Here is a 230,686-nt window from a genome sequence, read left to right on the forward strand (position 1 = left end):
CAGTCGCCGACCTCCAGGTCCGCCTCCCCGGTGGTGCGCACCCAGGCGTGCTGGTCGGACAGGCCGGTCACCTCGACGCCGGTGGCGGGGCGCTCCACGCCGTCGCGGCGCACCACCTGGGCGAAGGGCAGGTGCAGGTCGTAGGCCGCGTCCCGCTTGCCCGCGTTGGTGAACGCCTGCTCGGGAGAGGGGCGGGAGACGACCTGGCTCCACAGCCGGAAGGCGGGCTCCAGGGCGCCCTCCTCGGGGACCCGGTTGAAGGGGGTCAGCTCGCGGTAGTGGCCGTCGTCGTGGGAGACGTACGCGCCCGAGCGCAGCAGCTTCAGCACGGGCCGGGACAGGCCGGGCACCTCGGCGAACACATCGGCCACCGCGTCGAACCAGGCGCTGCCGCCCGCGCTCAGCACGATCTCCTCCACCGCATCGAACCGCCCCGCCTTGTCGAAGTCGACGGCGAGCGCGACCAGCCGCCGCAGCCAGGCGTGCACGCGCTCCGGATCGGCCTCCGGCACCTCGCCCTCGTACCCGGCGACCCCGGTCAGCCGCAGCGTCCGCGCCCCGGCCACCGCGTCGGCGACCGCCGCGCACCCGGTCTCGGTGCGTACACCGGTGCGGGCGCCCTCACCGGCGCCCAGCTCGACCACGACGTCCAGCGGGCGGACGGCACCCGCGTCCGTCAGGGCCGCGTCCATCAGCTCGACGCCCCGCACCGAGTCGACGTAGCAGACGAAGCGGAAGTCCGGGTCGGCGTCCAGCTCGGCGGATATCCAGCGCAGTGCGGCGGCGTCCACCAGCTCGTTGGCCAGGAAGACCCGCCCGATGCCGAAGGCCCGCGCCACCCGTACCTGGTGCGGCACGGCGAGGGTGATGCCCCAGGCGCCGTGCTCGATCTGGCGGTGGAAGAGCTGCGGGGCCATGGAGGTCTTGCCGTGCGGCGCGAAGGCGAGGCCGTGCCGGGCGGAGTACGTCTCCATCAGCTTCAGGTTGTGCTCCAGGCGCTCGGCGGAGAGCGCGAGCACGGGGGTGGTGAAGCCGTCGGTGAAGAGGTTGCGGCGCTGTCCGGCCAGCTCGGCGACGGTCAGGCCGTACGCGTCCGGCGGGAGGCCCTTGAAGCGGTGGTCGACGTGCTCCTCGGCCAGCCTGGCGAGAGCGTCGCGGCCGGTGACGGGGCCGGAGTCGAGGGCCATGGAGCCTCCCTGATCTGATGCGTTGCAATATCTGCAACGACCATTGCGTATATCGCTTACTGCTGTCTAACATCTCGGCGAACGCGCGGTCAACGGAGCCGCCGCCCACGAGACGCGACGAGGAGCCCCCACCATCGTGACCGCCACCGGACGGATCAGCACCGCCCCCGACGTCGTGGACGTCGTAGCACTCGGCGAGTCCATGGTCACCTTCCTGCCCTCCCGCCCCGGACGCCTCGCCGACGTCCCCTCCTTCGACCGCGCCATCGGCGGCGCCGAGTCCAACGTGGCCTGCGTGCTCGCCGCCGCCGGACACTCCGCCCGCTGGGTCGGCCGGGTCGGCGCCGACGGCTTCGGCGACCACCTCGTCGAGGCGATCGGCTCCTACGGCGTCGACGTCAGCGCCGTGCGCCGCGACCCCGACCGTCCGACCGGCATCTACTTCCGCACCGCCGGGGACCGTGCCACCGACGCCCACGAGGTGGCGTACTACCGGGCGGGCTCGGCCGCCTCGGCGATGTCCGTGGACACCATGGACCTCGACGCGATCCGCTCCGGCCGCGTCCTGCACCTGTCCGGCATCACCCCCGCGCTCTCCGCCGACTGCCTCGGCCTGATGCGCGAGCTGACCGCCCGCCGCCCCGGCCGGCCCCTCGTCTCCTTCGACGTCAACCACCGCCCCGGCCTGTGGCGCGACGCCGTTCACGGCCACGGCCCCGAGGTGCTCCTCGAACTGGCCCGCGGCGCCGACCTGGTCTTCGTCGGCGACGACGAGGCCTGGGACCTCGGCGGCCCCGAGGCCGTGCGCGCCGCGCTGCCCGAGCCGGAGCTGCTCGTCGTCAAGCAGGGCGCGCGCGGCGCCACCGCCTTCCACGGCACCGACGTCACCTCCGTGCCCGCCCTGCACGTCGACATCGTCGCCGCCGTCGGCGCGGGCGACGCCTTCGCGGCCGGCTTCCTCTCCGCCACCCTGCGCGGCCTGCCCGTGCGCGAGCGCCTGCGCCACGGCCACCTCATGGCCGCCGCCGCCCTCACCGTCCCCGGCGACCTCGCCACACCCCCCGCCCGCGATCACGCGGACCGCCTGGCCGCCCTCGACGACGCGGCGTGGGGGAGACTGCGACTCGGCCCCGGCTGGACACAGGACGTCCCGGGGGCCGAGGAGGAGGGACGTACGCCATGAGCCAGACCGTCGACCGCGCGCTCAGCATCCTGCCGCTGCTCGCCGAGGGCCCCGCCGACCTGGGCGGGGTCGCCGAGCGCCTGGGCGTGCACAAGTCCACGGCCCTGCGCCTGCTGCGCACCCTCCACGAACACGGCTTGGTCTACCGCCAGTCCGACCAGCGCTACCGCCTCGGCGCCCGGCTCATATCCCTGGCCCAGGAAGCGATGGAGAACCTCGACGTCCGCGAGATCGCCCACCCCCACCTCGTACGCCTCAACGAACAGGTCGGACACACCGTCCACCTCGCCGTCCACGAGGAGGACGAGGTCCTCTACATCGACAAGGTCGAGAGCCGCTACCCGGTGCGCATGTACTCGCGGATCGGCAAGCCCGTCGCCATCACCGTCGCGGCCGTCGCCAAGCTGCTCCTCGCCGACCTCCCCGAGAACGAGCGCCGGTCCGTGGCCGAGCAGCTCGACTACCCCATGTACACGGCCCGTTCGACGCCGAACGCCGACGGGTTCCTGAAGGAACTCGCCAAGGTGCGCGAACAGGGCTGGGCCACCGACCTCGGTGGCCACGAGGAGTCCATCAACTGCGTCGCCGCACCCATCCGGGGCGCCGACGGCCGGGTGGTCGCCGCCATGTCGGTCTCCGCGCCGAACGTGGTCGTCACCGCGGAGGAACTCCTCACCCTGCTCCCGCTGGTCCGCCGTACTGCCGACGCCATCAGCGGCGAGTACTCCGGCAGGACCCCAGTCAAGGAAGTCACCGCATGACCGACAAGATCGCCCTCGTCCCCGCGACCCACACCGTCCCCCCGGCGAAGTTCTCCCACGGGGTCAGGAAGGGCAACATCCTCCAGGTCGCCGGCCAGGTCGGCTTCCTCCCCCACGAGGAGGGCAAGGCACCCACCCCGGCCGGCCCGACCCTGCGCGAGCAGACCCTCCAGACCCTCGCCAACGTCAAGGCGATCCTGGAGGAGGGCGACGCCTCCTGGGACGACGTGATGATGATCCGCGTCTACCTCACGGACGTCGGCCACTTCGCCGAGATGAACGAGATCTACAACCAGTACTTCGAGGAACAGGGCCTCACCCAGCCGCCCGCCGCGCGCACGACCGTGTACGTCGGCCTGCCCGCCGGCCTCCTCATCGAGATCGACGCGCTCGCCGTCCTCGGCTGACCGTCGCGCCTCCCCGCCTGTCTGACCGTCTGTCTGCGAACGGCACGGCGTTCCCCACCCCCGGGGGCGCCGTGCCGCGCTCCACCCTGCCCGAAAGCTCCATGTACTTATCCAGAGGACCCCCGAATGTCCTATGCGTCCCTCCAGTTCGCCGCCGCCTCCGAGACCCCACCGCACACCGGCGGTCTGCTCACCCTGATCGACGGCACGGCCGGCCTGCTGACCGTCGCCGCCATCGGCATCGCGCTCCTGCTCTTCCTCATCATCAAGGTGCGGCTCCAGCCCTTCGTCGCGCTGCTCGCCGTCTCCATAGCCGTCGGCCTGCTCGCCGGACTGTCGGTCACCGAACTCTTCGGCACGGTCCAGAAGTCGGACGCCGTCTCGACCATCGAGTCCGGCATGGGAGGCATCCTCGGCCACGTCGCCATCATCATCGGCCTGGGCACCATGCTCGGCGCGATCCTCGAAGTCAGCGGCGGCGCCCAGGTGCTGGCCTCACGGCTCCTCGGCCTCTTCGGGGAGAAGCGCGCCCCGCTCGCCATGGGCCTCACCGGCCTGATCTTCGGCATCCCGGTCTTCTTCGACGTGGGCATCTTCGTCCTCGCGCCCATCGTCTACGCCGCCGCCAAGCGGTCCGGCAAGTCGATCCTGCTCTACTGCCTGCCGCTGCTGGCCGGCCTGTCCATGACCCACGCCTTCCTGCCGCCGCACCCCGGCCCGGTGGCCGCCGCCGGACTGCTGAACGTCAAGCTCGGCTGGATCATCCTCATGGGCATCGTCTGCGGCATCCCCGCCGTCCTCGCCGCCTGGGTGTTCTCCGCCTGGATCGGCCGCCGCATCTTCGTGCCCGTGCCGCAGGACATGGTCGAGGCGGCCGAGGAGGCCAAGCAGGCCGTCGTCGAGGAGCAGCGCAGGGCCGGCGTCGCGCCGACCGAGACCCCGGTCGCGCTCGGCACCGTCCTCGGCATCATCGGCACCCCGCTCGTCCTGATCCTCGCCGCGACCTTCTCCTCCATCGCCCTGGACCCCTCCACCCTCCGCTCGGTGATCGAGTTCTTCGGCAACCCGTTCGTCGCCCTGACCATCGCCCTGCTCCTCGCCTACTACCTGCTCGGCATCCGGCGCGGCTGGTCCCGCAAGTCCCTGGAGACCGTCTCGACGGCCTCGCTGAAGCCGGTCGGCAACATCCTGCTGGTGGTCGGCGCGGGCGGGGTCTTCGGCGCCGTCCTCAAGGCCAGCGGCGTCGCCCAGGCCCTCTCCGACACCTTCAACGACGTCGGCCTGCCGGTGATCGTCCTCGCCTACCTGATCTCCGTGGTGCTGCGGGTCGCCCAGGGCTCGGCGACGGTGGCCATCGTGACGACGGCGGGCATCGTGGCGCCGCTGCTCGCCGAGGGCGACCACTCGCAGGCGTTCGTGGCCCTGGTCATCATGGCCATCTCGGCCGGCTCCATCTTCGCCTCGCACGTCAACGACGGCGGTTTCTGGATGGTCGCCAAGTACTTCGGCATCAGCGAGCGGGACACGCTCAAGACCTGGACCGTGCTGGAGAGCGTGCTGTCGGTCGCCGGGTTCGTGGTGGCGGCGGTCGTCAGCCTGTTCGTGTAGGCGTCTGATAACGAAGTCGGGGCTGGCTGTGCCCGGCACAGGATCGTCCACCATACTGCCCGCGTGGAGCAGCGCAGAGGATCGACGAGCCAGCCCCTGGAAGGCGCCGGATTCGACCCGGCATTCATCCCCGGGCTCACCGCACCCGTGTCCGGCGAGCCGGAGGACGTGAGAGGCGACAAGGCGGAGGCGGGGAAGGACACCGACGCGGAGACCGAGGAGTCGTCGCAGTCCCCGGCCGCCGGCGAACCGTCCGCCGAGGACGCCTCGGACGCCTCGGACACGTCGGACGCCTCGGACGCCGAGGAACCGGACGACGAGGCCCCCGTGGACGGCCCGGTCTTCGAGGCCTCCGACCGCCGCGCCAAGATCGTCGCCGACCACAAGGGCGTCCGTCTCTCCCTCGACGACCAGAGCTGCGACTTCCGCTGGGACGAGGTCGGGGCCGTCGAGACGGAGACCGGCCGCTTCGGCAAGCGGTTCACCGTCACGGTGCACACGCCGGACCGCCGTTGGTACCCGATCGAGATCGAGGCCACGTCCCGGAGCCGCTTCGCCGAGTGGGAGGCGGCTCTGGACGAGGTCCTGGACGCGTACTTCGAGGACGGAGAGACGCAGCCCGCGGCCGAGACGGAGACGGAGGCCGAGACAAAAGCCGAAGCCGACGACGTTTCGAAGGACGCGAAGGACGCCGAGGACGCCACCGCCCGCGCGGAGTAAGCGCATCGGGTGAAGATCCGCGCACGCCCTCTTGCCGCCCCGGCGGCCATGGGATTTCTTGACCCCCATGGCGGACACCACGGGCAACACCACACCGGCAGGCGTATCGGGCGGTGCCGACTCGGCGCCCCGCAAGTCCAGTTGGCGCTCTATCGGTCCCGGGATCGTCGTGGCGGCCACCGGCGTCGGCGCCGGCGATCTCGTGGCCACCCTCATCGCGGGCAGCAACTTCGGCTACACCCTGCTGTGGGCGGCGGTCATCGGCTGCCTGGTGAAGATCTCCCTCGCCGAGGCGTGCGGCCGCTGGCACCTGGCCACCGGCCGCACCCTCTTCGACGGCTGGGCGAGCATCGGCTCCTGGACCACGTGGTTCTTCGCGGTCTACGCCGTGATCTGGGGCTTCGTCTACGGCGCCGCGGCGATGTCGTCCAGTGCCCTCCCCCTCCAGGCGCTCTTCCCGGACGTGATGGGCCTCGAATGGTGGGGCATCGCCTGCGGCCTGGTGGGCCTGGTCTTCGTCTGGTTCAACAAGTACAGCGTCTTCGAGAAGGTCATGACCGTCCTGGTGGGCGTCATGTTCGTGGTGACGGTGTACCTCGCGATCCGCGTCACGCCCCACCTGGGCGACGCCTTCGCCGGACTCCTCCCGGTCCTCCCGGACGAGAAGGACTCGGTCCTCAACACCCTGGGCCTGATCGGCGGCGTGGGCGGCACCATCACGCTGGCCGCGTACGGCTACTGGGTCAACGCCAAGGGCTGGACCGACACCGGCTGGATGAAGGTCATGCGCCTGGACAACCGGGTCGCCTACGCCACCACCGGCGTCTTCGTCGTCGCGATGCTCTTCGTCGGCGCCGAACTGCTCCACTCGGCGAACATCGCGATCGCGAGCGGCGACAAGGGCCTGATCCAGCTCGGCGACGTCCTGGAGCGGGAGTACGGCACCGCGACCGGGAAGCTCTTCCTGATCGGCTTCTTCGCCACCAGCTTCACCTCGCTGATCGGGGTCTGGCACGGCGTGAGCCTGATGTTCGCCGACTTCCTGGCCCGCCGGCGCGGTGAACGGGAGGCGCGGGGCGACGAGTTGGCCTCGGGCCGCCGCGAGCGCTCCTGGGCCTTCCGCGCCTACCTGCTGTGGCTCACCTTCCCGCCCATCGTCCTGCTCTTCCAGGACGAGCCCTTTCGCCTGATCATCATCTACGGCGTCCTGGGCGCCGCCTTCATGCCCTTCCTCGCCCTCACCCTGATGTGGCTCCTCAACTCCTCCCGCACGCCCCGCGAATGGCGCAACGGCAGCCTCAGCAACGGCATGCTCACCGTGGCCGGGCTGCTGTTCCTGGTCCTGTGCGTGAAGCAGATCTGGGACCAGCCGTGGTCGGAGTTCTTCTGAGCGCGCCTGCCCCTACGGGCACGCTGCCATGTCCCGAAGGCTGCTCTTCCCGTCCTTCCCGGGGGTCGGCGGGTCGTATAGGTCTGACGCTGGAGAACTCTGGCCACCCGGGCCAGGCACTGGCGTCCCTCGGAGGGAACAGCATGCGAGGACACGACCGGCAGTCCGACCAGGAGCTCACGGGCCGGCGCGGTGCTGGGGACCGGGGCCCGGTCGTGCGGACGGACCAGGCCGCGTCGACGACGGGCCAGTCGTGGTCGGCGGGCGACCTCTCGACCCTTGCGATGTCGGACCTCCAGAACTCGGCGGGGAACGCGGCCGTCGCGGCGTCCTTGGCGGGGCGGCGTCAGCAGCACGGGTCGCAGCCGCCGGTGCAGCGGATGTTCCAGAAGATGAAGAACGCGGTGGGCGGAAACCGCTCGGCTGCGCCCCAGCAGGTGAACGTGCGCGTGGGTGACGAAGACGTGCCCATGACGCGCCAGGGCGGGTTCTACGTCTTCCGCACGCCCCAGGGCGGCAGGGGGTACATCCACCACATCGCCGTCACCGACGGGGTGCTGAACGACGACCTCACGGGGCACGTCATGAGGTACCGCATGGGTGGGCTCGCCCTGTACCGGGGGATCCCCCGGTGGCACCCGACCTGGCACGGCGTCAACGGCGCCGGGATGATGAACCCGTTCGGCCAGGGCGAGCTCCCCGACTTCGACACCCGGGCCACGTCGTTCATCCCGTTCAGCCCGTCCGAGGGAGTCGCCCGCATGGCCGCCGTCGCCACGACGGGGATGGACGAGCGCGACCGTCTCGAGTACGTGCAGGGCTACACACGAAGCAACGGGAACTTCTTCATCGGCCTGGTCGCCACGGTCGTGGCCGGGCCCAACGTCGACGTCGGCTTCTTCAACGGAAGCGAGATCCAGCTCCGCGGCCCGGTGAACAACTTCGGTACGGACTACATCCGGATGAGCACCGACGTGCAGGAGGCCCTGGGCGGCTCCCGGGGGAACCCGCCCGAGCCGATCAGCGAGAACCGTCCCCCGACCCCGGACGACGATCAGAAGAAGGCGTTCGCGGACAAGTACGGCGGCCTGCTGCCCTGAGCGGTCCGACGGAGCCGCCCGGTCACGGCGCTACCGCAACGCGTCCCACTGCTCGGCGAGCGCGAGCTTGCGCAGCTGCTCCATGCCCAGCGCGGGGGCGTCGCGGGTGGCGTCCTCGTTCTGGTCGCCGGTGTTGAAGGCGCTGATCACCACGCGGAGGCCCGCCGGGCCGGGGCGCAGGGTGTCCACGGTCCACATCACCACGCCGGCACCGGCCTTCTCACCGGGCTCCTGCCGGGTGACGACGCGCGTGCCGTCGGGCAGGATCTCCCCGCCCGCGTACAACGGCCCGGCCCCGTCGCCCATGCCGTACTGGACGTTGATCTGGACGAGGCTGCGCCCCCGCCCGTCGTCCACGACGACGTAGGCGTACTCGGACTCCTGGCCGCCGCGCGCGACGACGTCCAGCTTCCCGGGGAGCAGCGTGGTGAGCGTGTCGCCGATCGCGTTCCCGGACACCGTGGGCCGCGCCGGGCGGGGCGCGGCCGACCGCGACGGCTTCGGCCTCTCGGGGATGGCGTCGACCACCTCGCGCCACACCCCGGCGGTGACGAGCGTCCGGAGCCGCTGCGTGGACAGCGGAGGCTCCTCACGACTGACCGGTGCGCCCTTCTGGGCGGGGGAGTTCCACTCGGAGACGCTCACGTGCTGCCCCTCGGTGGTGACGAGGTCCGCGGTCCAGAGCTTGGTGTCCACGCGCAGGTCCGGGTACTCGTAGCCCTGGTACAGCCTGAGCATCGAGCCGTCGGGAAGCCGGTCGACGGTGCAGTGGTCGTAGGGCCTGACGTCGTGGTCGGGACACGCCGTCATCTCCCGCACCCGGGCACTTCCCCACACCACCCGGCCGAAGCCGATGGCGATCGCGGCCGCCCCGGCCCCGTCGTCGTGCACGAGGCTCGCGGTCGGGCCCAGCCGGTCGTCCGAGCCCCGCGCCGACTCCTCGCGGTACGTCCCCGGGGGAAGCAGGGCCTTGAGTTCGCGCAGCAGGTCGTCGCCGGTGACGGCGGTCGCGGCGGCGGTCGCGGTGCCGGAGGAGGCGGCGGTGGACCGGGCGGGGCCGGCCGGGTCGTTTGACGGGAGGACCAGCATCCCGCCCACGCCGGCCAGGGCGACCCCGGCCACCGTGCCCACCAAGGCCGTCCGGCGCCGCAGCAGGGCCCGCCGTCCCCGGGACCTCCCGGCGGTGGCGAGGGCCGTCCGATCGGTCCGGAAGTCGTCACCGGCCTCGCGCAGGGCGGCGGACAGACGGTCCTCGAAGGGGTCGGGACGATCGGTTTCGAGCATGGCGAACCACCCTTTCCACAAAGTGAGTCGAGACGAGCTGTTGAGAGCTTCGGACCGGCGGCAGCGGGGCCCGGACAGTGAGGGCCTAGGGTCTGGCGTACTCCGAGAGGTCCTCGCCCAGCAGGTCCCGCAGCCGGCCGAGCGCCCGCGAGCACCGGGTGCGCACCGCCGCCGAACTGACGCCGAGCACCTCGGCGGTCTGCTCGATCGAACGGTCGTCCCAGTACCGCAGGACGACGACGGCCCGGTCCTTGGCGGGCAGCCGCGCGAGCGCGTCCAGCAGCGTCAGCCGCAGGGACGCGTCCCCGTCACCGGCGCCGGGCAGGTCGGGGAACACGTCGGTCGCCCGTTCCCCGCTGCTGCGCCGCCGCTGGTGGGCGAGGAAGGCACGGGTGAGCACGGTCTGCGCGTAGGCGGCCGGGTTCTCGGCCCGACAGACCCGTCCCCACCGCACGTAGAGCCGTCCGAAGGTCTCCTGCACGAGGTCCTCGGCCAGATGCGTGTCCCCGGCGGTGAGCAGGCACGCGGACCGGTACAGGTGCCCGGCCCGCGCCACCGCGAACTCGGCGTACTCGTCCGTCCGTCTCTGCCGCGCTGTCCCCATGTGCCGCCCCCCGATGTCCGCCGCCTCCACCTCATTGATGCGGTGGACCCCGGGAAATGTTTCATACGGACTTCGCCGCAGGTGACCGGCTCTTCCCGCGTTGACGTCGGGATCACGCGGGGTCCCTCGCCGTACGCGGTACGGGTGAATGGGCTCGCGGTTCAGTTCGGGGCGGGCGGCGGGTCTTCTACGTTCGGTGAGGACGACTCCTGGGCGTCGAGGAGGGCTCTCGGGAGCAGGACCGGCGAAAGGCGCACCTGATGTCCGGGTGGGGTGGCGCGGTGGCGCGGACGGTGACCTTCGGTCCGTCCGTCGGATGCTGCCTGCTGGCGGTGTCGCTGGCGCTGCGCGCGCGGTGGGCCGGCGGGCGGGTGCGCACCCGACTGCTGCTGCTGGCGGGTTCGGCGGTGGCAGGGGGCGCGTACCGGCTGCTGGCCGAGGCGCTGTCGGCGCACCCGGCGGACGCCGGGCAGGACCAGCGACCGCTGCTGGGACCGGTGGTGGCCGTCGGGGCGCCGCTCGCGGTCGGCCTGGCGGCGGCCGGACTGGTGGTCGCCGCAGACGCCGGAGCCGGCCGGCCCGTGCTGGTGCGCAGGGTGCTCGACGGGGTCGTCGCGGCGGGAGCCCTGTTCATGGCGGGGTGGGTCCTGCTCAGCGGGGCCGGAGGTGGCTGGCGGCTGGGGGAGGGGATGGTGGGGCTCCTGTGGGCCGCCGAGCTGGTCTTCCTCAGCTTCCTGCTGGCCTTGTGCCGCCTGGTGCGCACCGACCGGAGAGCCACCGTGTGGGCGGGGGTCGTCGGGCTGTTGCTGATGCTGCTCGGCGACACCGTGCAGCTGTGGACGGCCGGCCCGCACCGACTGGGCGCGGAGGCCGCGCAGTTGGCCGTCGGGTGCAAGACCGCGGGCCTGCTGGTGATCGCCGTCGGGCCGTGGCTGCCCGGCGGGGCCAGTGTCCTGGGCACGGGCCGGCCGACGCTGCGGTGGGGGATGGAGGGGGCCGCGGCGTTTGTGCCCCTGACGGTCTGCACGGTCATGGCGCTGGGGCACGTGCTGTCCCCCACCGCCCGTGACCCGGTGCCGCTGCTGCTGGGCGGGACGGTGCTGCTGAGTCTCTGGGTGCGCCACAAGTTCCTGCCGGGCGAGACCCGGGAGTCGGGCGGCTGAGCCCCGTGCGCCCGCCCCTCCCACCGCCGCCGCGGCGGGAGGGGCGGGCGGGCACGAGGCCCGGGGCCCGGCTACGGCAGCGCGTGCACGTGTGCCCCCACCGCGTTCGACCAGCCGTTGCCCGCCGTGGCGTCCCAGTTGGTGGACCAGGTCATCGCGCCCCGCAGGTCGGGGTACGTCCGCGAGGGCTTGAAGGAGCCGCAGTTGGTCGCCTTGGTGAGGCAGTCCAGGGCGGCGTTGACCACCGACGGGGAGACGTAGCCGCCGCCCGCCGCGCGGGTGGAGGCCGGCAGGCCGAGGCCCACCTGGGACGGGGCGAGGCCGCCCTCCAGCTGGATGCAGGCCAGGGCGGTGAGGAAGTCGACCGTGCCCTGGGCGTACACCTTGCCGTCGCAGCCCAGCATGGTGCCGCTGTTGTAGTACTGCATGTTGACGACCGTGAGGATGTCCTTCACGTTCAGCGCCGTCTGGAAGTAGCCGCCCTGCGTCGACTGCATGTCGATCGTCTGCGGGGCCATCGTGAGGATCATGTCCGGGCCCGCCTTCGCCGACAGGGCGCGCAGGGCCTGGCTCATGTAGGTCGGGTTGATCCCGTTCTCCAGGTCGATGTCGACGCCGTCGAAGCCGTACTCCTGCATGAGGGAGTGGACGGAGTTCGCGAAGTTCGTCGCGGAGGCGGAGCTGTTCACCGAGACGGTGCCCTTCTCGCCGCCCACCGAGATGATGACCTTCTTGCCCGCGGCCTGCTTGGCGCGCACGTCCGCCTTGAACCGGTCGACGGTGTAGCCGCCCAGCCCGGCCGAGTCGAGGTTGAAGGTCACGGCGCCCGGCGTCGTGGTCGCGTCGGCGAAGGCCACCGCGATGATGTCGTACGCGGACGGCACGTCGGAGATCTTCTGGACCGTCGCCCCGTTGTTGAAGTTCTGCCAGTAGCCGGTCACCGCGTGCTTGGGCAGGTCGCCGCCGCTGCCGCCGTCGTCCGGTGCCGCGGTGCGGGCCGTGACCGCCGCCGACTTGGCGGACTCACCGACCGCGTTCGTCGCCGTGACCTGGAAGGAGTACGAGGTCGAGGCCGCCAGGCCGGTCACCGTCGCCGACGTGCCGGTCACCGCGGTCACCTTGGTGCCGTCGCGGTAGACGTTGTACCCGGTGGCGCCCGACACCGTGCTCCAGGCGAGCGAGGCGGAGTCCGGCGTCGTACCGGAGACGCTCAGGCCGGCCGGGGCGGACGGGACCGTGGGGTCGGGGTTCCCGTCGTCGCCGCCACCGCCGTCGGGGCCGAAGACCGACAGGTCGTCGGCGTAGTACGCCGCCTGCCCGTACCAGCCGTGCGTGTACACCGTCACGGAGGTGGTCGAGGAGCCGGTGCTGAAGGTGGTTTTGAGCTGCTTCCAGGAGGCCGAGTCCGGGGTCCAGGTCGACACGTCCGTCGTACCCGTGCCCGTCACGCCCAGGTAGGCGTAGCCGCCCTGCACCCAGGCGCTGAGCGTGTACGTCGAGTTGGGCTTCACCGCGACGCTCTGCGAGCAGCGCGCGTTGTCCTGACCCGCCGGGGTGGCCTTCAGCGCGGCGGAGCCCGCGTGTGCCGGGGAGGCGACGGTGGTGCCGCTGTTCGCCGAGCAGGTCCAGTTGCTCAGCCCGGACTCGAAACCGGCGTTCTTGGCGTTGTTGACATCGGCGGCCGAGGCCGGTCCGACGGCCGTGAACGCGAGGGCCAGCGCGGCGGTGACGGCGCCCGTCAGGGAGCCGAGACGTCTTCCGCGCCGTCTGCGTACGGGGTCCACTGCTGCCTCCGGTGGGGTGGGGCGGGATGGGGGACGGTGGCCACCGCTGACGTACAAGGTGGTCCAGACCAATTGAAGGTGTCAAGAGGTAGGTACGGACCAGGTTCGCGGTCGGGCCGCGACGCTCGGCCCGCCCTCGAAAATGCTCAACCTGCCCCGTTTTGGCGCAGCTTGTGCAACGCGAGTTGTTCCACAGCTGCCAAAACGCTGTTCTCCGGTCACAGACGCGTGGATACAGTGCTCAGGTAGTCACGCAGTGAAGTCATCCGGGTGTGCCGGAGCAACACCGGCGGACCGACGGGCAGGGGAGACGGGGAGCCGCGCGTGCCAACTGCCATTGCCGTGACCAGTGCCGACATGGCACTGCCGCCGCAGGACGAACGGACGCTGCCCGCGGCCGTGCTCCAGGACGTCGACCGGCGCCCCCTGGAACAGGTGCTGGCCGAGCTCCAGACACTGGTCGACCAGCACGGACACCTGATCGTGGTGTGCTCCCGGGCCGTCCCGGCGAGCGTGGAACGGCGCCTGCACACCGTCCGCGCCCTCCTGGAGACCGACCGCATCGCCCTGTTCCGGCCGCCCCTGCCACCGCTCGGCATCGCCGTACTCGCCCGCCAGTTGCGCCAGCTGGCCTCCTGCGACCTCAGCCCCGGCGTCCTCGCCTCCGCCGGCCGGCTGCTCACCCACTACATCCACGCCGGCGCCCTGCTCGGCTCCGTCACCCGGCTCGACCACGTCCCCGTGGACCTGAAGGCGCACGCCAGGTCCTGGGTGCCCGGCAGCCAGTTCGGCGTCGTCGCCCACCCCGTGCCGCAACTGGTGAGGATCGGCCCCGAAGCCGCCCTCGCGGGGCCCGAGTTCGGCACCTGGCTGCTGGTCGCCAAGGGCCAGCTCGCCCCCGACTGGGTCACCGGCACCCTGGCCCCGTCCTGGCACGTGCAGGGGCTGCGCGAGACGGCGCTGCCCGCGGAGTCCCCGCACTGGTGGGGGACGGGACGGCTGACCGAGTTCTGCGCGTACCTCCCCGACCTCTCGGTCCTCTACCAACTCGTCACCTCCGTACGGCGAAGCGTCTGCCACTGGTGCGGCATCGACGTCATCGGCGACCGCTGCGTGTTCTGCTCCGCGACACCACCGGTCCACGACGACGACGGCGGCGGAACCGGCCACGGGCACGGCCCCGGCCGGGACCGGGCGCCGGGCCACGGCCGCGACCCCGCCCTCGGGCGCCCCCGTGAGAGACGGGCCCTGACTGGGTAGGCCCGTAGCGCCCCGTCCGTCCCGCCCGCCCCCAGTCCGTCCGCCCGCCCGGACGTCAGACCCCCCAATGAGGTTGCACGGCCCATGAACTCCCGTCAGCGCCGCGGCATCATCCTGCTCGTCCTCTCGGTCCTGTGCGCCCTCGGCGCCTTCGCCGGCGTGCTGTCCGTCGTCGACGACGTGAAGTCCAAGGTCGGCCCCGAGGTGACCGCGTACCGGCTGAAGAGCGACATCGAGCCCTACACGGAACTCGGCGCGGCGCAGTTCGAGAAGATCGAGATGCCCGAGCGCTGGCTGTCCGACAACGCCGTCACCGACCTGTCCCAGGTCCGCGGAAAGATAGCCGTGACCACCTTGAGGGCCGGGTCGCTGCTCCAGACCGACATGATCGTCGACACGCCCGCCCTGCGGCCGGGACAGCAGGAGGTCGCCATCATGATCGACGCGGCCACCGGCGTCGCCGGGAAGATCACCCCGGGCTCCACCGTCAACGTGTACGCCACCTTCGAGGGCGCGCGCGAGGGCGACCCCGACCAGTCGAAGATCATCGTGACCGGTGCCAAGGTCATCGACGTCGGCGAACTCACCTCGCTGGAGCCCGACGCGGACAGCCGCGACCGCGAACCCACCGACGCCGTCCCCATCACCTTCGCCCTGTCCACCATCGACGCCCAGCGCATCACCTACGCCGAGTCGTTCGCCCGGCGCGTCCGGCTCGCGCTGGTGGCCCCCGGCGGCGACACCACGGTCCCCGACAAGGACCGCACGTACGAACTCGCGAAGGACAAGTGAGGGCGCATGGCCACGAGGATCCTCCCGGCAGTCGGCGACCCGGACGCCGTACGGTCCCTCACCTCGCTGCTCAGCCAGCTCCCGGACGCCGAACCGGTCGCCCCGGTCGCCGACTCCACCCAGCTCGTCGACACCCTCGCCCGGCTCGCCGCCGAGTCGGTCGACGAACTGCCCGAGGTCGTGATCGTCCACGAGCGCGTCGGCCCGGTCCCGGCCCTGGAGCTGATCCGCGAGGTCGCCCTCCGCTTCCCGGCCGTCGGCGTCATCCTCGTCACCTCCGACCCGGGCCCCGGCCTCTTCCAGGCCGCCATGGACCACGGCGCCCGCGGCCTGGTCGCCCTCCCGCTCGGCTACGAGGAACTCGCCAGCCGCGTCCAGGCGGTGGCCCAGTGGTCGGTGGGGGTCCGCCGGCACCTCGGCGGCGCCGTCGACGTGTTCACCGGAGCCGGCGGCACCGTCGTCACCGTCAGCGGCGCCAAGGGCGGCGTGGGCGCCACCCTGACCGCCGTGCAACTCGCCCTGGCGGCACAGGCGTCCGGCCGGTCCACGGCACTGCTCGACATGGACCTGCAGACCGGCGACGTCGCCTCCTACCTGGACGTCCAGTTCCGCCGCTCCGTGGCCGACCTGGCCACCATCACCGACCTCTCCCCGCGCGTCCTGGCCGACGCCGTCTTCCGCCACGACAGCGGGCTGGCCCTGCTGCTCGCCCCCGGCGAGGGCGAACGCGGCGAGGAGGTCACCGACCGCGCCGCCCGCCAGATCGTCGCCGCCCTGCGCTCGCGGTACGAGGTCGTCGTCATCGACTGCGGCGCCCAGCTCGGCGGGGCCGGGGCGGCCGCCGTGGAGAGCGCCGACACGGCGCTCCTGGTCACCACCCCGGACGTGGTCGCCGTACGGGGCGCCAAGCGGGCGGTGCGGATGTGGGAGCGGCTGCAGATCCGCAAGGCCCAGGAGACCACCGTGGTCGTCAACCGGCACACGCGCGGTACGGAGATCCAGCCCCCGCTGATCCAGAGGATCACCGGCACGGCGATCGCCGCCACCACGATCCCGGCGAACTTCAAGGAACTCCAGGGCGCCGTGGACGCGGGCCGCGTGCACGAACTGGACGGCAGGAGCACCGTGAAGCAGGCCCTGTGGACCCTCGCGGGCGAACTGGGCCTGGCCGGTGTGCCCGAGGGCGGTCGCAGGGGCCACGGACACGGCCACGGACGCTTCCGGGGCGACCGGGGCGACCGGGGCGACCGGGGCTCGGCCGGTTTCCGGCGCCGGAAGGACGGTGCCGGATGAGCGGGTTACGCGGGCGGGGCCGTGCCCGGGACGGCGGCCAGGTCACCGTCGAGTTCCTCGGGATGACCCCGGTGATCATCGCGACGCTGGTGGTGCTGTGGCAGCTCGTGCTCGTGGGATACACGTACACGCTCGCGGGGAATGCTGCGGACGAGGCGGTACGGGCGGCGACGGCCGCCGAGCGCGGGGCGCGGCAGGGGGCCTGCCAGGAGGCGGGCCTGGACAAGCTGCCGGGCTCCTGGGAGGGAGGCGCCCGTGTGGACTGCGGCACCGCGGGCGGTTACGTCACCGCCGACGTCCGCATCGAGGTCCCCCTCCTCTTCCCCGGCACCCTCAGCGTCCCCTTCACCGTGCACGGACACGCGGGGGCCGTGGAAGAGGAGGACGACTGAGATGCCGTACTCCCGCGGGCAACGGGCGAGGGACCGGGGCCAGGTGGCCATCGAGTACCTCGGCTTCCTCCCGATCCTGGTCCTCGTCGGCATGGCCGTCGTCCAGCTCGGCCTGATCGCGTACACCGCCCAGCAGGCCGGCACCGCGGCCCGCGCGGGGGCGCGCAGCGCCTCGCTCCAGGAGAGCGCCGAGGCGGCGTGCGCGGCGGCCGTCAGCGGCCGGCTGGCCGACGGCACGACCTGCTCGCCCTCGTACGGCGGGGACGAGGTCACCGTCACCGCCACCGTCGAGATCCCGTCGATCGTGCCCGGGTGGGACTTCGACCCGGCCCGCAAGACCGCCACCATGCCGCTGGACCACTGACCGAGGAGCCGAGGACGCATGAGCCTGCGCGCACGCATCCACTCCCCCGAGGAGCACGGCAGCCGGGGCGAGGACGGACACCTGGTCGCCTCCTACCGGGCCAAGCTCCTGGAGGAGATCGACCTCGCCGAGATGAGCGCGCTCGCGATGACCGAGCGCCGGGCCCGCCTGGAGCGGGTCCTCGGGCACATCATCAGCCGCGAGGGCCCGGTCCTGTCGACGGTCGAACGCTCCCAGCTGATCCGCCGGGTCGTCGACGAGGCCCTGGGACTCGGCATCCTGGAACCACTCCTCGAGGACGCCTCGATCACGGAGATCATGGTCAACGGCCCCGACGCGATCTTCGTCGAACGGGCCGGACGCGTCGAGCAGTTGCCCCTCCGCTTCGCCTCCCACGACCAGCTGATGCAGACCATCGAGCGCATCGTCTCGACGGTCAACCGCCGCGTGGACGAGTCGAACCCGATGGTCGACGCCCGCCTGCCCTCCGGCGAGCGCGTGAACGTGATCATCCCCCCGCTCTCCCTCACCGGCGCGACCCTCACCATCCGCCGCTTCCCGCGCTCCTTCACCCTCCAGGAGCTGATCGGCCTCGGCTCGCTGGACGAGAACATGCTCTACCTGCTGGCCGGGCTGGTGCAGGCCCGCTTCAACATCATCGTCTCGGGCGCCACGGGCACCGGGAAGACCACCCTCCTCAACGCCCTCTCCGGCCTGATCCCCGAATCCGACCGCATCATCACCATCGAGGACTCGGCCGAACTCCAGCTCCAGCAGGCGCACGTCATCCGCCTGGAGTCCCGCCCCCCGAACGTCGAGGGCCAGGGCCGGGTCACGATCCGCGACCTGGTCCGCAACTCGCTGCGCATGCGCCCCGACCGCATCGTCGTCGGCGAGGTGCGCGGCGGCGAGTCCCTGGACATGCTCCAGGCCATGTCCACGGGCCACGACGGCTCGCTGGCCACCGTCCACGCCAACAGCGCCGAGGACGCCCTGATGCGCCTGCAGACCCTGGCCTCGATGTCGGACGTGGAGATCCCCTTCGTCGCGCTGCACGACCAGATCAACAGCTCCGTCGACGTCATCATCCAGCTCACCCGCTTCGCCGACGGCGCCCGCCGCATCACCGAGGTCGCCCTGCTGGCCAGCCACGGCGGCGAGCCGTACCGCCTGGCCACGGTCGCCCGCTTCAACGCCCGCCCGATGACCGCCGACGGCCGCGTCGCCGGGGCGTACGAGTACCACCCCCTGCCGCACCGCACCGCCGAGCGCCTCTACATGGCGGGCCAGCCCATCCCGCAGGCCTTCGGCGTGGCCCACACACCGGACCAGCTCACCACCCGAGAAGCCAGGTAGGACCGCCCGATGGAACTGGAACTCGACACGCTCGTCACGCTCACCACCGGCATCACGCTGCTGACGTGCGTCCTGGCGGTCGTCGGCCTGCACTCGTACACCGCCGGGAAGGCCCAGCGCGCGGCCCTGGTCGAACGCCTCACCGCGGCAGGCCAGGTCCCGGCGGCCGGACGCCGGCGCCGCTTCCCGGGACTGGACCGCCGCCTGCGCCGCACCCGACCGGGCCGGAACCTGGAGCGCCGCCTGGCGGCCACCGGCCTGGACGTGACCCCGGGCGAGTTCTTCGCGTACATGCTGGCGACGGTCGCCGGCCTGTGGCTGGTCGGACAGGCCGCCCTGGCCCCGTTCTTCGGCCCGCTGGCCGGACTGCTCGGCATCGGCGTCGCCGTCCAGTTCCTCAACTGGCAGCGCCAGAAACGCATCGAGAAGTTCATCAACCAGCTCCCCGAACTCGCCCGCATCCTCGCCAACGCCACCCAGGCCGGCCTCGCCCTGCGCACCGCCATCGGCATGGCCGCGGAGGAACTGGAGGCCCCGGCAGGCGAGGAACTGGGCAAGGTGGCCGACCAGCTCGCCATCGGCGCCTCGATGGAGGACGCCCTCGGCGAACTCGCCGGCCGTCTCCCCTCCCGCGAACTGGTGGTCCTCGTCACCACCCTGGTGCTGTCCAACCGCGCCGGCGGCCAGGTGGTCGGGGCGCTGCGCAACCTCACTCAGACCCTGGAGGAACGCAAGGAGACCCGGCGCGAGGTCCGCACCCAGCTCTCCCAGGTCACGATGACGTCGTACGCCGTCCCCGTGCTGGGCATCGGCTCGTTGCTCCTGATGAACGGGGTGAAGGACGGCGCCCTGGAACGCATGACGGGCTCCCCGGCCGGCCAGGCCGCCGTGATCACCGCCTTCGCGCTCTACGCCGTCGGCTTCGTCCTCATCCGCCGCCTGTCCCGCATCGACGTCTGAGAGGAGGAGGACACCGACATGGGCCTCGCACTCCCCGGAATACTCCTCGCCCTCCTCATGGCACTGGCCGTCTGGGGCGCCTTCGCCGGCATCCGCATGTACCGGGCCGACGCCAGACTCCCCGACGACCTCGCCCTCGCCCTGGAGGTCGGCGCCACCCGCACCGGCGCGGCACACTCCCTCATCGACCGCATGGGCATGCGCTACGCCCCCGCCGTACTGCGCCTGATGGGTCCGGCCCTGGTCGCCCGGTACCGCCGCCGGATCGACCTGGCAGGCAACCCCGGCGGCATCACCATCGACCGCTACGCCGCCCGCCGCGCGGTCTACGGCTTCCTGGGCGCGCTCGGATTCCTGGTCTTCCTCCTCCGCGGCCAGTACCTGGTGGCCCTCCTCCTGCTCGCCTTCGGCGCGTTCTGGACGGAGGTGGGCATCTGGTCGGCGATCCGCATCCGCAAGGACGTCATCGAGCGCACGCTCCCCGACTTCCTGGACGTCCTCGCCGTCGTGGTCAGCGCGGGCCTGGGCTTCCGCCAGGCCCTGGACCGGGTGTCCACGCGCTACGAAGGCCCCTGGGCGGACGAACTGCGCATCACACTGCGCCAGATGGACCTGGGCATGAGCCGCCGCGAGGCCTTCACGGAGCTGCGCCGGCGCAACGACTCCGAGCAGGTGGCGATGTTCGTGACGGCACTCCAGCAGGGCGAGGAACTGGGCGCCCCGATCGTCGACACCCTGGTCTCCCTGGCCAAGGACATGCGCCGCACGGACGCCCAGAACGCCCGCCGCAAGGCCGCCCGCGCGGTCCCCAAGGCCACGCTGATGATCACGACCTTCATGGTCCCGGCCACGATGATCCTCCTCGGCGCGGGCCTGATCCTGGGCTCGGGGACGGACTTCGGCACCATCACGGGGGAGTAGGGAAGTGCGACTGCACATAAACAGAAGACGACAACTACCGGCATCCATGGACTTATTGGCCTCACTTGGCTGCAATGCCTTTCGCATGTGCAACTCACTATGGGACAGTCGTTACCTGGTACTCCCGACAGGTCGAGGTCCCAGCCGAGCGCAAGGGAGGTGGAGATCGTGGACGCCCTGACGTCCGGCACGACCAGCCAGCCGATCACCGCCGCCCACCCGCACGAGGAACACGGCTTCGCCCACCCTGGAGGGGAACACCATGACCAACTGGCTTCACACCGCCGCCGCACACCTGCACTCCCGCACCGCCGGCCAACACGACAGGGGCCAGACGGCGGTGGAGTACCTGGGCATCATCGCGGTGGTGGTGGCGATCGTGCTGGCGATCACGGGGACGGACATCGGGCAGACCATTTACAACGCGATCACGGACAAGATCACCGAGGTCACCGGCATCTGATGCGCCTCCGTGCGAACGGGGATGCGGGGCAGGCTTTCCCCATCTACATCACGGTGGTGGGGGGCCTGCTCTTTCTCGCGCTCGCCTACTTCGCGGTCGGCCAGGCCGCGGCGACTCGCAGTGAGGCACAGACGGCGGCGGACGCCGCAGCGCTCGCGGCTGCCCTGGAGACGAGGGACCGCCTCACGGATCAGTGGATCACCCACGTCCTGGAGCCGGAATCGTGGCAGGGCATCTTCGCGGGCGAGATTCCGGTACCCAACGGATGCTGGCGCGCTCAGGAGTTGGCTGCGCGCAACGACGCCAGCGTGGATTGCGAGCCGGACGGCCCCCTGGGCTACACGGTCGTCACCGAGACCAACGACTCCGTCGGGGACACGATCGTGCCGGGCACAGAGAATCGAAAGGCAACACAGACCGCGACCGCCGTGATCGAGGCCCGTTGTTGGTTCGGGCCGCTCGCCGAGGACGCCGACGACGACACGTTGCCAGTCCTCTCCTGCAAGGGTGGAGCGGACTGGGAGTTGGACCCGGACGACCTCTCGGATCTGCCGATGCCCGAGGACCTGTTCGACGTCCATCTGGCCGACAGCTGACAAGCGAACGAAGAGGACCAAGGAAGCGGAGTCATGAGCATTCGGTTCACAACAAAGGCCCGCGGCGGACTGGCGGCGTGGGCCATCGCTGCCGCACTGACCCTCGGCCTGGCCGGCTGCGGTGGAGGTGGAGACGACAAGCCGGAAGCGCCTGCGAGCTCCTCAAAGGGCAGCGACTCCAAGCCGGATGCTCAGGAAGGAGACGCGGGGGCGACCTTGGCGGAACTGAGGGGGCCCAGCGGCCTGTTCCTCAAGGTCACCGACGCGCAGCGGGACGGGGGAGGCTTCGTCACCGTGAGCGGAGATCTCAAGAACGACGGGGACAAAGCGATCAACGTCCCCGCCCAGTTGAGCGGCAACGAAACAGAGATCATCCGGAACGGCAAATCGCTCGGCGGTGCCACTCTGGTGGATTCGAAGGGCAAGAAGCGCTACTACGTGCTGCGTGACACAGAGGGGCGCCCGCTCACGACGACGAAGTTTCCGCCCTTGAAGGCAGGCGAGTCCCTGCCCGTGTTCATGCAGTTCCCCGCGCCCCCCGCCGACACGACCGAGGTGACTCTTCAGCTGCCGATGTTCACGACCGGCACCATCGAGATCTCCGAGTGAGGCACACCATGACCTCACCCCCCCGCCTGCTGGCCGCAGCCACCCTCATGCTCGCCACCACCCTCTACGTCACCCCCACCGCCCACGCCGACGACGACCCCAACCACCCCCCGGGCACCGAGCCCTCCGCCACCGCCCCCGTGGAGGTGGACCCCAACGACCCCGACCTGAAGCTCCCGGAGGGAGCCACCCTCGCCCAGGCGAAGGTCCTGGACATCAAGTCCGTGGTGGAAGAGCAGAGCGGCGACGAACGCCGCGAGGACACCAACACGAGCGTGACACTCGCCCTCCAGGCCGAGGTGCTGTTCGACAAGGACAGCTCCAAGCTCGGCGCCGAGGCCAAGTCCCGCATCCGGGGCATCGCCGACGAGATCAGCACCCAGAACGCCACCAGGGTCCGCGTCTTCGGCTTCACCGACAACCTGGGCTCCTCCGCACACGGCGACGCACTCTCCAAACGGCGCGCCAACGCCGTGCACGACGTCCTGTCCCAGTCCCTCAACGACGCGGGCATCACCTACGAGGTCCGCGGCTACGGCGAGCAGTACCCCATCGCCGACAACGCGACGGAGGCCGGCCGCAAGAAGAACCGCAGGGTCGAGGTCTCCTTCCCCCGTTCGGAGCCCTGACGGCCATGAGCACCACCCACACCACCCCACGACAACGCGCCCCTCGCCGCAACCGCCCTCCTCTGAGGACGCTCCCCCTCGGGCAGCTCACCTCGCGTTGACGTCGATCCGCAGGCTCTCCCGTGCGGTAGCGAACAACCGGCTCTGCTCGGCGAGGCGCTGCGCACTCGCCTCGGTGTCGACGAGCAGCTGGTACACGTAACCCGCCCGCCCGGCGACGAAGACCTCCAGGCGCTTGCGGGGTTCGCTCTGCCGCGCCCAGTGATAGTCGATCTCCAGCCAGAGGGCGTCCCGGCCGTTCTGCCGCGTCTTGTGCGTGGTGACCTCGAGGTCCGCCATGGACGACTCGGCGGTGTCGCGGTACCAGGCCAGTTGCCCCGCCGAGGCGGCCTGCGGTGTCGACCCGTACGACCTGTCCCGCTTGACGCTCAGGTCGTACGAGCGGTCCGGCGAACGCCAGGTGCTCTGCACCTCACTGGCGGGCACATGCTCCCACCCGTCCGGCCGGCCGAAGCAGACGGCGAGAGCGGCTGCCTTGACCCGGCGCCAGTCCTTGGGCAGAGACGACGAACAGGACGAGGCGGGCGCGGAAGCAGAAGCGGGCGGCGGCGACGACGGCGACACCGATGGCAAGGCCGACGCCGACACGGACACCGATGCCGACGTCGACGGCGTGGGCGGGGGCGTGGTCGTGGTCGTGGGGGTCTGCGACGGCGAGGCGGCAGCGACCGCATCCGAGGTCGGCGCCCCCTCGGCCGCGACCCCCCGGCCGAGCGGCGAAGAAGCCCCTACCAGAGGTATCCCGAAGACCGCCAGGAGCAGCCCCGCGACGGCCGTGATCGCCGAGACCACGGCCGCCACCTCCCCCATCCTCCGCCCGGGCGAAGGACCCCCACTCGAACTGCTCAACTGCGCTACCACGCCTCTCTGTCACCGACCGGGCTCACTACTGTCGGACACGCCCGCGGCCATGTCCTCGACCGAGCGCGCAGACTTCCTTGACGATGGGCGCACCCGGGCCCGAACTGACCGGACGAAGGCTCCCGCGGCACAGGACGGCGGCGGAGAATGCCGGCAGTGGGGCGACTGCTGCGGGGGTGATGGGGCATGGAGCGGGGGACAGCGGTGGGGAAGACCGGGGCGCGGGCCTCGGTGGTCCTCTCCACGGACAGCGTCAGCGGACCCGACGGGTTCGACTGGTGGGGGGACATGGTCAGCAAGGCGGTGATGCCGGTATCGCTGGCCAGCGAACACGCCAACCACTTCCAGGGTGAGGTCACCGCGCTGGAACTGGTGGAGACCGAGTTCTCCGCCTTCTCCTTCTCACCGATGTCGGCACGGCGGACGCCGGACCACATCCGCTCGTCCGACCCGGAGAACTACTTCCTCTTCCTTGTCCACGGCAGCCCCATCGGCCTGGAACAGCGCCGCAACAACGCCCTGCTCCACGCGGGGGACGTGGCGCTCTTCGACACGTCACAGCCCCTGGCCTGCGAGTTCCAGGACCAGGGGCGGCACTCGCGGGTGAGCGTGCTGCGGTTGCCCCGGGCGGCTGTGCCGTTGCCCAGCCACAAAACGGACCGTCTGGTGGCCACGCCGCTGGCCGGCCGCACCGGCTCGGGCGCGCTGCTCACCTCCTACCTGGCGGGTCTGCGCGAGAACGCCGCGCACTGCGGACCGACGGAGCTGCGCCGCCTGGGCACCACGGCCCTCGATCTCGCGGTCACCTTCCTCGCCGCCCGCCTGGACACCTCTCCGGAGCTCCCGGTCGAAAGCCGCCAGCGGGTCCTCCTCGCCCGTATCAACGCCTTCATCGACCACAACCTGCATGAACAGGACCTGGGCCCGGCGACGATAGCCGCACACCATCACATATCGGTACGGCTCCTGCACGCCCTCTTCGAGGAGGAGCCCGAAACGGTCAGCGCGACGATCCGCCGCCGCAGACTCGAACGCAGCCGGACCGACCTCGCCGACCCGCGCCTACGCCACCGTACGATCGGTGAGATCGCGGGACGGTGGGGTTTCCGCCACCCCGCCGCCTTCAGCCGCACCTTCCGCGAGGCGTACGGCATCTCCCCGACCGAAGCGCGCACTGCACGCCAGGACAAACAGCCCTGCACTCCGCACTGAGGACCCGGACGCCGATCCCCGGCACAGTGGAGCGGCGCCACGGCACCGAGCGGAGGAGAAGCCCACGAGATGAGACCGGACGACGCGGGGGAGCCCGAGGGCAGACGCCCCTGGGAACGTTCGACGGCCCACGGCGGGCCACCACCAGGCAGCGCCGGCGACCCCCGCACGGGGAACGGCGACGGCGCGTGGCACACGACGCGGAGCGTGCCGTCCATCGTGGTCGTCGTCCTCATCGTCCTCTGGACGGTCTTCGCCGTGCAGTGGAAGGAGAAGGACTGCGCCTTCGTACCGACCTCCTACCTGCTCGTCCTCACGCACGGCACCCCGAGCATCTTCGAGGGCTGCGGCGACTACCCCGTCGACGTCACGGACTAGTCCTGCCGACCAGTTCCACCGCCCGCCCCTGCCGCGCCGTCCACGACCTCCACCCGCGCCCCCACCCGGACCCCCCACTCACCCATCGCCCCGGCCTCCGCCTCCAGCACATGCCGCGCCCGCAACCGCGGCAGCCCCAGCCTGCCCGGCCGCATCGTGCGCACGGCGATGACGTTGAGCCGCCGGTCGAGGTAGGCCACGTCGATGGCCATCCGCATCCGGAACGTGTGCACACCGCTGGCGGGGGTCAGGAGCATGGCCCCGTCCACCGAGTCGCGCCCCAACAGCCCCTTGGTCCGCGCACGGTACGAACTCGCCATCTCCAGTGGCACGCGAACTTCTTCCCCGCCCCGCCCCACCACGACCAGCACCCCCGCCCCGTCCCGCCAACGACGCCGTCCCATGCAGATGCCCTCCGTCCAGCCACGTGACCCCGCTGAAGGTATCCGGCCCCGCAGATGGCAGCAGGACCCGTTTGCTGCTTCCGGTGCGCCACGGAACCGTTATGGCCCAAGAAGCCACAGGTGCAGTGGTTTTGAACTCTCGGCCGGCCGTGGGGAGACAGGTGTCACCCTGGTGTCGCCCGTCCCCGGTGGATAGCGTTGCTTCGCTGAAGAGAAGCCCCTTCCCACCCAGGAGCCGACAGTGAAACGCCGCCGCCCCACCCTCATCGCAGCGCTCACGCTGACCGCCACAGCGGCGTTGACGCTGTCCGCGTGCGGCAGCGACGACGACAGTGCCGCCAAAGACAGCGACAAGATCGCGGGTGCGGACAGTACGTTGAGTGTCAACTCGGTTGATGAGGCGATCTTCGAGGGGAATACCGACACCAAAGCCCTCGGTTTCTACAATGCCGAGTCTGCTTTGAGTGATTCGATCACGTATGCGTCGGGGTACATCCAGAAAAATCATACTTGGGTTGGCGAGACTCGGTACTTCGACTACAAGGTCAGCCTCTCGGGGAATCTTGAGGCGTACGTCACTTACTGCTCGGACGAGAGTAAGTCGTTCATCAAGGACAAGAAGACGGGAAAGGTCAAGGACACGCCGACAACGGCGGACAGCTACGTCCTTTACCACGCAAAGCTTGCGAAGAACGCTGAGGGCGTCTGGCAGACGACCGACATCGCGTCAACTCGGGGGAGTAAAGAATGCCAGCCGTGACTAAATATTCGTGGTGTGTGACTGTATCCGCGATCGTCCTCGTCTCGGTGATGTCGGCCCCGACGGCCTTCGCGGGCGGGCGAGGCGAGGGCGGCAGCCGCGGCTCCACGGATCAACAGGCCAACGTCGACGGCAGTGGCACCGTTTCGGTCGCCGTGGGTGGTGTCGTCTTTGACCGTTCGAAAAACGGCAGTGGTGATTCGGTCGGACCGGTGACGTCTGCGACTTCGTGGAGTCCACCGGCGTGTTGGTATGCCCCGAAGTTCAACCCTCAGGAGTTGCAGGACTACCTGGAGCCGATTTGGGAGGCCGAGTCCACGGGGTACGAGTGGGATGCTAAGCAGCGGGAGAAGTACAACGCGAAGGATGAGAAGAAGGGCTTCAACAAGGACAAGACCGGCAAGGGGTATTGGTGGGGCTCGTATGTGAATGAGAGCGCTGGACGGTGCGGAGTTCAAGCCGGTCTCTGTCACCGCGTCCGTGGAGGAGATCGGTATCAGCGCGACGGCCACAGCGGAGCCGGTGTCGCTGCGGATCGAACCGGGCACCCCGGATGCCGAGACGTACCCGGCGTCGGGGGTCTGCGAGGTCAAGGACGGCCGTATCGGCGCTCCGTATGAGAAGGGAAGGGCGGACGACACGCCGTCGTGCGGGGTGAAGTACCTGCGTTCCTCGGGTGATGGCACGTTCCCGCTCCGGGCGACGGTCACGAGGAGACAACGGCACGCAGTCGCCCCGCCTGGGCAGGTCAGGCGCCGGTAACGCAGCTCGCAGGCGGGCAGGAGGACGGTCCGGCATGAGATGCGCCATAAGCCGTACGGGACGCTGCACTTCCCCGTCGCTCTCGACATGGGACAGCGGAGACACGTACGGCCCGGCATCGGGGAGTCAGGGGGCAAACGCTCGGTCACCGGGGATGGAAAAGGCTCAGTTATCTATCCGTCCTCACGCTGACCGCCACAGCGGCGTTGACGCTGTCCGCGTGCGGCAGCGACGACGACAGTGCCGCCAAAGACAGCGACAAGATCGCGGGTGCGGACACGAGTGGCGCGTCGCCGTCGGCGTCGCCGACTGAGCCCGAGCAGTCGAAGGCCAGCAGGCCGAAGATTGAACTGCCCGCTGATCTCTCGTACACATTCGAGTGGCCCAAGACCGGCGACAAGGACAAGGATGCGGTGCTTGCGGACAGCGAGCAGTCCATCAAGGCCGTTGACCTGGCCATCGTCAACCAGAACGCACTCGACAAGGCCTACCTCTACTACTACGAGGGCGAGGCCGCGGCCGGTACACAGAAGTTCATCCAGAATTACGTCGACCAGAAGGCGGGGATCACTGGAAGCTACCGCTTCTACAATCCTGACGTAGCGGTCGACGGTGACGGTACGGCTTCCTTCACTTACTGCGAAGATCAAGGCAAGGCGTACGTGAGGTACCTGAAGACCAACAAGATCAGGAAAACTGAGGTAAGCGCAAAGAGTTACGTCATTTACCACACGTCGTTGAAGAAAAACAGCGAAGGTGTGTGGGAAATTCAGAAGATCTCCTCGCAGAGTGGGAGTGGCAAGTGCCAGCCCTGACACTCGCAATCAAGACAGTGCCGATTGCGGTCACGGTGGGTGCCTGTCTCTCCCTTGTTGCTCTTCCCGGCGAGGCGCGTGCCGACGACATTCTCAACGGCAACACTCAGAATTCGGGAACGGATCAGCGCGCCGATGCCGGGGGCGACGGGACTGTGTCCGTCACCGTGGGGAAGTACAACGCGAAGGATGAGAAGAAGGGCTTCAACAAGGACAAGACCGGCAAGGGGTATTGGTGGGGCTCGTATGTGAATGAGAGCTTCCCGCCGGGGTGGGACAAGTGCGACACGGACTACTTCTGGGTGGACCAGGGCGATCCACCGCCTGCGGACAAGGAGAATGCGGTCACTCCGGAGGTCCTCGCCGAGCTCGCGTATGCGGAGATCCGCGTTCCCGGTACCAGGGTGACGCTGGCGCCTGCGGAGGCGACCAAGGTGAACCTTCCGATGTGGGCGTGGCTGGACGGTGCGGAGTTCAAGCCGGTTTCCGTCACTGCGTCCGTGAAGGAGATCGGTATCAGCGCGACGGCTACGGCGGAGCCCCCGTATGAGAAGGGAAGGGCGGACGACACGCCGTCGTGCGGGGTGAAGTACCTGCGTTCCTCGGGTGATGGCACGTTCCCGCTCCGGGCGACGGTCACGTGGGAGATCCACTGGACCGGCACCGGCGGTGCGGGTGGTGACCTCCCGGACGGTACGTTCGGCGCCGCTCAGGACGTCGTCGTCCAGGAGATCCAGGCCGTCAACCGCTGATCGTTCCTCTCATCGGTGCGGTGGACCGGTGAGAGGGGATGGGCGGGTGGCGGAGCGGCTTGCCGTGGACGGGGACGAGCTCGGGCGGTTCATGAAGTCGCTGAAGGAGTCGTCGACTTCGCTCAGGGGTGTGCGAAAGGCGCTGTCGGACGCGACGATCGTCGGGCTGGGCACGGACGAGCTCGACTCGGCGTGTGAGGCCTTCCAAGAGGACTGGAAGTACGGCTCCGAGGAGATCGGCAAACAGACGGAGGACCTTGCCGACATCATCGGCAAGAGCAGGGACAGTTACCTCGAGGTCGACAAGGCGCTCGAGGCGGCGGTGCGGGAGTCGCGCAAGTGACCGTCACGGCCGGCCACGACCAGAACGGTGCCGCTCTCGACCCGCAGTCGCGGGCGGACCTGGGCAAGCCCCAGGGGCTCAAGTCCGCTCCGCCCATCCCGAACCCTGCCTATCCGCACCTCGGCTTCAATCCGGTGCCCGGGGACACGGGAACCGTGCGGGGGCTGGAGAAGAAGCTCAGCGGATGCGCGAAGGTGCTCCAGGAGGCGTATGACCTCGTCACCAAGCTTCTCGACGGCGGCTGCTGGAAAGGCGATGCCGCCGTCGCCTTTCGTGAGCAGTTGGACGGCGGGCCCTTGCCGCTGAACCTGAAGAACGCGGCGCACTCGGTCCGCAAGGCGGCCAGGCAGTTGGACCGCTGGGAGGGGGAGCTCGACGAGTTCCAGCGGCGGGCGAGGAAGCTGGAGGAGGATGCGAGGGACGCCCAGGCCGCGGTGGACCGGGCACAGGGGCGGGCGGACTCGGCCGGCCACGACCCCGACCTGAAGAAGGAGGGGGTCGACGGCGACGCCGCGCAGAAGGCACTCACGCGGGCGAACGGTGAGCTCGGCGAAGCGCTGGCCGAGCTGAAGAAGGTCATCGGCAAGGCGAAGAGGCTGGCCGAGGAGCATGAGGAGAAGGCCGGGTACCGGGCGCGGAAGATCCGCGATGCCACGAAGAAGCTGGTACCGCACGAGCCGGGTTGGTTCGACGAGGTACTCGACTGGCTGGGCGACAACCTCCCGGACATCCTCAGCTTCGTGGCCGGGTTGATCGGGGTCGTTGCGCTCCTTCTTTCGGGGCCGCTGGGTTGGGGTGTCGCGACGGTTGCTGCCTTGATCCTCACGGCTTCCGGGCTGAGCGTGGTGGCGCTTGGTCTGCGGCTTGCAGACCCCGAAGTGCGGGAATCTTTGTGGGACGGGTTGGCCGAGGGAGAACTCGATGCCGACTTCTGGAGCAACGCTGTATCAGTGGGAGCAGACGCCGTAGGCGCGCTACCCGGTATCGCGGCAGCAGCCAAGGGGTCCTTCGAAGCCACGCGGGCCATTCGCAGGGGTGGGCAAGTGCTCGATTTCTGGCAGCGGGCCGGTACCTATGGTTCCAAGGTTCTTGACGAGGCCGGGGCGATCTCGAACCTGGAGAACTCAATGGTCGCACGAGCCGTGCGTGGCTTCAGCGATCCCGACGGAGCTGCCAAGGCCATTGCCGGTGCCTCGGGCGTGGTCGGCGTTGGTACCGGAGGGTTTGGTCTGTACAACAAGGCCGTGGACGCAGAGGACGACGGTATCAAGGACGGCGCTGTCGCCGGTATCGACGGCTCGCGTCTCCTCCTTGATGGCGGGGGTCTCGTAGACGTCGCACGATACGTCTTCTGTCATTGAGTAGGAGGGAAGGACTCGTGGACCCTGTAGTCTGCGCGATTGCATGGGATCACCGCCCCACCCGTCGCGCTTGGGTCAGGCACATGGTGATGAACGTCATCGGCTTGTTCGGTTGGGTAAGTGGCTGGGTCGTATTGCTCGGCGTATCGGTGTACTCGGCCGACTGGCTCGTCTGGGTCTTTCTTCCGTACTTTGTTTACGGGCCCTACCGGGCACTGACGCAACTGCGCTATTTCCCGGCAGCGCTGTCGATGCTGCGCATCTTGCGTACCTATAGATGGCAGCTCCTGCGGGGAGTTCCCTGCGGACTGACTGATCGTCCGGAGGTTCCCAGTAGGCACTACGGCTGGTTCGAGTTTCCCAACCCTGCTTGTCCAGAGCAGTGGCTGCCCATGGTTTTCACCCGGCATCTGCGCTTGGAATGGTGGTGCCGACGTATGGCTCCTCGCGCCAAGCCGCATTTGAAGGCCCAGATCGAGGAGATCTGGTTTGCGGGCGACGCCCGCTTCGAAGGAGTCATCGCCGCACCGGGACGGAAAGGGAGGGGCCCTCGGCGCATGCACGTCGTGGAACAGCGCAGCACCCCTCAAGACGGTGAATCGCTAAACGACCGGGGCGCCGGACCCGGCGACATTGCGTGGGGCCGCCGAGTGGATGGCCCTACAGCTCGCTCCTGAGCCAGACAGGAAGGCCCCATGACCACTCCTCAAATCTTGCTGGATGAATCCGTCGAAGACGTACGAGCGGAATGCTGGTTCGCAGAACCACATGGGTTCATGCCCATGCCGCTCAACTCCTTCCTTGCCGGACCCGGCTCCTCGGACGCCGAAGCGATGCGTGAGGCTGTTGCCCCGTTGCTTGATGGCGCGCCGAGTGAACTGGTGCGTCAGCGGTTCGTTGCGCAGCTTGCGTTGGGGCAGCGAATGCTCGGGGCGCTGTGCGGTTTCGGCACTGTCTACTGCTCGGTCGGCCTGCATCGCGACGACATCGATCCCGGGGGTGCGCACCTACTCTCCCTCTTCACCATCTCCTGGCGCGACACGAACGTCGCACCCCGTGGCGTAACGGCGGCCCGCGCTGCCACATCGGCCAAGGGACACACGCACATCACCTTTGAGGAGCTTCCCTGCGGCCCCGCAGTCCTCAGCGAGAACACTTTGCGTTACGCCGCTGAAAGCGAGCTTCCCCAGCTCCCCCTCCTCCAGATCCACGCCCACCTCCCCCACCCCGACTGCAAGCGGCTCGCCGTGTTGACGGTCAGTACTACCGCGGTCGCGCGTCGGGAGGAGTACCGGGCGTTGCTGCGGGGCATCGTCGACACCGTTCGTTTCGAGGACCCGTTGGGGGCGGCGCCATAATGGTGTTGAACGGCATCCCCGCCGACGGTAGGAAGGCGGCATGACTGGACTCGGTGCCGTATTCCGTCCTCAGATGGCCCCCGAGCGGCTGCGTGCCGTGGCTTGTGTCGCCGATGACGTGGGGCTCGACGAGTTGTGGCTGTGGGAGGACTGTTTCCGGGAGGGTGGGATCTCCACGGCCGCCGCCGCCCTCGCGTGGACCGAGCGGGTGCGGGTCGGGGTCGGGCTGCTGCCCGTGCCGCTGCGGAACGTGGCCGTCACCGCCATGGAGGCCGCCACGCTGCACCGGATGTTCCCGGGCCGTGCCGTCCTCGGCGTGGGGCACGGGGTGCAGGACTGGATGGGGCAGGTCGGCGCGCGGGCCGAGTCGCCGCTCGCGCTGCTGCGGGAGCATCTCGTCGCGCTGCGGGCGTTGTTGGGCGGGGAACGGGTGACGACGAAGGGGCGCTACGTCCGGCTCGACGACGTCGCGCTCGACTGGCCGCCGGAGCGGGCCGTCGAGGTGCTCGCCGGCGCCACCGGGCCCCGTTCGCTGCGGTTGGCCGGTGAGGCCGCCGACGGGACCGTGCTCACCGCGAACACCGCGCCGGACGGGGTGCGCCGCGCCCGGCGGCTCATTGACGAGGGGCGGGCGGCGGCCGGGCGGACGGACGCGCACAAGGTCGTCGTGTATCTCCTCGCCGCCACCGGTCCCGGCGCCGGTGAACGGCTCCGGAACGAGCTGGTCGCCGAAGGCGTCGGGGACGTCCCGGATCTCGGGGCCGCCGGGGACGCCGAGGCCGTGGCCGACGCCGTGCGGCGGCTGGCCGAGGCCGGGGCCGACACCGTGGTCCTCCAGCCGACCGGCGACGAGCCCGACCCGGAGGAGTTCGTGCGGTTCGCCGCCGAGCGGGTCCGGCCCCTGTTGGGGGACCAGCCGTGACCGTTGACCGACCGGATCGCCCCGATCACCCGGATCACTTCAATCATCCGGATCACTTCAATCACCCCGACCACCCCGACCACCCCGATCATCGCGATCACCCCGAGCGTCGCGGCCGTCGTGACTTCGACGACCTCGTGGCCGAGGGTGCCGCCGTTCCCACCCAAGGGTGGGACTTCTCCTGGTTCGAGGGGCGGGCCACCGAGGCCCGGCCGTCCTGGGGTTACGCGCGGTCCATGGCGCAGCGGCTGGCCGGGGCCACCGCCGTACTGGACGTGCAGACCGGGGGAGGGGAGGTGCTGGACTTCGCCCTCTCGGTCGCCGGCCCTCACCGCGCCCCGCTCGTCGTCGCCACCGAGGGCTGGCAGCCCAACGTCGCCGAGGCCACCCGGCTGCTGCGCCCGCGCGGTGTCCCGGTGGTCGCCTCGGCCGACGACGCGCCCCTGCCCTTTGCGGACGGCGCCTTCGACCTGGTCGTCAGCCGGCATCCGGTCGAGCCGCACTGGGACGAGCTCGCCCGGGTCCTCGCGCCCGGCGGCACCTACTTCGCCCAGCACGTCGGGCCCGCCAGTGTCTTCGAGCTCGTCGAGTACTTCCTCGGGCCGCTCCCGGAAGCGACCCACCGGCACCGGCACCCCGAGCGCGAGCGTGCCGACGCCGAGGCGGCGGGGCTGGAGGTGGTGGAGCTGCGGGCGGAGCGGCTGCGGATGGAGTTCCTCGACATCGGCGCCGTGGTCCACTTCCTACGCAAGGTGGTGTGGATGGTCCCCGGGTTCACCGTCGAGGCCTACCGGGACCGGCTGCGCGACCTGCACGACCGCATCGAGGACCAGGGCCCCTTCGTCGCCCACAGCTCCCGTCACCTCTTCGACGTGCGCAAGCCGCAGCCCGTGCCCTGATACGCCGTGACCCGGACCCGGACCCGGACCCGGACCCGGACCCGGACCCGGACCCGGACCCGGACCCGGACCCGGACCCGGACCCGGACCCGGACTTGGACGCGGCTCCTGGTACCCGCTGGGGCCCGCGTCCTCACGCGTGCGCCCCCACCGTCACCTCCCCGATCACCAGCTCCGCCTCCGCCTCCAGCACGGCCCCCACCCCTTCCACGCGTTCCGCCAGCTCGCGCTCCCGACGTGCCGTCAGGGGGACCAGCGGCTCGACCGTGACCGTCGTACGCCTGCCCCGGCGGCGCTGGTGCCAGACGCCCGCCACGACCCCGTCCACCAGCAGCACGGGGAAGTTGCCCGCCTGCCCGCCCGCCAGTGCCCGTCGGTACGCGGCCCCCGGGAAGAGCAGCTCCCGGGGCTGTGAGGCGATGACGTACGCGTCGAAGTACGGCAGCAATCGCACCCCGCGTACCAGTCCGTCCCGCTCCGGGGTGTCCGGGAAGGCGGTGTCGCCCGCCGTCACCCACGCCGGCGTGCCCTCGAAGCGGACCTCCTCGATCTCGCCCGCGGCGGCCAGTTCGGCGAAGCGGGCCGTCGCCCAGGCGGGCGGTGCGGCCAGCCAGCGGGCGAAGTGGCGCGGCGTCGCGGGGCCGTACGCGTACAGGTATCGGCGTACGAGGAGCCGCGACGCCTCCTCGGGCGGCAGCGGGGTGAAGTGGGGCGGGCGGGTGTATGTCACCCGGCGGCCGCGGTTCGGGCCGAAGGACAGGGCGCCGCACTGGCCGGCCCGGTGCATGACCTGGCGCCAGCGGGGCCACATGGTCTGGAAGGCCGGCATGACCAGGTCGCCCGCCCAGGGGCCGGTGCGTGCGACGACCTCCTCGCCGAGTTCGTCGATGGTCAGGAAGGCGCCGTCGAGCGCGTCGGCGATCGCCGCCACGACCTGCCGGGCCTGCTCCCCGGTGAGGCGTACGTCGGCGGAGGGGGCGGCCGTGCCGTGCGGGACCGCGGGCAGGGCGGCGCACCACATCGGCAGGTCGCGGGCGGGGAGCAGGTGCACCGTCCCGCGCGGCCCGTGCGTCTTCACCAGCGAGGGCGAGGGCGAGGGTGAGGGCGGGGAAGAAGGCGGTGGGGGAGGCGCGGTCGGGGTAGCGGCCGGCCACAGGGCACCGCGTACGTCCGCGCGGGTCACCCCGTCGGCCCGCAGGCCGACCGACAACTCGGCCGCCGACAGTACCTGGGCGTGGACGCCGAGCATCGCGGCGGCCACGTCGGCGACGGACGTGTCCGTTCGGGCGGGCATGGCCAGGAACTGCCGCTCCAAGCGCCGTGCGCTCGCCGCGGCCCAAGTGATCCCCGTCGTCTTCGTCATGAGGTGACGTTAGGGGCCGAGTAGGACGGAACCTGTCCTCCGCCTCCGGGAGCCAGCCGCATCGGTGGTCCGGGGGATCTTCCGGATGTAAGTGGCGCACCTTCGCAAATACCCGCGCTCCGGGGGCAGAGTGCGGTATCCCCGGTCGGTCACCCGTCGGTCCCCGTCGGTCACCCGTCGTTCCCCCGTCCATCCCTCGTCGTTCCCCCGTCCATCCCTCGTCGCTCACCCCGCACCCGGCTCTCGCCCGCGCGCCGATACTTCTCGCCCGCCCTCGATCCTCACAGGGTTTCCACATCGTTATTGACCGTTGTCCTTCTCGCGTCGACCCGGGCCCGCCCGGTCGCGTAAGTTCAACCCAGGTAATTCGCGTGAGCAAAGTCGCGCGCGTGGCACCGCGCAGTGGAGGGGGCTGCGCGGTGCCGGAGCGGAGGCCGGGCACGCGCCGTTCGGGCGCCCCGTCGGGTGCCGGGTCAAGCCCTTGTGTGCCCGTGGCCGCACCCGAATGGGGGAAGTGGGATTCCGCGTGGTGTCGCGGTCGCCGGTCGGGCCGGGTCACTCCCGTCGCACGCGAAACGGCCGCCCACCGGGAGATGCGCGGCGATTTGGCCACCGTTCGGGGCGGAATGGGGGCTTCCGTGGTCATCCGGGCGTCGCTGGACGACTTCGGAGAGTAGTTGTGGCACGCCGATGCGCGCGACATCACTTACGAAGGGTTATGGTGGAAACCCCCCCTCGGGCCGGTCCGTCTCCCCCCCCACGGACCGGCCCGTTTTTTTGTGCCCTCCGGGCGTGGCCGCCAGCGGTACGCCCGTAACGAGGAGTTCACCGGTGCGCCGTCCTGTGTCGTGGCATGGCGGCGCTTGTTCGAGGGCATAAGCCAAGCAGGTCGACGCCCGAACCACGGGTGTCGGTTCTCAGCGGACGGCGCGGAGCCGTCCGCCCGGGAGGCCCTTTGCACCAGCCCCACCGTGCGGTCACGGCACGGAAGACGCGGCGGAGGGCCGGTCCACGGCCCGCGCCAGTGCAGGGCGGCCCTCGACCGGTCGGCTCGTTCCCGCCCTCCCGGCGCGGCTCGTTCCCGCCCTCCCGGCCCTGCGTCCACTCCGTCGCTCCCCGACCTCTTCCGAGGGGGTACGTCCTTCCGTGGTGACCAGCACAAAGCGCCACAAGCCCGACAGGCGCACCTACGTTCTCGACACCAGCGTCCTGCTGGCCGACCCGAACGCCCTGAACCGCTTCGACGAGCACGAGGTCGTGCTCCCCATCGTCGTGGTGACGGAGTTGGAGGCCAAACGGCACCATCCGGAACTCGGGTACTTCGCCCGGCAGGCCCTGCGCCTGCTCGACGAGTTCCGCGTGCGGCACGGTCGCCTCGACGCTCCCATCCCGATCGGGGACCTCGGCGGCACCGTCCGGGTCGAGCTCAACCACTCGGACCCCAGCGTGCTGCCCACCGGCTACCGCCTGGGGGACAACGACTCGCGCATCCTCGCGGTCGCCCGCAACCTGCAGGCGGAGGGATTCGACGTCACCGTCGTCTCGAAGGACCTCCCCCTCAGGATCAAGGCGTCCTCCGTCGGGCTCCTCGCCGAGGAGTACCGCGCCGAGCTGGCCATCACGGACGCCTCCGGATGGACCGGGATGTCCGAGCTCACCCTGCCGGGCGAGCAGGTGGACGTGCTCTTCGAGGAGGGCCGGGTCTACGTCCCCGAGGCCGCCGACCTGCCCGTGCACACGGGTCTGACCATCCAGTCGGAGCGCGGCAAGGCCCTCGGCCGGGTCACGTCCGACGGCAACGTCCGGCTGGTGCGCGGCGACCGGGAGGCCTTCGGCATCAAGGGCCGCAGTGCCGAGCAGCGGATCGCGCTCGACCTCCTCCTCGACCCGGACGTCGGCATCGTGTCGATGGGCGGCCGGGCCGGGACCGGCAAGTCGGCGCTCGCGCTGTGCGCCGGACTGGAGGCCGTGCTCGAACGCCGGCAGCACCAGAAGGTGATGGTCTTCCGGCCGCTGTACGCGGTGGGCGGGCAGGAGCTCGGCTACCTGCCCGGCTCCGAGGCCGAGAAGATGAGTCCCTGGGCGCAGGCCGTCTTCGACACGCTGTCGGCCGTCACCAGCCGGGAGGTCATCGAGGAGGTGACCGCGCGCGGCATGCTGGAGGTGCTGCCGCTCACCCACATCAGGGGACGCTCGCTGCACGACGCCTTCGTGATCGTCGACGAGGCCCAGTCTTTGGAGCGGAACGTCCTGCTGACCGTGCTGTCCCGGATCGGCGCCAACTCACGGGTCGTACTCACCCATGACGTGGCACAGCGGGACAATCTGCGGGTGGGCCGGTACGACGGAGTCGTCGCCGTCGTCGAGAAGCTGAAGGGGCATCCGCTCTTCGCGCACGTCACCCTGACGCGCTCCGAGAGGTCCCAGATCGCGGCACTCGTGACCGAAATGCTGGAGGACGGGCACATCTGACCCGACTCCCGCCCTTTCGGGAACTCCGTCCCGGCAAGGGCCGGTTACCCGTCAGTCGGCGCCGTCCGGAAAAGGCCCAGAGCCTAGCCGGGCGGCGCCTCGCTGTGTGCGGATTTCGGTGAATCCCCTAGGCCAAACGAGATGTGAGCTTTCACACGCAACACAGAATTGCCTCACCCCGCCGGGTTACGGCAGAGTCTCATTCCTGTCAGGCCCCGCATACGACACAGCTGTACCCCCAGCGCTATCGCGCCCCAGAAGCACCACGTCCAACTCCATAGCAGAGTCGTATGCCGCCCGAGCACCACGCGGCGCTCCCGTAGCGGGAGTTGTCCACCGGGCCCGTGCCTCCCGTGACCCGTAGTTGGGGAGGCCAGCGCCAGGGGCACGATTGCGTCCGCGAGGGTCACCGAAGCGGGCGATGCTGGAAGGAAACCGTGTGAGCCGGATCTCGGTCCGGGGATTCGCAGTGGCCTCGGCCACGGCGGTCACCGCCGTCGGAAGCGTCGTCGGAGTTGCCTCGGGCAGCGTCGCGCAGAGCAACGACGACGCGGAGGCGACGGCAGCAGGCACGACCCTGCTTGCCGACATCCCCATGGGTGAGCAGGCGCAGGTGCAGACCGCGTCCCTGACGCGGCAGGCCGATGTGCAGGCCATCGCAGCGGACGCGAGCGCCAAGAAGGACGCCGAGGAGGCGGCCCGCAAGGCAGCCGCCGAGACCGCCGTGGCCAAGCAGGAGAAGGCCAAGAAGGCGGCCGAGGAGGCCAAGGAGCGCGAGGCGGAGAAGGAAGCGGCCAGCCGCGACGCCCAGCGGGAGTCCACCACCTTCGTCGTCCAGAGCTCCTACAGCACCAGCCAGATCCAGGCGATGGCCCGGCAGATGGTGCCCAGCGGCCAGTTTCAGTGCTTCAGCAACATCGTGAACCATGAGTCCAGCTGGAACTACCAGGCCGTCAACGCCTCCTCCGGCGCCTACGGCCTCTTCCAGGCCCTCCCGGCGGGCAAGTACGCCTCGGCGGGCGCCGACTGGCGGACCAACCCGGCCACCCAGATCAAGTGGGGCCTGAACTACATGGACGTCCGCTACGGCAGCCCGTGCGACGCCTGGGCCTTCTGGCAGGCCAACCACTGGTACTGAGCCCGCCGTCCGCCCGTAGTCCCCTTCGGCGCGGCCCACGCTCAACCTCGCGCAGCCCCTCCCCGTCCTAGGGTGAGGGGCTTTCGCACGCCCGCCATGTACGGTCGGACCGGACAACTCCAGGGGGGAGTGGTGGGGAAGGACGGGGGAAGAGGACGGATCATGTCACGAGTGCCAGGGTGGCTCGGCCGGCTCGGCGCCGGACTGACGCGGGCGAGTGAGCGGTTGGAGCAGCGCCGCGAAGAGGCGCGGCGGGACGACGTCGACGACGGACCGCTCCCGGTCTCCGACCCCGTGCGCCGGCCCCTGGCCGACATGGCCGAGGACCTGACCGGGGCCGCGCCCGGGGACACGGTCGCGGAGCACGCCGGCGCGCACCGTCCGGCAGCGGTCGGCAACCGCCCCGACCCGGCGCAGGCCGTGCCCTGGGGAGTACGGGTGGCCGCGGAGGCCGGCTGGCGGCTGCTGGTGCTCGCGGGCACCGTGTGGGTGCTGATGCGGGTCATCAGCGCCGTACAGCTGGTGGTGCTGGCGTTCGTGGCCGCGCTGCTGATCACCGCGCTGCTCCAGCCCGCCGTGGCCTGGCTGCGCCGGCACGGGGTGCCGCGGGGGCCGGCCACGGCACTGACCGCGATCCTCGGGTTCGTGATCATGGGCCTGATCGGATGGTTCGTCACCTGGCAGGTGATGGAGAACATCGACAACCTCTCCGACCAGGTCCAGGACGGCATCGACGAACTGCGCAACTGGCTGCTCAACAGCCCGTTCCACGTCACCGACAAGCAGATCAACGAGATCGCCAAGAACCTGCGGGACGCGGTCGGTGCCAACACCGACCAGATCACGTCCGCCGGACTCGAGGGCGTCACAGTCGTCGTCGAGGCGCTCACCGGCATCCTGCTCGCCGCCTTCTCGACGCTCTTCCTGCTCTACGACGGCAAGCGCATCTGGCAGTGGTCGCTGAAGCTGGTGCCCGCCGCCGCCCGGCCGGGGGTGGCCGGAGCCGGACCGCGCGCGTGGCGGACGCTGACCGCCTATGTCCGCGGCACGGTGATCGTCGCGCTGATCGACGCCATCTTCATCGGCCTCGGCATCTACTTCCTGGACGTGCCGATGGCCGTCCCGCTGGCCGTGTTCATCTTCCTGTTCGCCTTCATCCCGCTCGTCGGCGCGGTGGTGTCGGGCGCGCTCGCCGTCGTCGTGGCGCTGGTGACGCAGGGCGTGTTCGCGGCGGTCATGACGCTCGTCGTGGTGCTGGCGGTGCAGCAGATCGAGGGGCACATCCTTCAGCCGTTCATCCTCGGCCGGGCGGTGCGGGTCCATCCGCTGGCGGTGGTGCTGTCGGTGGCCGCCGGCGGCATGGTGGCCGGCATCGGCGGCGCCGTGGTCGCCGTACCGCTGGTGGCGGTGACCAACACCGTCGTGGGCTACCTGCGGGCCTACTCCCGTGAGGCCGCCCTGCGGCACACGCCCAGGCCGCACGGGGCCACCTCGACCGACGCCGCTCCGGCGGCCGACCGGGTGCCGGAGCCGCCGGAGCCCTCGAAGTCCCCGGCGGACGACCCGTCCTCGGGCCCGAGGACGGGCCCCTGACCGGTCAGGTGACGCGAACGGGCCCCGCCCACCGAGAGGTGGGCGGCGCCCGTGCCGTGTGTGCCGCTTCGGGACGGATCCCGCGCGGGGCTACTCGGCGGCGAGGACCGCCTCGGCGTCCAGGGTGACGCCGACGGCCTCGACCACGGCGGCGATCTTGAACGCCTCCTGGATCGTCTCGCGGTCCACACCGGCCTTGCGGAGCACCTGCTCGTGCGAGTCCAGGCACATGCCGCAGCCGTTGATGGCGGACACCGCGAAGGACCACAGCTCGAAGTCCACCTTGTCGACGCCCGGGTTGCCGATGACGTTCATCCGCAGCCCGGCGCGCAGGGTGCCGTACTCGTGGTCCGACAGCAGGTGCCGGGTGCGGTAGAAGACGTTGTTCATCGCCATGACCGCGGCGGCCGACTTGGCGGCCGAGTACGCCTCGGGGGAGAGGTTCGCCTTCGCCTCCGGCTCCAGCTCGCGCAGCACGAGGGGGGAGCGCGAGGCGATGGCGGTCGCCAGCACCGTGCCCCACAGCTGCTGCGCCGGGAGGTCGGAGTTGCCGATGACCGAACCCAGGTTGAGCCGCAGGTCCTTGGCGTAGTCCGGTACGGCGGACTTCAGGCAGTCGAGGGACATGTCAGCTCACTCCCCCGACAGCAGTGCGACCGGGTCCAGGGTCTCGTCGCCCTTGCTCCAGTTGCACGGGCAGAGCTCGTCGGTCTGGAGGGCGTCGAGGACCCGCAGGACCTCCTTGGGGTTCCGGCCCACGGAACCGGCGGTGACCATCGTGAACTGGATCTCGTTGTTCTGGTCCACGATGAAGACCGCGCGCTGCGCGAAGCCGTCCTCGCCCTCGATGCCGAGGTCACGCATCAGCTCGTGCTTCGAGTCGGCCATCATCGGGAAGGGCAGGTCGGTCAGGTCCGGGTGGTCCTTGCGCCAGGCGTGGTGCACGAACTCGGAGTCGCCGGAGAACCCGAGGATCTGGGCGTCACGGTCGGCGAACTCGTCGTTCAGCTTGCCGAAGGCGGCGATCTCGGTCGGGCACACGAAGGTGAAGTCCTTGGGCCACGCGAAGACGACCTTCCACTGACCCTCGTAGGTCTTGTGGTTGATCTGCTGGAACTCCTTGCCCTTCTCCAGCGAGACGCAGGCGGTCAGGTCGAACTCGGGGAACTTGTCACCGACAGTGAGCACGCGCTCTCCAATAAATGCAGCGAAGAAAACACCCCGTTTTGTGGGGGTTTTCCCATGGGTTGGACGCTCATGATGGTGGCACAGCGTGCATTGATTAGTGAAATAGCTACAATCGGTCGAGTTGATCGGAGGTGACTATCAGTGTCCAGTAGGAAGAGGCAGCCCAGCCTCGCTCAGCTGAGGGCTTTCGACGCGGTCGCCGAGCACCTGCATTTCCGCGACGCCGCCGCCGCGATCGGCATGAGCCAGTCGGCGCTCTCGGGCGCCGTCTCCGCCCTGGAGGAGGCACTGCGTGTCACCCTCCTGGAGCGTACGACGCGCAAGGTACTGCTCTCGCCGGCCGGGGAGCGGCTCGCGGTGCGGGCCAAGGCGGTCCTCGCGGAGGTCGGCGCGCTCCTGGAGGAGGCGGAGGCGGTCCGCGCGCCCTTCACCGGGGTGCTGCGGCTCGGCGTCATCCCGACCGTGGCGCCGTACCTGCTGCCGACGGTGCTGCGGCTGGTCCACGACCGCTACCCCGACCTCGACCTCCAGGTCCACGAGGAGCAGACCGCGAGCCTCCTGGACGGGCTCACCACCGGCCGCCTCGACCTGCTCCTGCTGGCGGTCCCGCTGGGCGTCCCCGGGGTCAGCGAACTCCCGCTCTTCGACGAGGACTTCGTCCTGGTGACCCCGCTCGACCACCGGCTCGGCGGCCGGGAGGGCCTTGAACGCTCGGTGCTGCGCGAGCTGAAGCTGCTGCTGCTGGACGAGGGGCACTGCCTGCGCGACCAGGCGCTCGACATCTGCCGCGAGGCGGGCCGCGCGGGCGTCCCGGCGACGACGACGGCCGCCGGACTGTCGACGCTGGTGCAGCTGGTGGCGGGCGGCCTCGGGGTGACGCTGCTGCCGCGCACCGCCGTCCGCGTGGAGACCTCCCGCTCCAGCCGGCTCCGTACGGCGTCCTTCGCCGACCCGGCCCCCACCCGCCGCGTCGCCCTCGCCATGCGCACGGGCGCGGCCCGCTCGGCGGAGTACGAGGAACTGGCGGCGGCCCTGCGGGAGGCGATGGCCGGTCTGCCGGTCCGCACCGTGCACGACTGAGGGACCGGACGACCACCACCCCGGGCGGTCGTGCGGTCCCTCGCTCGGGCGCCGGCGGAGCTACTCCGTGCGCAGCCCCTCCGGCCGCATCAGCCGCAGCAGCGGCGGCAGGCTGCACAGCGTCACCACCAGGACGACCGCGGCGCCGATGCCGGTCATGGACAGGACGCCGGTCCAGTCGACGTGCACCGGAGTGTTCGTCATCTTCAGCAGCACCGTGCCCAGGGTCAGGCCCACCACCGCGGCGAGCACCAGGCCGAGCGCGATGGGGATCGCCGTCTGCCACAGCACCGACAGGCTGAGCGTGCGGCGCCGGGTGCCGAAGGCGATCAGGGCCGACAGCAGCTTCTTCCGCTCCCGCAGCTGCTCCAGCTGCGAGACCAGCAGACTGGCGCCGATCAGCGCCAGCACACAGGACGCCCCCACGAACAGGCCGGTGCGGATCGCGTCGAACCGGTCGGTCCGCTCGGTCTCCGCCCAGGTCACGGTGTCCGCCAGCCGGTCGATGGCCGAGGCGGTGTTCCGGACCCGGTCCTGCACGTCCGGGACCGACTGGTCCAGCTTCAGGTAGGCGTGCCCGTCCAGCGTCGGCGCGAGCCCGGCCGGCAGCGCCCCCGGCGTGATCAGGAAGCCGCCCCGGTCGCTGCCCGCCACCAGCCCCGGACGCGCCTTCGCCGTCTTGATGCCCTGCGGAACCGTCCAGGCGACCGTCCGACGCGTCGGGCCGCCCTCGTAGGTCGGGTCCGAGTACAGCTTCCGGCCGGGCGCGGCCAGCTTCGTCATGTCCTCCCCGGTGTCCCACTCGGCACCGTGCACGGCGAACACGTCCCCGTCCGCGCACGAGGGGAGCCTGGAGACCTCCCGCAGCGACGCGCAGTCGCCCACCGTGATCATCGTGCCGTGCTCCGGGTCCTGGGCGCGGTCGCCCAGGTAGCCCTCGGAGTAGGCGTAGACCGCCGTCACCCCCTTGGTGTCGCGGAACTTCTCGGCCGCCGGGGCCATCGGGACCCCGCTCGGCAGTTGCGCCTCCATCTGCGCCCGCGACACGTCCTGCCCGGTGGACCTGGTGTAGTCGTCGTCCACCCCGGCGAACAGCATCTGCAGGGCGATCGCCCCGGCGACGGCCACCGCGATGCCGTTGACCATGCGGGCCGCCGTACCGCTGCTCAGCTGGAGCCTGCGCACGGCCAGCTGCCAGGCCACGCCGCCGGCGCCGAGCCGGGCGACGACACTCTCCACGATCCACGGCAGCAGCGCGGTCACGCCCACCAGGAGCAGGACGACACCACCGGTCACCAGGTACTGGTTGAAGTCGCCGTTGTCGCGGCCGTTGCCGATCATCGGGTAGAGCATCGCCAGTCCGGCCAGCGGCAGCACCAGCCGCCACCACAGCCGGCGCCGGGCCGGCCGGCCCGCGCGCACCACACCGAGCGGCTCGATGACCACCCCGCGCAGCGCGAACAGCGTCACCAGCACCGCCGCAGCGGGGACCGCCACCGCGACCAGCAGGGCCAGCAGCGGCGAGGGGTTGAGGTAGCTGGGGAACACGCTGATGCGGAACACCTCGGCGCTGCCCGCCAGTTGCCGCCCCACCAGGAAGAACCCGGCCCCGAAGACCAGCCCGAGGACCGCGCCGGCCATCGCCTCACCGGCGGCGATGCGCCGGGTCATGCGGCTGTCGGACCCCACCAGGCGCAGCGCCGCGAGTCGCCGGTCCCGCCGCTCGCCGCCGAACCGCACGGCGGCGGCGATGAACACCGCGACCGGCGTCAGCAGCACCACGAAGACGACGAGGACCAGCAGGAGCAGCACCGGGTCGGACCGCTCCGACCCGGGCTCCGGGTCGCCGAACCGGTCGATGCGCTCGATCCGGCCCGGGGTGATCCGCTCGGCGAGCCCTTCAGCGCCCCGGTAGTAGGCGAGTTCGGCCGAGCCGATCAGCCCCTCCTCCGCGATCGTGCCGACGATCCGGTCGGGCAGCCGCTCGCGCAGCAGCGCGCCGGAGTCCGAGTCGAGCAGCTCCTTCAGCGCGGGGGAGACCACCATCTCGCCCACCGCCGGGAACTTCCCCACTCCCGGCGGCAGGGGCGCCCGTGGTCCCTCGGGGTCCAGGGCTCGGCCCCGGACGTCGTCCTGGCGGAAGTGGTTGTCGACGTGGGCGACCACGAGCGTGTCGTCGGCCTTGGGCATCGGGTCCTGGGCGAAGGTGATGTCGGAGCGTGCCGCCTCCCGTTCGTGCCGGACGTTCAGCGCGTTCGGGATCGCCGTCGTCAGCAGCAGCAGCGCCACACCGAGACCGACGCCCACGGCCGTCAGCACGGCCCGGGTCCAGCCCTCACGGCCGCCGGTGAAGGCGAAGCGGACACCCAGCATCAGGTCGGCCGCCCACTGGCGCGCCCTCATACGACCCGCTCCATGTCCCTGGACTTGCCGTCCCGTACGACGATCTCGCGGTCGGAGTAGGCCGCCACCCGGGCCTCGTGCGTGACCAGCACGACCGCGGCGTTGGTGGAGCGGGCGGCGTCGGTGAGCAGCTCCATCACGCGCTCCCCGTTCAGGGAGTCCAGCGCGCCGGTCGGCTCGTCCGCGAAGAGCACCCGCGGGTTGGTGACCAGCGAGCGCGCCACCGCGACCCGCTGGCCCTGGCCGCCGGAGACCTCGCCGGGCCGCTTCTTGCGGAGGTCGTCCACCTCCAGGCGCTCCATCCAGGTCAGCGCGGCCCGCTCGGCCTCCTTGCGCGAGGTGCCGTTCAGCCGCAGCGGAAGGGCGACGTTCTCGACACAGGTCAGCTCCGGCACCAGCTGGCCGAACTGGAACACGAACCCGAAGTCCGAGCGGCGCAGCGCACTGCGCTGGGCGTCGGACATCGCCGACAGCTCGCGCTCGTTGTAGGTGATCGTCCCCGAGTCGGGCGTCACGATGCCGGCGAGGCAGTGCAGCAGCGTCGACTTGCCGGACCCGGAGGGGCCCATCACGGCGACGACCTCGCCGGGGTGGATGGAGAACTCGGCGCCGTCGAGGGCGAGGGTGGGACCGTAGGCCTTGCGGAGCGCCTCGGCGGAGAGCAGGGAACCTGCGGGAGGAGTCATCGGGTTACCGCCTCACGCAGCTTGTCGAGGCGCGCCGCGGTCAGTTCCAGCCAGCGCAGGTCGGCCTCCAGGTGGAAGAGGGCGTGGTCGCAGATGAGCTGGTCCGCGAGGTCGCCCTTGCGCTTGCGGTCGGTGAGGATGCGCATGCTGCGCAGGTGCTCCGAACGCTGGGTGTCGAGGATGTCGGCGGCGTCGCGGTGGGTGAGCAGCGCGAGGACGACCTTGGTGTACAGCGTCGACTGGAGATAGGGCTCGGGCTTCTCCGGCGTGGCGAGCCACCGCTGTACGTCGGTGATCCCCTCGTCGGTGATCGCGTACCGCTTGCGCTCGGGACCGCCGCCCGCCTCGATGCCGTCGACCACGACGAGGCCGTTCTTCAGCAGGCGGGACATCGTCGAGTAGACCTGGCCGTAGTGCAGCGGCCGGTCGTGACCGAACTTCTCGTCGAAGGCGCGCTTGAGGTCGTAACCGTGGCGCGGCCCGGACTCCAGGAGCCCCAGGAGGGTGTGACCGATGGACATGCGGAGCACTCTACACACGGTGTATACACGCCATGTATACGCACCGTGCAGAGGTGGTGGCGGCGGGTTCACGAGGGCGGTCGAGCCGCAGGTCGGAGGCGATTGTCACGGTTCCGCCACGACACAGGCCGTACCTCCGCGTCGCTGCGGCGGTACGGCCGGCGAAGGGCGGTCGGCGTGGTCAGGACGGCGGCGGGTTCCGCGGGCCGCCGCCCCCCGGCGGGCGGCCGCGGCGCGGCATCGGCCCGGTGTCGCCGGGCAGCCGGCCGGCCTCCGCCAGCGCCCGGCGGAGCAGGAACTCGATCTGGGCGTTGGCCGAGCGCAGCTCGTCGCCCGCCCAGCGGGCGAGCGCCTCGTACACCTGCGGGTCGAGCCGCAGCAGCACCTGCTTGCGCTGCCGCGGCCGACGCCTCGGTGCCGGGCCCCCGGGCGGCTCGGAACCCTCGGGCGGGGTGGTCACTGGTAGAGCGTCCCCGTGTTCAGCACCGGCTGGGCGGCGCGGTCCCCGCAGAGCACGACCATCAGGTTGGACACCATCGCCGCCTTTCGCTCGTCGTCCAGTTCCACGATGCCCTGCTCGCTGATCCGGACCAGGGCCGCCTCGACCATGCCGACCGCGCCGTCCACGATCTGCCGCCGCGCCGCGACCACCGCACCGGCCTGCTGCCGCTGGAGCATCGCCGAGGCGATCTCCGGCGCGTACGCGAGGTGCGTGAAGCGGGACTCGATGATCTGCACCCCGGCCGCCTCCACGCGCGCGTGCAGCTCGACGGCGAGCTTCTCGGTGATCTCCTCGGCGTTGCCGCGCAGCGAGAGGCCGTCCTCGTCGTGGGCGTCGTAGGGGTACTCGATGGCGATGTGCCGCACGGCCGCCTCGGTCTGGGTGGAGACGAACTCGACGTAGTCGTCCACCTCGAAAGTGGCCTGCGCGGTGTCCTCCACCCGCCACACCACGACCGCCGCCAGCTCGATGGGGTTGCCGTAGGCGTCGTTGACCTTCAGGACGGCCGTCTCGTGGTTGCGCACCCGCGTCGAGATCTTGGTCCGGGAGGTGAACGGGTTCACCCAGCGCAGTCCGTCCTGCCGGATCGTCCCCCGGTACCGCCCGAAGAGCTGCACCACGCGGGCCTCGCCCGGCGCCACCATGTTCAGCCCGCACATCGCGAGGAAGGCGGCCAGGGCGATCACGACGCCGGCGATGATCAGCGCCGCCTTCGTGCCGGTGGCGGCGACCGCGGTCGCGGTGGCGATCAGACCGGCGCCGACCAGCAGCCCGACCAGGCCCAGCAGCAGCGCGAGGCCGCCGCCGATGCTGTGCGCCTGGTTCTCGCGGACCCGGGGTGTCGGCATCTCGGGCACATCGGCGGTGACCTGTGGGGCATCGTGCGTGGACATGGGTGGTCCCCCTTTGGTTCGTTGTACTCGCTCCGCTTTCTAAGTGATATCACTTTACCCGCGAATCACAACCCTGAACCCCTCTCGTACGTCGGTTCCTATGGAGCGGGTGCTGATTCTCACGTCCGTACAAGGCCGGATCGGTTGCCGTTTGTCACATCTCCCGGTGTTAGCTTTCTGAGCTGACCTGAGCGACGAACCTGTGTGACACGTGAGCAAGACGTGCCAGCAGATGACCGAAGCGGAGCGGATCGGATCCATGGGACGAGCGGAAGAGAGAAAAGCGCGACAGCGCGGTGGACGCCGCGCGGCGCCGAAACGCCGCCGTCCGTCGGGCGCGGCCGGGGGCGCGAACGGCAGGAGCCGGATACGCCGGCTGTTCACCTGGAAGAAGATCCTCGGTACGTTCCTCGGCCTCTGCCTGCTCGCCATGGGCGCCTTCATCGTGCTGTACCTGGTGATCGACATCCCCGAGGGCAACCCCGATGCGGAGCTGCAGAGCAACGTCTACAAGTACAGCGACGGCAGCATCATGGCCCGCACCGGCGAGCGCAACCGTGAGATCGTCGACCTCGCCAAGATCCCCAAGGACGTCCAGCGCACCTTCGTCGCCGCCGAGAACAAGACCTTCTACAAGGACGCGGGCGTCGACCTCAAGGGCACCGCGCGCGGCGTCCTCAACACCCTCTCCGGCAAGGGCGCGCAGGGCGGTTCCACGATCACCCAGCAGTACGTCAAGAACTACTACCTGAGCCAGGAACAGACGGTCTCGCGCAAGCTGAAGGAACTGGTCATCTCCCTCAAGCTGGACCGGGAGAAGTCCAAGGACTACATCCTGGCCGGCTACATCAACACCAGCTACTACGGCCGCGGCGCCTACGGCATCCAGGCCGCCGCCCAGGCCTACTACCGCGTCGACGCCGAGGACCTGACGGTCGAACAGGGCGCATACCTCTCCGCGCTGCTCCAGGCGCCCAACCAGTACGACTGGGCGATCGCCAGCCCGACCGGCAAGAAGCTCGTCCAGGAGCGCTGGAACTACGTCCTGGACAACATGGTCGAGCAGAAGTGGCTGAGCTCGTCCGACCGGCAGGGGATGACGTTCCCGACGCCCAAGGAGCCCAAGGCCGCCGCCGGCATGGACGGCCAGACCGGATACCTGGTGGACGCGGCCAACTCCGCGCTCAGGAAGCAGCTCGTCGCCCAGGGCGCGGCCGAGGACATGGAGCAGGCCAAGGCCCTGGTGGACCTCGGCGGCTACACCGTCACACTCAACATCGACAAGAAGAAGCAGGCCGCCCTGGAGGACGCGGTCAAGGAGAAGCTCACCAGCAAGCTGGACCCGGACAAGCGCAAGGTCGACGCCGACGTGCAGGCCGGTGCCGTCTCCGTCGACCCGAAGACGGGCTCCGTCGTCGCGATGTACGGCGGCGTGAACTACCTGAAGCACTTCACCAACAACGCCACCCGCGACGACTACCAGCCCGCCTCCACCTTCAAGCCGGTGATCCTCGCCGCCGCCGTGGACCACGACGCCGAGACCCAGGACGGCGTGCCGATCACGGCCGACACCCTCTACGACGGCGACAGCGAGCGCCCCGTGATGGACGGCGACCAGGAGGTCGGCTTCGCCCCGCCCAACGAGGACGACCGGGACTACGGCGAGATCGACGTCCAGGAGGCGATGAACAAGTCCGTCAACTCCGTCTTCGCGCAGATGGGCATCGACGTCGGCATGCCCGAGGTCATGAAGGTCGCGGGCGAACTCGGCATGGACACCGAGGGCGAGCAGGCCGTGCCCGCGCAGACCCTGGGCAGTATGGGCGCCAGCCCGCTGGAGATGGCCGGCGTCTACGCCACCTTCGACAACCACGGCAAGAAGGTCACCCCGGCGATCGTGAAGTCGGTCGAGCACAAGGACCGCACGATCGAGATGCCCGACCCCGTCGGCGAGCAGATCATCAGCCGGGAGGCCGCGGACACGGTGACCTCCGTGCTCACCGGCGTGGTCGACGACGGTACGGCCAGGACGTCCGTGCGGGAGAACCCGCTGCGCGACGGTCAGCAGGTGGCCGGCAAGACCGGTACGTCCGACAACAACAAGTCCGCCTGGTTCACCGGCTTCACCCCGCAACTCGTCACCTCGGTCGGCCTGTTCGGCGAGGACGACAAGGCGCCGCACCCGCAGGTCCCGATGTACAAGGCGGCCGGGGTCGACTACCGCGTCAACGGCGGTGGCCCCCCGGCGGAGATCTGGGCCGCGTACACCTTCGGCGTCATGGACGAGGTCACCAAGTTCGACCTGGAGACCAAGCAGGGCGCCGCGGTGAAGCCCAGCAAGTCGCCCTCGACCTCCCCGTCGCCGAGCCAGTCGCCGACCGAGGAGGAGACGACCGAGGCCCCGCCCACCTCCGACGAACCGACGACCGAGGCGCCCCCGTCGAACGAGCCGACGACCGAGGAGCCGCCCGAGTCGCCGACGCAGTCGCCGTCGAACAGCCCGTCCACCGAACCCCCGCCGGACGGCGGCGGGTCCACCGAGTCGGGAGAGCCCGAGTTCCCCGGCGGGGACTGGGCGCCGTAGACGGTCAGGGGCCGCGAGAACGCGCGACGGGGCGCCCGGTGCTCACCGGGCGCCCCGTCGCGCGTTCGCCGCTCCCGGGCCTCAGCCGCGGTTCAGCTCGAACCACACCACCTTGCCGGTGCTCAGCCGCGTCGCGCCCCAGCGCCGGGCCAGCCGGTTCACCAGGTACAGCCCGCGCCCGCCCTCGTCGGTGGCGCGCGCCTGCCGCAGCCGCGGCAGCTGGGGCACGTCGTCGCCGACCTCGCAGCGCAGCACGTCCGTGCGCAGCAGCCGCAGGGTGACCGGCTTCGACGCGTACCGCACCGCGTTGGTCACGACCTCGCTGACGAGCAGCTCCACGGAGTCCGTGAGGTCCTCCATGCCCCAGCGGGCGAGCGCGCGCCGGGCCAGACGGCGGGCCTTGCCGGGGGCCGCGTCCTCGGGCTCCAGGAACCAGTACGCCACGTCGCTGGGCGCGATGCCGTCGAAGCGGGCGGCGAGCAGCGCGATGTCGTCGTCCCGGTCGCCCGGGCCGAGCATGTCGAGCACCTCGTCGCACAGGGCTTCCAGAGGCGGGGGATGGTCGGGACCGGTGAGCTGCGCGGTCGCCGCCAGCCGCTCCCGCAGCTGCTCTATGCCGGTCCACACGTCCCGCAGCCGGGACTCGACCAGCCCGTCGGTGTACAGGAGCAGCGTCGCGCCGGCCGGCGCGTCCAGCTCCACGGCCTCGAAGTCCACGCCGCCCACACCGATCGGGGCGCCGGCCGGGACGCGCAGCACCTCGGCGTGGCCGCCCAGGTGCAGCAGCACGGGCGGCGGGTGGCCGGCGTTGGCGACGGTGATGCGGTGCGAGACCGGGTCGTACACCGCGTACAGGCAGGTCGCCATGCGGTCGGTGCCGAGCCGCTGGGCCTGCTCGTCCAGGTGGTGGAGCACCTCCTGCGGCGGCAGGTCGAGCCCGGCCAGGGTCTGCGCCGTGGTCCGCAGCTGGCCCATGATGGCCGCCGACGTCATGGAATGGCCCATCACGTCCCCGACCACCAGCGCGACCCGGCTCCCCGGCAGCGGGATGGCGTCGTACCAGTCGCCGCCGACCCGCGCGGTCTCGGCGGCCGGCAGATAGCGGGAGGCCAGCCGCACACCCGTGCAGCGCGGCAGGTTCTCCGGGAGCATCGTGCGCTGCAACTCGTCGGCGATGTACGCCTCACGCCCGTACAGCACCGCCTTGTCGATGCCGAGGGCGCTGTGCGTGGCCAGCTGCGCCGCCACCAGCAGGTCGTCGGCCTCGAAGGCGACGCGCTCCGGACCGCGCAGGAACAGCGCGGCGCCGATCACCCGGCGCCGTCCGCGCAACGGGGCGAGGATCGCCCTGCGGCCGTCGGGCAGGGGGAAGTCGCGGTCCTCGCCCAGCAGTTCCGGCAGCGCGGGGCGGGCCGCGGGCGTGTCCGTGAACACCGGGCGCACCCCGCGCAGCACCTCGGCCAGCGCGCTGCCCGGCCGCACCTCGCACAACTCGGCGCCGACCGTCTCCAGCTCGGAGGGCTCCGGCTGGGGCGCGGGGGTGAAACCGCCCTCGGTGTCCCGCTCGGCCGGTATGCGGTCGGTGCGCCGCAGCCGCAGCACCAGCGGGCCGGTGGGCCGCTCGTCGCCGACCGGCAGTGGCTCGCGCAGATAGACCAGGATGGCGTCCGCGAACGTGGGCACGGTGGCCCGGCACAGCCCCATCACGATCTCGTCGAGGTCCATGCCCCGGGCGATCCGCCGGGTGGCGGCGCCCACGAACCGCAGCCGGTCCCCGTCCCGCCGCATGGGCGTGGGCCGGCCGGGCGCGGTGGGCTGCCCGGTACGCCGGTCCGGCTCCGGCGGCGCGCCGCGGCGGCCCGGGCCCCCGGCACCGGCCGGTGCCCCGGACCCCGGCTGCACCAGACCCGCCTGCCCGGCCGCGGACACCCCGCCCGAGGACGCACCGGCCGCGGTGACGCCCGCCGAGGGCGCGTCACCCGAAGGCGCACCGACCGGTTGCCCGCCGTCCGGCTGGGCCGGGACGCCCTCGGCCGCGGGCCGCGGCCGGTGCGCGCCGGGCTCGGCGGCCTGCCCGGCGCCCGGCTGGGAGTGCTCGAAGGCCCCCGCGGAGTCCTCGCCCGCGGCGGGCGGCGTCTGCCCGGCGCGCCCCTGGACCGGTAACGCCGACCCGGAGGCCCGCGGCGGCCCGGGGGTACGCAGGAGCGCCCCGCGGGGATCCGTGGGGTCGGCGCCCGTCGAGGGGCGGTCGAAGGAGGTCGGGTGCTCCGTCACGCGTGTCGAATCCATCCGTCCGGGACTGCCCGCGGCGCGTGCAGTTCGTCCCGCAGAAATCCCGATACCCGCAATCCGTGCCCAAGGAACGGGGTTCCCGCGTGGTCAGAGGCTGTTCCTGTGTCACCGGCGGACCGTCTGCGGCCCGCCCGCGTGTTGCCCTCGTACCCCTCGCTCACGTCCTGCCGCCCCTCGGTGACGATCGGTCAAGCACAGCGCACGCTACGCCGGTTGCCGCTGCCGCGCTCATTGCGGAGGACGATCCTACGTTTCTTGCCGGGGGGCACATCAAGGGTCTCACGAGGAGACGTGCGCGGGCGTGCGATCCCAGTCCCCGGGCAGGGACGGTACCGGCCACGCCGGATCGGGTCGCCAGTGCTCCCAGCCGTCGGCGTACGGCGTCCCCCAGGCGCGGATCTCCGCGACCGCGGCCCGGCCCGCCCGGCGCACCCGCTCGGCCAGCGCCGGGCCCACCAGCCGGTCCCGCTGGGCCTGCGCGAACTCGTCCTCGTCCCGCCAGTGCCAGGAGCGGTCCGGGTGGACGGAGATGTCCAGGAAGTGGTCCTCCGAGTCGACCCCGCCCTCCCAGCGCGTCAGCGGCTCCTCCAGGTTCACGTACCAGTTCTTGAACCGCCAGCCCGGGTCCCAGAACAGCCACACCGACCAGGCCCGGCCCGGCCTGGCCAGCTTCAGCACGCCGGTGCCGAACCACCGGTCGCGCTGCACGGTGCGCGGCTTGGTGTAGCGCGTAGCCAGCGGTTCCAGGTGCACGGGCGTACCGTCGGCGAGGACCGGCTTCACACACTCGGTGCCGGGCGCCAGCCACACCGCGAGCAGCTCGGCGTCGTCCCGTACGACGGTGACGGGGCGCGCGATGTGCGGGTGCGGTCCGCCGTTCTCCCGGTACCGCCACAGGATGTGGCTGCCGGGCGCCCAGTGCTCCACCGGTCCCGCCAAACCGCCCGCTCCCGGTTCCGTCGCCGCGCTCACCGCTTCTCCGTCTGCCATGCAGAGATATTAGGTGCCATGGCCAAGCGACACCCGAAGATCGCTACAGCGTGCGCCGGCGTACGCCCCCGGGCGGGCGGCGCCGGGACTCCTCACGGACGGGTCATCCGCAGCACGTCCAGTGCCTCGTCCAGCTGTGCGCGCGTCAGGTCGCCGCGCTCGACGTACCCGCCCTCCAGCACCACCTGACGGATCGTCTTCCGCTCGGCCAGCGCCTTCTTGGCGACCTTGGCGGCCTCCTCGTACCCGATGTACTTGTTGAGCGGCGTGACCACGGACGGCGACGACTCGGCGTACTCGCGGGCCCGTTCGGGGTGCGCCACGATTCCGTCCACGGTCCGGTCGGCGAGCAGCCGGGAGACGTTGGCGAGCAGCCGCACCGACTCCAGCACGTTCTTGGCGATGACCGGCAGCATGACGTTCAGCTCGAAGTTGCCGGCCGCCCCGGCGGCGGCGACCGTCGCGTCGTTGCCGGTGACCTGGGCGGCGACCATGAGGACCGCCTCCGGGATCACCGGGTTGACCTTGCCGGGCATGATGGACGAGCCGGGCTGGAGGTCGGGCAGGGAGATCTCCGCGAGCCCGGTGCGCGGCCCCGACGCCATCCAGCGCAGGTCGTTTGCGATCTTCGTCAGCCCGACCCCGATGGTCCGCAGCTGCCCGCTCGTCTCGACGATGCCGTCCCGGGCGCCCTGCGCCTCGAAGTGGTCGCGCGCCTCGGTCAGCGGCAGCCCGGTCGCGCGGGCCACCTCGGCGATGACGGCGGCGGAGAAGCCGGGCGGGGTGTTGATGCCGGTGCCGACCGCGGTGCCGCCCAGCGGCAGCTCCGCCAGGCGCGGAAGGGAGGCGTTGAGCCGCTCGATGCCATACCGCACCTGGGCCGCGTACCCGCCGAACTCCTGGCCGAGGGTGACGGGCGTGGCGTCCATGAGGTGCGTACGCCCGGACTTCACCACGTCGGCGAACTCCTCCGCCTTGCGCTCCAGGGCGCCGGCGAGGTGGTCGAGGGCCGGGATCAGGTCGCGGGTGACGGCGGCGGTGGCGGCGATGTGGAGGGAGGACGGGAAGACGTCGTTGGACGACTGGGAGGCGTTGACGTGGTCGTTGGGGTGCACGTCGCGGCCGAGGCGCTCACCGGCCAGGGTGGCGATGACCTCGTTCGTGTTCATGTTGGACGAGGTCCCCGACCCGGTCTGGAACACGTCGACGGGGAAGTGCTCGTCCCACTTCCCCTCGGCCACCTCACCGGCCGCCTCCCGGATCGCGGCGGCGACGTCCTGGTCGAGCACCCCCAGCTCGGCGTTGACCTTGGCCGCCGCGCCCTTGATCCGGGCCAGCGCCTCGATGTGCGCGCGCTCGATGCGCTGCCCGGAGACGGGGAAGTTCTCGACGGCGCGCTGGGTCTGGGCGCGCCACTTGGCGTGGGCGGGCACGCGGACCTCGCCCATGGAGTCGTGCTCGATGCGGTAGTCGCTCATACCGGGTACAGCGTGCGGGGCGGGGCGGATGTTCCGGGCACGGGCCGGATTCGCTCCCCGGCCCCGCTCCCCGCACGCCGACGGGAGGGCTACGCCAGCCCGGGCCCCCGCACCGGAATCGTCGTGAACGTCGGCGCGGGCGCCGGGTCTTGAAAGAAGTCGCTGCCCTTGTCGTCCACCACGACGAACGCCGGGAAGTCCTCGACCTCGATCTTCCAGACCGCCTCCATGCCGAGCTCCTCGTACTCGACGACCTCGACCTTCTTGATGCAGTCCTGCGCGAGCCGCGCCGCGGGACCGCCGATCGAGCCCAGGTAGAAGCCGCCGTGCGTCTCGCACGCGTCGGTGACCTGCTTGCTCCGGTTGCCCTTGGCCAGCATCACCTTGGAGCCGCCCGCCGCCTGGAACTGCTCCACGTAGGAGTCCATGCGCCCGGCGGTGGTCGGCCCGAAGGACCCGGAGGCGTAACCCTCGGGCGTCTTGGCCGGGCCCGCGTAGTACACCGGGTGGTCCTTCAGGTACTGCGGCATCTCCTCGCCCGCGTCCAGCCGCTCCTTGATCTTGGCGTGCGCGATGTCGCGGGCCACGACCAGCGGGCCGGTCAGCGAGAGCCGGGTCTTGACCGGGTGCTTCGTCAGCTCGGCCAGGATGTCGTCCATCGGCCGGTTGAGGTCGATCTTCACGACGTCCCCGGCCTCGTCGAGGTGCTCGTCCGTCGTCTCCGGCAGGAAGCGCGCCGGGTCGGTCTCCAGCTGCTCCAGGAAGACGCCCTCGGCGGTGATCTTCGCGACGGCCTGCCGGTCGGCCGAGCAGGACACGGCGATGGCGACCGGGCAGGAGGCGCCGTGCCGGGGCAGCCGCACCACGCGCACGTCGTGGCAGAAGTACTTGCCGCCGAACTGCGCGCCGATGCCGATCCTCTGGGTCAGCTCGAAGACCTTCTCCTCCAGTTCCTTGTCCCGGAAGCCGTGCCCGAGCTCCGAACCCTCGGCCGGGATCTCGTCCAGGTAGTGAGCGGAGGCGTACTTCGCGGTCTTCAGCGCGTACTCGGCCGAGGTGCCGCCGACGACGATCGCCAGGTGGTACGGCGGGCAGGCGGCCGTGCCGAGCGAGCGGATCTTCTCCTCCAGGAACTTCATCATGGAGGACTCGTTCAGGACGGCCTTCGTCTCCTGGTAGAGGAAGGACTTGTTGGCGGAGCCGCCGCCCTTCGCCATGAAGAGGAACTTGTAGGCGCCGCCGTCGGTCGCGTACAGCTCGATCTGCGCCGGGAGGTTGGAGCCGGTGTTCTTCTCCTCCCACATGGTGAGCGGGGCCATCTGCGAGTAGCGCAGGTTCAGGTTCTTGTAGGCGTCGTAGATGCCCCGGCTCAGGGCCTCCTCGTCGCCGCCCGCCGTGAGCACGTTCTGCCCGCGCTTGCCCATGACGATCGCGGTGCCGGTGTCCTGGCACATCGGGAGGACGCCCGCCGCCGCGATGTTCGCGTTCTTCAGCAGGTCCAGGGCCACGAACTTGTCGTTGCCCGACGCCTCGGGGTCGTCGACGATGCGGCGCAGCTGCGCGAGGTGGGCCGGGCGCAGGTAGTGCTGGATGTCGTGGACGGCCTCCTCGGCCAGTTTGCGCAGCGCCTCCGGCTCCACCTTGAGGAACGTCCGACCGTCGGCCTCGAAGGTGGAGACGCCCTCGGCGGTCACCAGCCGGTACGGAGTGGTGTCCTCGCCCTGGGGGAGCAGATCGGTGTACGCGAACTCAGGCATCTCGCCCATTCCTCACTCGACATCACGCGCGGCTGGATTCCTCAGCAACGACGGCTGGCCTCCGTTGGCAGCGCCAACCAGCGTAAAACCTGCCGAGGGTGCCGAGCTTGTGAGGTAAGGCTCAGTAGGAGGTCCCGGTGCGCGACAAGGTTGTCCACAGGGCTAGTCGCGATCTATCGCGTTTCGGTACGCTGCTGCCGTGGACCTTCACAAGCACGCCCCAGCCGCACCGCGCACCTCCGAGCTGCGCGCCTCGGACGCCGACCGCGACCGCGTCGCCGACATGCTGCGCGAAGCCCTCGCAGAGGGACGGCTCACCGCCGAGGAGCACGCCGAGCGCGTCGAAGGCGTGCTGGCCGCCAAGACCGTCGGAGAGCTGGACGTCTTCGTCCGGGACCTGCCCGCCGCCCACCGCGGCCGGGACACCGCCGAGCCGGCACCCCACCGCCCCACCGCCGGCGCCATCCCGGCGGAGCCCGACGAGAACGTGGTGGCCATCTTCAGCAGCGCCGTCCGCAAGGGCCGCTGGCGGGCGAACCGCCGCATCCACGCCTACGCCGTCTTCGGCAGCGTCGAGATCGACCTCAGCGAGGCGGTCTTCGAGTACCAGCAGGTCGTCATCAAGGCCTTCTCCGTCTTCGGCAGCGTCGAGGTGCGCGTCCCGGAGAACGTGTCGGTGCGCGGCGCGGGCGGCAGCGTGCTCGGCAGTTTCGAGGTCCACACCCTCGACTCCGCCGAGGCCGAGGCGCCCGTCATCTACGTGGACGGCTGGGCCGTGCTGGGCAGCGTCGAGGTCCGCCCCAAGCGCGGCAAGGTCGTCGCGGACATTCTCGACCGGGTGCACCGCCGGGTGGAGAAGGGTTTGCGCAAGCACCTGTAGCACCGGCACGGCAGCGGTGGGAAACCCAGTGCATAGGCGCGCGTACAACGGGTAAGCCTTGACGCATCGTCTCTCGCTAGCGAAGCCGTCGTCAGGAGTAGACCCGTGCTGCAACCGCCGCATTCGTCCCTGCAGGTAGCTGCCGTTCCGGCCCAGCGGGGGCCCGTGCGGGACAGGGACCAAGACGCTCCCTGGCACACCGAGGCGGTGTGCCGGCGCGACGAGGCCGGACTGTTCTTCGCCCCCTCCAAGGAACCGACTGCCGCCCGGCTCTCCCGCGAAGAGGCCGCCAAGCGCGTCTGCGCGCGCTGTCCGGTCATGGTCGAGTGCCGCGAGCACGCCCTGCTGCAGCCCGAGCCCTACGGCGTCTGGGGCGGCCTCACCGCCGCCGAACGCCGCGTGGTCCTGGCCCGGCGCCGCCGCCGCGACGTCGAACTCAAGAAGGCCGCCCGCACGACGGGCCGCATAGCCGCGGCCGGCTGAACCCGACCAGGCGTAAGGGCACCCTCTCCGCACACGGAGGGTGCCCTTTCAACGCCGGGAACCGCGGCCACCCCGAAAGGGGCGCGGGCCTGTGCCCGATCTGCGGCTCCGCCGCGTGGGCGCGACCGGCCACGACGGTGCCGCAGCCGCCGCACGACAGGCACCCCGACTCAGGAGGCGCCCCGCGAAACCGGCGGCGTCACTTCGCCCGGTCGAAATCGATCGCGCTGTACGCCCGCAGCTTGCTCAGCCGGTGCTCGGAGTCGATCCGCCGCACCGTCCCCGACTTGGACCGCATCACGATCGAGTCGGTCGTCGCCGTCTCCGACCGGTACCGCACCCCCCGCAGCAGCTCGCCGTCGGTGATGCCGGTCGCGACGAAGAAGACGTTGTCCCCGGAGACCAGGTCGTCGGTGGTCAGCACCCGGTCCAGGTCGTGCCCCGCGTCGACGGCCCGCTGCCGCTCCTCGTCGTCCTTCGGCCACAGCTTGCCCTGGATGGTGCCGCCCAGGCACTTCACCGCGCAGGCCGAGATGATGCCCTCCGGCGTACCGCCGATACCGAGCAGCAGGTCGATGCCCGTGCCCTCGCGCAGCGCCAGGATGGAGCCGGCCACATCGCCGTCGGAGATCAGCTTGATCCGGGCGCCGGTCTCCCGGACCTCCTTGATGAGGCCCTGGTGCCGCGGCCGGTCGAGGATGACGACCGTGACGTCCTCGGGCGTGCGCCGCTTCGCCTTGGCGATCCGGCGGATGTTCACGGCGACGGGCGCGTTGATGTCCACGAAGTCGGCGGCCTCGGGGCCGGTGACCAGCTTGTCCATGTAGAAGACCGCGGACGGGTCGAACATGGAGCCGCGCTCGGCGGCGGCCAGCACCGCGATCGCGTTGGTCATGCCGTTGGCCGTCAGCGTGGTGCCGTCGATCGGGTCGACGGCGATGTCGACCTCGGCCCCGGTCCCGTCGCCGACCCGCTCCCCGTTGAAGAGCATCGGGGCCTCGTCCTTCTCGCCCTCGCCGATGACGACGACGCCGTTCATCGAGACGGTGTGGACGAGGGTCCGCATGGCGCGCACCGCGGCACCGTCGGCGCCGTTCTTGTCACCGCGTCCGACCCAGCGGCCGGCGGCCATCGCCGCGGCCTCGGTGACCCGGACCAGCTCCATGGCGAGGTTGCGGTCGGGGGCCTCCGAGGGGACGTCCAGCTCGGACGGGAGATGATGCTCGGTCATCGGAACGCACCTTTCTGATACGACGACGGCCGGATGAGGGTATGGCCACGACTCTATCGCCAGTCCGACAAAATGAGCAGGGGACCCCACGTATGAGCGGATCAGGCACCTGCGACGATAGGGGGCGTGGCAGGTATGAAAGGCAAGCAGAAGTCGGCCCGGGACATGATTCTCTCGCTCGGGGTCATCGTGCTGGCGGCAGGCGTGATCTGGATGTTCATTCCGCACGACGACGGTGAACCGGACGTCAAGCGGGTCGACTACCGGGTCGAACTGCTGACCGCGCAGCGCGCCGCGTCGTACCCGGTGGCCGCGCCCGAGGGGCTGTCCGAGGACTGGAAGCCGACCTCCGTCCGCTTCCGGGGCGACGACTCCGACGCCTGGCACCTGGGCTTCCGGGCCCCGGACGGCGAGTACGTGACGGTCGAGCAGTCCACGAAGAAGGCGTCCACGTTCATCCACGACGCCAGTCAGGGCGCCGAGGCGACCGAGCGGACCGAGGAGATCGGTGGCCGGACCTGGACGCGGTACACGGGCGGTCGGTACGACGCGCTGGTGCTGCCCGGCACGGGCGACATGAAGGGCGCGACGACGGTCGTGGCCGGCACCGGGTCGTTCGAGCAGCTCGGCGAGATGGCGGCGGCCCTGAAGCTGGCCTGACCGGCCACCGACCGCCGACCGCCGACCGCCGGTCACCGGCAACCGGCCACCGACCGCCGACCGCCGGCCACCGGCCACCGACCGCCGACCGCCGACCGCCGGCAACCGGGCGCCCGGCCACCGGGTGCACGGCCCGGCTCGGCCCATGCACCACGACGAAGCCCCCGGCAGCTCGCCGGGGGCTTCGTCGTGGTGTGCGGGTGCCGCGTGCCTCAGACCGTGGTGACGACCTGGTCGTAGGCCAGCCGCGGGGAGCGCGGGAACCAGGCGTCCGGGCCCGGACGGCCGATGTTGACGACCATCAGCGGGGTGTGGTCGTCGTCCAGGAACTCCTTGCGCAGGCCCTCGAAGTCGAGGCCGGTCATCGGTCCGGCGGCCAGGCCCGCGGCGCGGACGCCGACGATGAAGTACGCGGCCTGGAGGGCGGCGTTCAGGGTGGCCGTGCCCTCGCGGACCGGACGCTCGCTGAAGAAGGCGTCCTTGGCCTGCGGGAAGTGCGGGAGGAGCTGCGGCAGCTCCTCGTGGAACTCGTTGTCCGCGGACAGGATCGCGACCAGCGGGGCGGTGGCCGTCTTGGCGCGGTTGCCCTCCGCCATGTGGGTGACCAGGCGCTCGCGGGCCTCGGGGGAGCGGACCAGCGTGATGCGCAGCGGCGACTGGTTGAAGGCGGTCGGGCCGTACTTGACCAGGTCGTAGATCGCCTGCATCTGCTCGTCGGTCACCGGCTCGTCGGTGAAGGTGTTCGCCGTGCGGGCCTCGCGGAACAGGAGGTCCTGGGCGGCGGGGTCAAGAACGAGAGACATGCGTGATCTTTCTCCGGGGGGTGCGTCGGCGCCGTGCGGCGTGGGGGCCGGGGGCCGTTGACGCTGGCGACACTACGCCAAAGAAGTTCAAGCTTCAACCAATGTGAGATCCCGGTGACCCGCTTCACACGTCCGGCCGGGTGAAGGGGCCCTGGCGTATATGGCGGGGTGTGTGTCGAGAAGACGGGGTTTTCGGGCCGTGCGCCTATATGACGATGTGGAATTCAAGCCAGACAGCTTCGAGATGGATGTATCCGGACCAACCGTCGCGGTCGTGGGGCTTGGCTACGTGGGACTCCCCACCGCACTCGCCCTCACCGACGCGGGCGCCACCGTCATCGGCGTCGACAGCAGCCCGGACCGGCTGCGGGACATCGCCCGCGGAGCGGTGGACCTGCTCCCGCTGCACCACGCGCAGCTCGCCTGCGCCTCGGCCGGCGACCGCTTCCGGCTCACCCCGGACGCCACGGCGGTGCGCGAGGCCGACGCCGTGGTCATCTGTGTGCCCACCCCCGTCGACGCCCGGCGCGAGCCCGACCTCACCGCGCTCTCCTCCGCCTGCGCCTCGGCGGTGGAGCACGCCGTGCCCGGCCAGCTGATCGTGCTCACCTCCACCAGCTACGTCGGCACCACCCGCGACCTGCTGGTCGAACCGCTGCGGGCCCGTGGGTTCACCGTCGACGAGGACGTGTACGTCGCCTTCTCCCCCGAGCGGATCGACCCCGGCAACGAACGCCACACCCCCGAACGCACCCCGCGCCTGGTCGGCGGCGCCGGACCGCGCAGCAGCCGCGCCGCCGCGGACCTGCTGGCCCCGACGGCCTCCGTCGTCCGGCCGGTCCCCGACCCCGAGACCGCCGAGATGGCCAAGCTCTGGGAGAACACCTACCGCGCCGTCAACATCGCCCTGGCCAACGAACTCGCCGACGCCTGTCACTCCCTCGGTCTGGCACCGGTCCCGGTGATCGAGGCCGCGGCGACCAAGCCGTACGGCTTCATGCCCTTCTACCCGGGGCCCGGCGTCGGCGGTCACTGCATCCCGTGCGACCCCCACTACCTGCTCTGGCAGCTGGGCAAGGTCCGGCAGCAGGCGCCGCTGGTGGCCACCGCCCTCGCGGCCAACAGCGGTCGGCCCGCGCGGATCACCCAACGCGCCCTGGACCTGCTGGAGGCCTCCTCCGTCCCCGCGCGCGAGGCCCGCGTCCTGCTGATCGGCGTCTCCTACAAGGAGGGCGTGGCCGACGTCCGGGAGAGCCCCGCCCTGGAGATCCTCGCCGGGCTCGCCGCGGCCGGCGCGCACGTCGCGTACTGCGACCCCCTGGTGCCCTCGCTGCGCGTCGGCGCGCAAGCGCTGCACCACGTACCGGATCCGCACACCCGGCCCTGGGACCTGGTGGTCCTGAACACCGTCCATCCCGTGCACGACCTGACCTGGCTGTGCGCAGCCGACGCCCCGCCCGTCCTGGACACCCGCCAGCGCGGTCCCCTCACCAAGGCGGCGGCGCGGGCCGGGACCGGCGTCCCTCCCGCCGCGGGGGCCACCGCATGACCGTCCTGCGCCCCGGCCACGGACCGGCCACCCCGCTCCGCGCCGCCGCCCGCCACCGGCTCCGCGCCCGCCTCGACGCCCTGGAACCCGGCGTCCGCCGCGACGTGGTGCGGCTGCTCACCCTCCTCGCCCTGCTGCCCCTCCTCCTGCTGCTGGCCCGCGGCGCCGTCCGCCTGCCGCACGCCTTCGACCCGCTCGCCCTCTACGGCCTGGCGGTCCTGGCCGGCACCGTGTGCCTCCTCCACCTCGCCTACAGCCGCTACGACGACCCGGCCGTACGCCCCCTGCGCAGCCGCCCGCGCCACGCCGACGCCTTCCCGGCCCTGCCCGCACAGCCCCGGGTGAGCTTCCTGCTGGCCGTGCGCAACGAACGCGCGCACATCGAGGCCTGCGTGCGCTCCATGGCCGCCGTGGACTACCCCGACCTCCAGCTCGTCGTGGTCGACGACGCCTCCGACGACGGCACCCCCGACGTACTGGAGCGCCTCGCCGAGGAGCTGCCGCTCACCCTGATCCGGCTGGAGGAGAACCTCGGCAAGAAGGGCGCGCTGGTCCGTGCCTGCGCCGTGGCCGACGGGGACGTACTGCTGTTCACCGACTCCGACTGCGTCGTCGCGCCGGACGCCGTACGGCACTGCGTCACCGCCCTCGTCCGCCACCCCGAACTGGGCGCGGTCAGCGGACACTGCCGGGCGCTCAACACCGACGCCTCACTGCTGGCCCGCGTACAGGACATCTGGTACGAGGGGCAGTTCCGCATCAGCAAGGCCGCCGAGGCCGCCTTCGGCTCGGTGACCTGCGTCTCCGGACCGCTCGCCGCCTTCCGCCGCGAGGCGATCTACAACTACCTGCCCGCCTGGGCCGAGGACCGCTTCCTCGGCGCCCCCTTCCGCTTCGCCACCGACCGCCAGCTCACCGGATACGTCCTGGGCCAGGCCTGGCGCGGCCGCGCGCTCAAGGAGCGGCACGCCGACTCGCCCTTCGTGCGCGAGCACGACTATCCCGAGCTGCGCTGGGAGGTCGGCTACACCCGTTCCGCCCGGGTGTGGACCCGGGTGCCGTCCCGCCCCGGCTCCTTCCTGCGCCAGCAGATCCGCTGGAAGAAGAGCTTCATCAGGAACCTCTTCTTCACCGGCGGCTTCATGTGGCGCCGGGGCCCGGCCGCCGCGGCGCTGTACTACGGGCACGCCCTGTGGGTGATCGCGGCGCCCGTCCTGGTCGTACGGCACCTGCTGTGGGCCCCGCTGCACCTCGCGGGCCTGCTGACCCTGCTGTACCTGGGCGGGATCGTCCTCAAGGGGTGCGTCTGGGGCCTCGCCTACCGGATCGACCACCCGGGGGATCGCGCCTGGCGCCGCCGCCCCCTGATGAGCCTGCTGTCCTGCTGCGTACTGGCCTGGCTGCTGCCGTACGCCCTGCTCACGCTGCGCCGCGGCGTCTGGACGAGGAGTGCCGCATGAAGGTCCTGCTGCGCGGACTGGGCCGCTCGCTCGCCGTCGTCCTCACGTGTGCCGCCGTCGCCCTGGTCTACGTGTTCGCCCTCACCCGGGGACGGTGGATGTGAGACGCGACGGCTTCCGAAACCGGCCGCACCCGATCCGGGAGGGACGGCCCCTGCTGCGCGCCGCGCTCGGACTGCTCACGGCGGCCGTCGTGGCCCTGCCGTTCACCGCCGCCCAGCAGTACGACGCCCTCCGCCGCGACGTGGCCGAGCAGAGCGCGCCGCCCGCTCCCGGCAGCGGCAGCAGCGGCAGCAGCGGCTCGGGCGCGGAGGCCGGGGCGGCGCACGCCGGGAGCGCGCCGGTCGTCCTCGCCTACCACGACATCGGCCCCGACGGCCGCAGCCGCTACACCGTCTCCCCGGAGCACTTCGACGCACACCTGCGCGTCCTGCGCGAGGCCGGATACCGCTCCCTGTCCACCCGGGAGTTCACCGACTTCCTGCGGACGGGCCGCACCCCCGGCGCGCGAAGCGTCTACCTCACCTTCGACGACGGCACACACGGCCTGTGGACGCACGCCGACCCGGTCCTGGCCCGGTACGGGATGAAGGCGGCGGCCTACCTGATCACCGGACAGGTGGGCACCCACCAGCCGTACTACCTCTCCTGGGCCGAGATCGCACGGATGGCGCGGTCCGGACGCTGGGACTTCCAGGCGCACACGCACGACAGCCACGCACGGGCCGCCGTGGACGCCGCCGGACACGAGCGGTCGGTGTTCACCAACCGGCGGTGGCTGGCGGACGAGGGACGCGTCGAGACGTCGCGGGAGTACCGGCGCCGGATCGCGGCGGACCTCGACCGGTCGGTCCGCGACCTCGTACGGCACGACCTGCCTCGCCCCCGGCTCTTCGCCTACCCCTTCTCGGAACGGCTGGACGAGACCAATCTGGCCGCGCGCGACGCCGACGCCCTGCGGGCCATGCTGCGGGAGCGCTTCACGGCCACGCTCACCAACCGCGCGGCGCGGCCGCTGCCACCCGGCCCCCGCGCGGCCGCCGCCGGACAGGTGCAGCGCCTGGAGGTCACCCGGGGCACCACCCCGGCCGGCCTGCTGCGCGAACTCGCCCGATGGGCTCCGCTGGAGCCGCGCGACGCCGGCCGGCCGCTGACCCGGCGGGCGGACTGGTCGACGGCGGGCGACCCCGGGCAGGCCGGGCCCGGCGTCCTCACCGGCGAGAGCCCTCCTGCGGACGGCACCGACTACGTGTCCGCCGACCACCTCCCGCTCGCCACGGCCGACTGGACCCACTACCGCCTGCGCGCCACCGTGGACCGCCTGCGCGGCACCTCGAACGGCGTCGGGATCACCGTCCGAGCGGGCAGCGAGCACCCGGTGGCGCTCTCGGTTGGCCGCAACACGGCGAGTCTCACCCCGGGCGGCCGGGACGGCGCCGGCGACCGGCGGACCTGCCGGCTCGACCCCGCCGCCACGCACCGGATCACCGTCTCCGTGACCCCCCGACAGGTGCGGGTGAGCATCGACGGCGACCCCTGCGCGGCGGTCCGCGCGGGCCGGTGGCGGGCGGCGGAGGGCGCCGGCGGCTTCTCGCTCAACGTGCGCGACGAGGGGGCGCGGCGGCAGTGGCCCCGCTTCACCTCACTGACCGTCGAGTGAGGTGCATCACAGGCGGCCGGCGCTCACTTTCCCCGCCGGACGCGGTCCTACCGGCACACACACCGCCACTCGACCACCAGGAGCGCACCGACATGACCGCCGCCGTGAAGGGCCCCGCGTCCTACTTCCCGTCCATCGAGAAGAAGTACGGCCGCCCGGTCGCGGAGTGGAAGGACCTCATCCGCTCCGCGCCGCTCACCCGGCACATGGAACTCGTCGCCTGGCTCAAGACCGAGCACGGCCTGGGCCACGGCCACGCCAACGCGCTCGTCGCCCACACCCTGGCCGAGGACACGGCCAAGGAGGCGTAGGGAAGCGCCTCGGCGCGTCCGGCTAGGGCGTGCCGCCGTCGTCGGCGGCCGAGTCCCGCGGGTCCGTCTCCTCCTCGGCCAGCGCCGCGTCCAGGCGGGCCCGCGCGCCGTCCAGCCGGCGGCGGCAGACCTTCGCCAGCTCCTCGCCCCGCTCCCACAGGACGAGGGACTCCTCCAGCGTCGTACCCCCGGCCTCCAGCCGCCGGACGACCTCGATCAGCTCGTCCCGCGCCTGCTCGTACCCGAGCGCCTCGGACATCGCCGTCGGCTGCTCCACCTCGCTGGTCATCCACCCACCCTATGCGTCGACTCGTACGGAGAAATCGCCCTCGGCGACCCGGGCGCGCAGCGTCTCGCCGGGCTCCACCTCGCCCGGGTCGCGGACCGCGTGGCCGTCGGCCCGCTGGAGCACCGCGTACCCGCGCTTGAGGGTCGCGGCGGGGGAGAGGGCCACCACGCGCGCGTGCGTGTGCGTCAGCTCGGAGTCGGCCCGGTCGAGGTGGTGCCGCAGCGAACGGCGGCCCCGGTCCAGCAGGGCCGTCACCTGCTCGGCCCGCTCCTCAATCATCCGGTGCGGATCCTGTATCGAGGGCCGCGCCAGCGCGTGGGCCAGCCCCCGCTCCTCACGGTCGACGAAGGCCGCCACACACCGCCGGGCGCGGTCCCGCAGCAGCCGTACCCGCTCGTACTCCTCGCCGACGTCCGGCACGACCTTCTTCGCGGCGTCGGTCGGCGTGGAGGCGCGCAGGTCGGCGACCAGGTCGAGCAGCGGGCTGTCCGGCTCGTGGCCGATCGCCGAGACGACCGGCGTACGGCAGGCGGCCACCGCCCGCACCAGCTGCTCGTCGGAGAACGGCAGCAGGTCCTCCACGCTGCCGCCGCCCCGCGCGACGACGATCACGTCCACCTCGTCCAGCGCGTCCAGCTCCTTCACCGCCTGCACCACCTGCGGCACCGCGTGCACGCCCTGCACCGGGACGTTGCGCACCTCGAAGCGGACGGCGGGCCAGCGGTGCCGGGCGTTCTCCAGGACGTCCCGCTCGGCCGCCGACGCCCGCCCGCACACCAGGCCGAGCAGCTGCGGCAGGAACGGCAGCGGCTTCTTGCGCTCCGCCGCGAACAGCCCCTCGCGCGCGAGGGCCTTCTTCAGCTGCTCCAGACGGGCGAGCAGCTCACCGACGCCCACCGGCTTGATCTCGGCGGCCCGCAGCGACAGCTGCCCCCGCGGCGCGTACCACTCCGGCTTGGCGTGCACGACCACCCGCGCGCCCTCGCCGACCACGTCCGCCACGGCGTCGAACACCTGCCGGTAGCAGGTCACGCTCACCGAGATGTCGTACGACGGGTCGCGCAGCGTCAGGAACACCACGCCGGCGCCCGGCCGCCGCGACAACTGGGTGATCTGCCCCTCCACCCAGACCGCGCCGAGCCGGTCGATCCAGCCCCCGATCAGCCGGGAGACCTCGCCCACGGGCAGCGGGCTTTCAGGGGTCGAGTTGGCAGCCATGCGCCCGAGCGTAACGGCCGGGTCCGACAACGGGGCCCCTCGCACCCGCCCACCGTCACCCGCCCACCGCGTCCCCCTCCCGGCCCCCGTCCCGGTCCCTGTCCCTCCGGCCCCTCCACTGCGCCGCCAGCACCACCAGACCCACCGCCAGCCAGATCGCCCCGACCGTCTGCGCGGTCCCCGACGCCTCCACGATCACCGCGATCGTGATGGCCGCGCCGAGCACCGGCACCAGCAGATGCCGCCACCAGCTCACCGAGCCCGCGCCGCGGCGGACCACGAACCAGCCCACCACGCTCGCGTGCAGCAGCGTGAACGCGGTCAGCGCGCCGACGTCGACCACCGAGACCAGGTGGTCCAGACCGTCGTCCCGGCGCGCCGCCCACACCGCCGCCGCCATCGTGATCACCGCCGACACGAGCAGGGCCACGCGCGGCACCCCGGCGTCCGTCCGGGACAGCACCCCCGGCAGCCGCCGGTCGCGGCCCATCGCGAACAGCAGCCGCCCGGCCGCCGCCTGCCCGGCCAGCGCCGCGAACGCCGCGCCGATCGCCTTGCTCACCGCCACCAGGTCGTGCAGCCAGGTGCCCACCGACGCGTCCACGGCGTCGTAGAACGCCGATCCCTGCCGCTCCGGCTCCGCCGCCAGCTGGGCCGACGACACCGGTTCCAGGAGCGCCACCAGGTACGTCTGCGCCACGAACAGCACGCCCGCCAGCGCCAGGCAGAACAGCAGCGCCCGCGCGACCTTCGCCGAGCCGCCGGTGACCTCCTCCGCGAAGGTGGCGATCGCGTCGAAGCCCAGGTACGACAGCACCGCCACCGACACCGCGCCGACCACCGCCGACAGCGCGAACGCCCCCTGCGTGCCGTCGCCCGACAGCGGCGACAGCCAGTCGCGCTCGGCCCCGTCCTGGGCCAGGACCACGATCGCCGTGGCCACGAAGACGATCAGTACGACGATCTCCATGGCGAGCACCAGGAAGCCCACCCGGGCCGCCGCCCGCACCCCCCACAGGTTCAGCAGGGTCGTGACGACCACCGCGATCGCCGTCCACACCCACCGCGACACCTCCGGGACCAGCGCCTCCATCGCGATGCCGGAGAAGAGGTAGGCCACCGCCGGGATGAGGACGTAGTCCAGCATCGCCATCCATCCGGCGACGAACCCGGCCCCGTTGCCGAGCCCCGCGCGCGCGTAGGCGAACACCGATCCCGCCTGGGGGACCACCCGCACCATCTGCGCGTAGCTGAATGCGGTGAACGCCATCGCGACCGTGGCGACCACGTAGACCAGCGCCACCGCGCCGTGCGACTTGGCGTCCAGCGTGCCGAACACGCCGACCGGCGCCATGGGCGCGATGAACAGCAGGCCGTAGACGACCAGGTCCCTGAAGCCCAGACTGCGCCTGAGCTGCTGCTCCGCACCGGCCCCCGGGGCCGTCGTACCGTTCTGTCCGTTCTGCGACATCGTTCCTCCGCGGGCGCCTCGGACTCCGTCTCCAGACGTTCCCGCCAGTCTCCCCGCCAACGCCGCACCCACGCGATCTTTGACCCGCCGAACGCGGCCTTACGATGGGTGCCATGACTGCTTCGCCTGGCCGCCGTGTCCTGCTCGCCGCCCCCCGTGGCTACTGCGCGGGTGTGGACCGCGCCGTGATCGCCGTCGAGAAAGCCCTGGAGCAGTACGGGGCTCCGGTGTACGTCCGGCACGAGATCGTCCACAACAAGTACGTCGTCCAGACCCTGGAGAAGAAGGGCGCGATCTTCGTCGAGCGGACCGAGGAGGTCCCCCCGGGGAACATCGTGATGTTCTCCGCGCACGGCGTGGCTCCCGTCGTCCACGAGGAGGCCGAGCGCGGCCGTCTCGCGACCATCGACGCCACCTGCCCGCTGGTCACCAAGGTCCACAAGGAAGCCGTCCGCTTCGCCAACGACGACTACGACATCCTGCTGATCGGCCACGAGGGCCACGAGGAGGTCATCGGCACCTCCGGCGAGGCCCCCGACCACATCCAGCTCGTGGACGGCCCCGAGGACGTCGCGAAGGTCGAGGTCCGTGACCCGTCGAAGGTGGTCTGGCTCTCCCAGACCACCCTCTCCGTCGACGAGACGATGGAGACCGTCGACGCGCTCAAGAACAAATTCCCGCAGCTGCTCTCCCCGCCGAGCGACGACATCTGCTACGCCACGCAGAACCGCCAGCTCGCGGTGAAGCAGATGGGCGCCGAGGCCGAGCTGGTGATCGTCGTCGGCTCCCGCAACTCCTCCAACTCCAAGCGCCTGGTCGAGGTCGCCAAGCAGGCCGGCTCCCGCGCGGCGTACCTGGTGGACTTCGCCGACGAGATCGAGGAGTCCTGGCTCGACGGCGTCACCACGGTCGGCGTCACCTCCGGCGCCTCCGTCCCCGACGTCCTGGTCGAGCAGGTCCTGGAGTGGCTCTCGCGGCGCGGCTTCGAGGACGTGGAGATCGTCAAGGCCGCCGAGGAGTCGATCACCTTCTCGCTGCCCAAGGAGCTGCGCCGCGACCTGCGCGAGGAGGCCGCGGCCCTGGTGGCGGAGCGGGGCGGCGCGGGGGCCGCGGGCAGCACGGGTACACCCGGGGCGTGACCGTCAGTCGTCCGTCGTAACGTAGGGCCATGCAGATCTTCGGCGTGGACATCGGCGGATCCGGGATCAAGGGCGCCCCTGTGGACCTCGACAGGGGCGACCTGGCCCAGGAGCGCTGCAAGGTGCTGACCCCGCACCCGGCGACCCCCGACGGCGTGGCCGACGGGGTCAAGGAGGTCGTCGAGCACTTCGGCTGGACGGGCCCGGTCGGCCTCACCTTCCCCGGCGTGGTGACGGGCGGCGCGACGGTGCGCACAGCGGCCAACGTCGACAGCAGCTGGGTCGACACCGACGCGCGGGCCCTGTTCGGCGAGCGGCTGGGCGGGCTGGACGTGACCGTCGTCAACGACGCGGACGCGGCGGGCGTCGCCGAGATGCACTTCGGCGCCGGGCGCGGCCGCAAGGGGACGGTCATCCTGCTCACCTTCGGCACCGGGATCGGCAGCGCGGTGTTCACCGACGGGGTCCTGGTCCCCAACACCGAGCTGGGCCACCTGGAGCTGGACGGCCACGACGCGGAGAAGCGGGCCTCCAGCAAGGTCAAGGACGACCACGACATGTCGTGGGAGCACTGGGCCCACCGGGTCCAGAAGTACCTCGCGCACGTCGAGATGCTGTTCTCGCCCCAGCTGTTCATCATCGGCGGCGGTGTCAGCCGCAAGTCCCAGAAGTTCCTGCCGCACATCGAGGGCATCCAGGCGGAGATCGTCCCCGCCCAGCTCCAGAACAACGCGGGGATCGTGGGCGCGGCGATGCGCGCGGCGGGCTGAGCGGGGCCGCTGGGGGCGCACCGTGAGGGCCCACTGCCAGCGCGCACCGTGAGGGCCCGCTGTCAGCGCGCCCCGCAAGGGCCAGCTGCCAGGGCGCCCCGCGAGGGCCCGCTGCCAGGGAGCCGTCAGGCGGCCGGAGGACGGTTCCGGGCGGCGGCCCGTCGCCGCACCAGCCGGATCCGGCGGACGATCACGACCGACCCGGCGACAAGCGTCCCGCCGTACAGCCACCCGGCCTCCGTGGCCAGCGCGGTGACGAGTCCCATCAGCCGTCCGGCGGAACCGTCCCCGCTCTCCGCCACGGGCACCAGGCCCACGGCGAAGGCGATCGGCACGACGATCGGGGCGGTCAGCAGGTCTCCCCGGCGCACCCAGAGCGCGGTCAGCAGGCTCACCGGCACGAACAGCACCCCGTACACGGTCAGGGACGAGCCGAACAGCAGCTCGTCCAGGAACCCCAGCAGGGTCATCACGGCGAGGCAGAACAGACCGCTGCCGAGCCCCGTCAACCGCGGATTGGGCATCCCGCGCAGGGCCCGCACGGCCCTGGCCACCGGTGAACCCGCCCCCGGGGCCTGGCGTGCCGGGGCCGCGGGCCGTCCCGCCGGCCGCCCGGCCACCCGGCCCACCGGGGCCCGCGCGGCGGCGGCACCGCCCCGGCCCTGAGCGGGCAGCGGCGCCCGGCTTCGTCGCGGTCCGTACTGCGCAGGTCGCGTCCTGTGTTGCTCCACTGGACCAACTTAGGTCGGTTTATGTGCCGAATAGCCCGACAGACACGCCGTCGGGCGCGCCTTGGCCAAGCGTTCGACTCCGAGCGGGTCCGGCACGGCACACCCCGTAGACTGGTGGATCGGCCCCTGCCTGGCCTGCCCCATCCCACCCGCCCTCCGCATCTCACGTACGGGAAGTCGCAACGTGTCGCTCACGATCGGAATCGTCGGTCTGCCGAATGTCGGCAAGTCGACCCTGTTCAACGCCCTGACCAAGAACGACGTGCTCGCGGCCAACTACCCGTTCGCCACGATCGAGCCCAACGTCGGCGTGGTCGGCGTCCCCGACCCCCGCCTGGCGAAGCTGGCCGGGATCTTCTCCTCCGAGAAGATCCTCCCCGCCACGGTCGACTTCGTCGACATCGCGGGCATCGTGCGCGGCGCGAGCGAGGGAGAGGGCCTGGGCAACAAGTTCCTGGCCAACATCCGCGAGTCCGACGCGATCTGCCAGGTCATCCGCGCCTTCAAGGACGAGAACGTCGTGCACGTCGACGGCAAGGTCTCGCCGAAGGACGACATCGAGACGATCAACACCGAGTTGATCCTCGCCGACCTCCAGACCATCGAGAAGGTCCTCCCGCGCCTCCAGAAGGAGTCGCGCATCAAGAAGGACGTCGCTCCCAAGGTCAAGGCCGTCGAGGAGGCCAAGGAGATCCTGGAGAAGGGCGACACCCTCTTCTCCCAGGGCATCCTCCAGGGCACCGAGCGCGCGGAACTCCTCCACGACCTCCACCTCCTCACGACCAAGCCCTTCCTCTACGTCTTCAACGTCGACGAGGACGAGCTGACCGACGACGCCTTCAAGGACGAGCAGCGTGCCCTGGTCGCCCCCGCCGAGGCGATCTTCCTCAACGCCAAGCTGGAGGCGGACCTCGCCGAGCTGGACGAGGAGGAGGCCCTGGAGCTCCTCCAGTCCGTCGGCCAGGACGAGCCCGGCCTCGCCACCCTCGCCCACGTCGGCTTCCGCACCCTCGGCCTCCAGACCTATCTGACGGCCGGCCCCAAGGAATCCCGCGCCTGGACCATCAAGAAGGGCGCCACCGCCCCCGAGGCCGCCGGTGTCATCCACACCGACTTCCAGAAGGGCTTCATCAAGGCGGAGGTCATCTCCTTCGACGACCTGGTCGAGACGGGCTCGGTCACCGAGGCCCGCGCGAAGGGCAAGGCGCGCATGGAGGGCAAGGACTATGTGATGCAGGACGGGGACGTGGTGGAGTTCAGGTTCAACGTGTAGCGCCTGATTCCTTGATCGGTCGAAGTGGCTGGTCAGGGTAGGAAACCCCAGGTCAGGGGCCAGATCTTTGGGTCTGGCCTCTTCCTGTTTTCTCCTGCGGATTCAGGCTGTTTCCGGGTCGTGTGCTGACTTGGTGCTGACCCTGGCGGCGACTCTCAGAAGCTCTGACCTGGGGCTCCGGTGGGAGAGGAGAGGACAGCCGAAGGGATTGACCCGGACGAAGCGACGGCGGACCGGTTTCCCGTTCTGGAAACCCGAACCTCTTGTTGTGCAGGCCGCCAGCTGGGAACGATGAACGGGACACCGGAGCACGGGAACGAGGGGGCGCCGTATGAGGTTGACGAAGCTGGCCACCACCTGTGAGAACGGGGACTGTCCCACCCTGTATGCGACCGACAAAGGAACCCTGATCGTGCAGGGAGGCGTGCCGACGGGACACGGTCTCGACGTGCCGGAGGGCGAATCCCTGGTGGAAATCCCGATGGACCTCATCCGGAAGGCAATCCGTGATCAGCGCATCTAACGACCTGGCTGCCCGCTTCTCCACCTTCCAGGAGGAGGCGTTCCGGCTGGAGACCCTCGACGACTACAGCAACTCGGGCAACCCTGCCGCCTTCCGTGCCTTCCTCGCGGGGGAGACCAAGCCCGCCGACTACAACGCAGACTGGCTGGAGACCGTGCGAAAGGCGACGGAGAGCGGCAAGCGCATGGTGCGCGTCCACGTCCTGTCCCGCCCGCTCACGTCGTACCTCCGCTACGAGCTGAGCTGGGGTTACCAGACGAACATGACGGCGGGTGAGGAGTTCCACATCCTCGACACGACCGACCGCCCGAATCCGCTGGAGGGTGTGCCCGATTTCTGGCTCTTCGACGGCCGCGAGCCTGTGGTGCTCAACTACGACGAGAACGGCGCGTTCAGCGGGCCGACGTTCGTCCCGGCACCGGAGGCCTTGCCCACGGGCGAGGAGTCCGAGTACGCGACGTATCGAAGTGTCGCCCTGGCCATGTCGGTGCCCTTCACCGAGTGGTGGGGGAAGCACGGAGCAGCGTGAATCAGGCAGAACTCGGCGCCGCGCTGCGGGCGCTGCGGCAGGCGTCCGGCAAGGAGGCCAAGGCCGTCGCCCGCAGCACAGTCATGTCGACCGCCAAGCTGTCGAAGATCGAGAACGGCCGTGTCGCCCCGGCGACGGCGGACGTGGAACGCATCCTCACGGCTTTGGACGTGTCCCCGGAGATCAAGGCCGAGTACCTCGCTGTAGCCCGCGCACAGGCCACAGAGGCAACCGCATGGCGCCTCTTTCGGCGAATGGGCTACCACAAGAAGCAGGAGCAGATCAGGGCGTTGGAGTCCTCGATGACGCTCCTGCGCCTCTTCCAGCCGTCCCTGGTTCCCGGTCTGCTCCAGACGCCCGAGTACATCCGGGCAGTGTTGGAGCCGAAGGGCCTCACGGACGAACAGCTCTCCCGTACGGTCTCCGCCCGGATCGAGCGGCAACGCGTCCTGTACGACATCAGCAAAGCCCTGCACTTCGTGGTTACGGAACCCGTCCTGCGCTGGCGTCTCCTTCCGCCCGCGATGATGGCGGGCCAGCTGGACCGCATCGTGTCGGTGTCCCGCCTGCCGAACGTGGAGGTGCGCGTGGTCCCCCTCGACGCGCCGCAGCGCGACGTGCCCGGTCACTCCTTCGTCATCCGGGACGACCGTGTGGTGACGGTCGAGACGACACACGCCGAGGTGGTCGTCACCGACCCACGGGACGTCTCCCTGTACGTCGAGAAGTTCGACCGCTTCGCCTCCGTGTCCCTTGCCGGGGACCCAATGCGCGACCTAGTCGAGGGCATCCGGGACGTGTTCTTGCGCGAACGGGAAACGCCCTAGCTTCGGCCCCTCGGACCGGCTGACCATGGCCTTCTCGACGAGATGCGGGGAGGCATACGAGATGCACGGAGAACCGTCGACGCTGCCGGAGCCGGTTGCTTCTTCCCTACCGCCGGCACGGCCGGAACCCGTCCCGGGCTGCCGGGACTGCCTCGGCCTCGCGGTACAACGGGCCAACGCCGGGTCGGTCTGGGACTACTCCAAGGTGTCCGACATGAACGTGACCCTGCGCGCACACCTGCGGGACGCGCACGGGGGCGAGTAATGCCCCGCGCTGTGCTGCGGTACGTCACGCATCGGATCACCCAGCACCCAGACACCGACGTGACGTTCGAGGCCGAGTGCCTCCACTGCGCGTGGATGGCAAATCCGTCCGAGGACGGGGCAGCCGTGGACGTCGAGTGCATGGGACACACCGGACGCAGCGGACACAGAGGCTTCCGCCGCGTGTGCACCTCGTTCGCCATGGTGACGAGGGACGGCACCGAAGCAGGGCTCGTTCTGTCGAGTGGCGAGGACCCCGCCAGAAGGCAGCTACGGAGGCCGTCGGTCGTACGTGACAATCGCCGCACGGAGTCACTGGGCGATGCGAGCCAGGAGGGACGTTCATGACGAAGGAAGAGTGGATCGAGAGCGAGCTGGCCAAGGCGCCCGAGCGAGACGACCAGTGGGTCCGAGCCATGCTTCGGCGGTTCGGGATTTTCCCTGAAGACGAGGCCCACGAGGCGCCTGCTCCTTCCGTGATCGCGGCGGCGCGAGACGGAAGAGGCAAGCTTCACGCGGATACGCCACAGGGCCCTTGGGGAGTGTGACCCGGGGCCTGGTCCGCGCGAGCTGCTGCGGAGAGCCTTCATGGGCGACAGGTGCCTGCCTCTCCCCTTGCTGAGGTCAGCTCGCAGGGGAGGCACAAGCCAGGAAAGGGCCAGCTGCCTTGCTCCAGGACTCGCCCCGTGCGAGAGCCGCTGTCCCCTCAGTGCGCAGAGACTCGATCACGGGCGCGAGGAAGGTCGTTCGCCAATGCTGGATCGTCTCCGGCTTCATGCCGCTCGCGTCCACCACGGCCCCCACTCTCGCTTCGAGGACGGCCGCGCCCTCTGCTGTGTCGTCGCCGGTCCAGTCATCCACGTGCTGGGCTATCAGCGCCCACGACAGCTTGATCATGGGTCGGATCGTAGAGGTGGTGGCGGAGAACCGGGAGAGAGCGAAGGGGGTGGGGTGTGACCCCTTTGGGCCTGTGCTCCAGTCCGCCGCGTCTTAGCAGCTCGGATTCTGCCACGGTTCCAGGGGTGACGACAGCCTTGCCCTCACAGGGGCAAGCACATGCATCTCCGCAGATCAGCGTCGGGGCGAGCGCTCTGCAGGGCCTGCGCTGGCACTGCACAAGAATGGGGGCCGCGGCGACCTGCACCTAAGCGCTCAGGCTGCTGTTTCGCCCGAGTCCTCGTCCTCTGGGGAGTCATCCGCACCCGGGTCCTCGCCTTCCGGGGAATCGTCTGCATCGGACTTCGGAGAGACCCAGGTGGTGCCGGCAGGCAGATCTTCCCCCGTCTCCTCCTTGTACTGCGCCTTCTTCTCCTCGCTGGCGTTCCAGCCGGGGTGGAGAATCCGCAGGTGGTTCTTGGCGGAGTCGCGAGGATTGTCCGTCCCGTCGGAGGCGGAGGGCTGCTCCTGGTCAGCGACACCCTCGACTTCCGCGGCACCCTTGACGTCCTCGGCGTTTGCGGAACCCTCGGCATAGCTGGGGAACTCGTCTGCGTCCTCATCTGTACTGCGCGGCGCGAGGACGACAACGGCGACCATGCCCGCAGCCACGCCCGCGACTTTGACGAAGCGGATCGTCCTCGGGTGCTTCTCGGCCCAGCCCTTGCCCTTCTCGACCCAGTCCTTGGCCTTCTCGCGGAAGGAAGTGGGCTCGCCGTCATCAGGGGGCATGGAGTCAGTCACGGGCACAGATCTACCGGACCCATCCCTCGCCTGTCAGGCAATCGTCTGACATTGACCGATTAGGTTCTGTGGAGCTCGTACGTCTTCTCGTCTTCGCGAAGGTGCATCCTTGGCCGCCGCAGCCGATTGTCGTCTTCGCTCTGAGGCCCGCCCGCCTGGCGGCTCTGCTTGGTGACGGCCGCGAGGTGCCTCTCTTCCCATACAGGGCAGCTCGGCCGAATCCTCCACTACGCTTCCCGCGTGGACTCAGCTGCCGCTTGCGTGGAACTCGCATCGACGGCTGGAAACGCCCGCGCGACGTGCGTCACGCCGCAGGCATCAGGGTTGGCGGCCCGCGCGACCGCCATGACATACCGGGAAGAAGAGCCTTGGCCCTCAAGAAGACAGACCTGTACAGCTCGCTCTGGAAGAGCTGCGACGAGCTGCGCGGCGGGATGGACGCCGGCCAGTACAAGGACTACATCCTCACGCTGCTCTTCGTGAAGTACGTCTCCGACAAGGCCAAGGCCGACCCCGACAGTCTCATCGACGTCCCGCCCGGTGGTTCCTTCGACGACATGGTCGCCGCCAAGGGCGACAAGGAGATCGGCGACCGCTTTAACAAGATCATCAGTCGGCTGGCCGAAGCGAACGACCTGCGTAACGTCATCGACCTCGCTGACTTCAACGATGAGGAGAAGCTCGGAAAGGGCAAGGAGATCCAGGACCGACTGTCCAAGCTGGTCACGATCTTCAGCGACCTTGACTTCCGAGGCTCCCGGGCCGAAGGCGACGATCTCCTCGGCGATGCCTACGAGTACCTCATGCGCCACTTCGCCACGGAGTCCGGCAAGAGTAAGGGCCAGTTCTATACCCCCGCCGAAGTATCCCGTGTGCTGGCCAAGGTGGTCGGCATCACCAAGGACACCCGCCAGGACCAGACGGTCTACGACCCGACCTGTGGCTCCGGCTCACTCCTCCTGAAGGTCGCAGACGAGACCTCACGCGGCATCTCGATCTACGGCCAGGAGAAGGACAACGCCACCTGGGCATTGTCCAAGATGAACATGATCCTGCATGGGTACGCGGCGGAACACGTGATCCTCAAGGGCGACACCATCACCAGCCCTCAGTTCACCAGCGGGAACGTGCTCCAGACCTTCGACTTCGCGGTGGCCAACCCGCCGTTTTCGCTCAAGTCCTGGAGCAACGGCCTAGAGCTGGAGTACGGCCGTTTTGAGTACGGTCGGCCACCGGAGAAGAACGGCGACTACGCCTTCCTCCTGCACATCCTCAAGTCGCTCAAGAGCACGGGCAAGGCGGCGGTCATCCTCCCGCACGGAGTGCTCTTCCGCGGTAACGCCGAAGCCGACATCCGTCAGCGCCTGCTGAAGCAGGGGTTCATCAAGGGCATCATCGGCCTCCCCGCGAACCTCTTCTACGGGACCGGCATCCCCGCCTGCATCATCGTGCTCGACAAGGAGAACGCCGCCGGCCGCACCGGCGTCTTCATGATCGACGCGTCCAAGGGCTTCATCAAGGACGGCAACAAGAACCGCCTGCGCAGCCAGGACATCCACAAGATCGTCGACGTCTTCACGAAGCAGACCACGATCGACGGCTACTCGCGCATGGTCCTGCTGTCGGAGATCGCTGACCCGAAGAACGACTACAACCTCAACATCCCCCGCTACATCGACTCCTCCGAACCCGAGGACATCCAGGACCTTCACGCACATCTGCACGGCGGCATCCCGGATCGCGATCTCGACGCGCTCAACGGCTACTGGGATGCCTTCCCGCAGCTGCGAGATCAGCTGTTCCAGCCGAACCGGCCTGGCTATAGCGACCTCACCATCGATGCCAGCAAGGTTCAGCAGGCGGCTCTTGATTCCCCCGAGTTCCAGAAATTCACCCAAGAGGCTCGGGAGATCATTACTGAGTGGTTCGCCACCCATCGCAAGAAACTCGAAGAGATCGACGAAACGACTCGGCCGAATGGCCTCATCGCCGCCCTCGGTGACGACCTGCTGGCCCGTTTCAAGTCAGTACCTCTGCTGGACGAGTACGACGTCTACGAACAGCTCATGACGTACTGGCACGACGTCATGCACGATGACGTCTTCATGGTCATGAACGACGGCTGGCTCGCATCCGCTAAGCCGCGCAAGATCGTGGTGGACAAGGATCGAAAACTCTCCGAGATCCCGGACCTAGTGGCGGGTACGGGGCGTAGCGCTGAGAAGTACAAGATGGACCTCCTCCCGCCGAATCTGATCGTTGAGCGTTACTTCGCCAGGGAACGCGCTGAGGTCGATGAGCTCATGTCGGAATGGGAGGAGGCGAGCCGCCTGGTCGAGGAGTACGTCGAGGAGCATGCCGTTGAGGGCGGGCTCCTGGCGGAAGCGATGGACGACGAAAAGATCAATAAGGCTCTTGCTTCGGCCCGCCTGAAAAAGGCGCGGCACGAGGGTACGGATGCCGAGGAGGTGGCAGCCCTGTCGCATCTGATCGATCTGTACAACGCGGAGGCGGTAGCGAAGAAGGCGGCCAAAGAGGCCCAGGCCGCCATCGATCTCGCGACCCTCAAGAAGTACGGAGACCTCACTGAGCCTGACATTAAGCAGCTAGTCCTTGATGACAAATGGCATTCGACGATCAGGGGTCGCGTTGCTTGCGTCGCCAATTCGCTAACCTTTGCATTGGTTAGCCGGATCGAACAACTTGGCGAGCGCTACTCTGACACGGTTGAAGCCCTCAACGGCCAACTAGAGAAACTCGAAAACAAAGTGGCATGTCACCTTGCCGACATGGGGGTAGTGAAATGAGCGCGGCGCGAGCCGATCAGTGGCTCAGTCTTGCGATCTCGGACATCGCGGTCTTCGGGTCTGGAGATTTGATCAGTGTTGCGAGACTGTCTGCCCGCTCAGGATCACATCCCGTACCTGTCTATGGTGGCAACGGAATTGCGGGTTATACCTCGTTGGCGATGGTTGATCAGCCAACGGTAATCCTTGGTCGGGTGGGTCAGAAATGCGGCGTTGTGTATCGAAATGATGGGCCGGCGTGGATCACCGATAACGCACTGTATGCGCGCCGGTTCAAGCGCCTGTTGGATGTTCGATTCCTCGCCTTTGCCTTGGAAGCGGCGCGACTGAACGATGTCAAGAACAAGAACGACCTCCCGCTGATCACTCAGTCGATCCTCAATGATGTGAAGATTGCGTGGCCCGATTCCCTCGAGGAGCAGCGTCGGATTGCTGGAGCGGTGAGGGATATCGACAACCTAATCGCTTCGTTGGAACTGATGATCAACAAGAAGTGTGAGATCAAGCAGGGCTTGATGCAACAGCTGCTGACGGGCAGGACGCGCCTCCCGGGCTTCACCGATCCCTGGCGCAGAGTTGAGGTTCGAGAGCTTCTCGAGTTTAGGAATGGCCTGAATAAGGAGAGCTCGTTCTTCGGGTCGGGTACGCCGATTGTCAACTTCATGGATGTGATGAATGGTCCGGTTATCTCCGCTGGCGACGTGACTGGGCGAGTGACCTTGACTCGCGATGAAATTAAGCGGTTCTCCGCCAGGAAGGGTGACCTATTTTTTACCCGCACCTCAGAAACGGTCGACGAAGTTGGGACCGCCGCAGCGCTTGTCGAGCACGTCTCTGATGCGGTTTTCAGTGGATTCGTTCTTCGAGGGCGCCCACGCGTGCGGGACCTCGATGCTCAATTCCTCGCATATCTCTTCCAGGTTGATGCGATTCGGCGGCAAGTTGAATCAACGGCAAGCTATACGACTAGAGCGCTGACGAATGGTCGAGCGCTGGGGCGAGTAGTGGTGGACATTCCGATTTTGAAAGAACAGCGTGCGATTTCCCGGGTATTGACTGAGGTCGATGCGGAGATCGAAGCACTGCACGCTCGTGTTACGAAATCGAAAGCTGTGAAGCGGGGCATGACACAGGAGCTCCTTACTGGACGTAAGCGCCTGCCCGTGAAGGGGGAGACAGAGGCGTGAGCGATGTCGGGCAGGTGGAGCGCGAGGCGCAGAAGCGGGTTGTCCAGCTTTTTAAGGAGCAATTGGGGTACCGCTACCTCGGCAGCTGGGAGTATCGCGCGGGTAACTCGAGCATCGAGGTCGAGCTGCTGGAATTAAACCTGCGCGGCCGAGGCTATGACGACACTCTCGTCAGTAAGGCGATCGACCAGCTCAAGAAGGCCGCCGCGCTCGGCGGCGGTCGTGACCTGTACGAGGCGAACCGCGCCGTCTATGAGTTGCTGCGCTACGGGGTCAAGGTCAAGTCGGGAGCCGGCGAGCGGTACGAGACCGTCTGGCTCATCGACTGGAGTGACCCGCAGGCCAACGACTTCGTCGTTGTCGAGGAGGTGACGATCGTCGGGCGCCAAACAAAGCGGCCGGACATCGTGCTCTACGTCAACGGCCTCGCCCTGGTGACTCTGGAACTCAAACGCTCGCGGGTGGCTGTGAGCGAGGGCATCCGGCAGACCATCGGAAATCAGCGGCCCGATTTCATCCGGTCGTTCTTCTCCACGGTTCAACTCGTGCTTGCCGGAAATGACGTCGAAGGGCTGCGCTACGGAGTCATCGACACGCCTGAGAAGTACTGGCTGGAGTGGAAGGAGGAGGAAGAGGAGGAGGAGGAGGCTGCCGCCGAGGGTCCGCTGGATCGATCCCTGCTCCAACTCTGCGGGAAGGAGCGGATCTTGGAGTTGATCCATGACTTCACCGTGTTCGACTCCGGCGTCCGCAAGGCATGCCGTCACAACCAGTACTTTGGCGTGAAGAAGGCGCAGGAACGTATCAGTCGTCGCGAGGGCGGCATCATCTGGCACACCCAGGGGTCGGGCAAGTCGCTCACGATGGTGTGGCTGGCGAAGTGGATCCGTGAGAACCAGAAAGACCCACGCGTCCTCCTCATCACCGACCGCGAAGAGTTGGATGAGCAGATCGAGAAGGTCTTCAACGGCGTCAACGAGAAGATCTACCGCACCAAGACCGGTGCGGATCTCCTAGACACCCTGAACAAGTCCACCGAGTGGCTCATCTGCTCCCTTGTGCACAAGTTCCGCGGTTCTGCAGGCAACGGGGACGACGAGAAGGCCCAGGTCAAGTTCATCGAGGAACTCAAGGCTAACGTCCCGAAGGACTTCAAGGCTAAGGGCAACTTGTTCGTTTTTATCGACGAGGCCCACCGCACCCAGTCAGGCAAGATGCATGCCGCGATGAAGAGCCTGCTGCCCGGTGCGATGTTCATTGGCTTTACGGGAACGCCCTTGCTTAAGGTCGACAAGGCCACGAGCATGGAGACCTTCGGTACTTTCATCCACGAGTACAGGTTCGACGAGGCCATCAAGGACGGCGTCGTACTTGATCTCAGCTATGAGGCACGCGCGATCGACCAGCGACTTACCTCCGCCGCGCACGTCGACAAGTGGTTCGCGGCCAAGACCAAGGGCATGACGGACCTGTCCAAGGCGGAGCTGAAGAAGCGCTGGGGGACGATGCAGAAGGTCGTCTCCTCTGAGCCTCGGGCAATGCAGATCGTCCAGGACATCCTGATGGACATGGAGACCAAGGATCGTCTGAAGGACGGCCGCGGAAACGCCATGCTGGTCGGTGACAGCGTCTACCAGGCATGCAAGTTCTACGAGCTGTTCTCCAAGGCGGGATTCGACGGCAAGTGCGCCATTGTCACCAGCTACAAGCCGAGTCCTGGAGACATCTCTAAGGAAGACTCTGGTGCCGGCCACACGGAAAACCTCCGGAAGTACGAAATCTACCGGAAGATGTTGGCCGCCCACTTCAACGAACCTGAAGACGTGGCGATGACGAAGGTCAAGGAGTTCGAGAAGGAGGTCAAGCGGCAGTTCGTAGAGGAGCCCGGCCGCATGCGCCTCCTCATCGTCGTCGACAAACTTCTGACCGGCTTCGACGCGCCGAGCGCCACGTACCTCTACATCGACAAGAAGATGCGGGACCACGGGTTGTTCCAGGCCATCTGCCGCGTCAACCGACTCGACGGTGACGACAAGCAGTACGGCTACATCGTCGACTACCGAGACCTGTTCAACTCCCTCCAGGGTGCCATCACCGACTACACTTCCGGGATGTTCGACGGTTACGAGCGGCAGGACGTCGAGGGCCTGCTGAGCAACCGTATCGACAAGGGGCGAAAGGACCTCGACGAGGCCCTGGAACAAATCCGCGCGCTGTGCGAGCCGGTCGCGCCACCCCGGAACACGCTCCAGTACCAGCAGTACTTCTGCGCCGCTGAGCAGGGCAACGCCGCACAGCTCAAGGCCAATGAACCCAAGCGCGTCAAGCTGTACAAGGCCGTCGCAGCGGTGACGCGAGCCTTCGCCAACCTGGCGAACGACATGGAGGACGCCAAGTACTCGGCGGAGGAGATCGAGGACATCCGCAAGGAGGTCCGCCACTACGTCGATGTCCGGGCCGAAGTGAAGCTCGGCGCAGGCGAGGACGTTGACTTCAAGCAGTACGAGGCAGGCATGCGCTTTCTCCTGGACACCTACATCCAGGCAGACGCGTCCAGGACCGTGTCCGACTTCGAGGACACCGGACTCATCCAGTTCATCGTCGAGCTGGGCGCCGGCGCCGTCGACAAACTACCGACCGGCATCAAGAGCAACCCCGATGCCGTTGCCGCGACTATCACCAACAACATGCGCAAGGTGATCGTCGAGGAGCATGCGACAAACCCAAAGTACTTCGACGAGATGTCTCAGCTGCTCGATGCCATAATCGAGGAGCGCCGCAACGGAGCCATCGAGTACGAGGAGTACCTCGCCAAGCTATTGGAGGCGGCGGCGGAACTCGGCGGGAAGAACGCGGGCGATGCCGCACGGTACCCGAAGTGGGCGGACAACGGTGCACGCAGAGCGCTATGTGACTTCTTCCCCGACGATGAGCAGCTTGCTGTTCAGGTCGACCTCGCCGTGCTGCACAACAAGCCGCACGACTGGGCAGGGAGCCCGCTCAAGGAACGAAAGCTGCGCATCGCGGTCAAGCGTGCGCTGCCTGACGGCTTCGATCGGCTCGACGAGCTCTTCGAATTGGTGAAAGCAAGGCATGAGTACCACTAGCACCCGGATTACCGTCCTCGGCATCGATGTCCAGGTGGACTTCAAGGACATCAAGAACCTGCACATCGGTGTCTATCCGCCGGGGGGACGTGTCCGGGTGGCGGCACCCCAGCGGATGGATGATGACCAGGTCAGGCTGGCCGTCATTCAGCGACTGCCATGGATCAGGAGGCAACAGGACGAGCTGAGATCGGCTCGACGGCAGTCCGTACGGGAGATGGTCGGCGGAGAGTCCCACTACATCTGGGGCGTGAGGCGACGCCTGAAGGTCGTCGAACGCCCCGGACGCCCGCATGTGGAGATCGACGGAGACCGACTCGTCCTGTACGCGCTTCCTGACACCGACGAGCAGCGCCGCCGAGACCTGCTCGACCAGTGGTGCCGAGAGCAGCTCCGACGCGCCGTCCCCCCGCTCATCGAGCAGTGGGAGGCGAAGCTGGGCGTCTCAGTGCCCTGGTGGGGCATCCGCCGGATGAAGACCAAATGGGGCTCGTGCAACCAGGAGACCGGCCGCCTGTGGTTCAACTCTGAGCTGGCCAAGAAACACCCGAACTCCCTTGAGTACGTCATCGTCCACGAGATGACCCACTTCCTCGAACGCGGGCACGGCCCGCGCTTTGCCCGGCTGATGGACAGCTTCCTGCCGGACTGGCGCAGTCGCCGCAACGATTTGGACGCGGCACCGCTCGCTGACGAGCTATGGACGTGACATGCCGCGCTGGCGGCCGAGCCGATCGTGGACGCACGTCCGGCGCCCGAGAACAGCGAGTGACGTTCATCAGGTATCCGAGTCAATGACAATGACGTGGGAAGCATTCCGCCTCCCTCGCCGTAGGCCCTAAGAGATGACGCTGACGTGAAAGGTGCGGACCTCGTGGCGAAGCTTCGGTTGACCGTAGGGCGGGGGCACGTCGAGGAACTGGCCCGCCTGCGCCATCCTGTCGGAGCCATCGAGGAGCTGATCTGGAACTCACTCGACGCGGACGCCGAAAACGTCACCGTCGTGCTTGAGCGCAACGACTTCGACGGAGTCGATCGAGTAGCCGTGATCGACGACGGCACTGGTATTGCGGCGGAGAAGTGCAGCGACTATTTCGAGCAGATCGGTACATCCTGGAAGAGGCGCACGCAGGTCAGCGAGGTTAAAAAGCGCGTGCTACACGGGAAGAACGGGCGGGGCCGAGTCCGGGCCTTCGCGCTCGGCAGCGAGGTGCGCTGGACCAGCGTGAGCAGGATGCAGGGGATCTGCCGTCGTGTGGTCATCGAGTCCGACCGCGGCTCCATGGACGAGTTTGACGTCAGCGAGCCCGAGCCGACGACCGACGCGACGGGGACGGTCTTCGAGGCGTTCGGCGGGGAGGACCTCCAGAAGCTGACCGAGGACGCCGCCCGTACCGCGCTCACCGCCGCCTTCGCGCTCCATCTGGAGGCCTACCCGGACATCTGCATCACCTACGACGGGACACGCCTTGACCCGGCGTCGGAGCAGGTGCACGTCGATACGTACGAGGTGGCGGCCCCGCCGGGCAGCTCTCACCCGTCGGCCCAGCTGAAGATCATCGAATGGTCGCGTCCGTATTCCCGGGCTCTGATCCTGTGTGACGGCCGAGGTATGTCCTTGGCGCAGCTGAAGCCGGAGATCCAGGCTCCCGGCTTCCACTTCACCGCGTACCTCTCCTGGTCGGGGTTCGAGGACGATTCGGTCGGCGACCTCGCCTTCGCCGACTGGGCACCGGAGGGGCCCGCTGCCGAGGTGTTGGCCGAAGCCCGGGAGCGTATGCGTGAGCACTTCCGTTCCCGCGCCGACGAACGTCGTCGTGAGCTTGTCGACCAGTGGCGTGCGGAAGGTTTCTACCCGTACACGGGCGAGCCCGCCAACGACCAGGAGCGTGCGGAGCGCGAGACCTTCGACGCCGTGGCGACCGCGGTCGTCCGGCACCTGCCGGCGAGCAAGAGAGCCCAGAAGGTGTCCTTCGCGCTTCTGCGCTCTGTCCTGACTCACGAGCCGGGTGAAGTGCTGCGCATCGCCGAGGAACTCTTCGCGCTCTCCAAGCAGGAGCAGACGGAACTCAGCCGTCTCCTTGACCGTACGCCGCTGTCTGCCCTGATCAAGGCATCGACAGCGACGACCGGACGTCTCGACTTCCTGTCAGCTCTGGAGCACCTCGTCTTCGAGCCCGTGGCCAAAGGGCGGGTCAAGGAGCGCACCGAGCTGCACCGGATTCTGGAGAACGAGTGCTGGATCTTTGGCGAGGAGTACGGACTGCACGTCAGCGACCGCAGTCTGAACGAGGTGCTGAGACAGCACTGTCGACTTCTCGACCGGGACGCGCCGGCACCCGCCCCTGTCCTGAGGGAGGACGGGAGCCGGGGGATCGTCGATCTGATGCTGTCCCGTGCTGCCCGGCAGCGGAAGGGGGAACGTCACCATCTCGTGGTGGAGCTCAAGAGGTCGAGTGTCATCTTGGGTATGACCGAGTTCTCACAGATCAACAGCTACGCGCAGGCGGTCATGAACGACGACAGGTTCCGGGACCCCAAGGTGACCTGGGACTTCTGGCTCGTCGGCAATGCCATGGAAGACGGCCTACGCCAGCTCGCCCACCAGCCGGACCGGATGCCCGGATGCGCCGTCACGCAGCCCACGTACCGAATCTGGGTGCGCACCTGGGGCGAGATCATCGAGGATGCTCAGGAGCGACTTCGCTTCTACAGCGAGCAGCTTGAGTACCAGTCGTCGACTGAGCACGCCATGGACTATCTGATCAGGGAACACGCCGATGCGGTCGTGGACCTGGTCAGTGACGGTACGGTGCCGGCGGCGAGGACTGGGGACAGCGGATCGATTGGAGCTGCCATCGCCCCGTGAGGCCCGGACTGGGCCGACGGTCGTATGCGGCGGCGACGGGGAAGGTCAACGGCGTCAGGGCAGGATGTGAGCCTGGACAGCTCCTGACGAGAGGGGCGCCCCGCGGCCCCGAGGAAGGCAGCGGCGAAGAGGTTGGTACGTAAGGGGAAGTCAGGCCGGGCAAGCCGTCTTCCTGAAGAGCGGCCTTGGCCGCATCCTGGCTGACCTTCTTCGCCGCTGCACAGGCTTCCGGCTTCGCCGCTGTTCGTCAGCGCGTAAGCCGTCTTGCCCCTGTAGATGGCCCCCTTTTGAGGGGGGGGCATCACTTTCAGGATCCCGTCTTTCCAGTTCTCCAGGGGACTGTGTTCTGGTCGGCCGCAGGCCGCCAGCGTCCAGAGCGCTGGCGTACTTAGGTAAGTAGGGGGAGGAGCGAGGCTTGCCGAGCGGAGCGAGGTAGCTGGTGGTGGTGAGCATTTCCATAAGGGAGCAGCGTCACCACCACCACGGCTTACGCCGCTTCGGCAGTCCGGCGAACCCACCTGCCGCCAACGTGAGCGAGGGCGGCGCTGAGCTTCGGGCGAAGGGTCTCCGGCTTTCTGCCTGCATCCTGCGCGTACTTGTTCGCAAGGGCCTTGATGCTTGTCTCTTGCGGCTGTTCTTCGAGGAGGCGTGCGATGAGGACTTCGTCCCAGGGGTCCGCCTTGGGCCGGCTGACGGCCTTCAGGCCGGGCTCGATCCGCTCCCAGATGGGGATCTCGTTCTCTGCCGAGGCGCGGCGCACGGTGACGGGGATGTCGAGTTCTTCGGTGGCTCGGTTGCTGGCGGTCTGGAGCCGCCGCCCCTGCTTGCCGGAGTTGCGCAGGGCGATGAGGCCACGGGCGGCAGCTCCCATGGCGCGCCCCCCGATCGGGGAGGATGCGACGCTCATCCCCTCTCCAGTCCCCTTGGGGGTGTGGGTGACGAGGAGCGTCGGGATGCCGAGGTCACTGATCGGTCGAAGACTGTTCACGAGGCGCTGAGCGGTTACGGATGACGCGATGTCCTCGCCGGGAGCGAGTGCTCCGATGACGTTGTCCAGTACGAAAAGCCCAGGCTTGATGCGGGCGAGGTCGTCGTAGATGCCTGCCCAATACCACGAGTCTCCGGTGTCGGAGAAGGGGAAGACGGTCACGGAGTCGTAGGGAACGGCGCCGTCCATGCGCTCCTTCAGTTCGGCCGACGCGCCGTCGTCGGTGAGGCCGAAGACGATGTGGTCGAGCTTCTTGTGTACGGGGAGCCCGAGGAACGTCGGGTCGCCGTTGAGCAGGGCGGTACTCATACCTACGGCGAGCAGGGTCTTACCGGCTTTGGGCTCTCCGGACAGGATGGTGATCCGGGTGGTGAGGAGATCACCAATGAGGAACGCTTCCTCATACGGGACGCGCTCGATCTGGTGGAGCTGGAGTCCCTCGTCCTTGATGGCTCCCATGATGGGTGGCCGTCCTTCCGTGTGCGGCGCTCACGTGCGCCGATCTCCCGCCGGGCGGCGGGATCATGTGACCTCCTTTCGGTCAGTCGGGAATGGGGAGGCCGCGTCAGGCTGAGACCGGGCACTCCCGATCGATCCAGCGGTCAACCTCTGACAGTCGGAAGCGCAGGCTGCCGCCGACCTTCCGGGACGGGATGCCGAGCATCCGGTGGTTGTTGTAGATCCACGCGGGCCTCTTGCCCAGGTACTCGGCCAGCTCGTCAACGGTCATGAGGCGGTGGTGGTGCAAAGGCGGGCTCCTGTCGATGCATGGGCGGACCTGCACATCTTGAGCGCACAGGTTCGGCATGGTCAAGTCCGGATCTGTCGCACCCGGACTTGACGATGCTGTGGCGCCTACCTACGGTTCGGATATGAACTCGACACCTCAGCCACCAGGGCCCGAACCGCGGAATGGTGTGACCGTCATCAAGCGCACGGGTGCGTGGGTGGTGACTCTGTACTGGCCCGAGGGCGCTGGCGGATCGGTAGGGCCGCGTGAGGTCCATGTGGTTCCTGCGAACGACGCTGATCCGCAGGAGGTCGCGCGGGGTATCTCCAGCACCGTTCTCCGGAGGATCAATACGACGCCGAGTCGGGACTTCGCCGCGATGCGGTCCTTTGAGAAGGCTGCTGACATGGATATCCGCCAGCTTGGCGAGCGGCTGGCTTCTCTCCCGAGCGGTCTCACGGACGAGCGCCTGGCGGTGCTGTCTGCCCTCTACGTGCACTTCGTGGATGCGGGGGAGCGTGCCCCTGCTCAGCGCCTGGCGATGGGCTTCGACTTGAACCCGGCCACCGCGAAGGGGCACCTGCGCGCCGCCCGGCAGAGGGGGTTCCTGACGAAGGTCGAAGGGAAAGCGGGCGGACAGCTCACGGACAAGGCCGTACAGATACTCAGGGGGATGAAGAGTGGCGCAGGTACTGAAGAAGTGTGACTGCCGGAACAAGACCCGGTGCGGGCATCGGTGGACGGTCCGCTACCGGGAGCCCGGAGGGAGGAGCGCACGACAGCGGGAGAAGTCGTTCCCCACGAAGAGGGAAGCCGAAAGCTTCGGCGTCAAGGCGGAGAACGACAAGCGGCAGGGTGTCTACATCGACCCCCAGCTCGGCCAGATCTCGCTGCGCAAGTGGGCCGAGGAGTGGCTGGAGCAGCACCAGGTGAACGAGTCCACGCGGCGCAACTACCAGGGCTTCCTCTCCAACCACCTGATACCGGAGCTGGGATCCCGTACCCTCGCCGGCCTCAGCGTCGCGGACGTGAAGAAACTCCAGGCCGCGATGGTGGGTCGTGGGTTGACGGCCGCGACGGTCAACGACCGTCTGAACATCCTGCGCAGCATGATGACGGCGGCCGTGAAGGAGCGCCGGATACCCGATAGTCCGTGCGACGAAGTGCCGCCGCTCAGGGCGGCGGGTGCTGCGGTCGATCCCGACGAGATTCCGACGCTGGCCGAGGTGTACGCCATCGCGGCGGCCATGTCCGAGCAGTATCGGCTCACCGTATGGCTCCAGGCGGGTGCGGGGCTGCGCATCAGCGAGACCCTCGGCTTCTCGGTCGACTGCCAGCGAGACGGGTTTCTCCGCCTGCGTCGGCAGATCAGCGCCAAGGCGAACCAGGGCGACTGCGTCACGCGCTTCGTGCCGCTCAAGCACCGCACGGCGGAGGAGTTCCGAGACGTACCTACGCCGACCTTCCTCGACCAGGAGATCGGGCTGCACCTGAAGCGCTGGGGAACGGTCGTGCTCGATGGCCTGGAGGTCCTGTTCGCCCCGCGTGAGCGCGGCAAGGGCAAGATGCCCACGGCCTCGACGTACGGCTACCACTGGCGCAAGGCACTGAAGGCCGCCGGAGTGACGACGGCGGACGGGAAGCCCAAGTACACGCCGCACTCGCTGCGGCACTTCTTCGCCTCGACGGCGCTGGCGAACGGCGTTCCCATCCACGAGGTGAGTCGCTGGCTCGGCCACCGCAACATCAAGACGACCGTCGACACGTACGGACACCTGGTGCCCGAGGCATGGGACCGCTGCCGTGACGTCATGCAGGAGGCGCTGCGCCCGTCCGTCCCCCGTCAGGCGTCGGCTCCGGAGAAGGCACTGGCGGCATCACGTGCTTACTGATCGACACGGTGCTGACTTCGTGCTGACCCTGCGACCCTTCGAGGGGCAGAAACCCTTGGGAACACTGGGAAGTAGAAGGTTCCATGAACGTTCCGCTTCAACGTGTAGGTGCAAATCCGTCAGCTCGTTGATCTGACGCACCTCCAGGTCGGATGGGGGGCCGTAACTCTGGGACGGGCCCCGAGTCTCTGGGGGCGCGGCTCACGGTGCTTCCCGCCTTGCGTGCAGGGCACCGTTCTCGACGTCGTCGACGTGAACGATGGCATCTGGAATATCTTTGAAGTGCATAAGAGCCCTGACGGATACCTTGTAACTCCGTCCCGCCCTCGCTGCGGGGAGCGGGAACTGCCCGTCCTTGATGAGTCGGCGCGCGGCCGACTCGGTGACCCCCATCACGCTCGCCGCTTCTGGGAGACCGATATACCGGGGGTAGAGGTCTGAGGTGTAGTAGTAGAGGTCTGGATTAGAGATCAGATATCGCAGCTGTGAAGTCTTCATCGCCTGGCTGACCGACCCAGAGCGGCGGCCTGAGCGGAGATCGTCGTGAAAGCCTCGCACAGCGTCGAAGCAACCCCACTGTTGCAGCAGTGCACCGGCTCGTTCTCCCCTGAGCTGTTCTGCAACATCCGCGTTGCGAATATTGGAGACATGGATGATCGATGACTGCTTCAGTGGGGATTCCTGAGCAGAGACTTCCGGATGATCGAACATTTCGGGTTCGTCCGTCGAGTGCTCCGAAGAAGTGGCCCTGGCACACCGGAAAGCCACTTCGAAGGCGGCCTTTACCATTCGATCCCGGACGTGGCGCGGTGGCACGCCCATCGCGGTGTCTGCCCATACCTCCAGAGCGGTCGTCACCATAGCTGAACGGATTTCTTTGCACTCGACTCGGAAATCATGGGAGATTCGTGCGGACAGTGAGCGAAGGCTGGGGGCGATGCAGTCGAGAATGACCAGCCGCCAGATATGGTCACTGTCCAAGTCGGAAAGTCTTCCCATGGCGATGAGAGATTCCCATAGGCGAGAGCTTGGAGCTGACTGGAGTCCGGAACGGATCGCCTCGGCGCGAAACTTCGGGTAAGTGGGATGCCGCCTGATGTCGCACTCCTGGTAATCACCCACGTGTACGCAAACAGGATCATTCGCGAAAGTCTTCCGGATTTCCCGTTCAATCTGACCAAAGATGTCTGCCATGGCCCGTCCTCCGATCTTTATCGATCGCGGCCAACTATGGCATACCCCAGAGAAAGGGACAGTTCGCCCCCAGTAACTCACTCATTCGTGTAAAGAATGTTTTGTATCCACGTTTCTCTGCCCGTTCCTGCCCGGGGAACACGCCTCAGGCCGGGAGTAGCGTGAAGCGGACCGGTTCTGCGAGGGTCGAGCGGGCGCCTGACTCGTCCACGGTTCGGGTGGCCAGGGTGGCCTCGGCGAGCCTCGGCGGCAGTGCCTCGGCGAACTTCAGACCGCGTACGGCCCGCCCGTCGATCTCGGGCAGGCTCAGACCTTCCTCGGCCTGTGCCATGGCGTTCGTCCATTGCTCGCGCGTGAGATCGTCTCGCAGCCGGATCCAGTGGGCGTGGGCGCGCCGGTGCGGGGACACGGCGGGAAGCAGGGTGGCGGCGAGCGTGGCGTTGGCGCGGTGGCCGGCCCAGGTCCACCACCGGAGGTCCCCGTTGGGGCGGCGGACGATGACGGTTCCCCCGGGGTGCACCGTGTCCAGGTGTGTCTCTCTCGCCTGGGCGAGGCGTGCCGAAGCCCGTCCGGTGAGGCGAACGGGCGGGTCCTGGCCGAGGAGGACGTCGCGTGCGGCGCGGGTCAGTTCGAAGGAGAGGATCCGCTCCGCGCCGAAGCCCGCCCACCGGGCCCGCCCGCCTTCGTCGACCGGGGTGACGAAGCATCGGCGGCGGCTGAAGTCGATGTGGGTGACCTGCCAGCTGCGCCCGGCCAGCAGGAGCCTGCGGTGCCCCTGGACCTCCTCGGTGAGGAGGTCGGGGTCGGTGCGGCCGATTTCGTTGCGGCCGTTGAGGACGGTGAACTCGGGCGGGGCGGTGAAGACGGCCGTCAGGTTCATGAAATGGCGGTGCCCGTAGCGCTGTTCGGCCTCCGGGCCGATGAACAGCATGCCCGAGTCCTGGTCGAGGTAGCCCTGATCGACCAGGTGGCGAACGACGGATGCGGCTCCGGGGCCGAAGGGGCCGACGCCGGACCACCACTGCTGCCACAGGTTCTCGCCGACCCGGTGTTCCTGAAGGCACAGTGCCAGCAGTTGCTGGGCGACCAGGTGACGGGGCTCGGGGGGCGGGGTGACGCGTTCCACCCAGTTGCGCGACCACTGCAGCAGCAGCGCCGCCGACGCGAGGAGCCCTTCGTCGTCCAGGGCGAGGAAGAGGCAGTTGCGGCTGGTGCCGGGACGGCGTCCGGTGCGGCCCAGTCGCTGGAGGAAGGCGGCGACGGTGCGGGGTGCGTCGAGCTGGACGACCCGGTCCAGGTCGCCCACGTCGATGCCGAGTTCCAGCGTGCTGGTCGAGACGATCACGCAGTCCCGTGCCTCGGCGAACGCCGCCTCGGCCCGTCTGCGTTCGTCCACGGAGAGCGAGGCGTGGGAGAGGAAGGTCGTGACGCCGCGCAGGCGCAGCTGCTCGCCCAGCTCCTCGACGGTGCGTCGGCTCTCGCAGAAGACGAGGCGCTTCTCACCGCGGTGGAGAGCGGCGATGACGGTGGCGGCGTTGGCGACGGAGCCGACGTAGTCGAGTTCGATCTCTCCGGGCGGATGCGTGGTTCCCGCGGAGGGAGGCAGCGGCCGTGCGTCGGGGGAGACGACACGGCCGGGACGCCGGCCATGGCCGGAGCCCTGGAGCCAGTCCAGCAGCTCGGCGGGGTTGCCGATGGTCGCGGACAGGCCGACCCGCTGGAGGGGACGGCCCGCGATGCGTGCCAGGCGTTCGAGGACGGCCAGCAGGTGCCAGCCCCGGTCGTCTCCGGCGAAGGCGTGGACCTCGTCGACGACGACCGAGTGCAGGCCACTGAAGAACGAACGATGGTCGACGTGCGTGCTGACCAGCATCGCCTCCAGGGACTCGGGCGTGGTCAGCAGGATGTCGGGGCGCTCGACGAGCAGCTGGCGTCGGCGTGCGGTGGTGACGTCGCCGTGCCACAGGCCCGTGCCGCGGCCCAGCCAACCCGCGTACGTCTCCAGGCGCGGATGCAGGTTGTTGAGGAGGGCCTTCAAAGGGCACACGTACAGCACGCTGGTGCCTTTCCAGCCGCGCCGGCTCATCCGTGTGAGCAGGGGGAAGACGGCCGCTTCCGTCTTGCCGCCCGCGGTGGGGGCCAGCAGTACGGCGTCCTCGCCGGCGAGGAGCGGGGCGACGGCCTCGGTCTGCAGAGGGCGCAGGGTGTGCCAGCCGAGCGTGTTGACGATGTGGTGTCCGAGGACGGGGTCGAGCAGGTCGAAGGCGTCAGGTGGGCGCCACTGGCTTCCCTCACGTGACGACCGGTCGCTCACGGCAGGTCCAGGGGGACGTCCGCCGCACTGCTCGCCGCGTTGCGCTCGGTGTCGCTGAGCTCCGCCGTGCGCAGGGTCAGGGAGTAGTGCCTGCGCGGGTCGAAGTCCTCGAACTCGTCGACGCGGTCCAAGACGTCGGCGACCAGCTTGCGCAGATACAGGCGCGGCGCGATGCCGACCTTGCCGCCGAGCGCGCCGGTGACGGCGCGGGCCAGCTCGTCGAGGTAGGCGTCGTCTGCCAGCGTGGCCAGCCGCGCGGGGTGACGGGCGTCGGCCGCGTAGATGTCGCGCACCTTGCGCCCCAGCTCGCCGAGAGAGGCGAGGTCGAAGCCCGGCAGCCGCAGTTGCACTGCCCGGGGGGAGTCGAAGCGAGGGTCGGTGGTGAAGTCGGTGGCGAGACGTTGGGCGAGGGGCGCCAGGCGCTGCACGCCCTGCTGCCCGTCGTAGAAGGCGGGGGTGCCGGTGATGACGAGGAACAGGCCCGGGAAGCGTCCGGTGTCGATCTCGTCGAGGAGCTGGCGCAGCGCGTTGAGGGACTTCTCCCGGACGTCGCCGCGCACCCGCTGCAGGGTCTCCACTTCGTCGAGGACGAGTAGGAGTCCGGGGTGTCCGCAGTCCCGCAACACGGTGAGCAGGCCCTGGAGGAAGCCGAGGGCGGCGAAGTGGTCGAGGTCGCCGCGGATCCCGGCGGCGCGTTTGGCGGCAGCGGCCACCGACCTCTGCCCGCCGAGCCAGGCGATCAGGGCTTCGGCGAGGGCACCGTCGCCGGACGCCACGGCCCGCCGGTATCCGCGCAGTGCCGCCGAGAAGGCCGGGGTGGTGCGGGCGACGGAGGCCAGCCGCTGTTCCAGGAGCACGTCGACAGCGGCCGCGAGCGCCTCCTCGTCGTCGTCCGCCACGTCGCCCGAGGCGAGCGCCTCCTCCTCCAAAGCGTAGAACCAGGAGTCGACGACGGCGCGCAGTGCGGACGGCTGGTGGGTGGCGGTGGTGAGCCGCTCGGTGAGCCTGCGGTAGACGGTCTCCAGCCGGTGCAGCGGGGTCTCGGTCTCCGAGATCTGGACCTCGCTGACGGCGAGCCCGCGCCGCTTGGCCCGCTCGGCGAGCCATCGGGCGAAGAACGTCTTGCCGGAGCCGTACTCGCCGCGCAGGGCGTGGAAGGCTGCTCCGCCGCGGGCGACGGTGGCCAGGTCGTCGTCGAGGGCGCTTTCGAAGCGCTCCAGGCCAACGGCGAACAGGCCGAGCCCCGCCTGCGGGACGGTGCCGCGTCGCAGCGCGTCGACGACGTCGCGGCGGCGCGCGGCGCTGATGTCGAGGGCGGGGCGGGTCATGCGGGGCCCTCCGGGGACAGGAACTGCTGGCTGAGCAGGGCGCGGTCGAGCTGCACGGTGCGGCCGGACTCGACCAGCTGGAGGACCGGGTAGCCGTCGATGTTGAGCAGGCGTTCCAGCATGGTGGCGAAGCGCGCGGGGTTGCGCTGGGACTTGCCGGTGGCGGCCTGGGCGGCCGCGGCGACCGCTCCGGGCGACAGTTTCCCGCCCGCCGCGTCCAGGGCGTCCAGTGCCGCCTCGACCGCCTTCTCGGAGGGCGCGGCGCGGACGAAGTCGCGCTGCGTCCGGTACGGGGCGCTGCGCACGGTCCGATGCCCCAGGGTGAGTCGGGCGGACGTCACGGCACCGCGAGCGGGCCGGGCCGTCGGATCGTTGGTGCCAGAGGGTGGCTGCGGCGCGTTCCGGGGAGCGGCCATGGTTTCGACCGCGGACTCGGCGGCGGTCTCGGACTCCTTCCACCACGCCGGCTCGGCCGACTCGGGAGGCAGCAGCACCCAGCCCGAGGGCACGGCCCCTCCGGACGGCACCAGAGTGATCACGGGGACGGTGACCTCGGCGAGTGAGGCGCCACCGTGGTATCCGGCCTGGCGGGCGGTGTAGCGCAGATCGTCACGCCAGGCGGCGGTGATGCGCCGGCCGTCGGTCAGTACGCGCGGTCCGGACAGGGCGACTTCGCCGTCACCGGGGTCCCCGGTGCGCCAGCGGGCGCCGCACACTCCGGTGACGTCGGCGGGCTGGTGTCCGCGCTCGGTCCGGTCGACGATGTGGCCGTGGTCGGAGACCAGTACGACCGGACGGCCGTAGTCGCGCGCGGCGTTGAGCAGGTCGGGCAGTTTCCCTATGTCGGCCAGGGCCCAGCGGCCACTGGTTCCCTCCCGGCCGTCGGCCAGCGCGTCGTCGATGGTGTTGACGACGACGCCGACGATGTCGTCGGAGGCGAGCGCCTGGACGAGCTCGGGGGCGAGCCGGTGACCGGGCGGGCCCTCGTATCCCCCTTTGTGGAAGAGATGCGCTCCGCGGTGCCGCTTGCGCCAAAGGGCGGTGAAACCGGCGCGCTCGGCGCTCTGGCCGCCCTCGGAGGGCCGGCCGCACAGCAGCGACGCCCGGCTGACGCGGGTGACCGACGGCAGCATGGACACCGCCGCCTGCCGCAGCGGCACAGCGCCCTTCACAGCGGCGGGCACGATCTCGGTCCACGCCCTGCGGTCCAGTTGCCCCGCGATCCGGACGGCGACGTCGGCGCTCATTCCGTCCAGGACGAGGATCAGCGGCCGGCCGCCGCCCTGGGCGAGCGGTGCCGCCGTCCGGGCTAGGACGTCTTCGATGAGCAGCGCACCGCCGTTCGCCTGATGGCAGGCGGTCTCGGACCAGGAGGCGAGGAGCCCGGCGAAACGGGCGTCGAGAGCGGCGCGGCGCTCCCGTGCCGCTCCTATCAGCCGTCGGTACGCGTCGCCGACGGCCGCGTCACGGGACGCGTCTCCCTCCGCGAGGACACCGATGGCCAGGTCGGCCCAGCCCGAGGAGGCCAGGTGTTTCCGCACGGCCTGGCCGACGGTCTCGGGAGACGGGGGGGCGGTGGCGAGCCAGCGCATCAGGCGGACGGCGGTCCGGGCCGTCTCGGTGGACTCGGCGTACAGCGCGGCGAGCTGGTGAGCCTCCAGGTCGCGCAGGGCGGACTCGGCGAGTGCGGTCGCACCCTCGCCGCGGCTGCCGAGGCAGGCGGCCAGGGTCCGCAGCCGCCCCAGGTAGCCCGACGGGAGCAGGCGGTCGCCGCGGACCAGGTCGGTGAGGCGCGCGTCGGCGGCGAGCCGGTCGGCGCGTTCGAGAACCGCCACCACCCGGGAACGGGTGGCACCGGCCGGCGCGGTCGGGCCCTCGGCCTGCGCGATCCAGCGGGTGAGGACGCCCGTGGCGGCGTCGGCGAAGGGCCGCAGCGTGTCGAAGGAGGCGAGCGCCGGCCCGAATAGGGTGCCCAGGGCGAAGCCCGCGGCATCCACCGACCGCGAGCCCAGGGCGGCCGAGGCGAGCACACCCAGCGGCAGCGCGTCGCCGCCCCGCCCCTCGGCGGCGAGCGTGAGCAGGGTGGGGGCGGCGGGCCCGACGGTCCGGGCCAGCCAGGTCTCCAGACCGCGCTGCTCCTCCTTGGGCAGGGCGGCGTAGAGCGAGGGCCCGGCCGGGGTACGGGTCCAGGCGAACAACGCGTCGGCGTCCAGGTCCAGAGTGTCGGACGCGGGATCGCCGAGCCCCAGGCGGGCACCGAGCAGAGCGCGTACGGCCCGGTCGCGGGTGAGGACGGCACCGACCCGTGGCCAGCCGTCGAGGGGCTCGGCCTGGAGCAGCGCGTCCAGCAGCCAGTGCTCGCCCAGCATCCGCGGGTCCAGATCGGCGGCCCCGAAGAGCTGGGCGACGATCTCGGCCCGGTCGACGGGCAGCGGATGCCGGCGCACCGCGTGGGCGCGCAGATCGAGACCCAGCTGCTCGGGCGGGACGGTACCGGTGACGACGAGGACGCTGTCGTCGTCCTGCGCTCCGCCCGACAGGTGACGGTGCCAGGCATCGGTGACGCCGAGCGGGGAGTGCTGGTCGCTGACGACGACGCGGCGGTGCCCGCCGCCGACCGCGACGGTGAACTCGGTGTCCTTCTCCTCGGGATCCCACACCGCGTCGACCAGGACCAGCCGGCGGTCGGGCGCGTGCTTCAGCTCGGTCTGGAGAAGCACCTCCACGGCACGCCGGCCGGCGACGGGCCGGGTGGCCGTCACCGGCTCTCCCCGTCCGGCTCGGCACGCCAGACGATCTCCACCGGGGTGTCGGGGTGCAGGGCGCGGAACGCCTCGATCTCCTCGCGTACGGCGACGAGGTCGGCGTGGAGGGCGGCGGGGCCGGGGGCGATGACCCGGCGGGCGGCGCGCACCGGGCGAGCACCGTCGGCGTCGGCTCCGGAGTCGTCGGGCTCGAAGGACAGCGGCTGCTGCTCACTCCGCACGGGCTGCCCGGGGTCCGAGGAGACCGGCGGGGCGCCGTGCTCGGATAGCGGGACCTGCCCGGCGTCCGTCACCGGGACCGGGCCGGCGGGAGTGTCGACGGGGGCCGGCGGACGCTCCAGCCGCAGGGCGTCGTCCAGCAGCGCGTGGCCGCGCTCACGGACCTCGCCGAGCACGGGGATCAGGGACCGCCGGATCTCGGGAGTGCGCGCGGCCTCGCCGATCCGGTCCATGAGCCGCTGCGCGCGGTCGCCGACGCTGTCGTCACGTCCGGTGAGCGCGTGCACGCTGGACAGTAGCCGCCAGTCGGTGCCGTCGAGGGCCGTCAGCACGTCGGCGGCGCTGTCCATCGCGTGGGACAGGTCCCGAGCGGGCGTCTCGTACGAGACGGAGGCCAGCTCGCGCACGAGGCCGGTGGCGTCGTCGGTGTGGCGCACGATACGGGCCAGCAGGGAGGCGGCCTCCCGCAGGATCCCGTTGCGCTCGGGCGTGCCGTCCGCGTCGAGTCCGAGCAGCGTGGCGTGGCGCTTGAGCACGGTGCGCACGTCACCGACGCTCTTCTCGTACGCGGTCGCCTTGGCCAGGACGTCGGTGGCGAGCCGGTTGACGTTGCGGGCGAACAGGCCGGGCTTGGAAGTGACGCCGAACAGCCGGCCGGCGCGGTCCCGGGCGGTGGCGTACTCCTCCTCGGTGGGCAGCTGCTGGGCGCGCAGCTTCCAGCCCAGGCCGATCTCCGACAGCGGGGGAGGCGTGGTCTCGGTACCGGAGTACAGCACCCAGGAGCGGTCGTCGAACAGGGCGTAGGCGGCGATGAGCAGGCTGGAGACGTTCCGGTCCAGGCCGCGCATGCCCAGGTCGTTCCTGATCCAGTTGCGGATGTCCTCGACCGCGAGTTCGCCGTGCTCCCCGTGCGCCGAGGCGGCCCGGTTGATCTGCGAGCGCAACTGGTCGCCGCGCACGACGAGCGGGCCGTCGTGGACGGTGCCCAGCTCCAGCGCCTCGACGACGCGCTTGACGGTGCGCAGCTCCTTCGGGTCGGTGACCTCGGCCCGGCCGCCCTCGTCCATGGCCCGGGTGAGCCACTTCAGGGCCGTGCCGAGCTCGGCCTCGGTGACCGCCCGGGGGGTGCTCCCCGGCCCCGGACCGAAGTCGGGGTGCTTGTCGTAGAGGGCGGTGAACATCCCGTCCGCGAGCTGTGCCACCGCCTGGTCGAACGGCTTGCTGCCCTCCGGCTGCGGGCGCGGGAACTCGGGCTGGAGGGAGAGCACGTGCCGCCCGTCGGGCACCTCGGCGCCCCGGGTGTCCTCCTTGGCCTCGGCGAGTCCGTACACCTCGCGCAGCGAGTCGACCAGGGCGCGGGTGAGGTTGTCCCGGGCGTGCTCCAGGCTGCGGCGTGCCTTGAGGCGGTCGTCCGGCGGGAAGTTGCGGGTGTAGTCGGACAGCCGGTCGCGTTCCAGCAGGAAGTTGATCCGCATCAGGCGGCCCAGCTGGGCCTTGCGCTGCTCGGAGAAGTGGTCGCACAGCCAGACCAGCACCGGCGCGCCGGGATGCGAGGCGCGCAGGGCGGTGACGCGCCGGTGGGCGTCGTCGGGGGAGCGGCCCGGTTCCTCGTCGAAGGGGCAGTCGAGGATGATCCGCAGGTTGCCCGCGGTGGCCGGTTCGAAGGCCTCGTCCGTGACGCTGCGCGGGCTGCGCACCTCACCGAACACGAACTCCACCGTGCGCTCGGAGCCACGCCACACGATCTTCTTCTCGTCCAGGAACTGCCCCTGCCGCCCGGTGAGACCCAGCTCCTCCCACAGCCGTTCGCGCAGCCAGGAGCGCCGTACACCGCCCTTGTCCTCGCCGGCGACGGCGTCGAGGATCGGCTCGATGTCCAGGTCGGACAGGTGCAGGGAGAAGACCGGGTCGTCGGTGCCCTCGGAGCGCAGCTCGCCGGGGAACTCGCCCTGCAGCGCCCGCATCCGCTCGATGACCTTGTCCCGCACGGGCACGGCCCGCGAGCGCAGCGAGCCGTGGTTGAGGGCGGCGAGCCGGCCGGCGGTCAGCCTGCGCAGCGCGGGCACGTCGGGGGCGAGGGCAGCGAGCAGCAGCGTCTTGACGTAGCGCTCGTCGGCGAGGAGGTCGGGGTGGTCGGCCCGCCCGTACTTGCCCAGCAGGAAACGGCGGGCCTTGACGAGGAAGCGGCGGGCGGTCTCCGACTCCTGCTGGAGCTTGGCGGTGAACGCGGTGCCGGTGGTGTCGACCAGGACGTCCCACAGATCACCCAGCGGGATCAGCCGCCCGACCTCGGCGTCGGCGTTGCGCTCCAGCAGCTGCTGGACCAGCTTGAGACCGGTGCGTTCGCGCTGGAGCGCTCCCGACAGGGCCACGAGGACGTTCAGCAGGGCGGGGGAGAGCGGGTAGACGGCCCGGAAGTCCTCCCAGTCCGCACCGGTGGCACCCTCCCCGTCGAGGAGGACGTCCTTGACGAGCTGGCCCGCCTTGTCGATCCCGGCGAACGACGCCTCCAGCACCCGCTCCTGCCCGGGGAGCGGCTTGAGGACGCGCTCCTTGATGATCTCGGGGAGGTTGCGGTCCTCCAGGTCGACGACGGTCACGCGTTCCTTGAGGTACTCCAGGGCCTGCTGGAGGTTCTCCACGTCCGAGCCGAGGATGTCGGAGCCCATGAGCTGGGACAGGTCGCGCTGACGGGAGATGAACGAGATGATCGGCACCGGCCGGTCGGGGTTGCTGGACTCGATCAGCTTGCTGAGCTTCTGGATCTCGTCGTTGATGAAGGTCCGGTCGGACATCCGGGCCTGCAGCCAGAGCACCAGCTCGTCCAGGAACAGCACCACGCCGTCGTAGCCGAGCATCCGGGCGTGCTTGCTCATCTCGCTGAGCCCGTCGTCCAACGTCACATAGGCGGCCGCGTCACCGCTGACCGTGTCCGCGTAGTGTTTGTTCGGCCCGTTGAACAGAGCCGTCAGCAGCTGGTCGCGCTGCGGGTCGCCCGCGGGCGCGCGGAAGGCGGCGTCGAGGGCCGCGCTCGTCCAGCCGACGGCGGGAACGGCGCCGATGGGCGTCAGCTCCCCGTCCTCGTCGTCGTCCTCGTCGTCCGCCGCGGCGGCCTGGGGGGCGACGGGCGCGGGCAGCAGCCCGATGAACGCCTCGTCGCCGATCTTCGCGCGCAGCTCCCGCGCGTCCGCGAGCAGCGAGTCGGCCCGGAACACCAGCGGCGTGGGCGCGTCGGGCCGCTCCCGGCGGACGGCCTTCACATAGCCGCCGAGCAGTGCGGACTCCAGGCTGGCGGCGCCCACCAGGTGGTAGGGCACCATCAGGAACTTGCCGCCGGTCAGCCAGTCGGCGTTCTCGGCGATCACCTCGCGCAGCCGCCGCTTGTTCTCGACGGCCGGGTCCCCCTCGAGGACGGCGTGCAGCACGGTCAGGAAGTGGCTCTTACCGGCGCCGAAGGAACCGTGCAGGTACGCGGCCTGCGAGGCGTTCTTGCGCAGGGAGCTGCCGACCACCTTCAGGGCCTTGCGGAACTCGCCCTGGAGCTGCGCCGTGACGACGTAGTCATCGATCGACCCGGCCGTCTCGCCGGTGAACCCCTCGGACAGGGCGACCTTGAAGTCACCGGAGAGGACGTCCTCCTTGATGTCGAGGACATCCCTCAGCACGACCCCGTTGCCTCTGGCCATCAGCCGCTCCCGCTCCCCACAGCCTCGTCACGCCCGGCCGCCGCGCCCGGACTCCCGGCGGGCACCGGCCCGCGCACACCACAGCTGTCTATCCTGCCAGGGAGACGGGGACCCGTGGGACGGCCGGGGTGATCGGCGTCAGGACGGTACGTCCGGGGTGCCTGGGACGCCGACGGGCAGCACCGCCCACACGGTCTTGCCCGGAGCGCCTGTGCGGGGCGTCACGCCCCACCGTTCGGCGAGCGCCCCGACGATCAGCAGGCCCCGGCCCGCCTCCTCATCCTCCCCGGCCCCCCTCAGCGCGGGCCGGCACTCGCCCCGCGTGTCACTGACCTCGACCCGCAGCCGCCCGTCGGACAGGGCCAGCCGCAGCAGCGCGTCCCGCCCGGGCACCCGGCCGTGGGTGACGGCGTTCGCGGCGAGCTCGGCGACGACGAGACTCGCGTGGTCGTTGAGCGCGGAGCCGTACGGATGCCCCCAGGAGTCGAGGCAGTAAGCGGTGATGCGCCGGGCGAGACGGGCGCCGCGCGGGGTGGCGGTGAAGCGCAGCTCGAACGTCGTCCCGGCGGCGTCCGAGGTGGTGTCCGAGGCGGTGCCGACGGGAAGTGCGGGGAGTGTCATGCCCCGACGGTGACGCGCGCGGAGCGGCTGTGACCAGGGGGTGCGGTGGTACGCCAGAGCACTGTCGGGGTGCGTGGAGCGACTGTCGGGGGTGTACGGGCCACTCGTTCGGGAGAACGCCGGGCGTTCGGCCACGAGGCCGGACGGCATGTTCCTACGCTGGCGCGACCGACTGTACGTGAGCGCGGTTGACCTTCCGGTGCTTCTTGGGGGCGAGGGACATGGACCTGATGGACGGGACCCGCGGCGGCACGGTGGACACCGGCGACGGCGTGGACCCGGGGAACGGGTTCCTGCGCTGCTTCGGCCGCCAGATGAAACTCCTGCGCGAGGCGGCGGGCCTCACCCAGGCGGAGCTGGGGGTGCAGGTCGGGTACGGGGAGGCGCAGATCGCGTCGGTGGAACAGGGGCGGCGGATTCCCAAGCCCGAGCTGGTCGACGCGGTGGACCGGGTGGTGGGTGGGGGTGGGGTGCTGGTGGCTATGAAGGGGGAGGTGAGTAAGGCTCGGTATCCGGGGTTCTTCCGGGAGTTCGTCCGGTTGGAGGCAGAATCAGTCGAGTTGCATGCCTATGACGCCTTGTTGGTGAACGGGCTGCTTCAGTGCGAGGAGTATGCGCGAGCTGTCTTCGAGATGTGGCGTCCGCTGCTCGACGAGACGACCGTCGAACAGCGCCTCGTAGCCCGGCTGTCGAGACATGAGATCTTCGCCCGGAGGCCCGCGCCGCTTCTAAGCTTTGTCATCGAAGAGGCCGTACTCCGACGCCCCCTGGGAGGGCGGGAAGTGTTGCGGGCACAGTTGGAGCAGCTGCTGCTCGTGGGGCACCAGCGGAACGTCGAGATCCAGGTCATGCCGCTCCATCGTGACGAGCACGCCAGTCTGGCAGGGCCGTTCACGTTGCTCCTCACGAAGAGCCGACGCAGGATGGCCTACGTAGAAGCGCAGAGCCAGAGCGTGGTGCACTCGGACCCGGCCAAGGTCCAGAATCTCGAAGCCACTTATGGCATCTTGCGAGCCCAGGCGCTGACTCCGAAGGAGTCGCTGGGCTGGATCGAGCGGCTCTTGGGAGAGTTGTGACAGTGAACAGCGAAAGGCCGGCAAAGCTGGTCTGGGTAAAGAGCAGCTACAGCGCCGGCGACGGCGGCCAATGTGTCGAGATCGCTCGGACGGCCGGAGTTGTCCACGTCCGGGACTCCAAGCGGGCCACGGGGCCGGTCCTCACGGTCGCCTCCACGGAGTGGACCGCGTTCCTGCGGATGGCGGCGGAGCGCGACTGACCAGGGATGTATGTGCCCGAGGGGGCGAGGCCCTGGGGCCTCGCCCCTCGGGCGTGTTCGGCGTTGGTCGGCCGGGGCTACTTGGCTGCCCTGCCCCGCATCTTCTCGGGGCGCCAGGCGGCGAGGTCGTCCCGGGAGAGGTGGCGGCTGTAGAGGCCGGCGACGAGGGCGCTGTTGAATTCCTCGGCGGGGTTGCCTTCCCACTCGTCGTCGTACTCGTCGTGCCACTGCTCGACCCACGGCATGACCTCCGCGAGCCCCGCCAGCAGCGGGACGAACCGGGGGTCCTCCTTGCGCCAGCCGTCGACGTTCAGGCGGTCGTTGAGGAGATTGACGAGGGCCTCGGCCTGGTAGCGGTGGTTCCACCCGGCCCAGCCGATGAGGAGTGAGGGGTCGTTGTCCGGGGAGGCACCGGGGTAGGAGATGAACCGCTCCTTGGGGACATCCAGCTTGCCCCGGTTCGACCAGTAGCTGTGCTTGAGGAAGTCGGCGGACGTGTACTTCGGCGGGACCTTGATGCCACGCTGTTTGCCGTCCTTGTCCTCGTCGCGCTGGTCCTTCCAGACCTTCTCCCATTGGGCGCGCTTGCGCAGGCCGGACTCCTTGTAGCGGAGCGTGGCGAGGTACGGGACGTGCTCGGGCTCGATGACGGCGGCCAGGACCGTGGACAGCGGCACGTCCTGCTTGTCGAGGTGGCGGTCGGCGTAGAGCCTGGCGACGTCCTGCACGTCGCTGTCGTGACGGAGGGCGTCGGCGAGCTGGAAGATCGTCAGCGGACGAGGGGAGTCGAGCCCGTCCCGCTCCTCGAACCACAGCTCCTCACGCTCCATGGCGTCCAACAGCCAGGACCGCAGGGCAGCGGCTTCCCTGTCCTTCCAGGACTTGGTCAACCAACGACGCTTGAACTCGGGCTGCTCGAGCAGGCGGATGTCCTGGTTGTCGGTGATGAGATCGATCCGTGCCTGAACGATCCGTCGGTAGGAATCGGGCCAGTCTGGTGCGGGCGGGATCTCGGTAACCGGAGTTGACTCGTGCCGGTCGAACCACGCGGTGTCGGCACCGCTGCGGGCGAGTGCGATCTCGAATGCGCGTTGCCCAAGCTCTACTTGAGGCACGTTGGCGTAGCTGAGGTCGGTAGGATCGCTGGGAAGGGTGGTGCGCTCGACCTCGGCGCGAGTCAGTAGCCCGTACAACCCGTACACAGTCCAGTCCAGCTCCTCCTGGAGCAGGATCATGCGCCCTCGGATCCGCTTTTGCTCGGCCTCGGCGTCGTCGAGGGCTTCGGGGGTTGGGGGTGTGATGCTGGTCGTGACAGCCGTGGGCTCGTGGGTGGCCAGCTCTTGGGCGAGGGCGTCGATTCGGCGAACGAGACCCAGGGGGAGCTCGGGAGGAAGCGGGAAGTCCTGGAGTCGGGTTCCATTGAACGCGTAACGGTTTTCCCAGGCTTCGTCCTGGACACCGCGGCCGATGCCGCTGCCGCCCTTGACGTGGCTCACCTGTTTCATCCAGAAGCAAGCCACCGATGAGTTCAGCACCCCAAGCAACTCAAGGTGCTGCTCCTCGCTCGCAGCCTCGGGTAGTTTGATCACCGGAGCGGTACGGTTGAACACCTTTCCGCTCTGGTCCAGCACGAAGTGGTTGTGTGTGGCGACCTCCCCGTAGGCGATCAACGCGGCGGCGTTGGTGCGCACCCAAGAGAGCATGATGTGCTCGTGCCACGCCATGTCGCGTTCTTCCCGCGTCTTGCCGAAGGTCAGCCCGGACCGAAGGTTGCTCCGGTAGGGCCAAAAGAGCTGGGTCGACTGCAATGGTAGGTCCGGCCCGGTACCGCGGTAAGGCCACAGAACCGCGGACTCAGTATCGAGGTGCCAGTCACGCAAGACGTCACCCGTGACCAGGGTCTTGTGGGCGACCTGCTGCTGCTTCCACTGTGTCGGTACACGATCGGCACTGAACACATCGTCCTCGCCCAGGATGTCGTGGAATCCTGTCGAGTCGATGACCTCGCTGAGTCTACGAACCGCGCTCCCCTCGATGATGTCCATGACATGGCCAGCCCCGCCCCCGGAGAGAGACCAAGGAAACTCCGCGAACCTCCTTCGCTCGGCATCCTCCACGCTCACCCACTCCGACTCACTCCCCGGCTTCCGCCACTGCGAAGTGATCGCCTTCCAGACCTCACCCCGCGCCGGGTCCTCCGGCTGACTGGGCTCCCCCCGAACCCCCAACACCGCCCGAATCGGCAAGGCCTGCCGCGGCCCCTGGTTCCGCCCCACCAGAATCACCGTCGGCGTACCATGCCCCGGAATGTACGCCCCCGACGTGTCCAGCACATGCGTCAGCTCCACGCCCGGAAAGTCCCGCAGGCGCCGCGTTTGCGGGTCCTTGTAGGGCCCCCCGTGGAAGAACGACTGGATCAGCGTCGCCCCGAACTCCCGCTTCATGAAGGAGTTCGCCGTGATCTGCCCGGTGAAGCCACCGTTCCTCTCGTCACCGCTCGCCCGGACCGCCAGTTCGAAGATCCGCTGGGCGAACGGTACCGACAGGGCGTACTTCCCGGAGCACGCCCAGTAGATCTTGCGGTAGTTCTCGTTCTCCGCCTTGTCCTTGACCGTGATGTACGGCGGGTTCGCCACGACCGCGTGATACGAACCCCGCCCCAGCAGGTCCGCCTCCTTCACGTACCGCCGTACATCCTCTGTGCGGTAGGTGAACGCCTCGCCCCGCTCGACGTCGTCGAAGGTCGGGTCGGTCTCGCGGCCGGCGTCGCGTCCGTGCAGCAGGGAGTCGGCGACCGCGATGCGGATCGGCATCTTGGGGACCGCGGAGAGGCGGCCAACCCCGCACTCCTTGAGTATTTCGACGAGCATGCGGAAGCGGGCGATGGAGACCGCGAAGGGGTTCTTGTCGGCGCCGTGGACGGACTCCAGCGCACGGCGTACCAGCTTCCAGTTCTCCGTTCCGGGCTCGGCCTCGCGCCAGGCGGCGAGGACCCGGCGGAAGAGACCGAGGAGGAAGTGACCCGAGCCACAGGCGGGGTCGATGCAGCGCAGGCCGCGGACGACGGTGGTGAGGTCGCCGTTCTCGTCGATCTCCTCGGACGCCTCCCCCCGCCAGTCCTCCGGGACGTGCTTCCACACCGGGTCCAGGCCGAACTCCTCCAGGGCCGGATCCAGGGTGAGCTTGAGAATGAACTCCTCGACGAACTCGGGGGTCTGGAGCAGCGCGTACGTCTTGCGGGCGTACTCGGACAGGTGCTGATAGAGGTCGCCCAGGAAGCGGGTGTTGAGGGCCGACCGGTCGGTGAAGTCGTAGCGGATGCGCCCGTCGGAGCCACGCTCACGCCAGAAGGAGAGCAGGCGGGAGGCGGCGGTGTAGGAGGGGTCGAGTTCCCACAGGGGGTTGTGGGCCCGGTCGAAGAGACCCTCGGCGATCTCGTGCTCGCGGCCGAGCGCGCGGAAGGACTCCTTGAGCCAGTCGCGGTCGTTCAGCTCGGGGTGCTTGCGGAAGAAGTCGTCGTGGTTGTCCTGAGCCTCGGCGAGCCGGTCACCGGGGCCGGAGAGGCGGGCGTCGGGGACGAGGCCGTTGTCCTCGCAGAAGCGGACGAAAACGCACGCGAGGACCCAGGCGGCGGCAATCTGTACCACCCGCTCCTCCAGCCACGACCCGTACGGGACGGAGGTGCGGTCGGACAGCTGGGCCCGCTGGTACTCGGCCTTCAGCGCCTCGGCCTGCTCGCCGTCGCCGTGGGCGCGCTCACGCAGGTCTTCCTCCAGGAGCCCTACCTGCTTCTGGAGGTCCTTGAGCAGGGCGTCGTGGTCCAGCGGCGCGACGGCCGGTGTGTCCGTCGCTTCGGCGGTGGTAGGGGCTTCCTGGGAGGGCACCGGGGTGTTCCTTCGCTTCGGGACTGCGGCGCGTGCTCTCGCGCCGGTCCGTCCATCCTGCCAGCCCACACGGCCTGGCGGACCCACCGGGACCTACCGCCTGGCGAGCGGAATCCCCCCGAGGCGGCCCAGGCCGAAGGCGAGGCGGTAGATGTCGGGCAGGTCGAGCAGGGAGTAGTCGTCGTCGTTCTTGTCGCGGCGGCGCAGCACTCCGAGGTCGATCAGCTCCTGGACCAGGCGCGGCAGGTCGTCGGGGTGGCGGGGGCCGGTGCGGACCAGGTCGGGGCGGTCGGCCTGGGCGTAGCGGGCGGTGTCCTCCCGCAGCAGCCTCGAGAGATCGCGGGCCTTCCAGATGCCGATGATCTCCCGCTGGGCGATGGGGACCTGGCAGCCGGCGAGCGGCCTTATCGCCCGCTCGACCCACGGGGTGTCCTCGCAGATCTGGTCCACGCGGACCCCGGACGCCTCGCGGACTCCGCTCCGGATGGCGTCGTGATGCAGGGCGCGGCTGTGCGAGGGGTCGGTGGCGCGGGTCGTCTCCGTGGCCACGTCGAGGGCCTTGAGGAAGCTGCGCGGGCTGATCCGGCCGTTGCTGTCCATCAGATGGTTGGGCAGCCAGGTGTAGGGGCGGCCCTGGCGGACGTTCGTCCCCATGAACGGGTCGGCGATGCGCTCGAACAACTGCTGCTGGGCCTTCTCGTCGTTGCGCAGGCCGGGCGGGGCCGCGTACCGCACCGACGAGCCGGTCTCGGACAGCTCCCAGCCGCCGGTGAAGCGGCGGAACCGTTCGGCGGCCTCGTCGTCCTCGTTGCCCAGGTGGTGGAAGAGCAGGCCGTACAGGTCGGCGCGGGTCCACTCCAGGTGGGCCGCGTTCCCGGACAGCTTCGACGCGTCGGGGAAGAGCTGCTTGGCCGCGTCGAACATGTCGGGACGCAGGAACACCTTCAGGCGGATATTGCGTGTGCCGAAGCGCATGCGCATGGCCAGGCGCAGCAGCTCGGCGATCATTCGGTTGCGGGTGTCCCAGTCGCTGTGCAGGTGCTCCAGGCCGTCGAAGACCAGCAGATGCACGATGTCCTCGGCGGCGGCCTCCGCGTCCGCCCGCGCCAGGGTGGCCTCGGCCGGTCCGGCGTTGGTACGCACCCAGGTCACGCGCTCCGCCCAGTCGTCCGTCGCCCGCAGCTCGGGCTGACCCAGGGCGGTGAGCAGCACGGCCCGCCAGATCTCCTCCGGCAGCGCGTCGCCGGCGAGCAGGGAGGGCAGAACCAGCGGGCCCGGGTAGTGCGGCACGATGTCCATGCCGAAGCCGGGCGTGACGCGCAGCCGGTTCAGCCGGTTGATGCGGTACTCGCGGGCCGCCGTCGCGCGCAGTTCGGCGTCGAGCAGGGAACGCGCCCAGAACGTCTTGCCCACACCCCGGTCGCCCTGCACCACCGTACTGTCGACGTACAGCGCGGCGCGGTGCGCGTCCGGCATGTACAGGGTGTGCGGCTCGGGACGCCGGGTGTCCGCGTCCACGGTGCCCTCCAGCGCGCGCGACAGCAGGTCGCGGTACTCGCCGGGGCTCAGCGGCTCGGTCATGGGCGTTCGTCCTCGGACTCGGCGTCGGAATCCCCGGCCGGGCCCGCCATGATCAACGGGACGGCCGTGTGCAGGAAGTCACGGTACGCGGCCTCGACGAAGGCACGCTCCTGCCAGTCCGGGGAGCGGGGCACGTTCATCCCGACCAGGCCCGGCTCGAACAGGATCGGGATCGGGGAGTGAGGCGCGGCATCGTCGTCGAGGTCCCAGGAGCCCTCCGACGCGCCGGCGACCTCGTCCGGCGCGAGCGAGTCGTAGAGGACGCTGAACGTCGCGTGGGCGTTCCGGCGGAGGGATTCGAGGTGGGTGTCCTTCGAGTAGTGCGCCGAGTCCGGGACCATGGACGCCACCATCCGTAGCTTGTTCCGGATCGCCGGGGCCTGCCCGGAGGCCGCCCACGCCTCGAAGAGGTCCCGGTAACCCGACCACGTCTGGTCGGTGTCCGCGCCGAACAGCAGCGCGTAGTCGCACAGGTGCGAGATAGTCACCGCGGCCACGTCGTGGATGCCCGCCCGGCTGTCGAGCAGCACCACGTCGGGCAGGCGGCCGCTGTCGCTCCGTTCCACCGCCTCCTCGCAGGCCCGGACCGTGGCGGCCAGTCGGTCGGCGAAACGGGCGCCCTCCGCGTCCGCGTAGACCCGGTTGAGCTTGTCCACGTACGCGTTGGGCACGCCCTCGGTGCCCGCGCCGCGCGCCGGGGCGATCCACAGTTCGCCCCGGTTGCGCGGGTTGTAGCCGGAGCGGGCCACGATCTCCAGGCCGTCCTCGTTGCCGAGCGCCGACTCCACCAAGTGGTCCACGACACCGTGCGTGCATAGTGTGCCGTCCCCGAGCAGGAGCGGGGCCACACCTGGCGATTCCAGGTCCAGGTCGACGACCAGCACGATCAGCCCCTGGTCGGCGAGCCGACGGGCGAGTACCGCGGTCGCCGTCGTTCGGCCCACACCGCCCTTGAAGCCGTACAGCGCCGTACGGCGGGGGCTCGGTGTCCCACCGTCGTCGGTGGCGGGGGGCGTGGTCACATGGGACCACTCCTCGCCCACGACCGTGTTGTCGAGAAGCCGGACAGCACCCGCCGTACCCGTGGCTGCCACGATCTCCAGGGCGCGGGGCGATGCCGTCAGCGTCTTAGGGAGACGGGTGACCGAGGTCAGCACCAGCGGACGTTCCCCGCTGTAGCGACCCAGTCCGCCGGTGAACGACTCCCGCCAACGGTCGGCCTGCTCGGTACTGGCTGCGCCTTCCTCTTTGGCATCGTCCACGATCAGGGAGAACCGGCCGAGCACGTCCCTCACCAGCAGGACGTCGAGGCCTGCCGTGGCGACCTCGTGGGCGAGGGCGACGGCGGCCGGGCGCGCCTGGTCGAAGCGGATCGGTTCGTCGTAGAGGGTCATGGCAGCTTTCCGGTGATTTGGACGTGCAAATGCAGCTCTTGGGCCAGCATTGCAGCTTCCTGACGGCGGGATAGGAGCGCCGGGTCGAGGTGGGTTCCATCGGCGTAGCGCTCGTCGACGCGCCACTCCTCGAAGTCCGCGGAGACCCTCGTCAGAGCTTCGGTGAGAGCGGGACCGGGGCGTCCGTCGAGCAGCAGGGGGAGAGCCTGGATCATTTCGTTGATGTGCCCCAGTGCCCTGCGTCTCCTGTTCGGGTTCTGGGCGTTGGGGTCGTCCCACCAGAGCCGGTCGCTCTCGGATCCCCCGCTGTTCCTCATGGACACCCGGTGCGACCCGCCGAACCGCAGCAGCAACGCCTTCATCAGGCACTCCACCGCGAGCCCGAACAGATGGTCCGCGTTCAGCAGCCGTCCGTCGCCGTGGAGGTAAGAGGCATCCTCGTAATGCCGTTCCCCCGCACAGGCGTAGTCGGTGTTCGCCGTCCTGCTTTCCTCGTCGTCCCCCACGACGCAGATCATAAGATGCCCGGCTGATCTGGCGTCAGTCGTCAGCCTGCCTCCAGGAGCCCCTCCAGCTCCTTCATGAACAGTCCCTCCAGGACCACCCACTCGCTCATCCGGTCCACCACGTCCACCGTGCGGCCGTCCAGTGCCGGGGTGGCCTGCGGGTCGTCCATGGGAACCAGCAGCCACAGACCGTGTGGCACGCTGGCCGGGCGGCGTGCCGCCTCCTGGAGAGAGACCAGCAGCTCGCGGCCGCCCGCCTCCCAGTACCGGGCCACCAGGGAGGCCCGGTGGGCGAGGAGCACCGTGCGCGGGCCCGCCTGCTCGGCGAGCGTCGTGCAGCGGGCGGCGACGCGTTCGGCGGCGAGCCGCGTGTAGGAGGCCAGCGCCGGACCGATGCGGCCGGTACCGGCGAACTTCGCGTCCGCCTTGAGCAGGGCACCCCACCGCACGTGCTGCTCGTCGGCCAGGGTCCGCAGGGCGGCGAGGAACAGCTCGTCCACATCGACTGCCAGCACACCGAACCGGGCAGCGAGGCGCTCGGCCGTGCCGGGCAACTGGACGCCCCGGACGGTCAGGGCGAGGAACCCGCCCCGGCGCACCACCTCCTGAAGCCGCACCTCCATCACCCGGCGCGGATCGCGGCCCTCCGCCAGCTGGCCCTGCGCGGCGTCGTACAGCGCGCCGGTGCTTGTCAGCACCGAGCCGGTGAAGGCCGGGCGGCTCTGCTCGGAGTCCCGCGTGAGCGGGAAGAAACGCCGCCGGTCCCTGTCGTACTCCAGCGGGAAGTGCGCCTCGGCCAGGGCCTCCTCCCACTCCACGTAGGTAACGCCCGCGAGCGTGGCGAGGCCGGGGAAGCGGGAACCCACCCGGCTCATCAGTTCGTCGGCGCCGATTCCGATGCCGGGGCGGACCCCGGCCGCCGCCTGTGAGATCCGCAGCGCCCGGTCCAGGCCCAGGTCCAGGGGGAACAGCTCGAAACGCGGCGTGACAGCGACCCCGCCCGCCAACGCGGCGGCCAGGGTCAGCAGACGGGTGTCAGCCAGCGGGGTCATCCCCTCCGGGGCGGGCACCGCACGCAGCTCCCGCAGGGCGGTGCCGCCGCCGGGCAGCGGATCACGGGCCGCGACCTGCTCGGCGGCCCGGCCGAGCAGGGTCGCGTACTCGGCGAGCTCCACCGGAGTCGGATCGTCGCTGCCCGGCAGATCCACCAGGGCCAGCAGCACCGTGCTGCCGCGCCGCAGCACCGCGAACCGGGAGGCGCCCTCCTCGTCGCTGTCTCCCGCGGCAGCGGCGTCGTCGCGGCGGGCCTCGATCTCGGCGGCCGCCCGCACGACGGCCAGGGCCTGCGTCTGGAGCCCGGCCCGGTCCTCCGTGCCGTCCTCGTCGTGCGGCCTGTACCGCACCCGCAGCTCGGTGGCGAGTTCCCGAGCCGTCATGACCCTGCCCTGCTCGGACAGTATGGTCACCAGCTCGTCCCGGATCGTCTCCAGCCAGGGCAGCGCCGCCCACTGCTCGATCGCGACACTCAGATTGCCCGAGACAGTCGGCTGGCTGACGCCGAGGGCCTTGGCGATCGCCGACTGGGCGGGCCACGGCGGCAGGTCAGCGGCCTCTGCGACACCCGGCAGACCCAGCGTCGCGAGGACGATGTCGCGCCGGGGGCGGGTACGGGGACCACCCTCGGTAGGGACCAGCCGGGCCGCGAGCGTCTCGACCGACTCCAAGGGCTCGACGGGCGTATCGGCCGCCACCCGTACGGGCTGCTTCGCCGTGGCCCGCTTGCGGAGCTGCTGGGTCCACTGGCGGTGGCGCCGGTTGAGCTCCTTGCGGATCACGTTGCCGGCGCCGCGCGCGCGGGAGATCGTGTGCGGCGGGATGTCCAGGAGCCGGCCCACCGTCTCGGCGCCCAGACCTGCGGCCACCGACACCGCCCGCGGCGACAGCCCCGCGGCATGCAGGGGGGTCGACAGGTTCGCGGCGGCGGCGGCCTGCTCGCGGGCGTCCTCGATGTCCGCCGCCTGGGTGTCGACGGTCGCGGGAGTGGTGGGCGGACGCGTGGAGTCCGCCCGGCGGAAGACCTGGCGCCAGGCCTCCTGCAGCTGGCGGAGACTGTCGAAACGCTGCTCGACGTCCCGGTGCAGGGCCTTGCCGAAGAACTCGGTCAGCCCCTCCGCCAGCGCGGGCTCGAACAGTTCGCGCGCCACATAGAGCTCGGCCTCGGGGACGGTCAGTGGATCGCCCTGGCCGTCGCCCCATACCGGCCGCTCGCCCGAGGCCATCTCGTGCAGCGTGACCGCTGCCGCGTACCATTCCGCGTGGTCGTCGAAGCGGGAGCGGCGGCTGCCGCCCAGAAAGGGGTCCAGGTAGCCGCGAGTACCCGCATGGAGGTCCTGGTCGGAGGCGTCGGCCAGGGAGAAGTCGAACAGCATCAGCTGCCAGGAGCCGTCACTGCGCTTGAACAGGCCCAGATTGTCCGGCTTGATGTCGCGGTGGCGCACCCCACGGGCGGCCAGACTGTCCAGGGCCTCGAAGAGATCGTTGCCGAACCGCTCCAGCTGGGCGTATCCCAGCCGGCCTTCGTTGCGCAGCCGCGACCCGAGACTGACCGCCTCCCGGTCGTCCGCGGGCCTGAACCCGCCCGCGTACTCGATCTCCAGGACGGTGTGCCCGCCCAGCTCACGAGGGGGCGCGAGCAGCTTCACGATGCGGTTGCCGCCCACCTCGCGCAGCGCCTTCGCCTCCGCGTGGAGCCGCGCGTCCTTCTCCCGGTCGAGCGCCACCTTGAACACCCGCAGGGACGAGGGGTCCGGGACCCCGTCCTCGACGCGGCGTACCAACAGGGCGCGAGCGGTCGCACCGGTGCCGAGCACCCGTACGACCTCCCACTCGGCGTCGAGACGGCAGCCGGCCTTGGCCGAGAGCGGGTCCGCGACCTCGACGGCCCCGCGCCGGGCCGCGGCATCGTCCGCCTCGGCCGTGTCGAGCTGCCGCAGGAACTCATCGGCGGACGACGTCCTGTTCTGCACGTCGGAGGCGGTGGCCTGGAAGATCAGGTCGTCCAGTGCCGCAGAAACGCTGTCGGACGCCGCGGACGGACGGAGCCCGCCCTCTGCCGCGAGCCGGTCGACCAGGGCGCCGCGGACGTCGGCGGGCGGCTTGCCGGTCAGCAGCAGATACGAGACGGCTCCGATACCGAAGACGTCGAGGTCCACCGGGTCGGCGAACTCTCTGGCGGCCTCCGGGGCGAGGTACACCTGGGCGACGTCGGCCACCAGTCCGGAGTCCAGCGGTGTCTGCCCGAGACTGAGGTGCGAGGTGGTGTCGAAGTCCCTGGCGGCGGTCTGCCAGTCGGCGATCCGCAGCACCGGTTCCGTGCCGTCCTCACGCGCCGACACGTACACCGAGCGCGCCGACAGCGCCCGGTGGTACAGCGACCGGTCGTGGGCGTAACGGACGGCGTCGGCGAGCTGCCGCACCAGGTCCAGGCGCACGGAAGGAGTGAGCCGGTCGCCGTACGCGTCCAGGTACGCGTCAAGCCGCAGGTCCGACTCCCGGTGCCGGAAGAGAATCGCCGGGCCGCCCTGGTGCTCACGGATCTGGACGGCCTGGACGATGCCCCGGTGGTTGATGCCCTGGAGGACCTGGTACTCGCGCAGAGCCGCCCGGTCCACCCGGCCCCGCTGCTCCGCGGACGCGGCCTGGCCCGACAGATAGATCCGGACCCTGCCGCTCTCCTTCACCAGGGCGTCGTCGCGTACGGCGAGCCGGTCCTCCCAGCCGGGGCCCGCGTCCAGCGCGCGCGGCGCGAGCCGCCAGTCGTCACCGAAGCGCAGATGGCTGGTTGAGTGGCTGATCCCGATCCGCTTCATCAGCATTTCGAGCCGCTGGCTGTCCTGCGGGGTCACGCGCCAGCTCTCCCGCTCCGGCGGCAGTCCGAGTAGACCGTCCCAGATGCCGGGCAGCTTGCTCGTACCGTCGTTGCGTCCGTACACCGACGCGCGCTGGAATTCGTCCAGCTCGCTCATCAGGTCGGGGTCGTGCAGGAAGACCGCCGGCTTGATGAAGGGAATCTTCGCCTCGGGAATCCCCGCCGCGTGCGCGGCGCGCTCCAGCTGTGCCTTGAGTTCCTTGGCCTTGAGGTCGGTGAGGTGCAGGGGATTGCGCAGCGTCCGCACCCGGTCACCGTGGAACTGCCAGGTGTCCCCGTGGTTCACCACCCGGCCCGGGTGGCCCTTGAGCTCCAGCAGGTAGACGCCACCGGGCACGGCGATCAGCAGATCGCACTCGTTGACCCGGCCCGTGACACCGGTGAACCGGAACGTCGCCCACGCCCGGTACGGCTCGGCGTTCGGCATCAGCTGCCGTACGTGCTCCAGGCCCTCCTGCTCCCACCGGAAACTCGACCGACGGGGCTGGAACCAGTGCTCGCGACGCGCCGGGAGACCTGGCTTGGCAGCGGTCGGCGTCACGGTGGGGTCCTCCGGTCATGGACTGGCGTCGTAATGGAGCAAGCCTAGCGATGCCAAGCGCGGAGCCAGGGGCCCCTTCCGGCGGCTGCACGCCGGCTCGATTGTCAGCCGCGGACTCGGGAGGGACGACGGTTCGCCGCGCCGGGCAGCGATAGTGTGGCGAGCCTTCAAGCGCTGCGATACTCAGGACCCCGTAACGTCTGGCCCGTGAGGCGGCCCTACCGCGCTGCCCCGGCATCCGTCAGTGTGCCGTCGACCGCGTCGCGTAGTTGGGCGCGGGTGGTGATGCCGAGCTTGGGGAAGACGCGGTAGAGGTGGGAGCCGACCGTGCGGGGGGAGAGGAACAGCTTCTCGCCGATCTCGCGGTTCGTCAGGCCGCGGGCCGCGAGCCGGACGATCTGTTGCTGTTGCGGGGTGAGTCGGGTGAGTGCGCCGGGTGCGACGCTGTTCGCCTCGATGCCGGCGGCCCGGAGTTCCGCCTTCGCGCGTTCGATCCACGGGCGGGCGCCGAGCCGGCGGAACGTGTCGAGGGCTTCGGTCAGCAGCGGGCGGGCCTCCGCGATACGGCGTCGGCGGCGCAGCCACTCTCCGTAGTCCAGCCGGGTCTGGGCCCGCTCGAAGGGCCACTGCTCGCCCGCTTCGTCCGCCAGCGCCGCCCGGAAGTGCCGTTCGGCGTGCTCCGGTTCGGCGAGCAGGGCGCGGCTTCGTTCGACCAGGGAGGAGGCACGCGCCGACAGGCCGGTGCCCAGGCGCCGTGCCGATCGCTCGAGTAGGACCGCGGCGGATTCGCGCCGGTCCCGGCGGACGGCCGCCGCGGCGAGTTCGGCCAGGACGGTGTGGGAGACGTGGTAGTGGACCGGGTCGCCGTCCTCGGTGAAGGCGGAGCGGAACCGCGCGTACGCGGTGTCGTAGTCGCCCTCGGCCACCGCGGCCAGCCCCAGGGCGCGGTGGGCGAAGACCGCGACGGAGCGGCTCTCCAGCGGATCGACGAGGGCCAGGGCCCGCTCGGCGTTCCGGCGTGCCTCGGCCGGGTCACCGAGCAGCGCCAGCACGGTCGCGTCGAGGGCTCGTGCGCACGCCTCGGCGTGAGCCAGTCCGGCCTGCGAGGCCACCTCCGTGATCTCGGCGGCCACCGTGCGGGCCTCGGCCCAGCGGCCCTGCTCCAGATAGGCCCAGCCTGCGGCGCAGGCCAGCCCGGCCGGCAGCGGACCGAGGGCCTGCCAGCGGCCGAACGCCTCGTCGAAGGTCGCGGCGGCCAGCGTGGTCCGGTCGAGGAGCCAGGCCACGACGGCGAGGGCGGTCAGGGAACCGGCGTCGTCCCCGGCCGCGGCGATCAGCCGGGGCAGCGCCGGGGCCAGGGACGCTCCCACACTGGGCGGGTCGGAGACGGCCAGGGTCCAGGCGCGCAGCGCACCACCCGCGGGCGAGTCCGGCAGCTGGGAGAGCAGGGCCTCGATGCGCTGCCGCTGGGACTCCTCGCCCGAGTAGTAGCGGACCACCGCCGCCGCGGCGAGCGCGTCCAGCAGGTGGGGCGACCGGGCGTCCGCCGCCTCCCCGGCGATGCGCGACAGCAGCGCGAAGGCGGCCGTGTGGTGCGCACCCACCGTCATGAGCTGCCCCGTCGCCAGCGCGGCCCGGCTGAGCAGCGCCGGGTCGTCCGTGCGCTTGCGGACCTCGGCGGCCATGTGTTCCACCCAGCCGAGCTGGCCGGTGAGGACGGCCGCGCCCGCGGCGTCGGCCAGCAGCCGCGCCTGGTCCGCGCGGCGCGGGCTGAGTTGCGCGGCGCGCTCCAAGGCGGCGGCAGCGGCCGCGTGGCCGCCCCGGCGCCGGGCCAGGAGGGCCGCCGACACCTGCGCGTCGGGCCGTACGGTCGCGGCGGCGAGGTGCCAGGCCCGCCGGTCGGGCTCCTCGCCCAGCAGCCGGGCCAGGGCCAGGTGCGCACGTCTGCGCTCCTCGAAGGGCGCGGCGTGGTAGACCGCCGAGCGGACGAGCGGGTGACGGAAGGAGACCCCGCCGCTGTCCCGTCGTACGAGATCGGCCCGTTCGGCGGGTGCCCACACCGTGTCGGCCGCCTCAGGCAGGCCCCGTGCGGCCGCCGGGGCGTCCGCCGCGTCGGCGGCGGCGAGCAGCAGCAGGGCGCGGCGGGTGGTGTCGGGCAGGTGCCGCAGGTGCCGCGCGAAGACCTCTTCCAGCCGGTCGGTGACGGGCAGTGGGCCCTCCCGTCCGGCGCCCTCCGGCTGTCCGCTCGCGGCGGCGCGGGCCAGCTCGACCAGGGCCAGCGGGTTGCCCGCCGCCTCCTGGAGGATCCGGGCCCGGGTGCGCCCGGTGGGCGGCCCCGGCTGCTCGTCGAGCAGTCGGTTCGCCGCGTCCCCGCTCAGGGGGCCGATCGCCAGGCGCTCGTACCCCGTGTCGAATCCGGGCAGCGAGGCGGCGGCGCGCACGCCCATCAGCAGCGTCACGGGTTCGCTGTCCATGCGCCGGGCCACGAAGGAGAGCACGTCCAGTGACGCACGGTCGATCCACTGGGCGTCGTCGACCACCACCAGCAGCGGCGCCGGTTCCGCGAGATCCGACACCAGGGTCAGCACCGCCAGGCCGACGAGCAGGGCGTCGGAGGGCGCGGCACGGTCGGCCAGCCCCAGAGCGGCCCCGAGCGAGGAACGCTGCCGTGCGGGCAGCCCGTCCAGGTCTCCGAGGACCGGGCGGAGCAGCTGGTGCAGACCGGCGAAGGCGAGATGCTGCTCGGACTCGCTGCCGACCGCTCGCAGCACCCGGTGTCCGGCCCCGCGCGTCCGCCGTACGGCGAGGTCGAGCAGGGTGCTCTTGCCGACCCCCGGTTCACCCTCGACGACCAGCACCGCGCTGCGGGTCCGGCCGGCGGCGACGCGCCGCATGAGGTCCGCGCTCTCGGTCTCCCGGCCCAGTGCGGTCGGGCCGGGGTCGGCGGTTTCGGTTTCCCGGTCCAGCGCGGTGGGGCCGAGGTCGGCGGTTTCGGTTTCCCGGTCCAGTGCGGTCGGGCCGAGGTCGGCGGTTTCGGTTTCCCGGCTCACCGCGGTCGGGCCGAGGTCCGTGGCCGGACTCCGGTCCGCTCGAGCGCTTCCACCGTTCGACACAGCTGCTCCAGAAACTGGCATTTGTACGACAGTAGCGGGGCGGCGGCGCGGCCGTGGGGCGGCGGCGGGACCGCCCCGCCACGGTCCCGCACGGAAGGCCCGGCTCTTCGGCGCCTACGCCCGGCGCAGCGCCGTGGCCGAGGCGAGGCCGGATGCCGTGGACGTCCTGGGCCCCGACCTGGCCCGTCAGGTCGTCGAGGAGGAACAGGCCCGGCTCGGACTGGGCGACGGGCGGCCCGCACAACCATCCCGAGGGCCTGTCAGGTCCGGGCTGCCACTTGACGGCACGCCTCCACGTACCCGCGCACCAGCGTCCGCCCCTCGTCCTCGCGGCGCCGGGCCAGGGCGTAGCGGCTGGGAGCCAGGCCGCGGACCGGGCGGGTGACGACGCCGCCCAGAGTGATCAGCGGGGCGTTTCCGGTGGCCACGAGGCAGATGCCGAGGCCCGCGACCAGGGCCTCGTACGTCTCCTCCGTGCCGGATATCTCGGCGCCGACGCGCGGAGGCCGGGCGTCCGGTCCGTCGAGCGCGCGCCGTTCGTCCAGCGCCAGCCAGAAGTCGCGCAGCACCCCCGCCTCCGGGGGCAGGGCGAGGAACGGCTCGTGGGTCAGGTCCGCGAAGTCGATCTCCTCGCGGGCGGCGAGGGGGTGGGTGCCGGGCAGGGCGACCAGGCGGGGTTCCTCGGCGACCACCGTCCAGGCGTAGCGGTCGGCGTCGGGCAGCGGCAGCCACACGTACGCGACGTCGGCGGTGCCGTCGGACAGGCCCGCGGTCGGGTCCTCCCAGGTCACCTGCCGCAGCCGCAGGACCGCCTCCGGGTGGGCCGCCGTGAATCGGGAGCGGATCGCCGGCAGCAGGCCGCCGCGGCCGGGGCTGGTGCTCATGCCGACGACGAGGGTGCCGCGCCGGGCCGCCCGCGCCGCCTCCACCGCCGCCGCGCCCTCGGTCCAGTCGGCCAGCACCCGCCGGGCGTGCGGCAGCAGCGCCGTACCGGCCTCGGTGAGGGTCACACCCTGGCGGTCACGGCGGAACAGTTCGGCCCCCAACTGCCGCTCCAGGGCTCGGATCTGCTTGCTCAACGCGGGCTGCGACACGTACAGGCGCTCGGCCGCACGCGTGAAGTGCAGTTCCTCGGCCACCGCCGCGAAGTAGCGCAGCTCCCGCACGTGTACGTCCGTCGTCATGCCCATTGGCTATCACCGCGGGTCTTGGACCGGCAACCGACGTGTGGCCCAGGCTGGTTGGCGTCGGAGCAGGGGAACCGAGGGAACCAGGGAGTCGGAAATGAACAAGGTGTGGCTGATCACCGGTGCGAGCAGCGGCTTCGGGCGGGCGATCGCCGAGGCGGCCCTGGCCGACGGCGACGTCGTGGTCGGTGCGGCACGGCGTCCCGAGGCACTCGACGATCTTGTGGCCGCTCACCCGGACCAGATGGAGGCGCTGCGCCTGGACGTCGCGGACACGGCCGCCGCCGGGGACGCCGTACGGGACGTGGTGGCGCGGCACGGGCGGGTCGACGTGCTCGTCAACAACGCGGGCCGCACGCACGTGGGGGCCCTGGAGGAGACCGGCGAGGACGAGCTGCGCGCGCTGTTCGACGTGCACGTCTTCGGACCGGCCGCGCTGACGCGCGCGGTGCTGCCGTCCATGCGGGAGCGGCGCTCGGGAGCGATCGTGCAGATGAGCAGCATGGGCGGGCAGATGTCCTTCGCGGGCTTCTCGGCGTACAGCGGCACCAAGTTCGCCCTGGAGGGCATGTCCGAGGGGCTCGCGGACGAGGTCCGGGACTTCGGGATCAAGGTGCTGATTGTCGAGCCGGGCTCCTTCCGCACGGGTCTGTTCGAGCCCGGGAACGCCGGGATCAGCGTCGACAGCGGCGCGTACCCCAAGGTCGGCGAGACCCGCGGGATGATCGCCGCGGGCGACGGCAGCCAGGGCGGCGACCCGGCCAAGGCGGCGGCGGTCATCCGCGCGGCCCTCGCGGCCGAGCACACCCCGTTGCGCCTGCCGCTGGGCGACGACGGCGTCGGCGCGGTCCTCGGCCACCTCGACCAGGTCCGCGAGGAGGTCGAGGCCTGGGAGAAGCAGACCAGGGCCACGGCCTTCGACGACTGAGCCGCACCGGGGCGGGCGTCGCCCGGCGCGCCCGCGACCCGCGCACCGGGGCCGCGCACCACCCCTCGCGCGGACCCCGCTTACGATGCGCGAGGCCGCACCCGTCGCCGCACCCCTCTGGAACAGGAGCACGGTACCCGTGTCGATACCGCCACCGCCGGGACCCCAAGGGCAGTACCCCCAGGGCCCGTACGCTCCGCAGTGGGGCCGGCCCCTCGCGCCGTACCCCCGGCAGGCTCCCGTGAACGGGCTCGCCATCGCCGCGTTCGTGCTCGGGGTCCTGTGCTTCGTGCCGGCCGTCGGTCTCGTGCTGGGGCTGGTCGCGCTGGCCGGGATCCGGAAGCGGGGCGAGCGGGGCAAGGGGTTCGCGGTGGCCGGATGCGTGCTGTCCTCCGTGGGGCTGGCCCTGTGGGTGCTGACGCTCTCCACCGGTGCCGCCGGCGACTTCTGGGACGGCTTCCGGGACGCGGCGCGCGGCGAGGGCACCGCCTACTCCCTCAAGAAGGGCCAGTGCTTCACCACCCCGGGCGGCTCCCTCCAGGGGGTGACGTACGACGTCGACGAGGTGCCCTGCGCGCAGGAGCACGACGGCGAGGTCTTCGCCGCCTTCGACCTGCCGGACGGGGCCTACCCGGGCGACGCGGAGATCACGCGCGCCGCCGACGACCGGTGCTACGCCCTCCAGGACGCCTACGCGATGGACCGGTGGGCGCTGCCCGCCGACGTCGACGTGTACTACCTGACCCCGACCTCCGACAGCTGGCGGACCGGCGACCGCGAGATCACCTGCCTGTTCGGGAACACCGACGAGCGCGACACGCTGACCGGCTCGCTGCGCAACGACGGCGCGCGGCTCGACCCGGACCAGCACACGTATCTGCTCGCGGAGGGCTACCTGAACCGGGCGATGGACGAGGTGCCGGCGTCGGAGGCCGTCGAGGACGACCTCGCGGGCTACCGGGTCTGGGCGGGGCAGGTCTCGGAGGCGCTCAGGGGGGAGATCGCGATGCTGGACGGGCACGACTGGCCCGCCGACGCCGAGCGCCCGGTCGCCGCCCTGACCGACGACCTGCGGGTGGCACAGCGGGAGTGGGGCCTGGCGGCGAAGGCCGCCGACCTCGACGCGTACTACGAGCACTACGGCAAGGGCTACGACCTGGTCGTGGCCGACAGCACGGTCACCGCCCGCAAGGCCCTGGGGCTGGCCACCACACCGCCGGACTACGAGGGCGGCGGCGAGGGCGGTGGCGGCGGCGGGGGAGAGGACCCCGGCGTGGAGGTGTGAGGGCGGCTCTTATGGGGAGAAAGTGCCTGCGTAAAGACCTCGGGCCCCACAGGTCATCACATCGAGTGATTCTCTGGCCTTTGCTTGCCTGAGCCAACCCAGGGTTGCCACGCTGTTGCTGTCTGTACAACCTGATGGGAGCGGCCAGTGACATTCGGTGAGCAGCCGGCGTATCTGCGTGTCGCGGGTGATCTCCGCAAGAAGATCGCCGACGGCCTGCTGCCGCCCCACACCCGCCTCCCGTCCCAGGCGCGGATCCGCGAGGAGTACGGCGTCTCGGACACCGTCGCGCTGGAGGCGCGCAAGGTGCTGATGGCCGAGGGGCTGGTCGAGGGCCGCTCCGGCTCCGGCACCTATGTCCGCGAGCGGCCCGTCCCGCGGCGCGTCGCCCGCTCCGGATACCGGCCGGCCGGTGGCGCCACACCCTTCCGCCAGGAGCAGGCCGACACCGACGCGCACGGCACCTGGGAGTCGCGCAGCGAACAGGCCGAGGCGAGCGGGGCCGTCGCCGAGCGGCTGGGGATCAAGCCCGGTGACCGGGTGATGTGCACGCGGTACGTCTTCCGGGAGGCCGGTGAGGCCGTCATGCTCTCCACCTCCTGGGAGCCGCTGGACTTGACCGGCCGCACCCCCGTGATGCTGCCCGAGGAGGGGCCGCTCGGCGGCATGGGCGTCGTCGAGCGGATGGCCGCCATCGACGTCGTCGTCGACAACGTCACCGAGGAGGTCGGCGCCCGCCCCGGACTCGCCGAGGAGCTGCTCGCCCTCGGCGGCGTGCCGGGGCACGTGGTGCTGGTCGTCCACCGCACCTTCTACGCCTCGGGGCGGGCGGTGGAGACGGCCGACGTGGTCGTCCCGGCCGATCGTTACCGGGTGGCGTACCACCTGCCGGTCAGGTAGGCCGTCAAGCGGGTCTCCGTACACGGGAGTTCACGGGCGCCGACACGCCCGGTCGCCGAGTGGGGCGGCGTGCGACGGTGTGAGATGGCGCACGCCCGTCGTGCGCCTCCGGCGCTCCGCCCCCTCGCCCGCGCATGCGTCCGGGACCTCGGCGCCCTTCGCGACGGGGCCGCAATCCGGTCGTTCCCCCAGGTCGCCTCGCCAGCCCTGCCAGCCCCGCCAAGCCCGTGACCGGAGGCATCGGTGTGCGGAGACGGCGCGCCATGCGTCGTGCGCCCCCTGCGTTCTGGCTGGTTGCGTACCTCTTTGTGCAAAGCCGTATTCGCTCCGTGAAGGTTGGGCGTAGGCTCGGGCATATGCGGATTGCGGTTTCCTTGGCGGGCGGGGCGCGGCGGATGCCATGGGCGGCGGGCACGGGAAGTGGAGGGGCGCGATGAACGACAGCACGGTCACTCTTCCCTGGCTGGTCTTCCGGCAGGACGACAACGGCAACCGCTACCGCGTGGGCAGGTACGCGACCCGGGCGGAGGCCCAGCAGATCGCGGACACCCTCGACGGTCGCGGACACAAGCAGCTCTACTGGGTCGAGAAGCTCGGCACATCCGGGCAGGGCACGCCGGACTGACCGACCGCCGACCGATCCGCGCACCCCGGGCCTGGTCCGCCCGCGCACCCCGGGCCGGGTCCGGCCGGGCAGGCCGTAGGCTCCGGCGCATGACGGAACGGATCGTGGTGGGCGCCGCCCTGGTCGACGGCGGGCGCCTGCTCGCCGCGCGCCGCAGCGCACCCGCCGAACTGGCCGGACGGTGGGAGCTGCCCGGCGGCAAGGTCGAGGCGGGCGAGACGCCCGAGGCGGCGCTCGTGCGCGAACTGCGCGAGGAACTCGGGGTGGCGGCCGAGCCGGGTGAGCGCGTCCCGGGGCAGTGGCCCCTGAGGGCGCCCTTCGTCCTCCAGGTGTGGACCGCCCGGCTGCGCCCCGGCTCCGCCGCCCCCGAGCCCCTTGAGGACCACGACGCACTGCGCTGGCTGGCCCCCGCCCAAGTCTGGGACGTGCCCTGGCTCGACCAGGACGTACCGGCCGTCGAGCAGGTGCTCGCCCACCTGGGAATCGAGGCGGGGCCCCGGTGAGCGGTACCGGGCCCGGATAAAGGGTATGTGCCCATTAACCCCATGAAAACGGGCAGCGATGGGTCGTCGGCCTGGGAAGTGATCGGCGTGCGTGACGGCGAGGGCGACAGTGCCGAGTGGGTCTTCCCCGCGGCGCCGGACGCCGTGCGCGCCGCCCGCTCCCTGGTCCGCCGCACTCTGGGCGAGTGGCGGCTCGACAGCGTCGAGGACATCGCCGCCCTGCTGGTCAGCGAGCTGGTCACCAACGCCCTGCGGCACGCCACCGGTCCCATCGGCGTCCGCGTGGTGCGCGGCCCCGACGGCGCCTGCGGGGTCCTGCTGGTGGAGGTCTCCGACCCGCTGCCGGACCCGCCCCGTGAACGCGCCGCCCGCCCCGACGACGAGGACGGCCGCGGTCTGCAGTTGGTGGCGTCCGCCGCGCGGCGCTGGGGCACCCGTCCCGGCGAGGCGGGCAAGACCGTGTGGTTCGAACTCTCCCTGCCGCGCTAGCGCGACGGACTCGTGACGCACCGTCGCCGACACCTCGGGCAAGTGTCTGAAATGTCCCTGCATCGCCCCTCGTTCCGGCCGCCGACCGGTTCAGGCCGGTGGCAGTTGTGGAACTGCGTGATTCGATGCCGTGTCCGCTGGTTAGAAGACTGGAAGTGTTGTCACGGTCCGGACCGAGAACCATCGGGACCGTGCTGTGATCGTGAACACCGTGTCGTGCGGCGCCGTAGTGCTGGATACTGCGGGCAGCCGCCTCCGGTGACCGGTGCCGGACGCGGTGAGCTGGAGGGGACGGTTCGCGTGAGCGAGATACCAGCGAGGGCCGAGGAGCCCACGGAGTCCACGGCGTCCGAGGGCCCGTCGGCAGACGCGCCACTCGGTGACGCGGTGTGGCAGAGCAGCCCGCCCGGCTCCATCTACGACTACATCAAGGTCGCCTCCTTCTCCATCGGCCCCGACGGACTCGTCGACCAGTGGAGCCTGCGCGCGGAGCAACTGCTCGGCATCCGGGCCGAGGACGCCGTGGGCACCGATCCCATCGAGGCCTTCATCGACCCCGATCTGCGCGAGCGCGGCCAGCGCAAGATGACCGAGATCCTCGACGGGCGCGAGTGGACCGGCGTGGTCCCCTTCCGGGCCCCGGACGAGGCCGAGGGGATCGGCCGGCACGCGGGCGGCCGGAGCGGCCGGCGCGGGCTCGCCGAGGTGTACGTCATGCCGACGCGCACGGAGCACGGGGCGAAGGCCGCCGTCTGCATCGTCGTCGACGTCCGCGTCCTGCGCAGCATCGAGACCGACCTCGCCGCGTCGCAGGCCATCTTCGGCCAGTCCCCGTTCGGGTTCCTGCTGATCGACCCCGAACTGCGGGTGCGCCGCGCCAACCAGCGGTTCGCCTCCATCTTCGGCGGCACCCCCGACGACCACCGCGGCAAGGGCGTCCACGACTACCTGCCGCGCGCCGAGGCCGACCGGCTCTCCGCGACCCTGCGCCGGGTGCTGGAGACCGGCGAGTCCATCACCGACATGCACGTCACGGGCTTCGTGCCGGGCTCGCAGGAGCGCCGCCACTGGTCCGTCAACCTCTATCGCGTGCACAGCGGTTCCGGCCGGCCCATCGGCGTCGCCTGGCTCGGCACCGACATCACCGCCCGCCGCCAGGCCGCCCGCGAGGCCGCCGCCGCCCGGCGCAACCTCGCCCTCCTGAACGACGCCGGTGCCCGCATCGGCAACTCCCTCGACCTGGAGACCACCGCCCGCGAACTCCTCGACGTCGTCGTCCCCGGCTTCTGCGACCTGGCCACCGTCGACCTCTACCAGGGCCTGCTGGTCGGCGACCAGACCCCGCCCGGCCTCGCCGACGGCAGCGCGGAACTGCGCCGTGTCGCCTTCTCCAGCGCCGTCTCGGACGCGCCGTTCCAGGGCGCCGGCGAGCGGGTCAAGCTCGGCGCCGTCCACCACTTCCCGTTCAACTCGCCCTGCGCGGACGCCCTGCGCACCGCCCGGCCGCGCGTCGTCCCCGCCGAGGAGGGCGGCCTCGTGCAGTCCACGCTCGCCGTGCCGATGGTCGCCCACGACACGGTCGTCGGACTCGTCCAGTTCGCCCGCGCCAAGGGCAGCGAGCCGTTCGGCGACCGCGACCGGGACCTCGCCGTGGAACTGGCCGCGCGCGCCGCCGTCTGCATCGACAACGCCCGCCTCTACCGGCGCGAACACGAACGCGCGCTGATACTGCAGCGCTCGCTGCTCCCGCCCGGCGACCCGGAGGCCTCCGGACTCGACATCGCCTGCCGCTACCTGCCCGGCAACGCGGCCACCGGCCGGGCCAGCGAGGTCGGCGGCGACTGGTTCGACGTCATCGAACTCCCAGGGCACCGCACCGCGTTGGTCGTCGGCGACGTCATGGGCCGCGGTCTGCGCGCCGCCGTCGCCATGGGTGAACTGCGCACCGCCGTGCGCACCCTGGCCCAGCTCGACCTCGAACCGGCCGAGGTGCTCTCCCAGCTGGACGAGATCGCCCGCGGCCTCGGCGCGCCGGGAGGCGTCCAGCAGGCCACCCGGGCCGCCCGCCGCCCCCGCGAGGCCGACCTGTCCGAGGTCTACCTGGCGACCTGCGTGTACGCCGTCTACGACTCGGTGACCCGGCGCTGCACCTTCGCCAACGCGGGCCACCTGCCGCCCGTCCTGGTCGAGCCCGGCGAGAGCGCGCTGATGCTGGACGTGCCGCCGGGCCTGCCGCTCGGCGTCGGCGGGGAGCCCTTCGAGGAGGTGGAGGTCGAACTGCCCGAGGGCGCCCTGCTCGCCCTCTACACCGACGGACTGGTCGAGAGCCGCGACCATCCCCTCGACGAGGGACTCCAGGCCTTCGTGGGCGCCCTCACCGACCCCTCCCAGCCCCTGGAGGACGTCTGCGACCAGGTCCTCAACACCCTCGACAGCCACCACGGCGAGGACGACATCGCCCTGCTGATGGCCCGCGTCCAGGGCCTGCCCAGCGACTCGGTGGGCGACTGGACCCTGCCGCGCGAGCCGCGCAGCGTCGGCCGGGCCCGCGAGTACGCCCGCGCCCAGCTGCTCGCCTGGGACATGGAGCCGCTGGTCGACACCACGGAACTGCTCGTCAGCGAGCTGGTCACCAACGCGCTCCGCTACGGCGAGGGCGAGATCAGGCTCCGGCTCATGCTCGACCGCACCCTGGTCTGCGAGGTCTGGGACTCCGGCCTGGTCCAGCCGCGCCGGCGCCGCGCCCGCGACACCGACGAGGGCGGCCGCGGTCTGCAACTGGTCGGACTGCTCAGCGCGGCCTGGGGTTCACGGCGTACACCGCGCGGCAAGACGGTCTGGTTCGAACTGCCCCTGCCGGGCGCCGACACCCAGCTCACCGACCCCGCGGAGGCCCTGCTGAGCCTGTTCTGACCCGGCCGGGCGTCGTACGCGTCCGGGCCCGCCGGGTGCGGCGCACATGCCCGTACCCGGCCAGCAGCAGGGCCGCCCCGGCCGTGACCAGGGGCGGCAGCAGATCGGCGGAGATCATCGTCACGCACCCCTGACCGCAACCGGAACGCCGGTTCGAGTCGTCCCCGCTGGCACCACGCTGGGAGCGTATGCGCGGAATCCGGCCACCGCGACCGGGGCCGGACCGCAGGGAGGGGACACCGTGGAGGACACGGAGCCGAGGAGCACCGCACCGAAAGCCGCCGACGGCGAGGCCGGGCCACCGGCGCCGCCCGCACCCGACGACGAGAGCCGCACGGATGGTGCGGAGGGGAACACGAAGAAGGGGCGGCTCCGCCGCACCCGCCGCATCACCCTCGCCGTCCTCCTGGTCCTGCTCCTCCCCCTCCTCACCGCCGAGACCGCCCTGCGCGTCAACTACACGGGCGACCCGGCGGACGGCACCCACACCCGCGACCGCGACGCGATCTGGCTCGGCCACGCCTGGGTCGACGGCCGGAAGGACGACGCGGACCTCGCCGCCTTCGCCCGTCGCGTCAAGGCGACCGGCATCCGCGACCTGTACGTCCACACCGGCCCGATGGAACACGACGGCACGCTGCCCGAGTCCCTCCACCCCAAGGCCCGTTGGCTGATCGACGCGGTGCACCGGGAGCTGCCCGGCGTCCGCGTCCAGGCCTTCCTCGGCGACGTCCTCGCCACCGAGAGCCCCGACGGCATGCGCCTGGAGAAGGCCGCCACCCGCGCCGCGGTCGTCGACTCGGCCCGCCAGGTCCTGGACGTGGGCTACGACGGCGTCCACCTCGACCTGGAGCCGCTGCACTCGGGCGACCGGAACTACCTCTCCCTCCTCGACAACGTCCGCGCCGTCACCCGCGCCCGGGACGCGCAGCTCTCCGTCGCCGCCCACCAGATCGACCCGCTGCCCGGCTTCCACTCCTTCTGGGGCACGGTCGCCGGACACCCCAAGTGGTGGTCGCAGGCGTTCTTCGGCCAGGTCGCCCGCCGCGTCGACCAGATCGCCGTCATGTCGTACGACACCATGCAGCCGCTGGAGAGCCTGTACGGCGGCTATGTCGCCCAGCAGACCGCACTGGCGCTGGAGGCCACCCCGCCCACGACCCACCTCCTGATGGGCCTGCCCTTCTACCACGAGAACCGCTTCGGCCACTGGAACCACGCGGAGACCGTCGCCGCCGCCGTCCGCGGTGTCCGCCTCGGCCTGTCCCGCACGGACGCCGACCGCGAGAGGTTCGGCGTCGCCGCGTACATCGACTTCGCGGCGACGGAGGAGGACTGGGCGTCGTACCGCGACGGCTGGGTCCGCTAGGACCCGTCCCGGGAGCGGCGGCGCCCGATCTTCGACCCCAGCCAGACCAGCGGGTCGTACTTGCGGTCCACGGCGCGTTCCTTGAGGGGGATCAGCGCGTTGTCCGTGATCCGGATGCCCTCGGGGCACACCTCCGTGCAGCACTTGGTGATGTTGCAGTAGCCCAGGCCGTGCTCGTCCTGTGCGGTGCGTGACCGGTCCAGGCCGCTGTCACCGGCCGCGTCCAGCGGGTGCATGTCCAGTTCGGCGACGCGCATGAGGAAGCGCGGGCCCGCGAAGGCGGGCTTGTTCTCCTCGTGGTCCCGCACGACATGGCAGGTGTCCTGGCACAGGAAGCACTCGATGCACTTGCGGAACTCCTGCGAGCGGTCCACGTCCTCCTGCATCATCCGGTACTCGCCGGGTCCGAGGTCGGCGGGCGGGACGAAGGCCGGGACCTCGCGGGCCTTGGTGTAGTTGAACCCGACGTCCGTCACCAGGTCACGGATCACCGGGAAGGCGCGCAGCGGCGTGACCGTGATCGTCTCCTCACGGGCGAACACGGACATGCGGGTCATGCACAGCAGCCTCGGCCGCCCGTTGATCTCGGCCGAGCACGAACCGCACTTGCCCGCCTTGCAGTTCCAGCGCACCGCGAGATCGGGGGCCTGGGTGGCCTGGAGGCGGTGGATGATGTCGAGGACCACCTCGCCCTCGTTCACCTCGACGGTGAAGTCCGCCAGGTTGCCGCCCTCCGCGTCACCGCGCCACACCTTGAAGCGGGCCTCGTAGCCGCTCATTCGGACAGGCCCTCCAGTTCCTCGTCGGCGAGGTACTTCACCAGCTCCTCCTTGTCGAAGAGGGCGAGCAGGTCGGGCCGGATCGGCTCGGTGGTCTGCCGCTCCAGGGCGATCCGGCCGCGCTCGGGATCGATCGCCGCGAGGTCGCCCGCCGGGTCGGCCAGCGAGCAGACCAGGTTGGCCGGGCGCCAGCGCCGGTCCATCGAGGGATGGTCCTCGCGGGTGTGCCCGCCGCGCGACTCGGTGCGCTCCAGCGCGGCCCGTGCCACGCACTCGCCGACCAGCAGCATGTTGCGCAGGTCCAGGGCGAGGTGCCAGCCCGGGTTGAACTGCCGGTGCCCCTCCACCCCGGCCCGGCGGGCGCGTACCCGCAGCTCCGCCAGCTTCTCCAGGGCCTGCTTCATCTCCGCCTCGCGGCGGATGATCCCCACCAGGTCGTTCATGGTCTGCTGGAGTTCCTGGTGGAGCGTGTACGGGTTCTCCGGCGGCCCGGCACCGGGCACCTCGGCCTCGGCGGAGAACGGCCGCAGTGCCTCCGCGGCGGCGGCGTCGACCTGCGCGTCGTCGACCCGGGTGCGCGCGCCGCCGTCCGACCGGTCCGCCGCGTACTCGGCCGCGTACCGCCCCGCCCGGCGGCCGAACACCAGCAGGTCGGACAGCGAGTTGCCGCCCAGCCGGTTGGAACCGTGCATGCCGCCGGCCACCTCACCGGCGGCGAACAGCCCCGGCACCCCGCGCGCGGCGGCGGTGTCGGAGTCGACGGCGACGCCGCCCATGACGTAGTGGCAGGTGGGGCCGACCTCCATCGCCTCCGCGGTGATGTCGACGTCCGCCAGCTCCTTGAACTGGTGGTACATGGACGGCAGCCGGCGCCTGATCACGTCGGGGGGCATCCGGGTCGACACGTCGAGGAAGACCCCGCCGTGCGGGGAGCCCCGGCCCTCCTTCACCTCGGCGTTGATCGCGCGGGCGACCTCGTCGCGGGGGAGCAGCTCGGGCGGGCGGCGGTTGTGGTCCGGGTCGTCGTACCAGCGGTCGCCCTCCGCCTCCGACTCGGCGTACTTCTCCTTGAAGACGTCCGGGACGTAGTCGAACATGAACCGCTTGCCCTCGGAGTTCCTCAGCACCCCGCCGTCGCCGCGCACCGACTCGGTGACCAGGATGCCCTTCACCGAGGGCGGCCAGACCATGCCCGTCGGGTGGAACTGCACGAACTCCATGTTCAGCAGCGGCGCCCCGGCCAGCAGCGCCAGGGCGTGGCCGTCGCCGGTGTACTCCCACGAGTTCGACGTCACCTTGAACGACTTGCCGATGCCACCGGTGGCGATCACCACCGAGGGCGCCTGAAGGACGAAGAAGCGGCCGCTCTCGCGCTCGTAGCCGAAGACGCCCGAGACTGCGCGGCCCTCCTTGAGCACACGGGTGACCGTGCACTCCTGGAAGACCTTCAGCCGCGACTCGTGGTCGCCGGTCTCACGGAAGTCCTCCTGCTGGAGCGAGACGATCTTCTGCTGGAGGGTGCGGATCAGCTCCAGGCCCGTGCGGTCGCCGACGTGGGCCAGGCGCGGGTACTCGTGGCCGCCGAAGTTGCGCTGAGAGATCCGGCCGTCCTTCGTGCGGTCGAACAGCGCGCCCCAGGTCTCCAGTTCCCACACCCGCTGCGGGGCCTCCTGGGCGTGCAGCTCGGCCATCCGCCACTGGTTGAGGAACTTGCCGCCGCGCATGGTGTCGCGGAAGTGGACCTGCCAGTTGTCCCCGGAGTTGACGTTGCCCATGGAGGCGGCGATGCCGCCCTCGGCCATCACGGTGTGCGCCTTGCCGAACAGCGACTTGCAGATCACGGCCGTACGGGCGCCCCGCTCGCGGGCCTCGATCGCGGCGCGCAGCCCGGCGCCGCCCGCGCCCACCACGACGACGTCCCATTCCTGCCGGTCGACCACGGACATCTGAAGGCCTCACTCGTCGGAAATCGTCAGAAGAAGCGGGGATCGTCGAAGGCACCGGAGGCGACCAGGTAGACGTAGAAGTCGGCGAGCGCCACGCTCACCAGCGACGCCCAGGCGAGCTGCATGTGCCGGGCGTTGAGCCGGCCGACCAGCTGCCACATCCGGTAGCGCACGGGATGCCGCGAGAAGTGCCTGAGCTTGCCGCCGACGATGTGCCGGCAGGAGTGGCAGGAGAGGGTGTACGCCCAGATCAGCGCGATGTTGGCGAGGAACACCAGGGTGCCGAGCCCCATGTGGCCCCACCCGTAGTGCTCGTCGCGGAAGGCGAGCACGGTGTCGTAGGTGAGGATGCCCGCGACCAGCAGCGCCGCGAAGAAGAAGTACCGGTGGACGTTCTGCAGGATCAGCGGGAAGCGGGTCTCGCCCGTGTACTTCCGGTGCGGCTCGGCCACCGCGCAGGCCGGCGGGGACGCCCAGAAGCCCCGGTAGTAGGCCTTGCGGTAGTAGTAGCAGGTCAGGCGGAAGCCGAGCGGGAAGATCAGGATGATGATCGCGGGGGAGATGCCCCACCAGGTGCCGAAGAGTTCCCAGTTGGGTCCCGAGCGCATCGGCTCGCAGTTCTCCGCCAGACAGGGGGAGTAGAAGGGCGAGACGTACGGGGCCGCGTAGTAGTCGGCGTTCGCGAAGGCCCGCCAGGTCGAGTAGGCGATGAACGCCAGCAGGCCCGCGGCGGTGGCGGCCGGTGCCAGCCACCAGCGGTCGGTGCGCAGGTGCGGGGCGCGGATGGCGGCGCGCGTCGGGGCGTGGACGCCACCGCCGGAGGGACGGTCTTCGGTGGCGGGAGGTTCGGTACCAGTTGCCACGGGGCGACTCCGGTCGGTCGGGTCGGGATCAGGGAGCGCGGCGGTCGCGGGCGCCGAGGCCCTCGTCGTCCGAGTCCGTCCACAGCGAGCCGTCGTACGGCGTGTCGGGGATCGGGACGAGGTCCGGGCGCCGCGGGGCGTTTGGCGCGGCAGCTGCCGCCCGCAGCAGCGCGAGGCTCTCGCGCAGGTGATCGGTGTCGGTGCGGACCCGGCGGACCTCCAGACCACCGCTGCCCAACTGCTGTTCCAGCCGGGTCACCGTCCGGGACAGCTCGTCGAGGCTGCGCTGCACCGCTGACAGATCGTCGTGCACGGACAAGAGGTGACCTCACTTCCGTCGGACACGGCAGGGGCCGCCGCGCGGGGAGCGACACTCGTGCGCCTGAGAGTGTCGCGCGTCACACCAGTCGCTGGGAAGGGATGTGCAGCGATTGGCCGGGGCGCGTCGGTGCACCGCGGGTGGCGTTGCGCCGCACGGGTGGCGTTACGCACCGTCGTCGCCGTGTCTCCCCGCGTGGCCGAACCGTTTCCCCTTCAGTGGCCGCATCCCCGTCCGGATACAAATGATCAACTTGAATACCGCACATCACGCTTACAGCGCATATGGCGCTCCCAGCGGCCACCATGCCCGCGGCCTACCGGAGGTAGCAGAGATGTCCCACGTCGGCGTCGGACCGCGCGCGGTCACGCGTTCGGTCGCCTTCCTCACCGCGGGCGTCCTCGCCGTCCCCGCGCTGGCCGGCTGCACCTCCGAGGAATCGTCGAGCAAGCCGCTCGCCGAACAGGACGTCGCCGCCGCGTCCCGCGCCAGGATCTCCGACGGCGGCACCCTGCGCTGGGCCGCGGACTCCGTGCCGGACACGCTGAACGCCTTCCAGTCGGACGCCGACGCCACCACGACCCGCATCGCCCAGGCCGTACTGCCCTCGATGTACCGGATCGACGAGACCGGCAGCCCGGTGCGCAACCCCGACTACCTGGAGTCGGCCGAGGTCGTCGACACCGAGCCCAAGCAGGTCGTCGTCTACAAGCTGAACCAGCAGGCCGTCTGGAGCGACGGCCGGGAGATCGGCGCCGCGGACTTCGCCGCCCAGTGGCGCGCCCTGTCCGGCAAGGACAGCGCCTACTGGACCGCCCGCAACGCCGGCTACGACCGCATCGAGAAGATCGAGCGCGGCGCGAACGACCTGGAGGTCAAGGTCACCTTCAGCCGGCCCTACGCCGACTGGCAGGCCCTGTTCACGCCCCTGTACCCGAAGGACGTCACGGGCACCCCCGACGCCTTCAACGACGGTGCGCGGCGGACACTCAAGGTCAGCGCCGGCCCCTTCGCGGTCAAGAAGGTCGACACCAAGGGCGACCGGGTCGTCCTCACCGGAAACCCCCGCTGGTGGGGCGAGCCGGCGAAGCTGGACCAGATCGTGCTGCGGGCCGTCCCCCGCGACGAGCGGGTCTCCGAGCTGGTCGCCGGCAAGCTCGACCTGGCCGAGATCGACCCGGAGACCGCCGACGAGGTCGGTCTGGCCGCAGCGCCCCGGGACCCCGCCACCGGCACCCCGCTCATGGGCCCCGGGGGCACCCCCGCCCCCGGCCCGCAGGGCAGGTCCGCCGCACAGGCGCTGCGCTCCTGGGCCATCGCCAACGGCTCCGACGAGGAGGCCGCCGAGGAGGAGGTCCTCGCCCGCGAGGAGCGGCAGGAGACGCAGGCGAAGGCCCGGCGCCGTCAGCGGGCCCTGAGCGGCTTCGAGGTCCGCAAGTCCCTGGAGCCCGCCTACACCCAGCTCGCCCTCAACGGCTCCGACGGCCCCCTCGCCGACGAGCGCGTCCGCAGGGCCGTGGCCCGTGCCCTGGACCGCGGGAAGCTGGCCAAGGCGGTGCTCAAGCCGCTCGGCCTGCCCACCGAGCCCGTGGGCAGCCACCTCGCGCTGTCCGGCCAGCCCGCCTACGCCGACGGCAGCGGCGCGCTCGGCGAGCAGAACGCCAAGGAGGCCCGCGCCCTGCTCGCGGACGCCGGATGGGTCTCCGGCGGCCCGGTGAAGAAGAAGGACGGCGAGGAGGCGGCCGGCGCCGAGAAGGCCGACAAGGACAAGGCGGACAAGGCAGACAAGGAAGACGCGGCCGAGAAGGCCGAGAAGGACGCAGCGGAGCAGGACGAGCAGCAGTCCGGGGGCGACGACGACGGCACGTACATCGTCGGCGAGGACGGCAAGAACGACGGCGGTGACGACGCCAAGGACGGCGCCGACCAGGAGAGCGGCGAGAAGCACAGCAGCGGCAAGAACACCGCGCAGGGCGGCGCCCCCGGCGCCTACGCCCCCAAGGGCACCGCGGCCCCGGCCGGCTCGGCGGCGGCCCCGCTCGCCAAGGACGGCAAGGCGCTCACCCTGCGCTTCGTGCTCCCCTCGGGCCCCGGCTCCGAGACCCTGCGCACCGTGGCCGACCGCATCACGGACATGCTGAAGGAGATCGGCATCGGCACCGAGGTCACCAAGGTCCCGGACGAGAGCTACTTCAAGGACCACATCGCCGCCGGCGAGTACGACCTGGCGCTCTACTCCTGGCCCGCCTCCGCCTTCCCGGCCACCGACGCCCGCCCCATCTACGCCAAGCCCGTCCCGGCCGCCGACGGTTCCCTGAACGTCGCGCAGAACTACACCCGGGTCGGCACCGACCAGGTCGACCAGCTCTTCGACCGGGCCATGGCCACCCTGGACCAGAAGGAGGCCCGGGACCTGCTGCGCAAGGCCGACTCGCGGATCTGGGCGGCGGCGGGCTCCGTTCCCCTCTACCAGCGCCCCCAGCTGGTGGCGGCCCGCAAGAACCTCGCCAACGCGGGAGCCTTCGGCTTCGAGACCCCCGGCTACGAGGACATCGGCTTCCTCAAGAAGGGCGCCCAGGGCTCCCGGCCCTCCGCCTCGTCCTCGGCCTCACCCTCGTCCTGAAACCCTCCCGGCAAGCCGCAGCCCCCGGGGCCCCGTACCATTGGGTGAGGCCGTGGCATGTACCGCCCGGCAGGCCCGCGTGACACGGACGTCCGCGAGGGCCGTCCTCACACGCTCCGGGAGTACGCCTCACATGACCGCGTCTACAACGCGTCACGACATCCGCAACGTTGCCATCGTTGCCCACGTCGACCACGGCAAGACCACGATCGTCGACGGAATGCTCAAGCAGGCCGGTGCCTTCGCCGCGCACCAGCTCGAAGGCGTCGACGACCGCATGATGGACTCGAACGACCTGGAGCGTGAGAAGGGCATCACGATCCTCGCCAAGAATACGGCGGTGAAGTACCACCCCAAGGATGGCGGCGACGTCATCACCATCAACATCATCGACACCCCCGGCCACGCCGACTTCGGCGGGGAGGTCGAGCGCGGTCTGTCGATGGTGGACGGTGTCGTGCTGCTCGTGGACGCCTCGGAGGGTCCGCTGCCGCAGACCCGCTTCGTGCTGCGCAAGGCACTCGCCCAGCGGCTGCCGATCATCCTGTGCATCAACAAGACGGACCGCCCCGACGCCCGGATCGACGAGGTCGTCAACGAGACGTACGACCTCTTCCTCGACCTGGACGCCGATGAGGAGCAGATCGAGTTCCCGATCGTCTACGCCTGCGGGCGGGACGGCGTCGCCTCCCTCACCAAGCCCGAGGACGGCACGGTCCCGACCGACTCCACCAGCCTGGAGCCGTTCTTCTCGACGATCCTGGACTACATCCCGGCGCCGACCTACGACGCCGACGCCCCGCTCCAGGCGCACGTGACCAACCTGGACGCCGACAACTTCCTCGGCCGCATCGCGCTGCTGCGCGTGCACCAGGGCGAGCTGAAGAAGGGGCAGACCGTCGCCTGGATGAAGCGCGACGGCTCCGTGCAGAACGTGCGGATCTCCGAGCTGATGATGACCGAGGCGCTCACCCGCAAGCCCGCCGAGAAGGCCGGCCCCGGTGACATCTGCGCCGTCGCGGGCATCCCCGAGATCATGATCGGCGAGACCCTCGCCGACGTCGAGAACCCGGTCCCGCTGCCGCTCATCACGGTCGACGAGCCCGCGATCTCCATGACCATCGGCACCAACACCTCCCCGCTGGTCGGCCGCGGCGCCACCGGCAAGGGCGCGGACAACAAGGCGGTCGTCAAGGACCGCAAGGTCACCGCCCGCCAGGTCAAGGACCGTCTGGACCGCGAGCTGATCGGCAACGTCTCGCTCCGCGTCCTGGACACCGAGCGCCCCGACGCCTGGGAGGTGCAGGGCCGCGGTGAGCTGGCGCTGGCCATCCTGGTCGAGCAGATGCGCCGCGAGGGCTTCGAGCTGACGATCGGCAAGCCGCAGGTCGTCACCAAGGAGGTCGAGGGCAAGACGTACGAGCCCGTCGAGCGCATGACGATCGACGTGCCCGAGGAGCACATGGGCGCCGTCACGCAGCTCATGGGCGTGCGCAAGGGCCGGATGGACAACATGTCCAACCACGGCTCCGGCTGGGTCCGCATGGAGTTCGTGGTCCCCTCCCGCGGTCTGATCGGATTCCGGACGGAGTTCCTCACCCAGACCCGCGGCACCGGCATCGCCCACTCCATCCACGAGGGCCACGAGCCCTGGTTCGGCGCCCTGACGACCCGCAACAACGGCTCGCTGGTCGCCGACCGCTCCGGTGCCGTCACCGCGTTCGCGATGACCAACCTCCAGGAGCGCGGCGTGCTGTTCACCGACCCGGGCACCGAGGTGTACGAGGGCATGATCGTCGGCGAGAACTCCCGCGCCGACGACATGGACGTCAACATCACCAAGGAGAAGAAGCTCACCAACATGCGGTCGTCCTCGGCCGACTCCTTCGAGGCGATCGTCCCGCCGCGCAAGCTCTCCCTGGAGCAGTCCCTGGAGTTCTGCCGCGACGACGAGTGCGTCGAGGTGACCCCGGAGGCCGTCCGGATCCGCAAGGTGAACCTGGACGCCCGCGAGCGCGCCCGGGCCGCCAGCCGCGCCAAGCACGGCTGACCCCACCGCACGACGCACGGCACCGGACGCCACGGCTCACGTGGTGGCCCGGTGCCGTTTGGCGTAGGGAAAACCCTCGATTTCCCGGTGGGGCGGCACGGGGAGGGCGGGCCCGCACTAACCTGCGCGGGAGCACTTCGCCCGGAGTACCGACGGGCGGCCCCGTCCGGAGGACCGGCGGCCGGCGTCGGCACACATGCCGGGCGCGGGACACACCTGCGGCTCAGCTTGCACCCACCGCGCGTTACGCGCAATCAATTTTCGTCGCGCGGACGTCCGTTATACGGACAGTCACCACCGTTAGATGTGTAACAAGTCCGTTTCGCAGCGATCTCGTACCAAACCCTTTGTCCGGATTTTGGAAGATCTAGCCTCTATCTGTGATCGAACCGAGACCTCGAACCAGTGGTTCGTTCCCCGGAGGATGGCAGATAGTTAGGCGCGTAGAGCTCGGACAGACGGGTCACGCGCTGACGGGGCGCAGGCTCGCGAGCGTGAGGGTACGCAGCGATCTCATCATCGGCCGATGGCCGGAATGTGTCGGGTGTTCCTCTTTGCGGTGAACCAGCGGATTCATGAGGAGGAACCCATGCGAGGTGCCACAAGCGCCATATGGGTCGCGTCGTCCCCGATGGCAGGTGTAGGCCCCGCGGGTGCGTTCAGTGCCGTCACGGTGGATGCGGCAGCGGCCCGGCGTCGCGAACTTCCTTGACGTCGTGTGCCGCCGGTCGGTAGTCCCGACCGCGAACCAGGGTTCTCCGGGGGCGTTGTCGCCCCTCCGTCGTTGTTCCCCTCGCGCGCCGCGCAAGACAGACGCCGTGCGAAGGCCGTCGGACCGCTGTGCGCTCCCGACGACCTCCAACCTGTGAAATGGACGAATCATGACGAGTCCAATCGAGATTGAGGGTGCTGAAGCCTCTTCCGTCTTGGACAAAGAGAGCGCGCCGCAGGGTGACGCCCCGAAGCCCAAGGAGCCGGAGGGGCGCAAGCCCGGCCAGTTGATGTGGGCGCGCTTCAAGCGCGACCGGGCCGGTGTGATCTCTGCCTGCGTCGTCCTGTTCTTCTTCGTGATCGCCGCGGCGGCGCCGCTGATCTCGAAGGTCTACGGCAAGGACCCGTACACGCTGTACGGGCAGGACAATCCCGACCTCCTGGACATGTTCACCATGCCCGCCGCGCCCTTCGGCGGCATCGACGGCAACTTCTGGTTCGGCATCGAGCCGGGCCTGGGCCGCGACGTGTTCACCCAGCTGCTGTACGGCATGCGCAATTCGATGGCCACCGCGCTGGCGGCGACCATCATCATGACCGTGCTGGGTGTCCTGATCGGTCTGGCCGGCGGCTACTTCGGCGGCAAGGTCGACTACTGGCTCGGCCGGATCACCGACTTCTTCATGGCCCTGCCCAGCCAGCTGTTCTTCGTCGCCGCGATGCCCGTCATCACCACCGTGTTCGTTGCCCCGGACAAGGAGACGCCCACCTACGTGCGCGCCGCCGCGATCATCATCGTGCTGTCCTTCCTGGGCTGGATGAGCATGGCCCGCATCGTCCGGGGCGCCACGATGTCCCTGCGCGACCGGGAGTTCATCGAGGCCGCCCGGATCTCCGGGGCCTCGCCCTGGCGCATCCTCCGCAAGGAACTGCTGCCCAACATCGTGACTCCGACGCTGGTACAGGCGACGCTGACGCTGCCGAGCACCATCCTCAGCATCGCGTTCCTGTCCTTCGTGGGCGTGGGGTACGTCGAGCCCACGCCGGACTGGGGACGGATGTTCGCCATCGGCGCGGACATCATCGAGCAGGACCCCTACTACATGCTCTTCCCCGGAGTCGCCATGGTGATCTTCATCGTGGCCTTCAACCTCCTCGGTGACTCGGTCCGGGACGCCTTCGACCCCAAGGGAAACCGCTGAGGCCAAGGGGAACCCCCCCCACACCCTCGCCCGGCCGGTTCGGTGCCGCTCAGCCCGGCCCCGGCCACGTACCAGCAGTGCTCACTACTCACAGGCAGGTGGATTCGTCCCTATGAGCATTCTCCGTAACCGCACCGCGACGGCCGCGATAGTCGCAGTCGCCGCCGGCGCTCTGACCCTCACCGCCTGCGGTGGTGGCGACAGCAACGGCTCTGCCAAGGACAACAGCAAGAAGAAGGAAGACGCCAAGTCGCAGTCGAAGCCGGTCCAGATCGGCGACGCGCAGGCGTCCACCGGCCCGGCCGCCGAGGTTCCGGGCGCCAAGCCGGGCGGTGTCGCGACCGTTTACCAGGAGGCGGACTTCTCCCACCTGGACCCGGGCCAGATCTACGTCTCCGACGGCAAGCTGCTCAGCCGCCTCATCTTCCGCGGTCTGACCCAGTACGACGAGGACGAGAACGGCAACCTGACCGTCGTGGGCGACCTCGCCACGGACGCGGGCAAGCAGACCGACGGCGGCAAGACCTGGACGTACACCCTCAAGGACAACTTGAAGGACGCGAACGGGAACCCGATCAACTCGGCGGACATCCGCCACACGGTCGAGCGCCTGTACGCCAACTACATCACCGACGGCCCGACCTACCTCCAGCAGTGGCTGTCCGGTGACGGCACCACCTACCGCGACGCCTACGCGGGTCCGGACAAGGGCAAGCACCTGCCCGACAACGTCCTGGAGACGCCGGACGACAAGACGATTGTCTTCCACTTCAAGACGGCTCGCCCCGACCTCCCGCAGATGCTGACCATGCCCGGTTACAGCGTCGTCCCGGAGGAGACGGACACCAAGGAGAAGTACGACTCCGCCCCCGTCGCCGCCGGTCCGTACAAGATCGCCGACTTCAAGCCGGGCAAGTCCATGAAGCTGGTCAAGAACACCCAGTGGGACCCCAAGTCCGACTCGGTGCGCCACCAGTACGTCGACGGCTTCAACATCGAGATGAACCACGATGACGAGGACCAGACGAAGACCCTCCTCGCCGACCAGGGTGCCGCCAAGAACGCCATGATGTTCACCGGCCAGGTCGCCACGACACAGCTGCAGAAGGTTGTCGGCGACAAGGACGCGATGAAGAACCGCACGATCCAGGGCTACGCCCCCTACGTGTGGCAGCTCAACTTCAACCTGGACCGCGTCAAGGACAAGAAGCTCCGTGACGCGATCACCCTGGCCCTGCCCTCCGACGCGGTCTTCAAGGCCGACGGCGGTGCCTACGGCGGTGAGGTCGCCAACTCGCTGATGTCGCCCACCACCCCGGGCTACGACGACACGTTCGACCCGTTCAACCGGGCCAAGAAGCCGAACGGCGACATCGCTGCCGCCAAGAAGCTGATCAAGGAAGGCGGCTTCGAGGGCAAGAGCCTCGTCTACGCCTACGGCAACACGCCGACCCGTCAGAAGCAGGCCGTCCTGATCGCCGACGCCCTGGAGAAGATCGGTCTGGACATCCAGAAGAAGGAGATCGACTCCGCCACCTGGTACGAGCAGGTCGGCAAGGTCAAGAACGGCTACGACCTGTACATGACCGGCTGGGGCCAGGACTGGCCGTCCGCGTCCACGGTCATCCCGCCGGTGTACGACGGCAAGCAGATCCAGGACGGCGCGTCGAACTACTCGCACATCAACGACGAGCACGTCAACTCGGAGATCAAGCGCATCCAGCAGATCACCGACACGGCAGAGGCCACCAAGGCGTGGGCCGAGCTGAACGAGTACATCTCCAAGGAGGTCAACCCGGCCGCCCCGATCTACTACACGAAGGTCTTCCAGATCTTCGGGTCGAACATCGGCGGCATCCGCTACAGCTCGGACTCGAGCTACGTGGACGTGACGCGGGTCTTCCTCAAGAAGTAGTCCGCACGGTCGGGAAACCGGTGGGGGCGCGCGGCGGAGCGCCCCCACCGGCCCCGGTTCCCTCAGACCTCCCCATCCGACTGCCGCAGTCCTGAGAGCAGCTGTCTGCCATGCTTCAATTCCTCATTCGCCGGTCCTTCGGCGCGGTGCTGATCCTGGTGTTGATCAGTGCCTTCACCTTCTTCATGTTCTTCGCGATCCCGCAGGACCCGGCCCTGCTGGCCTGTGGCAAGAACTGCACTCCGGACGCGCTGGAGATCATCCACAAGAACCTGGGCCTCGACCAGCCGGTCACGGTCCAGTACTGGCACTTCCTGGCCGGCATCTTCACCGGACGCGACTTCGCCGTCGGCCACTGCGACGCCCCCTGCTTCGGCGTCTCCTTCGCCAACAACCAGAACGTCTGGGACACGATCCTCGACCGCTTCCCGCTGACCCTCTCGCTCACCGCGGGCAGCCTGGTGGTCTTCCTGGTGGTCGGTCTCGGTGCCGGCATGGTGGCGGCGAAGAAGCGCGGCACCTGGCTGGACAAGGTGTTCAGCTCCGGTTCGCTCGTCGTCAGCTCGCTGCAGATCTACTTCCTCGGTCCGCTCGTGCTGCTCCTCTTCGTCTACAGCACCGGCTGGCTGGAGAAGCCGAAGTACGTGCCGATCTCCGAGGACGCCGCAGGCTGGTTCGCGGGCCTGTTGATCCCCTGGGTCGTCATGGCCACTATCTTCACCGCCAACTACACGCGTATGAGCCGGTCGTCGATGATCGAGCAACTTCAGGAAGAACACGTGAAGGCGGCCCGGGCCAAGGGCATGTCGGGCAACTACACCTTCTTCCGCTACGCCTGGCGCGGTTCCCTCGTGCCCATCGTCACCATCCTCGGCATCGACCTGTCCTCGCTGCTCGGCGGCGGCATGGTGACCGAGCTGACGTTCGGGCTGGCCGGGATCGGCCGGCTCGCGCTGCAGTCCGTCATCGACAAGGACCTGCCGATGCTGATGGGCGTGATGCTCATCAGCGCCGCGCTCATCATCGTCTTCAACCTGATCGTGGACGCCCTGTACGCCGTCATCGACCCGCGCGTGCGCCTGTCCTAGGAGAACCACCGTGACCACTCAGACCAAGCCCGAAGAGGCCCCGGCCGCCGCCGCGGGGGACGCGTTTCTCTCGGTGCGCGACCTCAAGGTCCACTTCTCCACCGAGGGCGGCGTCGTCAAGGCGGTGGACGGGCTCTCCTTCGACCTGGAGCGGGGCAAGACCCTCGGCATCGTCGGCGAGTCCGGCTCCGGCAAGTCGGTGACCAACCTGGCCGTCCTCGGCCTGCACGACCGCCGCAGGACCGCCGTCGAGGGATCCATCGCGCTGGACGGCCAGGAGCTGACCGAGGCCAGCGAGAAGCAGCTGGAGAAGCTGCGCGGCAAGAAGATGGCGATGATCTTCCAGGACGCGCTCACCGCGCTGTCGCCGTACTACACGGTCGGCCGGCAGATCGGCGAGCCGTACATGAAGCACAACGGGGCGTCCAAGCGGGACGCCCGGGTGCGCGCCATCGACCTGCTGCAGAAGGTGGGCATCCCGCACCCGCAGAAGCGGGTCGACGACTACCCTCACCAGTTCTCCGGCGGTATGCGCCAGCGCGCCATGATCGCCATGGCCCTCGCGTGCAACCCCGACCTGCTCATCGCGGACGAGCCCACCACGGCGCTCGACGTGACCGTCCAGGCGCAGATCCTCGACCTGCTCAAGGACCTGCAGCAGGAGTTCGGCTCCGCGATCATCATGATCACCCACGACCTGGGCGTGGTCGGCAACATGGCCGACGACATCCTCGTCATGTACGCGGGCCGGGCCGTCGAGCGCGGCTCGGTGCGCGAGGTGCTCAAGACGCCGCAGCACCCGTACACCTGGGGTCTGCTGAGCTCGATGCCGAACCTCACCTCCGACGTCGACGAGCCGCTGATGCCGATCCCGGGGTCGCCGCCCTCGCTGCTGAACCCGCCCTCCGGGTGCGCGTTCCACCCGCGGTGCGGCTTCACCGACCTGGTCTCCGGCGAGCGGTGCTCGGGTGAGCGTCCGACGCTTCCGGGCGGCCGGGCCGCCGCCTGTCACCTGACGGGTGAGCAGCGGCAGCAGGTGTTCATCGAGAAGATTCAGCCCCGGCTGGGCTGAGCGGAAACCGGCGACTGGGGCATCACCATGAGCGACAACAGCAAGACCACCACAGCGGTGGCCGACGACTTCCCGCAGCAGCGGGACGGCGACACCGCGCCGCTTCTCAAGGTCAGCGGCCTGGCGAAGCACTTCCCGATCAAGGGCGGCTTCCCGATCAAGCGCACCGTCGGCCACGTCAAGGCCGTCGACGGCGTCGACTTCGAGGTCTTCCCGGGCGAGAGCCTCGGCCTCGTCGGCGAGTCCGGCTGCGGCAAGTCGACCACCGGCCGGCTGCTGACCCGCCTGTACGAGCCGACCCAGGGCACCATCGAGTACCAGGGCAAGGACATCAGCCGGGCCAACCGGCGACAGCTGGCGCCGATCCGGTCCGAGATCCAGATGATCTTCCAGGACCCGTACGCCTCGCTGAACCCGCGGCAGACGGTCGGCACGATCATCTCGGGCCCGATGGAGATCAACGGGATCAACCCGCCCGGCGGCCGGGAGAAGCGCGTCCGCGAGCTCCTGGAGATCGTCGGTCTCAACCCGGAGCACTACAACCGCTTCCCGCACGAGTTCTCCGGCGGCCAGCGGCAGCGCATCGGGGTGGCCCGCGCGGTCGCGCTGCAGCCCAAGCTCATCGTCGCCGACGAGCCGGTCTCCGCCCTCGACGTGTCGATCCAGGCCCAGGTGGTGAACCTGCTGCAGGAGGTGCAGCGGGAGATGGGCATCGCGTTCGTGTTCATCGCCCACGACCTGGCGATCGTGCGGCACTTCTCGCAGCGCGTCGCGGTGATGTACCTGGGCAAGATCGTGGAGATCGCGGACCGCGACTCGCTCTACAACCGCCCCCGTCACCCGTACACGCACGCGCTGCTGTCGGCCGTGCCCGAGGCGGACCTGGACGCCGACAAGAAGGAGCGGATCCGGCTGGAGGGCGACGTGCCCTCGCCGATCTCGCCGCCCTCCGGCTGCCGGTTCCGCACCCGGTGCTGGAAGGCGCAGGACAAGTGCGCCACCGAGGAGCCGCCGCTCGTGCAGCTCTCCGGGAACCGTGAGGGCCACCTGACGGCCTGCCACTTCCCGGAGGAGGGCTCGACGGAGGCCAGGACCGAGGACATCGTCATGGACCCGGGCCTGAAGGCGATGGAGGACGGCGCCGACGGCGGTACGGCGGTCTCCAAGGCCTGAGCGCGACGCAGGGCGACGCCCGGGGCGGCGGCGGGAGGAGGACTCCGGCCGCCGCCCTCGCGCATGCCGCCCCCTCCTGCACCCGTCCGGAGGACACCGGCAACCCGTACGGACCGGACGGGTGTGCGCCCCCGAGTACGCCCCTCGAAGCTGGACCGGAACGGACCAGCGGACGAGTCAGGGCACGAGGAGGCACTCCATGCGCGGAGCCACGTACGCCACACGGGCCGCTTGCGCGGCGGCGGTAGTCCTCGCGGCGACGGCCTGCGGGGGCGGAGGCGGGGACGGAGGCGGCGACGGGGGCGGCGGCGGCGTGCTCAGCTCCTCCTGGGGCGACCCCCAGAACCCGCTGGAGCCGGCCAACACCAACGAGGTGCAGGGCGGCAAGGTCCTCGACATGATCTTCCGGGGGCTGAAGAAGTACGACCCCGAGACCGGCGAGGCCAAGGACATGCTCGCCGAGAAGATCGACACGTCCGACTCGATGAACTTCACCATCACCGTCAAGGACGGCTGGACCTTCAGCAACGGCGAGAAGGTCACCGCCCAGTCCTTCGTGGACGCCTGGAACTACGGCGCGAGCCTGAAGAACAACCAGCGCAACGCGTACTTCTTCGCGTACATCGACGGCTACGACAAGGTGCACCCCGAGGACGGGGGCAAGCAGAGCGCCGACACGCTCTCCGGGCTGAAGGTGACCGGTCCGCGCACCTTCACCGTCAAGCTCAACCAGAAGTTCTCCAGCTTCCCCGACACCCTCGGCTACAACGCCTTCGCGCCGCTGCCCAAGGCGTTCTTCGACGACCACGACGCCTGGCTGAAGAAGCCGGTCGGCAACGGCCCCTACCAGGTCGACAACTACACCCGCGGCTCCCAGATGTCCCTGCGCACGTGGGCCGACTACCCGGGTGACGACAAGGCGCAGAACGGCGGCGTGGACCTCAAGGTCTACACCGACAACAACACCGCCTACACCGACCTGATCGCGGGCAACCTCGACCTCGTCGACGACGTCCCGGCCTCCCAGCTGAAGAACGTCAAGAACGACCTCGGCGACCGGTACATCAACACCCCGGCCGGCATCATCCAGACCCTCGCCTTCCCGTTCTACGACAACGACTGGAACAAGTCCGGCTCCGACAAGGTCCGCACCGGCCTGTCCATGGCCATCGACCGCAAGCAGATCACCGACACGATCTTCCAGCACACCCGCACCCCGGCCACCGACTGGACCTCACCGGTCCTCGGCGAGGACGGCGGATACAAGCCGGGCCTGTGCGGGGACGCCTGCGAGTACGACGCCGAGCAGGCGAAGAAGCTGATCAAGGAGGGCGGCGGCCTGCCCGGCGGGCAGGTCAAGATCACCTACAACGCCGACACCGGCTCCCACAAGCAGTGGGTCGACGCGGTCTGCAACTCCATCAACAACGCCCTGGACAACGACCGCGCCTGCGCGGGCAACCCGGTCGGCACCTTCGCCGACTTCCGCAACCAGATCACCGGCAAGAAGATGAGCGGCCCCTTCCGCGCCGGCTGGCAGATGGACTACCCGCTCATCCAGAACTTCCTCCAGCCGCTCTACTACACCAACGCCTCCTCCAACGACGGCAAGTGGTCCAACAAGGAGTTCGACGGGCTCGTCGACAAGGCCAACGGCCAGACCGACACCGCCGAGGCCGTCAAGACCTTCCAGCAGGCCGAGGAGGTCGTCCGCGACAACATGGCCGCCATCCCGCTCTGGTACCAGAACGGCAGCGCCGGCTACTCCGACCGGCTCTCCAACGTGAAGCTCAACCCGTTCAGCGTCCCGGTCTACAACGAGATCAAGGTCGGCTGAGGGGGCGCCATGGGACGCTATGTCGTCCGGCGGCTGCTCCAGATGATCCCGGTCTTCATCGGGGCGACGCTGCTGATCTTCCTGATGGTCAACGTGATGGGCGACCCGATCGCGGGCCTGTGCGGCGACCGGGAGTGCGACCCGGCGACCGCCGCGCAGCTGCGGCACGAGTTCGGCCTCGACCAGCCCGTGTGGCAGCAGTACGCCACCTACATGGGCAACGTCTTCACCGGCGACTTCGGCACCGCCTTCAACGGTCAGCCGGTCACTGAGCTGATCAGGACGGCGTTCCCGGTCACCATCCGGCTCACCATCGTCGCGATCCTCTTCGAGATCGTCGTCGGCATCGTCCTCGGCGTCGTCACCGGCCTGCGCCGCGGCCGCCCCGTCGACACCGGGGTGCTGCTCCTGACCCTCGTCGTCATCTCCGTCCCCACCTTCGTCACCGGCCTGCTGCTCCAGCTGCTGCTCGGCGTCAAATGGGGCTGGATCGACCCGGCGGTCTCCTCCGAGGCGGCCTTCGGCGAGCTGATCGTCCCCGGACTGGTCCTCGCCTCGGTCTCACTGGCCTACGTCACCCGGCTGACCCGTACCTCCATCGCCGAGAACCGGCGCTCCGACTACGTCCGCACCGCCATCGCCAAGGGCCTGCCCCGCCACCGGGTCATCACCCGGCACCTGCTGCGCAACTCCCTCATCCCCGTCGTCACCTTCATCGGCACCGACATCGGCGCCCTGATGGGCGGCGCCATCGTCACCGAGCGGATCTTCAACATCCACGGGGTCGGCTACCAGCTCTACCAGGGCATCCTGCGCCAGAACACCCAGACCGTCGTCGGCTTCGTCACCATCCTGGTGCTCGTCTTCCTCGTCGCCAACCTCGTCGTCGACCTCCTGTACGCCGTACTCGACCCGAGGATCCGCTATGCCTGAACAGGAGCCCTACGAGCCCGAACGCGCCATCGCCGGTACCGGCATGGGCGGCACGATGGACCTCGGCGCCAGCGAGGCGGTCACGCTGGAGCAGCCGCCCGGGCCGGACGGGGCGGACCCGCGGGACAAGCCCCGCAGCCTGTGGTCCGACGCCTGGCACGACCTGCGCCGCAACCCCGTCTTCATCATCTCGGCGCTGGTCATCCTCTTCCTGGTCGTCATCTCCATCTGGCCCTCGCTGATCGCCTCCGGCAGCCCTCTCAAGTGCGACCTGGCCAAGGCCCAGGAGGGCTCCCAGCCCGGCCATCCCTTCGGCTTCAACGGCCAGGGCTGCGACGTCTACACCCGTACCGTCTACGGCGCCCGCACCTCGGTCGCGGTGGGCATCCTCGCCACGCTCGGCGTCGCCGTCCTCGGCAGCGTCCTCGGCGGCCTCGCCGGGTTCTTCGGCGGCGGCGGGGACGCGGTGCTGTCCCGGATCACCGACATCTTCTTCGCGATCCCGGTCGTCCTGGGCGGACTCGTCCTCCTCTCCGTCATCACCAGCAACACCATCTGGCCGGTCATCGGCTTCATCGTGCTGCTCGGCTGGCCGCAGATCTCCCGCATCGCCCGCGGCTCCGTCATCACCGCCAAGCAGAACGACTACGTGCAGGCGGCGCGGGCGCTCGGCGCCTCCAACTCGCGGCTCCTGCTGCGGCACATCGCGCCCAACGCCGTCGCCCCGGTCATCGTCGTGGCGACCATCGCGCTCGGCACCTACATCTCCCTGGAGGCGACCCTGTCCTTCCTCGGCGTCGGCCTCAAGCCGCCCAGCGTCTCCTGGGGCATCGACATCTCCTCCGCCGCCCCCTACGTGCGCAACGCCCCGCACGCGCTGCTGTGGCCGTCCGGGGCGCTCGCCATCACCGTCCTCGCGTTCATCATGCTCGGCGACGCGGTGCGCGACGCCCTCGACCCGAAGCTGAGGTGAGCCGCCGCATGCTGCTCGAAGTGCGCGACCTGCACGTGGAGTTCCACACCCGGGACGGTGTCGCCAAGGCCGTCAACGGCGTCGACTACGGGGTGGACGCGGGCGAGACCCTCGCGGTGCTCGGCGAGTCCGGCTCCGGCAAGTCCGTCACCGCCCAGACGATCATGGGCATCCTCGACGTCCCGCCCGGCCGGATCACCGCCGGGGAGATCCTCTTCGAGGGCCGGGACCTCCTGAAGCTCAAGGAGCAGGAACGCCGGAAGGTCCGCGGCGCCAAGATGGCGATGATCTTCCAGGACGCGCTGTCCTCGCTGAACCCGGTCCTGACCGTCGGCGCCCAGCTCGCCGAGATGTTCACCGTGCACCGCGGCATGTCCCGCAAGGACGCCCACGCCAAGGCGATCGAGCTGATGGACCGGGTCCGCATCCCGGCCGCCAGGGAGCGGGTGAAGCAGTACCCGCACCAGTTCTCCGGCGGCATGCGCCAGCGCATCATGATCGCGATGGCGATGGCCCTGGAGCCCAAGCTGATCATCGCCGACGAGCCGACCACCGCCCTGGACGTCACCGTCCAGGCCCAGGTCATGGACCTGCTCGCGGAGCTCCAGCGCGAGCTGCGCATGGGCCTGATCCTCATCACCCACGACCTCGGTGTGGTCGCCGACGTCGCCGACAAGATCGCCGTCATGTACGCGGGCCGGATCGTGGAGACGGCCCCGGTCCACGACATCTACAAGGCCCCGGCCCACCCCTACACCCGCGGCCTGCTGGAATCCATCCCGCGCCTGGACCAGAAGGGCCAGGAGCTGTACGCCATCAAGGGCCTGCCGCCCAACCTCACCCGCATCCCGCCCGGCTGCGCCTTCCACCCCCGCTGCCCGATGGCCCGGGACGTCTGCCGCACCGACGTGCCGCCCCTCTACGACGTCACGGAGTCCGACGCCGAGCGGGGCAGCGCCTGCCACTTCTGGAGGGAGTGCCTGCATGGCTGAGACCACGGAGCCGATCCTCGAAGTCCGCGGCCTGGTCAAGCACTACCCGCTGACCTCCGGCATCCTCTTCAAGAAGCAGGTCGGCGCGGTCAAGGCCGTCGACGGCGTGGACTTCGAGCTGGCCCGCGGCGAGACCCTCGGCATCGTCGGCGAGTCCGGCTGCGGCAAGTCCACGGTCGCCAAGATGCTGGTCAACCTGGAGAGGCCGACGGCGGGGGAGATCCGCTACAAGGGCGAGGACATCACCCGCCTGTCGGGCAAGGCGCTGAAGTCCGTACGCCGGAACATCCAGATGGTCTTCCAGGACCCCTACACCTCCCTCAACCCCCGCATGACCGTCGGCGACATCATCGGCGAGGCCTACGACATCCACCCGGAGGTGGCCCCGAAGGGCGACCGGCGGCGGCGGGTCCAGGAGCTGCTGGACGTGGTCGGCCTGAACCCGGAGTACGTCAACCGCTACCCGCACCAGTTCTCCGGCGGCCAGCGCCAGCGCATCGGCATCGCCCGCGGCCTGGCGCTGCGCCCGGAGATCATCGTCGCCGACGAGCCGGTCTCCGCCCTCGACGTCTCCGTCCAGGCCCAGGTGATCAACCTGATGGGCCGCCTCCAGGACGAGTTCGACCTGTCCTACATCTTCATCGCCCACGACCTGTCGATCGTCCGGCACATCTCGGACCGAGTCGGCGTCATGTACCTGGGCCGCATCGTCGAGACGGGCCGGGACGCGGAGATCTACGACCACCCCACGCACCCCTACACCCAGGCGCTGCTGTCCGCCGTGCCGGTGCCCGACCCGGAGGCCCGGGAGCACCGCGAGCGGATCATCCTGGCCGGCGACGTCCCGTCCCCGACCAACATCCCCTCCGGCTGCCGCTTCCGCACCCGCTGCTGGAAGGCGCGGGAGCGCTGCGCGCTGGAGGTGCCGGCCCTGGCCGTCCCCGCAGAGTTCCGCTCGGTCTCCGGCCCCGCGGCGCACGACTCCGCCTGCCACTTCGCGGAGGAGAAGCAGGTGGTGCCACCCGAGGGAGAGGGCGAGGGCGAGGGCAGCGGGCCGGGGTGACATGGTCCCCGGCCCGCTTACGGCACCCGCACGGCCGTACGCGGATCAGCGTCGCGCGGACGTGTGTCGGGTCCGCTTCGGCGAAGTTACCCGCGTGTCAAAGGCGTTGGCATCCGGGTGACGCGGCCGCTCACGCCGGGGCGGGCAGCGACCGCTTGAGGAAGTCCACCTGGAGCCGCAGCAGGTTCTCGGCGACCGACTCCTGCGGGGTCATGTGCGTGACCCCGGACAGCGGCAGCACCTCGTGCGGCCGGCCGGCCGCCAGCAGGGCCGAGGACAGGCGCAGCGAGTGGGCGACCACCACGTTGTCGTCCGCCAGCCCGTGGATGACCATCATGGGCCGGTGCGGCTCGGCGGCGTCTACCAGTCCGGCGTCGTCGATCAGCGAGTTGCGGCGGTAGACCTCCGGCTGCTCGCCGGGGTGGCCGAGGTAGCGCTCCTGGTAGTGGGTGTCGTACAGCCGGAGGTCGGTGACCGGGGCGCCGACGACGGCGGCGTGGAAGACGTCCGGCCGGCGCAGCGCCGCGAGGGCGGCCAGATAGCCGCCGAAGGACCAGCCCCGGATGGCGACGCGGCCGAGGTCCAGCGGGAAGTCGGCGGCGAGGGCGTGCAGCGTGTCCACCTGGTCCTGGAGCACGACGGCGGCCAGATCGTCCCTGACGGTCTTCTCCCAGGCGGGGGAGCGTCCAGGGGTGCCCCGCCCGTCGGCTACGACCACCGCGAACCCCTGGTCCGCGAACCACTGCGAGGTGAGGTGGGCGTTGTGCGCGGCCACCACGCGTTGGCCGTGCGGGCCACCGTAGGGGTCCAGGAGGACCGGGAGGGGGGCGTCACCGTGGTAGTCCGTTGGCATAAGCACGGCGCACGGGACGCGGCGTGCGCCCCCCTGGGTGAGGGTCACGCGCGGGGACAAACCGGGGTCTTCCGCATAGGACGCGATCGTCGCCGCAGGCTTTCCATCCCGCAGTACGCGCACCCGGGCCCCCGGCCGGTCCAGGGTGGCGGAGACGAGCACGGTCACGCCCCCGGCGCGAACCGCCGAGTGCACGCCGGGCTCCTGCGAGAGGCGCTCCACGCCGAGTTCGTTCACCCGGTAGACGTGTACCTCGCCGGTCTCGGCCCCGCTCTCCGCTCCGGCCGCCTCCTCGCCCGCCGAGGCGGAGACCAGCACGTCGTCGGCGCCGACGTCCAGCACCGCCCGCAGGTGCAACTGGGCCCCGGTGAGGGGCCGTTCGCCCACCGCGAGCACCCGCGCCCCACCCTCGTCGGCGATCCGCACGAGCTGACCCGTAGGGCTCCAGCAGGGCACCCCGGGGAAGAGATCAAGCCAAATTGGATCTTCGTCGGCGTGCACCATCCGGGTCGTCCCCGACGCCGTGTCCACCGCCAGGTACAGCTGGCTGCGCTGGTCGCGCGCCTGTACGAGAAGCAGCGGGGCACCCGCCGCTGACCAGTGCACTCGCGCCAGATACGGATACCGCGCCCGGTCCCAGAGGACCTCCGTGCGCCCCCCGTCGAGACCGACGACGAACAGCCGTACGTCCGCGTTGGCAGTGCCCGCCGCCGGGTACGGCACGTGGTGTGGATCACGTCCGGGGTGCGCCGGGTCGGAGATCCACCAGCGCTGGACCGGTGTGTCGTCCACGCGGGCCACCAGCAGCCGGTCCGACTCCGGGCTCCACCAGAAGCCCCGGCTGCGCGCCATCTCCTCGGCCGCCACGAACTCGGCGAGCCCGTACGTGACACCCTCGCCGTCCGCCTCGGCCAGCGCCCTGTCCCCGTCGCCCTCGGCGCCCACGACCCGCAGGGCACCCTGGGCGACGTACGCGACGTGCCGGCCGTCGGGGGAGGGGCGCGGGTCGATCACCGGCCCGGGGGTGGGCAGTTCACGCGCGGTGCCGACCCGCAGCCCGGCCGCGAAGAGCCGCCCCGACAGCGCGAAGGAGGCCAGCTCGACCGCCGCGTCGGTGGCGTAGCCCACGATCCCGGCGCCGCCCTCGCGGCTGCGCTCGCGCCGGGCCCGTTCCTCGGGCGACAGGCGCTCCTCGGCGCCGCCCAGGAGGGCGCGGGGGTCGGCGACGACGCGCTCCCCGCCCTCCTCGACGTCCAGGACCCACAGGGAATTCGCCCGGTCCGTACCGGTACCGGAACGCAGGAAGGCGACCCGTGAACCATCGGGTGCCACGGTGAACGAACGCGGCGCGCCGAGCGTGAACCGCTGGGTGCGGGCGTGCCGTTTGGGGAAGGAGTCGGACTCGGTCGTCATGCCTCGACCATATTGGCCATGCGCCCCCTTGTGCGGCTGTGCGCCGAGAGATGCGCGCGCACGGATAGTTATGATCACTAGCGCATAGTGGGTATCAACCAGGTGCCCGCTGCGTGGATTTATCTGCCCCGAGCTTTGACTGCGACCGATCCCCCGTGTCCCTGGGCCTATTGGAGGTGAGCCGCCGTGGCACTCTCGATTTCGGCGGTTGTGCTGCTGGCGATCATCGTCTTCCTGCTGGTCAAGAAGTCAGGCTTGAAGGCGGGGCATGCGGTCGTGTGCATGCTCCTCGGCTTCTACCTGGCCTCGTCGACGATCGCTCCCACGATCAGTGAGCTGACGACCAACATCGCCGGGATGATCGGGAGCATCAACTTCTGACGCCGGCGGACGTGCGGCCGGCGTCCGGTCGTCCGCCTGGCCGCCGGAGGTCAGCCCGACGATGCCGACGGCCGCGGGTCGCCCCGTGCTCCCGAGGGCGCTCCGCCCGGCGGCGGGCCGGTCGGGGCGCCGCCGGGTGCGGCGCCCCCGGGTGCGGCGCCCCCCGTGGGCTCGGTGCCGGTGTCGAGGGGGACGGTCAGCCTGGCCGTGTACCCGGCCTTCACCGAGCCGGTCACGGTGGCCAGTTGGTGGACGCCGCCGTCGTCGCCGAAGACGTTGTCGGTCTTGAGCGTGAGCCCGGCCAGGTTGCCGACGGAGGACTCGTACCCGTCGGTGGCGAAGACGGTGTCGCAGACGTCCTTCGGGAGGGCCAGCTGCGAGGTCGAAAGGCGCTTGTCGTAGTCGGTGACGGAATCGAGGTCGGGATAGACCTCGAAGTGGATGTGGGGCCAGCGGCCCGAGTAGCAGGCGGGGAAGACGCTGACGAACTCGACCCGCCCGTCGTCGTCGGTGACCTGCACGCCGCGCAGGTAGTTCTCGTCCTCGATGCCGCCGGAGTACAGGGAGTAGTCGCCGCTCCGGTCGCAGTGCCATGCGTAGACGGCCGCGCCGACGAGCGGCCGGCCGTCGTGGACGAGGTCCAGCAGGGTGAACTCGAAGGTCAGGGGGATGCCCGGGGCGGTGGTCGTCGAGCCGCCGAAGCTTGAGCGGATGTCCCGTCGGACGATTCCGTCCCGGTCCAGGACCTGGACCCCGTTGGTGCCGTCCGCGGGGTAGGGGCCGTTGGTCTCGTCGGGGATCTCGGTCGGCTCGGTCGGCTCGGAGGACGACGCTGAGGCCGTGGCCGCGGCCGAGGCGCTGCTGCCCGAGTCCGAGCCGCACGCGGCGAGCGCCGCCATGCCGCCGATCCCTCCCAGGAAGGACAGGGCCCGCCTGCGGGAGAGGGTGCCCAGGTCGAACTTCAGCCCCTGGTCGACCACCTCCTCCCCGGGGCGCGGAAGCAGACGCCCCTGGTAGGCGGGGCCGTCGGGGGTCTGGTGGGCTTTCGGCTCGCGCATGGAGCGCCTTCCGTCAGGAGGTGACAGGTCGGTGGGGGCCGCACCGGCCCCGGGAGCGGGGCACCGGTACCGACCCGTCGGGCAGCCTGGCAACGCGGTCCATGACCCGGCTCTGCGCAGGCTGTGCGCCGGCCGTGAAGGGCTGCCGCCCGGGTCGTGCCGGTGGGCAGGGCCGCGGACCCTCTCCCGTGTTGCGCCGACGCCTGCGCCGCCTCATAGGGTGGACCCATGAAGGAACTGCCCGGCCGGCGTCTGCTGCTGGTGCACGCGCACCCGGACGACGAGTCGATCAACAACGGCGTCACCATGGCCCGGTACGCGGCCGAGGGCGCACACGTGACGCTGGTGACCTGCACCCTCGGTGAGCGGGGCGAGGTCATTCCGCCCGCGCTCGCCCACCTGTCCGGGGCCGCCCTCGGCGGGCACCGCCGGGGTGAGCTGGCGGAGGCGATGCGCGCCCTCGGCGTCGAGGACTTCCGGCTGCTCGGCGGGCCGGGGCGGTTCGCCGACTCCGGGATGATGGGGCTGTCCGACAACGACGACCCCGGATGCCTGTGGCAGGCGGACGTCGACGCGGCCGCGGCGCTGCTCGTCGACGTGATCCGCGAGGTGCGCCCGCAGGTGCTCGTCACCTACGACCCGGACGGCGGCTACGGCCACCCCGACCACATCCAGGCCCACCGCATCGCCATGCGGGCGGTGGAGCTGGCGGCCGAGGCCGGGTGCCCCGTCGCCAAGGTCTACTGGAACCGCGTGCCGCGCTCCTACGCGGAGGATGCCTTCGCCCGGCTCCGGGAGGACCTGCCCGGCCTGCCGTTCGAGAAGGCGGCCGGCACCGAGGACGTCCCGGGCGTCGTCGACGACGAGCGGATCACCACCGAGATCCACGGCGAGGGCACCGCCTACGTCGCCGCCAAGGCCGCCGCGATGCGCGCCCACGCCACCCAGATCACGGTCGCCGAACCGTACTTCGTCCTCTCCAACGACCTGGCCCAGCCGCTCCTGGCCACCGAGCACTACGAACTGGTGCGCGGCGAGCGGGGCGACGGCGACGGCCGCGAGAGCGACCTGTTCGCCGGGATCGCCGGTGCTGCTGGTACCGCCGGTACCGCCGGTGTTGCCGGGACCTCCGCGACCGGGGTGGCCTCGTGAGCGGCCGCGACGAGCAGCCGGGCTCCGTACTCGCCCAGCCGCTGCGCCCGCCCTCGCCCGGACGGGCCGCCCTGTACGTCGGGCTCTTCGTGCTCGGCGCCGTACTCGGCGCGGCGGGCGCGCTGCTGCAACCGGCCTGGTTCCCCGGCGGGCTGCTGCTCGCGCTGGCCGCCGAGGCGGGGCTGTGCCTCGGGGCGGGCCGTGCCGTGGGGCGCCGGGGAGGGGCCGTCGCGCCCGCCCTCGGCTGGGCGCTCGCCGTGGTCCTGCTCACCACCAGCCGACCGGAGGGCGACTTCCTCTTCGCCGCCGGTGCCGGCTCCTACCTCTTTCTGCTCGGCGGGATCGCCGTTGCTGTGATCTGCGCCACCCTCGCGCCGGTCCGGCAACCGGACGGCGGCTCCGCCCGACTTCGCAAGTGACGTACCGCTTCGCCGTGCCATGGGCGTGCGAGTCCCGTGTGGGTTTCCCCTGCGGTCACGGGATACGCGCGAGAAGTGGCCAGTATGGTGGTGCGCGCCGCCGAGCCGCCCGTTGAAGGCGTGACGGGCGGCGGAGCCAACCGGGAGAACCTGCCTTGAGTCGTGAAACTGACAGTTCGTCCTCCGGGCCCCACGGGCGCGGCGGAGCCGCATACCCGTCGGGCACCCCGCCCTACGGGACACCCACGGCTTCCGACGCCGGTGCGGACGCGGGCCGTTCGGCCCCCCGACCGGAGGACCGCAAGACCGAGACGACGCTGACCACCCGGATCCGGATCAACATCCCCGGGTCGCGTCCCATTCCGCCGGTCGTCGTGCGCAAGCCGGTCGCGGACGGCGCCGACGCGGCCGACGCGGTTGACGCCACCGACCACACGGAGGCGGCGGCCGAGCGGCCCGCGCCCGCGTCGGCGCCGAGTGCCCCCGCGCCGTCGGCCGCCGCCCCGGAGGCTCCCGCCGAGACCGCGCAGCCCGCCGAGGAGAAGCCGACGAGCGACTGGTTCGCGCCACGCAAGTCGGGTTCCGGCAAGGGCGCTCAGGGCGGTGGCTCCACCAACGGCGCCGGTCTGCCCGGTGGTTCGACGGCGGCCCCCGGCGCCCCGGGTGCGCAGGGCGCCCGTGGGGCGGGCACCGCGGGTGCTGCCGGTGCCGGTGCGCGGCCGGGCGGCGGGAGTGGCCGTCCCGGTGGCGTCGTCGGCTCCATGAGCGCACCCGGCGGCTCCCGGCCCGGGTCCGTGGGCGGCGGCGCCGCCCGTTCCGGTGCGACCGGCGGGCCCGTCGCGCCCGGCCACGGTGGCGGCACCGGTTCCTTCGACGTGACCGAGGCGCTGGCGGCCGGCACCCTGAACGGCGGCAACGGCAACGGCAGCCGCCCGGGCGCCGACGCCGGTGGCGAGCCTCGCCGTGACGACCTGCCGTACTTCGCGGGCGAGGGGCAGGCCGCCCCGGGCCCCGGCGTCCCCGGCGGGCAGCAGAACGGCCTGAACGGGCAGTCCCCGTACGGCAACGGCCCCCAGGGCCCCGCGGGCCCGACCAGCGGTCCGGTCACCGGAGACGGCCGGCTGGCGCCGCCCCCGGCCAAAGACCTCGGCGACCTGGGAAGGCCCGGCGGCCCCGGAGCGCCGGGCGGGCAGCGCGAGCCCGCACCGACCGGACCGCGCGGCCCGCAGGGTCCCGGCGCCCCGGGCGGCCCCGGCAGGCCCGCCGGCTCCGGTCCCGGCGCGGGCCCCGGCGCCGCCCGGCCCGGCGGCGGGCTCAGCGACGACACCGCGATCCTCACCCCGCAGCGGCCGGTCCCCCCCGGCCCCGGCAACCCGGACAACGTCTCCGGCAACACGGTCACCAGCGGCATCCCCGTCGTACCGGGCGAGCGCACCGCACCGTTCCCGCCCGGGACCGGGGACGGACCGCTGCCGCACACGCCGCCCAAGCTGCCCGAACCGGTCTCCGCGCCCCCGGCGAGCTCCGCCAAGCCCGCCAAGAAGAAGGGCCGCAAGAAGCTCCCGCTGCTCGTCGGCGGCCTGGTCGTCGTCGCCGGTGTCGCCTACGGCGCCGGTCTGCTGATGAACCGCTCCGACGTGCCGAAGGGCACCACCGTGCTCGGCGTCGACATCGGCGGGGGCACCCGCGACGACGCCGTCGAGAAGCTGGACGCGGCCCTCGGCGGCCGCGCGGCCAAGCCGCTCAAGCTCACGGTGGGCGGCGACACCGTCTCCCTGAAGCCGGACCAGGCGGGCCTCCAGCTCGACACCCAGGCCACGGCCAGCTCCGCGGCGACCAGCGACTACAACCCGGTCTCCGTGATCGGCTCGCTCTTCGGCCAGAAGCGGGTCGTCGACCCGGTCATGCCCGTCGACGAGGAGAAGCTGCACGCCGCCCTGGAGAATTCCGCGAGCGGGGCCGGTTCGGTGACCGAGGGCACGATCACGTTCGAGTCGGGCAAGGCCGTGCCGGTGTACGGCAAGGCCGGCAAGGGCATAGACGTCGCCAGGTCGACCGAGGCCGTGCGGGCCGCCTACCGCGCCCAGGTGGAGACGGGCACCGCCACCGCGGTGAACGTGCCGACGACGACCAAGGAGCCCACAGTCTCCAAGGCCGAGGTCGACCGGATGCTGAAGGAGTTCGCCGAGCCGGCCATGTCGGCCAGGGTGACCGTGCAGACGGACGCCGCGCACTCCGTCCAGATGAGCCCCGAGAAGTCCCTGTGGAAGTTCCTCAGGGTCACGGCCGTCGGCGGCAAGCTCGTCGACAAGCCCGACCTGAACGCCCTCAAGGAGCTCTACGGCCAGACCTTCGACGGTGTGCTCATCACCCGGGCCAACGGCGAGAAGACGGCCGTCACCCCCCAGGACGTCTACGGCGCCATGCGCCAGGCCCTGAAGAGCAAGACCGACCGGGTGGCCGTCATCGACACCGACCCCAGCTGACCCGGGCCCGGACCAGAGGGGCGCCCGGCACTCGCCGGGCGCCCCTCTCGTCGTACCCGGCCCGGGTGCCGCATGACATCCGTCATCCGGTACCCGGGACCGCCGACACTGCCGGACGCCCGCCCGCCCCGGCCACGATGAGGGCATGACGAGGACGACGGTGGCCGGCCGCGACCCGCGCCCCGGGCGGACCGCGGCCCGGCCCCACCGGAAGGAGACGCTGGAGGCATGAGCGGCGTCGGCATCGGGCAACGCCCGGGCAACCGCAGGCAGAAGACCGTCAAGGTGATGTGGACGGCCGTCTGGCTGGCCTACCTGGGCGCCCCCGTCAGCGACCTGCTGCACGGCGGCCACGCCGTCGGTGTCCAGGTCCTCGGCTGGCTCGGCCTCGTCGTCTTCGTGGTCTGGTACATGCTGCTGCTCTTCCCCGGCGGCCGCGGCGACCGGAACCACCTCGTCCTCGGCTCCCTCGCCGCCCTCGCCGCCCAGTCCACCCTCCTCGCCCTCACCCTGGGCCGCGAGTGGCTGGTCCTCTTCGTGTACGTCGCCATCGCCTCCGGCGCCGCCCTGCCGCCGAGCCTGGCCCGCTGGACGGTCCCGGGCGCCTCGGCGCTGCTCACCGCCGTCGCGTTCGCGGTGCCGGGCGGGACCTCCTTCATCCCTGGACTGCTGCTCCCGGCGCTGCTGGGCGGCTTCGCCATGACCGGCGTGCGCGAGCTGATCCGGACCACCCTCGCGCTGCGCGAGGCCCGCGCCACCGTCGCCCAGCTCGCCGCCAACGAGGAACGGCTGCGCCTCGCCCGGGACCTGCACGACCTGCTCGGCCACTCGCTCTCGCTGATCACCCTGAAGAGCGAGCTGGCGGGCCGCATGCTCCCCGCCCACCCCGACAAGGCCGCCCAGCAGGTCGCGGACATCGAACAGGTCGGCCGCCAGGCCCTCGTCGACGTCCGCGAGGCCGTCACCGGCTACCGCCGCGCCCGCCTCGCCACCGAACTGGCGGGCGCCAAGGTCGCGTTGACGGCCGCCGGGGTGGTCGCCGCGCTGCCCGGCGAACCCGACCTGACCGGCGTCCCCGAGGAGTCCGAGACCGCCCTCGCCTGGGCGCTGCGCGAGGCGGTCACCAACGTCGTACGGCACAGCGACGCCCGGAGCTGCGTGGTGGAGCTGCTGGAGCGCCGGACGCTGGACGGCGCGGTGCTGGAACTGTCGGTGGAGGACAACGGCTCCGGCCGCGCCGCCTCCGCGAGCGCCCCGGGCAACGGGCTCACCGGCCTGACAGAACGCCTGGAGAAGGCCGGCGGCACCCTCGAAGCGGGCGCGTTCCAGCGGGGGTTCAGGCTGGTCGCCCGTGTCCCGGCGGCTCCGGCGGCCGACGTAGGATCCGGGGCATGAGCCGCACGATCAAGGTCCTGCTGGCGGAGGACCAGGCGATGGTCCGCGAGGCACTGGCCGCCCTGCTCGGCCTGGAGGAGGACATCGAGGTCGTCGCCCAGGTGGCGCGCGGCGACGAGGTGCTGGACGCCGCCCGTGCCCACGGCGTGGACGTGGCCCTGCTGGACATCGAGATGCCCGGCGCGACCGGCATCGAGGCGGCGGCCCTCGTCCATCGGGAACTCCCGGCCGTGAAGCTGGTCGTCCTCACCACCTTCGGCCGCCCCGGCTACCTGCGCAGCGCCATGGAGTCCGGCGCCGACGCCTTCCTGGTCAAGGACGCCCCGGCCGCCCAACTCGCCGAAGCGGTGCGCAAGGTGCTGGCGGGCGAGCGGGTCATCGACCCGACCCTGGCGGCGGCGGCCCTCGCCGAGGGCGCCAACCCCCTCACCGACCGCGAACGCGAGATCCTCCGCGCCGCCGCCGACGGCTCCACCAACGCCGAACTCGCCACCGCCCTCCACCTCTCCCAGGGCACGGTCCGCAACTACCTCTCCACGGCCATCCAGAAACTGGCGGTCAGGAACCGGGCGGAGGCGGTCCGGGTGGCGAGAAACAAGGGTTGGCTGTAGGGGCCCGCCGGGGTCGGGGTCCGCCCAGGCCGCGGGCAGTCGTGCCGCTGGGCTCAGTTCAACATCGCCCGAGCCGCCCGCGCCTCCCGGCGCACCCCCTCGGCGGCATCCTCGTCCACCGCCCCCACCACCTCCGCGTACGCCTCCAACTCCCCGGCCCCCGCCAGGAAGTCCCCCCGCTGCACCAGCAACCGCGCCCGCTCGTACCGCAACCGCGCCGCGTGCGCCGGCAACAGCAGCGCCAGCTCGACCGCCCACAGGCCCACCGCCGACTGCTCCGGCCGCCTGGCCGCCCACGCCCGGACGTTGTTCAGCACCCGGGCCACGACGTCCAACGGCGCCGCGGGCTCCAGCATCGACGGCCGCAGCTTTGCCCCCGTCGCCCCGGCGACCAGCACCTCCGCGTCCTGCCTGCTCAGCAGCCGCCCCCCGTCGAAGGGGTCGACGAGCACCCGCTCCTCCAGCGACCCGCCCCCCGGCCCCGACTCCGCCCCGAACCCGACCACGAAGTGCCCCGGCAGCGCGACCCCGTACACCGGCGCCCCCGCCCGCCTGGCCACCTCGATCCACACCACCGACAGCAGGATCGGCAGCCCGCGCCGGCGCCGCAGCACCTCGTGCAGCAGCGAGGACTCCAGCCGCTGGTAGTCGGCCCCGGCCCCGTGGAACCCGTACCGCCCGCCGAGCAGGTCCCGCAGCGCGACCGCCCAGGCCCGCGGCGTACCCGGCCGGAACGGCAGTTGTCCGGCCAGCCGGTCCAGTTCCACCTGCGCGGCGTCCAGCCCCGGCTCGTCCAGCGTCCCGTCCCCCTCCGCACCCACCAGCAGGCACAGCGTGGCCAGGTCGGGCCGCTCGGACCGCGCCTCTTCGGCGAACCGCCGCCGCAGTTCGGCCGAGCGTTCCGGCGAGGGGGGCTGGGGTGGATGAGGATGGCGCATGGCCGGCTCGTGCCCTTTCACAGCGATGTCACGATGGATGTCACGACGGATGTCACGACGGATGTCACGACGGATGTCACGGCGGATGCCGCGGCGATCACCGGTCCGTCCGTCCCGGCGTCCCCGGCTCCCGGTGGTGGTGGTACGCGTGGTGCGCCGCGAAGCCCGCCCCGGCGTACAGCGCCCGGGCCCCCGCGTTGTCCGTCTCCACCTGGAGCCACGCCGCCGACGCGCCCTCGTCGAGGGCCCGCCGGGCCAGCGCGGCCAGTACGGCGGTCGCGAGCCCCCGGCGCCGGTGCGCGGGGTCGACCTCGACGGCCGCGAAGGAGGCCCAGCGCCCGTCCACGACACACCGTCCGATCGCCGCCGGGGTACCCGCCGCGTCCGCACCAAGCACCTTGGCGAACCACACGGACGGGCCCGATCCCAGCACCCGCAGGGCCACGCCGCTGACACCCCTGCGCCCGTACCGGGCCAGCCACGCCTCGTCCGCCTCCCGGGACAGGACCACCCCGGTGCCCTCGGCCAGATCGGCTACCGGAGCGAGCCCGCCCGTCCAGACCTCGGCCGACACCTCCCGGCCCCAGCCCCGCCGCTCCAACTCCGCGCACAGCGACTCCTGCGTGCCGTCGGCGCCGGTGGCGGTCTGGACGTACGCGGGCAGCCCCCGCTCGCCGTACCAGCGGCGTACGGACGTCAGCGCCTCGTCGAGCGGCAGCCCTGGATCGCCGAGCGGCAGCACGGAATTGGCCCGCCGGGTGAAGCCCCCGGCCGCCCGCAGCTCCCACCCGCCGAGCCGCTCGCTCTCCACCGGGAGCCAGGCCCGCGCGGCGACCCGCACCAGCTCCTCGTAGGAGGCGGCCGGACCGCGACGGCGGGCGGGCGCGGCCGGCACGACCTTCCCCGCGACCAGTGCGGACTCCGCGACACGGACGGATTCGCCACTCTTTCGTGTGATCAGCAGCACACCGTCGGTCCATGATGTGAGAACACCGACCGTGTCGGTGAACTTCTCACCCGCGACACCAGCTTCGCTCAAGCGCCGTACGGAGACTCGTTTGCCCACGTCAGTAGCGGTGATACGGACCTCAAGTCGCCCTGCGGCAGAGAATTCCACGGGTCTGTCCACCCCTCCTGTTCGGATCATGCCCAAGAACGGAGATACTAGGGGCGGGCATCGACGACGCCGCGCTCCCGCGCGCCAGGCGGCGGAGCCTGAGGAGGCCTCGCCAGCGCCCTATCGAGGAGGAACGACAGCGTGACCTACGTCATCGCGCAGCCTTGTGTCGACGTGAAGGACAAGGCGTGCATCGAGGAGTGCCCGGTCGACTGCATCTACGAGGGCCAGCGGTCCTTGTACATCCACCCGGACGAATGCGTCGACTGTGGTGCCTGTGAGCCGGTCTGCCCGGTCGAGGCGATCTTCTACGAGGACGACACTCCCGTGGAGTGGAAGGACTACTACAAGGCGAACGTCGAGTTCTTCGACGAGCTCGGTTCGCCGGGCGGCGCCAGCAAGCTGGGGCTGATCGAGCGCGACCACCCCTTCGTCGCCGCGCTGCCGCCGCAGAACCAGTAAGAGCGGCCCGCACACACGCGCCGCCTCGGTCCCGTACGGCCTGATCACCCCGATCGGCGCCGCACGGGACCGAGGCGTTTGCCGTGCCGGACGCTCACGAGGAAAGGGAGCCACCCACCGTGTCCGCAGTCTCCGACCGACTTCCCACCTTCCCCTGGGACAAGCTGGAGCCGTACAAGAAGACGGCCGCGGCCCACCCCGGCGGCATCGTCGACCTCTCGGTCGGCACCCCGGTCGACCCGGTCCCCGAGCTGATCCAGAAGGCTTTGGTGGACGCCGCGGACTCCCCGGGCTATCCCACCGTCTGGGGCACCCCGGCGCTGCGGGACGCCCTCACCGGCTGGGTGGAGCGCCGCCTCGGCGCCCGCGACGTCACCCACCGCCACGTGCTCCCCGTCGTCGGCTCCAAGGAACTCGTCGCCTGGCTCCCGACCCAGCTGGGCCTCGGCCCCGGCGACAAGGTGGCCTTCCCGCGCCTGGCCTACCCGACCTACGAGGTCGGCGCGCGCCTGGCCCGCGCGGAGTACGAGGCGTACGAGGACCCGACCGAGCTGGACCCGGCGGGCCTGAAGCTCCTCTGGCTCAACTCCCCGTCGAACCCGACCGGCAAGGTGCTCTCCAAGGGCGAGCTGACCCGGATCGTGGCCTGGGCCCGTGAGCACGGCGTCCTCGTCGTCTCCGACGAGTGCTACCTGGAGCTGGGCTGGGAGGCCGACCCGGTCTCGGTCCTGCACCCGGACGTCAACGGCGGCTCGTACGACGGCCTGGTCGCCGTCCACTCCCTCTCCAAGCGCTCCAACCTCGCGGGCTACCGCGCGGCCTTCCTGGCCGGCGATCCGGCCGTCCTGGGCCCGCTCCTGGAGATCCGCAAGCACGGCGGCATGATGACCTCGGCGCCGACCCAGGCCGCCGTGGTGGCGGCCCTCGGCGACGACGAGCACGTCCGCCTCCAGCGCGAGCGCTACGCGGCCCGCCGCGGCGTCCTGCGCGAGGCCCTGCTGGGCGCCGGCTTCCGCATCGAGCACAGCGAGGCCAGCCTCTACCTCTGGGCCACCCGCGAGGAGTCCTGCTGGCACACGGTCGCCCACCTCGCCGAACGCGGCATCCTGGTGGCACCGGGCGACTTCTACGGCCCCGCGGGCGAGAACTTCGTCCGCGTGGCCCTGACGGCAACGGACGAACGCGTCCAGGCAGCGGCCGAGCGCCTGAAGAACTGACCCCGCTGGGTGCCCACAGCCCCCGACGCCGGGCGACGGCCAAGAGACGCCCACCGCACAGGCGTAGGAAACATGAAAACGCCGGGGCCCAGGAATCAACCCTGGGCCCCGGCGCCGCTCGACAAGCCCGGCGCTAGCCGATCGGCAGCCCCTGCACCGGCAGCGCCCCCTTGCCCAGCGCGTCCGTCGGCAGCCCACCCTTCGTGGCGGTCGAAGCCGTGTCACCCACGAGGTCCCCGGCGGAGCCCGCCGCGTCCCCGGCCGCGTTCTGCGCCGCCGGGGTGGCCTTCTTGACGACCGACCCACCGGTCTTGCCGGCGGCCGGCACGGCCTTCTTGACGGCCTTGCCGCCGGTGTCGCCCGCGGTCTCGGTGACGTTCTGGGCCGCGGAGGCGGCGGTGTTGCCGACGTTCGCCCCGTCCAGGGCGGTCAGCCCCCCGAGGTTCGGGGTGGCCGGCAGTTCGGGAGCCGCGCTGGCGGAGCCGGCCGCACCGACCCCGGCAGCCGCTCCCGCAGCGACGAGCAGCGCGGCACGGGCGATCCGGCGGGTCAGGGGGAGGGACATGATGCTCCTTCGACGTAAGTCGACGACAACGATGGGAAATCCGACCGGGCCCGCAGGGCGACCGGTGAGTGATCGACCGGGCTCGGACGCAGTGACTACCGCTCGAGAGCCGGGAAGGTTGCGGCGACCCAACGTAAAGAGTTGGTAATGCGTCGCATTATCAGGTGCACAGAAAAACGGGCAAAAGGGCGCTGGTCGGAAAGTCTGCTGAATCCTTACGGCCCTTGAATTTCCCGGCCTCCGACGCGTTCGGGGGTGCGGGCGCGAAAGCCCGCGCTCCGCGTGGACGCGTCTCACTCGCACAGATGACGCTTCGTACGGGCGCGCTAGCTCACGGACGTGATCCGCACCGGTCCCGCCGCCCGCTCCGCGCCCTTGGCGCCCGCGGTGCCCGTCGGCTTCCACCTGCTGTCCGTGTTGCCCGCGGTCCACTCCCGGCCCGCGTAGGTGACCCGCTGGATGTGCAGCGAGGAGGCGTTGGCCACCGCCCAGTGCGCCAGCTGCCAGCCGCGCCGCCCGCGCTCCTCGGCCGAGCCGGAACCGGTGCCGCCGGTCGCCGGCAGCGTCACGGTCCGCCCGTCGGAACCGGCCGCGGGCCGGGAGGAGGTCGCGGGCCGGGGGGAGGTCGCGGGCCGGGAGGAGGTCGCGGGCCGGGGGGAGGTCGCGGGCCGGGGGGAGGCGGCGGCGCCCACGTCCGCGCCCGCGGTCCCGAGCACGTCCTGCCCGAAGTCCCGCACCAGCGCCGCGCGTACCGCGTCCGGACCCGTCTCGCGGGCCGTGCCGAAGAGCCCGTCACAGGTCAGCGTCGCCGCGGACCGCCCGGTGAGCGCGGCGGCGAGCAGCTCGGCGCCCGGTTCGTGCTGGGCGTAGGCGTACGGGAAGGCGCTGCGCTGCACGCGCTGGGCGGCGTCGGTCAGCGGAAGGTCCAGGTAGCCGGGCACCTCGACCAGGTGGTCGTAGAACAGGCCCGCCGAGTAGATCGGGTCCATGATCTCCGCGGGCCTGCCCCAGCCCTGCGAGGGCCGCTGCTGGAACAGACCGAGCGAGTCCTTGTCGCCGTGGTCCACGTTGCGCAGCGTCGACTCCTGCAACGCGGCGGCCAGCGCGATCGTCACGGCCCGCTCGGGCAGCCCCCGCGCGGTGCCCACGGCGGTGATCGTCGCCGCGTTCACCGCCTGCTCCGGCGTGAACTCGTAGCTCGCCCGGCCGCCCTCGCCGCCGGTCACCCTGCACCCCGGGGCGCCCGCGCCGCCGGTGACGTACTGCACCGCCAGATATCCGGCGACCGCGACGAGGACCAAGGAGGCGGCGCCCGTACGGGCGAGGCGGCCACGGCGTTTGCGGGGTGGGGACGGCTGGAGCACGCGTACAAGGTACTGGAGGGTAGGGTCCGGTGTCCGCCGGGTACGCGCGCTGCCCGAAAGGGCAGGGCGTTAGGGTCGGGGCCATGGCCGATACCCCGCTTGACCTCACGCTGGACGCCGCGGAGCTTACCGCGCGACTCGTCGACCTCCCCTCCGAGAGCGGCACCGAGAAGCCCCTCGCGGACGCGATCGAGAGCGCCCTGCGGGCCCTGCCCCACCTGTCGGTCGAGCGGTTCGGCAACAACGTCGTGGCCCGCACGGACCTGGGCCGGGCGGAGCGCGTGATCCTGGCCGGGCACATCGACACCGTGCCGATCGCGGACAACGTCCCCTCCCGCCTCGACGCGGACGGCGTCCTGTGGGGCTGCGGCACCTGCGACATGAAGGCGGGCGTCGCCGTCCAGCTGCGCATCGCGGCCACCGTCCCCGCCCCCAACCGCGACCTCACCTTCGTCTTCTACGACAACGAGGAGGTCGCCGCCGAGCTGAACGGCCTGAAGCACGTCGCCGAGGCCCGTCCGGAGTGGCTGGAGGGCGACTTCGCGGTGCTCCTCGAACCGTCCGACGGCCAGGTGGAGGGCGGCTGCCAGGGGACGCTGCGGGTGCTGCTGAAGACGGCGGGGGAGCGGGCGCACTCCGCGCGCTCCTGGATGGGCTCCAACGCCATCCACGCCGCCGCCCCGATCCTCGCGCGCCTGGCGGCGTACGAACCGCGCTACCCCGTCATCGACGGACTGGAGTACCGCGAGGGCCTGAACGCGGTCGGCATCACCGGCGGCGTCGCGGGCAACGTCATCCCCGACGAGTGCGTGGTCACGGTCAACTTCCGCTACGCCCCGGACCGGAGCCCGCAGGAGGCGCTCGCCCATGTGCGCGAGGTCTTCGCGGACTGCGGGGTGAGCGAGTTCGTGGTCGACGACCACAGCGGCGCGGCCCTGCCCGGCCTGTCGCACCCGGCCGCGGCGGCCTTCATCGAGGCGGTGGGCGGCACCCCGCAGCCGAAGTACGGCTGGACCGACGTGTCCCGCTTCTCCGCGCTCGGCGTCCCGGCGGTCAACTACGGCCCCGGCAACCCGCACCTGGCGCACAAGCGCGACGAGCGGGTCGAGGTGGCGAAGATCCTCGCCGGTGAGGAGCGCCTGCGCTCGTGGCTGACGGCTTGATCCACCCCGGGTTTACGCGGACGCGTGGCGGACATGCTGAGGTCCCTCGTACGTAACCCGCGTAGATCTACGCTGAGGTGGAAGAACCTGCGACTGGAGGGAGCGCCCATGCCTACTGGCAACCCCGAGGGCAAGAAGCGGCCACCGGAGGAGCAGCGCCTGGGCCCTGTCCTCCGGCGGCGGGGCCAGGTCCAGAAGAGCACCACGGACCAGCGCCTGCTGGACGAGCGCGCTCCGACCGACTGGGTCCACACCGACCCGTGGCGCGTCCTGCGCATCCAGTCGGAGTTCATCGAGGGCTTCGGCACGCTCGCCGAACTCCCGCCCGCGATCAGCGTCTTCGGCTCCGCCCGTACGCCGGTGGACTCGCCGGAGTACGACGCGGGCGTCCGACTGGGCCGCGGCCTGGTGGAGGCGGGCTTCGCCGTCATCACCGGCGGGGGGCCCGGCGCCATGGAGGCGGCCAACAAGGGCGCCCTGGAGGCGAAGGGCACGTCGGTCGGCCTCGGCATCGAGCTGCCCTTCGAGCAGGGGCTCAACGCGTACGTCGACATCGGCCTGAACTTCCGTTACTTCTTCGTCCGCAAGATGATGTTCGTGAAGTACGCGCAGGGCTTCGTCGTGCTGCCCGGCGGCCTGGGCACCCTGGACGAACTCTTCGAGGCCCTCACCCTGGTGCAGACCCAGAAGGTGACCCGCTTCCCCATCGTCCTGTTCGGCTCGGAGTACTGGGGCGGCCTGGTGGACTGGATCCGCGGCACCCTGGTGGCGCAGGGCAAGGCCGCGGAGAAGGACCTCATGCTCTTCCACGTCACGGACGACGTGGACGAGGCCGTGGCCCTGGTCTCCAAGGAGGCGGGCCGGTAGCGGCCGGCCACGGGCGGCGGTGACCCCGGGCGGGGCGGGATCCTAGGCCAGTCCCCGCCGGGCCACCGCAGGCGCCCGGTGCCCGGCGATCGTCGCCACCATGTCCAGCACCTGCCGGGTCTCCGCCACCTCGTGCACCCGGTACACCCGGGCCCCCAACCACGCCGAGACCGCGGTCGTCGCCAGCGTGCCGAGCAGCCGTTCCTTCACGGGCCGGTCCAGCGTCTCCCCGACGAAGTCCTTGTTCGACAGGGACACCAGCACCGGCCACCCCGTCTCCACCATCTCCCCGAGCCGCCGCGTCGCCTCCAGGCTGTGCCGCGTGTTCTTGCCGAAGTCGTGCCCGGGGTCGATCAAAACCGACTCCCGCGGCACCCCCAGCCCCACCGCCCGCTCCGCCAGCCCCACTGTCACCCGCAGGATGTCCGCCATGACGTCGTCGTAGGTCACCCGGTGCGGCCGGGTGCGCGGCTCGGCGCCGCCCGCGTGCGTGCACACCAGCCCCACCCCGTACCGGGCCGCGACCTCCGCGAGCTTCGGGTCGACGCCGCCCCAGGCGTCGTTCAGCAGGTCCGCCCCCGCCTCGCAGACGGCCTCGCCGACCTCGTGCCGCCAGGTGTCCACGCTGATCACGACGTCCGGGAACCGGCGCCGCACCTCCGCGACGAACCCCACCGTCCGCCGCGCCTCCTCCGCGGCCGACACCTCGTCCCCGGGGCCCGCCTTCACCCCGCCGACGTCGATGATCGCGGCGCCCTCGGCCACGGCCTGCTCCACGCGCGCGAGGGCGGGCTCGTCGCGGAAGGTCGCCCCCTGGTCGTAGAAGGAGTCCGGGGTCCGGTTCACGATCGCCATGATCACCGGCTCGTGCGCCGCGAATTCACGCCTGCCCAGCCTGAGCATCCCCTGTGCCATCTCCTCGACCACACCGTTCTCTCGTGCCGTTCTCGACCTCGGGCGCACGGTCCTTCGGCGACCGCCGCCCCGGCTGTCAGACTCGCATGGCACGATCGGACCCGACACAACCGACTCCGGCACAACCGATTCCGACTCCTGCCGGACTTTGACCCGACCATGGGGGCCCCAGCGATGGTCATGTTCCTGTTCCTCGTCATCGCGCTGGCCGTCGTGGTGGCCGCGGTGACGCTCGCCGTGGTGGGCGGCGGCGAGAGCGGGCCGCTGCCCGACGCCGCGCCCGAGCGGGTACGGGACGCGCTGCCCCCGGACCGTCCGGTGGACCGCGGCGACGTGGAGCGGCTGCGCTTCCCGCTGGTGGTCCGCGGCTACCGCATGGCGGACGTCGACGAGGCCCTCGGCCGCCTCGGCGCCGAACTGGCCGAGCGGGACGCCCGGATCGCCGACCTGGAGTCCGCCCTGGCGGGCGCCCGGGCCGCGGCGGCCCACCGCCACGTCGTCATGGACAAGCCGGCCCCGGAGGACCAGCAGTGAGCGCCGGGGAGGCCCTCGCGGGCCCGGACGGCGCGCTGCGCTGCCCCTGGGCGCTGTCCACCGCGGACTACGTCTCGTACCACGACGACGAGTGGGGCCGCCCGGTGCACGGCGACGACGCCCTGTACGAGCGGCTCAGCCTGGAGGCCTTCCAGTCCGGCCTGTCCTGGATCACGATCCTGCGCCGCCGCGCCGGCTTCCGCAGCGCCTTCGCCGGCTTCGAGATCGCCAAGGTCGCGGCCTTCACCGACACCGACCGCGAGCGCCTGCTCGCCGACACGGGCATCATCCGCAACCGCGCCAAGATCGACGCGACCCTGGCCAACGCGCGCGTGCTGGCCGAGTGGGCCCCGGGCGACCTGGACGAGCTGACCTGGTCGCACGCCCCGGACCCGGCCGGACGACCGGTCCCCAGGACCCTCGCCGACATCCCGGCCGTCACACCGGAATCCACGGCGCTGTCGAAGGCCCTGAAGAAGCGGGGCCTGCGCTTCGTCGGCCCGACCACGGCGTACGCGCTGATGCAGGCGTGCGGCCTGGTCGACGACCATCTGGCGACCTGCCTGGCCCGCCGGCCCCGGGGGCCGCGGCATGACCCGCCGGACCGGCCCTAGCGGCCCAGGTACTTCGGCTTCTGCTTCTCGACGAACGCCCGCACCGCGATCGCGTGGTCCTCGGAGGCGCCCGCCCGCGACTGCAGCTCGTCCTCCTTGTCCAGCGTCTCGGAGAGCGAGTGCGTCAGCCCGTAGGACATCGCCTCCTTCAGCGCCGCGTACGCCACCGTCGGACCCTCGGCCAGTGCCCGCGCCGTCCTGACGGCCTCGGCGCGCAGGTCGGCTGCGGGGACGACCCGGGTGGCGATGCCCAGCTCGTACGCCTCCTGGGCGCCGATGCTGCGCGGGAAGAGCAGCAGGTCCGCGGCGCGGCCGGGGCCGACGACACGCGGCAGCGTCCAGGAGATCCCGGAGTCCGCGGTGAGCGCCACGCCCGCGAAGGAGGTGTTGAACGCCGCCGTGTCCGCGACGATCCGGTAGTCTGCCGCGAGCGCGAAACCGAGACCCGCCCCGGCCGCCACCCCGTTCACGGCGGCGACCACCGGCTTCCGCGCCCCGGCGAGCGCCCGCACGATCGGGTTGTAGTGCTCGCGCACCGTGCTCATCGTCTGCCCGGAGCCCGACTCGCGGTCCGCGGCCAGCAGCCCGATGTGCTCCTTGAGGTCCTGGCCCACGCAGAACGCCCGGTCCCCGGCCGCGGTCAGCAGCACCGCCCGTACGGCGTCGTCCGCCGCCGCGGAGCGCACCGCGTCCCGGAGCGCGACCTTGGTCTCGATGTTCAGCGCGTTCATCGCCTCGGGGCGGTTCAGCGTGATCGTCGCGAGCCCGTCGCTCACTTCGAAGAGCACGGTGTCGGCCATGGGAAATCCCCTCCGCGTCGTGTCAGGCAGTGTCGTGCGGCGGCATGCGGTGGCATCCGTCCGGGAGACAGCATGACGGAGATCACCGGGAACGGATCGTTCATGAGGTGTGACCTGCGTCAAAGAAATCCGGTCCGTATCCATTCGGTGGAAGTGCGCAAGGGCGCGCAGTATCGCAGTCACATCGCCGAATTGAGTGGTTTTGCTCGCGCGCGTTGCCCAAGCGATGCCGACCGATGTTGGTCATCGGGTCCTGGGATGCGGGATAATGGCTGGGAAGCAATGTGTTCGATGCCGGTGTCGCGCGTCCTTGCCGGACAGCGCGTGCCCTCACGGGCCGTCGCCGGTGACGGGTGAGCTGGTATCAGGAAGGGGAACGAGCATGGCGGCCATGAAGCCGCGGACGGGCGATGGCCCGCTCGAGGTGACCAAGGAGGGGCGGGGCATCGTCATGCGCGTTCCGCTCGAAGGCGGCGGGCGGCTCGTCGTCGAGCTGACCCCCGACGAGGCCGACGCGCTCGGCGACGCCCTCAAGAAGGTCGTCGGCTGACGCGCGAGCGACCATACCCGTTCAATCGCCCCGGCACCGCACCTGGTGCCGGGGCGATTGTCGTGGGAAGGACCTTCCCGGCGTCGGGTGCCTTTTCCCCGGCATTCGGGTGAGCGCCCCCGGGACACGCGCTTCGGGTCAGCGCTTCACGGCGCACAGCAGTCCGTCGCCCACCGGGAGCAGCGACGGCAACAGCTCCTGGCTCTCCCGCACCGCGCGCAGGAGCTCCCGCACCCGCAGCACCTCGGTGGGCTGCGGTCCGGAGTCGATCGTGCGGCCGGCGCCGAAGACGCCCTCGAAGGCGACGAGCCCCCCGGGACGCAGCAGGCGCAACGATTCGGCGAGGTAGTCCAGGTACTCCAGGCGATCGCCGTCGCAGAAGACCAGGTCGTATCCGGCGTCCGCGAGCCGGGGCAGCACGTCCAGGGCGCGCCCGGGAATGAACCGGGCGCGGTTGCTGGCGAAGCCCGCCGCCCGGAAGGCCTGGCGGGCGAACTGCTGGTGCTCCGGCTCCGGGTCGACCGTCGTCAGCACCCCGTCCGGCCGCATGCCGTGCAGCAGATGGATCCCGGAGACGCCGCAGCCGGTGCCGATCTCGGCGACCGCCTTGGCGTCCACGGCGGCGGCGAGCAACCCCAGGGCGGAGCCGGTGCCCGGGGTCACCGAGCGCAGACCCGCCTCGCGGGCCCGGTCGCGTGCCCAGAGCAGCGCGTCGTCCTCGGCGACATAGGCGTCGGAGAACGCCCAGCTCGTCTGCCGGTTGCCGGTAATGACCCTCTCCTGTCCCCGTCGTTGCCTCGGCGTGACTGTATCCGTTGGCGTCGGGAACCCGCAGATGGGACCAGTCGTTATCAGGGGAAGCAAGAAGCGGACGGAGAGACGACCGAACGGCCGGGGGACGAGCCGTACGGGCGCAGATCAAATTCTCGTAAAACCGCTTATCCGGAGCTAACGGGCGAGGTGGCTATGGTAGGGGCTCCACTGGACACCACCAGAGCCGACAGGGGAGGTGCGGCCGCACCCGCGGATCGGGGCGGAGTGCTGCGGCGCTTCCTCGGATCGGCAGGCAGGCCGAAATCCGTGAACGACACCGCTGCTGACCACAGCCACTCCGACGGTCCCGCCACGGGATCCGCCCAGACCGCGACCTTCTCCAGCGACGCGGACGGGCAGGCGTGGACTCCGCCCACCTGGGAGGAGATCGTCAGCACCCACAGCGGCCGGGTCTACCGCCTCGCCTACCGCCTCACGGGCAACCAGCACGACGCCGAGGACCTCACCCAGGAGGTCTTCGTCCGCGTCTTCCGGTCCCTGTCGACCTACACGCCGGGCACCTTCGAGGGCTGGCTCCACCGCATCACCACCAATCTCTTCCTGGACATGGTCCGCCGCAAGCAGCGCATCCGGTTCGACGCGCTCGGCGACGACGCGGCCGAGCGCCTGCCCAGCCGGGAGCCCACCCCGCAGCAGCTCTTCCACGACGCCCACTTCGACGCGGACGTCCAGCAGGCGCTGGACACCCTCGCGCCCGAGTTCCGCGCCGCCGTCGTCCTGTGCGACATCGAGGGGCTGTCGTACGAGGAGATCGCCGCGACGCTCGGCGTCAAGCTCGGCACGGTCCGCTCCCGCATCCACCGCGGCCGTTCCCAGCTGCGCAAGGCGCTCGCGCACCGTTCCCCGAAGGCGCGGGCGGACCGTCGCTCGTTCGCGGCCGGTGTCCCCGCACTGGGAGGAGGGGGCACGAGCGCGTGAGTGGGTCACGGCCTGAGCCCGAGGGACACCTCGCAGAGCAGCATCTGGGAGACCGACTCTCCGCCCTGGTGGACGGAGAGCTCGGTCATGACGCGCGTGAGCGCGTGCTGGCGCACGTGGCGACCTGCCAGAAGTGCAAGGCGGAGGTCGACGCCCAGCGCCGGTTGAAGAACGTCTTCGCAAAGGCGGCCCCGCCGGCTCCGTCCGAGAGCTTCCTGGCCCGTCTCCAGGGACTTCCCGGCGGCGGTGACGCCGACGGTGGCGGCCCGCCGCTCGCCGGAATGTCCGGAGGCTTCCGCACGTCCGCGAGCTCCGGCGTCTTCGGCCCGCGGCGGGGCGACCGGTTCGAGTTCGACTACGTCCCCGCCCGACCGCACGCCTCGGTGCTGCCGCCCTCCTCGTCGGGGCGCGGCTTCCGCATTCACGACGTGCACCGGCAGGAGGCCGACCGTCCGGCCTCGCGCGGCCTGCGGTTCGCCTTCGTCGCCGCCGGTGCGGTGTCACTGGCCGCGATCGCGCTGGGCGGTGTCACCCTCGGCACCCCGGACACCACCACCGAGGCCCGCGGCTCCGGCAGCGGCAGCAACGTGACGCCGCTGCGCAGCCCGGGCGCGGCCGCGGCCACCGGCTCCGAGAGCCAGCGCCGCCGTACGAGCGGTCCGCTGCTCGGGCAGGGCCAGCGCGTACTGGGCGACACCCCGGTCGCGTCCACCACGGCCTCCGCGCCGCTGCTGCCAGGGATGCCGGCCCCCGCCGGGAGCGACGCACGGCAGCAGGCGGTCCGCGCGCTGACCACCCCGGTGACGGCCGGTGCCGCCGCCATGTCCCCGTTGATACGTCCGCTGGAAGCCGTTCCGCCGCTCTCCCTGAGCTCCTGGTCGGCGGCCCCCGAGGTCAGGCCGCCCAGCATGCTCACCGCCCCCGACCCGGCTCCGTCCCCCTACCCTGCGGCTTCCCCGGCCGCCTCCCACCCTCCGGTTCGCTGACGGGATCTGCGCGCCGGTCCGCGGACCTGATTGAATCCGGGGTGGCACCAGAGCCCTTGGAGCCGACGATCTGCGGCCAGCTGCGGGGGAGAAGATGAACGAGGGGAAGCCCACGAAGGCGAAGTGGTGGAGTCGTCCCCGCTCGTCCGAGGACGCACCCGCAGGCGCGCCCGACGGCGACTTCGAGCTGGAACGCCCCCGCCCGGTCCCCGCCACGGGGCAGGGCCCGGCCACCGACGGCCCGGAGAGCGACGGCGGCGACTTCGAGCTGGAACGCCCGGCGGCGCCCCGCGCGACCGACGAGGGCGACTACGAGCTGGACCTGCCCCGGCCCGAGCGGGACGGGCCCGCGGACGCCGGTGTGCCGCGGCAGGGGGAGCGTCGCACCGCCCCGGCGCAGGACGCGGTCCCGGCGCAGGACGCCGCCGTCCCGGACGCCGACGGCACGCCCGCCGCCGAGCGCCCCAAGCCGCTGCACGAACCCGACCCGTACAGCACCCCGCCGTACGGCGAGCCCGGCCCCTGGGCCCCCGCCCCGCCGGTCCAGCACCCGGCGGCCACACCCGCGCACGGCACCGTGACGCCGACGGCCCCGCACGCGCCCCTCCCGCCCGCACCGGCGGGCCCGCACCCCCCGGTGCCGCCCGTGAGCGGGTCGTCGGTGTCCCCGCCTCCGGGCGCGGTGCCCGACCCGGCGTTCGCGGACGCCCCGCCCCCGGCGCCGCACGAGGCACCGGGGCCGCACCCGGCGGCTGCCCCGCCGTACGACGCGGCACCCCACGCCGCCGCCGACCCGTGGGGGCGCTACGACCCCTGGGCCGCCTCCGCCCTGCGCCACGACGCGGCCGACCGGGCGCCCCGGCGGCGACAGCTCCCGGCCGCGAAGGCGCTCGTCGGCGGGGCGCTGCTCATCGCCGTGGTCTGCGGCGGCATCGGCGGCGCCGTCGGCGCCCACCTGGAACGGAACGGCGGCGTGGGCACCGTCGAACTTCCGCAGGCCGGGCCCGAGACGGCCGAGCGGGACCCGGACAGCGTCGCCGGCATCGCCGCGCGCGCCCTGCCCAGCGTGGTGACCCTGCACGTGAGCGGCAGCGAGGCGGCCGGCACCGGCACCGGCTTCGTGCTCGACGGCCGCGGCCACATCCTGACCAACAACCACGTCGTGGAGCCCGCGGGCGCCGGCGGCGAGATCACCGTGACCTTCAACAGCGGCGACACCGCCGAGGCCACCGTCGTGGGCAGGGACAGCGGGTACGACCTCGCCGTGGTGAAGGTCAAGGGCGTCAGCGGCCTCACCCCCCTGCCCCTCGGCAACTCCGACGGCGTACGCGTCGGCGACCCCGTCGTCGCCATCGGCGCCCCCTTCGACCTGGCCGGCACGGTCACCTCCGGCATCATCAGCGCCCGGGAACGGCCCATCACCGCGGGCGGCGAGGAGGGCGACGGCAGCGACGTCTCGTACGTCGACGCCCTCCAGACCGACGCGCCCATCAACCCGGGCAACTCCGGCGGCCCCCTCCTGGACGCGCGGGGCCGGGCCATCGGCATCAACTCCGCCATCCGCTCCGCCGACAGCGGCAGCGCCGAGTCGGACGGCGGCCAGGCCGGTTCCATAGGCCTCGGCTTCGCCATCCCCATCAACCAGGGCAAGCGCGTCGCCGAGGAACTGATCAACACCGGCAAGGCCGCCCACCCGGTCATCGGCATCACCCTCGACATGGAGTACGCGGGCGACGGCGCCCGGGTGAGCGCCAAGGGCAGCGAGGGCGGACCCGCGGTCACCGCCGGCGGCCCCGGCGCGAAGGCCGGCATCAGGCCGGGGGACGTGATCACCGCGGTCGACGGGCAGCGCGTGCACTCCGGCGAGGAACTCATCGTCAAGACCCGCGCCCACCGCCCCGGCGACCGGCTGGAGCTGACCCTGGACCGCGACGGCAAGGAGACGAAGGTCTCACTGGTGCTCGGTTCCTCCGGCGGCGACTGACGCGGGAAGGTCCCGACAAGGTGCCAGGAAGGCAAACAATTCGGAAAGCGCTCGCATACACCCCCTCAGCGCTCACGGGACGGTACCGGTCGGACAGGATCGACGGGTACCGTGGTGGCGGCCCGGACATCCCAAGGAGCTTCAGGTGTTCAATGACATAGGCGCCCTAGAGCTGGTGACGCTCGTCGTCCTCGCCGTGCTCGTCTTCGGTCCGGACAAGCTCCCCAAGGTCATCCAGGACGTGACGCGCACCATCCGGAAGATCCGGGAGTTCTCGGACAGCGCCAAGCAGGACATCCGCCAGGAGCTGGGCCCGGAGTTCAAGGACTTCGAGTTCGAGGACCTCAACCCCAAGACGTTCATCCGCAAGCAGCTGGACAGCGACGAGCTGGGGCTCAAGGAGATCCGCAACGGCTTCGACCTGAAGAAGGAGATGGCCGAGGTCACCGACGCCATCCACGGCCGCGACACGGAACCCTCGTCCTCCGGGTCGTCCTCGTCCGGCTCGGACGGCGGACGTGTCGACATGTCGAAGAAGCCCGAGAAGCCGGGGGAGACCGACAGGCCCGCCGACGACCGTCCGCCCTTCGACATGGACGCCACCTGATCCACCCGGCGCCCGGCCCGCGGCCCGCGGGGTGCGCGAACGTGACGTGTCTCATACTCCGGACGGGGCGCACAGGCCCTGAGGACGACGCCCGCGCGGCCCACGCGCCGGGCGATTTCCCGGCTGCCGCCGACGGGGTGGCTATGCTGCCCGAGTTGTTGTGCGGACCGGACGAGTGCGCCCGAAGGGGGGCGGGCCGTGCCGGACCGACGAGAGCGAGGAGGCGTCCGGGCACATGGAGACGACGAGTCGGGCAGTCGCGCAGGCGCCGGCCGCGGAGGGCGGACCACAGTCCCCCTCCGGCCGGCGTACGGTCGACGGCTACCTGCGTGCGCCCTTCCCCTGGTACGGCCTCGACGAGGCCTTCGCGGGACGGCGCTGGCTGATGCAGATCGGTACGTCGGCCGACGGGGCCGTGGAGCACGGCTCGATCGGCCACGGCGACGAACCGTCGGTGCGCAACGAGCACGTGGCGGGCGACGAGCAGGACGCCAAGGAGAAGTTCGCGGTCGTCGTGACCGTCGCGGCCAACCCCGACCGGCGCAGCGCCGACGGCACCGGCCTGCTGGAGGCCACCTCGGTGTCCTCGGCGGCCTGGCTGGCCGGAGTGGGACTGCTGTCCTTCACCTGGCCCGGCCAGATGGACCACTCACTGCGCGACGACTGGCTGGAGCAGCAGACGGAGACCGCGTGGGTCCTCGCGGACGACCTCGACGGCGAGGACTGGACGACGCTGTCCCTCCCGGTGGACGGCGTTCCGACGCCCTTCCACTACCGGGAGTCCGAGTTCGGCTGGGTGCTGGCCGGTTCGACCGAGCAGGGCGTGCACCTCGGCGCGTACGGACGGGGCATGAGCGCGTACGGGCTGGCCTTCGCCGTGGTCAAGGACATCGCCGCGTACGCCTAGGGGGTGTCGTTTGGATCTTGCCGGGGGCGCGGGGTCTGGCACGCACATCTGCGGCGTTGTCGTCGGTTGCCAGGGCTCCGCCCTGTCGCCCTCCTCCGCCGTGCAGCTGCACGCACCAGACCCCCCTCGGGTCGGCAGCAGGGCACCGTCGCCCGGAGCCGGCCAGATCCAAACGACACCCCCTAGCCGGGACCCGACCGGCAGCCGTACGTACGACGAGGGGCGCCGTCCCGGCGGACAGCGCCCCCACTCCCGTACGGGAGGTCAGAACTTGTTCTTCGGCGTGATCCCCAGGGACAGCCCCGAAAGGCCCCGCTGCCGGCCGCCGAGCTTGCCCGCGATCGAGCGCAGGGCCGCGCCCGCCGGGGAGTCCGGGTCGGACAGGACGACGGGCTTGCCCTCGTCGCCGCCCTCGCGCAGCCGGACGTCGATCGGGATGGCGCCGAGGACCGGCACCGACGCGCCGGTGGTGCGGGTCAGGCCGTCGGCGACCGTCTGGCCGCCGCCGGTGCCGAAGACGTCGACCATCTCGCCGCAGTGCGGGCAGGGCAGCCCGGACATGTTCTCCACCACGCCGACGATCTTCTGGTGGGTCTGCACGGCGATGGCCCCGGCCCGCTCCGCCACCTCGGCCGCGGCCTGCTGAGGGGTCGTCACGACCAGGATCTCGGCGTTCGGAACCAGCTGCGCCACCGAGATCGCGATGTCGCCGGTGCCGGGCGGCAGATCGAGCAGCAGGACGTCGAGGTCGCCCCAGTACACGTCCGCCAGGAACTGCTGGAGCGCGCGGTGCAGCATCGGGCCGCGCCAGACCACCGGCGCGTTGCCCGGGGTGAACATGCCAATCGAGATGACCTTCACGCCGTTGGCCGAGGGCGGCATGATCATGTTCTCGACCTGGGTGGGACGCCCGTCGGCGCCCAGCATGCGCGGCACCGAGTGGCCGTAGATGTCGGCGTCGACGACACCGACCTTGAGGCCGTCCGCCGCCATCGAGGCCGCCAGGTTCACCGTCACCGAGGACTTGCCGACGCCGCCCTTGCCGGACGCCACCGCGTACACCCGGGTGAGGCTGCCCGGCTTGGCGAAGGGCACCTCGCGCTCGGTCTGCCCGCCGCGCAGGGCGGTGGCCAGCTCCTTGCGCTGCTCGTCGCTCATCACGTCCAGCTCGACGTCGACGCGGGTGACGCCCTCGACCCGCGCCACCGCGTCCGTCACGCGCTGCGTGATGGTGTCCCGCATGGGGCAACCGGAGACCGTCAGGTACACGGCGACCGCGACCGCTCCGTCCGCGCCGATCTCCACCGACTTGACCATCCCCAGCTCGGTGATGGGCCGGTTGATCTCGGGGTCGTTCACCGTCGCCAGTGCTTCGCGCACCGCGTCTTCCGTAGCCATGGACACGATGGTACGGCGCCGCCCACGGGGCGCGGAAAGCCCCGTCAGCGGTCGTGTACGTCACGCCCGGCGGACCGATCCGCCGGGAATACCCCACGTTCGGGACGGTGGCCGTTCTGCCGCTCCTCCAGCTCCTTGAGCGCGTCCTGGAGCTCGGAGCGGATCCAGTCCCGCGTCGCGACCTCGCCCAGTCCGATACGCAGGGCGGCGATCTCCCGGGTCAGGTACTCGGTGTCGGCGATCGACCGCTCGTTCTGCTTGCGGTCCTGCTCCAGGTTGACCCGGTCCCGGTCGTCCTGCCGGTTCTGCGCCAGCAGGATCAGCGGGGCGGCGTAGGAGGCCTGGAGGGACAGCATCAGCGTCAGGAAGATGAACGGGTACTCGTCGAAGCGCAGCCCGCTGGGTGCCGACACGTTCCACACCACCCACAGGATGATGACGACCGTCATCCAGACGATGAACCGCCCGGTGCCCAGGAAGCGCGCGACCCGTTCCGACAGCCGGCCGAAGGACTCCGGGTCCCACTCGGGCAGCAGCCTGCGGCGCGGCGGACGCGGCTGGTCGAGGCGGGTGCGGGTCCGGGAGGAGGCGGTGGCCCCCGACGTGGCGCGCTCCCGGGTCGTCGTCTCGCGCTCAGGCACCATCGGCGCCCACCTCCCCCGCCGCCGTCTCGTCCAGGTGGTACTCGGTCTCCCGCCAGTCGTCGGGCAGCATGTGGTCCAGTACGTCGTCCACGGTGACCGCGCCGAGCAGCGCCCCCGAGTCGTCCACGACGGGCGCCGCGACCATGTCGTACGCGGCGAAGAACCCGGCGACCACGGGCAGCGCGGCATCCGGCTCCAGGGGTTGCAGGTCGTCGTCGAGGATCGAGCCGACCAGCGTGTACGGGGGGTCGCGCAGCAGCCGCTGGAAGTGGACCGTGCCCAGGTACTTGCCGGTCGGCGTCTCCTCGGGCGGACGGCAGACGTAGACCTGGGCGGCGTGCGCCGGGGACAGGTCGGGGTTGCGGATGCGGGCCAGGGCGTCGGCGACGGTCGCGTCGGGCCGCAGCACGATCGGCTCGGTCGTCATCAGACCGCCGGCCGTGTGCTCCTCGTACGCCATCAGGCGCCGCATGTCGGCCGCGTCGTCGGGCTGCATCAGGCTCAGCAGCCGTTCCTTGTCCGCCTCGGGCAGCTCGCCCAGCAGGTCGGCCGCGTCGTCGGGGTCCATCGCCTCCAGGACGTCGGCGGCACGCTCCTCCTTGAGCTTGCCGAGGATCTCGATCTGGTCGTCCTCGGGCAGCTCCTCCAGCACGTCGGCCAGGCGGTCGTCGTCGAGCGCGGCGGCGACCTCGGCACGGCGCTTGGCGGACAGGTGGTGCAGGACGTTGGCGAGGTCGGCGGGGCGCAGCTGCTCGAAGGTGGCCAGCAGGTTCTCGGCGCCCTGCCCCTGCTCCTCGACGGAGAAGCCGGATACGCCGGACCACTCCACGGTCAGCGTCTCACCCCTGTTGCGGCGGAAGGCGCCGCCCTTCCGGCCCTTGCGGACGAAGACCTTGTCGATCTCCCAGTCCCGGCGGGCGGGCAACTGCTGCACCGACAGGTCGAGCACCGTGACCTCCTCACCCGTCTCGGTGAGCGTGACCCGCCGGTCGAGCAGCTCGCCGAAGACGAGGCGCTCGGTGGGCCGCTGCTCGAAACGCCGGACGTTGACCACGCCGGTGGTGATGACCTGGCCGGACTCGATGCCGGTGACCCGGGTCATGGGCAGGAAGATCCGGCGCCGGGTGGTCAGTTCGACGACCAGCCCGAGGACGCGCGGGGGCTTGCGGCCGACGCGGAGCATGACGACCAGATCGCGGACGCGCCCCACCTGGTCGCCGGCCGGGTCGAACACGGCGATGCCGGAGAGGTGGGAGACGAAGATCCGGGGGGCGCCCGCTGCCATGGCCGCGGCTCCTTTCCTCACGCTTCGCGGAGTCGGGTGGGAGTTGGTGGACGTCGAGTGGGGGTGCGTGGAAGTGGAGTAGGGGGCGTGGAAGTGGAGTCGGGGGGCGTGCAAGTGGGGGCGTGAAGGCTGATTCGTACGGTGTCTCTTTTCCGAATTGCCCGCTCGGACGCGCTTCAGGCTAGCCCGTCCCGATCGGCCTCGCCCTGGCGGCCGGTCCGGACGGACTGGCTCCGTTCGCCCCGCACGCCCCCGGTACGCTGCGCCCTGGCCCGGTCGGTTCGCCTCCGACGTCCGTCGGCCCCGTGTCAGCCCCGTCAGAAAGGCAGTCCCACCTGTGTCTGTGACTCCCCGGCGCCGAATCCGCAGGGCCGTGTGGCTGGGCGCGGTGTGCGTCCTGGCCGTGACGGGAGCCGGGCTGACGGGATGCGGCAGCGAGGACCCCGACGCGGGCACCAACGGCCTCGGCAAGCTCCCGGCCGACAAGATCCAGGCGAAGGCCGGTGCGGCCGCGCAGGCCGCCGACACGGTGCGCCTGCACGGCACGGTGGAGGCCGGCGGCAACAGGTACACCCTCGACATGCGGCTGAAGGCCGACGGGGGGACCGGGTCGGTCGCCGCCGAGGGGACGACCTTCGGACTGCTGCGCGTCGGCGAGCAGCTCTTCCTCAAGGCCGACGCCGGATTCTGGAGCCACGACGGCGGCGACGCCAAGGCGGCCGACAAGCTCGCCGGCAAGTACGTGAAGGTGCCGCAGAGCGATCCCGTGTACAAGAAGTTCAGCGGCTTCACGGACAAGGACGTTCTCCTCGACGGACTGCTGACCCTGCACGGCACGGTGAAGACGGACGGCCGCCACGAGCAGGCCGGTGTGCGCACCGTCCGGATCACCGGCGACGACGGCGCGGGCGGATCGCTGGACGTCTCCCTGGAGGGCACGCCCTACCCGCTGCGCCTGGTGCGGGCGGGCAGCGCGGGCACGCTCAGCCTCTCGGACTGGAACAAGGACTTCGCGCTGGAGCAGCCGGCCAAGGACGACACCCTGGACTACGGCAAGCAGCTGCCGTCCTCCTGAGGCGTCCCGTGGCCGTCTGTGCCGTCTGTGCCGTCTGTGCCGTCAGTGCGGTCAGTGCGGTCAGCGCCGTTTGCGGCGCTTGAGCAGCAGGCGCGGCAGCCCGGCCGGCACCGGCTGCCGGGTCGTTGCCGGGCTCGCGAGCGGGGCCTCGGCCAGGGAGGTGTCGGGCAGCGGTGCCGTGCTCCCTGTCGGCTCCAGACGCAGCACCCGGCACTCACGGGCCCAGCGGTCGGTCATGGCCTCGCCGTCCGGGGCGTTCAGCCGCTTGCCCCTGAGGTCGCCGACCGCCGCCTGCCACGCCTCGGAACCGGACGGCAGCTCCACCACCCGCGCGGTCCAGGAGACCAGCCGGCCGCCCTTGTCCTTGCTGCGCACCGTCACCTCGGCCGCTGCCCCGTCGGCCAGCCCCGGCAGCGGCTGCTCGCCCGGACCGTCGCCGACGACGCAGGCCGCGCCCTCGTGCCAGACGTGCCACAGGGCCCGGGCGGGCACGTGGGGACCCTTGACCCAGATGAGGCCGGACTTCTTGGTGGCCTCCTCGACGAGGGCCTGGCCGAGCAGCTCGCTAGTCATGCGGTCAGCCTATCCAGGGGCCCGGGGGCGGGTTCAGAGCCAGCCGTTGCGCTTGAGCGTGCGGTGGATGCCCAGGCAGAGGGCGACCGTGACCGACAGGACCAGCGGATAGCCGAACTTCCAGTGCGTCTCCGGCATGTAGTCGAAGTTCATACCGTATACGCCGCACACCATCGTCGGCACGGCGATGATCGCCGCCCACGAGGTGATCTTGCGCATGTCCTCGTTCTGCGCGACGGACGCCTGGGCCAGGTTGGCCTGGAGGATGGAGTTCAGCAGTTCGTCGAAGCCGATGACCTGCTCCTGCACCCGCGCCACGTGGTCGGCGACGTCCCGGAAGTACTTCTGGATCTCCGGGTCGATCAGCCGCATCGGCCGCTCGCTGAGCAGCTGCATGGGGCGCAGCAGCGGCGCCACCGCCCGCTTGAACTCCAGCACCTCGCGCTTGAGTTGGTAGATCCGGCCGGCGTCCGTGCCGCGCGGGCTGCCCTTGCGGCCCGGCGAGAACACCTCCGTCTCCACCTCGTCGATGTCGTCCTGCACCGCGTCGGCGACGGCGATGTAGCCGTCGACCACGTGGTCGGCGATGGCGTGCAGCACCGCCGAGGGGCCCTTGAGCAGCAGCTCGGGGTCCTCCTGGAGGCGGCGGCGCAGCGCGCGCAGCGAGCCCTGCCCGCCGTGCCGGACGGTGATGAAGAAGTCCCGCCCGGTGAAGCACATCACCTCGCCGGTCTCGACGACCTCGCTGTTGGCGGTGAGCTGGTCGTGGTCGACGTAGTGGACGGTCTTGAAGACCGTGAACAGGGAGTCGTCGTAGCGCTCCAGCTTGGGCCGCTGGTGGGCCTGGACGGCGTCCTCCACGGCCAGCGGGTGCAGCCCGAACTCCCGGGCGATACCGGCGAACTCGTCCTCGGTGGGCTCGTGCAGGCCGATCCACACGAACCCGCCGTCGCGGCGCACCTGGCGCATCGCGGTGTGCGGGGTCAGCGGCACGTCGGTCTCGACGCGGGTGCCGTCGCGGTAGACGGCGCAGTCGACGACGGCGGAGGCGGTCGCCGGGTCGCGGGTGGTGTCGTAGGGACCGCTGTCCTTGCGCACGGAAACGCGGGCCGGGCGGACCACGGCGCGCAGGTCACGGATCATCGACATGGCAGGCTCCTTCGCGGCGGGCGGCGAACGAGGCCGGTGACGGGTGGAACCACCCGGAATGAGGACGTCCTGACTACGCGTGCTCGGCGCGTCCACAAAGCGGGGGGCACCGCACCGTCGCGGTGGCCGGATTCGCTGCTGATTCAGCTGCTGATACGGATCGACGGACAACGCGTCGAAGGATCGGATCAGGCAAAACGAGACGAAGTGCTCTTCCGTGAGAAGGCGCGCACGTGAAGCTGCGGCAGGAAGGTCGAAACAGCTGCGTCAGCGGCCGGAAGAGCGGGTGGTACTGCACGGTCGACTTCGGTCCATGCCGCCCACCTCCTCCGGCCGGTCCCTCGTGAGGGACGATCCATTCCCCTTGTTTGGAGGGGTTCCCCGTAGGGGAGAGTTCACAGCGTCGGGGGCTTGATCGCGACGCACTGCGTGCTGCCCCGAACCGCTGGCCCACAGTACCAGCCGCGCGACGTGTCAAGGCGCCGCTTTGCCTCTTCACGACGAGTTCTATGCTCGCCGCATGGCTGATGTTCTCCCACTGGTCGAGGCCCGGTTGCGCAGCGCGCTGGGCGAGCCGGACGCGCGCGCGGCGGTCACCTTCCTCGGTACCGACCGCATCGAGGTGCTGCGTTTCCCCGCCTCCGGCCAGGAGGGCGACGTCGTCCGCTACGCCACCCTCGGCATGTCGGCCCAGCCCATGGCGGACCCCACGGCGGTGCTCGCCGACCCGGTCGAGGGCCCCCGCGCCGAGCTGGTGCTCTCCGTGCGGGCCGGGGCGGCCGACACCGACAAGGTGCTCCGCCCGCTCGCCGTACTGGCCGCGTCCCCGCAGGTCGAGGGCGTGGTCGTGGCGCCCGGTGCGTCGCTCGACGTGGGCGAGCCGCTGTGGCCCGGGGCGCCGTTCACCTCGGTGCTGGTCGCCGAGCCCGGCGGACTGGTCGAGGACCTGGAGCTGGACGCCCCGCTGGACCCCGTACGGTTCCTGCCGCTGCTGCCGATGACGCCGAACGAGGCGGCCTGGAAGCGCGTGCACGGCGCGCCCGCCCTCCAGGAGCGCTGGCTGAACCACGGAACGGACCTGCGCGATCCCTCGCGCAGGTCCGTTCCGCTGGACTGACGTGGCGGCGTGACGCAACTCACCGGATTTTCTCGTCAGTTGGCGAAAACCGTGACCGAGTCCTCGCTCGCGTGCCGCGGTTCCAGCTCCTCGGCCTCGTGGGTGAGCGCGCGGCGGCGTACGACGACCACGACCGCGCCGAGCAGGGCGGTCACCGCGGCCACCACGAACGGGATGTGGACGTCGGTCCACTCCTCGATCTTCGGCGCGAAGTAGGGGGCGGCCGCCGCGGCGAACCAGCGCACGAAGTTGTAGCCCGCGCTCGCCACCGGGCGCGGCGCGTCCGAGACCCCGAGGGCCAGCTCGGTGTAGACGGTGTTGTTCACCCCGATGAACGCGCCGGACAGGATCGTGCAGACGATCGCCGCGGTGTGGTTGCCGTAGCCGAGGACCAGGACGTCGGCCGCGAGCAGCACCAGCGAGCCGCCGAGCACCTTGAGCGAGCCGAAGCGCTTCTGCACGCGCGGCGCCACCAGCACCGAGAAGACGGCGAGCAGCACGCCCCAGGCGAAGAACACGGCACCCGACTTGTACGGCGTCATGTTCAGCACGAACGGGGTGAAGGCCAGCACGGTGAAGAACGTGTAGTTGTAGAAGAACGCCGAGACCGCGGCGGAGGCGAGGCCGCCGTGGCCCAGCGCCCTGACCGGGTCGAGCAGCGAGGTCTTGCGGGCCGGCTTGGGCTGCTCCTTGAGGAACACCGTGATGCACAGGAAGCCGATCGCCATCAGGAAGGCCGTGCCGAAGAACGGGTAGCGCCAGCTGGCGTCGCCGAGCAGCGCGCCCAGCAGCGGGCCGCAGGCCATGCCGAGGCCGAGGGCGGACTCGTACAGCAGGATCGCGGCGGCGCTCCCGCCGGCCGCCGCGCCGACGATCACGGCGAGGGCCGTGGAGACGAACAGCGCGTTGCCCAGGCCCCAGCCCGCCCGGTAGCCGACGAGCTGGCCGACGGTGTCGGAGGTGCCGGCCAGGCCCGCGAAGACCACGACGAAGGCCAGGCCGAGCAGCAGGGTCTTGCGGCCGCCGATGCGGCTGGAGACGAAGCCGGTGACCAGCATCGCCAGGGCCGTGATGAGGAAGTACGACGTGAACAGGAGGGAGACCTGACCGGCGCTCGCGTCCAGGCCCTTGGCGATGGACGGGAGGATCGGGTCGACGAGCCCGATGCCCATGAAGGCCACCACGGACGCGCCCGCGGTCGCCCACACGGCCTTGGGCTGCCTCAGGATGCCGCCCGCACCCGCGTCGAAGGGGTCCATGCTTGCTCTCCCATGCCGAGAATTGGTTGGTGTATACACATAGTAAGTTAGGTCTGCTAATTAATGCAACATACATCTAGTCGGGTGGAGGCAGGTCCGTCCGGGGCCCTTCCGTCCGGACGGGTGATCGTCCTTGACGTGGGGGAGCGAGGGTAGGACCGTGGGGCCCTATGAGGGGCGAACCCAGTTGCCCGAAGTGTGGTGGCCGGGTCAGGGCTCCCGGCCTCTTCGCCGATTCCTGGCAGTGCGACCTGCACGGGACCGTGCATCCCGTCCAGCCCGTACTCCCGCCCAGCGTCGAGGCGCTCGGCGTCGTGGTGCACCGCACGCAGGTGCCGGTCTGGATGCCCTGGCCGCTGCCGGTCGGCTGGCTGTTCACCGGCGTGGCCTGCGCGGGCGACGACCGCAGCGGGGGCAGGGCGACCGCCGTCGCCTGTTCCGGCCCCGGGCCGCTCGGCGGCATCGGTGAGCTGATCCTGGTCGCCGAGGAGCTCGGCGTCGGCCTCGGGGCGCGGTACGCGGGGCTCGACGCCCCGGATCCGGGGCCCTACCTGGACGTCGAGAAGCCGCCCCAGGCCAAGGTCCTGGCGGCGGGCCGCCCCACCCCGCTCTGGCACGTCTCCGGCGGCCCGGCCGACCGTGCCGTCTTCGCCGGGGAGGCCCTCGGCATGTGGCTGTGGGCCGTGGTGTGGCCCGAGCGGTCGGGGCTGCTGATGTACGAGGAGCTGGTCCTGACCGACCTGCGGGACGCGGGCGCCGAGGTGGACCTGGTGCCGTGCGGGGCGCTGTCGCCGCGGCTGATCGAGCCGACGGTGCCGTAGCGCACGGGTGCTGCGCCGCTTTGCCGAGCTGTGTGCGGTGCCGCTGCGCCGTGCCGTGTCGTGTCGCTGTGCCGTGCCGTGCCGTGCCGTGCCGTGCCGCTGTGCTGTGCCGTCCGTGCCGTGCCGTGCCGCTGCGCCGTGCCGCGTCGTCGCGGGCGCGGCGGGTGTCCAGGTCCGAGTGGGGCGAGTGAGGCGAGTAGGGGGCGCAGGGGCGCTGCGGGTGTGACGGCGGGGGGTCGAGTTCCGGTTATCCTTGGGCGTCCCCCTCCGTCCCGTCACCGCTTGGAGTCAGCGTCGTGCGCATCGATCTGCACACCCACTCCACCGCGTCCGACGGCACGGACGCCCCGGCCCAGCTGGTGCGCAAGGCCGCCGCCGCCGGGCTCGACGTCGTGGCGCTGACCGACCACGACACCACCCGCGGCCATGCCGAGGCCGTCGCCGCGCTCCCCGAGGGGCTCACCCTCGTCACCGGTGCCGAGCTCTCCTGCCGCCTCGACGGCGTCAGCATGCACATGCTGGCCTACCTCTTCGACCCCGAGGAGCCCGCCCTGCTCGCCGAGCGCGAGCTGGTCCGGGACGACCGGGTGCCGCGGGCCCGGGCCATGGTCGCCAAGCTCAACGAGCTGGGCGTGCCCGTCACCTGGGAGCAGGTCGCCAGGATCGCCGGGGGCGGCTCGGTCGGCCGCCCGCACGTGGCCTCCGCCCTCGTGGAACTGGGCGTCGTCCCCACGGTGAACGACGCCTTCACCCAGGACTGGCTGGCCGACGGCGGCCGGGCCCACGTGGAGAAGCACGAGACCGATCCCTTCGAGGCGATCCGGCTGATCAAGGGCGCGGGCGGGGTCGCCGTCTTCGCGCACCCGGCCGCCGTCAAGCGGGGCCGGACCGTGTCCGAGGCCGCGATCGCCGACCTGGCGGCCGCCGGGCTCGACGGCATCGAGGTCGACCACATGGACCACGACGCGGACACGCGGACCAGGCTGCGCGGGACGGCGAGGGAGCTGGGGCTCCTGGTGACCGGTTCGAGCGACTACCACGGCAGCCGGAAGACCTGTGTGCTCGGCGAGTACACGACCGACCCCGAGGTGTACGGGGAGATCACGCGACGGGCGTTCGGGGCGTTCCCGGTGCCGGGGGCCGGCGGGGCCTGAACCTCCGCGCGTCCACCCTTCCATTCCTCCGCAAGGCCAGTAGCACACCCATGTTCGACGTCGCCGTCTTCGGCTCCCTCTTCCTGACCCTTTTCGTCATCATGGATCCCCCCGGGATCACCCCGATCTTCCTCGCCCTGACCTCCGGCCGCCCCGCCAAGGTGCAGAAGCAGATGGCCTTCCAGGCCGTCTGCGTCGCCGGTGGCGTGATCACGGTGTTCGGTCTGCTCGGGCACCGGATCCTCGACTACCTGCATGTGTCCGTGCCCGCCCTGATGATCGCCGGCGGCCTGCTGCTCCTGCTGATCGCCCTCGACCTGCTCACCGGCAAGACGGACGAGCCGAAGCAGACCAAGGACGTCAACGTCGCCCTCGTACCGCTGGGCATGCCGCTGCTCGCCGGGCCCGGGGCGATCGTGTCGGTCATCCTGGCCGTGCAGAAGGCGGACAGTGTGACCACCCAGGTCTCGGTGTGGGCGGCGATCCTCGCCATCCACGTGGTGCTGTGGCTGGTGATGCGCTACTCGCTGCTGATCATCCGGGTCATCAAGGACGGCGGTGTGGTCCTGGTGACCCGCCTGGCCGGCATGATGCTCTCCGCGATCGCCGTGCAGCAGATCATCAACGGGGTCACCCAGGTGATCCAGAGCGCGTGAGCACGAGAACAGGGCCCCGCACGGAATCCGTGCGGGGCCCTGTTCTCGTGTGTGAAGGGTCCGCGTTACATGGCCGAGGTTTCGGCGGGGCGGATCCACAGGCGCTGCCCTATGGCGGCGGCCTGCTGAACGATGCGGTTCACGGAGGCGGCGTCCACGACAGTCGTGTCCACGGGGGTCCCGTCGACGTCGTCGAGTCGCATGACTTCAAAGCGCATGGCCTCTCCCTTGATCTGGTCATCCTCCTGCGGAGAACTACTGGTGTGGCTCCTGGGTCGTCGGTGCCCGGGCTTCCGTAGGGGTCAACGGGATGCCCTCTGCAAACATTCCCTACGCTAAGGAAATTTTTCGCACGACTAATTACTGGCAAGTAAGCCGCTTGTTACGAGGTGGCCGAGGCGGCGGGGTGTCGCGGTTCGTGGCGTAAGTGACAGGTGTCCGGTACGGGACTGACCGGGACCGGTTGTGTTCGTAGCGTGACCGCCGGGACAATGGAGGCGATGAACGACGACCTCGCGCCCCTGAACGCTCGTATCGATCGCACGAACGAGCTGCTCCAGCGCATGCTCGCCGAGGTGGCGAAGACCCCCTCGACCCACGCGATCTTCGTCGACGCCGGTTACCTGTACGCGGCGGCGGGGCGACTGGTCGCCGGGACCGAGGACCGCCGGGCCTTCGACCTGGACGCCGAGGGGCTGATCGAGGCGCTCATCGACAGGGCCCGCTCCGTCTTCGCGGACAGCCGCCTGCTGCGCGTGTACTGGTACGACGGCGCCCGGCGCCGCATCCACACCGCCGAGCAGCAGTGCATCGCCGAGCTTCCCGACGTCAAGGTCCGCCTGGGCAACCTCAACGCCAACAACCAGCAGAAGGGCGTCGACTCCCTCATCCGCACCGACCTGGAGTCGCTGGCCCGGCACCGCGCCATCAGCGACGCGGCCCTGCTCGGCGGCGACGAGGACCTGGTGTCGGCGGTCGAGGCCGCCCAGGGGTACGGCGCCCGCGTCCACCTGTGGGGCATCGAGGCCCCCGAGGGTCGCAACCAGGCCGAGCCGCTGCTCTGGGAGGTCGACAGCCAACGCACCCTGGACCTCGACTTCTTCAAGCCCTACGTCTCCCGGCGCACGACCCACACCGGCGAGGCGCAGGGCGGCCCGCGCCCCGGCCGCGAGGACGTCCGCTTCGTGGGCGCGCAGATCGCGGCGAAGTGGCTGGCCTCCCGGGGCCGCGCAGCACTGGTGGAGCTGCTCCCCGGCCACCCCTACCTCCCCGGCTCCGTTGACCAGGACCTGCTGGTGGAGGCCGAGGGGCTGCTCCAGTACTCGCTGCGCGGCCAGCCCGAGCTGCGACGGGCGCTGCGGGACGGCTTCTGGGAGCACCTGCGGGCGCAGTACTAGGGAGCGGCCTCAGCGCGCCTACGGCCGGGGCGGTACGGGATGGTCGTCCCAGAAGTCGGCGAGGGCGCGGGCCGTCGGCAGGGGCTGGTCGGTGTTGGGGGAGTGCTCGGCGCCCGCGACGACCGTCCGGCGCGCGCCCAGCCGTAGGGCCATCTCGTCCAGGAGGGGCACGGGCCACGTGTCGTCGAAGGCGCCCGACAGCACGTGGAACGGCAGCGGTACGGCGGTCAGCTCGGCGACACGGTCCGGCTCGGTGCACAACTGACGCCCCGTGGCGAGCAGTTGGGCCGGTCTGGTGCCCAGCCAGCGCTCACGCAGCCGTTCCGGGTCCTCCGGGCCGTGGGCGGGGGCCGGGGCACCGACCTCCTCCGGCGGCCCCATGGTCTGCATCACCTTCCAGACCTCCGCCATCGTCATCGTGTCCAGCGCGTCCCGCAGGAGCTTCACCCGCTGCCGCTGCGACGCGGAGATCCGCGCCGGACCGGAGGACATCAGCGTGAGCGACAGGAACGGGGCGGCATCGAGCAGGACGGCGGCCCGTGCGATCTGGCCGCCCAGGGAGTGTCCGACGAGATGCACGCGCGTGCCGAGGGCGGCGGCCTGCGCCAGCACGTCCCGGGCCAGCTCGGACCGCGCGTACCCGGACTCGTCGTGCTCGGGCCCGTCCGACTCGTACTGCCCGCGCCCGTCCACGGCGACCGTGCGGTAGCCGCGAGCCCCGAGCGGCCGGTGCAGCAGCGTGAAGTCCTCCTTGCTCCCCGTGAACCCGGGCAGCATCATCACCACGCCCCGCGGCGCGACGCCGTCGGCCACGGGAGAGTCGACGACGGCGAACTCACCGCGGGCGGTACGCAGCCGGTACGCACGGGCGTCCGGGGGCGGGCTGAAGGCGGCGTTCCTGCTCACGGGCAGAGGCTATCGGGCGGCGGCCGACGGACGGCGGCACGGGGGCGACAACGCCGTCGGCCCGGCCCCGCGTGTGGATCGCGGGACCGGGCCGACGGTCTGGGACGAGCGGCGCGGATCAGCTCTCGCCGACCTCCACGGGCTGCGTGGTGGCCGCGGCCGTCTTCCGGGTGCGGCGGGCCTTGGGCTTCGTCTCCGCCGTCTCCGCCGCCTCGGCTGTGTCGACGGTGGCCGCGGCCTTACGGGTCCGGCGCCGCGGTGCGGCCTCCGGCTCCGGCGAGGCCTGGGCCGGAATCTCGGCGGTGGCCTCGGGGGCCGCGGCCGTCTTCCGGGTCCGGCGGGTCTTCGGCTTCGCCTCCGCCGCCTCGGCGGTGTCGACGGCGGTCTCCGCCTTGGCGGCGGCCGTCTTCCGAGTACGGCGGGGCTTGGCCTCGGCCGCCTCCGGAGCGGGCGCCTCCTGCTCCTGCGGAGCCTGTACGGCCGGTTCGGCGGCCTTGCGGGTGCGGCGGGTCTTCGGCTTCGCCTCCGCGGCCTCGGCGGTGTCGACGGCGGTCTCCGCCTTGGCGGCGGCCGTCTTCCGGGTGCGGCGCGGCTTGGCCTCGGCCGCCTCCGGGGCCTGCGCGGGCTGCGCCGGGATGCCGGCCACGGCCTCGGTGCCCTCGGCCGGTTCGGCGGCCTTGCGGGTGCGGCGGGTCTTCGGCTTCGCCTCCGCGGCCTCGGCGCTGTCGACGGCGGCCTCTGCCTTGGCGGCGGCCGTCTTCCGGGTGCGGCGCGGCTTGGCCTCCGCGGCCTCCGGGGCCTGCGCGGCCTCGGCGTCGGCGACGGCGGCCTTGCGCGTACGGCGGCGCGGCTTGGACTCGGCCGTTTCGGACGCGGCCTCGGTCGTGCCCTCGGCCGTGTCGAGCGCGGCCTCGGCGGCCGTGGCCTTGCGGGTCCGGCGGCGCGGCTTCTCGGCGGGTGCCTCGGCAGCGGGTGCCTCGACGACCGTCGGGCCCGCCACGGCCGCCGGGGTCTCCACGACCGTCGTGTCGGTGACCGTCGCAGCGGCCTCCGGCGAGGCGGCCGGGGTGGCCTCGGCCGACTTGCGGGTGCGGCGGCGGCGCGGCTTCGCCGGGGTCTCCACGACCTCGGTGGCCTCAGCCGTTTCGACGACCGCGTCCTCGGACGGCGCGAGCGCGGCCTCGGCGGCTCGCGCCACCGGGGTGTCGGGCGTCGCGGCGGTCTCCGGGCGGCGCGAGGGCTCACCGTTGCGCGTACGGCGCCGGCGGCGCAGCGTGCGGGGACCCTGGGCGGCGTCGGTGCCCGCGACGGCGGTGCTCTCGGCGGCGCCGGTCACGGCCTCGGCCGCGGGTGCCGCGGAGGTCTCCGCGTCCACCGGCGCACCGCCGCGCATCCGACGGCGGCGACGCGGCGTCGTACGGGACGAACGGTCGCGGTCGGCGGTGTGCGAGTCGTCGCGGCCACCACGGCCACCCCGGTCGCCGCGCCCGCGGCCACCACGACCGCCCGGCTCGCCCAGGTCCTCCAGCTCCTCCGCGTCGAGCCCGGCGCGGGTGCGCTCCGAACGCGGCAGGACGCCCTTGGTGCCCTCGGGGATACCGAGGTCGGTGTAGAAGTGCGGGGAGGTGGAGTAGGTCTCCGCCGGGTCGCTGAAGCCCAGGTCCAGCGCCTTGTTGATCAGCTGCCAGCGCGGGATGTCGTCCCAGTCGACCAGCGTGATCGCCGTACCCTTCGCGCCCGCGCGGCCGGTGCGGCCGATGCGGTGCAGGTAGGTCTTCTCCTCCTCCGGCGACTGGTAGTTGATGACGTGCGTCACGCCCTCGACGTCGATGCCGCGGGCGGCGACGTCGGTGCAGACGAGGACGTCCACCTTGCCGTTGCGGAAGGCGCGCAGGGCCTGCTCGCGGGCGCCCTGGCCGAGATCGCCGTGGACCGCGCCGGAGGCGAAACCGCGCTGCTTGAGCTGGTCGGCCAGGTCGGCCGCGGTGCGCTTGGTACGGCAGAAGACCATGGCCAGACCGCGGCCGTCGGCCTGCAGTATGCGGGCCACCATCTCGGGCTTGTCCATGTTGTGCGCGCGGTAGACGAACTGCTTGGTGTTCGCGACCGTCGCGCCGGCGTCGTCCGGCGAGGTGGCGGAGATGTGCGTGGGCTGCGACATGTAACGGCGGGCCAGACCGATGACCGCGCCCGGCATCGTCGCCGAGAACAGCATGGTCTGGCGCCTGGCCGGAAGCATGTTGATGATCTTCTCGACGTCGGGCAGGAAGCCCAGGTCGAGCATCTCGTCGGCCTCGTCCAGGACCAGGCTCTTGACGTGCTTCAGGCTCAGCTTCTTCTGGCCCGCGAGGTCCAGCAGGCGGCCCGGGGTGCCGACGACCACGTCGACGCCCTTCTTCAGCGCCTCCACCTGCGGCTCGTAGGCGCGACCGCCGTAGATCGCGAGGACACGCACATTGCGGACCTTGCCGGCGGTCAGGAGGTCGTTGGTGACCTGCTGGCACAGCTCGCGCGTCGGGACGACGACGAGGGCCTGCGGGGCGTCGGTCAGGGCCTCGGGGGCCTCGCGGCCCGCCTCGACGTCGGCGGGGACGGTGACGCGCTCGAGGAGCGGGAGACCGAAGCCCAGCGTCTTGCCGGTGCCGGTCTTGGCCTGGCCGATGACGTCCTTGCCCGACAGGGCTACGGGGAGCGTCATCTCCTGGATGGGGAAGGGAGCGGTGATGCCGACGGCTTCGAGGGCTTCGGCGGTCTCGGGGAGGATCCCGAGGGATCGGAACGTCGTAGTCAGGGTGCTGCCTCTTCTGTGTGCGTGGTGCGAGGCGAGCGCGCGGGTCGTGCCGGACCGTGTCGGGGACGTCGGCTGCCCTTACGGGTGAGCCGTAGGACACGGGACCTCTGTCGACGCTCCAGCGCTCGTACCACTGAGGGTCCCCCTCCGGATTCCGTACGCAGCATGGCGTACGGCAGGGAGGGCTGTCGGGTCGGAGCCGATCGGGCCACCGACCGGGCATCCTCATGCGTGCGGCCCGACGACGATGTCACGTACCCGTACGTCACATACTCGGCAGGCGCATTACCACCATACCCCGGAATCGCGCACACGCGATGGCCGATTTGCTCACGTAGTCGTCGTCACACTGACTGACCAGGGACTTACCACCGCCGAAGAGCGGGCTATTGTGCGCTGCATGACGAGCTCTGACAAGCCTGGCACCGCCGCAGACGCCCCCGCCGAGACCGCCGAGATCGCCGAAACCGCGGGTACCGCCGGAGCCACGCCGGTCGCCGCCCGCGACTGGGCGACGGCCGCGTCCGACCCGCAGTACCGTGCCGCGGTCGTGGACCTGCTCGGCGCGCTCGCGTACGGCGAGCTGGCGGCGTTCGAGCGGCTCGCGGAGGACGCCAAGCTGGCGCCCACGCTGGCGGACAAGGCGGAGCTGGCGAAGATGGCCTCGGCGGAGTTCCACCACTTCGAGCGGCTGCGCGACCGGCTGGCCGAGATCGGCGAGGAGCCCACGGGCGCCATGGAGCCCTTCGTGGCCGCCTACGACGGCTTCCACCGGCAGACGGACCCCTCGGACTGGCTGGAGGGCCTCGTCAAGGCCTACGTCGGCGACTCCATCGCCAGCGACTTCTACCGCGAGGTCGCCGCCCGTCTGGACACGGACACCCGCGAGCTGGTCCTGGCCGTGCTCGACGACACCGGGCACGCCGGCTTCGCCGTGGAGAAGGTGCGCGCCGCGATCGACGCCGACCCGCGCGTGGGCGGGCGGCTCGCCCTGTGGGCGCGACGGCTCATGGGCGAGGCGCTCTCGCAGTCCCAGCGGGTGGTGGCCGACCGGGACGCGCTGTCGACGATGCTCGTGGGCGGGGTCGCCGACGGCTTCGACCTGGCCGAGGTCGGCAAGATGTTCTCCCGGATCACCGAGGCGCACACCAAGCGGATGGCCGCGCTGGGGCTGGCCGCCTGACCCGCCTCGACGCTGCCCCGTCGCGATGGGCGGCTGCCTCTCTGGCGGCTGCCTCTCAGGCGGCCGCCGAGCTGCGCCGCAGGCGTCCCGCGGGGCGCAGCAGCAGCGACAGCGAGGCCGCGGAGAGCGTCGCCGCCCCCAGCAGCACCAGCACGAACCCCCCGGCGCCCAGCGCCGTGTGCGTGACGAACGCCCCGAACAGGGCCCCGGCGACGCCGGTCGGCAGGACCAGGAGCGGGGCGGGCAGGCGGTGGGGCAGACGGTGCGCGGCGGCCCATGCGAGGGCGAGGCCGAGGAGTGCGGCGCAGAGCGCTTCCAAGATCATGTCGGGGTCCCTCCCACGCGGCCGGCCTGCCCCAAACGGTCACAGCCGACTTACCCCTGACCTGCGGAACGCAATCCTCCCCCTGTGGGTGAACCGTGCTCCGCCCGTGAACGGGGCGGGAGGGGAGCGGCAGGGAAGTAGGAACGGAACCGGGCACACGGGTGGGGCCCGGCGGTGTGTCACCGCCGGGCCCCACCCGTACCTCGTTCGCAGTCCCGCGTCCGCCGGCTACAGCGCGCCGAAGCCCACCTTGCGCGGAGTCGGCTCACCGATCTCGATGTAGGCGAGCCGGTCGGCCGGCACCAGGACCTTGCGGCCGTGTTCGTCCACGAGGCTCAGCAGCTGCGACTTGCCGGCCAGTGCCTCGCCCACCACGCGCTCGACCTCCTCGGCGCTCTGACCGCTCTCCAGAACGATCTCGCGGGGCGCGTGCTGCACGCCGATCTTGACCTCCACGGCTATGTCCCTCCGACGGTCAGTAAGTGCGCGATCTTCCGCGCCGTACCAGCACACATTAGCCCGGTGAGGGGACGTACACGCTGCGCCGGAGAACGCCAGGAGCGAACAGCCGGCGGGAACACGACCCGCGCCGCGGCGGTCAGTGCTGCTCGATGCCGTGCAACGGGAAGCCGGCGATGCCGCGCCAGGCCAGCGAGGTCAGCAGCTGGACCGCCTGGTCGCGGGGCACACTGCGGTCGCTGTGCAGCCAGGAGCGCGCCACCACCTGCGCGAGGCCGCCCAGGCCGGAGGCCAGCAGCATCGACTCCGCGCGCGAGAGGCCCGTGTCCTCGGCGATGACGTCGCAGATCGCCTCAGCGCACTCGTTCGTCACCTTGTCCACGCGCTCGCGCACGGCGGGCTCGTTGGTCAGGTCCGACTCGAAGACCAGGCGGAAGGCGCCGCCGTCGTCCTCGACGTAGGCGAAGTAGGCGTCCATCGTCGCCCGGACGCGCTGCTTGTTGTCCGAGGTCGACGCGAGCGCGCTGCGCACGGACTGGATCAGCGCCTCGCAGTGCTGGTCCAGCAGGGCGAGGTACAGGTCGAGCTTGCCCGGGAAGTGCTGGTACAGCACCGGCTTGCTGACACCGGCGCGCTCGGCGATGTCGTCCATCGCGGCCGCGTGGTAGCCCTGGGCCACGAACACTTCCTGTGCGGCGCCCAGCAGCTGGTTGCGTCGGGCTCGGCGGGGAAGGCGTGTGCCCCGCGGGCGTACCGCCTCTGTCTGCTCGATGGCTGTCACGCCGCCTCCCATAGTCGTCCTCGTGCGGTGTGCGCCGCGTCGACATCGTACTTTTCGGTAACCGTGGTGTGTGTGCTGCGAGCGCAGAATTTCACGGACCGGACGGTGGCGAAAGCTGCACAACAGGTTTCAAAAGGGCTTGGACCGGGCAAAAATCGGCCTCCCTTCCGGGCGGTGGATCCGCTCCGCCGCCTGGTGGCGCGTCGCGTCTCCGCCGTTCGACGGTCCCCGCCGTTCAGCGGTAGTCGTCCTCGTCGTGCGAGACGACCCGGGCCTGCTCGGCCAGGTCGGCCTCGTTGGCGCGGTCCGGCTCGACGCCGGTCAGCGGTTCGTCGCGCTCCTGCCCGAGGTCCGCCCGCTGCTCGGCGGCGTCGGCGTCGGGCGCCTCCACGTCGCGGTCCTCCGGATCCGGTGCCTGTGCCTCGTCCTCGAAGGTCTCGGGGTCGGTCGGGTCGACGGTCATGCTGGGCTCCCTTTCCACTTTCCTGCGGACGTCCCCGGGATGCAGGGCTCACACGCGGGTGCCCACTTCACGAGCGTAGGAGACACCCGATCCGGACGCCATGCGTCGCCGGTCCCGGTCCTGGGTGCGGGGTCCTGCGTGTGCGGTCCTCCGTGTCGTGCCCCCGCGTCCCGCCCCCCCCGTCTCCGGTACTGCGGGCAGGTCCTGGCGCCGGGGGCGGGCGCCGACGGCATCCGTACCCCGTCGACGTGCCGCCGCAGCACCGCTTGTGACGGCGAACACATGAGCCACCGCGTGATCGTCTCGTAACATTGCCGCATGCCTTCGACCGAGCCGCCGTCCGTGCCGCCCGCCAACGTGCTGCCGAAGGTCGCGGCCGTCAAGGACGCGGACGGGGAGCAGCTCAGGTCGGTCCACCTCCCCGGCATCACCCTGACGGTGCGGTCGAGGCGGCCCGCCCGCGAAGGACTGCCGCCCGCCCTCTACGTCCACGGCCTCGGCGGCTCCTCGCAGAACTGGTCGGCGCTCATGCCGCTGCTGGACGGCGTCGTCCACAGCGAGGCCGTCGACCTGCCCGGCTTCGGCGAGTCCCCGCCGCCGGACGACGGCGACTACTCGATCACCGGCCACGCGCGCGCGGTCCTGCGCTACCTCGACGCGTCCGGGCGCGGTCCGGTGCACCTGTTCGGGAACTCGCTCGGCGGCGCCGTCGTCACCCGCGTCGCCGCGGCGCGCCCCGACCTGGTGCGGACGCTGACCCTCGTGTCGCCCGCGCTGCCGGAAATCCGCGTGCAGCGCTCCGCCGTACCGACGGGACTGCTGGCGCTGCCGGGGATGGTGTCGCTGTTCAGCAGGCTCACCCAGGAGTGGACGGCGGAGCAGCGGGTGCGCGGCATAACCGCGCTCTGCTACGGCGACCCCGGGAGGGTGAGCGAGGAGGGCTTCCGCAATGCCGTCGAGGAGATGGAGCGGCGGCTGCAACTGCCGTACTTCTGGGACGCGATGGCGCGCTCCGCACGGGGAATCGTCAACGCGTACACGCTCGGCGGCCAGCACGCGCTGTGGCGACAGGCCGAGCGGGTTCTCGCACCCACGCTCCTGGTCTACGGTGGACGGGACCAACTCGTCGGCTACCGCATGGCCCAGCGGGCCGCGCGCGCCTTCCGCGACTCCCGGCTGCTGACCCTGCCGGACGCGGGACACGTGGCGATGATGGAGTACCCGGAGACCGTGGCCACGGCGTTCCGTGAACTCCTCGCCGACACGGCGGACTCGGCGGACACGGTGGACACCGGGAAGTCGGCGAGTGGCGAGAGCACCGACGGGGCCGCGGACAGCGAGCCCGCCAACCAGACCACAGGAGGCTGAGGCGCGACGTGGGACGCCACAGCCGCCGCGGGCCCGCCCCCAAGGCAGATGCCGCGGACGCCGCCGCAACACCCGACAACCGGTCCGGGCTGCCCGACCCGCGCCGGACGAGCGGGCCGCCGCGGGAACCGCAGGGCCCGTACCGGCCGCAGGGGGCCGACGGGACGCCCCGCGAGGCGGTGCCGGGCGACACCCCGGGCCTCCGTCAGGGGCACGCGGGCCCCGGCCCCGGACCGGGTCGTGGCCCGGGCGCTCGGTTCCCGGACGGCACGCCGGCCCACGGCTTCCCCCGGGCGGCGGACGGCACGCCCGCGCGGGGCGTGCCGAGGTTCCCCGACGGCACCCCGGCCAACGGCGTTCCCAGGTATCCCGACGGCACCCCGGCGCACGGTGTGCCGCGGGTCCGGGGTGGCCATCCCGAGCAGCGGGAACCCGGCGGGGGCTGGGGCGAGTTGGGCGGGCGGCCCGGCGCCGGGCACGGGCCGGCGGGGTCGACGGGTCCGGCTGGGCCGACTGGTCCGGCTGGGCCGACTGGTCCGACTGGTCCGACGGCTGGACCGCGTACCGGGGCCCCCGCGTCTTGGGCGTCCTTGGCCCCGTCGTCGCCGTCCGGGCCGCCCTCGACCTTCCCGAGGCAGCGGCAGGCGCCGGCGCAGAGGCCGCGGCAGGACTACCTGGACGCCTTCGGGGCGGACGACGACGTCTTCGCGGCCCGCTCCCCGCGGCGCGCTCCCGGTGCGTCGCGGCCCGCCGACCCGTACGCCTCCGTCACCGACTGGAGCGCCGTCGACGGAGGCGGTGCCGGAGGCGCCGGGGACGGTGGCCTTTCCGGCGGCGCGGGTGCGGACGCCGACGACCAACCGCCGACGGGCGAACCCGCACCGGTCAAGGGCGCCAAGGGCCGGGCCTTCACCGGCATCGCGGCGGCCGCCGTCACCACCGTGCTGGCCGTAATCGTGGCCGGTCAGGTCGCCGACGGTGCAAACGGGGGCGACACGCGCGCACAGTCCGCCACCGACCAGGCCCGGGGCGCCCACGACCCGGCGTCACGGGACGACACCCGCCCGACGCCCTCCGTGTCCCAGGCCGCGAAGCCGCTGACGTACGAGCAGAAGATGGGCAGGACCTATCCGCTCGGCGCCACCCTCAAGGCCTCGGGGAAGTTCGACGCGGTCCCGGGCATCGCCAAGGGGCCCGGGAGGGGGCAGAAGTACACCTACCGCGTGGACGTCGAGCAGGGGCTCGGCCTCGACGGCGCGCTCTTCGCCGAGGCCGTGCAGAAGACGCTCAACGACGACCGGAGCTGGGCCCACAACGGCGCCCGCAGCTTCGAGCGCATCGAATCCGGGCAGCCCGACTTCGTCATCACCCTGGCCAGCCCCGGCACCACCGCCGAGTGGTGTGCCAAGTCCGGCCTGGACACCACCGAGGACAACGTGTCCTGCGACTCGGCCGCCACCCAGCGGGTGATGATCAACGCCTACCGCTGGGCCCAGGGGGCGGCGCCGTACGGTGACGCGATCCACGCGTACCGGCAGATGCTGATCAACCACGAGGTCGGTCACCGCATCGGCTACAACCACGTCTCCTGCGACAAGGACGGCGAACTCGCACCGGTCATGCAGCAGCAGACCAAGTTCGTCGACCACGACGGAATCGACTGCCGCCCCAACGCCTGGGCGTATCCGAACGGCTGACCGGGCAGGCCCGGGTCAGGGCGCCACGCACAGTGACTCCTTGATCCCTTAGCGCGACCGAACGCGCCTCGCACGGGAAAGTTACGACCGTTCACCCCTTTTGGTGGCGCGATGGACAACCGTCCATCGCGCCACCTCCTTGTCCGCATACGTTCTTCCCGCTGCGAGCCGCCGGGCCAACGGCGGCTCCCCAAACGGGAGATCGGGGGTGCGCGCGTGCGCATCGGACTGCTTACGGAGGGTGGCTATCCGTATGTGAGCGGTGAGGCCGGACTCTGGTGCGACCGGCTCGTACGCGGCCTGGAGCGGCACGAGTTCGACATCTACGCGCTCAGCCGGAGCGAGCGCGAGGAGGCCGCGGGCTGGGTCCCGCTGCCGCCGCAGGTCGGCCGGGTGCGCACCGCCCCGCTGTGGGAATCCGTGGACGACGGAATCGTCCACGGACGGCGCGCGCGCCGGCGCTTCGCCGAGTGCTACGGCGAGTTGGCCACGGCCCTGTGCGCCGGGGGCCCCGGGATGGCCTCCGGGGGGCCGGAGGGAGAGCCTGAAGGGCAGTCGGCCCTTGAGGCGGACCGTTTCGCCAGTGCGCTGTACGGCCTTGCCGACCTCGCCCGCGACGAAGGCGGACTGCCCGGCGCACTCCGCTCGGAGACCGCCGTACGCGCTCTGGAACGCGCCTGTCGCGCGCCCGGCGCCCACCGCTCCGCGCGCGAGGCGCGGGTCCCCGATCTGCTGACCGTCGCCGCGCGCCTGGAGCGCGCCCTGCGCCCCCTGTCCCTCGACTGGTACGAGGACGACGACCTCGGCTCGGTGGACCTGTGCCACGCGGCCTCCGGCGGTACGGCCGCCCTTCCGGGCCTGCTCGCCCGGCACTTCTGCGACGTGCCGCTGCTGGTGACCGAGTACGGCGTGCGGCTGCGGACGCACTACCTGACGGAACCCGATTCCTCGCCCGCGATACGGTCGCTGCTCGCCGCCTTCCACGGCCGGCTGGCCGCCGAGACCTACCGGCGCGCGGCCGTGATCACCCCCGGCAACACGCACGCCCGGCGCTGGCAGGAGCGCTGTGGCGCCGACCGCGCCAAGCTGCGCACGGTCCACCCCGGCATGGACGCGGCCCCGTTCGCCGAGGCGGGGGAGTCCCCTGAGTGCGCCGACCCGCAGACCATCGTCTGGGTCGGCCGTGTCGAGCCGGCCAAGGACCTGGTCTCGCTGCTGCACGCCTTCGCCGAGATCCGCAGGGCGGAGCCCGGCTCGCGGCTCAGGATCGTCGGAGCGCCCTCGGGCCCCGAGGGCGCCGCCTACCTGGCCCACTGCAAGGCGCTGGCCGCGCAGCTGTTCCCCGACGAGGCCGACGGTCCGCACTCCGTCGGCCGAAACCCGGTCTCCTTCGAGGAGACCGGCGGTCCCGAGCTCCCCTCCCGCGCCGACGCGTACGCCTCGGGCGCCCTGGTGGTGCTCTCCAGCGTCGTCGAAGGCTTCCCGGCCGGGCTCGTCGAGGCCATGTTCTGCGGCCGCGCGACGGTGTCCACGGACGTCGGCGCGGTGGTGGAGGCCATCGGCGGCACCGGGCTCGTCGTGCCCCCGCGCAATCCGCGGGCGCTCGCCGAGGCATGCGTCGCGCTGCTGCGCGATCCGGAGCGTCGCGACCGGCTGGGCGCCGCCGCCCGCGCCCGGGCACTGGAGCTGTTCACCGTCGAGCAGAACATCGCGGCATTTCACGGCATTTACCTGGAGATCCTCTCGCGCGCACCGGCACGCCGCGTCCTTCTCGACGACACCGGCGCACCTCTGCCCTTCGGCGTCCCCGCCGAGGCCCACGTCCCCGGTCGCTGGAGCCACCCGACGGCCCGTGTCGTGGCCAGGGGAGGTCCCGGAACGGCCCGGAGCAGCCCCGGTTGGGCGACGGAGACCCATCCGGTCCGGGCGAGCACGTCCGTTTCGGCGGGCGAGGGGGCGGTCCGATGAGCGGCCTCGGTGAACTGGACCGGCCCGAGACCCCGCGCAGCCCGGGCGCCTGGGACGAACGCTCACGGTCCTCCCTGGCCGACGGGGCCGACGGTATTGGCGGGGCCGGCGGCGCCGATGCGGCCCTCGACGCGCGGGAGGGTGAGGGGGGCGGTGGGCGCCCGTTGGCGTTCGGGGGCCCGGTGGAGGGCCGGAGCCCGGAGGAGGGCGTGCGGCCTCGTGGAGAGGCGGCCGGTCGTCCCGATGCGAGTCGTGAAGGCGCGGATCGTCCAGGTGCGGGTCGTGAAGGTGCCAGATGTGAAGGTGCCAGATGTGAAGGTGCCAGACGTGAAGGTGCCAGTCGTGAAGGTGCGGGTCGGGCAGTGGGTGTCGCCGTCGGGGAGGCGCGCGACGGCAGCAGGCAGTCACCGTCCGCGTCCGCCGTACGCCGTTCCGCCGCGGACCCCGTGAAGGGGTTGCTGCACCGGCACCGCGAACTGTGCGAACGCGCCGTAGACCCACTGGAGATCGCGGCGGGCCTGGAGGCACACGGTGTCACCGACCGGACCGCCGCGCGCTTCCGTCACCGTGACGTGTTCTCCCTCGCGGAGGAGATGTACGCCCGTGTCCCGCGCGACCGCGACACCTCTGCGCCCGCCGAGGACACGCCTGCCCCCCGGCCGCGCGGACCACGCGCCGCCGGGGTGGTGCTCGCCCTGTTGCCCGGTGCGCTGTGCGCCGCCGCCGCGGCCGGACTGCGCCTGACCGAGGGCCGACCGCGCCTGATCGTGGCCGTCGTCGGCGTCCTCGCGGTGTCCCTGGCCCTGGGGGCGGCATTGCGGCGCGGGCCGCTGAGCGCCGCCACGCGCACCACCAGCACCTGGACCTGCTGGCTCGTCGGCTACGCCCTCCTCGGCGACGGACTCCTGAACGCCGCCGTCAGCGGTGGTCCCGACGGTCTGCCCGACGGCACCGCCGACGGTCCCTGGCCCGTCACCGTCGTCCCCGTCCTGGCGCTCGCGCTGTCCTACGCCCCCGCGGCCGGGTGCGCCCACCTCTTCGCCGCGGGCGCCCGCGGCAAGCTGACGTCCAGCCGGGGCCTGGCCGACTTCTCCGCCGCCGTACGCCCCCTGCTGGTCGGGGCGTTCGCCCTGTACCTGGGGGCCCTCGCGGGTCTGCTCGCGCTGACCGGCGCCGTACTCGGAGAGCCCGCCGGGCTCTCCGAGGGCCTCGGCCTCGGGGCCCTGCTGCTGCTTGCCCGGCTGCTCATCGTGCACGGACACGCCCACGCCCCCACGCTCGTCCTCTCCGCCGCGGCCGCCGCGGAGGCGGTCGCGGCGGCCACGCTCTTCGCCGGCCGCCTCCCCGGCTGCGGCTTCCTGGCCGCCCCCGTGGAGGCCCTGATCGCCGTCTGGGGCCCGGCCGGTGTCCCGACGGCCGTCTGCGGCCTCGGCGCCCTGGCCCTCCTGGTCCACGCGTGTCGCCGCCTGACCAGGGCGTCGGCCCACGCCTCGACGGGACGAACGCGGTGAGCGCGCGCCCGGACAGCCCTTCGCACGCCCCCCAACACCCTCGCATCACCCTTGAAGGAGCCCCCAGATGACCACCTCCCGACCCGACGCCTCGGCACCGGGAGCCGCCCGATGAGAGTCCTGCTGATCGGAGCCAACGGCTACATCGGCCGCTTCGTCGCCGACCGTCTGCTCGCCGACCCCGCCGTCCAGCTCACCGCCCTCGGCCGGGGCGACGACGCCGACGTCCGCTTCGACCTCGCCACCGGAAGCCCCGGCGCCCTCACCCGCTTCCTCGACGCGGTCCATCCCGGAGTGGTCGTCAACTGCGCGGGCGCCACCCGGGGCGGCGCCCGCGAACTCACCCGGCACAACACCGTCGCCGTCGCCACCGTCTGCGAAGCCCTGCGCCGCAGCGGCTGCGGCGCCCGCCTGGTGCAGGTCGGCTGCAGCGCCGAGTACGGCCCCAGCCAGCCCGGCTCCTCGACCGCGGAGGACGCCGTGCCCCGCCCCGGCGGCCCCTACGGCGTCAGCAAACTCGCCGCGACCGAACTCGTCCTCGGCTCCGGTCTTGACGCCGTCGTCCTGCGGGTCTTCTCGCCCGCGGGGCCCGGCACGCCCGCCGGTTCCCCGCTGGGCCGGCTCGCCGAGGCGATGCGCCGGGCGATGCAGTCCGGCGACGGCGAGCTGCGGCTCGGCGGTCTCGGCGCCCAGCGGGACTTCATCGACGTCCGTGACGTCGCCCGCGCGGTGCACGCCGCCTCGCTCTCCGCCGCCCAGGGCGTCATCAACATCGGCTCCGGCCGCGCCGTCCGGCTGCGCGACGCCGCCGCCACCCTCGCCCGGGTCGCCGGGTACGGCGGCTCCCTGCACGAACTCGACGGCCCTCCGGGCGCGCTGCGGCCCACCATCGGCCACCCCCGTACGGAGTCCGTCGGCCACCGCGTCGACGCCCTCGGTCACCACCGGACCGACGCCCTCGGCCATCACCGCCCGGACCCCCTCGCAAGCCGGGGCGAGCGCGCCGACTCCGAGCACCCGGCACCGGCCCCCCACCCGTACCCCGACGGCTGCGGCAGCTGGCAGCAGGCCGACGTGCGCACCGCACGCGACCGGCTCGGCTGGCGGCCCCGGATCGCCCTCGAAGAGTCCCTCGCCGACATCTGGATGGAGGCGGCATGTCGTATCTGACCAGCGCCAGGGCAGGCGTCGCGAGCACCGGCGTCCGCACCGGTCTCGGTGTCCCGGGGCTGGCCCACCCACTCGTCGCTCCCGACGAGTGGGCCGCTCTCACCCGGCCGGGCACCCCGCTGCACTGGGTCGTCCTCAACATCGACGACGGTCCCGGGGCGCACCCGGATCCGCGGTGCCTGGAGGCCGCCGGGCGCCTGCGCAACGCCGGCGTCCGCGTCCTCGGCCACCTCGACACCGCGTACGGCGCCCGGGGCTTCGGCGAGCAGATCTCCGACGCCCACCGGTACCTCGACTGGTACCAGGTCGACGGATTCCTCCTCGCCCGTTGCCCGTCCGACCGGGCCGCCCTCCCCGAGGTCCGCCGCACGGTCACCACCCTCCGGACGATCCGTGACGCTGCCCACATCGTCCTCGGCCACGGCACCCATCCCTGCCCCGGCTACGCCGAGAACGCCGACCAGCTCGTCACCTTTTCGGGCACCTGGGCCGACTACCGGTGGTCCCAGGCGGCCGAGTGGAGCGCGGACTATCCGCCCGAGCGTTTCTGCCACTTCGTGCACGGCCTGCCGCGCGGGCACATGGAGGAAGCGCTGCGCATCGCCCGGTGGCAGGGAGCCGCGACGATCTGCTTCACCGACCGCACGGACGGCGGTGGCCGAGCCGACACCTGGGAGACGATGCCCGGCTACTGGGACGAAATCGTCTCGCGAGTCGGGACGGGTGTCTCGGAATGAAAAAGGCCGTGGCAGTGTTACTTGCAGAACAACCGTAATCACTGACCGACCAACGGAGTCCCCGTGTCGCTGCCACCCCTGGTCGAGCCGGCCGCCGAGCTCACCGTAGACGAGGTCCGCAGGTACTCCCGCCACCTGATCATCCCCGACGTGGGGATGGACGGGCAGAAGCGGCTGAAGAACGCCAAGGTGCTCGCCGTGGGCGCGGGCGGCCTCGGCTCGCCGACCCTGATGTACCTGGCGGCAGCCGGTGTCGGCACGCTCGGCATCATCGAGTTCGACGAGGTCGACGAGTCGAACCTGCAGCGGCAGATCATCCACAGCCAGGCCGACATCGGCCGGCCCAAGGCCGAGTCCGCCCGTGACACGGTCAAGGGCATCAACCCGTACGTGGACGTGGTCCTTCACCAGGAGCGGCTCGAGGCCGACAACGTGATGGACATCTTCAGCCAGTACGACCTGATCGTCGACGGTACGGACAACTTCGCGACCCGCTACCTGGTCAACGATGCCTGCGTGCTGCTGAACAAGCCCTACGTCTGGGGCTCGATCTACCGCTTCGACGGCCAGGCCTCCGTCTTCTGGTCCGAGCACGGTCCCTGCTACCGCTGCCTCTACCCGGAGCCCCCGCCCCCCGGCATGGTCCCCTCCTGCGCCGAGGGCGGCGTGCTGGGCGTGCTGTGCGCGTCCATCGGCTCCATCCAGACCAACGAGGCCATCAAGCTCCTCGCGGGCATCGGCGAGCCGCTGGTCGGCCGCCTGATGATCTACGACGCCCTGGAGATGACGTACCGCCAGGTCAGGGTCCGCAAGGACCCGAACTGCGCGGTCTGCGGCGAGAACCCGACCGTCACCGAGCTCATCGACTACGAGGCCTTCTGCGGCGTCGTGTCCGAGGAGGCCCAGGCGGCGGCAGCCGACTCCACGATCACTCCCAAGCAGCTCAAGGAGTGGATCGACGACGGCGAGAACATCGAACTCATCGACGTCCGCGAGCCGAACGAGTTCGAGATCGTCTCCATCCCGGGCGCCCGGCTGATCCCGAAGAACGAGTTCCTCATGGGCTCGGCCCTGGAGAGCCTTCCGCAGGACAAGAAGATCGTCTTGAACTGCAAGACGGGTGTCCGCAGTGCGGAAGTCCTCGCGGTCCTCAAGTCCGCCGGCTTCTCGGACGCCGTCCACGTCGGCGGCGGCGTGATCGGCTGGGTCAACCAGATCGAGCCGGAGAAGCCCGTCTACTGACCGGTCCCCGGACCCGCTTCCCGGACGGCGGGGGTTTCGCGCACCGTGGGTGCTCGAAGCCCCCGCCGCCGTCATGAGCAGACCTTGCCGTCCTTCGGTACCGTCCCCTTCAACAGGTAGGCGTCCACCGCGGAGTCGACACAGTCGCTCCCGCTCCCGTACGCGCCGTGTCCCTCGCCCTTCCAGGTCAGCACCACGCCGACGTCCTTGCCCAGCTCGTCCGCCATTCTGCGGGCGCCCTCGTAGGGCGTGGCCGGGTCGCCCGTGTTGCCGACGACCAGGATCGGGGCCGCGCCGGGTGCGCTCACCTCCGGCGTCTCGTGCTGACCGGCCACCGGCCAGTCGTGGCACCATCCGGCGGTGTCCCAGCCGAGGAACGCGCCGAAGACGGGCGAGACCTTCTCGAACCTCGGCAGCAGCTTCTTCGTCTCCTCCGCGGTCGGCCGCTGCTTGTCGTCCAGGCACGATATGACCCGTTGCGAGTGGGTCGTCGTGCCGTAGCGCCCCGAGGGGTCACGCTCGTTGTAGCCGTCGGCGAGCGCCAGCAGCTCCGAGCCGTCGCCCTCCTCGGCCGCCTCCAGCGCACTGGTCAGGGACGGCCAGCCGCTCTCGCTGTACAGCGGCAGCACGATCCCGGTCAGCGCGAGGGTCTGCGTCAGCTTGCGTCCCGACGACGAGGTCGGCAGCGGCTCCGCGTCCAGGCGCTCCAGCAGGTCGGCGATCTTCCGGGACCCCTCCGCGGGATCCTGGCCGGTCGACTTCAGGTAGTCGTCCAGCGCGCGCTGGAAGCCCCTGGCCTGGTTCTCGGCGTGGCCCATCGTGTCGGCACCCGGGTCGACCACGGCGTCCAGGATCACGCGTCCCACGTGCTGGGGGAACAGGTGGGCGTAGACGCCGCCGAGTTCGGTGCCGTAGGAGATGCCGAAGTAGTGCATCTTCTCGTCGCCCAGGACGTGCCGCATCAGGTCCATGTCGCGAGCGGTGTCCGTGGTCGAGACGTGCTCCATGAGCTTGCCGGCGGCCTTCTGGCAGCCCTTGCCGAAGTCCGCGGCGTCCTTCAGGTAGGCCTGCTCCTCGGCCGGGGTGTCCGGCGTGGAGTCCACCGACTCGGCGGCCTCGATCGCCTCGTCGGTGCGGCAGCGGACGCCCTCGCTGGCGGCCACCCCTCGCGGGTCCCAGCTCACCAGGTCGTACCGCTCGTGCAAGGAGGAGACGGTGTCGGCGTAGGACGGCATCGTGGAGACGCCGGAACCGCCGGGGCCGCCGAAGTTGAACAGCAGGGAGCCGATGCGGTCGTCCCCGCTGGCCCGGGACCGGATCAGCGCGAGGTCGATCGTCTCGCCGTCCGGGTCGGACCAGTCCAGCGGTGCCTTGAGCGTGGCGCATCGCCAGTCGCCGTCCGGAGCCGGGGCGTCGGCGGTGCCCTTGCAACGGGCCCAGTCCAGCGTCTGGGACGCCAGCTCTTCCGGCACTCCGGACGGGGCCGTCGCCGAAGGCGCCGCGCTGCTCCTGCCCCCGTCGTCCTTGTCCTTGTCGGACGAGCCGCCGCCGCACCCCGCTGTCAGCAGTGCGGCGGCGGCCGTCAGAGCCGTCCACCGGACGAGACGCGCCATGTCCTCTCCCCCCTGGCAAGCCGTCCGCGCCGTGCGGCGGATGGCGTTCCTGCCATGGTAGGTGGCGCGGGCAGCGCCTGCCGACGCCTGTGGATAACGCTCTGACCTGCCGGTTCGCCCGACCCGTCGTGCCGTCCCCGATCAGGAGCACACGGTTTTGGCCGCCGGCACCCTGCCGTCGAGCAGATAGCCGTGCACGGCGTCCTGCACGCACCGGTTCTTGCTGTCGTAGGCACCGTGCCCCTGGCCCTTGTAGGTCAGCTCCACGCCGACGCCCTTGCCGAGCGCGTCCACCATCCTCCCGGCGCCCTCGTAGGGCGTCGCGGGGTCGCCGGTGTTGCCGATCACCAGGATCGGGGGTGCCCCCGGGGCGCTGACGTCCGGGTGGTCCGCGGCTCCGGCGACCGGCCAGTCGGTGCAGCTGAGCATGGACCAGGCGAGGTAGTCGCCGAACACCTCGGAGGCGTCCCGGAACTCGGGCAGCTTGCCCTGCACGTACGCGGAGTCGTACCGGGGTTTGTCGTCGGCGCAGTTGATGGCGACGTTCGCCGCAGTGATGTTGCTGTACTCGCCGTCCTCGTTGCGCCCGTTCAACGCGTCCGACAGCACCATGAGGACCCGCCCGTCCCCGTCGTAGGCCTGTTGCAGGCCCTCGGTGAGGTACTCCCAGAAGTCCTTCGAGTACAGCGCCTGGGCGATGCCGCCGGTCGCGGCGGTCTCCGTGAGTTCGCGGGGGAAGACGCCGGGGATCGGTTTGCGGTCGAGCTGCTTCAGCAGCCGGGCGATGCGCGCCTTGACGTCCTCGGCCGTGTCCCCGACGGGGCAGTCCTCGGTCTTCGACACACAGTCCTCGGCGAAGTTGTCGAGCGCCAGCTGGAACCCCTTGGCCTGGCCCAGAGAGCTCTGTTCCGCGGTCTGCGTCGGGTCGACCACCGCGTCGAAGACGGCCCGTCCCACGTGCTCGGGGAAGAGGTGGGCGTAGACGCCGCCGAGTTCGGTGCCGTAGGAGATGCCGAAGTAGTGCAGCTTCTCGTCGCCGAGTACCTGGCGCATCAGATCCATGTCGCGGGCGGCGTCGGTCGTGCGCACCTGCGGAAGGATCTTCTTCGAGTGCTTCTCGCAGGCCGCGTTGAACTCCTGCGTGTTGTCCACCAGCTCGGTGCGCTCGGCCTGGTCGTCGGGGGTGGCGTCCTGCTGGAAATAGGCGTCGAGCTGTTTGTCGTCCAGGCACTCCACCGGGTCGCTGCGTCCGACGCCGCGCGGATCGAAGCTGACCAGGTCGTAGCGGGTGCGCAGTTTCGCGTAGTCCTGGCCGAAGGCGGGCAGCGTGGTGACGCCCGAGCCGCCCGGCCCGCCGAAGTTGAAGACGAGCGAGCCGATCCGCCGGTCCGCAGCGCCGCTGGCCCGGGCGCGAATCAGCGCGAGGCCGATCGTGTCGCCCTTGGGGTCGCCCCAGTCGAGGGGGGCCTTCATGGTGGCGCACTGCCACTGGTCGCCGTCCGGCAGCGGGGAGGGCGCCGCGCCACCTCCCTCGGCCTCGGACGGTGCCGGGCAGTCCTTCCAGTCCAGTTTCTGGGCCGTCAGGTCCTCGTCGTCCTCCTGCGACCCGCCGCCGCAGCCCGCCAGCAGGACGGACAGCACGAGTGCGGTGGCGGTCAGGGCGGCGGCGCGCAGCCGGGTGGGATTCGGCATGCGTCCATCGTGCGGTCGAGGGAGAGCACGTGCTCGGGGCCAGGGCCGTACGGGGGACGGGGCGCCCCTCCGGGGCCGGTCACAGCGCCTCCTTGCGCGTGAGGTGGTTGAAGACCAGCCAGCCCGGCAGTACCGGCAGCCACAGGGTGAGCAGCCGGTAGAGGAGCACCGCGGGCGCGGCGACCTCCTTGGGAAGGCCGACGGCGATCAGACCGACCGTCAGCGTCGCCTCCACCGCGCCCACACCGCCCGGCGTCGGCGCGGCCGACCCCAGGGCGTTGCCCGCGAGGAAGACGACCGCGACGCTCGCCAGACTGATCGACGAGGAGTCGTCGCCGAAGGCGCGGATCGAGGCGTCCAGGCACATCACGAAACAGGCCGTGAGCAGCAGCATGCCGCCGATGCCGGTGATCAGCTTCTGCGGCCGCTGCAGCACGTCCAGCATGCGCGGCACGACCCCGGCAAAGAGCGACCGCACGCGCGTGACGACGAACTTGCGCAGGAACGGCACCGATGTCACCACGAGCACCAGGACCGCGACCGTCAGCAGACCGGCGATGACCGTGCGGGACGGCGACAGGGACGGCGTCTTCTCGGTGCCGGTCAGGTAGCCGAAGGACAGCAGCATCAGGATGTGGCAGCCGAGCCCGAACAGCTGGGACGCGCCGACACTCGCCACCGCGAGCCCGGGGCGCACGCCCGCGCGTTGCAGGAAGCGGGTGTTCAGGGCGACGCCGCCGACCGCGGCGGGGGCGACGATCTTCACGAACGATCCGGCGACCTGCGCGGCCACGGTACGCAGGAACGGCACCCTCTCGGGCACGAAACCCAGCAGGGACATGGCCGCGGCGACGTAGCTCGCGGCCGAGAACACCACGGCCGCGGCCACCCAGCCCCACTGGGCGTTCGAGATCAGGGGACCGAACTCGATGTGGGTGAGCTGCGTCAGCAGGAAGTAGGCGCCGATCGCACCGGCGATGAAGCTGATCAGGGTGCGCGGCCGCACCCGCTCCAGCCGGGCCGGCTCGACGGGGGCCTGCGGCCTGATGCGCAGCACCGCGTGGCGGATCTGGGTGAGCAGGTCCTCCTCGCGCGCCTCCTCGATGGCCTCGTCCACGGCCCTCTTCTCGGCCCGCTGCTCGGCACGTACGGCCTTCTTGTCCGGTTTGTCTGCCTGGGGTGACGTGTCGGTCTGCTCGGCCGCGGAGCTCGCGGTGTCGCCGGCAGCCGCCTCCGCGCGGGCCAGCTTGGCCTGCCGGGAGGACTCCAGCACGGCCTCGCGCTCGCGCTGCGCCCGTTCCCGCGCCAGCCTGCGCAGGGTCGCGCGGGTGGAACGGCTGAGCGCGATGGGCTGGAGCATGGGCAGACAGTCCGCCACCGCGTCGGGACCGAGGACACCCACCGCCGAGGCGACCGCGCGTTCGGCACCGACCCGCAGGCCGAGCGTCACCAGGAGCTGGGAGATGTCCATGCGCAGCAGCAGGTCTCCGGCGGCGATCTCGCCGATACGCAGGTCGGTGAGGATCACCGCGCCGGAACGATCCACCAGGATCGCGTCGCCCACCAGCCTGCGGTGCGCGATGCGCCGGGACTGCAGCGCCCGCACCTGCTCCCAGGTCTCACGCAGCAGGCCGTCGGTGATCTCGTCGTCCGCCAGCGAGTCCAGCGAGCGCCCGCCGGTGTGCTCGTAGACGAGCATCACGGCGTCGGGGCCCAGCTCCGAGGTCGCGATCAGCTTGGGGGCGTTGGCGCCGGCCGCGATCGCCGCGTAGGCGAGCAGCGCCTCCTGCTCCAGCGCCTGGCGCAGGGAGGGCAGGCTGCTGCGGGTGGCGAAGCCGCGCAGCGTCAGGTTGCGCCACGCGCGGTAGAAGAAGCCCTGTGCCTGCTGCTCGCGGTCCACCACCGTCACGTCGAGCGGCCGGCCGTCCTCCAGCGTGACGAAATAGCGGCGCCCGCGGTCACCGGTCTCGACACTGTCGGACGGCGCTTCCTGCCGGGCGGCGGTCACCGGGCGGAAGCCGACGTGCCGCAGGCCGGCCATCAGCGTCCGGCCAGTGGGCCGCACGTTCGGGGAGCCGACGGCGTACAGGGTGCCGTAGGCGACGGTCCAGCCGATGAGGACGGTCAGGATGATCGAGAACGGCGTCGTGTAACCGGTGACGAGCATCGAGAAGGCGTCGAGGAGCAGCACGACCCACAGCACCGCGCGCCAGCGGGGTCTGCGGGACATGCCGACGGCCGTCATGTACGCGATGACCGGGGCGAGGTAGCCGTGCACGGGATCGGTCAGCGCGTGTATGTCACCCGGCGACGGCTGGGTGAGCGCCTCCTGGATGGAGCCGGGAGCGGCCTTGGCGACCCACAGGTCGGTGGCGAGGGTCACACCGTGCGCCAGGACCGCCGCCAGCACGCCGTCGGCGATCCGCAGCCCGTCCCGTTTGATCAGCCGCTCGATCGCGAACGCGACGGGCACCAGGAGGATCGCGATGCTGGAGGCCAGCCCCGCGATCTTGATGAGCAGGTCGGGAGCCTGACCGGTGCCCTTGTTGATGTCCTGTTCGAGGCCCGAGGTGGTGCCGTGCGCGAAGGCGGCGATGGCCAGGAGCACGGCGACGGCGAGTACGCCCACCAGGAGGCGCACCAGGTCGGAGGGACGGTGCACGCGCGCGGGGAGCAACGGTTCGTCGCCCTCGACCTCGTCGATGTGCGCCACGTCGTCGGGGTCGGCGGCCGTCGCCGAGGGGCCCTCGGTCACCCGCTCGCCGCTCTCCCCGTCGCCCGCGTCCGTGGTGCCCGCGCGCGGGGCGGCGTCGGACGCGCGCGCGGAAGCGTCAGAGGTGCCCTCGGCGTCCTCGGGGTGCACACCCTGCTGCTCCATCGCCTCTTCTTGCTCTCGTATCACTGGTCACCGCCCGCACGATGGTGGCATGCCGCGCCGGACTCGGCAGGCATCAGGGTGCCCGTGCGGGCCGCACAGTCTGCCCGAAGCGCCGCTCGCGGGCGAGGGACGCGGGCCCTCGGGAGTGCGTCGCGTTGTCGGCGGGGTACGGCAGGATGGGGCGGATGAGCGAGCAGAGCCTTCCGGACGGGGAGCGTCCGGAACACGCGGACGCGCTGCCCGAGTACGCCGAGCGGGTCCTCGACGTGACCGAGGTGATCCCGCCGGGCCGCGTCATGACGTACGGGGACGTGGCCGAGTACCTGGAGGAGGGGGGACCCCGCCAGGTCGGCAGGGTGATGTCCCTCTACGGGGGAGGCGTTCCCTGGTGGCGTGTCGTCCGCGCGGACGGGGTCCTGCTCGCGGGACACGAGCTGGAGGCCCTCGACCGCTACCGGGAGGAGGGCACGCCCCTGAAGGAGGCGAGCAGGGCCGCCGAGGGGCACCTGCCGCGCCTCGACCTGAAGCGGGCGCGGTGGGACGGCGGTGGACGCTCGCAGGAGCACGACGGACGCGCACAGGGTCACACCTGACAGCTTCCGCCATGCGACCGACCGATGTGTGACATGTGATCCGTACGAGGTAAACCGGGCGCTTCGGGCATGTCCGTGGCATGACGTACGTTCGTGGGGCAGGGGGCGTTCGTGCCATGAGTGACCCGAGGGAAGAAGGGGAAGCGCTGCTTCCGCCTCTTTCGTCGGCGTAGCGTCGGCCGCACGCGTCCCCCTCATCCCGCGGCCACCGCCCCACCCGCGGCGCGGACGGCCCACCAGAACACCCACCAGGACCGGCGAACCACGTGAGCTCCTCTTCCTCCACCGGACACCCGTCGCACCCCCAGGCGCGACGGGGGAGCCGTGGCGCTTACCGACTGGTGCGTACCCCGCCGGCACGCGTGGACCCCCCTCGTCTGGACGCCACCCAGCGCGCGGTGGTTGACCACCGGGCCGGACCGCTGCTCGTCCTGGCGGGTCCGGGCACCGGCAAGACCACCACACTGGTCGAGTCGGTGGCGGACCGGATCGCCAAGGGCGGCGACCCCGAGCGCATTCTGGTGCTCACCTTCAGCCGCAAGGCGGCCGTCGAACTGCGCGACCGGATGGCGCTGCGCATCGGCGCCGCGCGTGCCCCCCGGGCGACGACCTTTCACTCCTTCGGTTACGCCCTCGTCCGCGCCCACCAGGACAGCGACCTGTTCGTGGAGCCCCTGCGGCTGCTGTCCGGCCCCGAGCAGGACGTGACGGTGCGCGAACTGCTCGCCGGCCAGGTGGATCTCGAACGGCTCGGGCTCGCCCACGTGCGCTGGCCCGACGAGCTGCGGGCCTGCCTGACCACACGCGGCTTCGCCGACGAGGTCCGCGCGGTGCTCGCCCGCAGCCGCGAACTGGGACTCGGCCCGGACGCGCTCGGGGCCTTCGCCCGGCGCATCGGCCGCCCCGACTGGCGTGCCGCCGCCCTCTTCCTCGCCGAGTACCTCGACGTGCTCGACCTCCAGGGCGTGCTCGACTACGCCGAACTGGTCCACCGCGCGGTGCTCCTCGCCCGCCGCCCGGAGGTCGCCGCCCACCTGACCGCCCAGTACGACGCGGTGTACGTGGACGAGTACCAGGACACCGACCCGGCCCAGGTACGGCTGCTGCACGCCCTGGCGGACGGCGGGCGCACCCTCGTCGCCTTCGGCGACCCGGACCAGTCGATCTACGCGTTCCGGGGCGCGGACGTGAACGGCATCCTGGGCTTCCCGACCGCCTTCCCGCGCGCGGACGGCCGTCCGGCGCCGGTCGAGGTGCTGCGGACCTCGCGCCGGTCCGGGGCCGATCTGCTGGCCGCCACCCGGCTGCTGACCCGGCGCATGCCGCTGACCCGCCTTCCCGCCGACAAGGTCCGTGCCCACCGCGAGCTGACCCCGGCGCGGGACGGCGGGCGGGTCGAGGTGTACACGTACCCGACCTCCGGCACCGAACTGGACAACATCGCCGACATCCTGCGCCGGGCGCACCTGGAGGACGGCGTCCCGTGGTCCGAGATGGCCGTTCTGGTGCGCGCCGGCTCGCGCACCATCCCCACGCTCCGCCGCGTGCTCACCGCGGCCGGCGTTCCCCTGGACATCGACGGCGACGACCTCCCCCTGCGCCACGAGCCCGCGGTGGAGACGGCATACGAGATAGCGTAGCGTCTCGTGGGCTCGGAGATGTGTATAAGAGACAGGCCCGACCCCGACCCCGACCCCGAGCCCGACCCCGAGCCCGAGCCTGCCGACGCGAGCGCCGCCGCCGTCGACTCCGAGGCGGACCACGACCCCACGCGCGGTGAAGACGCGCACCGCGCGGGCGATCCGTGCTGGCTCTCCACGGAGACGGCCCTCTCCCTGCTCACCTCGCCCCTAGCCGGGATGGACGCCGCGGACCTGCGCCGGCTCGGCCGCGCCCTGCGCGACGAACAGCGCGCGGCCGGCAACCCCCTGCCGCCGCCCTCGGACGAACTGCTCGCGCGGGCGCTGGCCGAGCCGGAGCGGCTCGCCGTGCACGACCCCGCGTACGCGCGCGGCGCACAGCGGCTCGGCGCGCTGCTGCGCAAGGCACGTGAGCGCCTGGCGGGAGGCGGCAGCGCCGAGGAGGCACTGTGGGACCTGTGGGACGGCACCCCGTGGCCCACCCGTCTGGAGCGCTCCGCCCGGCGCGGCGGCGCGGCCGGACGCAACGCCGACCGCGACCTGGACGCCGTGTGCGCGCTGTTCGCCACGGCCGCCCGCGCGGAGGAGCGCACCGGTGGCCGGGGCGCCCTGAACTTCCTCGAGGAGATCGACGCCGAGGACATCGCGGCCGACACCCTCGCACGGCGTGCCGTACGCCCCGACGCCGTTCGCCTGATGACCGCCCACCGCTCCAAGGGGCTGGAGTGGCGGCTGGTGGTCGTCGCCGGAGTCCAGGAGGGGCTGTGGCCTGACCTGCGTCGCCGCGGCTCCCTCCTGGAGGCCGACCGGATCGGCCGCGACGGACTCGCCGAGCCCCTCAGCCCCGGAGCGCTGCTCGCCGAAGAGCGCCGCCTGTTCTACGTGGCCGCCACGCGCGCGCGTGAGCGACTCGTCGTGACCGCGGTGAAGGCACCGGCCGACGACGGGGACCAGCCCTCCCGCTTCCTGACCGAACTCGGCGTCGAACCCGCCGACGTCACGGGTCGTCCGCGCCGCCCCCTGGCCGTAGCCGCGCTCGTGGCCGAACTGCGGGCCACCACCGTCGACCCCCGCGTCTCCGCGTCCCTCAGAGAGGCCGCCGCGCGCCGTCTGGCCCGCCTCGCCGCGCTGACCGACGAGGAGGGCCGCCCCCTGGTGCCCTCCGCCCATCCCTACCGCTGGTGGGGCATGTGGGACCCGACCGAGAGCAAGGTGCCCCTGCGCGACCGCGACCAGCCCGTCACCCTCTCCGGAAGCGCCCTGGACCAACTGGCCAACACCTGCGCCCTGCAGTGGTTCCTGGGCCGTGAGGTGAAGGCCGACGCGCCCGCGACCACCGCCCAGGGCTTCGGCAACGTGGTGCACGTACTCGCCGACGAGGTGGCCTCCGGGCACACCCCGGCCGACCTCGCCGTTCTCATGGAGCGCCTGGACTCCGTGTGGAACGCGCTCGCCTTCGACGCGCCCTGGAAGTCGGCCCAGGAGAAGGCCAACGCGCGCGTGGCGCTCGAACGCTTCCTGAAGTGGCACGTCATGGACCGCGCCGGGCGCACCCCGGTGGCCAGCGAGCACGACTTCGACGTGACCCTGGAGGCGGGCGACTACGAGGTGCGTATCCGGGGCCAGATGGACCGCGTGGAGACCGACGGCGACGGCCGCGCCTACGTCGTCGACTTCAAGACCGGCAAACAGGCGCCCACGTCCTCGGAGGTGGCCCGCCACCCCCAGCTCGCCGTGTACCAGCTCGCCGTCCGCGAGGGCGCCGTCGACGAGGCCTTCGACGGCGTACGCCCCGAACCGGGCGGCGCCGAACTCGTCCACCTCCGCCAGGGCGCGCCCAAGCGGGACGGCGGCGAGACCCTGCCCAAGGTGCAGACGCAGGAGTCGCAGCAGGGGCCGGAGGGCGAGTGGGTCGGCGACCTGCTGGCCACGGCCGCGGGCAAGGTCCTCGACGAACGGTTCACCCCGACCACGGGCCAGCACTGCACCCACTGCTCCTTCCGTGCCTCCTGCAGCGCACGGCCCGAGGGGCGGCACGTCGTGGAGTGAGCGACGGGACCCGGGGACCGGAGCGGGGGGCCGGCCCCGGCCCGCCGAAGCCGAGCGGCCGGTGTGACACGTCCCACCCCACGGGCTGACCTGGGCTTCCCCCGCCCCGGAGAGGTGTTCCCGCACCCGCTGTCAGTGGGCGCCGCTAGCCTCTTTGACGTGCCCGCCCACATCACCGATCCCGAGCAGCTCAAGGAGCTCCTCGGCATCCCCTTCACCCCGGAGCAGACGGCCTGCATCGTCGCGCCGCCCGCGCCGCAGGTGATCGTGGCCGGAGCCGGGTCGGGCAAGACGACGGTGATGGCGGCCCGCGTGGTGTGGCTGGTCGGCACCGGCCAGGTCGCCCCGGAGCAGGTCCTCGGCCTCACCTTCACCAACAAGGCGGCCGGCGAACTCGCCGAACGCGTCCGCAAGGCCCTGATCAGAGCGGGCGTGACCGACCCGGACGTGATCGACCCGGACCACCCGCCGGGCGAGCCCGCGATCTCGACGTACCACGCCTTCGCGGGCCGCCTCCTGACCGACCACGGCCTGCGCCTCGGGCTGGAACCGACGTCCCGCCTCCTCGCCGACGCCACCCGCTACCAGCTCGCCGCGCGGGTCCTGCGCGAGGCACCCGGGCCCTATCCGGCGCTCACCCGGTCCTTCGCCGACCTGGTCAGCGATCTCCTCGCCCTCGACGCCGAGCTCGCCGAGCACCTGGTACGCCCCGAGGACCTGCGCACCTGGGACGCCGCTCTCCTGGACACCCTGGAGGGCGTCCGGCTCAGCAACGCCGATCTGCGCAAGGTCCCCGAGGCCGCCGCCGCCCGCCGTGAACTGGCCGAGCTGGTGATCCGCTACCGGGCCGCCAAGCGCGAGCGGGACCTGCTCGACTTCGGCGACCAGATCGCCCTGTCCGCGCGGCTCGCCGGACTCCCCGAGGTGGGCCGAGTGCTGCGCGACGAGTACCGCGTCGTGCTGCTCGACGAGTACCAGGACACCTCCGTGGCCCAGCGCATCCTCCTGGCGGGCCTGTTCGGCGGCGGGACCGGCCACCCCGTGACCGCCGTGGGCGACCCCTGCCAGGCGATCTACGGCTGGCGCGGCGCCTCCGTCGCCAACCTCGACGACTTCCCCGAACACTTCGCCCACGCGGACGGACGGCCCGCGGCGCGTCAGGCGCTCAGCGAGAACCGCCGCAGCGGCGGCCGTCTCCTCGACCTCGCCAACGGCCTCGCCGAGCCCCTGCGCGCCATGCACGCGGGCGTGGAGGCCCTGCGGCCCGCCCCGGGCGCCGAACGCGACGGCACGGTCCGCTGCGCCCTGCTGCGCACCCACGCCGAGGAGATCGACTGGATCGCCGACTCCGTCGCCCACCTCGTGCGCACCGGCAAGGCACCCGGCGAGATCGCCGTCCTGTGCCGCACGGCGACCGACTTCGCCGAGATCCAGGGCGCGCTGGTGGCCCGCGACGTCCCCGTCGAGGTCGTCGGCCTCTCCGGGCTGCTGCACCTGCCCGAGGTGGCCGACCTGGTCGCCGTCTGCGAGGTGCTCCAGGACCCGGGCGCCAACGCCTCCCTGGTGCGCCTGCTCTCCGGCCCCCGCTGGCGCATCGGCCCGCGCGACCTGGCCCTCCTGGGCCGCCGCGCCCGGCTGCTGGTCAGCCACGCGCGCGTGGAGGCCGACGACGATCCCGACCGGAGGCTCGCCGAGGCAGTCGAGGGCGTCGACCCCTCCGAGGTGATATCGCTGGCGGACGCCCTGGACACCTTCCTGGAGACGCCGCTGGACGGCACCGGGGACGACGACGGACTGCCCTTCTCGGCGGACGCGCGCGTGCGGTTCGCCCGGCTGGCCACCGAGCTGCGCGATCTGCGCCGGGCCCTGTCCGACCCGCTCATGGACGTCCTGCACCGCGTCCTCGCCGTCACCGGCCTTGAGGTCGAACTGTCGGCGTCCCCGCACGCCCTGGCAGCCCGTCGCCGCGAGACCCTGTCCAACTTCCTCGACGTCGCCGCGTCCTTCGCCGCGGGCGACGGCGAGGCGACCCTGCTCGCCTTCCTCGGCTTCCTGCGCACCGCGGCGCAGTACGAGAAGGGCCTGGACAACGCGCTGCCCGGCGGCGAGAACACCGTCAAGGTGCTCACCGCGCACAAGTCCAAAGGCCTCGAGTGGGACGTCGTCGCCGTACCCGGTCTCGTCACCGGCACCTTTCCCAGCGGCCAGGGCCGCGAGAAGTGGACCGCCCAGGGCAAGGTGCTGCCGCACGGCCTGCGCGGCGACGCCGAGACCCTGCCCGACGTCGGGTCCTGGGACGCCCGCGGCCTGAAGGCCTTCCACGAGGCCATGAAGGACCACCAGCACACCGAGGAGCTCCGCCTCGGCTACGTCACCTTCACCCGCCCCCGCTCCCTGCTCCTCGGCTCCGGACACTGGTGGGGACCCAGCCAGAAGAAGCCCCGCGGACCGTCCGACTTCCTCACGGCCCTCTACGAGCACTGCGTCGCCGGACACGGCGAGATCGAGGCCTGGGCGGACGAACCCGCCGAGGACGAGGAGAACCCGGCCCTGCACCGGGCGACCGCGGACGAGGTCTGGCCCCTGCCCCTGGACGACGAGGCACTCGCCCGACGCCGGGCAGCCGCCGAGACGGTCCTCGCCCACCTGGACGGCCTCGCCGCCGGAGAGGACGGCCTCCCCTCCGACCCCGGCACCTACGACGACCCGGACTGGCCGCCCCCGGCGGACGACGAGGCACCCCCGGAGGACACGGATCCCGATTGGGCCGGGGACCCCGCCGACTGGGACACCTGGACCACTGACCGGCCCGGCGCTCCGCAGGACACCACGGACCGCCCCACCACCCCGCGGCAGACGCCCACGGTCCCGCACCAGGCGACGCCCCGCGAACAGCCACCGGGCCGAGCACCCGCATCCGCACCCGTCTCCGCTCGCCTCACGCCGGAGGAGGCCCGCACCGTCGCCTCCTGGGACCGCGACCTGGACGCGCTCACTGGCGAGCTCCTGCGCGCCCGCGAGAGCGTCACCGACGTGCACCTGCCGGCGTCCCTGACCGCCTCCCAGCTGCTGAGCCTGGCCGCCGACCCGGACGGCTTCGCCCAGGAGCTGGCCCGCCCCATGCCCCGCCCGCCGCAGCCCGCCGCCCGCCGCGGCACCCGGTTCCACGCTTGGGTCGAGGCCCGGTTCGAACACCTGACGCTGCCGCTGCTGGAACCGGAGGAGCTGCCCGGCGGCGACGCCGAGATCGCCGACGAACAGGATCTGGAGTTCCTGAAGGACGCCTTCGAGCGCACCGAGTACGCCCGCCGCACGCCCTTCCGCGTCGAGGCGCCCTTCCAGCTCTCCCTCGCCGGACGCGTCGTACGCGGTCGCATCGACGCCGTCTACAAGGAGGGCGAGGGCGACACCGCTACGTACGAGATCGTCGACTGGAAGACGAACCGCGCCGCCACCGCCGACCCGCTCCAGCTCGCGCTCTACCGGATCGCCTGGGCCGAGCAGCAGCACGTGCCGCCCGCGTCGGTGACGGCAGCCTTCCTGTACGTGCGCACCGGCGAAGTCGTACGGCCCCAGGGGCTGCCGGACCGCGCGGCGCTGGAGAAGCTGCTGCTGGCCGAGCCGGTCGGTGACGAACCGCACGATCGGGGTGTCCGCGCGGGCCGATAGGCTCGTAGGCATGAGCCACCCCGTTGACAATGCTGTCAGCGCTGTCCGCACGTACATCGAACAGCACCGCGCCGCCTTCCTCGACGACCTCGTCGACTGGCTGCGCATCCCGTCCGTGTCGGCCCAGCCCGACCACGCGACCGATGTGCGCCGCAGCGCCGACTGGCTCGCCGCCAAACTGAAGGAGACCGGCTTCCCGACCGCCGAGGTCTGGCCCACCCCCGGTGCCCCCGCGGTCTTCGCCGAGTGGCCCTCCGGGGATCCGCAGGCGCCGACGGTCCTCGTCTACGGCCACCACGACGTACAGCCCGCCGCCCGCGAGGACGGCTGGAACAGCGACCCCTTCGACCCCGTCGTCCGCGAGAACCGCCTCTACGCGCGCGGGGCGGCCGACGACAAGGGGCAGGTGTTCTTCCACACACTCGGTGTCCGCGCCCACCTCGCCGCCACCGGCCGCACCGCCCCCGCGGTGAACCTCAAGCTGCTGGTCGAGGGCGAGGAGGAGTCCGGCTCCCCACACTTCCGCGCCCTCGTCGAGGAGCGCGCCGAGCGGCTCACCGCCGACGCGGTGGTCGTCTCCGACACCGGCATGTGGTCCGCGGACACCCCCACCGTCTGCACCGGCATGCGGGGCCTCGCCGAGTGCGAGATCCGTCTGCACGGGCCCGACCAGGACATCCACTCGGGCTCCTTCGGCGGCGCGGTCCCCAACCCGGCCACCGCCGTCGCCCGCCTTGTGGCCGCCCTGCACGACGAACACGCGCGCGTGGCGATCCCCGGCTTCTACGACGGAGTGCGAGAGCTCACCGACCGCGAACGCGAGCTCTTCGCCGAGCTGCCCTTCGACGAGCGGCAGTGGCTGCGCACGGCCAAGTCGTACGCCGCCCACGGCGAAGAGGGACACACCACCCTGGAGCGCATCTGGGCCCGCCCCACCGCCGAGGTCAACGGCATCGGCGGCGGCTACCAGGGCCCGGGCAGCAAGACGATCATCCCCTCGTCCGCCATGGTGAAGCTCTCCTTCCGTCTCGTCGCCGGCCAGGAGCCCGACGACGTGGAGAAGGCAGTCCGCGCCTGGGCCGCCGACCAGGTCCCGCCGGGCATCCGCTGCGAGATCACCTTCGGCTCCGCCACCCGCCCGTGCCTGACGCCGCTGGACCACCCGGCCCTCAGGTCCGTGGTCCGCGCGATGGGCAGCGCCTTCGGCAAACCGGTCCGCTTCACGCGCGAGGGCGGCTCAGGACCGGCCGCCGACCTCCAGGAGGTCCTCGGAGCGCCGGTGCTCTTCCTCGGCATCTCCGTACCGTCCGACGGCTGGCACGCCCCCGACGAGAAGGTGGAACTGGATCTCCTCCTCAAGGGCGTCGAAACCTCCGCCCACCTCTGGGGCGACCTGGCGGAGCACTGGCGTCACGCCCCCTGAGCGCCGCGCACGTCCGGGACCCGCCCGGCGTCGCGCGCGGCACACTGGAAAGGCCGCCCGACACCGCCCGCCACCGCCGAGCCCTCCCGGACCCGGTCACCGCCCGCCGTACGAACCGCTGAACCCGCCTGCCGAACCGAACCGCTCACCGGGGGAGTTGGAAGCACCCGTGACCACCTGGACCGACCACACCGCCGACCGTCCCATCTCGTTCACCGCTCCCAGCGGCATCGACCGCGCCGCCCACCACCGCCTCGACGAGGCCTGGCTCGCGGCGGCGTGGAGCCACCCCTCGACGCGCTGCTTCGTGGTCTCCGGCGGCCAGGTCCTGATCGACGAGACGCCCGACGGCGCCACCGAACTCGTCATGACCCCCTCCTTCGAGGCCCCGCTCACCGAGGCGCACCGCTACTTCCTGGGCACCGACGAGGAGGGGACCAGCTACTTCGCCCTTCAGAAGGATTCCCTGCCCGGCCGCATCGACCAGTCCGCCCGCCCCGCGGGCCTGCGCGAGGCGGGCCTGCTCCTGTCGCCCCGGGACGCCGGACTGATGGCCCATGCCGTCGCCCTGGAGAACTGGCAGCGCCTGCACCGGTTCTGCTCCCGCTGCGGCGAGCGCACCGTCATCGTCGCAGCCGGCCACATCCGCCGGTGCCCCGCCTGCGGTGCCGAGCACTACCCGCGCACCGACCCGGCGGTGATCATGGCGGTCACGGACGGGGAGGACCGCATCCTGCTCGGCCGCCAGGTGCACTGGCCCGAGGGCCGCTTCTCGACCCTGGCCGGCTTCGTGGAGCCCGGGGAGTCCATCGAGCAGTCGGTGCGCCGAGAGGTCCAGGAGGAGGTCGGCGTCACCGTCGGGCCGGTCGAGTACGTCGCGAGCCAGCCGTGGCCCTTCCCGTCCAGCCTGATGCTCGGCTTCATGGCCCACGCCACCTCGACCGAGATCAACGTCGACGGCGACGAGATCCACGAGGCCCGCTGGTTCTCCCGGGAGGAACTGGGCGCCGCCTTCGAGTCCGGCGAGGTGCTGCCGCCCTACGGCATCTCGATCGCGGCCCGCCTCATCGAGCTCTGGTACGGCAGGCCCCTGCCGACGCGCAGCGCCTTCTGATCCCGAGGCCACAAGAGGGGCGGCCCCTCCCGTTGCGGGAGAGACCGCCCCTCTACGACTTCTTCCAACTTCTTCTACGACCGACTGCGTATCGGCCCGTCGGCTACGCGCCGATCTTCTGCTTCACCTGCGCCAGCGACGGGTTCGTCAGCGTCGAGCCGTCGGGGAAGAGCACGGTGGGCACGGTCTATAGACTTCCCTCTCAGTGAGGGTGGCCAGTCACGGCTGCCCCATGTCCGGGAGGGGAGACCCGTGGACGAGAAGCCCAGGGCTCTTGGCGTGATCCGTCTGTCTGTCGGCAACGAGAACCAGACGGGGGAGGAAACGCAGCGCACCCGCATCAGCAAGCGGGTGGACGCGGAGGAGATGGATCTCGTCGACTTCGCCGTCGATATCGACGTGTCGGCGTCCATCTCGCCGTGGATGCGCCCCTCCCTGGGGGACTGGCTCAACAACAAGCGGGACCAGTTCGACCACATCGTCATCCTGAAGATCGACCGCATCGCCCGGTCGGTCCGTCACCTCTCGGACGTCATCGAGTGGTGCGAGGCGAATGGCAAGGGGCTCATCTCCTGTGAAGAGGGGTTCGACCTTTCCAAGCCCTGGGGCAAGACGATCGCCAAGATCCTGGCCGTGGTCGCAGAGGCCGAGTTGGACGCCATCAAGGCCCGCAACAAGGCTTCCCGGGAGACCATGCGGCGCACTGGGCGCTGGCCTGGCGGTCTCGTTCCGTTCGGCCGTAGAGCGGTCAAGGGAGACGACGGCTTCACTCTGGAACTTGACCCGGAATACGGCCCCGTCCTAGTCGAGATGATCCGCCGCTTCATCAAGAAGCCGAGCTTCTCGGCGGTGGCCGACTGGCTCAACGACAAGGGCGTGCCCACGGCCCAGGACATCGCTCGCATCCGTGCAGCGACAGGGGAAAGCACGACTCGCCTTGCGGCCCCGAAGCCACGTGGCAGCCGGTGGACGGCGACCACGGTCCAAGCTGTACTCACCAGCCGGTCTCTCCTGGGGGAGTACATCCGCGCCAACGGCACGGTGGTACGCAACGACGACGGCACGCCCGTCATGCGGTCGGAGCCTGTGCTGAACGAGGAGGAGTGGGCGTCCCTGTCGGAGGCTGTCACCTCGGTCAAGTACAAGAAGCAGAAGGGCTCGACTTCCCCGACGGTCGGCATCTCGTTCTGCATGCCGTGCGGTAGCCCGATCTACTACGTCAAGGGCGACCCGGCCAGGGGCAAGCGCGACCGGTACCGCTGTCACGGCAACAAGAGCAAAGGCATCAAGGCGTGTTCGAAGCAGACCTTCTTGGCTGACGACTTGTACCCGTGGCTGGAGTCGACGCTCCTCGGGGAGATCGGACACCTGGAGCGGATGGAGTCCAGCACGACCATCGACGACAGCCGCGCGGCGAAGCTGGCCGTCATCGACGGCAAGATGAACCAGCTCCTCAAGGAGCTACGAGAGGGCGAGATCAGCGCGGTCGTGTACTCCTCGCGTGTCGCCGAGCTTGCGCAGGATCGGGAGAAGGTCACCAGTCAGGATGGGCCGAAACCGGTCACGGTGTGGACCGGTACCGGGGAGAACTACGCCGAGTGGTGGCAGCGATCCAGCGTGGACGAACGGCGCGAGTTCCTGAAGAAGCATGAGGTGAAGGCGCACTTCAGGACTGACGTACTGGCCATCGACCCGGGGGACTTGATCGACAACCTTCGGATGCAGGGCACACGTCGGGTTGATGTTCACACCGCGCCGTCCCAGATCGTGGAGCCGCTCGAAGCGATCGTTCTACCTGGAGGAAAACCCGTGACGAAGCTGCCGATGCTGACCGGCGCGAAGTCCGAGATCGTCAGTAGTTGGAAGGACTTCGAGGAACGCCGCCGGGTAGCCGCAGAAGGGTGCTGAACGGTCTTACAGCCCCCGGTCCGGGTTTTCCTGGGTCGGGGTTTCTCGTGCCGCGAGGACCCCATAGCAAGTCGTTGACCTGGGCGGCTGTACCATGCCTGGCAGGTCGCCGCCGTCACTCCCGATCGCACGAGACCGAGTCCGGGCGCAAGCCTGGGCGACCACCTGTGAAGCGCCGTGCTCACCGCACGACCATCCCCGCGAAGAAAGGGAGGCACATGTCCCGCCGTCCGGCGGGGGTCACTGGCGCACCCGTGTGCGCTGCACAGGAAGGAGCCACAGTCAGTGGCTATCAGCTTCGGTCACGACCGCCCGTGGGGCGGCGTCTCCCAGCACGAGTACCGCCGCATGGCACAGCACCCCGGGCATCTCCTTGCCTACCGCGTGCACTTCGCGGCCATCGGTTGGGCGGACAGGCAGGGGCACGCAGCCTTTGAGCCGGGCCGTCTCGCGACACTGCTTGGCAAGAACGGTAAGCGGCTCTCCGACCAGAGCACGCGCAACGCGATAGGACGGGCCAAGGATCTGCACCTTGTTTCGCCCCGCTCCGGGGCGGCATGCCTGGTGCTTCCGCCTCACCTGTTCCAGAAGGCCAAGGGCGCTCCCGTTCCATGCCGCGTTCACCAGGACCGCACGCCCTGCGTGTAGGCGGAGCACGTCTGACGTATGCCGCTACCTGCGCTGAGCTGCGGAAACGTTCGCGTCCTCTCTTCTCTATTTGGGGTAGGTCCAGTGCGGCCCCCTCCGGGGCCGACAGAGTGAAGACACTTCGACCAACGGCAAGGGCATACCGGGGCGCGGCAGCGCCCCCACCTGCGTAAGTCGCAGCGGCGGAAGAGTCACCAGGGAGGGGCGGCTACGCCGCCACGGAGCAAAGGCCTTCAACGGTGCGGCCCCGCAGGGGCCGAAATCTGGAAGACCAGGAAGCTACACAGTGGGGACGCTGGCGCGCCCTCATAGGGCGAAGCCGCAAGGGGTAAGGCGCTTCCCGTTGGGGGCCGCTACGCGGCCACAGAGCGAAGACGCTTACGCCAAGCCTCGAAAGGCTCCACTCTTGTGCAGGCTTCCGCCGCCGGCTGGAGCCTCACCATTGCTCTGGCCTGCGGCTTTCCTCTTGCGCCACTCCTCGTCGTCGCCCTGGCGCCCCCTGGAACCGTGGCGGAATCTGAGCTGCTAAGACATGGAGGTCGAAGCCTGCCCCCTTCGGGGGTCATACCCCCACCTCTGCGTCGTCGCTCGTGTCCTTGCCGACGGGCACTGCACTGCCGGGCAGTGCCCACAGGGCGACAGATCAGGGTGTCGCGTAAACGGTCGGTTGCGCGACAGTGCGCCACGCGTCGACCCGTGTCCGATTCGCCCATGCCTTGCTGTCGCGTAACCCGTCGCAAAAGATCACGCCCCGTCTAGCTTTCGCGACACCTATGTGCGACAGTCCTCGGCATGATCATGAACACCCCGGCCGATCAGGTCGAGCGCCACGACTGCCCCAAGTGCCAGGCTCCCGCAGGAAGTCCCTGCCGTACCGGCGCGGGCAAGGTGGCAGCCAGCTACCACACACGGCGCTTCGCCCTCGTGCCCGCCTTGAAGGCGGAACTCACCGTGAAGACCCCGGTTGACCGCAACCCCCGCAAACGATGGACGCAAGGGGCACCCATTCCCCAGGTTCCCGACGCCGTACCGGGCGCAGCGATCCGGCTCGGCTACGCCCGCACCTCGACTGCCAGTCAGGAACTCCAGTCCCAGTTGGATGCCCTTGCCAGGGCGCAGTGCACCCGCGTGTTCTCGGAGAAGATCAGTAGCCGGGTGAAGGAACGGCCGGAACTGGAGAAGGCCCTCACCCTGGCGCGGGAGATCAAGCAAGCCGCCCCCGGCCAACAGGTCATCCTGACCGTGCTGGAGATGAAGCGCCTTGCCCGCAGTGCGGCCGAGTTGATGACCCTGTCGTCCACCCTCCAGGCGGACGGCATCCAACTGGAACTCCTCTCCGGTCCCCTCCAGGGCGTGTACGACCCGAACGGGGCGGGAGCCATCGTGTTCGCCGTTCTCGCCGTCAGTGCGGAGGTCGAGCGGGAGGGCATCCGGGAGAAGACGATGGAAGGGCTCGAAGCTGCCGCCCGCAAGGGCAACGTGGGCGGACGCCCGTCCGTCATGGACGATGACAAGCTGGCCGTGGCCCGTGCCCGGCACGCCAGGGGCGAGAGCGTCACAGCCATCGCCAAGGGCCTGGGAGTCCACAGGGCCACCTTGTACCGGCACCTGGGAGAGAGCGCCTGAGACAGGCGCACAGCCGTTCTGGTGAGCCCCTGGCGTACGCGTCGGGGGCACCGTCATGTCCGGCATGGGTGAGCCCCTGCCAGCCACGGGGGCGACTGACAGGGGCACTTGTCCCTCACCGCGCGCCGGGTGGTTGCACGGCACCCCGCATACGAGGGCGGACCGGGGCGAGGGCCTGAGCACGTCAGCTCAAGCGGAGACACGACCTGCCTCCTGCCCAATGCTTGTCCGATCGGGGGACAACTGGCCTGCCCTCACCGCGTCGCGCCGCCGCGATCACGGGAAGGGCAGGGGTCTATACCTAATCGGCGCGCACCACCATCGCGAATGACGTACGCGCCCGCCGGAAGCCCTTGTGGTTGCTCCGGCCCGTGTGGCTCATGCACTCCACGTCTACAGCCGCACTGTCCGTCGACGGCTGCGCCGTCCAGTTGCAGTGCAGGCACTCCGCCTCGAACGTCACATCCGTATCCGGGTGCTCCGTGATCCGGTGCTGCACGTACCGCAGGGCTGAGCAGCTCACCGCGCGACCTGCCGAGCCCTCATCGCCTCTGCCATCCGCTCGGCAACATCCGCACGCACCATGCCCATGTGTACATACGGCGTGCCGTTGTAGGTGACGACGGGACGTAACGCCTCCCACGCCCTCTCTGGGAGGCCAAGAGCCGCAAGGGCATCCCGTAACGCGGAGGTCGCCTGTTCGGCCGTCATGTGGCCGTCTCGCCACGTTTGCATGTCCATCACTCGGCGCCGTGCCCTTCCCGCAGGTGCGTCCGCAGGACCACGTTCGCATCGGACACCTTCGAGTAGTCCCCGACCGAGCGCGCATTGGCCCGAGTCACCGCGATACCGAGGCACTCGCCGCAGCCTGCCATGGTGTCCGGCTCCCCGAGCGGAACCGTCAGATGCACCGGGTCTGCCATCGTCGTCTTCGGTGTACTCATCCTGTACGGCCTCCCGACTGAGCGAGAAACCAGTTTCATCCGGACCACCCGGAGAACCCAGGACTATTGGCGTAGTCGGGTAAAGATCATGGCCCAATCGCTGAGGAGCGACCGGCAATCCTCCCCGAAGACGGCATGGGATTCGTACCGCTCGAAGTCCTCACGGTATGCACTGACATCCCTATGGTCCCGAAGTATCAAAGCCCCCGTGTGGGTCTCGACTTGGGCCAGCCGCCGGTCATAGACCGTGAAGACGCTGAGCGGCGTCTCAGCGATAGGGCCGGCTAGTCCAAGGGGGATCACACCGAGCCGTACGTTTGGAATGCGGGAGACGGAAGCTAGGCGGTCGAGCTGCATTGCCATAGCCAGGGGGGAAGCGAGAGGCCAGCGCACGGCCTGTTCCGTGAGAAGGAACGTGAAGAACTTCGAGGAGTCCAAAAGGATCTGCCGGCGCTCCAGCTTCTTCGCGACCGTCTTGGACATGTCGCCGGAGTTGCGCGAGAGACTGGCCCGCACATAGTCAGGCGTTGCCAGGAGACCCGTAATCATGGTCGGCAGGAAGAACCGGAACTCTGTGGTGACGGCTTCCAGCCGGGCCAACTCGTTCCGCTTCTTGTCTAGTCCTCGCCGCTGGGAACCCCAGTGGTCCTGCCACTCCGTGTTTGCTGCGCGGGCGAGAGCGAGGATCTCGGTTGCCACCGTCCCCCTCTGCTCCAAGAGCTTCGAGGATCAGTTCCACATCCACTATGGCCGGGGTCAGCTTTCCGCTCTCGATATTGCTGACCCTGGTCTGGCTCATGTTGCAGCGCTTCGCGAGCCGGACTTGAGTCCACCCGGCCCGCTTGCGCTCGTTCTTCAAGACCCCTGCCAGGTCAGACCTGGATCGACCTAGGGTCTCCGGATCAAAGGTCAAGGCCCTTCACGTACTCCTCGAAGGGGACTGATTCGGATACCGCGATCCTCTGGTATTCGAGGAACGGTTCAGCGGAACCGTCGTGGACCTCTCGGCTGATCTGTCTGCCGTCCGGGTGGTAGTTCATGAGCACCACTTCGGACTGATCGAACATCCAGAAGTCATGCACCCCATCCAGGGGATTGGGCCTATCCGTAACGTCGAGAATGCGGATCTGCTCACCCGCCATGGCGTGAGCCTTGTAGTAGTGGTGGAATTCGAAGCGCAGGTAATCCGACAGGGGACGAGTGACGACATGAACACGCCCCTGGGTGCGCCCCTCCGTGGCCTGTCGGCGTAGCCGGTCGGTGTACTCGTTCGTCACCCTCTCCGGGTCGATGCGCGCCCCGGCGCGGAAGGCTGCGAACTCCTCTTCCTCCTGCGGCATGAGGTACTGCGGCAACGCCTCAAGCCGCCACGCCTCCCGCGTGAACCGCTCGAATCGCGCTGCCCATTCCTCACCAGCCAAGAACACGGAACGCCTCCCTCAACGTCTCCTCCGGGATCTCCACGAGCCCTTCCCCGTCAGGGGCGTTGAACGCCTGCGACACGTCACCTTGGACAACGAACGAGCCGGACGCGGTCCGGTAGACGTTCGGGCAGTCGTCCTTGCCGCACGTGCCGTTCCCGTTACCGGTCAGCCGGGTCAGTTCCTCACGAGCCATGGTGAAACCCCCTGTCCCGCGCCCCCTCGTGGGACGGCTCCACGACCGTACGGAGCAGGCGTCACCGCCGTCTATGCGGTCACGCCAATATTGGCGTTGTCGCCTAAAGAGGGGGCTTAGGAGGGGCAGGCTCGTGGGAACTGTGCCTACTCGACCGGTCGACCATCGAGTGCCCGCGAAAGGATCGGGGGTAGTCGACCACGCCGAACTGCCGGCGCGAGCCGCTCGCTAGGCTGAGCTTGTCCGCTCCGTGTGGGGCTGCCCGGCTTGGCGGGACGGAGAGGGCTTGTCACGCGATACCGGGAGGGTGAGGTCGTGAGCCGTGCGGCGGACCTAGACGAGGTCAAACAGCGCGTACGAACGCTGCTGGACGAGTGCGTGGGCGGGGAGCTGGGAGGCTATGACACCTTGCGCGCGGCACTCGATGAGGAGATAGCGCACAGGCAACTGGCCGATCTCGCGGAGGACGAGCGCGAGGGCCTATACGGCGGTAGCTTCGGCGCAGCTCAGGCCGATAAGGCACGGCGAGAGTTCCAGGCCAGCCTCGCGGACGCTCAGGCTCGTATGGGTGTGGCTCTGCAACGGATCGAGCGCTACAAGGCCAGGGTCCGTAGTCAGTAGTAAGAGGCGACCATGCAGAGGCCCCCGGCGCGAGGTCCGAGGGCCTGTTTGCATGCGGGGCCCAGCGTCAGGCGAGTGCCTGCTTCACCTGCGCGAGACTCGGATTCGTCATGATCGACTCGGCGCCCGATCCGGCGGAAACTACACGGACCGTGGGCACCGTCTGGTTTCCGCCGTTCGCCTTCTCCACGAACGCGGCGGACTCCGGGTCCTGCTCGATGTTGACCTCGGTGTACGCGATGCCTTCGCGGTCCATCTGGCTCTTCAGCCGACGGCAGTAGCCGCACCACGTGGTGCTGTACATCGTCACAGTGCCCGGCATGTCTCTCGTGCTCCTTCG

Annotated in this window: 195 protein-coding genes and 4 pseudogenes (1 of these 199 running past the window's edge); 122 read left to right on the forward strand and 77 right to left on the reverse strand. The window is 71.0% G+C overall.

The genetic code is table 11. From position 1 onward, the window contains the following. On the reverse strand, positions 1-1,187 hold the 5' portion of the coding sequence (locus IE94_RS0102675; RefSeq protein WP_030145715.1) for an amino acid deaminase. It extends 109 nt beyond the left edge of the window; only the first 1,187 of its 1,296 coding nucleotides appear in the window; the start codon lies at positions 1,185-1,187; its stop codon lies beyond the left edge, outside the window. Between the two features lie 136 nt (positions 1,188-1,323). Between IE94_RS0102675 and IE94_RS0102680 the strand changes: the two genes are divergently transcribed. The 7 genes from IE94_RS0102680 (at position 1,324) to IE94_RS0102710 (ending at position 8,356) form a co-directional block, all read left to right on the forward strand. Beyond that, positions 1,324-2,370 (forward strand): sugar kinase, encoded by a 1,047-nt coding sequence (locus IE94_RS0102680; protein WP_030145716.1) that lies wholly within the window; start codon positions 1,324-1,326, stop codon positions 2,368-2,370. Next, positions 2,367-3,131 carry an IclR family transcriptional regulator gene (locus IE94_RS0102685; protein ID WP_030145717.1) on the forward strand — a complete coding sequence of 255 codons (765 nt, stop codon included), beginning with the start codon at positions 2,367-2,369 and terminating at the stop codon, positions 3,129-3,131. The genes IE94_RS0102680 and IE94_RS0102685 overlap by 4 nt, the downstream gene beginning before the upstream one ends. Further along, positions 3,128-3,538: a RidA family protein gene (locus tag IE94_RS0102690; RefSeq protein WP_030145718.1), complete on the forward strand. Its 411-nt coding sequence runs from the start codon at positions 3,128-3,130 to the stop codon at positions 3,536-3,538. The genes IE94_RS0102685 and IE94_RS0102690 overlap by 4 nt, the downstream gene beginning before the upstream one ends. A gap of 126 nt (positions 3,539-3,664) precedes the next feature. Continuing rightward, positions 3,665-5,146, forward strand: coding sequence for a GntP family permease (locus tag IE94_RS0102695; protein ID WP_030145719.1), 1,482 nt, complete (start codon positions 3,665-3,667; stop codon positions 5,144-5,146). Positions 5,147-5,209: 63 nt separating this feature from the next. After that, positions 5,210-5,866, forward strand: coding sequence for a hypothetical protein (locus tag IE94_RS0102700; RefSeq protein ID WP_030145720.1), 657 nt, complete (start codon positions 5,210-5,212; stop codon positions 5,864-5,866). 67 nt (positions 5,867-5,933) lie between these two features. After that, positions 5,934-7,256 (forward strand): Nramp family divalent metal transporter, encoded by a 1,323-nt coding sequence (locus IE94_RS0102705; RefSeq protein WP_030145721.1) that lies wholly within the window; start codon positions 5,934-5,936, stop codon positions 7,254-7,256. Between the two features lie 143 nt (positions 7,257-7,399). After that, positions 7,400-8,356 (forward strand): hypothetical protein, encoded by a 957-nt coding sequence (locus IE94_RS0102710; RefSeq protein WP_030145722.1) that lies wholly within the window; start codon positions 7,400-7,402, stop codon positions 8,354-8,356. 30 nt (positions 8,357-8,386) lie between these two features. On the opposite strand, the gene IE94_RS0102715 is transcribed toward IE94_RS0102710, so the two are convergent. Further along, positions 8,387-9,640 (reverse strand): hypothetical protein, encoded by a 1,254-nt coding sequence (locus tag IE94_RS0102715; protein ID WP_030145723.1) that lies wholly within the window; start codon positions 9,638-9,640, stop codon positions 8,387-8,389. A gap of 85 nt (positions 9,641-9,725) precedes the next feature. Continuing rightward, the gene (locus tag IE94_RS0102720) at positions 9,726-10,244 is read right to left on the reverse strand and encodes a SigE family RNA polymerase sigma factor (protein ID WP_030145724.1); all 519 of its coding nucleotides are present in this window, start codon (positions 10,242-10,244) and stop codon (positions 9,726-9,728) included. A 260-nt stretch (positions 10,245-10,504) separates the two neighbouring features. Here IE94_RS0102720 and IE94_RS0102725 point away from each other — a divergent pair, with 260 nt between their 5' ends. Next, positions 10,505-11,407: a hypothetical protein gene (locus IE94_RS0102725; protein WP_245235154.1), complete on the forward strand. Its 903-nt coding sequence runs from the start codon at positions 10,505-10,507 to the stop codon at positions 11,405-11,407. A gap of 71 nt (positions 11,408-11,478) precedes the next feature. On the opposite strand, the gene IE94_RS0102730 is transcribed toward IE94_RS0102725, so the two are convergent. Then, on the reverse strand, positions 11,479-13,191 hold the full coding sequence (locus tag IE94_RS0102730; RefSeq protein WP_030145726.1) for a chitinase: 1,713 nt from the start codon (positions 13,189-13,191) through the stop codon (positions 11,479-11,481). Between the two features lie 357 nt (positions 13,192-13,548). Here IE94_RS0102730 and IE94_RS0102735 point away from each other — a divergent pair, with 357 nt between their 5' ends. From IE94_RS0102735 to IE94_RS0102790, 12 genes are all read left to right on the forward strand, one after another. Then, positions 13,549-14,451 carry a hypothetical protein gene (locus IE94_RS0102735; RefSeq protein ID WP_051777239.1) on the forward strand — a complete coding sequence of 301 codons (903 nt, stop codon included), beginning with the start codon at positions 13,549-13,551 and terminating at the stop codon, positions 14,449-14,451. 84 nt (positions 14,452-14,535) lie between these two features. After that, positions 14,536-15,243, forward strand: a complete 708-nt coding sequence (cpaB, locus tag IE94_RS0102740) for a Flp pilus assembly protein CpaB (protein WP_030145728.1) — start codon at positions 14,536-14,538, stop codon at positions 15,241-15,243. Positions 15,244-15,249: 6 nt separating this feature from the next. Further along, positions 15,250-16,536 (forward strand): CpaE/TadZ family protein, encoded by a 1,287-nt coding sequence (locus tag IE94_RS0102745; RefSeq protein WP_030145729.1) that lies wholly within the window; start codon positions 15,250-15,252, stop codon positions 16,534-16,536. Continuing rightward, the gene (locus IE94_RS0102750; RefSeq protein WP_030145730.1) at positions 16,533-16,928 is read left to right on the forward strand and encodes a TadE/TadG family type IV pilus assembly protein; all 396 of its coding nucleotides are present in this window, start codon (positions 16,533-16,535) and stop codon (positions 16,926-16,928) included. Before IE94_RS0102745 ends, IE94_RS0102750 begins: the two co-directional genes overlap by 4 nt. Before the next feature lies 1 nt (position 16,929). Next, positions 16,930-17,292, forward strand: a complete 363-nt coding sequence (locus IE94_RS0102755) for a TadE/TadG family type IV pilus assembly protein (RefSeq protein ID WP_030145731.1) — start codon at positions 16,930-16,932, stop codon at positions 17,290-17,292. A gap of 18 nt (positions 17,293-17,310) precedes the next feature. After that, positions 17,311-18,648: a TadA family conjugal transfer-associated ATPase gene (locus tag IE94_RS0102760; RefSeq protein ID WP_030145732.1), complete on the forward strand. Its 1,338-nt coding sequence runs from the start codon at positions 17,311-17,313 to the stop codon at positions 18,646-18,648. Positions 18,649-18,657: 9 nt separating this feature from the next. Continuing rightward, on the forward strand, positions 18,658-19,608 hold the full coding sequence (locus IE94_RS0102765) for a type II secretion system F family protein (RefSeq protein WP_106977689.1): 951 nt from the start codon (positions 18,658-18,660) through the stop codon (positions 19,606-19,608). An 18-nt stretch (positions 19,609-19,626) separates the two neighbouring features. Further along, positions 19,627-20,529 (forward strand): DUF5936 domain-containing protein, encoded by a 903-nt coding sequence (locus IE94_RS0102770; protein WP_030145734.1) that lies wholly within the window; start codon positions 19,627-19,629, stop codon positions 20,527-20,529. A 262-nt stretch (positions 20,530-20,791) separates the two neighbouring features. Beyond that, positions 20,792-20,992: a Flp family type IVb pilin gene (locus IE94_RS0102775; RefSeq protein ID WP_030145735.1), complete on the forward strand. Its 201-nt coding sequence runs from the start codon at positions 20,792-20,794 to the stop codon at positions 20,990-20,992. After that, positions 20,992-21,588: a pilus assembly protein TadG-related protein gene (locus IE94_RS0102780; RefSeq protein WP_030145736.1), complete on the forward strand. Its 597-nt coding sequence runs from the start codon at positions 20,992-20,994 to the stop codon at positions 21,586-21,588. The genes IE94_RS0102775 and IE94_RS0102780 overlap by 1 nt, the downstream gene beginning before the upstream one ends. Positions 21,589-21,621: 33 nt before the next feature. Then, positions 21,622-22,197, forward strand: coding sequence for a hypothetical protein (locus IE94_RS0102785; RefSeq protein ID WP_030145737.1), 576 nt, complete (start codon positions 21,622-21,624; stop codon positions 22,195-22,197). 8 nt (positions 22,198-22,205) lie between these two features. Beyond that, the gene (locus IE94_RS0102790; RefSeq protein ID WP_030145738.1) at positions 22,206-22,826 is read left to right on the forward strand and encodes an OmpA family protein; all 621 of its coding nucleotides are present in this window, start codon (positions 22,206-22,208) and stop codon (positions 22,824-22,826) included. A gap of 87 nt (positions 22,827-22,913) precedes the next feature. Here IE94_RS0102790 and IE94_RS40830 read toward each other — a convergent pair whose 3' ends face one another. Beyond that, positions 22,914-23,312, reverse strand: a complete 399-nt coding sequence (locus tag IE94_RS40830; protein ID WP_245235155.1) for a hypothetical protein — start codon at positions 23,310-23,312, stop codon at positions 22,914-22,916. A gap of 621 nt (positions 23,313-23,933) precedes the next feature. On the opposite strand from IE94_RS40830, the gene IE94_RS0102800 reads away from it, so the two are divergent. After that, positions 23,934-24,959, forward strand: coding sequence for an AraC-like ligand-binding domain-containing protein (locus IE94_RS0102800; protein ID WP_051777179.1), 1,026 nt, complete (start codon positions 23,934-23,936; stop codon positions 24,957-24,959). Positions 24,960-25,028: 69 nt separating this feature from the next. Next, complete coding sequence (locus IE94_RS40250; RefSeq protein ID WP_078606378.1) at positions 25,029-25,337, forward strand: hypothetical protein; 309 nt, start codon at positions 25,029-25,031, stop codon at positions 25,335-25,337. Here IE94_RS40250 and IE94_RS0102810 read toward each other — a convergent pair. Beyond that, the gene (locus tag IE94_RS0102810) at positions 25,334-25,741 is read right to left on the reverse strand and encodes a DUF192 domain-containing protein (RefSeq protein ID WP_051777182.1); all 408 of its coding nucleotides are present in this window, start codon (positions 25,739-25,741) and stop codon (positions 25,334-25,336) included. The two genes, IE94_RS40250 and IE94_RS0102810, sit on opposite strands and share 4 nt — an antisense overlap. A gap of 241 nt (positions 25,742-25,982) precedes the next feature. Between IE94_RS0102810 and IE94_RS0102815 the strand changes: the two genes are divergently transcribed. From IE94_RS0102815 to IE94_RS0102855, 10 genes and pseudogenes are all read left to right on the forward strand, one after another. Then, on the forward strand, positions 25,983-26,501 hold the full coding sequence (locus IE94_RS0102815) for a hypothetical protein (RefSeq protein ID WP_030145743.1): 519 nt from the start codon (positions 25,983-25,985) through the stop codon (positions 26,499-26,501). Beyond that, positions 26,489-27,212: pseudogene (locus tag IE94_RS35145) on the forward strand (hypothetical protein); the annotation flags it as partial. The gene IE94_RS0102815 and the pseudogene IE94_RS35145, both read left to right, overlap by 13 nt. A 263-nt stretch (positions 27,213-27,475) precedes the next feature. Then, a complete protein-coding gene (locus tag IE94_RS0102825; protein ID WP_245235167.1) occupies positions 27,476-28,078 on the forward strand; it encodes a hypothetical protein in 603 nt (200 codons plus the stop codon). Next, positions 28,066-28,830 (forward strand): hypothetical protein, encoded by a 765-nt coding sequence (locus tag IE94_RS0102830; RefSeq protein ID WP_245235156.1) that lies wholly within the window; start codon positions 28,066-28,068, stop codon positions 28,828-28,830. Before IE94_RS0102825 ends, IE94_RS0102830 begins: the two co-directional genes overlap by 13 nt. Positions 28,831-28,876: 46 nt before the next feature. Further along, the gene (locus IE94_RS0102835) at positions 28,877-29,173 is read left to right on the forward strand and encodes a hypothetical protein (protein ID WP_030145746.1); all 297 of its coding nucleotides are present in this window, start codon (positions 28,877-28,879) and stop codon (positions 29,171-29,173) included. Then, positions 29,170-30,534 carry an AAA family ATPase gene (locus IE94_RS0102840; protein WP_030145747.1) on the forward strand — a complete coding sequence of 455 codons (1,365 nt, stop codon included), beginning with the start codon at positions 29,170-29,172 and terminating at the stop codon, positions 30,532-30,534. Before IE94_RS0102835 ends, IE94_RS0102840 begins: the two co-directional genes overlap by 4 nt. 83 nt (positions 30,535-30,617) lie before the next feature. Next, complete coding sequence (locus IE94_RS39815) at positions 30,618-31,211, forward strand: hypothetical protein (RefSeq protein ID WP_157849316.1); 594 nt, start codon at positions 30,618-30,620, stop codon at positions 31,209-31,211. Between the two features lie 18 nt (positions 31,212-31,229). Then, entirely contained in the window at positions 31,230-31,892 is a 663-nt protein-coding gene (locus IE94_RS0102845) for a hypothetical protein (protein WP_030145748.1), read from the forward strand. 40 nt (positions 31,893-31,932) lie between these two features. Continuing rightward, positions 31,933-32,814, forward strand: coding sequence for an LLM class flavin-dependent oxidoreductase (locus IE94_RS0102850; RefSeq protein WP_030145749.1), 882 nt, complete (start codon positions 31,933-31,935; stop codon positions 32,812-32,814). 137 nt (positions 32,815-32,951) lie between these two features. Continuing rightward, positions 32,952-33,713, forward strand: coding sequence for a class I SAM-dependent methyltransferase (locus IE94_RS0102855; protein WP_030145750.1), 762 nt, complete (start codon positions 32,952-32,954; stop codon positions 33,711-33,713). Positions 33,714-33,846: 133 nt separating this feature from the next. Here IE94_RS0102855 and IE94_RS0102860 read toward each other — a convergent pair whose 3' ends face one another. Further along, on the reverse strand, positions 33,847-35,076 hold the full coding sequence (locus tag IE94_RS0102860; protein ID WP_030145751.1) for a winged helix DNA-binding domain-containing protein: 1,230 nt from the start codon (positions 35,074-35,076) through the stop codon (positions 33,847-33,849). Positions 35,077-36,222: 1,146 nt separating this feature from the next. On the opposite strand from IE94_RS0102860, the gene phoH2 reads away from it, so the two are divergent. From phoH2 to IE94_RS0102875, 3 genes are all read left to right on the forward strand, one after another. Next, positions 36,223-37,548, forward strand: a complete 1,326-nt coding sequence (gene phoH2 / locus IE94_RS0102865) for an RNA 5'-3' helicase PhoH2 (RefSeq protein WP_030145752.1) — start codon at positions 36,223-36,225, stop codon at positions 37,546-37,548. Positions 37,549-37,987: 439 nt separating this feature from the next. Continuing rightward, positions 37,988-38,686 carry an aggregation-promoting factor C-terminal-like domain-containing protein gene (locus IE94_RS0102870; protein WP_030145753.1) on the forward strand — a complete coding sequence of 233 codons (699 nt, stop codon included), beginning with the start codon at positions 37,988-37,990 and terminating at the stop codon, positions 38,684-38,686. 162 nt (positions 38,687-38,848) lie between these two features. After that, entirely contained in the window at positions 38,849-40,279 is a 1,431-nt protein-coding gene (locus IE94_RS0102875) for an AI-2E family transporter (RefSeq protein ID WP_030145754.1), read from the forward strand. Between the two features lie 90 nt (positions 40,280-40,369). On the opposite strand, the gene IE94_RS0102880 is transcribed toward IE94_RS0102875, so the two are convergent. Next, entirely contained in the window at positions 40,370-40,906 is a 537-nt protein-coding gene (locus IE94_RS0102880) for an alkyl hydroperoxide reductase (protein WP_030145755.1), read from the reverse strand. 6 nt (positions 40,907-40,912) lie between these two features. Beyond that, a complete protein-coding gene (locus tag IE94_RS0102885) occupies positions 40,913-41,467 on the reverse strand; it encodes a peroxiredoxin (RefSeq protein ID WP_030145756.1) in 555 nt (184 codons plus the stop codon). Between the two features lie 141 nt (positions 41,468-41,608). Between IE94_RS0102885 and IE94_RS0102890 the strand changes: the two genes are divergently transcribed. Continuing rightward, positions 41,609-42,547: a hydrogen peroxide-inducible genes activator gene (locus IE94_RS0102890; protein ID WP_030145757.1), complete on the forward strand. Its 939-nt coding sequence runs from the start codon at positions 41,609-41,611 to the stop codon at positions 42,545-42,547. Positions 42,548-42,607: 60 nt separating this feature from the next. Here the strand turns inward: IE94_RS0102890 and IE94_RS0102895 are convergent, their stop codons facing one another. The 5 genes from IE94_RS0102895 to IE94_RS0102915 all read right to left on the reverse strand — a co-directional run bounded on the left by IE94_RS0102895 (position 42,608) and on the right by IE94_RS0102915 (position 47,552). Next, positions 42,608-44,950 carry an ABC transporter permease gene (locus IE94_RS0102895; protein ID WP_030145758.1) on the reverse strand — a complete coding sequence of 781 codons (2,343 nt, stop codon included), beginning with the start codon at positions 44,948-44,950 and terminating at the stop codon, positions 42,608-42,610. Next, positions 44,947-45,636, reverse strand: a complete 690-nt coding sequence (locus IE94_RS0102900; RefSeq protein ID WP_030145759.1) for an ABC transporter ATP-binding protein — start codon at positions 45,634-45,636, stop codon at positions 44,947-44,949. Before IE94_RS0102900 ends, IE94_RS0102895 begins: the two co-directional genes overlap by 4 nt. Continuing rightward, on the reverse strand, positions 45,633-46,157 hold the full coding sequence (locus IE94_RS0102905; RefSeq protein ID WP_003973941.1) for a PadR family transcriptional regulator: 525 nt from the start codon (positions 46,155-46,157) through the stop codon (positions 45,633-45,635). The genes IE94_RS0102900 and IE94_RS0102905 overlap by 4 nt, the downstream gene beginning before the upstream one ends. A 181-nt stretch (positions 46,158-46,338) precedes the next feature. Then, complete coding sequence (locus IE94_RS0102910) at positions 46,339-46,617, reverse strand: type II toxin-antitoxin system antitoxin (protein ID WP_051777185.1); 279 nt, start codon at positions 46,615-46,617, stop codon at positions 46,339-46,341. Beyond that, entirely contained in the window at positions 46,614-47,552 is a 939-nt protein-coding gene (locus tag IE94_RS0102915; RefSeq protein ID WP_030145760.1) for an SPFH domain-containing protein, read from the reverse strand. Before IE94_RS0102915 ends, IE94_RS0102910 begins: the two co-directional genes overlap by 4 nt. Before the next feature lie 259 nt (positions 47,553-47,811). Between IE94_RS0102915 and IE94_RS0102920 the strand changes: the two genes are divergently transcribed. Next, complete coding sequence (locus tag IE94_RS0102920; protein ID WP_030145761.1) at positions 47,812-50,136, forward strand: transglycosylase domain-containing protein; 2,325 nt, start codon at positions 47,812-47,814, stop codon at positions 50,134-50,136. A gap of 81 nt (positions 50,137-50,217) precedes the next feature. On the opposite strand, the gene IE94_RS0102925 is transcribed toward IE94_RS0102920, so the two are convergent. The 4 genes from IE94_RS0102925 to IE94_RS0102940 all read right to left on the reverse strand — a co-directional run bounded on the left by IE94_RS0102925 (position 50,218) and on the right by IE94_RS0102940 (position 56,653). Then, on the reverse strand, positions 50,218-52,425 hold the full coding sequence (locus IE94_RS0102925; protein WP_037921486.1) for a SpoIIE family protein phosphatase: 2,208 nt from the start codon (positions 52,423-52,425) through the stop codon (positions 50,218-50,220). 282 nt (positions 52,426-52,707) lie between these two features. Continuing rightward, the gene (gene fomD / locus IE94_RS0102930) at positions 52,708-53,418 is read right to left on the reverse strand and encodes a cytidylyl-2-hydroxypropylphosphonate hydrolase (RefSeq protein WP_030145763.1); all 711 of its coding nucleotides are present in this window, start codon (positions 53,416-53,418) and stop codon (positions 52,708-52,710) included. Positions 53,419-53,510: 92 nt separating this feature from the next. Continuing rightward, a complete protein-coding gene (locus IE94_RS0102935; RefSeq protein ID WP_030145764.1) occupies positions 53,511-54,896 on the reverse strand; it encodes a class II fumarate hydratase in 1,386 nt (461 codons plus the stop codon). 89 nt (positions 54,897-54,985) lie between these two features. Continuing rightward, complete coding sequence (locus IE94_RS0102940; protein ID WP_030145765.1) at positions 54,986-56,653, reverse strand: fumarate hydratase; 1,668 nt, start codon at positions 56,651-56,653, stop codon at positions 54,986-54,988. Positions 56,654-56,852: 199 nt separating this feature from the next. On the opposite strand from IE94_RS0102940, the gene IE94_RS0102945 reads away from it, so the two are divergent. Next, positions 56,853-57,533 carry a DUF1707 SHOCT-like domain-containing protein gene (locus IE94_RS0102945; RefSeq protein ID WP_030145766.1) on the forward strand — a complete coding sequence of 227 codons (681 nt, stop codon included), beginning with the start codon at positions 56,853-56,855 and terminating at the stop codon, positions 57,531-57,533. Positions 57,534-57,638: 105 nt separating this feature from the next. Next, positions 57,639-58,016, forward strand: coding sequence for a WhiB family transcriptional regulator (locus IE94_RS0102950; protein WP_030145767.1), 378 nt, complete (start codon positions 57,639-57,641; stop codon positions 58,014-58,016). Between the two features lie 199 nt (positions 58,017-58,215). Here IE94_RS0102950 and glpX read toward each other — a convergent pair whose 3' ends face one another. After that, a complete protein-coding gene (gene glpX, locus IE94_RS0102955; RefSeq protein WP_030145768.1) occupies positions 58,216-59,247 on the reverse strand; it encodes a class II fructose-bisphosphatase in 1,032 nt (343 codons plus the stop codon). A gap of 135 nt (positions 59,248-59,382) precedes the next feature. Here glpX and IE94_RS0102960 point away from each other — a divergent pair, with 135 nt between their 5' ends. After that, a complete protein-coding gene (locus IE94_RS0102960; protein ID WP_030145769.1) occupies positions 59,383-59,907 on the forward strand; it encodes a DUF4245 domain-containing protein in 525 nt (174 codons plus the stop codon). Between the two features lie 212 nt (positions 59,908-60,119). On the opposite strand, the gene IE94_RS0102965 is transcribed toward IE94_RS0102960, so the two are convergent. After that, positions 60,120-60,710, reverse strand: a complete 591-nt coding sequence (locus tag IE94_RS0102965) for a malonic semialdehyde reductase (protein ID WP_030145770.1) — start codon at positions 60,708-60,710, stop codon at positions 60,120-60,122. Positions 60,711-60,984: 274 nt separating this feature from the next. On the opposite strand from IE94_RS0102965, the gene IE94_RS0102970 reads away from it, so the two are divergent. The 4 genes from IE94_RS0102970 (at position 60,985) to IE94_RS0102985 (ending at position 65,690) form a co-directional block, all read left to right on the forward strand. Then, positions 60,985-62,259 carry a nucleotide sugar dehydrogenase gene (locus tag IE94_RS0102970; protein ID WP_245235157.1) on the forward strand — a complete coding sequence of 425 codons (1,275 nt, stop codon included), beginning with the start codon at positions 60,985-60,987 and terminating at the stop codon, positions 62,257-62,259. Then, a complete protein-coding gene (locus IE94_RS0102975; protein WP_030145772.1) occupies positions 62,256-63,719 on the forward strand; it encodes a glycosyltransferase family 2 protein in 1,464 nt (487 codons plus the stop codon). Before IE94_RS0102970 ends, IE94_RS0102975 begins: the two co-directional genes overlap by 4 nt. A gap of 100 nt (positions 63,720-63,819) precedes the next feature. Beyond that, on the forward strand, positions 63,820-65,379 hold the full coding sequence (locus tag IE94_RS0102980) for a polysaccharide deacetylase family protein (RefSeq protein WP_051777190.1): 1,560 nt from the start codon (positions 63,820-63,822) through the stop codon (positions 65,377-65,379). A gap of 92 nt (positions 65,380-65,471) precedes the next feature. Then, on the forward strand, positions 65,472-65,690 hold the full coding sequence (locus IE94_RS0102985; protein WP_030145774.1) for a DUF4287 domain-containing protein: 219 nt from the start codon (positions 65,472-65,474) through the stop codon (positions 65,688-65,690). A 22-nt stretch (positions 65,691-65,712) separates the two neighbouring features. Here the strand turns inward: IE94_RS0102985 and IE94_RS0102990 are convergent, their stop codons facing one another. The 3 genes from IE94_RS0102990 to IE94_RS0103000 are packed head-to-tail and all read right to left on the reverse strand — an operon-like array spanning position 65,713 to position 68,668. After that, positions 65,713-65,979: an exodeoxyribonuclease VII small subunit gene (locus IE94_RS0102990; protein WP_030145775.1), complete on the reverse strand. Its 267-nt coding sequence runs from the start codon at positions 65,977-65,979 to the stop codon at positions 65,713-65,715. 9 nt (positions 65,980-65,988) lie between these two features. Then, positions 65,989-67,197, reverse strand: a complete 1,209-nt coding sequence (xseA, locus tag IE94_RS0102995) for an exodeoxyribonuclease VII large subunit (RefSeq protein ID WP_030145776.1) — start codon at positions 67,195-67,197, stop codon at positions 65,989-65,991. A 55-nt stretch (positions 67,198-67,252) separates the two neighbouring features. Next, positions 67,253-68,668 carry an APC family permease gene (locus IE94_RS0103000; protein WP_030145777.1) on the reverse strand — a complete coding sequence of 472 codons (1,416 nt, stop codon included), beginning with the start codon at positions 68,666-68,668 and terminating at the stop codon, positions 67,253-67,255. A gap of 104 nt (positions 68,669-68,772) precedes the next feature. Here IE94_RS0103000 and IE94_RS0103005 point away from each other — a divergent pair, with 104 nt between their 5' ends. Together IE94_RS0103005 and ppgK are read left to right on the forward strand one after the other, a co-directional pair. Beyond that, the gene (locus tag IE94_RS0103005; protein ID WP_030145778.1) at positions 68,773-69,807 is read left to right on the forward strand and encodes a 4-hydroxy-3-methylbut-2-enyl diphosphate reductase; all 1,035 of its coding nucleotides are present in this window, start codon (positions 68,773-68,775) and stop codon (positions 69,805-69,807) included. Between the two features lie 29 nt (positions 69,808-69,836). Further along, the gene (gene ppgK, locus IE94_RS0103010; protein ID WP_030145779.1) at positions 69,837-70,577 is read left to right on the forward strand and encodes a polyphosphate--glucose phosphotransferase; all 741 of its coding nucleotides are present in this window, start codon (positions 69,837-69,839) and stop codon (positions 70,575-70,577) included. 125 nt (positions 70,578-70,702) lie between these two features. Here the strand turns inward: ppgK and IE94_RS35150 are convergent, their stop codons facing one another. Next, on the reverse strand, positions 70,703-71,308 hold the full coding sequence (locus tag IE94_RS35150) for a DUF6542 domain-containing protein (protein ID WP_030145780.1): 606 nt from the start codon (positions 71,306-71,308) through the stop codon (positions 70,703-70,705). Between the two features lie 184 nt (positions 71,309-71,492). Between IE94_RS35150 and ychF the strand changes: the two genes are divergently transcribed. From ychF to IE94_RS42010, 5 genes are all read left to right on the forward strand, one after another. Then, positions 71,493-72,581, forward strand: a complete 1,089-nt coding sequence (gene ychF / locus IE94_RS0103020) for a redox-regulated ATPase YchF (protein ID WP_030145781.1) — start codon at positions 71,493-71,495, stop codon at positions 72,579-72,581. Between the two features lie 331 nt (positions 72,582-72,912). Continuing rightward, positions 72,913-73,104 carry a hypothetical protein gene (locus IE94_RS0103025; RefSeq protein ID WP_030145782.1) on the forward strand — a complete coding sequence of 64 codons (192 nt, stop codon included), beginning with the start codon at positions 72,913-72,915 and terminating at the stop codon, positions 73,102-73,104. After that, the gene (locus IE94_RS0103030) at positions 73,088-73,633 is read left to right on the forward strand and encodes a DUF6879 family protein (protein WP_030145783.1); all 546 of its coding nucleotides are present in this window, start codon (positions 73,088-73,090) and stop codon (positions 73,631-73,633) included. Before IE94_RS0103025 ends, IE94_RS0103030 begins: the two co-directional genes overlap by 17 nt. Continuing rightward, complete coding sequence (locus IE94_RS0103035; protein WP_037921494.1) at positions 73,630-74,460, forward strand: helix-turn-helix domain-containing protein; 831 nt, start codon at positions 73,630-73,632, stop codon at positions 74,458-74,460. The genes IE94_RS0103030 and IE94_RS0103035 overlap by 4 nt, the downstream gene beginning before the upstream one ends. Positions 74,461-74,724: 264 nt before the next feature. Continuing rightward, the gene (locus IE94_RS42010; protein WP_483414643.1) at positions 74,725-75,072 is read left to right on the forward strand and encodes a DUF7848 domain-containing protein; all 348 of its coding nucleotides are present in this window, start codon (positions 74,725-74,727) and stop codon (positions 75,070-75,072) included. Positions 75,073-75,348: 276 nt separating this feature from the next. Here IE94_RS42010 and IE94_RS0103055 read toward each other — a convergent pair whose 3' ends face one another. Continuing rightward, on the reverse strand, positions 75,349-75,621 hold the full coding sequence (locus IE94_RS0103055) for a hypothetical protein (RefSeq protein ID WP_030145788.1): 273 nt from the start codon (positions 75,619-75,621) through the stop codon (positions 75,349-75,351). A 255-nt stretch (positions 75,622-75,876) separates the two neighbouring features. Further along, positions 75,877-76,404, reverse strand: a complete 528-nt coding sequence (locus IE94_RS0103060) for a hypothetical protein (protein WP_157849317.1) — start codon at positions 76,402-76,404, stop codon at positions 75,877-75,879. A 257-nt stretch (positions 76,405-76,661) separates the two neighbouring features. Here IE94_RS0103060 and IE94_RS0103065 point away from each other — a divergent pair, with 257 nt between their 5' ends. From IE94_RS0103065 to IE94_RS0103085, 5 genes are all read left to right on the forward strand, one after another. Further along, complete coding sequence (locus tag IE94_RS0103065) at positions 76,662-79,211, forward strand: type I restriction-modification system subunit M (protein WP_245235158.1); 2,550 nt, start codon at positions 76,662-76,664, stop codon at positions 79,209-79,211. Then, positions 79,208-80,398, forward strand: coding sequence for a restriction endonuclease subunit S (locus tag IE94_RS37090; RefSeq protein WP_167343934.1), 1,191 nt, complete (start codon positions 79,208-79,210; stop codon positions 80,396-80,398). Before IE94_RS0103065 ends, IE94_RS37090 begins: the two co-directional genes overlap by 4 nt. Continuing rightward, the gene (locus tag IE94_RS0103075; RefSeq protein WP_030145792.1) at positions 80,395-83,505 is read left to right on the forward strand and encodes a type I restriction endonuclease subunit R; all 3,111 of its coding nucleotides are present in this window, start codon (positions 80,395-80,397) and stop codon (positions 83,503-83,505) included. Before IE94_RS37090 ends, IE94_RS0103075 begins: the two co-directional genes overlap by 4 nt. Continuing rightward, positions 83,492-84,214: a M48 family metallopeptidase gene (locus tag IE94_RS0103080; RefSeq protein ID WP_030145793.1), complete on the forward strand. Its 723-nt coding sequence runs from the start codon at positions 83,492-83,494 to the stop codon at positions 84,212-84,214. The genes IE94_RS0103075 and IE94_RS0103080 overlap by 14 nt, the downstream gene beginning before the upstream one ends. 165 nt (positions 84,215-84,379) lie before the next feature. Beyond that, positions 84,380-86,374, forward strand: coding sequence for an ATP-binding protein (locus tag IE94_RS0103085; RefSeq protein ID WP_030145794.1), 1,995 nt, complete (start codon positions 84,380-84,382; stop codon positions 86,372-86,374). A gap of 487 nt (positions 86,375-86,861) precedes the next feature. On the opposite strand, the gene IE94_RS0103090 is transcribed toward IE94_RS0103085, so the two are convergent. Continuing rightward, positions 86,862-87,821, reverse strand: coding sequence for an AAA family ATPase (locus IE94_RS0103090; protein WP_030145795.1), 960 nt, complete (start codon positions 87,819-87,821; stop codon positions 86,862-86,864). A gap of 106 nt (positions 87,822-87,927) precedes the next feature. Next, the gene (locus IE94_RS35155; protein ID WP_245235159.1) at positions 87,928-88,092 is read right to left on the reverse strand and encodes a helix-turn-helix domain-containing protein; all 165 of its coding nucleotides are present in this window, start codon (positions 88,090-88,092) and stop codon (positions 87,928-87,930) included. A 187-nt stretch (positions 88,093-88,279) separates the two neighbouring features. On the opposite strand from IE94_RS35155, the gene IE94_RS0103100 reads away from it, so the two are divergent. After that, positions 88,280-88,798, forward strand: coding sequence for a hypothetical protein (locus tag IE94_RS0103100; protein ID WP_030145796.1), 519 nt, complete (start codon positions 88,280-88,282; stop codon positions 88,796-88,798). Then, positions 88,773-89,984, forward strand: a complete 1,212-nt coding sequence (locus tag IE94_RS37095) for a tyrosine-type recombinase/integrase (protein ID WP_051777196.1) — start codon at positions 88,773-88,775, stop codon at positions 89,982-89,984. Before IE94_RS0103100 ends, IE94_RS37095 begins: the two co-directional genes overlap by 26 nt. Before the next feature lie 201 nt (positions 89,985-90,185). On the opposite strand, the gene IE94_RS39820 is transcribed toward IE94_RS37095, so the two are convergent. The 6 genes from IE94_RS39820 to IE94_RS0103130 all read right to left on the reverse strand — a co-directional run bounded on the left by IE94_RS39820 (position 90,186) and on the right by IE94_RS0103130 (position 102,111). Beyond that, a complete protein-coding gene (locus IE94_RS39820; protein WP_157849318.1) occupies positions 90,186-91,178 on the reverse strand; it encodes a helix-turn-helix transcriptional regulator in 993 nt (330 codons plus the stop codon). Between the two features lie 145 nt (positions 91,179-91,323). Beyond that, positions 91,324-93,492 (reverse strand): DEAD/DEAH box helicase, encoded by a 2,169-nt coding sequence (locus IE94_RS0103110; protein ID WP_051777199.1) that lies wholly within the window; start codon positions 93,490-93,492, stop codon positions 91,324-91,326. Further along, positions 93,489-94,820, reverse strand: a complete 1,332-nt coding sequence (gene brxD / locus IE94_RS0103115; protein WP_030145799.1) for a BREX system ATP-binding protein BrxD — start codon at positions 94,818-94,820, stop codon at positions 93,489-93,491. Before brxD ends, IE94_RS0103110 begins: the two co-directional genes overlap by 4 nt. Continuing rightward, complete coding sequence (gene pglZ / locus IE94_RS0103120; protein ID WP_030145800.1) at positions 94,817-97,582, reverse strand: BREX-2 system phosphatase PglZ; 2,766 nt, start codon at positions 97,580-97,582, stop codon at positions 94,817-94,819. The genes brxD and pglZ overlap by 4 nt, the downstream gene beginning before the upstream one ends. After that, on the reverse strand, positions 97,579-101,490 hold the full coding sequence (locus IE94_RS0103125) for a BREX-2 system ATPase PglY family protein (protein WP_030145801.1): 3,912 nt from the start codon (positions 101,488-101,490) through the stop codon (positions 97,579-97,581). The genes pglZ and IE94_RS0103125 overlap by 4 nt, the downstream gene beginning before the upstream one ends. Positions 101,491-101,628: 138 nt before the next feature. Continuing rightward, positions 101,629-102,111, reverse strand: coding sequence for an ATP-binding protein (locus IE94_RS0103130; protein ID WP_051777202.1), 483 nt, complete (start codon positions 102,109-102,111; stop codon positions 101,629-101,631). Between the two features lie 221 nt (positions 102,112-102,332). On the opposite strand from IE94_RS0103130, the gene IE94_RS0103135 reads away from it, so the two are divergent. Beyond that, complete coding sequence (locus IE94_RS0103135) at positions 102,333-103,187, forward strand: helix-turn-helix domain-containing protein (protein ID WP_030145803.1); 855 nt, start codon at positions 102,333-102,335, stop codon at positions 103,185-103,187. Positions 103,188-103,189: 2 nt separating this feature from the next. Next, the gene (locus tag IE94_RS0103140; protein ID WP_030145804.1) at positions 103,190-103,387 is read left to right on the forward strand and encodes a DUF397 domain-containing protein; all 198 of its coding nucleotides are present in this window, start codon (positions 103,190-103,192) and stop codon (positions 103,385-103,387) included. A gap of 77 nt (positions 103,388-103,464) precedes the next feature. Here IE94_RS0103140 and pglX read toward each other — a convergent pair whose 3' ends face one another. From pglX to IE94_RS0103175, 7 genes are all read right to left on the reverse strand, one after another. Continuing rightward, positions 103,465-107,271 (reverse strand): BREX-2 system adenine-specific DNA-methyltransferase PglX, encoded by a 3,807-nt coding sequence (gene pglX, locus IE94_RS0103145; RefSeq protein WP_030145805.1) that lies wholly within the window; start codon positions 107,269-107,271, stop codon positions 103,465-103,467. Positions 107,272-107,364: 93 nt separating this feature from the next. Next, positions 107,365-108,852 (reverse strand): hypothetical protein, encoded by a 1,488-nt coding sequence (locus IE94_RS0103150; protein WP_030145806.1) that lies wholly within the window; start codon positions 108,850-108,852, stop codon positions 107,365-107,367. Further along, positions 108,849-110,246 (reverse strand): KGGVGR-motif variant AAA ATPase, encoded by a 1,398-nt coding sequence (locus IE94_RS0103155; RefSeq protein ID WP_030145807.1) that lies wholly within the window; start codon positions 110,244-110,246, stop codon positions 108,849-108,851. The genes IE94_RS0103150 and IE94_RS0103155 overlap by 4 nt, the downstream gene beginning before the upstream one ends. Further along, the gene (locus IE94_RS37100; RefSeq protein ID WP_157849319.1) at positions 110,243-110,752 is read right to left on the reverse strand and encodes a hypothetical protein; all 510 of its coding nucleotides are present in this window, start codon (positions 110,750-110,752) and stop codon (positions 110,243-110,245) included. The genes IE94_RS0103155 and IE94_RS37100 overlap by 4 nt, the downstream gene beginning before the upstream one ends. Positions 110,753-110,793: 41 nt before the next feature. Further along, a complete protein-coding gene (gene pglW / locus IE94_RS0103165) occupies positions 110,794-115,221 on the reverse strand; it encodes a BREX system serine/threonine kinase PglW (protein ID WP_037921499.1) in 4,428 nt (1,475 codons plus the stop codon). 218 nt (positions 115,222-115,439) lie between these two features. Further along, the gene (locus tag IE94_RS0103170; protein WP_425337949.1) at positions 115,440-118,334 is read right to left on the reverse strand and encodes a helix-turn-helix transcriptional regulator; all 2,895 of its coding nucleotides are present in this window, start codon (positions 118,332-118,334) and stop codon (positions 115,440-115,442) included. A gap of 260 nt (positions 118,335-118,594) precedes the next feature. After that, entirely contained in the window at positions 118,595-119,524 is a 930-nt protein-coding gene (locus tag IE94_RS0103175; protein WP_030145811.1) for a LysR family transcriptional regulator, read from the reverse strand. A gap of 94 nt (positions 119,525-119,618) precedes the next feature. On the opposite strand from IE94_RS0103175, the gene IE94_RS0103180 reads away from it, so the two are divergent. From IE94_RS0103180 to IE94_RS0103215, 8 genes are all read left to right on the forward strand, one after another. Continuing rightward, on the forward strand, positions 119,619-120,449 hold the full coding sequence (locus tag IE94_RS0103180; RefSeq protein WP_030145812.1) for an oxidoreductase: 831 nt from the start codon (positions 119,619-119,621) through the stop codon (positions 120,447-120,449). A 139-nt stretch (positions 120,450-120,588) separates the two neighbouring features. Next, positions 120,589-121,734, forward strand: a complete 1,146-nt coding sequence (locus IE94_RS0103185; RefSeq protein WP_030145813.1) for a DUF4190 domain-containing protein — start codon at positions 120,589-120,591, stop codon at positions 121,732-121,734. A 147-nt stretch (positions 121,735-121,881) separates the two neighbouring features. Beyond that, positions 121,882-122,634, forward strand: coding sequence for a GntR family transcriptional regulator (locus tag IE94_RS0103190; protein WP_030145814.1), 753 nt, complete (start codon positions 121,882-121,884; stop codon positions 122,632-122,634). Positions 122,635-123,067: 433 nt separating this feature from the next. Continuing rightward, positions 123,068-123,259 (forward strand): SPOR domain-containing protein, encoded by a 192-nt coding sequence (locus tag IE94_RS0103195; protein WP_030145815.1) that lies wholly within the window; start codon positions 123,068-123,070, stop codon positions 123,257-123,259. Positions 123,260-123,348: 89 nt separating this feature from the next. Beyond that, positions 123,349-123,762: a (deoxy)nucleoside triphosphate pyrophosphohydrolase gene (locus IE94_RS0103200; protein ID WP_030145816.1), complete on the forward strand. Its 414-nt coding sequence runs from the start codon at positions 123,349-123,351 to the stop codon at positions 123,760-123,762. 42 nt (positions 123,763-123,804) lie between these two features. Continuing rightward, the gene (locus tag IE94_RS0103205; protein WP_051777208.1) at positions 123,805-124,251 is read left to right on the forward strand and encodes an ATP-binding protein; all 447 of its coding nucleotides are present in this window, start codon (positions 123,805-123,807) and stop codon (positions 124,249-124,251) included. A gap of 300 nt (positions 124,252-124,551) precedes the next feature. After that, positions 124,552-127,164: a SpoIIE family protein phosphatase gene (locus IE94_RS0103210; RefSeq protein WP_030145818.1), complete on the forward strand. Its 2,613-nt coding sequence runs from the start codon at positions 124,552-124,554 to the stop codon at positions 127,162-127,164. 241 nt (positions 127,165-127,405) lie between these two features. Then, positions 127,406-128,533 carry a glycoside hydrolase family 18 protein gene (locus IE94_RS0103215; protein WP_245235160.1) on the forward strand — a complete coding sequence of 376 codons (1,128 nt, stop codon included), beginning with the start codon at positions 127,406-127,408 and terminating at the stop codon, positions 128,531-128,533. Here IE94_RS0103215 and IE94_RS0103220 read toward each other — a convergent pair. The 4 genes from IE94_RS0103220 to IE94_RS0103235 are packed head-to-tail and all read right to left on the reverse strand — an operon-like array spanning position 128,530 to position 132,440. Next, positions 128,530-129,312: a succinate dehydrogenase/fumarate reductase iron-sulfur subunit gene (locus IE94_RS0103220; protein ID WP_030145820.1), complete on the reverse strand. Its 783-nt coding sequence runs from the start codon at positions 129,310-129,312 to the stop codon at positions 128,530-128,532. The genes IE94_RS0103215 and IE94_RS0103220 overlap by 4 nt on opposite strands. Beyond that, positions 129,309-131,258, reverse strand: a complete 1,950-nt coding sequence (locus IE94_RS0103225; RefSeq protein WP_030145821.1) for a fumarate reductase/succinate dehydrogenase flavoprotein subunit — start codon at positions 131,256-131,258, stop codon at positions 129,309-129,311. Before IE94_RS0103225 ends, IE94_RS0103220 begins: the two co-directional genes overlap by 4 nt. 26 nt (positions 131,259-131,284) lie before the next feature. Continuing rightward, the gene (locus IE94_RS0103230; RefSeq protein WP_030145822.1) at positions 131,285-132,121 is read right to left on the reverse strand and encodes a hypothetical protein; all 837 of its coding nucleotides are present in this window, start codon (positions 132,119-132,121) and stop codon (positions 131,285-131,287) included. 28 nt (positions 132,122-132,149) lie between these two features. Continuing rightward, positions 132,150-132,440: a hypothetical protein gene (locus IE94_RS0103235; protein WP_030145823.1), complete on the reverse strand. Its 291-nt coding sequence runs from the start codon at positions 132,438-132,440 to the stop codon at positions 132,150-132,152. A 334-nt stretch (positions 132,441-132,774) separates the two neighbouring features. Here IE94_RS0103235 and IE94_RS0103240 point away from each other — a divergent pair, with 334 nt between their 5' ends. From IE94_RS0103240 to IE94_RS0103295, 12 genes are all read left to right on the forward strand, one after another. Then, positions 132,775-135,063, forward strand: coding sequence for an ABC transporter family substrate-binding protein (locus tag IE94_RS0103240; RefSeq protein WP_030145824.1), 2,289 nt, complete (start codon positions 132,775-132,777; stop codon positions 135,061-135,063). Positions 135,064-135,196: 133 nt separating this feature from the next. Next, the gene (gene typA / locus IE94_RS0103245; protein ID WP_030145825.1) at positions 135,197-137,113 is read left to right on the forward strand and encodes a translational GTPase TypA; all 1,917 of its coding nucleotides are present in this window, start codon (positions 135,197-135,199) and stop codon (positions 137,111-137,113) included. 881 nt (positions 137,114-137,994) lie between these two features. Then, positions 137,995-139,026 (forward strand): ABC transporter permease, encoded by a 1,032-nt coding sequence (locus IE94_RS0103250; RefSeq protein WP_030145826.1) that lies wholly within the window; start codon positions 137,995-137,997, stop codon positions 139,024-139,026. Positions 139,027-139,138: 112 nt separating this feature from the next. After that, complete coding sequence (locus IE94_RS0103255; RefSeq protein WP_030145827.1) at positions 139,139-140,941, forward strand: ABC transporter substrate-binding protein; 1,803 nt, start codon at positions 139,139-139,141, stop codon at positions 140,939-140,941. Positions 140,942-141,051: 110 nt separating this feature from the next. Further along, positions 141,052-142,029: an ABC transporter permease gene (locus IE94_RS0103260; protein WP_030145828.1), complete on the forward strand. Its 978-nt coding sequence runs from the start codon at positions 141,052-141,054 to the stop codon at positions 142,027-142,029. Positions 142,030-142,039: 10 nt separating this feature from the next. Then, entirely contained in the window at positions 142,040-143,101 is a 1,062-nt protein-coding gene (locus IE94_RS0103265; protein ID WP_030145829.1) for an ABC transporter ATP-binding protein, read from the forward strand. Between the two features lie 27 nt (positions 143,102-143,128). Continuing rightward, entirely contained in the window at positions 143,129-144,274 is a 1,146-nt protein-coding gene (locus tag IE94_RS0103270) for an ABC transporter ATP-binding protein (RefSeq protein WP_030145830.1), read from the forward strand. 199 nt (positions 144,275-144,473) lie between these two features. Continuing rightward, the gene (locus tag IE94_RS0103275; protein WP_030145831.1) at positions 144,474-146,111 is read left to right on the forward strand and encodes a peptide ABC transporter substrate-binding protein; all 1,638 of its coding nucleotides are present in this window, start codon (positions 144,474-144,476) and stop codon (positions 146,109-146,111) included. Between the two features lie 9 nt (positions 146,112-146,120). Next, a complete protein-coding gene (locus IE94_RS0103280; protein ID WP_030145832.1) occupies positions 146,121-147,044 on the forward strand; it encodes an ABC transporter permease in 924 nt (307 codons plus the stop codon). Further along, on the forward strand, positions 147,037-148,017 hold the full coding sequence (locus tag IE94_RS0103285) for an ABC transporter permease (RefSeq protein ID WP_030145833.1): 981 nt from the start codon (positions 147,037-147,039) through the stop codon (positions 148,015-148,017). Before IE94_RS0103280 ends, IE94_RS0103285 begins: the two co-directional genes overlap by 8 nt. A gap of 8 nt (positions 148,018-148,025) precedes the next feature. After that, positions 148,026-149,009 carry an ABC transporter ATP-binding protein gene (locus IE94_RS0103290; protein WP_030145834.1) on the forward strand — a complete coding sequence of 328 codons (984 nt, stop codon included), beginning with the start codon at positions 148,026-148,028 and terminating at the stop codon, positions 149,007-149,009. Then, positions 149,002-150,072: an ABC transporter ATP-binding protein gene (locus IE94_RS0103295; protein ID WP_030145835.1), complete on the forward strand. Its 1,071-nt coding sequence runs from the start codon at positions 149,002-149,004 to the stop codon at positions 150,070-150,072. The genes IE94_RS0103290 and IE94_RS0103295 overlap by 8 nt, the downstream gene beginning before the upstream one ends. A gap of 130 nt (positions 150,073-150,202) precedes the next feature. On the opposite strand, the gene IE94_RS0103300 is transcribed toward IE94_RS0103295, so the two are convergent. Continuing rightward, complete coding sequence (locus tag IE94_RS0103300; protein ID WP_030145836.1) at positions 150,203-152,338, reverse strand: prolyl oligopeptidase family serine peptidase; 2,136 nt, start codon at positions 152,336-152,338, stop codon at positions 150,203-150,205. Positions 152,339-152,524: 186 nt separating this feature from the next. Between IE94_RS0103300 and IE94_RS0103305 the strand changes: the two genes are divergently transcribed. Beyond that, positions 152,525-152,719, forward strand: coding sequence for a hypothetical protein (locus IE94_RS0103305; RefSeq protein ID WP_030145837.1), 195 nt, complete (start codon positions 152,525-152,527; stop codon positions 152,717-152,719). A gap of 50 nt (positions 152,720-152,769) precedes the next feature. Here the strand turns inward: IE94_RS0103305 and IE94_RS0103310 are convergent, their stop codons facing one another. After that, positions 152,770-153,777: an intradiol ring-cleavage dioxygenase gene (locus tag IE94_RS0103310; protein WP_037921505.1), complete on the reverse strand. Its 1,008-nt coding sequence runs from the start codon at positions 153,775-153,777 to the stop codon at positions 152,770-152,772. 228 nt (positions 153,778-154,005) lie between these two features. Between IE94_RS0103310 and mshB the strand changes: the two genes are divergently transcribed. The 5 genes from mshB (at position 154,006) to IE94_RS0103335 (ending at position 159,840) form a co-directional block, all read left to right on the forward strand. After that, complete coding sequence (mshB, locus tag IE94_RS0103315) at positions 154,006-154,929, forward strand: N-acetyl-1-D-myo-inositol-2-amino-2-deoxy-alpha-D-glucopyranoside deacetylase (protein WP_030145839.1); 924 nt, start codon at positions 154,006-154,008, stop codon at positions 154,927-154,929. Continuing rightward, positions 154,926-155,348: a DUF6113 family protein gene (locus IE94_RS0103320; protein WP_030145840.1), complete on the forward strand. Its 423-nt coding sequence runs from the start codon at positions 154,926-154,928 to the stop codon at positions 155,346-155,348. Before mshB ends, IE94_RS0103320 begins: the two co-directional genes overlap by 4 nt. 155 nt (positions 155,349-155,503) lie before the next feature. Further along, positions 155,504-157,834 carry a membrane protein gene (locus tag IE94_RS0103325; protein WP_030145841.1) on the forward strand — a complete coding sequence of 777 codons (2,331 nt, stop codon included), beginning with the start codon at positions 155,504-155,506 and terminating at the stop codon, positions 157,832-157,834. Positions 157,835-158,062: 228 nt separating this feature from the next. Further along, a complete protein-coding gene (locus IE94_RS0103330; protein ID WP_030145842.1) occupies positions 158,063-159,229 on the forward strand; it encodes a sensor histidine kinase in 1,167 nt (388 codons plus the stop codon). Then, complete coding sequence (locus IE94_RS0103335; protein ID WP_030145843.1) at positions 159,226-159,840, forward strand: response regulator transcription factor; 615 nt, start codon at positions 159,226-159,228, stop codon at positions 159,838-159,840. Before IE94_RS0103330 ends, IE94_RS0103335 begins: the two co-directional genes overlap by 4 nt. 53 nt (positions 159,841-159,893) lie before the next feature. Here IE94_RS0103335 and IE94_RS0103340 read toward each other — a convergent pair whose 3' ends face one another. Beyond that, positions 159,894-160,778, reverse strand: coding sequence for a transglutaminase-like domain-containing protein (locus IE94_RS0103340; protein WP_030145844.1), 885 nt, complete (start codon positions 160,776-160,778; stop codon positions 159,894-159,896). A 97-nt stretch (positions 160,779-160,875) separates the two neighbouring features. Beyond that, positions 160,876-161,895 carry a GNAT family N-acetyltransferase gene (locus IE94_RS0103345; RefSeq protein WP_037921508.1) on the reverse strand — a complete coding sequence of 340 codons (1,020 nt, stop codon included), beginning with the start codon at positions 161,893-161,895 and terminating at the stop codon, positions 160,876-160,878. A gap of 141 nt (positions 161,896-162,036) precedes the next feature. On the opposite strand from IE94_RS0103345, the gene fdxA reads away from it, so the two are divergent. Continuing rightward, entirely contained in the window at positions 162,037-162,357 is a 321-nt protein-coding gene (gene fdxA, locus IE94_RS0103350; RefSeq protein WP_030145846.1) for a ferredoxin, read from the forward strand. A gap of 119 nt (positions 162,358-162,476) precedes the next feature. After that, entirely contained in the window at positions 162,477-163,574 is a 1,098-nt protein-coding gene (locus IE94_RS0103355; protein ID WP_030145847.1) for a bifunctional succinyldiaminopimelate transaminase/glutamate-prephenate aminotransferase, read from the forward strand. Positions 163,575-163,707: 133 nt separating this feature from the next. Here the strand turns inward: IE94_RS0103355 and IE94_RS0103360 are convergent, their stop codons facing one another. Next, positions 163,708-164,139: a hypothetical protein gene (locus IE94_RS0103360; RefSeq protein WP_030145848.1), complete on the reverse strand. Its 432-nt coding sequence runs from the start codon at positions 164,137-164,139 to the stop codon at positions 163,708-163,710. Between the two features lie 326 nt (positions 164,140-164,465). Continuing rightward, entirely contained in the window at positions 164,466-165,503 is a 1,038-nt protein-coding gene (locus IE94_RS0103365; RefSeq protein ID WP_078606383.1) for a VldE C-terminal domain-containing protein, read from the reverse strand. Positions 165,504-165,586: 83 nt separating this feature from the next. Here IE94_RS0103365 and dapE point away from each other — a divergent pair, with 83 nt between their 5' ends. After that, positions 165,587-166,666 (forward strand): succinyl-diaminopimelate desuccinylase, encoded by a 1,080-nt coding sequence (gene dapE, locus IE94_RS0103370; RefSeq protein WP_030145850.1) that lies wholly within the window; start codon positions 165,587-165,589, stop codon positions 166,664-166,666. Positions 166,667-166,774: 108 nt separating this feature from the next. Next, positions 166,775-167,533 carry an LOG family protein gene (locus IE94_RS0103375; protein ID WP_030145851.1) on the forward strand — a complete coding sequence of 253 codons (759 nt, stop codon included), beginning with the start codon at positions 166,775-166,777 and terminating at the stop codon, positions 167,531-167,533. Positions 167,534-167,575: 42 nt separating this feature from the next. Here the strand turns inward: IE94_RS0103375 and folP are convergent, their stop codons facing one another. After that, complete coding sequence (gene folP / locus IE94_RS0103380) at positions 167,576-168,436, reverse strand: dihydropteroate synthase (RefSeq protein ID WP_030145852.1); 861 nt, start codon at positions 168,434-168,436, stop codon at positions 167,576-167,578. 192 nt (positions 168,437-168,628) lie between these two features. On the opposite strand from folP, the gene IE94_RS0103385 reads away from it, so the two are divergent. Further along, entirely contained in the window at positions 168,629-168,982 is a 354-nt protein-coding gene (locus IE94_RS0103385; RefSeq protein WP_209441026.1) for a DivIVA domain-containing protein, read from the forward strand. Continuing rightward, positions 168,979-169,596, forward strand: coding sequence for a DNA-3-methyladenine glycosylase I (locus tag IE94_RS0103390; protein WP_037921515.1), 618 nt, complete (start codon positions 168,979-168,981; stop codon positions 169,594-169,596). Before IE94_RS0103385 ends, IE94_RS0103390 begins: the two co-directional genes overlap by 4 nt. On the opposite strand, the gene chcB is transcribed toward IE94_RS0103390, so the two are convergent. Continuing rightward, positions 169,593-170,396: a 2-cyclohexenylcarbonyl CoA isomerase gene (gene chcB, locus IE94_RS0103395; RefSeq protein ID WP_030145855.1), complete on the reverse strand. Its 804-nt coding sequence runs from the start codon at positions 170,394-170,396 to the stop codon at positions 169,593-169,595. The genes IE94_RS0103390 and chcB overlap by 4 nt on opposite strands. 72 nt (positions 170,397-170,468) lie before the next feature. Here chcB and IE94_RS39825 point away from each other — a divergent pair, with 72 nt between their 5' ends. Next, complete coding sequence (locus tag IE94_RS39825; protein WP_157849320.1) at positions 170,469-170,753, forward strand: hypothetical protein; 285 nt, start codon at positions 170,469-170,471, stop codon at positions 170,751-170,753. A 25-nt stretch (positions 170,754-170,778) separates the two neighbouring features. After that, the gene (locus tag IE94_RS37625; RefSeq protein ID WP_003966491.1) at positions 170,779-170,946 is read left to right on the forward strand and encodes a DUF3117 domain-containing protein; all 168 of its coding nucleotides are present in this window, start codon (positions 170,779-170,781) and stop codon (positions 170,944-170,946) included. Between the two features lie 138 nt (positions 170,947-171,084). Here IE94_RS37625 and IE94_RS0103405 read toward each other — a convergent pair whose 3' ends face one another. Further along, positions 171,085-171,783, reverse strand: coding sequence for an O-methyltransferase (locus tag IE94_RS0103405; RefSeq protein WP_078606391.1), 699 nt, complete (start codon positions 171,781-171,783; stop codon positions 171,085-171,087). 243 nt (positions 171,784-172,026) lie between these two features. On the opposite strand from IE94_RS0103405, the gene sigE reads away from it, so the two are divergent. The 5 genes from sigE to IE94_RS0103430 all read left to right on the forward strand — a co-directional run bounded on the left by sigE (position 172,027) and on the right by IE94_RS0103430 (position 177,182). Further along, the gene (sigE, locus tag IE94_RS0103410; RefSeq protein ID WP_030145857.1) at positions 172,027-172,698 is read left to right on the forward strand and encodes an RNA polymerase sigma factor SigE; all 672 of its coding nucleotides are present in this window, start codon (positions 172,027-172,029) and stop codon (positions 172,696-172,698) included. After that, positions 172,695-173,684, forward strand: coding sequence for an anti-sigma factor family protein (locus IE94_RS0103415; protein ID WP_030145858.1), 990 nt, complete (start codon positions 172,695-172,697; stop codon positions 173,682-173,684). Before sigE ends, IE94_RS0103415 begins: the two co-directional genes overlap by 4 nt. Positions 173,685-173,778: 94 nt before the next feature. Continuing rightward, a complete protein-coding gene (locus IE94_RS0103420; RefSeq protein WP_030145859.1) occupies positions 173,779-175,668 on the forward strand; it encodes a trypsin-like peptidase domain-containing protein in 1,890 nt (629 codons plus the stop codon). 145 nt (positions 175,669-175,813) lie between these two features. Continuing rightward, positions 175,814-176,275 (forward strand): sec-independent translocase, encoded by a 462-nt coding sequence (locus tag IE94_RS0103425; protein ID WP_030145860.1) that lies wholly within the window; start codon positions 175,814-175,816, stop codon positions 176,273-176,275. Positions 176,276-176,510: 235 nt separating this feature from the next. After that, positions 176,511-177,182, forward strand: a complete 672-nt coding sequence (locus IE94_RS0103430; RefSeq protein ID WP_030145861.1) for a hypothetical protein — start codon at positions 176,511-176,513, stop codon at positions 177,180-177,182. Positions 177,183-177,446: 264 nt separating this feature from the next. Here the strand turns inward: IE94_RS0103430 and IE94_RS0103435 are convergent, their stop codons facing one another. From IE94_RS0103435 to IE94_RS0103445, 3 genes are read right to left on the reverse strand one after another with little or no spacing between them, the layout of a single operon-like run. Then, entirely contained in the window at positions 177,447-178,580 is a 1,134-nt protein-coding gene (locus IE94_RS0103435) for an Mrp/NBP35 family ATP-binding protein (RefSeq protein WP_030145862.1), read from the reverse strand. Positions 178,581-178,624: 44 nt separating this feature from the next. Next, positions 178,625-179,224, reverse strand: a complete 600-nt coding sequence (locus IE94_RS0103440; RefSeq protein ID WP_030145863.1) for a DUF1003 domain-containing protein — start codon at positions 179,222-179,224, stop codon at positions 178,625-178,627. After that, positions 179,214-180,509, reverse strand: a complete 1,296-nt coding sequence (locus IE94_RS0103445) for a magnesium transporter MgtE N-terminal domain-containing protein (protein ID WP_030145864.1) — start codon at positions 180,507-180,509, stop codon at positions 179,214-179,216. The genes IE94_RS0103440 and IE94_RS0103445 overlap by 11 nt, the downstream gene beginning before the upstream one ends. 337 nt (positions 180,510-180,846) lie before the next feature. Between IE94_RS0103445 and IE94_RS0103450 the strand changes: the two genes are divergently transcribed. Continuing rightward, the gene (locus IE94_RS0103450; RefSeq protein ID WP_030145865.1) at positions 180,847-181,584 is read left to right on the forward strand and encodes a hypothetical protein; all 738 of its coding nucleotides are present in this window, start codon (positions 180,847-180,849) and stop codon (positions 181,582-181,584) included. Positions 181,585-181,644: 60 nt separating this feature from the next. Here the strand turns inward: IE94_RS0103450 and IE94_RS0103455 are convergent, their stop codons facing one another. Both IE94_RS0103455 and IE94_RS0103460 read right to left on the reverse strand, forming a co-directional pair. Continuing rightward, a complete protein-coding gene (locus tag IE94_RS0103455) occupies positions 181,645-182,157 on the reverse strand; it encodes a hypothetical protein (RefSeq protein ID WP_030145866.1) in 513 nt (170 codons plus the stop codon). Positions 182,158-182,190: 33 nt separating this feature from the next. Beyond that, on the reverse strand, positions 182,191-183,306 hold the full coding sequence (locus IE94_RS0103460) for a magnesium and cobalt transport protein CorA (RefSeq protein ID WP_030145867.1): 1,116 nt from the start codon (positions 183,304-183,306) through the stop codon (positions 182,191-182,193). Positions 183,307-183,826: 520 nt separating this feature from the next. Here IE94_RS0103460 and IE94_RS0103465 point away from each other — a divergent pair. Continuing rightward, on the forward strand, positions 183,827-184,423 hold the full coding sequence (locus IE94_RS0103465) for a suppressor of fused domain protein (RefSeq protein WP_030145868.1): 597 nt from the start codon (positions 183,827-183,829) through the stop codon (positions 184,421-184,423). Positions 184,424-184,458: 35 nt separating this feature from the next. Here IE94_RS0103465 and IE94_RS0103470 read toward each other — a convergent pair whose 3' ends face one another. After that, a complete protein-coding gene (locus IE94_RS0103470) occupies positions 184,459-185,682 on the reverse strand; it encodes an MFS transporter (RefSeq protein WP_030145869.1) in 1,224 nt (407 codons plus the stop codon). 170 nt (positions 185,683-185,852) lie between these two features. Here IE94_RS0103470 and IE94_RS0103475 point away from each other — a divergent pair, with 170 nt between their 5' ends. The 3 genes from IE94_RS0103475 (at position 185,853) to IE94_RS0103485 (ending at position 188,313) form a co-directional block, all read left to right on the forward strand. Continuing rightward, positions 185,853-186,503 (forward strand): DUF6758 family protein, encoded by a 651-nt coding sequence (locus tag IE94_RS0103475; RefSeq protein ID WP_030145870.1) that lies wholly within the window; start codon positions 185,853-185,855, stop codon positions 186,501-186,503. A 296-nt stretch (positions 186,504-186,799) separates the two neighbouring features. Continuing rightward, the gene (locus IE94_RS0103480) at positions 186,800-187,657 is read left to right on the forward strand and encodes a PHP domain-containing protein (protein ID WP_030145871.1); all 858 of its coding nucleotides are present in this window, start codon (positions 186,800-186,802) and stop codon (positions 187,655-187,657) included. Positions 187,658-187,707: 50 nt separating this feature from the next. Then, complete coding sequence (locus IE94_RS0103485) at positions 187,708-188,313, forward strand: MarC family protein (protein WP_030145872.1); 606 nt, start codon at positions 187,708-187,710, stop codon at positions 188,311-188,313. Positions 188,314-188,378: 65 nt separating this feature from the next. Here IE94_RS0103485 and IE94_RS38945 read toward each other — a convergent pair whose 3' ends face one another. After that, positions 188,379-188,531 carry a hypothetical protein gene (locus tag IE94_RS38945; protein WP_037921521.1) on the reverse strand — a complete coding sequence of 51 codons (153 nt, stop codon included), beginning with the start codon at positions 188,529-188,531 and terminating at the stop codon, positions 188,379-188,381. A 282-nt stretch (positions 188,532-188,813) separates the two neighbouring features. On the opposite strand from IE94_RS38945, the gene IE94_RS0103495 reads away from it, so the two are divergent. Further along, the gene (locus IE94_RS0103495) at positions 188,814-189,710 is read left to right on the forward strand and encodes an NYN domain-containing protein (protein WP_030145873.1); all 897 of its coding nucleotides are present in this window, start codon (positions 188,814-188,816) and stop codon (positions 189,708-189,710) included. A gap of 18 nt (positions 189,711-189,728) precedes the next feature. Here IE94_RS0103495 and IE94_RS0103500 read toward each other — a convergent pair whose 3' ends face one another. Together IE94_RS0103500 and IE94_RS0103505 are read right to left on the reverse strand one after the other, a co-directional pair. Then, complete coding sequence (locus tag IE94_RS0103500) at positions 189,729-190,616, reverse strand: alpha/beta fold hydrolase (protein WP_030145874.1); 888 nt, start codon at positions 190,614-190,616, stop codon at positions 189,729-189,731. Between the two features lie 118 nt (positions 190,617-190,734). Further along, positions 190,735-193,314, reverse strand: coding sequence for a DEAD/DEAH box helicase (locus tag IE94_RS0103505; protein WP_030145875.1), 2,580 nt, complete (start codon positions 193,312-193,314; stop codon positions 190,735-190,737). A 493-nt stretch (positions 193,315-193,807) separates the two neighbouring features. Between IE94_RS0103505 and IE94_RS0103510 the strand changes: the two genes are divergently transcribed. Then, a complete protein-coding gene (locus IE94_RS0103510) occupies positions 193,808-194,590 on the forward strand; it encodes a ferritin-like domain-containing protein (protein ID WP_030145876.1) in 783 nt (260 codons plus the stop codon). Between the two features lie 55 nt (positions 194,591-194,645). On the opposite strand, the gene IE94_RS0103515 is transcribed toward IE94_RS0103510, so the two are convergent. The 4 genes from IE94_RS0103515 to IE94_RS0103530 all read right to left on the reverse strand — a co-directional run bounded on the left by IE94_RS0103515 (position 194,646) and on the right by IE94_RS0103530 (position 196,618). Continuing rightward, positions 194,646-194,915: a hypothetical protein gene (locus IE94_RS0103515; RefSeq protein ID WP_030145877.1), complete on the reverse strand. Its 270-nt coding sequence runs from the start codon at positions 194,913-194,915 to the stop codon at positions 194,646-194,648. Positions 194,916-195,143: 228 nt separating this feature from the next. Next, entirely contained in the window at positions 195,144-195,371 is a 228-nt protein-coding gene (locus tag IE94_RS0103520) for a DUF3107 domain-containing protein (RefSeq protein ID WP_030145878.1), read from the reverse strand. Positions 195,372-195,513: 142 nt separating this feature from the next. Further along, entirely contained in the window at positions 195,514-196,155 is a 642-nt protein-coding gene (locus IE94_RS0103525; protein ID WP_003973808.1) for a TetR/AcrR family transcriptional regulator, read from the reverse strand. A 235-nt stretch (positions 196,156-196,390) separates the two neighbouring features. Further along, positions 196,391-196,618: a hypothetical protein gene (locus tag IE94_RS0103530; RefSeq protein ID WP_030145879.1), complete on the reverse strand. Its 228-nt coding sequence runs from the start codon at positions 196,616-196,618 to the stop codon at positions 196,391-196,393. Between the two features lie 318 nt (positions 196,619-196,936). Here IE94_RS0103530 and IE94_RS0103535 point away from each other — a divergent pair, with 318 nt between their 5' ends. The 7 genes from IE94_RS0103535 (at position 196,937) to moeZ (ending at position 206,311) form a co-directional block, all read left to right on the forward strand. After that, the gene (locus IE94_RS0103535) at positions 196,937-197,986 is read left to right on the forward strand and encodes an alpha/beta fold hydrolase (RefSeq protein WP_030145880.1); all 1,050 of its coding nucleotides are present in this window, start codon (positions 196,937-196,939) and stop codon (positions 197,984-197,986) included. Positions 197,987-197,994: 8 nt separating this feature from the next. Then, the gene (locus tag IE94_RS0103540) at positions 197,995-199,683 is read left to right on the forward strand and encodes a DUF3152 domain-containing protein (protein ID WP_030145881.1); all 1,689 of its coding nucleotides are present in this window, start codon (positions 197,995-197,997) and stop codon (positions 199,681-199,683) included. Between the two features lie 216 nt (positions 199,684-199,899). Further along, positions 199,900-201,651, forward strand: a complete 1,752-nt coding sequence (locus tag IE94_RS0103545) for a DUF3492 domain-containing protein (protein ID WP_030145882.1) — start codon at positions 199,900-199,902, stop codon at positions 201,649-201,651. Then, entirely contained in the window at positions 201,648-203,162 is a 1,515-nt protein-coding gene (locus tag IE94_RS35175) for a hypothetical protein (protein ID WP_245235161.1), read from the forward strand. The genes IE94_RS0103545 and IE94_RS35175 overlap by 4 nt, the downstream gene beginning before the upstream one ends. 111 nt (positions 203,163-203,273) lie before the next feature. Beyond that, a complete protein-coding gene (locus IE94_RS0103555) occupies positions 203,274-204,332 on the forward strand; it encodes an SDR family oxidoreductase (protein WP_030145884.1) in 1,059 nt (352 codons plus the stop codon). Continuing rightward, positions 204,320-205,069, forward strand: a complete 750-nt coding sequence (locus tag IE94_RS0103560; protein WP_030145885.1) for a spherulation-specific family 4 protein — start codon at positions 204,320-204,322, stop codon at positions 205,067-205,069. Before IE94_RS0103555 ends, IE94_RS0103560 begins: the two co-directional genes overlap by 13 nt. A 63-nt stretch (positions 205,070-205,132) precedes the next feature. Beyond that, positions 205,133-206,311, forward strand: a complete 1,179-nt coding sequence (gene moeZ / locus IE94_RS0103565; protein ID WP_030145886.1) for an adenylyltransferase/sulfurtransferase MoeZ — start codon at positions 205,133-205,135, stop codon at positions 206,309-206,311. A 71-nt stretch (positions 206,312-206,382) separates the two neighbouring features. On the opposite strand, the gene IE94_RS0103570 is transcribed toward moeZ, so the two are convergent. From IE94_RS0103570 to IE94_RS0103580, 3 genes are all read right to left on the reverse strand, one after another. Further along, positions 206,383-207,924, reverse strand: coding sequence for an alpha/beta hydrolase (locus IE94_RS0103570; RefSeq protein ID WP_030145887.1), 1,542 nt, complete (start codon positions 207,922-207,924; stop codon positions 206,383-206,385). A 141-nt stretch (positions 207,925-208,065) separates the two neighbouring features. After that, the gene (locus IE94_RS0103575; protein ID WP_030145888.1) at positions 208,066-209,616 is read right to left on the reverse strand and encodes an alpha/beta hydrolase; all 1,551 of its coding nucleotides are present in this window, start codon (positions 209,614-209,616) and stop codon (positions 208,066-208,068) included. A 79-nt stretch (positions 209,617-209,695) separates the two neighbouring features. Next, entirely contained in the window at positions 209,696-212,494 is a 2,799-nt protein-coding gene (locus tag IE94_RS0103580) for a lysylphosphatidylglycerol synthase transmembrane domain-containing protein (protein WP_030145889.1), read from the reverse strand. 185 nt (positions 212,495-212,679) lie between these two features. On the opposite strand from IE94_RS0103580, the gene IE94_RS0103585 reads away from it, so the two are divergent. The 5 genes and pseudogenes from IE94_RS0103585 (at position 212,680) to nudC (ending at position 222,982) form a co-directional block, all read left to right on the forward strand. Then, entirely contained in the window at positions 212,680-213,087 is a 408-nt protein-coding gene (locus IE94_RS0103585; RefSeq protein WP_030145890.1) for an MGMT family protein, read from the forward strand. Between the two features lie 266 nt (positions 213,088-213,353). After that, positions 213,354-216,776 (forward strand): annotated as a pseudogene (locus IE94_RS35180) (ATP-dependent helicase). 159 nt (positions 216,777-216,935) lie between these two features. Next, positions 216,936-220,445, forward strand: a complete 3,510-nt coding sequence (locus IE94_RS0103595) for an ATP-dependent helicase (RefSeq protein ID WP_030145891.1) — start codon at positions 216,936-216,938, stop codon at positions 220,443-220,445. 10 nt (positions 220,446-220,455) lie between these two features. Next, entirely contained in the window at positions 220,456-221,868 is a 1,413-nt protein-coding gene (locus IE94_RS0103600; protein ID WP_030145892.1) for a dipeptidase, read from the forward strand. A gap of 169 nt (positions 221,869-222,037) precedes the next feature. Further along, positions 222,038-222,982, forward strand: a complete 945-nt coding sequence (nudC, locus tag IE94_RS0103605; RefSeq protein ID WP_030145893.1) for an NAD(+) diphosphatase — start codon at positions 222,038-222,040, stop codon at positions 222,980-222,982. 103 nt (positions 222,983-223,085) lie between these two features. Here the strand turns inward: nudC and IE94_RS35185 are convergent. After that, positions 223,086-223,169: pseudogene (locus IE94_RS35185) on the reverse strand (NrdH-redoxin); the annotation flags it as partial. 65 nt (positions 223,170-223,234) lie between these two features. On the opposite strand from IE94_RS35185, the gene IE94_RS0103615 reads away from it, so the two are divergent. The 3 genes from IE94_RS0103615 to IE94_RS0103625 all read left to right on the forward strand — a co-directional run bounded on the left by IE94_RS0103615 (position 223,235) and on the right by IE94_RS0103625 (position 227,164). Beyond that, positions 223,235-224,890 carry a recombinase family protein gene (locus IE94_RS0103615; RefSeq protein ID WP_030145894.1) on the forward strand — a complete coding sequence of 552 codons (1,656 nt, stop codon included), beginning with the start codon at positions 223,235-223,237 and terminating at the stop codon, positions 224,888-224,890. Positions 224,891-225,175: 285 nt separating this feature from the next. Beyond that, positions 225,176-225,538 carry a hypothetical protein gene (locus IE94_RS40840; protein ID WP_245235162.1) on the forward strand — a complete coding sequence of 121 codons (363 nt, stop codon included), beginning with the start codon at positions 225,176-225,178 and terminating at the stop codon, positions 225,536-225,538. A gap of 792 nt (positions 225,539-226,330) precedes the next feature. Continuing rightward, complete coding sequence (locus tag IE94_RS0103625; RefSeq protein ID WP_078606385.1) at positions 226,331-227,164, forward strand: recombinase family protein; 834 nt, start codon at positions 226,331-226,333, stop codon at positions 227,162-227,164. Between the two features lie 301 nt (positions 227,165-227,465). Here the strand turns inward: IE94_RS0103625 and IE94_RS0103630 are convergent, their stop codons facing one another. The 5 genes and pseudogenes from IE94_RS0103630 to IE94_RS0103655 all read right to left on the reverse strand — a co-directional run bounded on the left by IE94_RS0103630 (position 227,466) and on the right by IE94_RS0103655 (position 229,725). Beyond that, entirely contained in the window at positions 227,466-227,687 is a 222-nt protein-coding gene (locus IE94_RS0103630; protein WP_030145897.1) for a DUF7848 domain-containing protein, read from the reverse strand. Between the two features lie 217 nt (positions 227,688-227,904). After that, complete coding sequence (locus IE94_RS0103640) at positions 227,905-228,108, reverse strand: hypothetical protein (RefSeq protein ID WP_030145899.1); 204 nt, start codon at positions 228,106-228,108, stop codon at positions 227,905-227,907. Between the two features lie 63 nt (positions 228,109-228,171). Continuing rightward, positions 228,172-229,021, reverse strand: a pseudogene (locus tag IE94_RS35190) (helix-turn-helix domain-containing protein). Next, positions 229,011-229,535 (reverse strand): DUF6879 family protein, encoded by a 525-nt coding sequence (locus IE94_RS0103650; RefSeq protein ID WP_030145900.1) that lies wholly within the window; start codon positions 229,533-229,535, stop codon positions 229,011-229,013. Before IE94_RS0103650 ends, IE94_RS35190 begins: the two are co-directional and overlap by 11 nt. Then, positions 229,519-229,725: a hypothetical protein gene (locus tag IE94_RS0103655; RefSeq protein WP_030145901.1), complete on the reverse strand. Its 207-nt coding sequence runs from the start codon at positions 229,723-229,725 to the stop codon at positions 229,519-229,521. Before IE94_RS0103655 ends, IE94_RS0103650 begins: the two co-directional genes overlap by 17 nt. A 315-nt stretch (positions 229,726-230,040) precedes the next feature. On the opposite strand from IE94_RS0103655, the gene IE94_RS0103660 reads away from it, so the two are divergent. After that, complete coding sequence (locus IE94_RS0103660) at positions 230,041-230,346, forward strand: hypothetical protein (protein WP_030145902.1); 306 nt, start codon at positions 230,041-230,043, stop codon at positions 230,344-230,346. 67 nt (positions 230,347-230,413) lie between these two features. On the opposite strand, the gene IE94_RS0103665 is transcribed toward IE94_RS0103660, so the two are convergent. Further along, positions 230,414-230,668: a mycoredoxin gene (locus IE94_RS0103665; protein WP_030145903.1), complete on the reverse strand. Its 255-nt coding sequence runs from the start codon at positions 230,666-230,668 to the stop codon at positions 230,414-230,416. Positions 230,669-230,686 lie beyond the last annotated feature (18 nt).

Source organism: Streptomyces violaceorubidus (genome assembly GCF_000717995.1).
Classification (GTDB): Bacteria; Actinomycetota; Actinomycetes; order Streptomycetales; family Streptomycetaceae; genus Streptomyces; species Streptomyces violaceorubidus.

Bases quoted from the DNA above. Each gene is read 5' to 3' on its own strand.
- IE94_RS0102755 (WP_030145731.1), top strand. From the start codon at position 16,930: ATGCCGTACTCCCGCGGGCAACGGGCGAGGGACCGGGGCCAGGTGGCC.
- IE94_RS0103090 (WP_030145795.1), bottom strand. From the start codon at position 87,821: ATGGGAGCCATCAAGGACGAGGGACTCCAGCTCCACCAGATCGAGCGC.
- IE94_RS0102875 (WP_030145754.1), top strand. From the start codon at position 38,849: ATGTCACGAGTGCCAGGGTGGCTCGGCCGGCTCGGCGCCGGACTGACG.
- IE94_RS0103180 (WP_030145812.1), top strand. From the start codon at position 119,619: ATGAACAAGGTGTGGCTGATCACCGGTGCGAGCAGCGGCTTCGGGCGG.
- IE94_RS0103475 (WP_030145870.1), top strand. From the start codon at position 185,853: ATGAGGGGCGAACCCAGTTGCCCGAAGTGTGGTGGCCGGGTCAGGGCT.
- IE94_RS0103330 (WP_030145842.1), top strand. From the start codon at position 158,063: ATGAGCGGCGTCGGCATCGGGCAACGCCCGGGCAACCGCAGGCAGAAG.
- IE94_RS0102905 (WP_003973941.1), bottom strand. From the start codon at position 46,157: ATGTCCATCGGTCACACCCTCCTGGGGCTCCTGGAGTCCGGGCCGCGC.
- IE94_RS39825 (WP_157849320.1), top strand. From the start codon at position 170,469: ATGACGGAGATCACCGGGAACGGATCGTTCATGAGGTGTGACCTGCGT.
- IE94_RS0103515 (WP_030145877.1), bottom strand. From the start codon at position 194,915: ATGATCTTGGAAGCGCTCTGCGCCGCACTCCTCGGCCTCGCCCTCGCA.
- IE94_RS0103195 (WP_030145815.1), top strand. From the start codon at position 123,068: ATGAACGACAGCACGGTCACTCTTCCCTGGCTGGTCTTCCGGCAGGAC.
- IE94_RS0102685 (WP_030145717.1), top strand. From the start codon at position 2,367: ATGAGCCAGACCGTCGACCGCGCGCTCAGCATCCTGCCGCTGCTCGCC.
- IE94_RS0103290 (WP_030145834.1), top strand. From the start codon at position 148,026: ATGCTGCTCGAAGTGCGCGACCTGCACGTGGAGTTCCACACCCGGGAC.
- IE94_RS0103135 (WP_030145803.1), top strand. From the start codon at position 102,333: ATGGACCTGATGGACGGGACCCGCGGCGGCACGGTGGACACCGGCGAC.
- IE94_RS0102775 (WP_030145735.1), top strand. From the start codon at position 20,792: ATGACCAACTGGCTTCACACCGCCGCCGCACACCTGCACTCCCGCACC.
- IE94_RS0103465 (WP_030145868.1), top strand. From the start codon at position 183,827: ATGGCTGATGTTCTCCCACTGGTCGAGGCCCGGTTGCGCAGCGCGCTG.
- IE94_RS0102710 (WP_030145722.1), top strand. From the start codon at position 7,400: ATGCGAGGACACGACCGGCAGTCCGACCAGGAGCTCACGGGCCGGCGC.
- IE94_RS38945 (WP_037921521.1), bottom strand. From the start codon at position 188,531: ATGCGCTTTGAAGTCATGCGACTCGACGACGTCGACGGGACCCCCGTG.
- IE94_RS0103460 (WP_030145867.1), bottom strand. From the start codon at position 183,306: ATGTCGATGATCCGTGACCTGCGCGCCGTGGTCCGCCCGGCCCGCGTT.
- IE94_RS42010 (WP_483414643.1), top strand. From the start codon at position 74,725: ATGCCCCGCGCTGTGCTGCGGTACGTCACGCATCGGATCACCCAGCAC.
- IE94_RS0102770 (WP_030145734.1), top strand. From the start codon at position 19,627: ATGGGCCTCGCACTCCCCGGAATACTCCTCGCCCTCCTCATGGCACTG.
- IE94_RS0103560 (WP_030145885.1), top strand. From the start codon at position 204,320: ATGTCGTATCTGACCAGCGCCAGGGCAGGCGTCGCGAGCACCGGCGTC.
- IE94_RS0103310 (WP_037921505.1), bottom strand. From the start codon at position 153,777: ATGCGCGAGCCGAAAGCCCACCAGACCCCCGACGGCCCCGCCTACCAG.
- IE94_RS0103300 (WP_030145836.1), bottom strand. From the start codon at position 152,338: ATGACGACCGAGTCCGACTCCTTCCCCAAACGGCACGCCCGCACCCAG.
- IE94_RS0102895 (WP_030145758.1), bottom strand. From the start codon at position 44,950: ATGAGGGCGCGCCAGTGGGCGGCCGACCTGATGCTGGGTGTCCGCTTC.
- IE94_RS0103625 (WP_078606385.1), top strand. From the start codon at position 226,331: ATGATCATGAACACCCCGGCCGATCAGGTCGAGCGCCACGACTGCCCC.
- IE94_RS0103225 (WP_030145821.1), bottom strand. From the start codon at position 131,258: ATGTCCGTGGTCGACCGGCAGGAATGGGACGTCGTCGTGGTGGGCGCG.
- IE94_RS0102790 (WP_030145738.1), top strand. From the start codon at position 22,206: ATGACCTCACCCCCCCGCCTGCTGGCCGCAGCCACCCTCATGCTCGCC.
- IE94_RS39815 (WP_157849316.1), top strand. From the start codon at position 30,618: ATGGTGATGAACGTCATCGGCTTGTTCGGTTGGGTAAGTGGCTGGGTC.
- IE94_RS0103280 (WP_030145832.1), top strand. From the start codon at position 146,121: ATGGGACGCTATGTCGTCCGGCGGCTGCTCCAGATGATCCCGGTCTTC.
- IE94_RS0103575 (WP_030145888.1), bottom strand. From the start codon at position 209,616: ATGCCGAATCCCACCCGGCTGCGCGCCGCCGCCCTGACCGCCACCGCA.
- IE94_RS0103360 (WP_030145848.1), bottom strand. From the start codon at position 164,139: ATGTCCCTCCCCCTGACCCGCCGGATCGCCCGTGCCGCGCTGCTCGTC.
- IE94_RS0102920 (WP_030145761.1), top strand. From the start codon at position 47,812: ATGGGACGAGCGGAAGAGAGAAAAGCGCGACAGCGCGGTGGACGCCGC.
- IE94_RS0103440 (WP_030145863.1), bottom strand. From the start codon at position 179,224: ATGGTGCCTGAGCGCGAGACGACGACCCGGGAGCGCGCCACGTCGGGG.
- IE94_RS0103240 (WP_030145824.1), top strand. From the start codon at position 132,775: ATGTCCCACGTCGGCGTCGGACCGCGCGCGGTCACGCGTTCGGTCGCC.
- IE94_RS0103535 (WP_030145880.1), top strand. From the start codon at position 196,937: ATGCCTTCGACCGAGCCGCCGTCCGTGCCGCCCGCCAACGTGCTGCCG.
- IE94_RS0103600 (WP_030145892.1), top strand. From the start codon at position 220,456: ATGAGCCACCCCGTTGACAATGCTGTCAGCGCTGTCCGCACGTACATC.
- IE94_RS0103505 (WP_030145875.1), bottom strand. From the start codon at position 193,314: ATGACGCTCCCCGTAGCCCTGTCGGGCAAGGACGTCATCGGCCAGGCC.
- IE94_RS0102845 (WP_030145748.1), top strand. From the start codon at position 31,230: ATGACCACTCCTCAAATCTTGCTGGATGAATCCGTCGAAGACGTACGA.
- glpX (WP_030145768.1), bottom strand. From the start codon at position 59,247: ATGACCGAGCATCATCTCCCGTCCGAGCTGGACGTCCCCTCGGAGGCC.
- IE94_RS0103275 (WP_030145831.1), top strand. From the start codon at position 144,474: ATGCGCGGAGCCACGTACGCCACACGGGCCGCTTGCGCGGCGGCGGTA.
- IE94_RS0103005 (WP_030145778.1), top strand. From the start codon at position 68,773: ATGGGTGCCATGACTGCTTCGCCTGGCCGCCGTGTCCTGCTCGCCGCC.
- IE94_RS0103260 (WP_030145828.1), top strand. From the start codon at position 141,052: ATGCTTCAATTCCTCATTCGCCGGTCCTTCGGCGCGGTGCTGATCCTG.
- IE94_RS0103250 (WP_030145826.1), top strand. From the start codon at position 137,995: ATGACGAGTCCAATCGAGATTGAGGGTGCTGAAGCCTCTTCCGTCTTG.
- IE94_RS0102715 (WP_030145723.1), bottom strand. From the start codon at position 9,640: ATGCTCGAAACCGATCGTCCCGACCCCTTCGAGGACCGTCTGTCCGCC.
- IE94_RS0102735 (WP_051777239.1), top strand. From the start codon at position 13,549: ATGGCACTGCCGCCGCAGGACGAACGGACGCTGCCCGCGGCCGTGCTC.
- IE94_RS0103335 (WP_030145843.1), top strand. From the start codon at position 159,226: ATGAGCCGCACGATCAAGGTCCTGCTGGCGGAGGACCAGGCGATGGTC.
- IE94_RS0103385 (WP_209441026.1), top strand. From the start codon at position 168,629: ATGTTCCTGTTCCTCGTCATCGCGCTGGCCGTCGTGGTGGCCGCGGTG.
- chcB (WP_030145855.1), bottom strand. From the start codon at position 170,396: ATGGCCGACACCGTGCTCTTCGAAGTGAGCGACGGGCTCGCGACGATC.
- IE94_RS0102690 (WP_030145718.1), top strand. From the start codon at position 3,128: ATGACCGACAAGATCGCCCTCGTCCCCGCGACCCACACCGTCCCCCCG.
- IE94_RS0103000 (WP_030145777.1), bottom strand. From the start codon at position 68,668: ATGTCGCAGAACGGACAGAACGGTACGACGGCCCCGGGGGCCGGTGCG.
- dapE (WP_030145850.1), top strand. From the start codon at position 165,587: ATGGCCGATACCCCGCTTGACCTCACGCTGGACGCCGCGGAGCTTACC.
- IE94_RS0103375 (WP_030145851.1), top strand. From the start codon at position 166,775: ATGCCTACTGGCAACCCCGAGGGCAAGAAGCGGCCACCGGAGGAGCAG.
- IE94_RS0103580 (WP_030145889.1), bottom strand. From the start codon at position 212,494: ATGGAGCAGCAGGGTGTGCACCCCGAGGACGCCGAGGGCACCTCTGAC.
- IE94_RS0103025 (WP_030145782.1), top strand. From the start codon at position 72,913: ATGAGGTTGACGAAGCTGGCCACCACCTGTGAGAACGGGGACTGTCCC.
- IE94_RS0103640 (WP_030145899.1), bottom strand. From the start codon at position 228,108: ATGAGTACACCGAAGACGACGATGGCAGACCCGGTGCATCTGACGGTT.
- IE94_RS0103455 (WP_030145866.1), bottom strand. From the start codon at position 182,157: ATGACTAGCGAGCTGCTCGGCCAGGCCCTCGTCGAGGAGGCCACCAAG.
- IE94_RS0102800 (WP_051777179.1), top strand. From the start codon at position 23,934: ATGGAGCGGGGGACAGCGGTGGGGAAGACCGGGGCGCGGGCCTCGGTG.
- IE94_RS0102760 (WP_030145732.1), top strand. From the start codon at position 17,311: ATGAGCCTGCGCGCACGCATCCACTCCCCCGAGGAGCACGGCAGCCGG.
- IE94_RS0103665 (WP_030145903.1), bottom strand. From the start codon at position 230,668: ATGCCGGGCACTGTGACGATGTACAGCACCACGTGGTGCGGCTACTGC.
- IE94_RS0103585 (WP_030145890.1), top strand. From the start codon at position 212,680: ATGAGCGAGCAGAGCCTTCCGGACGGGGAGCGTCCGGAACACGCGGAC.
- IE94_RS0102860 (WP_030145751.1), bottom strand. From the start codon at position 35,076: ATGACGAAGACGACGGGGATCACTTGGGCCGCGGCGAGCGCACGGCGC.
- IE94_RS0102705 (WP_030145721.1), top strand. From the start codon at position 5,934: ATGGCGGACACCACGGGCAACACCACACCGGCAGGCGTATCGGGCGGT.
- IE94_RS0103435 (WP_030145862.1), bottom strand. From the start codon at position 178,580: ATGGCTACGGAAGACGCGGTGCGCGAAGCACTGGCGACGGTGAACGAC.
- IE94_RS0103445 (WP_030145864.1), bottom strand. From the start codon at position 180,509: ATGGCAGCGGGCGCCCCCCGGATCTTCGTCTCCCACCTCTCCGGCATC.
- IE94_RS0102745 (WP_030145729.1), top strand. From the start codon at position 15,250: ATGGCCACGAGGATCCTCCCGGCAGTCGGCGACCCGGACGCCGTACGG.
- mshB (WP_030145839.1), top strand. From the start codon at position 154,006: ATGAAGGAACTGCCCGGCCGGCGTCTGCTGCTGGTGCACGCGCACCCG.
- IE94_RS0102965 (WP_030145770.1), bottom strand. From the start codon at position 60,710: ATGTCTCTCGTTCTTGACCCCGCCGCCCAGGACCTCCTGTTCCGCGAG.
- ppgK (WP_030145779.1), top strand. From the start codon at position 69,837: ATGCAGATCTTCGGCGTGGACATCGGCGGATCCGGGATCAAGGGCGCC.
- IE94_RS0102720 (WP_030145724.1), bottom strand. From the start codon at position 10,244: ATGGGGACAGCGCGGCAGAGACGGACGGACGAGTACGCCGAGTTCGCG.
- IE94_RS39820 (WP_157849318.1), bottom strand. From the start codon at position 91,178: ATGGCAGACATCTTTGGTCAGATTGAACGGGAAATCCGGAAGACTTTC.
- IE94_RS0102990 (WP_030145775.1), bottom strand. From the start codon at position 65,979: ATGACCAGCGAGGTGGAGCAGCCGACGGCGATGTCCGAGGCGCTCGGG.
- IE94_RS0102725 (WP_245235154.1), top strand. From the start codon at position 10,505: ATGTCCGGGTGGGGTGGCGCGGTGGCGCGGACGGTGACCTTCGGTCCG.
- IE94_RS0103125 (WP_030145801.1), bottom strand. From the start codon at position 101,490: ATGGCCAGAGGCAACGGGGTCGTGCTGAGGGATGTCCTCGACATCAAG.
- IE94_RS0102695 (WP_030145719.1), top strand. From the start codon at position 3,665: ATGTCCTATGCGTCCCTCCAGTTCGCCGCCGCCTCCGAGACCCCACCG.
- IE94_RS35175 (WP_245235161.1), top strand. From the start codon at position 201,648: ATGAGCGGCCTCGGTGAACTGGACCGGCCCGAGACCCCGCGCAGCCCG.
- IE94_RS0102810 (WP_051777182.1), bottom strand. From the start codon at position 25,741: ATGGGACGGCGTCGTTGGCGGGACGGGGCGGGGGTGCTGGTCGTGGTG.
- IE94_RS0103510 (WP_030145876.1), top strand. From the start codon at position 193,808: ATGACGAGCTCTGACAAGCCTGGCACCGCCGCAGACGCCCCCGCCGAG.
- IE94_RS0103080 (WP_030145793.1), top strand. From the start codon at position 83,492: ATGAGTACCACTAGCACCCGGATTACCGTCCTCGGCATCGATGTCCAG.
- IE94_RS0103570 (WP_030145887.1), bottom strand. From the start codon at position 207,924: ATGGCGCGTCTCGTCCGGTGGACGGCTCTGACGGCCGCCGCCGCACTG.
- cpaB (WP_030145728.1), top strand. From the start codon at position 14,536: ATGAACTCCCGTCAGCGCCGCGGCATCATCCTGCTCGTCCTCTCGGTC.
- IE94_RS0103530 (WP_030145879.1), bottom strand. From the start codon at position 196,618: ATGACCGTCGACCCGACCGACCCCGAGACCTTCGAGGACGAGGCACAG.
- IE94_RS35155 (WP_245235159.1), bottom strand. From the start codon at position 88,092: ATGACCGTTGACGAGCTGGCCGAGTACCTGGGCAAGAGGCCCGCGTGG.
- IE94_RS0102765 (WP_106977689.1), top strand. From the start codon at position 18,658: ATGGAACTGGAACTCGACACGCTCGTCACGCTCACCACCGGCATCACG.
- IE94_RS0103150 (WP_030145806.1), bottom strand. From the start codon at position 108,852: ATGACCGAGCCGCTGAGCCCCGGCGAGTACCGCGACCTGCTGTCGCGC.
- IE94_RS0103420 (WP_030145859.1), top strand. From the start codon at position 173,779: ATGAACGAGGGGAAGCCCACGAAGGCGAAGTGGTGGAGTCGTCCCCGC.
- IE94_RS40250 (WP_078606378.1), top strand. From the start codon at position 25,029: ATGAGACCGGACGACGCGGGGGAGCCCGAGGGCAGACGCCCCTGGGAA.
- folP (WP_030145852.1), bottom strand. From the start codon at position 168,436: ATGCTCAGGCTGGGCAGGCGTGAATTCGCGGCGCACGAGCCGGTGATC.
- IE94_RS0103255 (WP_030145827.1), top strand. From the start codon at position 139,139: ATGAGCATTCTCCGTAACCGCACCGCGACGGCCGCGATAGTCGCAGTC.
- IE94_RS0103155 (WP_030145807.1), bottom strand. From the start codon at position 110,246: ATGACCCTCTACGACGAACCGATCCGCTTCGACCAGGCGCGCCCGGCC.
- IE94_RS0103340 (WP_030145844.1), bottom strand. From the start codon at position 160,778: ATGCGCCATCCTCATCCACCCCAGCCCCCCTCGCCGGAACGCTCGGCC.
- IE94_RS0103495 (WP_030145873.1), top strand. From the start codon at position 188,814: ATGAACGACGACCTCGCGCCCCTGAACGCTCGTATCGATCGCACGAAC.
- IE94_RS37625 (WP_003966491.1), top strand. From the start codon at position 170,779: ATGGCGGCCATGAAGCCGCGGACGGGCGATGGCCCGCTCGAGGTGACC.
- IE94_RS0102785 (WP_030145737.1), top strand. From the start codon at position 21,622: ATGAGCATTCGGTTCACAACAAAGGCCCGCGGCGGACTGGCGGCGTGG.
- IE94_RS0103295 (WP_030145835.1), top strand. From the start codon at position 149,002: ATGGCTGAGACCACGGAGCCGATCCTCGAAGTCCGCGGCCTGGTCAAG.
- IE94_RS0102935 (WP_030145764.1), bottom strand. From the start codon at position 54,896: ATGAGCGACTACCGCATCGAGCACGACTCCATGGGCGAGGTCCGCGTG.
- IE94_RS0103175 (WP_030145811.1), bottom strand. From the start codon at position 119,524: ATGGGCATGACGACGGACGTACACGTGCGGGAGCTGCGCTACTTCGCG.
- IE94_RS0102925 (WP_037921486.1), bottom strand. From the start codon at position 52,425: ATGGATTCGACACGCGTGACGGAGCACCCGACCTCCTTCGACCGCCCC.
- IE94_RS0103205 (WP_051777208.1), top strand. From the start codon at position 123,805: ATGAAAACGGGCAGCGATGGGTCGTCGGCCTGGGAAGTGATCGGCGTG.
- IE94_RS0103485 (WP_030145872.1), top strand. From the start codon at position 187,708: ATGTTCGACGTCGCCGTCTTCGGCTCCCTCTTCCTGACCCTTTTCGTC.
- IE94_RS0102915 (WP_030145760.1), bottom strand. From the start codon at position 47,552: ATGTCCACGCACGATGCCCCACAGGTCACCGCCGATGTGCCCGAGATG.
- IE94_RS0103270 (WP_030145830.1), top strand. From the start codon at position 143,129: ATGAGCGACAACAGCAAGACCACCACAGCGGTGGCCGACGACTTCCCG.
- IE94_RS0103055 (WP_030145788.1), bottom strand. From the start codon at position 75,621: ATGATCAAGCTGTCGTGGGCGCTGATAGCCCAGCACGTGGATGACTGG.
- IE94_RS0102975 (WP_030145772.1), top strand. From the start codon at position 62,256: ATGACCGTCCTGCGCCCCGGCCACGGACCGGCCACCCCGCTCCGCGCC.
- xseA (WP_030145776.1), bottom strand. From the start codon at position 67,197: ATGGCTGCCAACTCGACCCCTGAAAGCCCGCTGCCCGTGGGCGAGGTC.
- IE94_RS0103470 (WP_030145869.1), bottom strand. From the start codon at position 185,682: ATGGACCCCTTCGACGCGGGTGCGGGCGGCATCCTGAGGCAGCCCAAG.
- IE94_RS0102880 (WP_030145755.1), bottom strand. From the start codon at position 40,906: ATGTCCCTCGACTGCCTGAAGTCCGCCGTACCGGACTACGCCAAGGAC.
- IE94_RS0103130 (WP_051777202.1), bottom strand. From the start codon at position 102,111: ATGACACTCCCCGCACTTCCCGTCGGCACCGCCTCGGACACCACCTCG.
- IE94_RS37090 (WP_167343934.1), top strand. From the start codon at position 79,208: ATGAGCGCGGCGCGAGCCGATCAGTGGCTCAGTCTTGCGATCTCGGAC.
- IE94_RS0102900 (WP_030145759.1), bottom strand. From the start codon at position 45,636: ATGACTCCTCCCGCAGGTTCCCTGCTCTCCGCCGAGGCGCTCCGCAAG.
- IE94_RS0102960 (WP_030145769.1), top strand. From the start codon at position 59,383: ATGAAAGGCAAGCAGAAGTCGGCCCGGGACATGATTCTCTCGCTCGGG.
- IE94_RS0103430 (WP_030145861.1), top strand. From the start codon at position 176,511: ATGGAGACGACGAGTCGGGCAGTCGCGCAGGCGCCGGCCGCGGAGGGC.
- brxD (WP_030145799.1), bottom strand. From the start codon at position 94,820: ATGACCCGCCCCGCCCTCGACATCAGCGCCGCGCGCCGCCGCGACGTC.
- IE94_RS0103220 (WP_030145820.1), bottom strand. From the start codon at position 129,312: ATGAGCGGCTACGAGGCCCGCTTCAAGGTGTGGCGCGGTGACGCGGAG.
- IE94_RS0102850 (WP_030145749.1), top strand. From the start codon at position 31,933: ATGACTGGACTCGGTGCCGTATTCCGTCCTCAGATGGCCCCCGAGCGG.
- IE94_RS0102750 (WP_030145730.1), top strand. From the start codon at position 16,533: ATGAGCGGGTTACGCGGGCGGGGCCGTGCCCGGGACGGCGGCCAGGTC.
- typA (WP_030145825.1), top strand. From the start codon at position 135,197: ATGACCGCGTCTACAACGCGTCACGACATCCGCAACGTTGCCATCGTT.
- IE94_RS0102940 (WP_030145765.1), bottom strand. From the start codon at position 56,653: ATGCCTGAGTTCGCGTACACCGATCTGCTCCCCCAGGGCGAGGACACC.
- IE94_RS0102985 (WP_030145774.1), top strand. From the start codon at position 65,472: ATGACCGCCGCCGTGAAGGGCCCCGCGTCCTACTTCCCGTCCATCGAG.
- fomD (WP_030145763.1), bottom strand. From the start codon at position 53,418: ATGGCAGACGGAGAAGCGGTGAGCGCGGCGACGGAACCGGGAGCGGGC.
- IE94_RS0103555 (WP_030145884.1), top strand. From the start codon at position 203,274: ATGAGAGTCCTGCTGATCGGAGCCAACGGCTACATCGGCCGCTTCGTC.
- IE94_RS0103200 (WP_030145816.1), top strand. From the start codon at position 123,349: ATGACGGAACGGATCGTGGTGGGCGCCGCCCTGGTCGACGGCGGGCGC.
- IE94_RS0103655 (WP_030145901.1), bottom strand. From the start codon at position 229,725: ATGGCTCGTGAGGAACTGACCCGGCTGACCGGTAACGGGAACGGCACG.
- IE94_RS0103285 (WP_030145833.1), top strand. From the start codon at position 147,037: ATGCCTGAACAGGAGCCCTACGAGCCCGAACGCGCCATCGCCGGTACC.
- IE94_RS0102780 (WP_030145736.1), top strand. From the start codon at position 20,992: ATGCGCCTCCGTGCGAACGGGGATGCGGGGCAGGCTTTCCCCATCTAC.